This window comes from Lysobacter ciconiae (assembly GCF_015209725.1).
Taxonomy (GTDB): domain Bacteria; phylum Pseudomonadota; class Gammaproteobacteria; order Xanthomonadales; family Xanthomonadaceae; genus Novilysobacter; species Novilysobacter ciconiae.
Map to the genome: position 1 here is coordinate 2,037,097 of NZ_CP063656.1, position 227,795 is coordinate 2,264,891.

General features: G+C 68.0%; 201 protein-coding genes, 11 tRNA genes, 1 other RNA gene and 6 pseudogenes (2 of these 219 only partly in view). 101 read left to right on the plus strand and 118 right to left on the minus strand.

The window, feature by feature from the left end; all coding sequences use genetic code 11:
* The 8 genes from INQ41_RS09115 to rnt all read left to right on the plus strand — a co-directional run.
* Positions 1–1,102, plus strand: the 3' portion of a protein-coding gene (locus INQ41_RS09115) for an OprO/OprP family phosphate-selective porin (RefSeq protein WP_193983833.1). The gene continues 50 nt to the left of window position 1, outside the view; only the last 1,102 of its 1,152 coding nucleotides appear in the window; the start codon falls outside the window, past its left edge; it ends in the stop codon at positions 1,100–1,102.
* A gap of 93 nt (positions 1,103–1,195) precedes the next feature.
* Complete coding sequence (locus tag INQ41_RS09120; RefSeq protein ID WP_193983835.1) at positions 1,196–2,506, plus strand: Yip1 family protein; 1,311 nt, start codon at positions 1,196–1,198, stop codon at positions 2,504–2,506.
* Between the two features lie 183 nt (positions 2,507–2,689).
* On the plus strand, positions 2,690–3,790 hold the full coding sequence (gene pstS / locus INQ41_RS09125) for a phosphate ABC transporter substrate-binding protein PstS (RefSeq protein ID WP_193983836.1): 1,101 nt from the start codon (positions 2,690–2,692) through the stop codon (positions 3,788–3,790).
* A complete protein-coding gene (pstC, locus tag INQ41_RS09130; RefSeq protein ID WP_193983838.1) occupies positions 3,787–4,755 on the plus strand; it encodes a phosphate ABC transporter permease subunit PstC in 969 nt (322 codons plus the stop codon). Before pstS ends, pstC begins: the two co-directional genes overlap by 4 nt.
* Complete coding sequence (pstA, locus tag INQ41_RS09135) at positions 4,755–5,633, plus strand: phosphate ABC transporter permease PstA (RefSeq protein ID WP_193983840.1); 879 nt, start codon at positions 4,755–4,757, stop codon at positions 5,631–5,633. Before pstC ends, pstA begins: the two co-directional genes overlap by 1 nt.
* 132 nt (positions 5,634–5,765) lie before the next feature.
* On the plus strand, positions 5,766–6,569 hold the full coding sequence (pstB, locus tag INQ41_RS09140; RefSeq protein ID WP_407074268.1) for a phosphate ABC transporter ATP-binding protein PstB: 804 nt from the start codon (positions 5,766–5,768) through the stop codon (positions 6,567–6,569).
* An 11-nt stretch (positions 6,570–6,580) separates the two neighbouring features.
* On the plus strand, positions 6,581–7,309 hold the full coding sequence (gene phoU, locus INQ41_RS09145; protein WP_193987308.1) for a phosphate signaling complex protein PhoU: 729 nt from the start codon (positions 6,581–6,583) through the stop codon (positions 7,307–7,309).
* 87 nt (positions 7,310–7,396) lie between these two features.
* Positions 7,397–8,089, plus strand: a complete 693-nt coding sequence (gene rnt, locus INQ41_RS09150; RefSeq protein WP_193983842.1) for a ribonuclease T — start codon at positions 7,397–7,399, stop codon at positions 8,087–8,089.
* Between the two features lie 33 nt (positions 8,090–8,122).
* On the opposite strand, the gene sugE is transcribed toward rnt, so the two are convergent.
* A complete protein-coding gene (gene sugE, locus INQ41_RS09155) occupies positions 8,123–8,440 on the minus strand; it encodes a quaternary ammonium compound efflux SMR transporter SugE (protein ID WP_193983844.1) in 318 nt (105 codons plus the stop codon).
* Positions 8,441–8,816: 376 nt separating this feature from the next.
* Positions 8,817–9,578 carry a 23S rRNA (guanosine(2251)-2'-O)-methyltransferase RlmB gene (rlmB, locus tag INQ41_RS09160; RefSeq protein WP_193983846.1) on the minus strand — a complete coding sequence of 254 codons (762 nt, stop codon included), beginning with the start codon at positions 9,576–9,578 and terminating at the stop codon, positions 8,817–8,819.
* 82 nt (positions 9,579–9,660) lie between these two features.
* Here rlmB and INQ41_RS09165 point away from each other — a divergent pair, with 82 nt between their 5' ends.
* Both INQ41_RS09165 and INQ41_RS09170 read left to right on the plus strand, forming a co-directional pair.
* Entirely contained in the window at positions 9,661–10,398 is a 738-nt protein-coding gene (locus INQ41_RS09165) for a DNA-formamidopyrimidine glycosylase family protein (protein ID WP_193983847.1), read from the plus strand.
* A 31-nt stretch (positions 10,399–10,429) separates the two neighbouring features.
* On the plus strand, positions 10,430–11,569 hold the full coding sequence (locus tag INQ41_RS09170; RefSeq protein WP_193983849.1) for a DmpA family aminopeptidase: 1,140 nt from the start codon (positions 10,430–10,432) through the stop codon (positions 11,567–11,569).
* A gap of 60 nt (positions 11,570–11,629) precedes the next feature.
* Here the strand turns inward: INQ41_RS09170 and INQ41_RS09175 are convergent, their stop codons facing one another.
* The 3 genes from INQ41_RS09175 to INQ41_RS09185 all read right to left on the minus strand — a co-directional run bounded on the left by INQ41_RS09175 (position 11,630) and on the right by INQ41_RS09185 (position 14,059).
* Positions 11,630–12,064: an HIT family protein gene (locus INQ41_RS09175; protein ID WP_193983850.1), complete on the minus strand. Its 435-nt coding sequence runs from the start codon at positions 12,062–12,064 to the stop codon at positions 11,630–11,632.
* A gap of 54 nt (positions 12,065–12,118) precedes the next feature.
* A complete protein-coding gene (locus tag INQ41_RS09180; protein WP_228076561.1) occupies positions 12,119–12,532 on the minus strand; it encodes a hypothetical protein in 414 nt (137 codons plus the stop codon).
* 129 nt (positions 12,533–12,661) lie between these two features.
* A complete protein-coding gene (locus INQ41_RS09185) occupies positions 12,662–14,059 on the minus strand; it encodes a hypothetical protein (protein ID WP_193983852.1) in 1,398 nt (465 codons plus the stop codon).
* Positions 14,060–14,311: 252 nt separating this feature from the next.
* On the opposite strand from INQ41_RS09185, the gene INQ41_RS09190 reads away from it, so the two are divergent.
* The gene (locus INQ41_RS09190; protein ID WP_193983853.1) at positions 14,312–14,734 is read left to right on the plus strand and encodes a PepSY domain-containing protein; all 423 of its coding nucleotides are present in this window, start codon (positions 14,312–14,314) and stop codon (positions 14,732–14,734) included.
* 92 nt (positions 14,735–14,826) lie between these two features.
* Here INQ41_RS09190 and INQ41_RS09195 read toward each other — a convergent pair whose 3' ends face one another.
* The 9 genes and pseudogenes from INQ41_RS09195 to INQ41_RS09235 form a co-directional block, all read right to left on the minus strand.
* Positions 14,827–15,558 (minus strand): phospholipase D family protein, encoded by a 732-nt coding sequence (locus tag INQ41_RS09195; protein ID WP_193983855.1) that lies wholly within the window; start codon positions 15,556–15,558, stop codon positions 14,827–14,829.
* 23 nt (positions 15,559–15,581) lie between these two features.
* A complete protein-coding gene (locus INQ41_RS09200; protein ID WP_193983858.1) occupies positions 15,582–15,866 on the minus strand; it encodes a hypothetical protein in 285 nt (94 codons plus the stop codon).
* A 267-nt stretch (positions 15,867–16,133) separates the two neighbouring features.
* Positions 16,134–16,511, minus strand: coding sequence for a PH domain-containing protein (locus tag INQ41_RS09205; RefSeq protein ID WP_193983860.1), 378 nt, complete (start codon positions 16,509–16,511; stop codon positions 16,134–16,136).
* Between the two features lie 456 nt (positions 16,512–16,967).
* Entirely contained in the window at positions 16,968–17,210 is a 243-nt protein-coding gene (locus INQ41_RS09210; protein WP_193983862.1) for a hypothetical protein, read from the minus strand.
* Between the two features lie 93 nt (positions 17,211–17,303).
* Complete coding sequence (locus tag INQ41_RS09215; RefSeq protein WP_193983864.1) at positions 17,304–17,579, minus strand: hypothetical protein; 276 nt, start codon at positions 17,577–17,579, stop codon at positions 17,304–17,306.
* 75 nt (positions 17,580–17,654) lie between these two features.
* Complete coding sequence (locus INQ41_RS09220; RefSeq protein WP_228076562.1) at positions 17,655–18,329, minus strand: HAD family hydrolase; 675 nt, start codon at positions 18,327–18,329, stop codon at positions 17,655–17,657.
* 78 nt (positions 18,330–18,407) lie between these two features.
* Entirely contained in the window at positions 18,408–20,876 is a 2,469-nt protein-coding gene (rnr, locus tag INQ41_RS09225; protein ID WP_193983866.1) for a ribonuclease R, read from the minus strand.
* Between the two features lie 66 nt (positions 20,877–20,942).
* Positions 20,943–21,227, minus strand: a complete 285-nt coding sequence (locus tag INQ41_RS09230) for a lipid-A-disaccharide synthase N-terminal domain-containing protein (RefSeq protein WP_193983868.1) — start codon at positions 21,225–21,227, stop codon at positions 20,943–20,945.
* Between the two features lie 95 nt (positions 21,228–21,322).
* Positions 21,323–22,081, minus strand: a pseudogene (locus INQ41_RS09235) (glycosyltransferase family 2 protein); the annotation flags it as partial.
* Between the two features lie 114 nt (positions 22,082–22,195).
* Here INQ41_RS09235 and INQ41_RS09240 point away from each other — a divergent pair.
* Complete coding sequence (locus INQ41_RS09240) at positions 22,196–23,911, plus strand: ArnT family glycosyltransferase (RefSeq protein WP_193983871.1); 1,716 nt, start codon at positions 22,196–22,198, stop codon at positions 23,909–23,911.
* A 198-nt stretch (positions 23,912–24,109) separates the two neighbouring features.
* On the opposite strand, the gene INQ41_RS09245 is transcribed toward INQ41_RS09240, so the two are convergent.
* Positions 24,110–24,196 (minus strand) — tRNA-Leu (locus INQ41_RS09245).
* A 261-nt stretch (positions 24,197–24,457) separates the two neighbouring features.
* Here INQ41_RS09245 and rnk point away from each other — a divergent pair.
* From rnk to INQ41_RS09260, 3 genes are all read left to right on the plus strand, one after another.
* Positions 24,458–24,874, plus strand: a complete 417-nt coding sequence (gene rnk, locus INQ41_RS09250) for a nucleoside diphosphate kinase regulator (RefSeq protein WP_193983873.1) — start codon at positions 24,458–24,460, stop codon at positions 24,872–24,874.
* A 181-nt stretch (positions 24,875–25,055) separates the two neighbouring features.
* Positions 25,056–27,299, plus strand: a complete 2,244-nt coding sequence (gene parC / locus INQ41_RS09255; RefSeq protein ID WP_193983875.1) for a DNA topoisomerase IV subunit A — start codon at positions 25,056–25,058, stop codon at positions 27,297–27,299.
* 12 nt (positions 27,300–27,311) lie between these two features.
* Entirely contained in the window at positions 27,312–27,968 is a 657-nt protein-coding gene (locus INQ41_RS09260) for a thiopurine S-methyltransferase (RefSeq protein ID WP_193983877.1), read from the plus strand.
* A 44-nt stretch (positions 27,969–28,012) separates the two neighbouring features.
* Here INQ41_RS09260 and asnB read toward each other — a convergent pair whose 3' ends face one another.
* Positions 28,013–29,707 carry an asparagine synthase B gene (gene asnB / locus INQ41_RS09265; RefSeq protein WP_193983879.1) on the minus strand — a complete coding sequence of 565 codons (1,695 nt, stop codon included), beginning with the start codon at positions 29,705–29,707 and terminating at the stop codon, positions 28,013–28,015.
* 409 nt (positions 29,708–30,116) lie between these two features.
* Here asnB and INQ41_RS09270 point away from each other — a divergent pair, with 409 nt between their 5' ends.
* The 3 genes from INQ41_RS09270 to INQ41_RS09280 all read left to right on the plus strand — a co-directional run bounded on the left by INQ41_RS09270 (position 30,117) and on the right by INQ41_RS09280 (position 34,065).
* Positions 30,117–30,983: a pirin family protein gene (locus INQ41_RS09270; RefSeq protein ID WP_193983880.1), complete on the plus strand. Its 867-nt coding sequence runs from the start codon at positions 30,117–30,119 to the stop codon at positions 30,981–30,983.
* Positions 30,984–31,014: 31 nt separating this feature from the next.
* Positions 31,015–31,638, plus strand: coding sequence for an NADPH-dependent FMN reductase (locus INQ41_RS09275; RefSeq protein ID WP_193983882.1), 624 nt, complete (start codon positions 31,015–31,017; stop codon positions 31,636–31,638).
* 153 nt (positions 31,639–31,791) lie between these two features.
* Positions 31,792–34,065 (plus strand): M28 family peptidase, encoded by a 2,274-nt coding sequence (locus INQ41_RS09280; RefSeq protein ID WP_193983884.1) that lies wholly within the window; start codon positions 31,792–31,794, stop codon positions 34,063–34,065.
* 4 nt (positions 34,066–34,069) lie between these two features.
* On the opposite strand, the gene dapE is transcribed toward INQ41_RS09280, so the two are convergent.
* From dapE to map, 5 genes and pseudogenes are all read right to left on the minus strand, one after another.
* Entirely contained in the window at positions 34,070–35,215 is a 1,146-nt protein-coding gene (gene dapE / locus INQ41_RS09285; protein ID WP_193983886.1) for a succinyl-diaminopimelate desuccinylase, read from the minus strand.
* Entirely contained in the window at positions 35,212–35,568 is a 357-nt protein-coding gene (locus INQ41_RS09290) for a Spx/MgsR family RNA polymerase-binding regulatory protein (RefSeq protein WP_193983888.1), read from the minus strand. Before INQ41_RS09290 ends, dapE begins: the two co-directional genes overlap by 4 nt.
* Positions 35,569–35,578: 10 nt before the next feature.
* Positions 35,579–36,409 (minus strand): annotated as a pseudogene (gene dapD / locus INQ41_RS09295) (2,3,4,5-tetrahydropyridine-2,6-dicarboxylate N-succinyltransferase); the annotation flags it as partial.
* A 32-nt stretch (positions 36,410–36,441) separates the two neighbouring features.
* Entirely contained in the window at positions 36,442–39,057 is a 2,616-nt protein-coding gene (gene glnD, locus INQ41_RS09300; protein ID WP_407074269.1) for a [protein-PII] uridylyltransferase, read from the minus strand.
* A gap of 38 nt (positions 39,058–39,095) precedes the next feature.
* Positions 39,096–39,872 carry a type I methionyl aminopeptidase gene (gene map / locus INQ41_RS09305; protein ID WP_193983894.1) on the minus strand — a complete coding sequence of 259 codons (777 nt, stop codon included), beginning with the start codon at positions 39,870–39,872 and terminating at the stop codon, positions 39,096–39,098.
* 294 nt (positions 39,873–40,166) lie between these two features.
* Here map and INQ41_RS09310 point away from each other — a divergent pair, with 294 nt between their 5' ends.
* From INQ41_RS09310 to tsf, 8 genes and pseudogenes are all read left to right on the plus strand, one after another.
* On the plus strand, positions 40,167–40,682 hold the full coding sequence (locus INQ41_RS09310) for a Csu type fimbrial protein (RefSeq protein WP_193983896.1): 516 nt from the start codon (positions 40,167–40,169) through the stop codon (positions 40,680–40,682).
* A gap of 85 nt (positions 40,683–40,767) precedes the next feature.
* The gene (locus INQ41_RS09315; RefSeq protein WP_193983898.1) at positions 40,768–41,298 is read left to right on the plus strand and encodes a Csu type fimbrial protein; all 531 of its coding nucleotides are present in this window, start codon (positions 40,768–40,770) and stop codon (positions 41,296–41,298) included.
* Between the two features lie 11 nt (positions 41,299–41,309).
* Positions 41,310–42,056 carry a fimbrial biogenesis chaperone gene (locus tag INQ41_RS09320; RefSeq protein ID WP_193983900.1) on the plus strand — a complete coding sequence of 249 codons (747 nt, stop codon included), beginning with the start codon at positions 41,310–41,312 and terminating at the stop codon, positions 42,054–42,056.
* On the plus strand, positions 42,019–44,403 hold the full coding sequence (locus tag INQ41_RS09325) for a fimbria/pilus outer membrane usher protein (protein WP_193983902.1): 2,385 nt from the start codon (positions 42,019–42,021) through the stop codon (positions 44,401–44,403). Before INQ41_RS09320 ends, INQ41_RS09325 begins: the two co-directional genes overlap by 38 nt.
* Positions 44,400–45,398 carry a Csu type fimbrial protein gene (locus INQ41_RS09330; protein WP_193983904.1) on the plus strand — a complete coding sequence of 333 codons (999 nt, stop codon included), beginning with the start codon at positions 44,400–44,402 and terminating at the stop codon, positions 45,396–45,398. The genes INQ41_RS09325 and INQ41_RS09330 overlap by 4 nt, the downstream gene beginning before the upstream one ends.
* Positions 45,399–45,548: 150 nt before the next feature.
* Positions 45,549–45,863: a cupredoxin domain-containing protein gene (locus tag INQ41_RS09335; RefSeq protein WP_193983906.1), complete on the plus strand. Its 315-nt coding sequence runs from the start codon at positions 45,549–45,551 to the stop codon at positions 45,861–45,863.
* Positions 45,864–46,155: 292 nt separating this feature from the next.
* Positions 46,156–46,935 (plus strand): annotated as a pseudogene (gene rpsB, locus INQ41_RS09340) (30S ribosomal protein S2); the annotation flags it as partial.
* Positions 46,936–47,216: 281 nt separating this feature from the next.
* Entirely contained in the window at positions 47,217–48,086 is an 870-nt protein-coding gene (gene tsf / locus INQ41_RS09345; RefSeq protein WP_193983910.1) for a translation elongation factor Ts, read from the plus strand.
* Between the two features lie 151 nt (positions 48,087–48,237).
* On the opposite strand, the gene INQ41_RS09350 is transcribed toward tsf, so the two are convergent.
* The gene (locus INQ41_RS09350) at positions 48,238–51,354 is read right to left on the minus strand and encodes a TonB-dependent receptor (protein ID WP_193983911.1); all 3,117 of its coding nucleotides are present in this window, start codon (positions 51,352–51,354) and stop codon (positions 48,238–48,240) included.
* Between the two features lie 234 nt (positions 51,355–51,588).
* Between INQ41_RS09350 and pyrH the strand changes: the two genes are divergently transcribed.
* From pyrH to INQ41_RS09430, 16 genes and pseudogenes are all read left to right on the plus strand, one after another.
* Positions 51,589–52,314, plus strand: a complete 726-nt coding sequence (pyrH, locus tag INQ41_RS09355) for a UMP kinase (protein WP_193983913.1) — start codon at positions 51,589–51,591, stop codon at positions 52,312–52,314.
* A gap of 32 nt (positions 52,315–52,346) precedes the next feature.
* On the plus strand, positions 52,347–53,258 hold the full coding sequence (locus INQ41_RS09360) for a cation diffusion facilitator family transporter (RefSeq protein WP_193983915.1): 912 nt from the start codon (positions 52,347–52,349) through the stop codon (positions 53,256–53,258).
* 116 nt (positions 53,259–53,374) lie between these two features.
* Positions 53,375–53,932 carry a ribosome recycling factor gene (frr, locus tag INQ41_RS09365; protein ID WP_193983917.1) on the plus strand — a complete coding sequence of 186 codons (558 nt, stop codon included), beginning with the start codon at positions 53,375–53,377 and terminating at the stop codon, positions 53,930–53,932.
* 20 nt (positions 53,933–53,952) lie between these two features.
* On the plus strand, positions 53,953–54,711 hold the full coding sequence (gene uppS / locus INQ41_RS09370; RefSeq protein WP_193983919.1) for a polyprenyl diphosphate synthase: 759 nt from the start codon (positions 53,953–53,955) through the stop codon (positions 54,709–54,711).
* Positions 54,708–55,571 (plus strand): phosphatidate cytidylyltransferase, encoded by an 864-nt coding sequence (locus INQ41_RS09375; RefSeq protein ID WP_193983921.1) that lies wholly within the window; start codon positions 54,708–54,710, stop codon positions 55,569–55,571. The genes uppS and INQ41_RS09375 overlap by 4 nt, the downstream gene beginning before the upstream one ends.
* On the plus strand, positions 55,571–56,800 hold the full coding sequence (locus INQ41_RS09380) for a 1-deoxy-D-xylulose-5-phosphate reductoisomerase (RefSeq protein WP_193983923.1): 1,230 nt from the start codon (positions 55,571–55,573) through the stop codon (positions 56,798–56,800). Before INQ41_RS09375 ends, INQ41_RS09380 begins: the two co-directional genes overlap by 1 nt.
* A 30-nt stretch (positions 56,801–56,830) precedes the next feature.
* Positions 56,831–58,249: an RIP metalloprotease RseP gene (rseP, locus tag INQ41_RS09385; protein WP_193983925.1), complete on the plus strand. Its 1,419-nt coding sequence runs from the start codon at positions 56,831–56,833 to the stop codon at positions 58,247–58,249.
* Between the two features lie 106 nt (positions 58,250–58,355).
* Positions 58,356–60,809, plus strand: a complete 2,454-nt coding sequence (gene bamA, locus INQ41_RS09390) for an outer membrane protein assembly factor BamA (RefSeq protein WP_193983927.1) — start codon at positions 58,356–58,358, stop codon at positions 60,807–60,809.
* A 17-nt stretch (positions 60,810–60,826) separates the two neighbouring features.
* Positions 60,827–61,855: a UDP-3-O-(3-hydroxymyristoyl)glucosamine N-acyltransferase gene (gene lpxD, locus INQ41_RS09395; RefSeq protein ID WP_193983929.1), complete on the plus strand. Its 1,029-nt coding sequence runs from the start codon at positions 60,827–60,829 to the stop codon at positions 61,853–61,855.
* Positions 61,852–62,313: a 3-hydroxyacyl-ACP dehydratase FabZ gene (gene fabZ / locus INQ41_RS09400; protein ID WP_193983931.1), complete on the plus strand. Its 462-nt coding sequence runs from the start codon at positions 61,852–61,854 to the stop codon at positions 62,311–62,313. Before lpxD ends, fabZ begins: the two co-directional genes overlap by 4 nt.
* Positions 62,310–63,095 carry an acyl-ACP--UDP-N-acetylglucosamine O-acyltransferase gene (gene lpxA, locus INQ41_RS09405; RefSeq protein WP_193983933.1) on the plus strand — a complete coding sequence of 262 codons (786 nt, stop codon included), beginning with the start codon at positions 62,310–62,312 and terminating at the stop codon, positions 63,093–63,095. Before fabZ ends, lpxA begins: the two co-directional genes overlap by 4 nt.
* Before the next feature lie 47 nt (positions 63,096–63,142).
* Positions 63,143–64,294: pseudogene (gene lpxB, locus INQ41_RS09410) on the plus strand (lipid-A-disaccharide synthase); the annotation flags it as partial.
* 67 nt (positions 64,295–64,361) lie between these two features.
* A pseudogene (locus INQ41_RS09415) lies at positions 64,362–64,934 on the plus strand (ribonuclease HII); the annotation flags it as partial.
* Positions 64,935–65,236: 302 nt separating this feature from the next.
* Complete coding sequence (locus INQ41_RS09420) at positions 65,237–65,887, plus strand: hypothetical protein (protein WP_193983939.1); 651 nt, start codon at positions 65,237–65,239, stop codon at positions 65,885–65,887.
* Positions 65,888–66,023: 136 nt separating this feature from the next.
* A complete protein-coding gene (gene dnaE / locus INQ41_RS09425) occupies positions 66,024–69,599 on the plus strand; it encodes a DNA polymerase III subunit alpha (protein ID WP_193983941.1) in 3,576 nt (1,191 codons plus the stop codon).
* 108 nt (positions 69,600–69,707) lie between these two features.
* Positions 69,708–70,667 (plus strand): acetyl-CoA carboxylase carboxyltransferase subunit alpha, encoded by a 960-nt coding sequence (locus INQ41_RS09430; RefSeq protein ID WP_193983943.1) that lies wholly within the window; start codon positions 69,708–69,710, stop codon positions 70,665–70,667.
* Between the two features lie 15 nt (positions 70,668–70,682).
* On the opposite strand, the gene INQ41_RS09435 is transcribed toward INQ41_RS09430, so the two are convergent.
* Entirely contained in the window at positions 70,683–71,744 is a 1,062-nt protein-coding gene (locus tag INQ41_RS09435) for an NADH:flavin oxidoreductase/NADH oxidase (RefSeq protein ID WP_193983945.1), read from the minus strand.
* Positions 71,745–71,873: 129 nt separating this feature from the next.
* On the opposite strand from INQ41_RS09435, the gene tilS reads away from it, so the two are divergent.
* From tilS to INQ41_RS09460, 5 genes are all read left to right on the plus strand, one after another.
* A complete protein-coding gene (gene tilS / locus INQ41_RS09440; RefSeq protein WP_193983947.1) occupies positions 71,874–73,190 on the plus strand; it encodes a tRNA lysidine(34) synthetase TilS in 1,317 nt (438 codons plus the stop codon).
* Between the two features lie 63 nt (positions 73,191–73,253).
* Positions 73,254–73,526, plus strand: a complete 273-nt coding sequence (locus INQ41_RS09445; protein WP_193983949.1) for an exodeoxyribonuclease VII small subunit — start codon at positions 73,254–73,256, stop codon at positions 73,524–73,526.
* On the plus strand, positions 73,519–74,400 hold the full coding sequence (locus INQ41_RS09450; RefSeq protein ID WP_193983951.1) for a polyprenyl synthetase family protein: 882 nt from the start codon (positions 73,519–73,521) through the stop codon (positions 74,398–74,400). Before INQ41_RS09445 ends, INQ41_RS09450 begins: the two co-directional genes overlap by 8 nt.
* A gap of 63 nt (positions 74,401–74,463) precedes the next feature.
* Positions 74,464–76,311, plus strand: a complete 1,848-nt coding sequence (locus tag INQ41_RS09455) for a CHASE2 domain-containing protein (RefSeq protein WP_193983953.1) — start codon at positions 74,464–74,466, stop codon at positions 76,309–76,311.
* Positions 76,308–77,624, plus strand: a complete 1,317-nt coding sequence (locus INQ41_RS09460; protein ID WP_193983955.1) for a M48 family metalloprotease — start codon at positions 76,308–76,310, stop codon at positions 77,622–77,624. Before INQ41_RS09455 ends, INQ41_RS09460 begins: the two co-directional genes overlap by 4 nt.
* A gap of 90 nt (positions 77,625–77,714) precedes the next feature.
* Here the strand turns inward: INQ41_RS09460 and INQ41_RS09465 are convergent, their stop codons facing one another.
* A complete protein-coding gene (locus INQ41_RS09465; protein ID WP_193987311.1) occupies positions 77,715–78,050 on the minus strand; it encodes a DUF4870 domain-containing protein in 336 nt (111 codons plus the stop codon).
* Positions 78,051–78,194: 144 nt separating this feature from the next.
* Positions 78,195–79,505, minus strand: a complete 1,311-nt coding sequence (gene pmbA / locus INQ41_RS09470; protein ID WP_193987312.1) for a metalloprotease PmbA — start codon at positions 79,503–79,505, stop codon at positions 78,195–78,197.
* Positions 79,506–79,672: 167 nt separating this feature from the next.
* Between pmbA and yjgA the strand changes: the two genes are divergently transcribed.
* Positions 79,673–80,320 (plus strand): ribosome biogenesis factor YjgA, encoded by a 648-nt coding sequence (gene yjgA / locus INQ41_RS09475; RefSeq protein WP_193983957.1) that lies wholly within the window; start codon positions 79,673–79,675, stop codon positions 80,318–80,320.
* Positions 80,321–80,333: 13 nt separating this feature from the next.
* Here the strand turns inward: yjgA and tldD are convergent, their stop codons facing one another.
* The 10 genes from tldD to leuS all read right to left on the minus strand — a co-directional run bounded on the left by tldD (position 80,334) and on the right by leuS (position 94,351).
* A complete protein-coding gene (tldD, locus tag INQ41_RS09480; RefSeq protein ID WP_193983959.1) occupies positions 80,334–81,776 on the minus strand; it encodes a metalloprotease TldD in 1,443 nt (480 codons plus the stop codon).
* Between the two features lie 135 nt (positions 81,777–81,911).
* A complete protein-coding gene (locus tag INQ41_RS09485) occupies positions 81,912–85,940 on the minus strand; it encodes a YhdP family protein (RefSeq protein WP_193983961.1) in 4,029 nt (1,342 codons plus the stop codon).
* A gap of 20 nt (positions 85,941–85,960) precedes the next feature.
* On the minus strand, positions 85,961–87,472 hold the full coding sequence (gene rng / locus INQ41_RS09490; protein ID WP_193983963.1) for a ribonuclease G: 1,512 nt from the start codon (positions 87,470–87,472) through the stop codon (positions 85,961–85,963).
* Entirely contained in the window at positions 87,469–88,077 is a 609-nt protein-coding gene (locus INQ41_RS09495) for a Maf family protein (protein ID WP_193983965.1), read from the minus strand. The genes rng and INQ41_RS09495 overlap by 4 nt, the downstream gene beginning before the upstream one ends.
* A 114-nt stretch (positions 88,078–88,191) precedes the next feature.
* Entirely contained in the window at positions 88,192–88,662 is a 471-nt protein-coding gene (gene rlmH / locus INQ41_RS09500) for a 23S rRNA (pseudouridine(1915)-N(3))-methyltransferase RlmH (protein ID WP_193983967.1), read from the minus strand.
* A gap of 37 nt (positions 88,663–88,699) precedes the next feature.
* A complete protein-coding gene (gene rsfS / locus INQ41_RS09505; RefSeq protein WP_193983969.1) occupies positions 88,700–89,155 on the minus strand; it encodes a ribosome silencing factor in 456 nt (151 codons plus the stop codon).
* 29 nt (positions 89,156–89,184) lie between these two features.
* Positions 89,185–89,865, minus strand: coding sequence for a nicotinate-nucleotide adenylyltransferase (gene nadD / locus INQ41_RS09510; protein ID WP_193983971.1), 681 nt, complete (start codon positions 89,863–89,865; stop codon positions 89,185–89,187).
* Between the two features lie 18 nt (positions 89,866–89,883).
* Positions 89,884–90,927: a DNA polymerase III subunit delta gene (holA, locus tag INQ41_RS09515; RefSeq protein WP_193983973.1), complete on the minus strand. Its 1,044-nt coding sequence runs from the start codon at positions 90,925–90,927 to the stop codon at positions 89,884–89,886.
* 2 nt (positions 90,928–90,929) lie between these two features.
* Positions 90,930–91,574 (minus strand): LPS-assembly lipoprotein LptE, encoded by a 645-nt coding sequence (locus INQ41_RS09520; protein WP_193983975.1) that lies wholly within the window; start codon positions 91,572–91,574, stop codon positions 90,930–90,932.
* Positions 91,575–91,648: 74 nt separating this feature from the next.
* The gene (gene leuS, locus INQ41_RS09525) at positions 91,649–94,351 is read right to left on the minus strand and encodes a leucine--tRNA ligase (protein ID WP_407074270.1); all 2,703 of its coding nucleotides are present in this window, start codon (positions 94,349–94,351) and stop codon (positions 91,649–91,651) included.
* Between the two features lie 262 nt (positions 94,352–94,613).
* Between leuS and INQ41_RS09530 the strand changes: the two genes are divergently transcribed.
* Complete coding sequence (locus tag INQ41_RS09530) at positions 94,614–95,930, plus strand: metal-dependent hydrolase family protein (protein ID WP_228076563.1); 1,317 nt, start codon at positions 94,614–94,616, stop codon at positions 95,928–95,930.
* A 52-nt stretch (positions 95,931–95,982) separates the two neighbouring features.
* Here the strand turns inward: INQ41_RS09530 and INQ41_RS09535 are convergent, their stop codons facing one another.
* Together INQ41_RS09535 and INQ41_RS09540 are read right to left on the minus strand one after the other, a co-directional pair.
* The gene (locus INQ41_RS09535) at positions 95,983–96,201 is read right to left on the minus strand and encodes a helix-turn-helix transcriptional regulator (protein ID WP_193983979.1); all 219 of its coding nucleotides are present in this window, start codon (positions 96,199–96,201) and stop codon (positions 95,983–95,985) included.
* Between the two features lie 11 nt (positions 96,202–96,212).
* Positions 96,213–96,842, minus strand: coding sequence for a hypothetical protein (locus tag INQ41_RS09540; protein ID WP_193983980.1), 630 nt, complete (start codon positions 96,840–96,842; stop codon positions 96,213–96,215).
* A gap of 145 nt (positions 96,843–96,987) precedes the next feature.
* Here INQ41_RS09540 and trxA point away from each other — a divergent pair, with 145 nt between their 5' ends.
* Positions 96,988–97,860: a thioredoxin gene (trxA, locus tag INQ41_RS09545; RefSeq protein ID WP_407074271.1), complete on the plus strand. Its 873-nt coding sequence runs from the start codon at positions 96,988–96,990 to the stop codon at positions 97,858–97,860.
* Between the two features lie 67 nt (positions 97,861–97,927).
* The gene (locus INQ41_RS09550) at positions 97,928–99,364 is read left to right on the plus strand and encodes an aldehyde dehydrogenase family protein (RefSeq protein ID WP_193983984.1); all 1,437 of its coding nucleotides are present in this window, start codon (positions 97,928–97,930) and stop codon (positions 99,362–99,364) included.
* A 66-nt stretch (positions 99,365–99,430) separates the two neighbouring features.
* On the opposite strand, the gene INQ41_RS09555 is transcribed toward INQ41_RS09550, so the two are convergent.
* Complete coding sequence (locus tag INQ41_RS09555; RefSeq protein WP_228076564.1) at positions 99,431–102,268, minus strand: putative bifunctional diguanylate cyclase/phosphodiesterase; 2,838 nt, start codon at positions 102,266–102,268, stop codon at positions 99,431–99,433.
* Positions 102,269–102,535: 267 nt separating this feature from the next.
* On the opposite strand from INQ41_RS09555, the gene INQ41_RS09560 reads away from it, so the two are divergent.
* The 5 genes from INQ41_RS09560 to INQ41_RS09580 all read left to right on the plus strand — a co-directional run bounded on the left by INQ41_RS09560 (position 102,536) and on the right by INQ41_RS09580 (position 109,275).
* Positions 102,536–103,147: an IMPACT family protein gene (locus INQ41_RS09560; protein WP_193983986.1), complete on the plus strand. Its 612-nt coding sequence runs from the start codon at positions 102,536–102,538 to the stop codon at positions 103,145–103,147.
* 40 nt (positions 103,148–103,187) lie between these two features.
* Positions 103,188–104,978: an ABC transporter transmembrane domain-containing protein gene (locus INQ41_RS09565; RefSeq protein ID WP_193983988.1), complete on the plus strand. Its 1,791-nt coding sequence runs from the start codon at positions 103,188–103,190 to the stop codon at positions 104,976–104,978.
* Between the two features lie 56 nt (positions 104,979–105,034).
* The gene (locus tag INQ41_RS09570; RefSeq protein WP_193987315.1) at positions 105,035–106,480 is read left to right on the plus strand and encodes an MATE family efflux transporter; all 1,446 of its coding nucleotides are present in this window, start codon (positions 105,035–105,037) and stop codon (positions 106,478–106,480) included.
* 141 nt (positions 106,481–106,621) lie between these two features.
* Complete coding sequence (locus tag INQ41_RS09575) at positions 106,622–107,095, plus strand: DUF2946 family protein (protein ID WP_193983990.1); 474 nt, start codon at positions 106,622–106,624, stop codon at positions 107,093–107,095.
* 80 nt (positions 107,096–107,175) lie between these two features.
* Positions 107,176–109,275, plus strand: coding sequence for a TonB-dependent copper receptor (locus INQ41_RS09580; protein ID WP_228076565.1), 2,100 nt, complete (start codon positions 107,176–107,178; stop codon positions 109,273–109,275).
* Here INQ41_RS09580 and INQ41_RS09585 read toward each other — a convergent pair.
* From INQ41_RS09585 to INQ41_RS09625, 9 genes are all read right to left on the minus strand, one after another.
* Entirely contained in the window at positions 109,259–110,971 is a 1,713-nt protein-coding gene (locus INQ41_RS09585) for an acyl-CoA dehydrogenase family protein (RefSeq protein WP_193983992.1), read from the minus strand. The genes INQ41_RS09580 and INQ41_RS09585 overlap by 17 nt on opposite strands.
* 119 nt (positions 110,972–111,090) lie before the next feature.
* On the minus strand, positions 111,091–111,297 hold the full coding sequence (locus INQ41_RS09590; RefSeq protein ID WP_043957320.1) for a cold-shock protein: 207 nt from the start codon (positions 111,295–111,297) through the stop codon (positions 111,091–111,093).
* 102 nt (positions 111,298–111,399) lie between these two features.
* Positions 111,400–112,176: an S-methyl-5'-thioinosine phosphorylase gene (locus INQ41_RS09595; RefSeq protein ID WP_407074230.1), complete on the minus strand. Its 777-nt coding sequence runs from the start codon at positions 112,174–112,176 to the stop codon at positions 111,400–111,402.
* A gap of 3 nt (positions 112,177–112,179) precedes the next feature.
* Entirely contained in the window at positions 112,180–112,740 is a 561-nt protein-coding gene (locus tag INQ41_RS09600; RefSeq protein WP_193983996.1) for a hypoxanthine-guanine phosphoribosyltransferase, read from the minus strand.
* Positions 112,737–113,732 carry a beta-N-acetylhexosaminidase gene (gene nagZ, locus INQ41_RS09605; protein WP_193983998.1) on the minus strand — a complete coding sequence of 332 codons (996 nt, stop codon included), beginning with the start codon at positions 113,730–113,732 and terminating at the stop codon, positions 112,737–112,739. Before nagZ ends, INQ41_RS09600 begins: the two co-directional genes overlap by 4 nt.
* A 52-nt stretch (positions 113,733–113,784) precedes the next feature.
* Positions 113,785–114,303, minus strand: a complete 519-nt coding sequence (locus INQ41_RS09610; RefSeq protein ID WP_193984000.1) for a CYTH domain-containing protein — start codon at positions 114,301–114,303, stop codon at positions 113,785–113,787.
* A 3-nt stretch (positions 114,304–114,306) separates the two neighbouring features.
* On the minus strand, positions 114,307–115,641 hold the full coding sequence (gene rlmD / locus INQ41_RS09615) for a 23S rRNA (uracil(1939)-C(5))-methyltransferase RlmD (protein WP_228076566.1): 1,335 nt from the start codon (positions 115,639–115,641) through the stop codon (positions 114,307–114,309).
* Positions 115,642–115,764: 123 nt separating this feature from the next.
* The gene (locus INQ41_RS09620; RefSeq protein WP_193984002.1) at positions 115,765–116,400 is read right to left on the minus strand and encodes a DUF1318 domain-containing protein; all 636 of its coding nucleotides are present in this window, start codon (positions 116,398–116,400) and stop codon (positions 115,765–115,767) included.
* A 44-nt stretch (positions 116,401–116,444) separates the two neighbouring features.
* The gene (locus INQ41_RS09625) at positions 116,445–118,460 is read right to left on the minus strand and encodes a hypothetical protein (protein ID WP_193984003.1); all 2,016 of its coding nucleotides are present in this window, start codon (positions 118,458–118,460) and stop codon (positions 116,445–116,447) included.
* Positions 118,461–118,572: 112 nt separating this feature from the next.
* Here INQ41_RS09625 and INQ41_RS09630 point away from each other — a divergent pair, with 112 nt between their 5' ends.
* Entirely contained in the window at positions 118,573–119,319 is a 747-nt protein-coding gene (locus INQ41_RS09630; RefSeq protein ID WP_193984004.1) for a response regulator, read from the plus strand.
* Here INQ41_RS09630 and recO read toward each other — a convergent pair.
* From recO to rpoE, 9 genes are all read right to left on the minus strand, one after another.
* A complete protein-coding gene (gene recO / locus INQ41_RS09635) occupies positions 119,316–120,050 on the minus strand; it encodes a DNA repair protein RecO (RefSeq protein WP_193984005.1) in 735 nt (244 codons plus the stop codon). The two genes, INQ41_RS09630 and recO, sit on opposite strands and share 4 nt — an antisense overlap.
* Before the next feature lie 48 nt (positions 120,051–120,098).
* Positions 120,099–121,004: a GTPase Era gene (era, locus tag INQ41_RS09640; RefSeq protein ID WP_193984006.1), complete on the minus strand. Its 906-nt coding sequence runs from the start codon at positions 121,002–121,004 to the stop codon at positions 120,099–120,101.
* Between the two features lie 73 nt (positions 121,005–121,077).
* On the minus strand, positions 121,078–121,755 hold the full coding sequence (rnc, locus tag INQ41_RS09645; RefSeq protein ID WP_228076802.1) for a ribonuclease III: 678 nt from the start codon (positions 121,753–121,755) through the stop codon (positions 121,078–121,080).
* The gene (locus INQ41_RS09650) at positions 121,751–122,131 is read right to left on the minus strand and encodes a DUF4845 domain-containing protein (RefSeq protein ID WP_193984008.1); all 381 of its coding nucleotides are present in this window, start codon (positions 122,129–122,131) and stop codon (positions 121,751–121,753) included. Before INQ41_RS09650 ends, rnc begins: the two co-directional genes overlap by 5 nt.
* Before the next feature lie 137 nt (positions 122,132–122,268).
* On the minus strand, positions 122,269–123,054 hold the full coding sequence (lepB, locus tag INQ41_RS09655) for a signal peptidase I (protein WP_193984009.1): 786 nt from the start codon (positions 123,052–123,054) through the stop codon (positions 122,269–122,271).
* A gap of 42 nt (positions 123,055–123,096) precedes the next feature.
* The gene (lepA, locus tag INQ41_RS09660) at positions 123,097–124,890 is read right to left on the minus strand and encodes a translation elongation factor 4 (protein WP_193984010.1); all 1,794 of its coding nucleotides are present in this window, start codon (positions 124,888–124,890) and stop codon (positions 123,097–123,099) included.
* A gap of 116 nt (positions 124,891–125,006) precedes the next feature.
* Positions 125,007–126,521, minus strand: coding sequence for a DegQ family serine endoprotease (locus INQ41_RS09665; RefSeq protein WP_193984011.1), 1,515 nt, complete (start codon positions 126,519–126,521; stop codon positions 125,007–125,009).
* A 29-nt stretch (positions 126,522–126,550) separates the two neighbouring features.
* A complete protein-coding gene (locus INQ41_RS09670; RefSeq protein WP_193984012.1) occupies positions 126,551–127,543 on the minus strand; it encodes a sigma-E factor negative regulatory protein in 993 nt (330 codons plus the stop codon).
* Positions 127,543–128,148 (minus strand): RNA polymerase sigma factor RpoE, encoded by a 606-nt coding sequence (rpoE, locus tag INQ41_RS09675; protein WP_193984013.1) that lies wholly within the window; start codon positions 128,146–128,148, stop codon positions 127,543–127,545. The genes INQ41_RS09670 and rpoE overlap by 1 nt, the downstream gene beginning before the upstream one ends.
* Before the next feature lie 231 nt (positions 128,149–128,379).
* On the opposite strand from rpoE, the gene INQ41_RS09680 reads away from it, so the two are divergent.
* Positions 128,380–130,455: a 3-hydroxyacyl-CoA dehydrogenase NAD-binding domain-containing protein gene (locus INQ41_RS09680; protein WP_193984014.1), complete on the plus strand. Its 2,076-nt coding sequence runs from the start codon at positions 128,380–128,382 to the stop codon at positions 130,453–130,455.
* 75 nt (positions 130,456–130,530) lie between these two features.
* Here the strand turns inward: INQ41_RS09680 and INQ41_RS09685 are convergent, their stop codons facing one another.
* The 13 genes from INQ41_RS09685 to INQ41_RS09745 form a co-directional block, all read right to left on the minus strand.
* Positions 130,531–130,884 (minus strand): PilZ domain-containing protein, encoded by a 354-nt coding sequence (locus tag INQ41_RS09685; protein ID WP_193984015.1) that lies wholly within the window; start codon positions 130,882–130,884, stop codon positions 130,531–130,533.
* Positions 130,885–130,888: 4 nt separating this feature from the next.
* Positions 130,889–131,929, minus strand: coding sequence for a DNA polymerase III subunit delta' (locus tag INQ41_RS09690; RefSeq protein WP_193984016.1), 1,041 nt, complete (start codon positions 131,927–131,929; stop codon positions 130,889–130,891).
* Positions 131,926–132,564: a dTMP kinase gene (gene tmk, locus INQ41_RS09695; protein WP_228076567.1), complete on the minus strand. Its 639-nt coding sequence runs from the start codon at positions 132,562–132,564 to the stop codon at positions 131,926–131,928. The genes INQ41_RS09690 and tmk overlap by 4 nt, the downstream gene beginning before the upstream one ends.
* The gene (gene mltG / locus INQ41_RS09700; RefSeq protein ID WP_193984017.1) at positions 132,561–133,643 is read right to left on the minus strand and encodes an endolytic transglycosylase MltG; all 1,083 of its coding nucleotides are present in this window, start codon (positions 133,641–133,643) and stop codon (positions 132,561–132,563) included. The genes tmk and mltG overlap by 4 nt, the downstream gene beginning before the upstream one ends.
* Entirely contained in the window at positions 133,640–134,536 is an 897-nt protein-coding gene (gene pabC, locus INQ41_RS09705) for an aminodeoxychorismate lyase (protein WP_193984018.1), read from the minus strand. Before pabC ends, mltG begins: the two co-directional genes overlap by 4 nt.
* 4 nt (positions 134,537–134,540) lie before the next feature.
* A complete protein-coding gene (locus tag INQ41_RS09710) occupies positions 134,541–135,959 on the minus strand; it encodes an aminodeoxychorismate synthase component I (RefSeq protein WP_193987319.1) in 1,419 nt (472 codons plus the stop codon).
* Positions 135,960–136,021: 62 nt separating this feature from the next.
* Positions 136,022–137,275 carry a beta-ketoacyl-ACP synthase II gene (fabF, locus tag INQ41_RS09715; RefSeq protein ID WP_193984019.1) on the minus strand — a complete coding sequence of 418 codons (1,254 nt, stop codon included), beginning with the start codon at positions 137,273–137,275 and terminating at the stop codon, positions 136,022–136,024.
* A gap of 155 nt (positions 137,276–137,430) precedes the next feature.
* On the minus strand, positions 137,431–137,670 hold the full coding sequence (acpP, locus tag INQ41_RS09720; RefSeq protein WP_036192674.1) for an acyl carrier protein: 240 nt from the start codon (positions 137,668–137,670) through the stop codon (positions 137,431–137,433).
* Between the two features lie 167 nt (positions 137,671–137,837).
* Positions 137,838–138,584 carry a 3-oxoacyl-ACP reductase FabG gene (fabG, locus tag INQ41_RS09725; RefSeq protein ID WP_193984020.1) on the minus strand — a complete coding sequence of 249 codons (747 nt, stop codon included), beginning with the start codon at positions 138,582–138,584 and terminating at the stop codon, positions 137,838–137,840.
* 46 nt (positions 138,585–138,630) lie between these two features.
* Positions 138,631–139,569 (minus strand): ACP S-malonyltransferase, encoded by a 939-nt coding sequence (gene fabD, locus INQ41_RS09730; protein WP_193984021.1) that lies wholly within the window; start codon positions 139,567–139,569, stop codon positions 138,631–138,633.
* Between the two features lie 121 nt (positions 139,570–139,690).
* On the minus strand, positions 139,691–140,671 hold the full coding sequence (locus tag INQ41_RS09735) for a beta-ketoacyl-ACP synthase III (RefSeq protein ID WP_193984023.1): 981 nt from the start codon (positions 140,669–140,671) through the stop codon (positions 139,691–139,693).
* A gap of 211 nt (positions 140,672–140,882) precedes the next feature.
* On the minus strand, positions 140,883–141,077 hold the full coding sequence (gene rpmF / locus INQ41_RS09740) for a 50S ribosomal protein L32 (RefSeq protein WP_043957651.1): 195 nt from the start codon (positions 141,075–141,077) through the stop codon (positions 140,883–140,885).
* Between the two features lie 82 nt (positions 141,078–141,159).
* Entirely contained in the window at positions 141,160–141,696 is a 537-nt protein-coding gene (locus INQ41_RS09745) for a YceD family protein (RefSeq protein ID WP_193984025.1), read from the minus strand.
* Positions 141,697–141,864: 168 nt separating this feature from the next.
* Here INQ41_RS09745 and INQ41_RS09750 point away from each other — a divergent pair, with 168 nt between their 5' ends.
* Together INQ41_RS09750 and INQ41_RS09755 are read left to right on the plus strand one after the other, a co-directional pair.
* A complete protein-coding gene (locus tag INQ41_RS09750) occupies positions 141,865–142,227 on the plus strand; it encodes a hypothetical protein (RefSeq protein ID WP_193984027.1) in 363 nt (120 codons plus the stop codon).
* Positions 142,228–142,229: 2 nt separating this feature from the next.
* Entirely contained in the window at positions 142,230–142,805 is a 576-nt protein-coding gene (locus tag INQ41_RS09755) for a Maf family protein (protein WP_193984029.1), read from the plus strand.
* Positions 142,806–142,831: 26 nt separating this feature from the next.
* Here the strand turns inward: INQ41_RS09755 and INQ41_RS09760 are convergent, their stop codons facing one another.
* Complete coding sequence (locus tag INQ41_RS09760; protein ID WP_407074272.1) at positions 142,832–144,700, minus strand: ArnT family glycosyltransferase; 1,869 nt, start codon at positions 144,698–144,700, stop codon at positions 142,832–142,834.
* A gap of 214 nt (positions 144,701–144,914) precedes the next feature.
* Between INQ41_RS09760 and INQ41_RS09765 the strand changes: the two genes are divergently transcribed.
* The 4 genes from INQ41_RS09765 to INQ41_RS09780 are packed head-to-tail and all read left to right on the plus strand — an operon-like array spanning position 144,915 to position 149,336.
* Positions 144,915–145,841: an AAA family ATPase gene (locus INQ41_RS09765; protein ID WP_193987320.1), complete on the plus strand. Its 927-nt coding sequence runs from the start codon at positions 144,915–144,917 to the stop codon at positions 145,839–145,841.
* Between the two features lie 51 nt (positions 145,842–145,892).
* On the plus strand, positions 145,893–146,858 hold the full coding sequence (locus tag INQ41_RS09770) for a DUF58 domain-containing protein (protein ID WP_407074273.1): 966 nt from the start codon (positions 145,893–145,895) through the stop codon (positions 146,856–146,858).
* Between the two features lie 46 nt (positions 146,859–146,904).
* Positions 146,905–148,854, plus strand: a complete 1,950-nt coding sequence (locus INQ41_RS09775) for a transglutaminase family protein (protein ID WP_193984033.1) — start codon at positions 146,905–146,907, stop codon at positions 148,852–148,854.
* Positions 148,851–149,336 carry a Slp family lipoprotein gene (locus tag INQ41_RS09780; protein WP_193984035.1) on the plus strand — a complete coding sequence of 162 codons (486 nt, stop codon included), beginning with the start codon at positions 148,851–148,853 and terminating at the stop codon, positions 149,334–149,336. Before INQ41_RS09775 ends, INQ41_RS09780 begins: the two co-directional genes overlap by 4 nt.
* Before the next feature lie 15 nt (positions 149,337–149,351).
* Here INQ41_RS09780 and INQ41_RS09785 read toward each other — a convergent pair whose 3' ends face one another.
* The 4 genes from INQ41_RS09785 to dnaX form a co-directional block, all read right to left on the minus strand.
* The gene (locus INQ41_RS09785; protein WP_193984037.1) at positions 149,352–149,705 is read right to left on the minus strand and encodes a histidine triad nucleotide-binding protein; all 354 of its coding nucleotides are present in this window, start codon (positions 149,703–149,705) and stop codon (positions 149,352–149,354) included.
* A gap of 63 nt (positions 149,706–149,768) precedes the next feature.
* Positions 149,769–150,365: a recombination mediator RecR gene (gene recR, locus INQ41_RS09790; RefSeq protein WP_193984039.1), complete on the minus strand. Its 597-nt coding sequence runs from the start codon at positions 150,363–150,365 to the stop codon at positions 149,769–149,771.
* Between the two features lie 40 nt (positions 150,366–150,405).
* Positions 150,406–150,726: a YbaB/EbfC family nucleoid-associated protein gene (locus tag INQ41_RS09795; protein ID WP_043957642.1), complete on the minus strand. Its 321-nt coding sequence runs from the start codon at positions 150,724–150,726 to the stop codon at positions 150,406–150,408.
* 122 nt (positions 150,727–150,848) lie between these two features.
* Positions 150,849–152,726: a DNA polymerase III subunit gamma/tau gene (gene dnaX / locus INQ41_RS09800; protein WP_193984041.1), complete on the minus strand. Its 1,878-nt coding sequence runs from the start codon at positions 152,724–152,726 to the stop codon at positions 150,849–150,851.
* Between the two features lie 236 nt (positions 152,727–152,962).
* On the opposite strand from dnaX, the gene INQ41_RS09805 reads away from it, so the two are divergent.
* Together INQ41_RS09805 and ffs are read left to right on the plus strand one after the other, a co-directional pair.
* Positions 152,963–153,055, plus strand: a tRNA-Ser gene (locus INQ41_RS09805).
* 25 nt (positions 153,056–153,080) lie between these two features.
* Positions 153,081–153,177: signal recognition particle sRNA small type (gene ffs / locus INQ41_RS09810), an RNA gene on the plus strand.
* 29 nt (positions 153,178–153,206) lie between these two features.
* Here ffs and INQ41_RS09815 read toward each other — a convergent pair.
* Both INQ41_RS09815 and INQ41_RS09820 read right to left on the minus strand, forming a co-directional pair.
* Positions 153,207–153,965, minus strand: coding sequence for an MBL fold metallo-hydrolase (locus INQ41_RS09815; protein ID WP_193984043.1), 759 nt, complete (start codon positions 153,963–153,965; stop codon positions 153,207–153,209).
* 1 nt (position 153,966) lies between these two features.
* Positions 153,967–154,716: a 3-deoxy-D-manno-octulosonic acid kinase gene (locus INQ41_RS09820; RefSeq protein WP_193984045.1), complete on the minus strand. Its 750-nt coding sequence runs from the start codon at positions 154,714–154,716 to the stop codon at positions 153,967–153,969.
* A gap of 22 nt (positions 154,717–154,738) precedes the next feature.
* On the opposite strand from INQ41_RS09820, the gene INQ41_RS09825 reads away from it, so the two are divergent.
* Entirely contained in the window at positions 154,739–155,794 is a 1,056-nt protein-coding gene (locus INQ41_RS09825; RefSeq protein WP_193984047.1) for a glycosyltransferase family 9 protein, read from the plus strand.
* Between the two features lie 48 nt (positions 155,795–155,842).
* Here the strand turns inward: INQ41_RS09825 and INQ41_RS09830 are convergent, their stop codons facing one another.
* Positions 155,843–156,250: a DUF6165 family protein gene (locus tag INQ41_RS09830; RefSeq protein ID WP_193984049.1), complete on the minus strand. Its 408-nt coding sequence runs from the start codon at positions 156,248–156,250 to the stop codon at positions 155,843–155,845.
* 137 nt (positions 156,251–156,387) lie between these two features.
* Between INQ41_RS09830 and INQ41_RS09835 the strand changes: the two genes are divergently transcribed.
* Both INQ41_RS09835 and INQ41_RS09840 read left to right on the plus strand, forming a co-directional pair.
* Positions 156,388–156,478 (plus strand) — tRNA-Ser (locus tag INQ41_RS09835).
* A 136-nt stretch (positions 156,479–156,614) separates the two neighbouring features.
* Positions 156,615–157,319, plus strand: a complete 705-nt coding sequence (locus INQ41_RS09840; RefSeq protein WP_193984051.1) for a PP2C family protein-serine/threonine phosphatase — start codon at positions 156,615–156,617, stop codon at positions 157,317–157,319.
* Positions 157,320–157,350: 31 nt separating this feature from the next.
* Here the strand turns inward: INQ41_RS09840 and dnaQ are convergent, their stop codons facing one another.
* Genes dnaQ through INQ41_RS09855 form a run of 3 tightly spaced genes read right to left on the minus strand, consistent with a single transcriptional unit; the run spans position 157,351 to position 159,300 of the window.
* Positions 157,351–158,070 (minus strand): DNA polymerase III subunit epsilon, encoded by a 720-nt coding sequence (dnaQ, locus tag INQ41_RS09845; protein WP_193984053.1) that lies wholly within the window; start codon positions 158,068–158,070, stop codon positions 157,351–157,353.
* Positions 158,070–158,558, minus strand: coding sequence for a ribonuclease HI (gene rnhA, locus INQ41_RS09850; protein ID WP_193984055.1), 489 nt, complete (start codon positions 158,556–158,558; stop codon positions 158,070–158,072). The genes dnaQ and rnhA overlap by 1 nt, the downstream gene beginning before the upstream one ends.
* Before the next feature lie 7 nt (positions 158,559–158,565).
* Positions 158,566–159,300, minus strand: coding sequence for a methyltransferase domain-containing protein (locus INQ41_RS09855; protein WP_193984057.1), 735 nt, complete (start codon positions 159,298–159,300; stop codon positions 158,566–158,568).
* Positions 159,301–159,380: 80 nt separating this feature from the next.
* Here INQ41_RS09855 and gloB point away from each other — a divergent pair, with 80 nt between their 5' ends.
* The 3 genes from gloB to INQ41_RS09870 all read left to right on the plus strand — a co-directional run bounded on the left by gloB (position 159,381) and on the right by INQ41_RS09870 (position 162,009).
* Positions 159,381–160,157, plus strand: coding sequence for a hydroxyacylglutathione hydrolase (gene gloB / locus INQ41_RS09860; protein WP_193984059.1), 777 nt, complete (start codon positions 159,381–159,383; stop codon positions 160,155–160,157).
* On the plus strand, positions 160,154–161,140 hold the full coding sequence (locus tag INQ41_RS09865; protein WP_193984061.1) for a lytic transglycosylase domain-containing protein: 987 nt from the start codon (positions 160,154–160,156) through the stop codon (positions 161,138–161,140). Before gloB ends, INQ41_RS09865 begins: the two co-directional genes overlap by 4 nt.
* 74 nt (positions 161,141–161,214) lie before the next feature.
* The gene (locus INQ41_RS09870; RefSeq protein ID WP_193984062.1) at positions 161,215–162,009 is read left to right on the plus strand and encodes an enoyl-ACP reductase FabI; all 795 of its coding nucleotides are present in this window, start codon (positions 161,215–161,217) and stop codon (positions 162,007–162,009) included.
* Positions 162,010–162,180: 171 nt separating this feature from the next.
* Here INQ41_RS09870 and INQ41_RS09875 read toward each other — a convergent pair whose 3' ends face one another.
* From INQ41_RS09875 to INQ41_RS09940, 14 genes are all read right to left on the minus strand, one after another.
* Entirely contained in the window at positions 162,181–164,151 is a 1,971-nt protein-coding gene (locus tag INQ41_RS09875; RefSeq protein ID WP_193984064.1) for a peptidyl-prolyl cis-trans isomerase, read from the minus strand.
* Between the two features lie 189 nt (positions 164,152–164,340).
* Positions 164,341–164,417: transfer RNA gene (locus INQ41_RS09880), tRNA-Asp, on the minus strand.
* A gap of 98 nt (positions 164,418–164,515) precedes the next feature.
* Positions 164,516–164,592 (minus strand) — tRNA-Asp (locus INQ41_RS09885).
* A gap of 27 nt (positions 164,593–164,619) precedes the next feature.
* Positions 164,620–164,694, minus strand: a tRNA-Val gene (locus INQ41_RS09890).
* A 43-nt stretch (positions 164,695–164,737) separates the two neighbouring features.
* Complete coding sequence (locus INQ41_RS09895; RefSeq protein ID WP_043957630.1) at positions 164,738–165,010, minus strand: HU family DNA-binding protein; 273 nt, start codon at positions 165,008–165,010, stop codon at positions 164,738–164,740.
* A 225-nt stretch (positions 165,011–165,235) separates the two neighbouring features.
* A complete protein-coding gene (gene lon / locus INQ41_RS09900; protein WP_193984066.1) occupies positions 165,236–167,680 on the minus strand; it encodes an endopeptidase La in 2,445 nt (814 codons plus the stop codon).
* Positions 167,681–167,912: 232 nt separating this feature from the next.
* Complete coding sequence (gene clpX / locus INQ41_RS09905; protein ID WP_193984068.1) at positions 167,913–169,205, minus strand: ATP-dependent Clp protease ATP-binding subunit ClpX; 1,293 nt, start codon at positions 169,203–169,205, stop codon at positions 167,913–167,915.
* A gap of 206 nt (positions 169,206–169,411) precedes the next feature.
* Positions 169,412–170,038, minus strand: a complete 627-nt coding sequence (gene clpP / locus INQ41_RS09910; RefSeq protein WP_193984070.1) for an ATP-dependent Clp endopeptidase proteolytic subunit ClpP — start codon at positions 170,036–170,038, stop codon at positions 169,412–169,414.
* A 117-nt stretch (positions 170,039–170,155) separates the two neighbouring features.
* Positions 170,156–171,454: a trigger factor gene (gene tig / locus INQ41_RS09915; RefSeq protein ID WP_193984072.1), complete on the minus strand. Its 1,299-nt coding sequence runs from the start codon at positions 171,452–171,454 to the stop codon at positions 170,156–170,158.
* A gap of 178 nt (positions 171,455–171,632) precedes the next feature.
* Positions 171,633–171,717 (minus strand) — tRNA-Leu (locus INQ41_RS09920).
* Between the two features lie 98 nt (positions 171,718–171,815).
* Positions 171,816–171,891, minus strand: a tRNA-Lys gene (locus INQ41_RS09925).
* A 38-nt stretch (positions 171,892–171,929) separates the two neighbouring features.
* Positions 171,930–172,006 (minus strand) — tRNA-His (locus INQ41_RS09930).
* A gap of 61 nt (positions 172,007–172,067) precedes the next feature.
* A tRNA-Arg gene (locus INQ41_RS09935) sits at positions 172,068–172,144 on the minus strand.
* Positions 172,145–172,177: 33 nt separating this feature from the next.
* A tRNA-Pro gene (locus INQ41_RS09940) sits at positions 172,178–172,254 on the minus strand.
* 146 nt (positions 172,255–172,400) lie between these two features.
* Between INQ41_RS09940 and INQ41_RS09945 the strand changes: the two genes are divergently transcribed.
* Entirely contained in the window at positions 172,401–173,156 is a 756-nt protein-coding gene (locus tag INQ41_RS09945) for a Bax inhibitor-1/YccA family protein (RefSeq protein ID WP_193984073.1), read from the plus strand.
* 138 nt (positions 173,157–173,294) lie between these two features.
* On the opposite strand, the gene INQ41_RS09950 is transcribed toward INQ41_RS09945, so the two are convergent.
* The 3 genes from INQ41_RS09950 to grxC all read right to left on the minus strand — a co-directional run bounded on the left by INQ41_RS09950 (position 173,295) and on the right by grxC (position 175,089).
* Positions 173,295–174,302 carry an isocitrate dehydrogenase gene (locus INQ41_RS09950; protein WP_193984075.1) on the minus strand — a complete coding sequence of 336 codons (1,008 nt, stop codon included), beginning with the start codon at positions 174,300–174,302 and terminating at the stop codon, positions 173,295–173,297.
* Positions 174,303–174,415: 113 nt separating this feature from the next.
* The gene (locus INQ41_RS09955) at positions 174,416–174,751 is read right to left on the minus strand and encodes a carboxymuconolactone decarboxylase family protein (RefSeq protein WP_228076803.1); all 336 of its coding nucleotides are present in this window, start codon (positions 174,749–174,751) and stop codon (positions 174,416–174,418) included.
* A gap of 62 nt (positions 174,752–174,813) precedes the next feature.
* Positions 174,814–175,089, minus strand: coding sequence for a glutaredoxin 3 (gene grxC / locus INQ41_RS09960; protein ID WP_193984077.1), 276 nt, complete (start codon positions 175,087–175,089; stop codon positions 174,814–174,816).
* Between the two features lie 280 nt (positions 175,090–175,369).
* On the opposite strand from grxC, the gene INQ41_RS09965 reads away from it, so the two are divergent.
* The 5 genes and pseudogenes from INQ41_RS09965 to INQ41_RS09985 all read left to right on the plus strand — a co-directional run bounded on the left by INQ41_RS09965 (position 175,370) and on the right by INQ41_RS09985 (position 182,891).
* Complete coding sequence (locus INQ41_RS09965) at positions 175,370–176,941, plus strand: M48 family metalloprotease (protein ID WP_228076568.1); 1,572 nt, start codon at positions 175,370–175,372, stop codon at positions 176,939–176,941.
* A 134-nt stretch (positions 176,942–177,075) separates the two neighbouring features.
* Positions 177,076–177,782 (plus strand): annotated as a pseudogene (gene phoB / locus INQ41_RS09970) (phosphate regulon transcriptional regulator PhoB).
* Between the two features lie 29 nt (positions 177,783–177,811).
* Positions 177,812–179,182 (plus strand): phosphate regulon sensor histidine kinase PhoR, encoded by a 1,371-nt coding sequence (gene phoR / locus INQ41_RS09975; RefSeq protein ID WP_193984079.1) that lies wholly within the window; start codon positions 177,812–177,814, stop codon positions 179,180–179,182.
* A gap of 59 nt (positions 179,183–179,241) precedes the next feature.
* Complete coding sequence (gene ppk1, locus INQ41_RS09980; protein WP_193987324.1) at positions 179,242–181,350, plus strand: polyphosphate kinase 1; 2,109 nt, start codon at positions 179,242–179,244, stop codon at positions 181,348–181,350.
* Between the two features lie 14 nt (positions 181,351–181,364).
* Positions 181,365–182,891 carry a Ppx/GppA phosphatase family protein gene (locus INQ41_RS09985; RefSeq protein ID WP_193984081.1) on the plus strand — a complete coding sequence of 509 codons (1,527 nt, stop codon included), beginning with the start codon at positions 181,365–181,367 and terminating at the stop codon, positions 182,889–182,891.
* On the opposite strand, the gene mdoH is transcribed toward INQ41_RS09985, so the two are convergent.
* From mdoH to INQ41_RS10000, 3 genes are all read right to left on the minus strand, one after another.
* Positions 182,866–184,872 carry a glucans biosynthesis glucosyltransferase MdoH gene (gene mdoH / locus INQ41_RS09990; protein WP_193987325.1) on the minus strand — a complete coding sequence of 669 codons (2,007 nt, stop codon included), beginning with the start codon at positions 184,870–184,872 and terminating at the stop codon, positions 182,866–182,868. The genes INQ41_RS09985 and mdoH overlap by 26 nt on opposite strands.
* A 5-nt stretch (positions 184,873–184,877) precedes the next feature.
* On the minus strand, positions 184,878–186,464 hold the full coding sequence (locus INQ41_RS09995) for a glucan biosynthesis protein (RefSeq protein WP_193984083.1): 1,587 nt from the start codon (positions 186,462–186,464) through the stop codon (positions 184,878–184,880).
* A gap of 121 nt (positions 186,465–186,585) precedes the next feature.
* Positions 186,586–187,236 (minus strand): GNAT family N-acetyltransferase, encoded by a 651-nt coding sequence (locus tag INQ41_RS10000; protein WP_193984085.1) that lies wholly within the window; start codon positions 187,234–187,236, stop codon positions 186,586–186,588.
* A 182-nt stretch (positions 187,237–187,418) separates the two neighbouring features.
* Between INQ41_RS10000 and INQ41_RS10005 the strand changes: the two genes are divergently transcribed.
* Positions 187,419–188,276: a 23S rRNA (adenine(2030)-N(6))-methyltransferase RlmJ gene (locus INQ41_RS10005; RefSeq protein ID WP_193984087.1), complete on the plus strand. Its 858-nt coding sequence runs from the start codon at positions 187,419–187,421 to the stop codon at positions 188,274–188,276.
* 51 nt (positions 188,277–188,327) lie between these two features.
* Here INQ41_RS10005 and INQ41_RS10010 read toward each other — a convergent pair whose 3' ends face one another.
* Positions 188,328–189,248, minus strand: a complete 921-nt coding sequence (locus tag INQ41_RS10010; RefSeq protein ID WP_193984089.1) for a cation diffusion facilitator family transporter — start codon at positions 189,246–189,248, stop codon at positions 188,328–188,330.
* Between the two features lie 141 nt (positions 189,249–189,389).
* On the opposite strand from INQ41_RS10010, the gene INQ41_RS10015 reads away from it, so the two are divergent.
* From INQ41_RS10015 to INQ41_RS10025, 3 genes are all read left to right on the plus strand, one after another.
* The gene (locus INQ41_RS10015; RefSeq protein WP_193984091.1) at positions 189,390–189,941 is read left to right on the plus strand and encodes a GNAT family N-acetyltransferase; all 552 of its coding nucleotides are present in this window, start codon (positions 189,390–189,392) and stop codon (positions 189,939–189,941) included.
* 49 nt (positions 189,942–189,990) lie between these two features.
* Complete coding sequence (mfd, locus tag INQ41_RS10020; RefSeq protein WP_193984093.1) at positions 189,991–193,530, plus strand: transcription-repair coupling factor; 3,540 nt, start codon at positions 189,991–189,993, stop codon at positions 193,528–193,530.
* A gap of 149 nt (positions 193,531–193,679) precedes the next feature.
* The gene (locus tag INQ41_RS10025; protein ID WP_193984095.1) at positions 193,680–194,132 is read left to right on the plus strand and encodes a hypothetical protein; all 453 of its coding nucleotides are present in this window, start codon (positions 193,680–193,682) and stop codon (positions 194,130–194,132) included.
* A 61-nt stretch (positions 194,133–194,193) separates the two neighbouring features.
* Here INQ41_RS10025 and INQ41_RS10030 read toward each other — a convergent pair whose 3' ends face one another.
* The gene (locus INQ41_RS10030) at positions 194,194–195,531 is read right to left on the minus strand and encodes a formimidoylglutamate deiminase (RefSeq protein ID WP_193984097.1); all 1,338 of its coding nucleotides are present in this window, start codon (positions 195,529–195,531) and stop codon (positions 194,194–194,196) included.
* Between the two features lie 88 nt (positions 195,532–195,619).
* On the opposite strand from INQ41_RS10030, the gene hutI reads away from it, so the two are divergent.
* On the plus strand, positions 195,620–196,912 hold the full coding sequence (hutI, locus tag INQ41_RS10035; protein WP_193984099.1) for an imidazolonepropionase: 1,293 nt from the start codon (positions 195,620–195,622) through the stop codon (positions 196,910–196,912).
* Between the two features lie 78 nt (positions 196,913–196,990).
* Positions 196,991–198,202 (plus strand): dipeptidase, encoded by a 1,212-nt coding sequence (locus INQ41_RS10040; RefSeq protein ID WP_193984101.1) that lies wholly within the window; start codon positions 196,991–196,993, stop codon positions 198,200–198,202.
* Positions 198,203–198,297: 95 nt separating this feature from the next.
* On the opposite strand, the gene INQ41_RS10045 is transcribed toward INQ41_RS10040, so the two are convergent.
* Positions 198,298–198,489: a 30S ribosomal protein THX gene (locus INQ41_RS10045; protein ID WP_193984103.1), complete on the minus strand. Its 192-nt coding sequence runs from the start codon at positions 198,487–198,489 to the stop codon at positions 198,298–198,300.
* 135 nt (positions 198,490–198,624) lie between these two features.
* On the minus strand, positions 198,625–199,032 hold the full coding sequence (locus INQ41_RS10050; protein WP_193984105.1) for a MerC domain-containing protein: 408 nt from the start codon (positions 199,030–199,032) through the stop codon (positions 198,625–198,627).
* A gap of 117 nt (positions 199,033–199,149) precedes the next feature.
* Here INQ41_RS10050 and INQ41_RS10055 point away from each other — a divergent pair, with 117 nt between their 5' ends.
* A complete protein-coding gene (locus tag INQ41_RS10055) occupies positions 199,150–201,393 on the plus strand; it encodes a TonB-dependent receptor (RefSeq protein WP_193984107.1) in 2,244 nt (747 codons plus the stop codon).
* A gap of 7 nt (positions 201,394–201,400) precedes the next feature.
* Here INQ41_RS10055 and INQ41_RS10060 read toward each other — a convergent pair whose 3' ends face one another.
* The 7 genes from INQ41_RS10060 to INQ41_RS10090 all read right to left on the minus strand — a co-directional run bounded on the left by INQ41_RS10060 (position 201,401) and on the right by INQ41_RS10090 (position 208,883).
* The gene (locus INQ41_RS10060; protein WP_193984109.1) at positions 201,401–201,904 is read right to left on the minus strand and encodes a GNAT family N-acetyltransferase; all 504 of its coding nucleotides are present in this window, start codon (positions 201,902–201,904) and stop codon (positions 201,401–201,403) included.
* A 9-nt stretch (positions 201,905–201,913) separates the two neighbouring features.
* Entirely contained in the window at positions 201,914–202,405 is a 492-nt protein-coding gene (locus tag INQ41_RS10065) for a transcriptional repressor (RefSeq protein ID WP_193984111.1), read from the minus strand.
* Positions 202,406–202,456: 51 nt separating this feature from the next.
* A complete protein-coding gene (gltX, locus tag INQ41_RS10070) occupies positions 202,457–203,863 on the minus strand; it encodes a glutamate--tRNA ligase (protein ID WP_193984113.1) in 1,407 nt (468 codons plus the stop codon).
* Between the two features lie 59 nt (positions 203,864–203,922).
* Entirely contained in the window at positions 203,923–205,317 is a 1,395-nt protein-coding gene (locus tag INQ41_RS10075) for a sensor histidine kinase (protein ID WP_193984115.1), read from the minus strand.
* The gene (locus INQ41_RS10080) at positions 205,304–205,987 is read right to left on the minus strand and encodes a response regulator transcription factor (RefSeq protein ID WP_043957384.1); all 684 of its coding nucleotides are present in this window, start codon (positions 205,985–205,987) and stop codon (positions 205,304–205,306) included. Before INQ41_RS10080 ends, INQ41_RS10075 begins: the two co-directional genes overlap by 14 nt.
* A 155-nt stretch (positions 205,988–206,142) precedes the next feature.
* Positions 206,143–208,332 (minus strand): bifunctional 23S rRNA (guanine(2069)-N(7))-methyltransferase RlmK/23S rRNA (guanine(2445)-N(2))-methyltransferase RlmL, encoded by a 2,190-nt coding sequence (gene rlmKL, locus INQ41_RS10085; protein ID WP_193984117.1) that lies wholly within the window; start codon positions 208,330–208,332, stop codon positions 206,143–206,145.
* Positions 208,329–208,883 (minus strand): alpha/beta family hydrolase, encoded by a 555-nt coding sequence (locus tag INQ41_RS10090; protein WP_193984119.1) that lies wholly within the window; start codon positions 208,881–208,883, stop codon positions 208,329–208,331. The genes rlmKL and INQ41_RS10090 overlap by 4 nt, the downstream gene beginning before the upstream one ends.
* 94 nt (positions 208,884–208,977) lie before the next feature.
* Between INQ41_RS10090 and INQ41_RS10095 the strand changes: the two genes are divergently transcribed.
* From INQ41_RS10095 to INQ41_RS10105, 3 genes are all read left to right on the plus strand, one after another.
* Positions 208,978–209,565 carry an N-acetylmuramoyl-L-alanine amidase gene (locus tag INQ41_RS10095; RefSeq protein ID WP_193984121.1) on the plus strand — a complete coding sequence of 196 codons (588 nt, stop codon included), beginning with the start codon at positions 208,978–208,980 and terminating at the stop codon, positions 209,563–209,565.
* A 102-nt stretch (positions 209,566–209,667) separates the two neighbouring features.
* A complete protein-coding gene (tesB, locus tag INQ41_RS10100; protein WP_193984123.1) occupies positions 209,668–210,564 on the plus strand; it encodes an acyl-CoA thioesterase II in 897 nt (298 codons plus the stop codon).
* A gap of 9 nt (positions 210,565–210,573) precedes the next feature.
* A complete protein-coding gene (locus INQ41_RS10105; protein WP_193984126.1) occupies positions 210,574–211,458 on the plus strand; it encodes a hypothetical protein in 885 nt (294 codons plus the stop codon).
* Positions 211,459–211,464: 6 nt separating this feature from the next.
* Here the strand turns inward: INQ41_RS10105 and INQ41_RS10110 are convergent, their stop codons facing one another.
* Positions 211,465–212,160 (minus strand): EF-hand domain-containing protein, encoded by a 696-nt coding sequence (locus INQ41_RS10110; RefSeq protein ID WP_228076570.1) that lies wholly within the window; start codon positions 212,158–212,160, stop codon positions 211,465–211,467.
* 163 nt (positions 212,161–212,323) lie between these two features.
* On the opposite strand from INQ41_RS10110, the gene INQ41_RS10115 reads away from it, so the two are divergent.
* Together INQ41_RS10115 and INQ41_RS10120 are read left to right on the plus strand one after the other, a co-directional pair.
* Positions 212,324–213,076, plus strand: coding sequence for an arginyltransferase (locus INQ41_RS10115; RefSeq protein WP_193984128.1), 753 nt, complete (start codon positions 212,324–212,326; stop codon positions 213,074–213,076).
* The gene (locus tag INQ41_RS10120) at positions 213,073–214,362 is read left to right on the plus strand and encodes an endonuclease/exonuclease/phosphatase family protein (protein ID WP_193984130.1); all 1,290 of its coding nucleotides are present in this window, start codon (positions 213,073–213,075) and stop codon (positions 214,360–214,362) included. The genes INQ41_RS10115 and INQ41_RS10120 overlap by 4 nt, the downstream gene beginning before the upstream one ends.
* 39 nt (positions 214,363–214,401) lie before the next feature.
* Here the strand turns inward: INQ41_RS10120 and INQ41_RS10125 are convergent, their stop codons facing one another.
* Both INQ41_RS10125 and purT read right to left on the minus strand, forming a co-directional pair.
* Entirely contained in the window at positions 214,402–214,932 is a 531-nt protein-coding gene (locus INQ41_RS10125) for a hypothetical protein (protein ID WP_193984132.1), read from the minus strand.
* A gap of 43 nt (positions 214,933–214,975) precedes the next feature.
* Entirely contained in the window at positions 214,976–216,205 is a 1,230-nt protein-coding gene (purT, locus tag INQ41_RS10130) for a formate-dependent phosphoribosylglycinamide formyltransferase (RefSeq protein ID WP_193984134.1), read from the minus strand.
* A 108-nt stretch (positions 216,206–216,313) separates the two neighbouring features.
* On the opposite strand from purT, the gene INQ41_RS10135 reads away from it, so the two are divergent.
* The 6 genes from INQ41_RS10135 to INQ41_RS10160 all read left to right on the plus strand — a co-directional run bounded on the left by INQ41_RS10135 (position 216,314) and on the right by INQ41_RS10160 (position 220,892).
* Positions 216,314–217,249, plus strand: coding sequence for a hypothetical protein (locus INQ41_RS10135; protein WP_193984136.1), 936 nt, complete (start codon positions 216,314–216,316; stop codon positions 217,247–217,249).
* 226 nt (positions 217,250–217,475) lie between these two features.
* Positions 217,476–218,267, plus strand: a complete 792-nt coding sequence (locus INQ41_RS10140; RefSeq protein ID WP_407074274.1) for an SPFH domain-containing protein — start codon at positions 217,476–217,478, stop codon at positions 218,265–218,267.
* 6 nt (positions 218,268–218,273) lie between these two features.
* On the plus strand, positions 218,274–218,450 hold the full coding sequence (locus INQ41_RS10145) for an Arc family DNA binding domain-containing protein (RefSeq protein WP_193984140.1): 177 nt from the start codon (positions 218,274–218,276) through the stop codon (positions 218,448–218,450).
* A 5-nt stretch (positions 218,451–218,455) separates the two neighbouring features.
* Entirely contained in the window at positions 218,456–218,635 is a 180-nt protein-coding gene (locus INQ41_RS10150) for a DUF4177 domain-containing protein (protein ID WP_193984142.1), read from the plus strand.
* Position 218,636: 1 nt separating this feature from the next.
* Positions 218,637–220,004 (plus strand): alpha/beta hydrolase, encoded by a 1,368-nt coding sequence (locus tag INQ41_RS10155; RefSeq protein ID WP_193984144.1) that lies wholly within the window; start codon positions 218,637–218,639, stop codon positions 220,002–220,004.
* Between the two features lie 60 nt (positions 220,005–220,064).
* Positions 220,065–220,892: a M15 family metallopeptidase gene (locus INQ41_RS10160; protein WP_193984146.1), complete on the plus strand. Its 828-nt coding sequence runs from the start codon at positions 220,065–220,067 to the stop codon at positions 220,890–220,892.
* A gap of 18 nt (positions 220,893–220,910) precedes the next feature.
* Here INQ41_RS10160 and INQ41_RS10165 read toward each other — a convergent pair whose 3' ends face one another.
* The 4 genes from INQ41_RS10165 to INQ41_RS10180 form a co-directional block, all read right to left on the minus strand.
* The gene (locus INQ41_RS10165) at positions 220,911–221,297 is read right to left on the minus strand and encodes a DUF423 domain-containing protein (protein WP_193984148.1); all 387 of its coding nucleotides are present in this window, start codon (positions 221,295–221,297) and stop codon (positions 220,911–220,913) included.
* Between the two features lie 112 nt (positions 221,298–221,409).
* The gene (locus INQ41_RS10170) at positions 221,410–222,579 is read right to left on the minus strand and encodes a polyketide cyclase (protein ID WP_193984149.1); all 1,170 of its coding nucleotides are present in this window, start codon (positions 222,577–222,579) and stop codon (positions 221,410–221,412) included.
* 119 nt (positions 222,580–222,698) lie between these two features.
* Entirely contained in the window at positions 222,699–223,364 is a 666-nt protein-coding gene (locus INQ41_RS10175) for a response regulator (RefSeq protein WP_193984151.1), read from the minus strand.
* Positions 223,365–223,377: 13 nt separating this feature from the next.
* A complete protein-coding gene (locus INQ41_RS10180) occupies positions 223,378–224,574 on the minus strand; it encodes a sensor histidine kinase (protein WP_193984153.1) in 1,197 nt (398 codons plus the stop codon).
* A 169-nt stretch (positions 224,575–224,743) separates the two neighbouring features.
* Here INQ41_RS10180 and INQ41_RS10185 point away from each other — a divergent pair, with 169 nt between their 5' ends.
* The 5 genes from INQ41_RS10185 to INQ41_RS10205 form a co-directional block, all read left to right on the plus strand.
* Entirely contained in the window at positions 224,744–225,349 is a 606-nt protein-coding gene (locus tag INQ41_RS10185) for a GNAT family N-acetyltransferase (protein ID WP_193984155.1), read from the plus strand.
* Positions 225,346–226,131, plus strand: coding sequence for a septum site-determining protein MinC (minC, locus tag INQ41_RS10190; RefSeq protein ID WP_228076571.1), 786 nt, complete (start codon positions 225,346–225,348; stop codon positions 226,129–226,131). The genes INQ41_RS10185 and minC overlap by 4 nt, the downstream gene beginning before the upstream one ends.
* 154 nt (positions 226,132–226,285) lie before the next feature.
* Positions 226,286–227,095: a septum site-determining protein MinD gene (minD, locus tag INQ41_RS10195; protein ID WP_193984157.1), complete on the plus strand. Its 810-nt coding sequence runs from the start codon at positions 226,286–226,288 to the stop codon at positions 227,093–227,095.
* A 2-nt stretch (positions 227,096–227,097) separates the two neighbouring features.
* Positions 227,098–227,364 carry a cell division topological specificity factor MinE gene (gene minE, locus INQ41_RS10200; protein ID WP_193984159.1) on the plus strand — a complete coding sequence of 89 codons (267 nt, stop codon included), beginning with the start codon at positions 227,098–227,100 and terminating at the stop codon, positions 227,362–227,364.
* A 100-nt stretch (positions 227,365–227,464) separates the two neighbouring features.
* On the plus strand, positions 227,465–227,795 hold the 5' portion of the coding sequence (locus tag INQ41_RS10205; protein WP_193984162.1) for a hypothetical protein. The gene runs 158 nt beyond the window's last position; only the first 331 of its 489 coding nucleotides appear in the window; it begins with the start codon at positions 227,465–227,467; its stop codon lies beyond the right edge, outside the window.

Here is a 227,795-nt window from a genome sequence, read left to right on the forward strand (position 1 = left end):
CGTTCCGCTCGCCCATGCCGAAATCGCCCTCGATGTCATCGGTGGCACGGAGATCAGCTTCGAAGGACTGGTCCAGGCCGACTACAACCATTTCGGCAGCGACCTGGCAGACCTCAATGGCGATGCGCTGGACGGCAGCAACGCCGACCAGGAGCTGCGTCGCGCCGAGCTGGTGCTCAAGGGCAAGGGCCCGGGCAACACCGACTGGGTGCTCGGCTATGACGCCAAAGCCGACAAGTGGCTCGACGTCAATGCGAAGTACAAGCTGGGCGGCAACAAGCGGCACTACCTTCAGATGGGCCAGTTCAAGCAGCCCAACAGCCTGGAGGAGCTGTCGTCGACCAGGCACAACGACTTCATCTCCAAGGCCACCATCACCAACAGCTTCGCCATCGGTCGTCGCCTGGGCGCCGCCTGGTCCTATGGCAGCGGCCCCTTCGCCATCACCGCCAGTGTTTTTGGCAGCGAGCTGACCCGCAACAAGGCCGCCGGTGACGGTGTCGGCCTGCGCGGTACCTTTGCCCCGATCAACCAGGACGGCACCATCCTCCACTTCGGCCTGTCGTACGTCGACCGCGATGTCGATGGCGACGCAATCAAGCTGTCGGCCAAACCCAATGCCGACCTGACCAAAGCGAGCCTGGTCAGCACCGGCACCCTGGCCAATGCGGACCGGATGGCGACGATCGGTCTGGAGAGCTTCTGGGCGCGCGGGCCGGTCAAGCTGCAGGGCGAGTTCATGCAGGTCGACGTCGACCGCCACGGCACCGGCGCGGACGACTTCCGCGGCAGCGGCGGGTACCTGAGCGCCCTGTGGAACGTCACCGGCGAGGGCTGGAAGTACAAGGACGGCGTTCCCGCCACCGCAGCTCCCAGCGACCCGGCGGCGGGTATGTGGCAGCTTGGTGTGCGCTACGACACCATCGATCTGGACGACGGCGCCGTGCAGGGCGGCCGGATGGACGCGATCACCGCCGGGGTGAATGTCTACTGGCGCTCGAACTTCAAGCTGGCGCTGAACTACGTGAAGCTCGACAGCCGGCGCGCGGGGATCGACGACAACCCCGACATCATCGAGGCACGGCTGCAGTTCCACTGGTAGGAGGACACGATGTCCGGATCGGGTGCCGCCCCTCGTACTTGACCAGTGAGTGCCGGCCAGCCCGGCCCCTGTCTGCACAACGTGGAGTAGCGCATGAATTCCGAACCCTTGATCGACCGGGTCAAGTCCATCCTGTTCAACCCGCGCGGCACTTGGCCGGTCATCGGCGCAGAGCCGGCGACGGTCGCCCGGCTCTACACCCGATACATCATGATCCTGGCCGCGCTGCCGGCCATTTTCACCTTCATCAAGACCAGCCTGATCGGCTACAGCATGTTCGGCGCGACCATGCGCACCGGCATCGTGGCCGGCCTGCTCGGCGCGCTGCTGACCTACGCGCTCAGCCTGGTCATGGTGTATGTCGTGGCACTGATCATCAACGCGCTGGCGCCGAGCTTTCGCGGCCAGAAGAACCAGGTGCAGGCGCTGAAGGTGATCGCCTACGCCTACACCGCGGCCTGGGTCGCCGGGATAGCCGTCATCATTCCATGGTTGGGCGGATTGATTGGCGTGGTCGGCGGGATCTATTCCATCTACCTGCTGTACCTGGGCCTGCCGCACACGATGAAGAACCCGCCGGAGAAATCGCTGGCCTACACCGTGGTGATCGTGGTGATCACGCTGGTGCTGAGCCTGCTGATCGGCGCGCTGGTGGCCGGGGTGACCGGTATCGGCGCAATGGCGACCGGTGCGATGACCGGGACCTCGAGCAGCTCCAGCGTCGTGTTCGACAAGGACACCAAGCTGGGCCAACTGGCGGCTTTTGGCGAGCAGATGAAGGCCGCCGGCGAGCGCATGGAGGCGGCCGAGTCGGGAAGCCGCAGCAAGGACCGCGGCGCTGCGAAAGCCACCGGCGCTGACGGCGACTCACGCGATGCCGACATGGCGTCCGCGGAGGCGGCGATGGCCGCGCTGTTCGGCGGCAAGGACGGCAAGCCGCTGGAGGCGCTGGAGCCGGAGCAGCTGAAGGGCCTGTTGCCGGCATCAATCGCCGGGATGCCGCGCACCGGCACCAGCGCCAGCCGCGAGAGTGCCATGGGGATGCAGGTCAGCAACGCCTCGGCCGACTACGCCAGCGAGGACGGCCAGCGGCGCCTCAAGCTGACGCTGTCGGACGCGCCGATGATGGCCAAGATGGGCGCATTCCGCGGACTGATGAGTTCGGAGTCCTCATCGGAGACGCAGGACGGCTTTGAGAAGACCTACAGCCGCAACGGACGTCATATCGAAGAGAAGTGGAACAGCCGCAGCGGCCGGGGCGCCTACGAGGTCATGGTCGGCAGCCGCTTCACGGTGAAGGCCGAGGGCACCGCGGAGAACTTCCAGCAGATCCAGTCCGCGGTGGAAAGCGTCGACCTGGCCAAGCTGGAGGCCGTGGCCAAGGCGGGGGCCGAGCAGCACTAGCTTCGGGAGCGAAGACAGCATCGCGGCGGGTCATCGCCGCGGCGAACCCTAGAAAAAAGGGCGCGCTCCCACCGGAGGCGCCCTTTTTCCTGTTCAGCATTCGGACCTCACGGTCATACGCCGGTAACACAAACGTCCTTTCATGGTGCCAACGCCGGCCACGCCGGCCCTGACGAGCCGCCCATGAAACCCAACCGCATCGCCGCCCTGTCCTTCGTCTTCGCTCTTGCCGCCGCCGCTATCGGCTGCACGGCGCCCACCGACGGCAGCACGTCCGACGCCGACGCCGGCGCCGCGGGTGCCGCGCAGATCACCGGCGCGGGCGCGACCTTCGTCTTCCCGCTGGTGTCGCGCTGGTCCGCCGACTACCACGCCGCGACCGGCCACCAGGTCAACTACCAGTCGATCGGCTCCGGCGGCGGCATCGCCCAGATCACCGCCGCCACGGTCGACTTCGGCTCCTCGGACGCACCGCTGTCGAGCGCCGAGTTGGCCCAGGCGGGCCTCGGTCAGTTCCCTTCCGCGATTGGCGGCGTGGTGCCGGTGGTCAACGTCGCCGGCATCGAGCCGGGCCAGTTGCGCCTGACCGGACCGCTGCTGGCGGACATCTACCTGGGCAAGCTCACTACCTGGAACGATCCGGCGATCGCAGCCCTCAACCCCGACCTGGCGCTGCCGGCGACCGGCATCAGCCTGGTCCAGCGCTCCGACGGTTCGGGCACGACCTTCAACTTCACCAACTATCTGTCCAAGGTGAGTCCGGCGTGGCGGGACGCTGTTGGCGAAGGCAAGTCCGTGCAGTGGCCGGCAGGTGTCGGCGGCAAGGGCAACGAGGGCGTGGCGTCCTACGTCCAGCAGATCGACGGTGCGATCGGCTACGTCGAGCTGGCCTACGCGATCCAGAACGCCATGTCGCACGCGCTGCTGCAGAATGCCGCCGGCAACTTCGTCGCGCCGAACGCCGACAGCTTCCAGGCCGCGGCCGCCACCGCCGACTGGGCCGGCGCCAGCGACTTCAACCTGGTGATCACCAATGCGCCCGGCGAGCAGGCCTGGCCGATCACCGCAACCAATTTCATCCTGATGCACAAGCAGCCGGCGGACGCGGAGCGCAGCCGCAACGCGCTGGACTTCTTCCGGTGGGCCCTGCACAACGGCCAGGCGCAGGCCGACGCGCTGCATTACGTGCCGCTGCCGGCGCCACTGGTGGACCAGGTGGAGCGATACTGGGCCAGCGAATTCGGTTTCACCCGCCGACGCCCAGTGACCCGCCGCCATCCATGAGCACGAGCGTCCTGACCAACGCCGGCATCCTTGCGCGCGACACCGCCGACGCGCGCAACGACCGCTGGTTCCGCTACGCGCTGGCCGCTGCCGTCGCGCTGGTGCTGTTGCTGCTGGCTGGCGCCGCCCTGTCCATGCTCTGGGGCGGTCGCGCGGTGCTGCAGGCCAGCGGCCTGGACTTCTTCTTCTCCGCCGACTGGAACCCGGTGCAGGGCCGGTACGGGGCGTTGGTCCCGATCTTCGGCACCCTGGTCACCGCCGCCATCGCGATGCTGCTGGCGGTGCCGCTCAGTTTCGGCATCGCCTTCCACCTCACCGAGGTCGCGCCGCGCTGGCTGCGCGGCCCGGTGGGCACCGCGATCGAGCTGCTGGCCGGCATCCCTTCGATCATCTACGGCATGTGGGGCCTGTTCGTGCTGGTGCCGGTGATGACGCGCCATGTCACGCCGTGGGCGAATGAGCACCTCGGCCCGTTGCCGGTGATCGGCCCGCTGTTCCAGGGGCCGCCGATCGGCATCGGCATGCTCACCGCCGGCATCGTGCTGGCGATCATGGTGGTGCCCTTCATCAGCTCGGTGATGCGCGAGGTCTTCCTCACGGTGCCGACGCGGCTGAAGGAGTCGGCCTACGCGTTGGGTTCGACCAAGTGGGAAGTCAGCTGGAACATCGTGCTGCCCTACACCCGTTCGGCGGTGATCGGCGGCATCTTCCTGGGCCTGGGCCGGGCGCTGGGCGAGACCATGGCAGTGGCGTTCGTGATCGGCAACTCGACCCGCTTTACCGCCTCGCTGCTGGAGCCGGGCACCACCATCGCGGCGCTGATCGCCAATGACTTCGGCGAGGCCACCGGCGAGTACCGCTCCGCGCTATTGCTGCTGGGCTTTGTGCTGTTCATCGTCACCTTTGTCGTGCTGGCGCTGGCACGCGTGATGCTGGCCCGGCTGGCGCGCCGGGAGGGCAGCTGATGACCGCGCTTCGCAACGAGGCCGTCGCTGACGCGCTGTATCGCCGCCGCCGGATCGGCAACGCGCTGGCGCTGGTGCTGTCCAACGTGGCGACCGTGATCGGCCTGGTCTGCCTGGGGTGGATTTCGTGGACGCTGCTGGCCAAGGGCCTTGGCGGCATCGAGGTGGCGCTGTTCACCCGCGACACGCCGCCGCCGATGACCGGGGGCGGTCTGCGCAACGCGTTCTTCGGCAGCGCGGTGATGTGTCTGCTGGCCATCGCGATCGGCACTCCATTGGCGATCGCCGCCGGCACCTGGTTGGCCGAGTACGGTCGCGGCACCCGCGTCGGCACGGTCGTGCGCTTCGTCAACGACATCCTGCTCTCCGCACCGTCCATCGTGCTGGGGCTGTTCGTCTACACGCTGGTGGTGATGCGCACCGGCGGCAATTTCTCCGCCATCGCCGGCGCCATCGCCCTGGCCTTCATCGTCGTGCCGGTGGTGCTGCGGACCACCGACGAGATGCTGCGGCTGGTCCCGGGCCAGATGCGCGAGGCGGCCCTGTCGCTCGGCATGCCGCACTGGAAGGTGGTGCTGCAGGTGATGTTCCGCTCGGCCCTGCCCGGCGTCATGACCGGCATCCTGTTGGCGCTGGCGCGGATCTCCGGGGAGACCGCGCCGCTGCTGTTCACCGCCTTCGGCAACCAGTACTGGAGCGCCGACCTGACCGGCCCGATGGCCAGCGTTCCGGTGGTCATGTACCAGTACGCCAGCAGCCCCTACCAGTCCTGGCAGGACCTCGCCTGGGCCGGCGCGCTGGTGCTGACCACCTTCGTCCTGCTGACCAGCCTGGTCGCCCGCGCCATCGTCGCCCGGCATCGGGTCGCGCATGACTGACGCCCGTCCCATCCCGTCTCCTTCCGATCTCCATCCGATCCCACTGAGGCACCACCGATGAACGCCACCGCCGTGCTCGACCTGCCCCGCTCTCCCGCCATGCGCGCGCACCCCATCGCCAGTGCCAGTGTCCTGGAGCGGGCGACCCGGTCGACTCCGCTTGCGGCCGACACCGCGCAGGCATCGCCAAAGCTCGATGTCCGCGCGCTGGACTTCCATTACGACCGCTTCCATGCGCTCAAGGACATCCACCTGTCGATCCCGGAGAAGCAGATCACAGCGCTCATCGGCCCGTCGGGCTGCGGCAAGTCGACGCTGCTGCGGGTGTTCAACCGGATCTACGCGCTGTACCCGAAGATGCGCGCGACCGGCCAGGTGTTGCTGGACGGCGCCGACATCCTGGATCCGCGTTACCCCTTGAACCGCCTGCGCAGTCGGGTCGGCATGGTCTTCCAGAAACCGGTGCCGTTCCCGATGACGATCTTCGAGAACGTCGCCTACGCCATCCGCCACCACGAGAAGCTCTCCAAGGCGGAGATGGCGGTGCGTGTCGAGCAGGCCCTGCAGCAGGCGGCGCTGTGGGACGAGGTCAAGGACAAGCTGGGCGCCAGTGCGCTGGGCCTGTCGGGCGGGCAGCAGCAGCGCCTGTGCATCGCCCGCGCGGTCGCGCTGCGGCCGGACGTGCTGTTGCTGGACGAGCCGACCTCGGCACTGGACCCGATCTCCACCAGCCGCATCGAGCAGCTCATCGCCGGCCTCAAGAACGACTTCACCATCGTCATGGTGACGCACAACATGCAGCAGGCGGCGCGGGTGTCGGACTACACCGCCTTCATGTACCTGGGCGACCTGGTCGAACACGACGCGACCGCGACGATATTTTCCAATCCCTCGCAGCGCCAGACCGAGGACTACATCACCGGGCGGTTCGGATGAGCACGAACGCGATGGACGGCTCCGGCGCCGGGATTCTGCAGGGCCACGATGCGGAACAGCTGCGCCTGCTGCAGGAAACCCTGCGCATGGGCGAGCTGGCAGCGGTGCAGCTGGAGGGCGCACTCGCCCTGCTGGCCCGCAACGACCCACCAGCGGCCATGCGGCTGATCGCCGCAGACGCCGCCATCGACGCGCTGGAGCAGCAGATCAGTCACGACGTGATGCAACTGGCCCTGCACGGGCCGATGGCGCGCGACCTGCGCGGCATCCTGGCCGCGTTGCGCATCACCTCCGACATCGAGCGCATAGGCGATTTCGCGGCCAACCTGGCCAAGCGTTCCACCGTGCTCGGCGACACCCTGCCGCGGCAGCGGATCGCCACGCTGCAGGGCATCGGGCATCTGGCGGTGACCCAGTTGCGGGAGGTGATGGCGGCCTATCGCGACCACGACGCCGAAGCCGCGCGGGCGGTGAGGGAGCGCGATGTGGCCATCGACCGGGCCTACACCGCGGTGTTCGCGGAATTGCTTGGCGACATGATGGGCGACGCGGCAACCATCCCGGCCTGCGCCCACCTGCTGTTTGTCGCCAAGAACCTGGAGCGGATCGGCGACCACGCCACCAACATCGCCGAGAACGTCTGGTTCCTGGTCCACGGCGACGATCCGCTGCCACCGCGGGAGAAACGCGACCACAGCAGCACCCTCGCGGCCGGCGACGCCAGTAAGCCGGCGCGCTGATCGCCGGGTTGCCGGAGTGCATCGGCACGGCCTTCGGAACGTCCGCGCGCACCGGGGTGCTCGCCCGCCTCTGCTACGCTTTCCGCCATGACCGACGCCGCGCCCTCCGCCTCCACGCCAGGTTTGCCTGACGCGCCCACCATCTCGCCGCTGGCCACGCGCTTTCGCGGCTTCCTGCCGGTGGTGGTCGACGTGGAGACCGGCGGTTTCGACTGGAACCGCCACGCGCTGCTGGAAATCGCGGTGGTGCCGGTGGACATCGACGAGAACGGCCTGCTGGTTCCGGGCAAGACGGCCAGCGCGCATGTCATCCCGGCGCCCGGCCTGGACATCGATCCCAAGTCGCTGGAGATCACCGGCATCGTGCTGGACCATCCGTTCCGCTTCGCCAAGGAAGAGCGCGCCGCGCTCGACCATGTGTTCGCGCCCGTGCGCGAGGCGCTGCGACGACACGGCTGCCAGCGCGCGATCCTGGTCGGCCACAACGCGCACTTCGACCTGAACTTCCTCAACGCGGCGGTGGCGCGCACCGCGCACAAGCGCAATCCGTTCCACCCCTTCAGCGTGTTCGACACGGTCACCTTGGCCGGGGTCGCCTACGGGCAGACGGTGCTGGCGCGGGCCGCGGCGGCGGCGGGCATCGAGTGGGACGCCAACGAGGCGCACTCGGCGGTGTATGACACAGAGCGCACGGCCGAGTTGTTCTGCCAGATCGTCAATGCGTGGCCGACGCCGATGCCGGGCGTGGCGCCGCTGGCGCGGGCACCTGCGTCGGGCTGAGGTTTTGGCAGAGTCCGGTTTGCGACCGCGGGCTTACGGGGTCGCGAGTTTCAGGCCGACCATGCCGGCGATGATCAGGGCGACGCTGCCGATGCGCAGGGCGTTGACGGGCTCGTCAAACAGGACCACCCCAAGGATCACGGTGCCCACGGCGCCGACACCGACCCAGATGGCGTAGGCGGTGCCGACGGGCAGGCTCTTCATCGCGATTCCGAGCATCCAGACGCTGATCGCCATCGCCACCAGGGTGCCCACCGTTGGCCAGAGGCGGGTGAAGCCTTCGGAGTACTTGAGGCCGATGGCCCAGGCGATTTCGAACAGGCCGGCGGTGAGGAGGATGATCCAGTTCATGGCGTTCTCCGGGTCAATGGGGTCGTCCCCGGGTGAGATGAAGCGGCGGGGTCGTCCCCTGGTGACGCGGGAGGCGTCTATGGCGCGGTGGTTACGCGGGACGTTTGGTGGTTATGCCGGAAGCGCCTGCCGGGTGCTCCGTCCAGTCGCTCCACGATATTCGCTTGGTGGACGGAACACCCGGCAGGCGCCGCCGATAGGTTGCGGCGGCGGCGGAAGAAATCAAAAGCCGGGGTAGCGGGTACCGGGTGTGGATGCCCTTGGGTGTGAAGTAAGGGAGGAGGCACCGGCTTCATCGGTGCCGGCGGACATTCATACCCAAGGGCATTCACACCCGGCGCTCCGTGTGGCGATGGTTCCGGACCCGCAAACCGGGTCAGCCGGTGACGCGCTGGCGGACGGCTTCGAAGAGGGTGACGCCGGCGGCGACCGAGACGTTCAGGCTTTCGACGCCGGCACCGCCGTCGGCGCCGGGCATGGGGATGTTGACGAGCTGGTCGCAGTTTTCGCGGGTGAGGCGGCGCAGGCCGTCGCCTTCGCCGCCGAGCACCAGGCCGACGTTGCCGCGCAGGTCGACGTTGTACAGGCTGCCTTTGGCTTCGCCGGCCAGGCCGTACAGCCAGACGCCGAGTTTCTGCAGGTCGCGCATCGTGCGGGCCAGGTTGGTGACCGGGATCACGGCGACGCTGTCGGCGGCGCCGGCGGAGGTCTTGCGCACGGTCGCGTTGACCTGCACGGCCTTGTCCTTGGGAAAGATCACCGCGGTCACGCCGGCGGCGGCGGCGCTGCGCAGGCAGGCGCCGAGGTTGTGCGGGTCCTGCACGCCGTCGAGGATCAGCAGCAACGCGCGGCCTTCGGCGGCGGTGACGAGGTCTTCCAGTTCGTTCTCGTCCCAGGTTTTCGCCGCTTCATAGCGCGCGACCACGCCCTGGTGGCGCAGGCTGCCGGCGACGCCGGAGAGCGCCTGCTGGTTGACCCGGCGCACGTCGATGCCGAAGCGGCGGGCGGAGCCTTCGATCTCGGTCAGGCGCGGGTTCTTGCCGCCCGCCTCGATCAGGACCTCGCGCACATTGTCGGCGTCGTGCTCGATCGCGGCGGCGACGGCGTTGATGCCGGCGATCCATTGTTTCTGGCTCATGGGGGTGGGGAGCGAATGGGGGGCGGCCATTGTAGGCGGGCGCGTTGACGCCTGCCTCATGCGGGCTGCCTATAGTCCGCCCATGCCCGAGGGTCCTTCGATCGTCATCCTGCGCGAGGCCGCTGCGAAATTCGCCGGCCGCAGGGTGCTCAGCGTCTCCGGCAACAGCACCCAGGACATCCAGCGCATGCGCAACCTGACGGTGGTCGCGGTGCGCAGCTGGGGCAAGCATTTCCTGCTGCAGTTTCCGCGCTTCAGCGTGCGCATCCACATGCTGCTGTTCGGCAGCTACCGCATCGACGAGGACAAGGGCACGCCGCCGCGGCTGTCGCTGGGCTTCAGCAAGGGCGAGGCGCTGAATTTCTACGCCTGTTCGGTGCGCTTCCTGGAAGGCGACCTGGACGATCATTACGAATGGAGCGGCGACGTGATGAGCGACGACTGGGACCCGGCCGCCGCGCGCCGCAAGCTCCGTGCGCGGCCGGAGGCGCTGGCGGCCGACGTGCTGCTCGACCAGAACGTGTTTGCCGGCGTGGGCAACATCATCAAGAACGAAGTGCTGCACCGCATCCGCTTGCACCCCGAGAGCACCGTCGGCGCCCTGCCCGCGCGCAAGCTGGGCCAGCTGGTCACCCAGGCGCGGGACTACAGCTTCGACTTCTATCACTGGAAGAAGGCCTTCCAGCTGAAGAAGCACTACCAGGTCCACACCAGGACGATCTGCCCGCGCGACGGAACGCGACTGAGCTACCGCAAGCATCTGGGGGCGGCGCAACGCCGCGCGTTCTGGTGCGACACCTGCCAGCGGTTTTACGGTTAGGGTGGCGGTCGGACCACCGGAGGGAACCAACATGCTTGTACGCCTGCTCGTCGTCGCCCTGCTGTGGGCCGCCTGCACACCTGTACTCGCGCAGAAGAAAAACCTGCGCGATCACGGCATCGAAGTGGGCGTGCTGGCGCCCGGCCAGTGGAACGCGATCACCGATGTGCCGGGCGTTGCGGTCGGCCATACAACGCTGCTACGTGGGAAGAACATCCGCACCGGCGTCACCGCGGTACTGCCGCATGCCGGCAATATCTTCCAGGACAAGGTCCCGGCCGCGGTGTACGTGGGCAACGGTTTCGGCAAGCTGGCCGGCTCCACCCAGGTCGCCGAGCTCGGCGCGCTGGAGACGCCGATCATCCTGACCAACACTCTTGGCGTGCCGGTCGCGGCAGACGCGCTGATCGACCACGCCTTCTCCTATGCCGAGAATGCTGACGTCGGCTCGGTCAACCCGGTGGTCGGGGAAACCAACGACGGTTACCTCAACGACATCCGCGGCCGCCATGTCACCAAGCGCGACGTGCTGGCGGCGATCAAATCGGCCGCTCGCGGCCACGTCGCCCAGGGCAATGTCGGTGCCGGCACCGGCACGGTCGCATTTGGCTTCAAGGGCGGCATCGGCACGTCCTCGCGCAAGCTGCCCGGCAACCTGGGCGGGCATACGGTGGGCGTGCTGGTGCAGACCAACTTCGGCGGCGTGCTGAGCGTGGACGGCGTGTCGATCGGCAAGGCGCTCGGCAAGCACTATCTGAGCGACGCGCTCAACGACTCGCCCGACGGCTCGTGCATGATCATCGTCGCCACCGACGCGCCGCTGGACGCCCGCAACCTGGAGCGGCTGGCCAAGCGCGCCATGCTCGGCCTGGCCCGGACCGGCGGCATCGCCTCCAACGGCAGCGGCGACTATGTGATCGCGTTCACGGCCAAAGAGTCGGTGCGTGTGCCGCATGACGCCGACAGCCCGACCCGGCAGCTGACCGTGCTGCGCAACGACGCCATGTCGCCGTTGTTCATGGCCGCCATCGAGGCGACCGAGGAAGCCATCCTCAACTCGCTTTTCCAGGCCGAAACAACCGTCGGCCGCGATGGCCACGAGGTCAAAGCGCTGCCGGTGGATGAGGTGCTGGGGATCATGGAGGCGCGGGGGTATCGGGTTTTGCGTTGAGCGGGAGCGCCGCATCCAGCGCATCGGCCGGGTTCGACGGCGTCGCTATCGAAGGAATCGCTAGGTTGCCGCACCCAACACCCGCGCCAGCTTGGCGGCTACCCGGTTGAGCTCATCCCTGCTTGCCGGGTCGTCGAATCCCGGCGGAAGATTCCAGCTGAAACCGTCCCCCACGTGCCTCGGGTTCACATGAATATGGGCATGGAAAACGGTCTGCGATGCGGCAGCGCCGTTGCACATCACGATGTTGACGCCATCGCAACGGATATCGGTATTGCCATATGACTGGGCAATCTGCTGAGCGACCTTGAACATGTGGCCCGCCGTCGAGGGTGGCAGGTCGAAGATGTTCACGTGGTGCGCGTTGGGGATGACCAAAGCATGGCCTTCGTTCACGGGCTCGATCGTCAGCAATGCGGTGCACGTGTCGTCGCGGTAGATGATGCTCGCCGCAGACCTTCCGGAAAGGATTTCGCAAAATATGCAGCTAGACATGTGCGGTCCCGGGTCATGCCGACGCCACTTTTGGCGTTCGGATTGAAGCGACGGTCAGGCGGCGCACCACAACGCGATGCCGCCAATGGCGAACAGGATCACCCACGCCAGGTGCCTGCCGCGGGTGAAGACCAGGGGCAGGAAGCCACTCACAAGGAAGGTGGCGCCGATGATATCCAGCATTTCGGAAACTGCGAGGTCTCCGCGACCTGCGTACAGAAGCAGCACGCCGAAGCCGAACCACGCGACGGTGGTGATGTGCCAGGCAAAGCGCAGCGTGCGCACGGTGAACTCCGGGCTGCCAAAGAGCTTCGGCATGTCGGCGCGCCGGAACAAGCGCGCAAGGATGTACTTCTCACCGAGCGCGGAATGGGCGATGCCAAGCGCGACGGAGAGAATGCCGCGAAGTAGAGGAGTGCCGCCATGGCCGCTTACCCATTCAAGGTCTGAACAATGCACCTGTCCCACGCGACAATAGCCCCGATTGAGCCGGTCATCGCGAGGATTGCTGACCTCGGCGGAATAATTTCACTTCTGTCAGCGACTGAGCCGGCAATCGACCGCGCAAGCGACTCAGGCGACGCGGAAGATGGAAACTCAGTTCTCGTCCAACACATGCCCGCGCTGTGACTTGAACACGGCCTCGGCGCCGGGGTGGTTGACCGGGTCGCCGTTGGCGTCGGTGGGATAGCCGAGCTCGTACATCACATCGCTCAGCTTGGCGCCGTCTTCTTCATAGCCTTCAACAATCGAGTCGATGATCTGATCGCTCAGCATGTCCACGCCGGTACGCGAGCCGCTGGCGGCCGGGCCGCCGCCGGGAAGGCCGGCGATCTTCAACGCGCCACCAAAGATGTCGCGGACCATCTCCGCCTGCGCGACCCGGTCGTCGGTCACGGTGCGCACGCCGGCCTCGACCGCGCCCATCAGGTAGCCCAGGTTGTGGGCATTGGCGTATTGCCCGTCGGCGTCGGTCTCGATGAACCGCGTGGCGGGGTCGCCCTGCAGGTCATCGCCCTTCTGGACCTTGGTGATCAGTTCACCGACCTGCTCCTCACGACCGGCGGCCAACTGCTCGGTGACGTAGGTGACCAAGGCACTGCCGTCATGGTCCACCACCTCCAGCCGCGCCACGATGGCGTTCACATCGGTGTTGATCAGCGTGGTCATGGAATTGGCGAGCGTGTCGCGCGCGCCGTCGTTGCGCGAATCCGTGCCTACCTCGAACGGCACCGCACCGTTGTCGCCGCCGCCCTGGACGACCGCGAGTTTCTCCGAGGCCAGTTCGAACACGTCCGCCTTGACGTTGGGGTCGCTGCTGGATGCGGCCGCGTCAACGATGCGGCCTGCCAAGGTGGTGTCGAAGTTGGTGATATTGCCGTTGCGGCTGCTGGTTTCGGCTTGGCCGATGCCGGCCTGCATGACGGAAGCTTGCTGGCTGTCGCTGAGCGCGTTCCAGGCGTCGTCGAAGTACTCGCCCTCCAAGCTCGCCAGCACCTCCGCCACGGCAAGCGCATCGGGATCGGCAAGCAGCTTGTCGGTCACGTCATTACGGTGCGTCGGTTCAGGGTCGAAGTGCGCATCACCGGTATTGGTGCGGCCGGCCATGGCCTCGATAAACGCCTGCTTGGCTTCCGGCGAACCGTGGGTGGCGACCGCCGCGCCCAGTTCACGGATGCTGTCGGGGTTGCCGGAGGCATCGAAGGCCGCAACCATGCGCACCATCTGCTCGGCATCCAGGCCCTCGGCCAGCTTGTTGAACAAGGTCTGCCGCTCATCCGCGCTGAGGCTGCCCAGACTGCCGTGGATCTCGCCGGCCCAATTCTCCAGTTCCGCATCGCTCATCCCGGCGATGACGTCGTTGCGCTCGGACGGGCTCAGGTCCGCCAACGTGTTGTTGATGGACTTGAGGTCGCCGTGGGAGACGTCCCAGTCGAAGATCCCTTGGGAGAGGCGGTCCTTGATTGAGTTGATGGCGTTGTCTACGGCGCTCATGGGAATCACCAGGTGGCGGGGTACACCTCCATCCTCCGCATCGCCGAGCCGTATGGAAGCTAGGGATGACCCCATGCTGGGGCCATACAGCGCTGGTTGACGGGTGTACTCGTCATCACGATGCATCTTCGTGTCAATGCCTCCGTCGCAACGACGCCGGGCGTGTGCGTATGGTTCCGCGGCCCTCGTTCACGGTGCCTTGGCGACGCCAACTCCACAGTAGCCAATCCCTGACCCAGCGAGGCGACGACGATGCTCAAGTCCACTGTTTTCTGCGCCGGCCTGATTTTTGCCGGGAGCGTAGGCGCGCAAGCCGCAAATCTCACCCAGGCGGACGCCCAGGCAAAGCTCACCGAGGCCGGCTATCAGGAGGTTCGCGACGTTGAAATGGACGACGGGTTCTGGGAGGCGGATGCGCGGCGCGCCGATGGCACCTGGGTGGATGTTCGCGTGCATCCGGTGAGCGGCAAGGTCTATGCCGAAGACACCACCCCCAAGCTGGACGCGGAAGCTATCAGCAAAAAGCTCAAGGCCGCGGGATACACCAACGTGCGCGATATCGATTTCGATGACGGTGTCTGGGAGGTGGACGCGCGGAACAAGGCTGGCGCCAAGGTGGATCTGGCAGTGGATCCGGATGACGGGTCGGTGTTGTCGGAACGAGAGGATCACTGAGATCGAGGACGGCGTGCACCCAGCCGGTCATCGCGACGGTTGCGGACCCTGGGGCGCTCCCAACCCCCGCCCCATCTGCGACCCATGATCGGTCAGGCGTCCGTCGCTTCTGGCCAGAGGAAGTACGCGCCGAATCGGGGACTCACGCGGAGCTCGCCTCCGGCGGCCTTGCCGGCATCGGTCAGCACCTGCTTGCCGTCCTTCAGCTCCAGGTGGCCTTTGGCGACCATGCGGTCGAGGAAGTCGCCGGTCTTGAGGCCGAGCTTGCGGGCCAGCTTTGAACTGGTCAGCTTGCCGACGTCGTCGGCGCCGTCCTGATCGGACACCGCGTCAGCGGCCTGCTCCGCTTCCGCCGGCTTTTCTTCGGGCGGGGTCGCCACCCGCTCCATCGAGATACGCACCTCGTCGCTGATGCGGATGATTCGCTGGGCTTCCTCATACGCCTCGCGATACAGCTCTGCGTCCTCCGAGCGGCGGATCAGGATGCCCATCTCGTTGTTGTTGACCTGGCTGAACTCGTAGAGGTTGAGGCTGGTGATGATGCACAGCTCCTCATTGAGGTAGCACTTGGCGTGCAGGTTCTTGCAGAAGCTGGTGCGGATATAGGTCTGCTCGCGCAACCAGCTGATCTCCAGCGGCTGCAACTCGCTCTTTCCGTAAACAATGCGCACGTCGATCTTGAGCCGGTTCTTGTCGGCCAGCAGTTCCTTGATGCGGTCGTTGAGTTTCAGATACGGGCTGATGAGGATCAGCCGGTCCTTGGCGTCCTTGATGAGCTCTTCAAGGAAGTAATTGGTTGCGCTGGTGTTGAGAAACTTGGCCATGACGTTTGCCTGTCAGAGACAGGTCACACCTCCCCCGGTCGGCCGGCGTCGGAAGGCCTTGGCGCCATTGCGGTCCGGTTTGCGGCGAGTTCGGCCGAGATGCGGGCCAGCTCGGCGTTGGTCTTCTTCGATTCGGCGATGATCTCGGCCAGCTTGTCCTTGGTGCCGAAAATCGCGAACGGCAGGAAGAACCACAGCACCGCGAGAGCGAACGCGAAAATTGTGAATACGAGGCCCAGGCCTCCGGTCATCATTCCCATCTCAATCCCCTTGTAGAAGTCAAAAAATCCCCAGGGCGAGTAGACCACGTATGCCTTTTCGGAGCCATGGCGCCGCGCCGGGATGGCGCTTTGGGGCTCGAATCACGGCGCAGGTATCGTCCATAGCGACATCAGGGGGGGGAGTTGAATGGCGCGCCGAAGAACCAGTCCACTCGATGAGATCGAATCACTGCCGTGGTATGTCGGCGTGACGCTGGGGATCATCGCGTTTGTTTTCAGAAAAGGCACGCCGCCGGCGTAACGGCTACTTAAGCCGCGGTCCCGCCTGTGGTGCCTGGTGACCGCGTCCCATCGTCAACCGAGCACATATCCCGCTAGCACCGCCTGGACCTCGTAGATGCTCAGCTTCTTGTTGAAGGTTTTCTGCACCGGTGTTGCCGTCCCCGAAATCCAGATCTTCAGCTCCGCATCCAGATCGAAGCTGCCTGCGGTCTCGACGCTGAAGTGGGTGATACTTTTGTACGGGATCGAGTGGTATTCGACCTTGCTGCCGGTCAGTCCCTGCTTGTCCACCATGACCAGCCGCTTGTTGGTGAAGACAAAGTAGTCGCGGATGAGCTTGTAGACGTGCTCCACCGCCTCGCCTGGCGCGAGCACCTCCGCCAACTCCTGTTCGATCGCGGCATTGTCGATCTTGGATGCGTTGCCGAGCAGGCCATCGAGAAGTCCCATGATTTCCCCTGTTGTGCGGTCGCCAACCGCGACCTGTGGTTTATACGCCAGCGTGCTTTGCGCCGGTGACCGAGTGCCCCACCCGGCCTTTGCAGGCTTAGAACTTTTCTGCGCCCAAGCTAAGCCATATGCCAATGATCAGGATCGCAGCCACCATGATTCCAAAGAGCACTGCGGATAGCCCGGGTTCCCGCAGGGACACAAGGCCGGATATCAGGAAGCCGACCGGAAGCAGAAGCAATCTGTTCCCCGCCCAGCGATGCAAGGCTGCGGCATCTTTGACATTCGCATAGTTAACGACGTTGAGAGGCCGTGAGCTCCCGGCAAAACGAACGGCCAACCCTACTCCGAGAAGTATGGGCACCAATAGCAATTGGACGATTGCAAGCAATGAAGCCACGCGGTCTACACCTGAGCTGAGCCGCGCCGCGAGGCGGTGTCGGCGTGCGGAAACTTTCAGACATTGCCCGAGGGTATGTGGTCGAAAGGCAGCTTTCCCTTGAGCGCAAAATACCCCAACAGATATATCCCGTAGATGGCTCCCAGCGAGGTCAGCATTTCCAGCCAGCTCAAGTCTGCGGTAGAAGCCACAAACTGATACGCGCGCCGCCCGAGTGCCGTAGCGCCGCCCGCCGCCAAGGCGCCGCTGACTAGACGGAGAACAACACGGGAGTCAACAATTTCCTGGTCTGTCTTCATGGACTGTCCTTTCCTCAGGCTCAACGCAAGCGACTTGAACGGCCTAACCACTGAGTAAAGTCGCCCCGAAGCGGCGTCGGCTCGAACGCATTTTCAGGCCGTCCGCCGACGGTCGCGCCACGCTGGAACTGCGCGCCCCACGACAGCACCGATAGCAGAGCCCCAAAACGCACCGTTGGTGAATCGTTCTCCAGTGGAGTGCGCAATCAACGCCCCAATGGCAAAGCCAATCAGCACAAAAGCAGAAACGAATCGACTGATCCTCAGGCCGCGTGCTTCAGCCTCCCGTTTACGCCGCAGTTCTTCCCGGCCACGCAAGTCAGGCTCGAGGATCGCCTGCACGATTGCGTCAGCTTGCTTCTTTTCCACTTGCAGAGACCCCTGATTGCGGCCGAACACCGAAATTAAACGGCGCCGCGAAGCGGTCCCGGATTGAATAACCGGTTAGCGCCCGCCTGCGGCTCCTACTTCTTGCCACTGATAGTACTTCCTGGTGGCGATGCCGAGCAGGTCCCGATCCTCAAAGGTGTCCCCGTAAGCGTAGACCTCTGTGAACTTGTGCAAGTCATAGCGCTCGCGCACCCGGCGGGCCTTCTCCGCCAGAACGCATTGCTGCCCCTCGTAGTAGCCGGTAAGAACGCCATTGCGGCGCTGCAAAGATGAGCAGAGCAGCTCGAGGCCCTGTGCTTCGCACCAAGGCGCCAAGTACACGTCGAGGCCACCGGAAACCACGACAACCTCATGGCCCTGTGTTAGATGCCAAGCGATGCGTTGTATCGCCTCAGGCCGCAAAACCTTTGGCAGGTAGCTCTCGGCGAAGTCGCGGCCAGAAGTCACCACTGCCGAGGCCGCGACGCCGCTGTATCCAATGCGAACAATGGCGCGGCGAACAAGGGTCCCGGAGATGACCCGCCACTTGTATCCGAGCACCAGTGGCGCCAACAGCAGCCACCCCAAGAATAATCGCCGACGCGAGATTGACCGACGAAGGAACTCCGGCATTGTCTCGTGCGTGGTTATCGTTCCATCGAAGTCAAAGAGTGCGAGAGACATGTTTTTGGGGGCTAGCGGCAGAATTGAGCCGTTTCGCGGCCGCTCGAACATGTAGTTCTGCGTCATCGGCCACGTGTCGAGTCCCCTGCCTGCGGTGTGGGGTGTCGCAGGCAGGATACGCGATGGCGGGGTCGGCTCAGGCGGTCAGCTTTTCTTCTTGCGGCCCTTGGGCGCGGGCTTCTTGCCGGGTGCGTCGGCCTGCGCATCGCCCTGCGCTTCCGCCTCTTCGCCCGGTTTGCGCGGCTTGCCGTCGCCGGCCAGGCGGAAGTCGATCTTGCGCTCCTCCAGGCTGGCCTTCATCACGATGATGCTGACGCGGTCGCCCAGGCGGTATTCGCGGCCGGTCTTGTCGCCGGTGAGCGTCTTGCGAATCGGGTCGAAGCGGTAGTAGTCGTTGGGCAACTGGGTCACGTGTACCAGGCCGTTGACCTTGGACTGGTCCAGCTCGACGAACAGGCCAAAGCTGGTGACGCCGCTGATCACGCCGTCGAACTCGCTGCCCACGTGCTGCTCCATCCACGCGGCGCGGTAGCGGTCATCGACCTCGCGCGAGGCCTCGTCGGCACGGCGGCCGCGCTCGGAGCTCTGCAGGGACAGCTGGGCCATGTCGCTGGGCGAGTAGCGGTATTTCTCCGGCGCCGCGCCGCTGAGTGCGTGCTTGATCGCGCGGTGCACCAGCAGGTCGGGGTAGCGCCGGATCGGCGAGGTGAAGTGGGCGTACGCCTCCAGCGCCAGGCCGAAGTGGCCGATGTTTTCCGGCTGGTACACGGCCAGGCTCTGGCTGCGCAGCAGGACGGATTCGATCAGCGGCGCCTCGGCGCGCTCGCGGGTGTTGCGCAGCAGCTGGGTGTAGTCGCGCGGCTGCACCTTCGACCACGGCGGCATGCGCAGCTGGAACTCCTTGAGGAACTCCAGCAGGTCTTCGTACTTCTGCTCCGGCGGGCGGTCGTGGGTGCGGTAGGGGGCGACCACTTCGGCCTCGATGAGGAACTTCGCGGCCTCCACGTTGGCCGCGATCATGCATTCCTCGATCAGCTTGTGGGCGTCGTTGCGCACCAGCATGCCGGCCTGGATGACTTCGCCGCGCTCGCCGAGGACAAAGCGCACTTCGCTTGATTCAAACTCGATCGCGCCGCGCTTGGAGCGCGCCTTGGCCAGCACCTGGTAGAGCTGGTGCAGGCGCTGCAGGTTGGGCAGCAATTCGCCGACCTGCTGCTGCGCTTCCTCGCGCGCCTCATCCTCGATGCCATCGCCGATCGCGTTCCAGACCTGGTTGTAGGTCAGGCGGGCGTGCGAGCGCATCACCGCTTCGTAGAACTTCGACTCGGTCACCTGGCCCATGCGGTCCACCTGCATGTCGCAGACGAAGCACAGGCGGTCGACCTTGGGCTTGAGCGAGCAGATGCCGTTGGACAGCACCTCGGGCAGCATCGGCACCACGAAACCGGGGAAGTAGACCGAGGTGGCGCGGTTCTGCGCCTCCTCGTCCAGCGGCCGGCCGGGGCGCACGTAATGGGACACGTCGGCGATGGCGACGATCAACCGGAAACCGTCGCGGTTGGGTTCGCACCACACCGCGTCATCGAAATCCTTGGCGTCCTCGCCATCGATGGTGACCAGCGGGAACGCGCGCAGGTCCACGCGGTTCGCGGTCTCCTCGGCCTGCACCTCGACCGGGATCGCCCCCGCCTCGTCCAGCACCTCCGGGGCGAATTCATGCGGGATGTTGTGGCCGTGGATCGCGGCCTGCACCGCCAGCGAGGCGGTCAGCTTCTCGCCCAGCACGGTCAGGATGCGGCCCATCGGCGGGCGGCGCGCGTCGGGCGCACGGGTCAGCTCGCACACCACCAGGTTGCCCGGCTGCGCGTCGCCGCGACCCTCGGGCGGAATCAGGATGTTGCGCTGGACGCGGCGGTCGTCGGGCTCCACGTAGCAGATGCCGTCATCGACGATGAAGCGGCCGATCATCCGGCTCATCCGGCGCTCGAGCACCTCCAGGATCGTGCCTTCCTGGCGGCCGCGGTTGTCCATGCCGGTGAGGCCGGCGAGGACGCGGTCGCCGTGCATGACCTTCCGCATCTCGTAGGGCGGCAGGAACATGTCATCGCCGCCGGCATCCGGACGCAGGAAGCCGTAGCCGTCCGGGTTGGCGATTACGGTGCCGGCGACGAGGTCGAGCTGCTGGGCGGGGACGAAGCCGCCGCGCCGGTTCTGCAGCACCTGGCCGTCGCGCACCATCGCGCGCAGGCGGGCGGTCATCGCATCGAAGCGGTCGGGCTCGGTCAGGGCGAGCTTGGTCGCCAGCGCCTCGGCGTCCATCGGACCGTCGGCGGCGGCCAGCAACTGCAGGATCATTTCGCGGCTGGCGATGGGCTGGTCGTAGCGCGCGGCCTCGCGGGCGGCAAACGGATCGGCCAGCTTGCCGTCCTTGCCCGTGTCAGGGTGCAGCGGCGCCAGCGGCGGTTTGGGACCGCCGCGCGGTGCGTCGGGCAGCCAGCCGGGCTTCTTGCCCTTCGGCTTGCCGCCTGCGGCGCCTGCCGCGGATTTCGGGGTTCCGGCCTTGCCGGTCGATTTGGACGGCTTGCGGCCGCGCTTGCTGGGGGGCTTGTTCATGGAGGGGATGTTACAGCCCGACCACGTCAACGGCAGGTGGCTGGCGGGCGCTACGCGGCCGCGCCGTCAGGCGTCGCCGGTGTCCGCGCTCAACTTGCCGCGCCGGATCAGGTGCAGGTTGCGCAGGTAGATGAACAGCCCGGTGGACTGGCCGACGATGAACACCGGGTCGGCGCGGTGAATGGCGTACGCCAACAGGACCGTGCTGCCGCCCAGGCTGAGGTACCAGAACGCGGTCGGCACCACGCTGCGCTGCGCGCGCTCGGAGGCCAGCCACTGGAAGATGAAGCGCGACGCGAACAGCGCCTGGCCGACGAATCCCACGACCAGCCACGTGGTGAGGGTGTTCATGCGCTGCTCCTGTCCATCTGGATGGCGCGCTCGCCAGGGGTCTGGTCCGAATCGGGCGCGGCCGACTCGAGCGCGGACGGGCGCACCTTCGCCACGCGGTTGCGCCGGACCAGCCAGGCCACGCCCCACAGGTCGGACAGGCCGACCAGCGCGCGACCGAGGTTGGTGTAATGCGACGTGCCGGCGCCGCGCGGGCGGTGGTTCACCGGCACGCTGATCGTGCGCCAGCCGGCCCGCTGCATCAGCGCGGGCAGGTAACGGTGCATGTGGTCGAAGTACGGCAGGTCGAGGAAGGCCTCGCGCTCGAACAGCTTGATGCCGCAGCCGGTGTCGGGGGTCGCGTCGTGCAGCAGCGACTGGCGCACGGCGTTGGCGATCCGCGAGGCGAGGCGCTTGTCCCAGCGATCGCGGCGTTTGGTCCGCCAGCCGGCGACCAGGCGGATGTCATCACCAGCGGCGTCGCGCGCCGCCAGCAGGCGTGGCAGGTCGGCGGGATCGTTCTGGCCGTCGCCGTCCAGGGTGGCAATCCAGCGCCCCCGCGCGGCTTTCACCCCGACCCGGATCGCGGTGCTCTGGCCGGCCTGTTCGGCAAGCGGCAGCACGCGCAGCTCAGGCATGTCGGCGGCCGAGCGGCGCAGTTCCTCAAGGGTGTTGTCGGGGCTGGCGTCGTCGACGCACAGCACTTCGAAACGCACCACGCCACGCAGTGCGTTGCAGACTTCGCCCAGCAGCGCGCCGATATTGCCCGCCTCGTTATGCAGCGGAATCACCACCGACAGCTCTGGGACGTCCTCGCTTGCGGCCAAGCGAAAAGGACGTTCGAAACGCACGGGCTGGACGCGATCAACGCGCATTGGTGGAATCTCCGAACCGGGTGAGAATGATAAACACCGACCCGTGGACGCGTTGTTAGATTTACCTCAACAGCAACGCGCTTCGCCGGTCGCCCTGCTGATCGAGACCTGCGAATGCACCTTCCGCGCCTTAGCCCCCCGCACTCCGTCTGGTGGATCTTGTTGTTGGGCGCGCTGGCGCTCGCGGCGGGGCTCGGCCTTCGCGACCCCTCGCCACCCGACGAGCCGCGCTTCGTGCTCGCCGCGCAGGCCATGGTCGAAAGCGGGCAATGGGCGATCCCGCACCGCGGCGTCGAGCCCTACGCACACAAGCCGGCGCCCTTCATGTGGCTGCAGGCGCTCGCCTACACCGTGGTCGGCAACTGGCGCGTCGCCTTCCTGCTGCCCTCGCTGCTCGCCGCGCTCGGCACGCTGTGGCTGACCATCGACCTGGCGACGCGCCTGTGGGATCGTCGCACGGGCCTGCTTGCGGGCTGGGCGCTGCTCGCCTGCCTGCAATTCGGGCTGCAGGCGAAACGCGGCCAGATCGACATGGTGCTGGTCTTCTGGACGACGCTGTCGCTGTGGGCGTTGTCACGCCACCTGCTGCGCGGGCCGGATTGGCGCGCGTTGGCGCTGGGCGGCCTGGCTGCCGGCATCGGCACGGTGACCAAAGGGGTCGGCTTCCTGCCGCTGCTGATCCTGCTGCCGTGGTGCCTGGCGCGCCGGCGCGGGATGCAGCTGCCGATGGACGGCTACCGCGACCGGCGCTGGTGGTGGCTTCCGGCCGGGTTCCTGATCGGCGTCGGCGTCTGGCTGGTGCCGATGCTGTGGACGGTGGCCCGCAGCACCGACCCGGCGCTGCACGCCTACGCTGCCGAGATCCTGCTGAAGCAGACCGGCACCCGCTACGCCAATGCCTGGCACCACGTAAAGCCGGCCTGGTACTACCTGCAGGTGATCGCGACCCTGTGGCTGCCGGGCGCCCTGCTGCTGCCCTGGCTGGTGCCGCAATGGTGGCGCCGGATCCGCGCCGGCGACGCGCGCGTGCTCCTGCTGGTCGGCTGGGCGGTGCTGGTGCTGCTGTTCTTCACCGCCAGCCCGGGCAAGCGCGAGGTGTACCTGTTCCCCGCCCTGCCCGCGCTGTGCGTTGCCGCGGCATCGCTGCTGCCCGCGCTGCTGGAACGGGCGTGGGTGCGCCGGGTGCTGCTGGGCTACGTGGTCGTGCTGGCGTCCGCGGCGCTGGTGCTGGCGGCCGGCGGACTGTCCGGAACCGGTTGGCTGGATGGCGTGGCCAGCGAACGTGCACTGGATGCCGCGACGGTCCGCTCGCTGCTGCTCTGGACCGGCATGCTGGGTCTGGGAGGCCTCGCGCTGGCAGCCTGGGGACGCACCGCGCGCGCCGGCGTGGTCGCGGTCGCCTTCAACCTGCTGTTGTGGACGGTGTACGGCCTGGGACTTGCGCCGGCGCTGGACGCCAGCAGTTCGGCCCGGGAATTGATGCAACAGGTGCGCACGCGGATCGGCCCGGAGGCGACACTGGGCCTGGTCGGCTGGCGCGAACAGCACCTGCTCCAGGCCACCGGTCCGGTTACCGAGTTCGGCTTCTCGCGCGACGAACGCCTGCAGTGGCGCGATGGCGTGGCCTGGCTGGCGCAGGATCCATCCCGTCGCTGGCTGTTCGCGCTGAAGGAGGCGGCGGAGAGCTGCGTCGATCCCGCGCAGTTGATCGAGCTGGGGCGTTCCAGCCGCCGCGACTGGGTGCTGGTGCCCGGCGACGCGTACGTGACCGGCTGCGTGCCGCCGCTGCCGGAGGACCTGCACGTTTCAGCGGCCGCCGCTCCGGACTGAGAGACGTGTGCCGGGGGCACGCGGCGTGACCTGCGGGCCTTTCAGGTGGACGAGGGCGCCGGGCGCGGATGCCGGGGATATTCGCCCGGAAGGTCTGCAGATTGCCCTGTGCGCTCCGGACCGAACGAGTGGGCAACAAAAAACCCCGCCGGGGCGGGGTCTTCTGTGGTGTCCGACCTGGTAGTGGTCGAACGATGTTGGTGCCCGGGAGAGGACTCGAACCTCCACGGAGTTGCCCCCGCTAGCACCTGAAGCTAGTGCGTCTACCAATTCCGCCACCCGGGCAAACCGCAGAGCGTTTGTTGCTGTGCGGGCCGCGTATGTTGCGTTGGCGTGAACCGCTTGTCAACGGCAAAAGACGTTCCCGGCAGAAAAGGTGGGACAATACGGCCACTTCCGGGGGTCCTGCCTGACATGGCGCGACCCCCTTTTTACAGCTGTGATTGCTACACCCGTGATCCGGGTCTACTTTGGACCCACTGCAAAGACCCGCGGGCGACGCGCACTTCAGACGCATCGCCCGCTTCGCTATTGGAGATTTGAAGCATGCACGCTACCTCCGTCCCGCCGCTGTTGGTCTCCCGCCTTGATTGCGAGCGACTGGAGTCGCTGCTTGAGCAGCCGCTCGCCAAGGGCCTCAACACCGAGCCGCTGCGCCGCGAGCTTGATCGCGCCGAGCTGCTCGAGCCCAAGGAAATGCCGGACGACGTCATCACGATGAACTCCACCGCGCGCTTCCGCGACGTCAACAGCGGCGCCGAGCGCGAGCTGACCCTCGTCTACCCCAAGGATGCCGACGGCAGCCCGGAGAAGGTGTCGATCCTGGCCCCGGTTGGCAGTGCCCTGCTGGGCCTGCACGTCGGCGCGGTGATCGACTGGCCGGTGCCGGGCGGGCGCACGATCACCCTGGAAGTGCTGTCGATCCGCTACCAGCCCGAGTCGTCGGGCGAGCTGCACCGCTGAATCCCGCACTCCGCTGCGCCTGCCGCAGCGGCAATGTTCCAGACCAGCCGGACGCGCCCACTGCGCTTCCGGCTTTTTCTTGGACCGTTACGATGCTCCCGCCGCTCGCACCGTGGCCGTTTGACGGGGCGGTTAGAATCGACACCCTCCACCGCCCAGCTGCACGAGTCCACGGCACCCCATGACCGATTCCGTACGCGCCGCCTTCCACGGTTACGAACAGCTCCCCCTGCGTGAATATGCAGAACGCGCTTACCTCGACTACTCGATGTACGTGGTGCTCGATCGTGCGCTGCCGTTCCTGGGCGACGGGCTGAAGCCGGTCCAGCGGCGGATCATCTTCTCGATGAGCGAGCTGGGACTGAACGCCGGTTCCAAGCCGAAGAAGTCCGCCCGCACCATCGGTGACGTGATCGGCAAATACCATCCGCACGGCGACAGCGCCTGCTACGAGGCGATGGTGCTGATGGCGCAGCCGTTCTCGTACCGCTATCCCCTCGTGGAAGGCCAAGGCAACTTCGGCTCCAGCGACGACCCCAAATCGTTCGCCGCGATGCGCTACACCGAGTCCAAGCTGACTCCGCTGGCGGAGGTCCTGCTGGGCGAACTGGCGCACGGCACGGTGGACTGGAATCCCAACTTCGACGGCACACTGGAAGAGCCGACCTGGATGCCGGCGCGGCTGCCGCACCTGCTGCTCAACGGCACCACCGGCATTGCAGTGGGCATGGCCACCGACGTGCCGCCGCACAACCTGGGCGAAGTGGTCAGCGCCTGCATCCGCCTGCTCGATGATCCCGACGCGACCACCGCCGACCTGTGCGAGCACGTGCGCGGCCCGGACTATCCGACCAGCGCTGAGATCATCACCGCGCGCAGCGACCTGCTGCAGATGTACGAGACCGGCCTGGGCAGCGTGCGCGCCCGCGCCGTCTATGAGCGCGAGGGCAACTCGATCGTCATCACCGGCCTGCCGCACCAGGTATCGCCGGGCAAGGTGATCGAGCAGATCGCCACCCAGATGCGGGCCAAGAAGCTGCCCTGGCTGGAGGACATCCGCGACGAGTCCGACCACGCCAACCCGACCCGGATCGTGCTGTTTCCGCGCAGCAACCGGGTGGATGTCGAGCAACTGATGGGGCACCTGTTTGCCACCACCGATCTGGAGAAGAGTTTCCGGGTCAACATGAACGTGATCGGCCTGGACGGGCGCCCGCAGGTCAAGGGCCTGCGCGCCTTCCTCACCGAGTGGCTGACCTTCCGCACCGACACCGTGACCCGGCGCCTCAAGCACCGGTTGGAGAAGGTCGAGCAGCGCCTGCACCTGTTGGAAGGCCTGCTGGTCGCGTTCCTCAACCTGGATGAAGTGATCCGCATCATCCGCAGCGAGGACGAACCGCGCCCGGTGCTGATGGCGCGCTTCAACCTCAGCGAGGCGCAGACCGACTACATCCTGGAAACCCGCCTGCGCCAGCTGGCCCGCCTGGAAGAGATGAAGATCCGCGGCGAGCAGGATGCGCTGGCCAAGGAACGCGACCAGCTGGTGGCCCTGCTGGGCAGCAAGGCCAAGCTGAAGAAGCTGGTCAAGGACGAGCTGCTGGCGGATGCGAAGAAGTTCGGCGACGCCCGCCGCTCGCCGCTGGTGGCACGCGGCGCGGCGCAGGCGCTGTCGGAAACCGACCTGGCGCCCAGCGAGCCGATGACCGTGGTGCTCAGTGAAAAGGGCTGGGTGCGCGCGGCGAAGGGCCACGATGTGGATGCTGCCGCGATGAACTACCGCGAAGGCGACAGCCTGCTGGCCTTCACCCGCACGCGCAGCAACCATCAGGTCGCCTTCCTCGACTCGGCCGGCCGCAGTTACTCGACCGTGGTCCACGGCCTGCCATCGGCGCGCGGCAACGGCGACCCGCTCACGGCACGCTTCTCGCCGGCGGGGAAATCCTCGTTCCAGGCCGTGGCCAGTGGCGAGAACGACCAGCGGTTCGTCCTCGCGAGCACCCACGGCTACGGCTTCGTGACCCGCTTCGAGAACCTGACCAGTCGCAACAAGGCGGGCAAGGCGATGCTCTCGCTGACCCCGAACGCCAGCGTGCTGCGGCCTGCACCGGTGGGCAATCCCGCGCAGGACCGCGTGGTGGTGGCGACCAGCGCCGGGCACCTGCTCGCGTTCCCGGTCGCCGACTTGCCGGAACTCGACAAGGGCAAGGGCAACAAGCTGATCGACATTCCGCGCGCGAAACTGGGCACCGAGCGGGTGATCGCCGTCGCCGTGGTCGCCGAAGGCGGCTCGCTGCTGGTCAACTCCGGCGCGCGCACGATGACCCTCACCTGGAAAGATCTTGACGCCTACACCGGCGCCCGCGCCGCCCGTGGCGGCCTGCTCCCGCGTGGTTGGCAGAAGGTCGACGGCCTGCAGGCCGAATAGGAACTCATACCGATGGAACCCGACTTCTGGCAACAGCGCTGGCAGGAAGGCTGCATCGGCTTCCACCAGGACCGCGAGACGCCGCTGATGCTCAAGCATTGGCCGTCGCTGCAGGTGCCGGCCGGCAGCCAGGTGTTCGTGCCACTGGCGGGCAAGAGCCTGGACATGCTGTGGTTTGTCAGCCAGGGCTACCGGGTGTTCGGAGTGGAGCTCGCCCTGCCCGCGATCGAGCAGTTCCTCGCCGAGCACGCGCTGCACGCGGAGACCCGCGATTCACCGGCCGGCCGGCATTACCGCGCCGGCGACCTGGAGCTGGTGCATGGCGACGTGTTCGCCCAGGATCCCGCCGAGTTGGCCGGGTGCGACGCCGTCTACGACCGCGCCGCGCTGATCGCGCTGCCGCCCGTCCTGCGCCAGCGCTACGCAAGCGAGGTGTACGGGCGCTTGCCCGGCGGTTGCCGCGGCCTGCTGATCACCCTGGAATGCCCGCAGGCCGAGAAAGCCGGTCCGCCCTTCAGCGTCGCGGAAGACGAGGTGCGGGCGTTGTTCAGTCCGCAGTGGGAGGTCGGCGTACTCGAGCGTCGCGAGATCCTGTCGCAGCAGCCGAACTTCATTGCCGAAGGTGTCAGCGCCCTGCAGACCGTGGTGTACGAGCTGCGCCGACTCTAGCTGCCCGCCGGGCCCAAAGAACGGGCGCCGGGCAGGAAGTCGGTTCACGCATTGGCCGCCTGGTGCACGCCGCGCATCGCCCGCCCCGACGGGTCGGCCGCGTTGGAGAACGACGCATCCCAGGCCAGCGCCGTCTCGGTGGAGCAGGCGATCGACTTGCCGCCCGGCACCGTGCGCGCGCAGGCATCGCCGGGAAACTGCTGCTCGAACAGCTCGCGATACCAGTAGCCCTCCTTGGTGACCGGGGTGTTGATCGGGAACCGCGCGGCGGCCTCGGCCAGTTGGGCGTCGCTCACCGTGGCTTCAGCGTCGTCCTTGAGCCCATCGATCCAGCCGTAGCCGACGCCGTCGCTGAACTGCTCCTTCTGCCGCCAAAGAATCGAGTCGGGCAGATAGCCCTCGAATGCCTCCCGCAGCACCGCCTTCTCGATGCGAACCGTGCCGTCCGCGCGCATGCCGACCATCTTGGCGCTGGCGTCCATCTTCATCGCGACCTCCATGAAGGCCACGTCCAGGAACGGCACCCGCGGCTCCACGCCCCAGGCCATCATCGACTTGTTGGCGCGCAGGCAATCGTAGTTGTGCAGCGCGTCGATCTTGCGCACCAGTTCCTCGTGGAATTCGCGCGCGTTGGGCGCTTTGTGGAAGTACAGGTAGCCGCCGAAGATCTCGTCGCTGCCCTCGCCCGACAGGACCATTTTCACGCCCATCGCCTTGATCCGGCGCGCCAGCAGGAACATCGGGGTGGACGCGCGGATGGTGGTGACGTCAAAGGTCTCGATGTGCCGGATCACCTCGGGAATCGCGTCCATGCCCTCCTCCTGGGTGTAGGTGAAACCGTGGTGCACGGTGCCCAACGCCTCGGCGGCGACCTCCGCGGCAGCCAGGTCGGGCGAACCTTCCAGGCCGATGGCGAAGGAATGCAGGCGCGGCCACCATGCCTCTGCCTGGTCGTCCTCCTCGATGCGCTTGCGCGCGAACCGCGCGGCGCAGGCGGCGACCAGCGAGGAATCCAGCCCGCCTGACAACAACACGCCGTACGGCACGTCGCACATCAGTTGCCGGTGGACCGCAGCCTCGAAGGCTTCGCGCAGCTCGGCGGGATCGACACGCACATCGACGGTGGCGGCATGCTCGCGCCACGGCCGCTGGTAGTAAGCGACCAGCTGGCCGTCCGCGCTGTCGTAAAAGTGCCCCGGCGGAAACTGGGCGACGTTATCGCAGAGGTCCGCCAACGCCTTCATCTCGGAGGCCACGCACAGCCGTCCGGCCCCATCGTGGCCCCAATACAGCGGCACCACGCCGATCGGGTCACGCGCGATCAGCACACGCTGCGCCCCGCGATCCCACAGGGCGAAGGCGAAGATGCCATTGACGCGGTTCAGCCAGCCGCCGATGTCGGCGTCCTCGCGGAACAGCGCGCTGATGACCTCGCAGTCCGATTCGGTCTGGAAGTCGTAGGCCTGCCGGAGCGACGCCTTCAGCTCGCGGTGGTTGTAGATCTCGCCGTTGACCGCCAGCACCAGGTCGCCGTCGGCCGAGCGCATCGGCTGGGCGCCACCGGCCGGATCGACGATGGCCAGGCGCTCATGGACCAGGATCGCCGCCTCGTCGACGTACACGCCGCTCCAGTCCGGCCCGCGGTGGCGCTGGCGCCGCGACAGTTCGAGCGCGAGCGGGCGCAGCGGTTGCAGGTTGTCACCGGTTTGCTGGCGGAAGATGCCGAGGATCGAGCACATGGGGCGAACTCCTGGTGGATGGAACGTGGAAAGAACGCGAAAAAAAAAGGCCCGCACTTCGCAGTGCAGGCCTTGGATTCGATTCGTGCGTTTTGTCGTGCGCGCTAGTCGTCGGCCTGCGGGAGGCGGACGTTATTATTCGAGTTGAGCTGCGCAGCTACGCGCGTCGCACACGGCGTGGAGCCGATGACGAAAGACGCGTGAAAAAGCCGGGCGGGAGCGTGATGCATTGGCCGAGCTTCCACCATCGGGATGCGAGGCGCAAGCTCCCTGCTCCGCAAGCAAGCGCGGCATTGTCCGTTATATGGAACGATGCGAGTGATAATTGCTCACTACCAACACAAACGTCAGCAAGTAAAATGGCGCTCATAGGTCTGGACCCCGCCGGACCCGCGATCAAGAGAACCCCATGAAGAAAGTCCTCGGCATCTACAGCGCGCCCAGGCCGCATTGGGTCGGCGACGGCTTCCCGGTCCGTTCGCTGTTTTCCTACCACGGCCTGGGCCAGCACCTGAGCCCGTTCCTGTTGCTGGACTATGCCGGCCCGATGCGGTTCGAGCCGGCCGCCCGGCCGCGCGGCGTGGGACAACACCCGCACCGCGGCTTCGAGACCGTCACCATCGTCTACGAGGGCGAGGTGGAGCATCGCGACTCCACCGGCGCCGGCGGCAAGATCGGCCCGGGCGATGTGCAGTGGATGACCGCCGCCTCGGGCATCCTGCACGAGGAGTTCCACTCACCAGCGTTCACCCGCACTGGCGGCACGCTGGAGATGGTGCAGCTGTGGGTCAACCTGCCGGCGAAGGACAAGATGGCCGCGCCCGGGTACCAGACGCTGCTCGACGCCGACATCCCTTCCGTGCCCCTGCCCGGAAATGCGGGAACGGTACGGGTAATTGCCGGTGAGTACGCCGGCCACGCCGGTCCGGCGCGCACCTTTACCGCCATGAACGTCTGGGACGTGCGCCTCGGCAAGGACCATTCCAGCCAGTTCGAACTGCCCGAAGGCCACACGGCGGCGCTGGTCGTCCTGCATGGCACCGTCCAGGTCAACGAAACGCAGATCGCCTGCGAGGGGCAGCTGGTAATGCTCGACCGCGCTGGCAGCGACGTGCTGCTGGAAGCCAACGCCGACGCCACCGTACTGCTGCTCAGCGGGGAACCGATCGACGAGCCCATCGTCGGCCATGGCCCGTTCGTGATGAACAGCCAGGCCGAGATCCACCAGGCCATCGCGGACTTCGACGGCGGCCGCTTCGGCCGCATGCCGCATTGACTTCCCTCCCAAACATCCAAAGGAGCTCCACTTGAAACCCCAACTCCATGTCGTCATCGCCAGCACCCGCCCCGGCCGCGTCGGTCCCGCCGTCGCGCGCTGGTTCAGTGACTTTGCCGCCCGCCACAACTCCTTCGAGGTCAAACTGGTCGATCTGGCGGACTTCAAGCTGCCGATCTACGACGAGCCCCGTCACCCGGCGATGCAGCAGTACGAGCACGCCCACACCAAGGCCTGGTCGGCCAGCGTGGCGGCCGCCGACGCGTTCGTGTTCGTGACCCCCGAGTACAACTTCAACCCGCCCCCGGCGCTGGTGAATGCGTTGAACTATGTCTACCGCGAGTGGAACTACAAGGCCTGCGGCTTCGTCAGCTACGGCGGCGTGTCGGGCGGCATGCGCGCGGTGCAGATGGCCAAGCAGCTGGTGACCACGCTCAAGATGATGCCGATGGTCGAAGGCGTTGCCGTGCCGATGGTCGGTCAATCCCTGGACGGGGAAGGCGCGTTTGTCTCCAACGAGCTGATCGATCATTCCGCGCAGCAGATGCTCGACGAGCTGTCCAAATGGACCGGAGCACTGGCGAGTTTGCGTCCGCAGGAGGCCAAGACGGCCGACGTCGGAACGACCGCGCCGCTCGTCGCAACGCCCGCCTGAGGGTTCATGCTGCCGCTGGGCATTGATCGAAACCACTGAACCGTATCCCCTGTCGGCGCCGTTATGATCGGCGGGCCGCCGTCGCGGCTTGGCCTGGGGAAGACGATGCCGCACAAGAGACGATCCGCTGCTGCGGTTCCGCATGCAGCCGCCATGCAGCCGGGAACCGCGCGCTGGGCCCCGCTGGCCATGATCGCGTTGTTCGTGCTTTCCGCTGCCTTGTCGATGCGCGGCAACCAGACACCCGCGGCCATCGGGGTCGATGCGCCGGCCACCGTGTTTTCGGCGACGCGAGCGGCCACGGTGCTGGCGCGGGTGCTCGGCGACGAGCAACCCCACCCCACCGGCAGCGCTGCCAACGCGCAGGTGCGTGATCGCATCGTCGCCGAGTTGGCGCTCATCGGGGTGCAGGCCCAGATCCAGCGGCGGTTTGCCTGCGGCGGCAGCACCTGCGCGACGGTGGAGAATATCGTCGCCCGGCTTCCGGGCGAGAGCGCGGATCAGGCTGTCCTGCTCGCCGCCCACTACGACTCGGTCGGTGCGGGGCCGGGAGCGTCCGACGACGGCGCCGGCGTTGCCACCCTGATCGAATCGGCACGGGCCCTGCTCGCTGGCCCGCCGCTGGTCCGCGACGTGTGGCTGCTGGCCAGCGACGGCGAGGAACTCGGCCTGATCGGTGCGGAAGCCTTCGTGCGCGAGCCCGAGTTCGCCCGTATCGCGACGGTGATCAACCTGGAGGCCCGCGGCACGCGCGGGGCGAGCCTGTTGATCGAAACCCAGCCCGGCAACGCGCAGATCATCGCGGCCATGCGTCGGGCGCTGCCTCGCGCCAGCGGGTCATCGCTGGACTACGAGATCTACCGCAGCCTGCCCAACGACACCGACTTCAGCGTGTTCCGCCGCGAGGGACGCGAAGGCTTGAACTTCGCGTGGGCGGAGGGCGCGGCGCGCTACCACACCCCGCTGGACAACCTCGCCCATCTGGACCGTGGCTCGTTGCAACACCACGGTGACAACGCATTGTCGATGACGCGCGAACTGGCGGGACGCGCACCCGGCGCTGCGGCGGTTGCCGACGGCGGGGCTGCGCAGGACGCGGTGTTCTTCAACGTTTTTGGCGCCACCTTTGCCGCGTGGCCGGTGGCGCTGAATCCGTTCCTGCTCGCCCTTGGGCTGGTGCTGTGGCTCGCGCTCGCCGTGCGCCTGGTTCGGCGCGGTTCGCGCCCGGCTGCGCTCGCCTCCGCGTCGATTGCGGTGCTGGCGCTGCTGGCAGTGCTGGCCGGGCTGGGCTGGGGACTGTACGCGCTGCTGCAGGCGCTGGGCGCAATGCCGGCGATGTGGACCGCGCAAGGGCCGCTGCTGGTCACCGCTTTTGTCGCGCTGGCGCTGCCGGCGATGCTGCTGGGCGGCTACGTGGTGCAGCGGTGGCGCGGCCCACCGGCTCTGGCGCTGGCGACCTTGCTGCCGTTTGCGATTGTCGCTGCGGCGGCGGTGGCTGCGATGCCCGGAGCCAGCTACCTCGGCCTGTTGCCGCTGTTGGCGGCGGGACTCTGCGCGCACCTTGTTCCGGGGAGAGCGGTGCTCCGGTCAGGTCTCGCCGCCGTCGTCGCGGCCGGCCTGTGGTTTCCCTACGCTGTGGATTCCTACGCGGCCATCGGGCATCCGGGCTTGACTGCCACCACGCTGTTGAGCGGTGTCATCGTGCTGCCCTTGTTGCCCGCGCTGCTGAGCCTCCGTCGCACGGCGGGTGCACTGGCACTCGCTGGACTGGCGGTGGCATTCGCCTGCGCGATGCTCGCCCTCGCCCGGCCCGCGTTCGATGGGGACGTGCCGCGCCCTGCGAACCTGTTGTACGCCGGCGACAGCGACTCGGCGCGCCTGTACCTGCAACCGCGCGGGACGATGCCGGTGGGCTTCATGCGCCAGGCGGGGTTTGCGGACGTCTCCCGGCCGGTCACCGCGTGGCTGGGATGGGGTCATCCTGGCGCGGCCGGGCCTGCACTTTCGGCGCCCACGCTGCAGGTCGAATCCGACAGCCTGCGCGACGGCCGACGCCAGATCGCCATCCGGGTGTCGTCCACCCGAGCCTCCAGCGAAGGCGGGTTGATGGTACCGGGCGACGTCGACGTGGCTTCCATCCGGGTCCAGGGGCAGGCGCTGGCGCCGTCGCGCTGGCACGCCGAGCAGACGCGCTGGCGCCGCATCACGATCGTCGGGCTGCCGCCGGAGGGCGCGGTGTTCGAGTTTGAAAGCGCGCCCGGACGGGAGATCGAGCTGTTCGGCTACGACCGTTCGGCGGGCATCCCGGCCGAGATGGCGGGCGCGCTGCGTGAGCGCGATGCGGTGGCGATGCCGGTCCACGGCGGCGATTCGACGGTTGCGTGGCAACGCATGGCGGTGGCCGAGGTGCCGCAGGCGCAAAAATGAAAACTCAGGCCACTGTTGGCAGCAGCAATTTCTCGACCAGCGCCTGATACAGGTCGGGCAGCGCTTCCAGATCGGCGACGGCGACGTTCTCGTCCACCTGGTGGATGCTGGCATTCACCGGGCCCACCTCAATGCACTGGGTTCCCAGGGTCGCGATGAAGCGCGCATCCGACGTGCCACCGCCGGTGCTCTCCTCCGGCGGTTCACCGTTGATATCGGTCAACACCTCGCGCGCGGCCTGCCGCAGCGGACCCTCGGGGGTGAAGAATGGCTCGCCGCTGCGGTGCCAGTGGATTACATAGTCCAACCCGTGCGCGCGCAGTACCTGCTCGCATTCCTGCTCCAGCCTGGCGGCATCCCAGCTTGGGTTGTAGCGCAGGTTGAACACGACCTGCATCGCGCCCGGAATCACGTTGCTGGCGCCGGTGCCGGCACTGATATTGCTGATCTGCAGGCTGGTCGGCGGGAAGGTTTCGAAACCCTCATCCCAGCGTCGCGATGCCAGTTCCGCCAGCGCCGGCAGCGCCTGGTGGACCGGATTGCGCGCCTTGTCCGGGTAGGCGACATGGCCCTGGATACCGTGCACATCCAGCGTTGCGGTCAAGCTCCCGCGCCGGCCCACGCGCAGCAGATCGCCCAGCCTGGCGGTCGATGACGGCTCGCCGGTGATGCACCAGTCGATCCGCTGGCCGCGCTCGCGGAACAGCTCGGTGACCCGGCGCACGCCGTCGATCGCATCGCCCTCCTCGTCGGAGGTCAACAGCAGGGCCAGCCGGCCGGGATGGTCGGGATGCGCGGCGACGAAGCGCTCGGCGGCAATGACGAATGCAGCGACGCTGCCCTTCATGTCCGCCGCGCCGCGCCCGTACAGCACGCCGTCACGGATCTCCGGCACAAACGGATCGCTGGTCCAGTCCGCCACCGGTCCCGGCGGCACGACATCGGTATGACCCAGGAGCACGAGCGTTGGCCCGTCGCCCTCTCCATGCGTCGCCCAGAGGTTGTCGACCGCGCCGAAGCGCAGGTGTTCGCAGGCAAAACCGGCGCGTTGCAGGCGTCCGGCCAGCAGCATCTGGCAACCGGCATCGTCGGGGGTTACCGAGCGACGACCGATCAGCTCACACGTAAGCGCTAGGACCTCGCTGCTCATTGGCCGAAGCGCTGCTTGAAACTGTTGTCACTGAAGCGCTGGGAGACCTGGCCATCGTCGGTGACCACCACCGGGCGCCGGATCAGCTGCGGGTACTCCCTCAGCAGCAATTTCCACTCCGCGTCCGAGCCGGGGCTTTTGCGCGCGTCCGGCAGTTGACGCCAGGTCGTCGACGACTTGTTGATCATCGCCTCCCACCCGCCGAGTTTTTCCTGCCACTCCATCAGCGTCTCCGGCGTCTGCGGCTGCTCGCGGTAGTCGATGAATTCGTACGGAATCTCAAAGCGGTCCAGCCACTTGCGCGCCTTGCGGCAGGTATCGCAGTTGGCCAGTCCGTAAACGGTGGTGGTCATGCCTGTCTCCTCAGTCGGCCCGTCCACGCAGCAGCTCGTTGATGCTGGTCTTGGACCGCGTCCGTTCGTCCACCTGCTTGACGATCACGGCGCAGTACAGCGAGTGGGATCCATCGGCCGCCGGCAGCTGGCCGGAGACCACGACACTGTAGGGCGGCACGCTGCCATAGCTGACCTCGCCGGTGGCGCGGTTGTAGACGCGGGTGCTCTGGCCCAGGAACACGCCCATGCCGATCACGCTGTGGTGGCCGACCACGAAACCCTCGACCACCTCCGAGCGCGCGCCGATGAAGCAGTGGTCCTCGACGATGGTCGGCGTCGCCTGCAGCGGCTCCAGCACGCCGCCGATACCGGCGCCGCCGGACAGGTGGCAGTGCTTTCCGATCTGCGCGCAGGAACCCACTGTCGCCCAGGTATCCACCATCGTGCCTTCGCCGACGTACGCACCGATGTTGACGAAGCTGGGCATCAGCACCACGTCGCGGCCGATATGGGCGCCGCGGCGGACGATCGCGCCGGGCACGACGCGTGCGCCGACAGCGCGGAACGCGGCCTCGTCAAAATCGCCGAAACGCGCCGGAATCTTGTCCCAGAACGGTGCCGGACTGGCATCGATGACGGCCATTTCCTGGGTGCGGAAGTACAGCAGCACCGCCTTCTTCAGCCATGCGTTGACCTTCCAGCCATCGTTGCCGTCGGGCTCGGCCACGCGCAGTTCGCCCGACTCGATGCCGGCGATGGCGCGCTCGACCATCGGGGCGACGGTGCCCGCGACTTCGTCGGGGGCGAGCGTTTCGCGACGCTCAAAGGCGTCTTCGATCACGGCCCGAAGTTCGTCGGTGCTGGCGGGATTGCGGGCGGTGTTGCTGGGGGTCACAAGGGTTCTCCTTCAAGACAGGCGAGCAGCGCGGTGCTCAATGCCTGTTGGCGGTCCGCGTCCAATGGTTGGCTGTGGCCGTGGGCATCGGTAGCGGTGATCTGGAAGACGTCCTCGGCGCGCGCGCCGAAGGTGGCAATGCGTGCGTCGTGGACGCGCATGTGCTGCTGGCGCAGGATCTGCGCGACATCGGCGAGCAGTCCGGGGCGGTCGGTGCACACCAGGCTCAGCGTGGTACGCCCGTCGCCGACGTCGTCGAAGCCGATCTTCGGCGCGATTCGGAAGTGTCGCAGGTGCCGCGGCTGGGTGCGCCTGGCCGGGCGGATGTCATCCAGCGGCCCGTCCAGCGCGAGTGACAGGCGCTCGGCGACATCGGCAGCGACCGGTGGCCGACGCGAGTCGCCGGGGATGACTTCAAACGTGTCGAAAATGGTGCCGTTGGGGCCGTCCAGCACCCGCGCCTGCTGGATTTCCAGCCCGCAGCGATCGAGCACCGCAACGATCGCGGCGAACAGGCCGTCGCGGTCCAGCGAGTGCACGAACACCTCCAGTGCGCCGGTATCGGCGGCCACCGGACGCACCCGCACCTTGGTCCGTCCCGGTTCCAGCCGGTGCAGCGCGCCCGCCTGCCAGGCCAGTTGATACGGACGACCGCGCTGGAAGCCGGCCTCCGGCATGCGCGCGAAAAGCTCGGCAATCGTCGCCTCGTCCATGCCCTGGGCGGCCAGCAGGCCTTCCACCGCCTGGCGCGTCTCGGCGATGTGCTCGGTGACTGCCACCGGGTTTTCCAGCCCGCGCCGCAGCGCCAGCCGCGTCGCGGTGTAGAGGTCGGCCATCAGCCGGTTCTTCCACGCATTCCACAGCTTGGGCGAGGTGCCGGCGATGTCCGCGCAGGTCAGCAGGTAGAGATGGTCGAGCCGCTCACGATCACCGACCACGGTGGCGAAGCGGTGGATCACGTCCGGATCGGCAATGTCCTGCTTCTGCGCAGTGATCGACATCAGCAGGTGCTTGCGTACCAGCCATTCCACCAGCGCGGTGTCCGCCTCACCCAGACCAACGGTGCTGCAGAAGACGCGCGCATCGTCGGCGCCCAGCTCCGAATGGTTGCCGCCGCGGCCCTTGGCGATGTCGTGGAAGAGTCCCGCCAACAAGAGCAGCTCGGGCTTGCGCAGCCGGGGCCAGACTTCGTGGGCGAGCGCGAAGCGCTCGCTGGACTCGGGATTGGCGAAGGACGCGATGTTCTTCAGCACCGCCAGCGTGTGCTGATCGACGGTATAGACGTGGAAGAGGTCGAACTGCATCCGCCCGGAGACTTTCAGGAACGCGGGGATCCACCGTCCCAGGACGCCCAGGCGGGCCATGCGGGTCAGCGTGCGGACCGGCTGCTCGCCGCGCAGCAGGCGCAGGAATCGCTGGTGCAACTCCGGACCGGCGCTGGCGAAGTCGGGAAAGCTGGGCAGCGCTTCGGCCAGCACCCGCGCGGTGTGTGAGTGCAATCCGCTCAGCTCGCCGCGCGCCGCCCAGGTCGCGAACAGCGCGAAGACCTCGCCAGGATCGCGCGGCCAGTCCGGATCGCGCGCGGCCAGGTAACCACGGCGCAACTCGAAAAGCTCATCCAGCGGTTCCGGCTCGGCCTCGCCTTCGAGCTGTTCTTCAAACCGCTGCAGCAACCGCTCACCGATGCGCAGCACGAGCGAAGCATTGCGGTAGAAGCCCTGCATCATCTGCTCGACGGCCAGGGTTCCGCCGACGTCCTCAAAGCCCAGCCGGGTGGCGAGCAGCTTCTGATAATCGAAGCGCAGGCGCTCCTCGCGCTTGCCGGCAACCAGGTGCAGGCCGTAGCGCAGCCGGGCCAGCGCGCGCCGCTCTCGCTCCAGCGTCGCGACCTCGTCGGCGCCCATCTGGCCGAACGCCACCAGCGACTCCATGTCCCCGGTGCCGATGATGCGCAGCGCCATCCAGTTGAGGGTCTGCACGTCGCGCAAACCGCCGGGGCCTTCCTTCAGGTTGGGCTCGAGGTTGTCGGCGGTATCGTCAAAGCGCGCGTGGCGCTCGCGCAGTTCCAGCCGCTTGGCCTCGAAGAACTGCTGCGGCGGCCAGACCAGCCGCGGCGATACCGCCGCCTGCAACTCGCGCCGCTCGTGCTCGTTGGCCATCAGCGGCCGCGCTTCCAGCAAGGCGGTCAGGACGGTGATGTCCTCGATGGAGGCCTGGGTGCATTGCTCCAGCGAGCGCACCGCGTGGCCGACCGGCAGGCCGCAGTCCCACAACAGCGCGAACAGGCGCGCCAGGTCCTCGGCGTGGGCCTGCGACTCGTCAGCTTCAGCCAGCACCAGCAGGTCGATGTCGGACTGTGGATACAGCTCGCCGCGACCGTAGCCACCAACCGCGAACAACGCCAGCTCCACGCCCGGCGGGATGCAGCGCTGCCAGGCGGCCTGGACCACCGCGTCGACCTCCGCGGCACGCTCCGCCAGCAGGCGGTCGATCTCGGCATCGGCGTCAAAACGGCTGGCGAATCCGGCATCGGCGCGCGCCAGATGCCCGCGCGCCTGCGCCGCCCAGTCGGCATCCTGGCGGGCGTCGGCGCGGTCCGGATCCTCCGTCACCCCCGGGAGCGAGACGTTGCGCCCGGGGCCAGCAGGTTTCATAGGTCGTTGTCGTCACCCGGCAAGCGGGTGAGGATCTCGACCCCGTCGTCGGTGACCACCACGGTGTGTTCCCACTGGGCCGACAGCGAACGGTCCTTGGTCACCACCGTCCAGCCATCGGGCAGCACGCGGGTGTGGCGCTTGCCGGCATTGATCATCGGCTCGATGGTGAACGTCATCCCCGGCTTCAGGACCAGGCCCTCGCCGGCATTGCCGTAGTGCAGCACCTGCGGTTCGTCGTGGTAGACCTTGCCGATGCCGTGGCCGCAGTACTCGCGCACCACGCTGAAACGCTCGCCCTCGGCGTACTGCTGGATCGCGTGGCCCACGTCCCCCAGCGTCGCCCCGGGCCGAACCGCTCGGATGCCGCGGAACATGGCCTCACGGGTAACCTCAACCAGCCGCTTGGCCAACACCGACGGCGTGCCGGCGTAGTACATGCGGCTGGTGTCGCCATGCCAGCCATCCTTGATCACGGTGACGTCGATATTGACGATGTCGCCGTCCTTGAGGACCTTCGATTCGGTCGGGATGCCGTGGCAGATGACGTTGTTGACCGAGGTGCACACGGTCTTGGGGAAGCCCTTGTAGCCAACGTTGGCCGGGATCGCGCCCTGGACGTTGATGATGTGGTCGTGGCAGATGCGGTCGAGTTCCTCGGTGGTCACGCCGGGCTTCACATGCGGGGCGACGACCTGGAGCACTTCGGCGGCCAGACGGCCGGCGATGCGCATCTTCTCGATTTCTGCGGGGGTTTTGAGGTTGACAGTCATCCGTCCATTATCGCTCATTTGGACAATCGCCTGATTGCTGGCCGTCTCGCCAGGACGACGGCGGCGACGCCCACCACGCACGCACGCGCCGGAACACAGGGTCACGGGGCAATTGCGTGACGCGATCTGCGTCATAAATGTGACGTGGTTGGTCATTTGCCGCCCCGCGCCAAGGGATTGTCACCGTGAAAACGTCAAAGAGCCGGCGCCACGACTGCCCTGACCCGTTGGCACGCCTCATGCATTCCCCTCCCCGCATCCCACCCATCAAGCGCATGTGCGCGGAGTTTTTTCATGAATATCTTCAAGACCCCTTTGTTCATCGCCGTTGCTGCCACCGCGATCCTCGCCGCAGGCACAGCGGACGCCGCTACGAAGTCCAGCACCTTCAAGGTCAAGATGACCGTTGACGGTTCCTGCGAGATCATCAGCACCAAGGATGTCAACTTTGCCAACCGCTTTGCCAACGCCGGTCCCGTGAGCGCGCAGGGCGAGGTCGCGGTGCAGTGCACCAACGGCCAGGCATTCAACGTGCAACTTGATGGGGGCAATGCGGGCAGCATCGCCGCACGCAAGATGGTCGGCGCTAACCCGGCCAATACCGTCAGCTACCAGCTCTACAGCGATTCCAGCGCCAGCAAGGTCTGGGGCAACACCTTGGGCACGGATACCGTTGACCGCACCGGCACCGGCTTTGGCAGCGCCTCCACCTTCAACCAGGTGCTCACGGTCTATGGCGTGGCAACCCTGGTAGGCAACGAGAAGGCGGACACGTACAGCGATACCGTCACCGCCACGATCAACTTCTGATCAACCGACAGGAACGGGCAAGGCCGGCACGCACCGGTCCTGCCCCGTCTCGCGGCCAGCACGCGCGTCTGCCCCGGTAACGAACATGACCCTCCCCACCCCTCCCTGCCGGCTCGTCGTCGCGTGCGTGGCGGTGCTTGCAGGCATCGCTGCGTTTCAGGTGCACGCCGGACAGGTGACGACCACCTTCCGCGTAATGCTGGAGGTGGCGACGGTATGTACGGTGGAAAAGGGCGCCGATGTCGACTTCGGCCGGGTCGTGCACTCGAGCGAAAACCAGGCCCTTGAAACCAATGGCAGCCTGGTCGTGCGCTGCAACGCAACCACGCCGTACTCCATTTCGCTGGACCGCGGCTTGCATGGTCCCGACACCGGGACCCGGCACATGCGGGGACCGGAGGATGAGTCTGTGCCGTACCGCATATACAGTGGCGCGGCTGGAAATTGCAGTGCCGCCGCCAATGTGCAGTGGGGCGACGGCAGCGCCGGGACCTGCATCCTGTCGTCGACCAACACCGGCGTGTCACAGGTGATTCCCGTTGTCGGTCGCGCCGCCTTGAACAATCCGCGGAGCGGACTCTACAGCGACACCGTCACCGCCACGCTAACGTATTGAGGAAGTTCTGAATGAAGTGGAGTCACGCAGCGGCCTGGCGCATTGCCGGTCTTTCGCTGATGCTCGCCTGCGCCGGGCTGACGCACGCGGCAAGTCTGCAGGTCGCGCCAACGCTGGTGGCCTTCGAGCCGGGCAGCAAGGGTCAGGCCCTGTGGCTCAGCAACACCGGTGAGGACGCACCCGTGCGGACCCAGGTACGTGTGTACCGCTGGACCCAGCACAACGGAGAGGAAATTCTCGAACCCACGACCGACCTCGTCGTGAGTCCGCCGCTGGCCGAGCTCAACCCTGACGCGCGCCAGTTGGTCCGCATCATCCGAACCAGTCCGATGCCGACGGACGTGGAGACCAGCTATCGCCTCGTGGTCGACGAAGTCCCCCCAGCCGATTCGCCGGCGCACAACGGACTGCGACTTTTGATGCGCTATTCAGTGCCCGTATTCGTGCTGCCCGACACCAAGGTGCCGCCGACCTATCAGTTGAGCACGACTCTGGAACAACGCGACGGGCAGACCAACCTGGTGGTGCGCAATGACGGAGGCCAGCACGCACAGCTGGCGGATCTGGCGCTCCTGGCGCCCGACGGCACCCGCCAAGTACTGTTGCCCGGCCTGGTGGGATACATCCTGCCGCATCAAACGATGCGGTGGCCCCTGCCCGCGTCTTCCGGGAGCCTCACAGCCCGCGGGCGCCTGCAGGCACGCATCAACGCCGAAGCCGATGAGCACGTTCTCATCGACGATCTTGCGCAGCGCTGAGCTCATCATGCTGCTGGGGCTGGGTATGCCGGCGATCGCTGCGGCGGCGACCGTCCCGGCCGGCGAGGCGACACCTCTCTATCTCGAGGTGACCCTGAATCATCAGGAGACCGGACAGGTGCTGCCTTTCGTGCTTCGCGATGGCCGCCTGTTCGCCCCGCGCTCCACCTTGCAGGAGCTGCACTTTGTTGATGTTGAGGCCGGTCCGCCAGAGCGCGCATTGGAAGATATCCCGGGCGTGGTGGTTCGCTATCAGGCTTCGACCCAGCAACTCGAGCTCGAGGTTCCATTGGCACAACTGCGTCTGGACACCACCGTAGTGAATGCGAACGAGCGCGGCCGCCTCCACGCAAGCAGTGCACCGGGGGTCCTGCTCAATTACGACCTCTACGCCAACCATGGCGACGCATCCAGCAACGCGACCGCCTACGCGGAGTTGCGCGCATTCGGTCTTGGCGCCGGCGTGTTCAGCAACAGCGCGGTTACGCGTGCCTACCGGACCGGCAGCGGAGGCGATGACGGGTGGCGCGGCGATACGGTGCGTCTGGACAGCCGCGCACGATGGTCGTTCCCAGATTCGATGCTGAGCGTGACCGCCGGCGACACCGAGACCGGGGGAATCCTGCCGTGGACGCGCAATGTGCGGGTCGGAGGGGTGCGTCTGGGTCGGAACTTCGCGCTCCAGCCGTACCGCGTGGTCACGCCACTGCCGACGTTCCTGGGTGAGGTAACCGTTCCCAGCGACGTGGATCTCTACATAAACGGAATGAAGCAGTACAGCGGCGAGTTGCCGGTTGGGCCGTTCCAGCTGTCCTCCCTCCCCAACATCAACGGCATCGGAAACGCGCAGATGGTTATCACCGATGCGTTCGGCGCCGTCCGCAGCGTCGAGCTGCCCTTCTATGTCACCCAGGCATTGTTGGCCAGCGGAATGTCCGACTGGTCGGTCACGGCGGGACTGGTTCGCGAGGACTATGGTCTGCAATCCTTCTCCTACGGTAATACGCGGGTTGCGGCCGCGGATTTACGTTACGGCGTCAATGATGCGCTGACCCTGGAAGGCCATGCCGAAGGCGGCGACGGGCTGGCGAATGTCGGCGGCGGCGCCGTCTGGGGGCTTGGACGCGCAGGCGTTGTCAGCGCCTCACACGCGCGCAGCGAATGGCATTCTCAGACCGGATCGCAAAACGCGCTGGCGTATAGCTGGAACAGCACTAGCTTCAACGTGGCGCTCAGCAGTCAACGCAGCCGTGGTGAGTATCGCGACATTGCCTCTGCTTACGGCCAGGGTCCCGCCACCGCCAATGACCGGATCCTGCTCGGCTGGAGCTCTCCTCGACTGGGCAGTTTCAGCACCGGCTACCTGCGAGTGCAATACCGCGGCAACCCGGCTCAACGCTATGCGAGCGTTTACTGGAACCGCCGGATGGGCACCTGTTGCTCGTTGAATCTCGGCATCAACCACAATCTTGATCAATCCTCTGACCGAACCGCATACCTCGGTGTGTCCATCAATCTTGGCGACCGCCGCAACTTCAACGGCTCGGTACAGCGTGCGCGGGGCACGAGCAATGTGGGGGTGGAAGTCAACCAGAACCGACCCGGTGACATCGGCACCGACTGGCGCGCCCGTGTCGGCCACGACAACGGCGGTACCACTGGTCTTGCCGAGGCAGGCTGGCAGGGTGCAAACCTTCGTCTGAATGGTGGTATCGCGCGGATGTACGACAGCTCGTATGGCTACGCGGGCGCCAGCGGAAGTCTGGTGGCAATGGGGGGCGGACTGTTTGCCGCGCGCTCCATCCCGGATGCGTTTGCGGTGGTATCCACTGACGGTATTGCCGAGGTGCCGGTAAAACTGGAAAACCGGTCCATCGGAACCACCAATCGAAAAGGACTGTTGCTTGTGACATCGCTGAACGCCTGGCAGGAAAACCGCATGGCCATCGACCCGATGACACTGCCGGCGAACACGCGGCTGGGAGAAGTCGAGATGATTGCCGTTCCCACAGACCGGGCCGGTACTTTGGTTCGATTCCCTGTCACGCCGGTGCGGTCGGCAGTCGTGGTCCTGCACGATGCCAATGGCGCCCCGATTGCATCCGGCACAGGCGTGCAGGTTGTGGGCCAAGCCTCCTCCACCTTCGTGGGATACGACGGCGAGGTCTATGTGGAGCTTGAGGGCATGGGTGCCGAGTTGAAGGTCCACACCGAAGGGGGAACCTGCTCCGTGCGCTTCGATTACCCGAACCTCGACGTTGCCATGCCACGCATTGGTCCGCTTGCATGCGACGTCGCCGCTCGGCGCAAGCAGCGCGATGGTCAACCTGGGGAGCGCCTGCCATGAGCTTTTCGCGTCTATCGCTTCTGGTGATGTGTGGCATCTGCGGTGCGCTTGCCTCGAACCTGGCCGCCGCCGATACCGTCTGCACCGCCACTGTGTCCGAGGCCAATTTCGGCGACACGACCCCGGACGAAACGAATCGCGCCAGCGCGACGATCGACTACCACTGCCGTACCGATCCCGGGCTCTCGTTTTCCGGCGGCGCGTCGGTGCGGCTCTGTCTTTCGCTGGGATCGGGCTCGGTCGCCGGCAGCACAGTCGCTGACCGGCGCATGGTGAATAGCCAGAACGATGTCCTCAGCTACAACCTGTACAAGGATGCAGCGGGGACCCAGGTCTGGGGAGACACGCCATCGGGCTCCTCCTCCTACGTGGAGGAAGCGATCACCTATCCAATAAGCTTCTTTAGCGGTGGACGACACGACGAGAGCCGCACTTTCTACGGACGCATTCCGGTTTCGCCGGCCCTTGCACGGGGCGATTACGCAAGCACCGTTCAGGGACAATTGATCTATCACTATCGCGACCGCGCGTTTGGTCAGTCCACACCTACCTCGTGCACATCCGGCGGGGTGCCTGGAACGCCATCGCCGGTGACCTTTACCGTTCGGACACGGGTCCAGGATCGCTGCGTGCTCAGGGGCGCCACCGATATGGATTTCGGCCTTGTGACGAGTACCAGCACGGGCAATCTGCGCCAGACCTCGCGCATCACAATGGAATGTACCCGCCGCACGCCTTGGCAGATCGCTCTGGACAAAGGAGAAAACGCCGCCGGAAATAACCGTCGCCTTCGCAACGGAAGCGCCTATATCACGTATGAGTTGAACCGCAACGCGGCCGGTTCAAGATGGGGCGACACGCTGGGCGTGGATACGCTGCAGGGAACCGGCACCGGCGCCCAGTACGTTGCCACCGTGCATGGCGCCATCAACGACCAACCGCTCACCGCCGCCGGGAAGTACAGCGACACCATCAAGGTGACCGTGACGTACTGAGTTCGCAGGCAAACCCGTGACGCAAGTCGCGGTTCACGCGTTCCAACCTCACTGCACGGCTGTTGCGGAGCGGCTGCACTCAAGTTTTCCGGCCCAGGGCCGTAGCAATGACTGACACAACCCGTTTTCACACGGGAATTGGAGCGGTCAATGCCTTCCTTCCGGTCAATTGCTGCCGTTGCGGTAACGCTTTCCATCGCTTCGATCACCCCCGGCGCCGCCAGCAGCGCGTCGCTGCAGATTGGCTTGAGGATCATCGAGCCGTGCACCCCCCATGTGCTCGCCGTTGAACCCGGCGGGGGAACGCTGGCTGCACCCTGCATGCAGGAGCAAACCTACCGTTTGAGCGTCGCCGACCCCGACCATATGCAGGACAATCTTCGGCCGCGAGCCGTGATCGCGCCTGCATCGAGCGCCCAGCAGGCGACAACTTCGCCCTACCGCGTCGTCACCTATACGTTCTAGCGCCTGCGCGGGGATCGACCGTGCCTGGCTCAATTGCCACGCCTTCGGGCAGCGCCTATACTTGGCAGGTTGACCGCAGTGCTCACGCGGTTGCACGTCCACGCCGGACGACACCGGCGAATACACACCCGCTGCCAAAGCCCGTGCCGGGGTGCTTCAAGGCCACAAGCCGCGAAGTTCGGTCACGGAAGCAGCGGGGAAGAACAACCCCGGAATCCGCGCATCGGCCCCGAGCCGGTGCAGCCGCCCCAACCTTATTGGCGGCTGGATTCCCCTATCGGAGTTTCATCCCATGCCACAGATCACCATGCGCCAGATGCTGGAAGCCGGCGTCCACTTCGGCCACCAGACCCGCTACTGGAACCCCAAGATGGGTCCCTACATCTTCGGTGCGCGCGGCAAGATACACATCATCAACCTGGAGAAGACCGTCCCGTTGTTCAACGACGCGATGAACTTCATCTCCAGCATTGCGCAGAAGCGCGGCATCGTCCTGTTCCTGGGCACCAAGCGCAGCGCCCGCGAGTCGATCAAGGAAGAAGCCGAGCGTTGCGGCATGCCTTACATGAACCAGCGTTGGCTGGGCGGCACCCTGACCAACTTCGCCACCGTGAAGAAGTCGGTCGGTCGCCTCAAGGAGCTGGAGTCCTTCGAGACCGACGGCACGTTCGAGAAGCTGGTCAAGCACGAAGTGCTGAACCTGCAGCGCGAGCGCGACAAGAAGCTGGCCTCGCTGGGCGGCATCAAGGAAATGAACCGCCTGCCCGACGCGATCTTCGTGATCGACATCGGCCATGAGGACATCGCGATCAAGGAAGCCAAGAAGCTCGGCATTCCGGTCATCGCCGTGGTCGACACCAACTACGATCCGACCCTGGTCGATTACGCGATCCCGGGCAACGACGACGCGATCCGCGCCGTGCAGCTGTACGCCCGTGCCGCCGCCGACGCCGTGCTGGAAGGCAAGGCCGCCGCGCCGTCCGCCGCCAGCGTCCGCGAGGAAGACTTCGCCGACGCCGAGGGCGACGCCAGTAAGGCGCCGCGCCGCGCGCCGGCCAAGAAGGCCGCCAAGACTGAAGAGCCCGTCGTGGCCGACCAGTCCAACCCGGTGGTCGCCCCGGTCAAGGGCACGGCCGATGAGACCGTCACCGACGCCGATGACGTCACCGCCGAGCAGGTCAAGAAGGCCGCCGAGGCAGCAGCCAAGGCCGAGTAAGCCACTAGTCGCGCCGCTGCCCTGCGTGGCGGCGCGTCCTTTTCATGCACGAACGGCGCGGACGCACTGCCGCCTTACCGGTTGCAGCGCCACCCGCAGTATCGCTCGCGCACCCCCGAACATCCGAGGTATTCCCCATGGCAGAAATCACCGCATCCCAGGTCAAGGAGCTGCGCGAGCGCACTGGCGCCGGCATGATGGAGTGCAAGAAAGCACTCGTGGCCAACGACGGCGACGTGCAGACGGCAGCCGAGTGGCTGCGCAAGCAGGGCCTGGCCAAGGCTGACAAGAAGGCCGACCGCGTTGCCGCCGAAGGCCGCGTTGTTGCCGCCCAGGCGGACGGCAAGGCCGTGCTGGTCGAGATCAACTCCGAGACCGACTTTGTCGCCAAAGACGACAACTTCCTCAACTTCACCGACGCCGTCGCCCAGGCCGCGCTGCACGCTGCCGACATCGACGCGCTGAAGAGCACCAAATTGGCCTCCGGCGATACCGTCGAAGAGGCCCGTGCCGCGATCGTCGCCAAGGTCGGCGAGAACCTGCAGGTTCGCCGCATGGCCCGCATCGACAGCGCCAACACCGTCGCCGCGTACGTCCACGGTGGCCGGATCGGCGTCCTGGTCGAGATCAAGGGCGGGGACGCCGACCTCGCCCGCGGCCTGGCGATGCACGTTGCCGCCATGAACCCCCCGCACATCTCGCCGGCGCATGTGCCTGCCGAGTTCATCGCCAAGGAGAAGGAGATCGCCCTGGCCCAGGTCAAGGACACCGGCAAGCCGGCCGAGATCCTGGAGAAGATGATCGCCGGCAAGCTGGCCAAGACCGTCAACGAGCTGTGCCTGACGGGCCAGCCGTACGTGCTGGACACCAACCAGAGCGTCGAGCAGGTGCTCAAGGCCGCTGGCGCTGAAGTCGTCAGCTTTGCCCGCCTCGCGGTCGGTGAAGGCATCGAGAAGCAGGCCGATGATTTCGCGTCCGAAGTGATGAAGCAGGCCGGTCTGGCCTAACAACGCCTGGCCTGCTCTAAATACAAAAAAGCCGCGGAGCGATCCGCGGCTTTTTTGTTGCATCGCAAACGGTAACGCCGGAGGAAATGAACTCCGAAAGGAAGACCGCCGCCCTACAGTGGGCGACGGTCTTCCCAGTTCCGGTTTCTACCTAGAAGTCATACCGGGCAGTGAAGCGGATCTGCCGCGGCGAGGTGAAGTTGATCTCCTGGCCGTAGAACTCATCGCGGGTGTTGCGATCCCTTGCGTACCGCGAGTAGTACGAGGTTGGAACCTGCTGGTTGAAGACATTCATCACGTCCGCCTGCAGGGTGAGGTTGTCATTCGCCCACGCCGGCTTGTAGGCCACATTCAAGTTGAACGTGTAGGTCCACGGCGTGTTGCCGTGCGATCCGCGTGGGGAGTAGGCGTAATCCGCCGACGGCGGGGTATAACCAGGCGTGCCGGGGGCCGTACCGCTGCCAGGGAGACCGCAGTAGTAATAGTACGAACCGTTGTAGAGGCCCGGATCAGCGGACGGGTAATAGCTGGTGCAGTTACGCGGACGCCCGGAACTCACGATGCCGGTAACGCCCATGCGCCATTCCGGCGTGAACTGGTAATAGCCAAAGCCCTTCAGCTGGTGCGCACGGTGGTTTGGCAGATAGCCGTTGGCACCGACCATGAGCTGCGGCAGATCCCAGTCCTGCGTCTGCCCCACATCCTCCTGCCCACCCGCACCGGTGTCGAGGTCGGAAGCAAGCTGACCTTCGGTGTTGCCCCAGTTCTTGGAGAACGTGTACTCCAACTTGCCGTACCAGTTGTTGCTGAAACGGTGCTCGCCGTAGAAGTCAATGGCGTAGTACTTGCGCTTCAGGTCCGGGAAGCCGAGCTCTTCCTTGGAATAGTAGACATCCTTGAAGGAACCATCCGCCTGCTCTTCCTGGAAGGTGTTGCCGACGCCAGGGTTGAACAGGAAGCACGAACCGCCCAGCGCGGGTGCGCACGTGTCATCAATTGCACTGCGCAATTCGCGATAGGTACCCTTTACACCCCAATTGTAGGTCGAGTTCAACTCCTGCTGCATGCCCAGGATGTATTCGTCCTGGTAATGGGACTTCATGTTCTTGGCCGCAACGGTACGCGGATCCGGCGACTCACCGCACTCAAGGTTCGAGGAGATGGCCGTGCTGCTTCCCGGGCAGGTATAACCCAGGCTGGCATCGACCGGCACGTTCACCAGGCCGGTTGGTGCGCCGGTACGCGGATCGGTGCCCGTGTAGGTGAAGTATTCCTGGGTGTACAGCGAGCCGGCCGCACCGCGAACCGATACGTTGTTGGGCAGCGCCAGATGGTAGCGGCCCGCATTGGCGAAGAGCTTCAGTGACGAGTCGCCATTGACGTCCCAGCTTGCGCCGAAACGAGGGGCGAGCTGATGGCGCTGGCTCACATACGCGATGCCGTCACCGTTGTAGTTGGTGAACTGCTCGTTGCGCAGCCCCAGCGAGAGCAGCACGTTATCACTCACCTGCCAGCGGTCTTCGATGTACTGCGCCGTCTGCTCGACCTCCACGTCGGCCAGCTGGGTGTAGTACTGCTTGCGAGCGAAGTAGCCCTTGTTGGAGCCCGGAACGCCCAGGCCCGAGCCACCGGCTGAAGCCGGGCTCCCAACGCCATGCGAGGGATCGATCGGCGCGTTCTTGTTGGCCGTCTGTTGGAATACCCAGACGTAGCCACCGGCGTACTCGCTGCCGAGAACCGAGTGGGCGGTACTGTCGTCGTAGCCGACCCGCAGCGAATGCGCCCCGATCCGATATTCAAGATCGAAACGACCGCCCTTGGTCTCGTCAAATGCCCCGGCCAGCTTGTTGTTTGCCGCAAACTGGCAAGTGCGGTTATAGACGATGCCGGGCATCTGGTTGGTCGCTGAGGTGTTTCCAGACAGACGTGGGCAGGACGCGTCGTAGCCCCACGGATTATCCGAATGCTCGATCTTCTGCGTGCCGTACATCAGGCTGAGCGTCAACGCATCCGTCAGATAGCCGGTGTACTTGCCGATGTAGAGATCACTTTCATCGGATCGATTGGAACCGCCTGCCTGGATGTCGTTGTGCCTGAAGTCGTCATAGCTGAAGCCGGTCAGCTTGCTGTGGTAATCCTCCTGGTCGTGGACGGCGGTAAACTCGAGGATATGGTCGTCGTTGATGTTCCAGTCGACCTTGCCCATCCAGCGCGGCATCCGATATTTGTAGTCGGAGTAACCGCTGGCGGAATTGGGATTGGTAATGGCGGAACCTACGCCGTTGCCCTGCTGCTTGTTCACTTCACCCGAGGCATAGAAGAAAAGCCGGTCCTGGACGATCGGGCCGCCCACATAAGCACCCAGCGTCGACGTCCATGACTCGTTCTGGTCACGGTAGGCATACAACTTGCCGTCGGTGGCGGGGAATACGCCAGTATTGGGATACAGTTGGTCGCGCGGCGAGGCGCGCAGCGACTTCGGCGCCCAGGTCATGATGCCGCCGGCGCGCCACTCATTGGTGCCGCGCTTGGTGGTCAGGTTGATCACGCCCCCGGTGGAGCGGCCAAATTCCGCCCCGTAGCCGCCGGTCAGCACCTGCATCTGGTCAATGCCATCAAATGGCAGAGTGGTGAATCCGATGCTGGTCAGCGGATTGGTGACCGCATAACCGTTGATGTAATAGGCGTTCTCGGAGGATGCGCTTCCGCCAAAGCTGGGCGCCCCGTAGCTCGTGTTGTTGACGACGCTTGGTGCCAGCAACGCCACGCCAGCGACGCTGCGCGGGACCGGCAGTTTTTCAAGCTCTTCGGCGAAGAACACCGTGCGGGTATCCACGGATGAAACGTCAACCGCCGCAATATTGGTGGCCGTGACGGTCACTCCCTGCAGCGTGGTTGCGCCCGCCGAGGCGCCCGAGGAGAAGGAGACTTCCGTACCGCCGGCGATGCTGACCACGACATTTTCGCGTGACGACACGGTTGCGCCGTTGTCGACCAGCTTGACTTCGTAGCGGCCCGTCGGCAGCGAAGCGGCGCGGTAGCGGCCGCTGCTGTCCACCGGAATGGTGCGCTCAAAACCCGTGTCGACATTGCGGACGACGACGGTAGCGCCTGGAGCCGCCGGGGCGACGCCGAAGATCGCGCCGGTCACGTTGGACTGGGCGTGGACACCTGAAACGAAGCACAGGCCGAGTGCGACCGTTAACGCGCTGCGGCGCAAGGTGCGTTGTATGGATGGTTTAAACAAATTGGCTACTCCCTCAGACATTGGCAACGGATGGCCCGTGCGGGCAGCCCGACTATGGATGGCTAAACAAACCCTTAACAAGGCATTAATCGCGCGGCTTGGGCTGAAGTGTGACGCACGTCACATATTTTTATCGTTTTCCGATTGATCCCGTGGAACCCGCGGATGCAACCCTGCGCGTCGTTGCCGCAACGGGCTGCCACCGCCCTCATCCCGTACAATTGCCCGCGCTTGCCCATCCGTACGAGGTCACCCATGTCCCAGCTCTCCTATCGCCGCATCCTGTTGAAGCTGTCCGGCGAGGCGTTGATGGGCAACGAGGACTACGGGATCGATCCGCTGGTGATCCATCGACTGGCGCGCGAGGTCATGGAAGCCCAGGCGGCCGGGGCCGAGGTCGCGCTCGTGATCGGTGGTGGCAACATCTTCCGGGGTGCCGGCCTGGCCGCGGGTGGCATGGACCGGGTAACCGGCGACCAGATGGGCATGCTGGCCACCGTGATCAACGCGCTCGCCATGCAGGACGCGCTGGAGAAGCTCGGCGCCAAGGCGCGCGTGATGAGCGCGATCAAGATCAACGACGTGTGCGAGGACTACATCCGCCGCCGCGCAATCCGCCATCTGGAGAAGGGCCGGCTGGTCATTTTCGCCGCCGGCGTCGGCGCGCCGTTCTTCACCACCGACTCCGGCGCGGCCCTGCGCGCGATCGAGATCGGCGCGGACCTTTTGCTCAAGGCGACCAAGGTCGACGGTGTGTACGACAAGGACCCCAACAAGCACGCCGATGCGGTCCGCTACGAGCGGCTGACCTACGACGACGTGATCCGTCGCAATCTCCAGGTGATGGACACCGCCGCGTTCGCGCTCGCCCGCGACAGCGACCTGCCGCTGCGCATCTTCGACATGAGCCAGCCCGGTGAGCTCTTGAAGATACTGCGCGGAGAGGACATCGGCACGCTGGTCCAGGGCCGGAGCGAATAGTCGCACCTGCCATGGCGTGGCACGATTGAGCCATGCACAGCGCACCCCACCAGCACGCCCCGCCACACGCCACCCGCGCCTTCGCGGTGGTCACGCTGGCCAACCTGGCCTACACCATCATCGAGGCCGGCTACGGCTTCCACACCAACTCGCTGGCGCTGCTGTCGGACGCGCTGCACAACCTGGGCGACGTGTTCGGCCTGGGGCTGGCCTGGGGCGCGGCCGTGCTGGCGCGGCGACCGCCGACCGAGCGCCATACCTTCGGCTGGCGACGCGCCACCCTGCTCTCGCCGCTGGCGAACGCGGTCCTTCTGGTCGGATTCTCCGGCGCACTGGCGTGGGAGGCGATCCGCCGCTTCGGCGCGCCCCCGTCGATCCCCGGCCTGTCGATCATGGCGGTCGCGGCGGTCGGCATCCTGGTGAACCTGGGCGGCGCGTGGATGATGCGCGACGGTCACGAGCACGACCTCAACCGGCGCGGCGCGTTCCTGCATCTGCTCGCCGATGCCGCCATTTCGGTGGCCGCGGTGGCCGCCGGCGCAGGCATCTGGTGGCTGGGTTGGAACTGGCTGGATCCGGTGATCTCGCTGCTGGTCAGCGTGGTGGTCGCCCTGACCGCCTTCGGGCTGCTGCGTGAGAGCTTCAACGCCGCGATGGATGCGGTGCCGCGCACGGTCGACCAGGCGGCGGTGGCGGCGTTCATCACCAGCCAGCCCGGCGTCACCGACGTCCACCACCTGCACATCTGGTCGCTGGGCACCGGCGAGATCGCGATGACCGCGCACGTGGTCCGCCCCATCGATGCGCAGGACCACGACGAGTTCCTCGACCGCCTGCACGGCAAGCTGGACGAGCGCTTCGGCATCAACCACCCCACCCTGCAGATCGAACACGGCATTTCCTGCCAGCACGACGAGCACGACCGCGCCCCGCACTCGCATTGACGGCAACGCTGTCGGCGGCGCGGCCTGCGCGGCGCGCGGCGGCCCGATCGCAGGAGGGCCGGCCGCCGCCGGGGTTCGCTATACTTCGCCGATTACCGCAAAGACCGGAACCGGCGATGTTGAATGAGATCACGAAAGACGCCCAGGCGCGCATGCACAAAAGTATCGAGTCGCTGCGCCAGGCGATGACCAAGGTGCGCACCGGCCGTGCCTCCACGTCCCTGGTCGACCACCTGAAGGTGAACTATTACGGCTCCGAGATGCCGCTGTCGCAGGTGGCGAGCATCGCCGTCAATGACGCGCGCTCACTGACCATCACGCCGTGGGAGAAGCCGATGGTGGCCGCCGTCGAGAAGGCGATCATCAATTCCGACCTGGGCCTGACCCCCAACACCGCCGGCACGGTGATCCGGATCAACCTGCCGGCCCTGACCGAGGAGCGCCGCCGCGACCTGGCCAAGATGGTCAACGGCGAGGGCGAGGACGCCAAGGTGGCGATCCGCAACATCCGCCGCGACGCCAACCAGCAGGTCAAGGAGCTGCTGAAGGAAAAGGAGGCCAGCGAGGACGACGCGCGCCGGGTCGAGGACGAGATCCAGAAGATCACCGACGCCGCGATCAAGGACGTCGACGAGGTGGTGAAGGCCAAGGAACAGGAGCTGATGTCGGTTTGACGGCCCGGCCCTCCGCCACCATGGCCTCCTGCGCAACATCCAGCCCTGCCATCCCGCGCCACCTGGCCATCATCATGGATGGCAACGGGCGCTGGGCGGAGCGCCGCCACCGGCCACGCATCGTCGGCCACCGGGCCGGCGCCCGCGCGGTCAACCTGTGCATCGATTTCTGCATCCTCAAGGGTATCCAGGCGCTGACGCTGTTCGCGTTTTCCAGCGAGAACTGGGGGCGTCCGGAGGGCGAGGTCGGCGCGCTGATGAAGCTTTTCATGAACGCCCTGGAGCGCGAGGTCGACGAACTCGACCGCCGCGACGTGCGCATCCGCTTCATCGGTGAGCGCGAGCGCTTCAGTCCTGCGATCGTCGCGCGGATGCAGGCGGCCGAGCTGCAGACCGCTGCCAACGACGGCCTGCAGCTGTCGATCGCGGCCAGCTACGGCGGGCGCTGGGACATCACCCAGGCCGCCCGCGCGCTGGCCGCCGACGTCGCCGCCGGCCGCCTGCGAGTCGAGGACATTGACGAGGACGCACTGACCCGGCGCCTGACCCTGGCCGATCTGCCGCCACCGGATCTGTTCATCCGTACCGGCGGGGAGATGCGGATCAGCAACTTCCTTCTCTGGCACCTGGCCTACACCGAACTGTGGTTCACCGAGGCGCTGTGGCCGGAGCTGGACGCCGCGACACTGCAGGGTGCGCTTGACCACTATGCATCCCGGGAGCGTCGCTTCGGGCTTACCGGGGCGCAGCTCGCCCCCCTCCAAGAGAGCACCGAATGACCCGTATCCGCCTGATCGCCGCGCTGGTGATGGCGCCGGCCGCCATCGCCGCGATCCTGTTGCTCCCCACCGCCTGGCTGGTGACGCTGGCCGCGGTCGTGTTCCTGCTGGGCCTGTGGGAGTGGTTCGACCTGGCCGACATCGACGAGACGCTGGCCAAGACGGTCCTGCTGCTCGCCCACCTTGCCTTGATGGTGGCGCTGGTGTGGGCCTCGCGGTCCGGTTCGGGGTTCAGTTTTGCGCTGTTTGAACTGGCGACCCTGGTCGGGGTGATCTGGTGGCTGCTGGCGCTGGTCTGGCTGGGCCGGTACGGGTTTGCCAGTGACCACACCACCTATGCACGGGTGTTCAAGCTCGCCGCCGGCGCGCTGGCGATCATCCCGGCGTGGTGCGCGCTGGGCTGGCTGCACGCCAGTGACGCCAGTGCCAGCGTGGTGGCCTGGATCCCGAAAGGCCATTTCTGGCTGCTGACGGCACTGATGATGGTCTGGGCAGCGGACAGCGGCGCGTACTTCGTCGGGCGCCGCTTCGGCCGGCACAAATTGTCGCCGCGGATCAGTCCCAACAAGACCGTCGAAGGCCTGATCGGCGGGCTCGTCGCCGGCGTGGCCATGGCGCTGGCCGTCTCGCTGGTGGCCGGCGCCGATCGCAGCCAGTTGCCCGCGATCGCGCTGGTCGCGGCGGTGGCGACCTTGTTTTCAGTCGCCGGAGACCTGTTCGAGAGCCTGCTCAAGCGCCACGCCGGAGTGAAGGACTCGGGCACCCTGATTCCTGGCCACGGCGGCGTCCTCGACCGTCTCGACGGGGTGCTCGCTGCCCTGCCCGCGTTCGCCCTGGGCAAGGGCCTGATGGGATTCTGATGGACACGGTTGCCTCCTCCGCGGACTTCAACCGCCACGACGTCGCCGTATTGGGCGCAACCGGGTCCATCGGCGGTTCGGCGTTGGACGTCATCGCGCGCCACCCCCAACGCCTGCGGGCGACCGTGCTCGGCGCGGGACGCAACGTCGATGCGCTGATCGAGCTGTGCCGCGTGCACCGCCCGCTGCATGCGGTGATTGACGACGCGGACGGCTTTACCGCGCTGCGCGACGGGCTGGCGTCCGCCGGACTTCAGACTCGCGCACACGCCGGCGCCGAGGCGGTCAGCGCGCTGGCCGCCGGGGACGACTGCGACACCGTGGTCGCTGCGATCGTCGGCGCTGCCGGTCTGCCCTCGACATTGGCGGCGGCGCGCGCCGGCAAGCGCCTGCTGCTGGCGAACAAGGAATCCCTGGTCCTTGCCGGCGAGTTGCTGATGGCAGCCGCGCGCGATGGCGGCGCCACGATCGTGCCGATCGACAGCGAGCACAACGCGATTTTCCAGTGCCTGCCCGCGCCGGACCGGCTGGCCGCGGGTCAGGCCAGCGCCGGTCTCGCACGGATCATCCTCACCGCCTCCGGTGGCCCGTTCCGGGGTCGCTCCCGCGCGTCGCTGGCCGACGTGTCGGTCGAGGAAGCGGTCAAGCATCCCAAATGGTCGATGGGTCCGAAGATCTCGGTCGATTCGGCGACGTTGATGAACAAGGGGCTGGAGGTGATCGAGGCGCACCACCTGTTCGGCCTGCCCGGGAAACGGATCGATGTGCTCGTGCACCCGCAGAGCCTGGTCCACTCGATGGTCGAATTCATCGATGGCTCCACGCTCGCCCAGCTCGGGCTGCCGGACATGCGCACGGCGCTGGCGGTGGGCCTGGGTTGGCCCGACCGGGTCGAATCCGGGGTGTCGGGGCTGGACCTGCTGGCGCAGGGCGGTCGGCTGGACTTTGAAAAGCCCGACCTGGAGGCGTTCCCGTGCCTCCAGCTGGCCTATGACGCCCTCGCCGCCGGCGGCACCGCGCCTGCGGTACTCAACGCGGCCAACGAGGTTGCAGTGGCCGCGTTCCTGGAGCGTCGCATCGGCTTCCTCTCCATTGCGGCGCTGGTCGCGGACACGCTTGCCGCCCTGCCCGCCGGTCCGGCCGATTCGCTGGAAGCGCTTGAGGACGTCGATCAACACGCCCGGCGGCAGGCCATTCAGGGGCTGGCCGCCCACCGGATGCCAGCATGAGCGCCGTGATCCCGGTGTTGGTGTCGATCCATGGCTGAGCTGATCGGTTCCGTGTGGTGGTTGCTGGTCAGCCTCGGGCTGCTGGTGACCTTTCACGAATTTGGCCACTACTGGGTCGCCCGCCGCTGCGGAGTCAAGGTGCTGCGTTTCTCGGTGGGCTTTGGCAAACCGCTGTTCAAGCGCCGCGGCAAGGACGGCACCGAGTACGTGGTCGCAGCCATCCCGCTGGGCGGCTACGTCAAGATGCTCGACGAGCGCGCGCTGATGGAGAACATGCCGACTGCGGATGGCGCTGCCGGCGCCGGCGGCGATCCGGGCACGACATTGACCGAAGCCGAGCGCGCCGGCGCCTTCAACCGCCAGTCGGTGTGGAAGCGGATCGCGATCGTCATTGCCGGCCCCATCGCCAACCTGCTGCTGTGCGTGCTGCTGCTGTGGGCGATGTTCGTCATCGGCCGGCCGGATTACGCGCCCGTATTGGACCAGGCGACCGGGATCGCGGCCGATGCCGGGCTGCAACGGGGCGACACCATCACCGCCGTCGGCGATCGGCAGACGCCCACCTGGAGCGAGGTCCAGATGGCGCTGATTCCATCGGCACTGGATCGCAGCGACGTCCAGCTGCAGGTGCTGGACGCGAATGGCAACGCAGGCACCCGGCGCCTGCCGCTGTCGCGCCTCCCGGAAGACTTTGACGAGCGACGCGCGGTGGATGCGATCGGCTTGGTGCCGCGCCATTACTCCCTGCCGGCGGTTGTCGGCCAGGTGGCTCCGGATACGGCCGGCTGGGGCGTTCTGGCCGAAGGCGACCGCATCAGCGCCATCGACGGGCAACCGGTGCGCGAGTGGGCCGACCTTGGCCCGTTGGTACAGGCGCTGGGCGAGCGCGGCGGCCGCGGCATGGTCGAGGTGATCCGCGACGACGAGCGCCTCGCGCTGGAGCTGGAGCCCACCCGGATGACGCCGGAAGACGGGGAGCCCTACTGGGCGATCGGGATTTCGCCGGCACGGCCGCAGCTGCCGCCGATGGACGCGGAACTGCGTTACGGGCCCATCGCCGCGGTGCCCGCCGCACTGGCGGAAACCGCGCACCAGGCCGGTCAGTTGTTCTCGATGATCGGCCGCGCTTTCAGTGGCCGGGTCGAGGTGCGCAACACCGTTGCCGGCCCCATCACGATCGCCCGTGCCGCCAACGCCTATGCCGGCCAGGGCGCCGCCTGGTTCCTCTCGCTGCTGGCGCTGCTGTCGCTGAGCCTTGGCATACTGAACCTCCTGCCAATCCCGCTCTTGGACGGCGGACACCTGCTGTATTACCTTATCGAGTTGGTCAAAGGCAGCCCGGTGAGCGAGCGCACGATGGCCTATGGCCAATACATCGGCCTGATGCTCATCGCCGCGCTCATGGGCCTGGCGTTCTACAACGACATCGTGAACAACCTGCTGCACTGATGCCGCCTGCCCTGCGTTCCACCGCTGCCACCTGTTTACCCTTTTCCGCCGCCGCCTCGGGCACCTGCCCGGGCGAGTGCGGCAAGCTCCCCAACCGGACGTGACAATGACGCGACCCATCCCCCGCCGCCTGCTGGTCCTGGCCCTTGCTTCGGCGCTTTCCACGGTTCCCGCGTTGAGCGCGGTTGCGCAGCAGCAGTCCGCGATCGCCGCACCGGTCGCTCCCTTCACCGTCAGCGACATCCGCGTGGACGGCCTGCAGCGGATTTCCGCCGGTACGGTGTTCACCTACCTGCCGGTCGAGCGTGGCGACACGATGGACCAGGCCGCGGCCGGCGATGCGATCCGCGCGCTGTACAAGACCGGGTTCTTCGAGGACGTCCGCATCGGTCACCAGGGCGACATCCTGGTGGTCACCGTCGTCGAGCGTCCGGCGATCAACAAGCTGACCCTGACCGGCAACAAGGACATCAAGACCGAGGACCTGATGAAGGGCCTCAACGACATCGGCCTGACCGAAGGCAACACCTTCGACCGGCTGAGCCTGGACCGCGTCACCCAGGAACTGACCCGCCAGTACAACAACCGCGGCAAGTACAACGTCAAGGTCACCCCGTCGGTGGCCGCGCTGCCGCGCAACCGCGTCGACGTGACCATCGCGGTGGAAGAAGGCAAGGCCGCCCGGATCCAGCACATCAACCTGATCGGCAACGAGCTGTTTGACGACAAGGAAATCACCGGCGGCTGGGAGTCGGGCGTGCACAACTGGCTGAGCTGGTACCGCCGCGATGACCAGTACTCGCGCGAGAAGCTCTCCGGCGACCTGGAAAAGCTCAACAACTTCTACCTGGACCGTGGCTACGTCGACTTCAACATCGACTCCACCCAGGTCGCCATCAGCCCCGACCTGCAGGACATGTTCATCACCGCCGGCGTGACCGAGGGCGAGCAGTACAAGATCTCCAGCGTCGAGATCACCGGCGACACCGTGCTGCCCAAGGAAGACATCGAGAAGATGGTGCTGGTCAAGCCCGACCAGGTGTTCTCGCGCAGCCTGCTGGAAATCAGCTCCGATGCGATCACCGCCACGCTGGGCAACGTCGGCTATGCCTTCGCCCAGGTCAATCCGATTCCCGACGTCAACCGCGAGGACAAGACGGTCGCGATCGCGATGCAGGTGGTCCCCGGGCCGCGCGTCAACGTGCGCCGGATCAGCTTCAAGGGCAACTCGCGCACCGCCGATGAGGTCCTGCGCCGGCAGATGCGCCAGTTTGAGGGGTCCTGGTATTCGCAGGCCGCGATCGACCGCTCCAAGATCCGCATCCAGGGGCTGGGCTATTTCGACAAGGTCGATGTGGAAACCGTGCCGGTGCCAGGCGCCAGCGACCAGGTCGATGTCGTCTACAACGTCAACGAGGTCGCCGCCGGCAGCTTCGTGTTCGGGCTGGGCTATTCGCAGCTGACCGGCCTGAGCACGCAGGTGCAGGTGTCGCAGAACAACTTCCTGGGCAGCGGCAACCGCATCGCCGTTCAGGCGCAGCGCAACGACTACCTGCAGCGCTACGACTTCTCCTTCACCGATCCGTACTTCACCGACAACGGCGTCTCGCTGGGCTACAACCTGCGCTGGAGCGAGTTCAACAACTCCAACTTCAACACCGCGCGCTACTCCTCCACCAGCGGCATGGCGCAGATGGTGCTCGGCGTGCCGATCACCGAGACCGACAGCTTCACCACGCTGCTGGGCATCGACAGCAACCAGATCTTCGCCTACCGCGGTTCCACGCCCGAATCCATCGTCGACTACATCGATGCGGTCGGCCAGCGCACCTTCCACGCCTGGCGCGGCGAGATCGGCTGGGCGCGCAACACGCTCAACAGCGCGCTGACGCCGACCCGCGGCCTGTCGCAGCGCCTGTGGCTGGAGGCGACCCTGCCCGGCTCCACCGTGGAGTACTACAAGCTCAACTACAGCCTGTCGCACTTCTGGCCGCTGTCGCGCCACCTGGTGCTCAACACGCGCGCCGAGCTGGGCTACGGCGACAGCTACGGTGACGCCTCGGTGCGCAACATCTGCTACACGCCGCCGACCCAGGACAATCCGGATCCGGTGCAGACTACCAATTGCGACCCGAGCTCGCCCGATTACGTGAAGACCGTCACCGCCGACGGCCTGCCGTTCTTCGAGAATTTCTACGCCGGTGGTACGCGCTCGGTCCGCGGCTTCAAGGACAACACCCTGGGCCCGCGCGAGGCTGCGCTGTACAGCAGCTACCTGCAGCCGATCGGTGGCGCGGTGAAGACCGTCGGCTCGGTGGAGATGATCTTCCCGACCCTGATCGACAGCACGGCGGCGCGCGTCTCCGCGTTCCTCGACTTCGGTAACGTGTTTGCCAGCACCGACGATTTCGATGCCGGCGAGCTGCGCGCGTCCACCGGTCTGGCGCTGATGTGGCGCTCGCCGATGGGCCCGATCACGATCAGCTACGCGTTCCCGGTCAAGAAGGAAGACGGCGACCAGCTGGAGCGCCTGCAGTTCACCTTCGGCGGCTCGTTCTGACGGCGGATCCGGCCGTCATGCCCTCCACTGCACCAACCGTGGCCGAGCTGGCCGAGCGGTTCTCGCTCGGCGTGCGCGGCGACGCGACCGCGCGCATCCGTGGCGTCGGCACGCTCGCCAATGCCGGCAAGGACCAGCTCGCCTTCCTGGCCAACCCCAGGTACCGCGGCCAGCTGGACGACTCGACAGCGGCCGCCGTGGTGATGCGCGCCGCCGATGCCGAGGGCTACGGTGGCACGGCGCTGGTCGCCGAGGATCCCTACACCGCGTTCGCCAAGATCGCCGCCGTGTTTGAGGTGGTGCCCGTGCGCGAGCCCGGCGTCCACCCGATGGCCGACATCCACGCCGACGCGGTGGTCGACCCTGCCGCGCATGTCGGCGCCTTCAGCAGCATCGGTGCCGGCAGCCGCGTCGATGCCGGCGCGTTCGTCGGTCCTTCCTGCGTTGTCGGTGAGGACTGCGTGGTGGGCGCCGGGAGCGAACTTCTGGCGCGCGTCACCCTGGTCACCCGGGTCCGGCTGGGCCGGCGCGTGCGCATCCATCCCGGCGCGGTGATCGGCGCCGACGGCTTCGGCCTGGCGATGGACGCAGGACGCTGGATCAAGGTGCCGCAGCTGGGCGGCGTAGTGATCGGAGATGACTGCGAGATCGGTGCCAACACCTGCATTGACCGCGGCGCGATCGAGGACACGGTGCTGGAGGAGGATGTCCGTCTGGACAACCTGATCCAGGTCGGCCACAACGTCCGCATCGGCGCGCACACGGCGATGGCCGGCTGCGTCGCCATCGCGGGCAGCGCCCGGATCGGTCGCTACTGCATGATCGCCGGCGGTGCCGGCATCGCCGGGCACCTGGAAATCTGCGACCGGGTGGTGGTGACGGCAATGAGCCTGGTGAGCAGTTCGATCCGCGAACCCGGAGAATACTCGTCCGGCACCGGGCTGATGGACAATCGCAGCTGGCGCAGGAACGCCGCGCGATTCCGGCAGCTGGACAGGATGGCGCGCCAGTTGCGCGACCAGGAACCTAAGGACGACACGCAATGACCGATGCACTCAAGCTCCCGATCGATGTTCCGGGTATCCAGGCGATGTTGCCGCACCGCTACCCGTTCCTGCTGGTCGACCGGGTAACGGAGCTGGAGCCGAACAAGCGCATCCAGGCCTACAAGAACGTCACCAACAACGAGCCGTTCTTCAACGGCCACTTTCCAGGCCAGCCGGTGATGCCCGGCGTGCTGGTGATCGAGGCGCTGGCCCAGGCGGGCGGCCTGCTCACCCAGCTCTCGCTGGGCGGCACGTTCGAGAACAAGCTGTTCTACCTGGTCAAGATCGATGGCGCGCGGTTCTCGCGCATGGTTGTTCCTGGCGACCGCCTCGACCTGGAGGTGGTCCTCAAGCGGACCATCCGCAACATGGCGCTGTACCAGGGCATCGCCCGGGTCGACGGCGAGCAGGCCGCGTGCGCCGACATCCTGTGTGCCGAGGTCGTCAACAAGCCATGAGCCCGGTGGTCATCCACCCCAGTGCGATCGTCGAGGCCGGGGCACGGCTCGCCGATGGCGTGACGGTGGGTGCCTTCAGCTACATCGGTGCGGACGTCGAGATCGGCGCCAACACCCAAATCGGGCCGCACTGCAGCGTGCATGGGCCGGCCCGGATCGGCCGCGACAACCGCTTCATCGGGCACGCCGCCATCGGTGGCGAGCCGCAGGACAAGAAGTACGCCGGCGAGCGCGTCGAGCTGGTCATCGGCGAGCGCAACACGGTCCGCGAGTTCGTCACCATCAACCGCGGCACCCGCGGCGGCGGCGGTGCGACCCGGATCGGCGACGACAACTGGCTGCTCGCCTACACCCACATCGCCCACGACTGCCTGATCGGCAACGACTGCGTGTTCTCCAACAACGCGACCCTGGCCGGGCACGTCGTGGTTGGCGACCACGTGATCCTCAGCGGGTTTGCCGGTGTCCACCAGTTCTGCCGGATCGGCGCGCACGCCTTCATCGGCATGGGCGCGTTCGTCAATGGCGATGTGCCGCCGTTCGTGATGGTCGCCCAGGAAGGCTACAGCCGCCCGCGCGGGATCAACAACGAAGGCCTGAAGCGGCGCGGCTTCGACGCGGCACGCATCGCGATGATCAAGCGCGCCTACCGCGCGCTGTACGTGGCCGGCCATTCGCTGGAAGAGGCGCACGCCCGCCTCAGCGAGATGGCAGGGGACAGCGACGACGTGCGCGAACTGCTGGACTTCATCGACAGCGGCGATCGGCCCCTGCTGCGGTGAGCGACAACCGCGCCGTGGCGGAGATCTTCAACGAGCTCCCCCCGACCCGACCCAAACGCATCGCGCTGGTGGCCGGAGAAGCCTCCGGCGACCTGCTGGGCGCCGACCTGATCCAACAGCTCCGCCTGCGCTGGCCCGGCGCGGAATTCGTCGGCGTCGGCGGTGCTGCAATGCGCGATGCAGGTATGGAGACCTGGTTCGATGCATCCGAGCTCGCGGTGATGGGGCTGTCGGAAGTGCTGCGCCACCTGCCGCGGCTGTTGCGGCTGCGCCGCGAACTGTGCGGGCGCGTGCTGGGGTGGCAGCCCGACGTGTTCATCGGCATCGACGCGCCGGACTTCAACCTTGGCGTGGAGAAGTGGCTGAAGCAGCGCGGCGTGCGCACCGTGCACTATGTCAGCCCGTCGGTGTGGGCCTGGCGCGAGAAACGCGCGGCGCGGATCGGCGAGAGCGCGGATCTGGTGCTGTGCCTGTTCCCGATGGAGCCGGCGATCTACGCCCGCCACGACGTGGATGCGCGCTTCGTCGGCCATCCACTGGCGGACACGATGCCTCTGGTACCCGACCGCGACGCAGCGCGTGCGACGCTGGGACTGGATCCGCAGCGGCCCGTGCTGGCGCTGCTGCCGGGCTCACGGGTGGGCGAGATCCAGCGTCTGGGTGCCGACTTCATCGGCGCGGCGGCGCGCGTGCTTGCCGCCGAACCGGCGCTCCAGGTGGTTGCGCCGATGGCCGGGCCGCAGGCGCGCGACGCGTTCCAGACCATCCTTTCCAACCATCCTGACCGGACCGCACTTTCGCGAGCGCTGAGCGTGGTGGACGGCCAGTCGCGCACCGCGATGGTCGCCAGCGACGTCATCCTGCTGGCATCCGGCACGGCCACGCTGGAAGCGATGCTGGCCAAGCGGCCGATGGTCGTCGCCTACAAGGTGTCCGCGTTGACCTACCTGCTGGTGAAAACCCTCGGGATGCTCAAGGTTGACCATTACGCGCTGCCCAACGTGCTTGCTGGCGAGGAAGTCGTGCCGGAGCTGATGCAGGACGACTGCGGCCCGGAGGCACTGGCCGATGCGTGCCTGAAGTGGCTGCGCGGGGGCGACACCCGCGCCCTGCAATCGCGCTTCCTGACGCTGCACGACTCGCTGCGCCGCGGCGCCTCCGCGCAGGCTGCACAGGCGATCGTCGAGCTCGTATCCTGAGCCGATGGGTCGCTGCACCGATCAACTCACACTCTCCCTCGAACCCGTCCGCGTCGCCGGGCCGTTCGCGGGTGTCGATGAGGCCGGCCGTGGCCCGCTGGCCGGTCCTGTCGTGGTCGCTGCGGTGGTGTTTGCGCCGGGACGCACTCCGGTCAATGGACTGGACGACTCCAAGCTGTTGTGCGCGCGACGCCGCGAGGAGCTGTACGCGCGGATCGTGGAACGGGCGCTGGCCTGGCACGTGGTCGCGGTCGAGGTCGAGGAGATCGACCGCGTCAATATCTACCAGGCGACCATGATCGGGATGCGGCGCGCGGTCGAGGGCGTCAGCCACGTGGCCGTGGCCGCGCGCATCGACGGCAACGTCGTTCCCAAGGCCCTGCCGTGCCCGGCCGAGGCGTGGATCGGTGGCGACCAGCGCGACCGCACGATCATGGCCGCATCCATCCTGGCCAAGGTGACCCGCGACCGGCTGATGCTGGCGCTCGACGAGCAGTGGCCGTACTACGGCTTCGGCGCCCACAAGGGCTATTGCACCCCGGCGCACCTGGCCGCACTGGAGCAGCACGGCGCCTGCCCGCACCACCGGCGCAGCTTTGCCCCGGTGCGCGCAGTGATCGAACGCGACGGCCAATGGTGAACCGGAGCTCGTCCTGCATCAGGGCGTGACGGGTTTACTGCGCGTTTCGGAAGACCGCCACACCTCGACGCGCAAAGCCTTGTGTGGCGGGCTTCCCGGCATGAACAGCGCGCGGCGGCAACGACTTCTGGCACTCGCCATCGAAGCGCCAGCGGCGCACCCTGATGGCTTGGAGCATGCCCGGTCGCACGATGCCTCCGCCTACCGGTGACGCACGCTCCGACCTGTTGCGGATGGCGGTGACTGCCGTTGGATCCGCCAGCCACTCCGTCCAGGCAAGGACAAGAACCGAGGGCACTGACATGAGATCGTCCCTGATGATCGTGTCGCCGTTGCCGACGAGCCTGTTCAGCACCGCCTCGCGACCCAATGCCAAGCGCCACCTGATTGGTGGATTCGAACCCGACGCCGGCCGTCTGCAGCGGTTCAACGAATTGCTGACTTTGATCAGCGCAAAGCATCTGCAGGTGGACGCCGACCACCTCGCCACCGCAGCACGCGAGTTGATGGAGTACTCGCCCGACGGGCGGATTCCGCAATGCATCCGCGAACGGATCCGTCGCGCTGGCGCCATGGACCTGATGCGTTCAGACCCCGAATGGGAAACCCAGGCCATCGTGGCGATTGCCTCCGCGGCCGTACTGGATTACCTGCACGGCAAGGAGCCGCTGATTCCGCACAACCTGCCGGTGGTGGGTTGGCTGGATGGCGCGGTGGTCGTGGAGGCCGCTTGGCCGACCTTGGCCGACGAGGTGCGCGACTACCTCGACTTCTGCCGCCTGCGCCGCATCGAGGCGCGGTTGCGCGGTGAGGATCGGCGCTATTTCGGTTTCACCCGCGACCAGTTCGATGATGCAAGACTCGCCGAATTTCTCTGGATCGAGCATTGCCGCAGGACCGGTCGCAGCAGTTACCTGGCCGCGGACGAGGCCGGGCGGTTCCGGGTGAACTGAACGCAGGCGCGTCGCGGACCGACAACCCGCGACGCGCAGACGCAAGCCGCTGCCGGTGCTCGCTTGTCAAGGCCTTGCCGGGCCGACGGTGGCTGATACTCTGGGCGTTGCCCCAGCCGGTCGGTCCACGGCACGAATGCCAGCTCGCTTCACCCACCTGCACCTGCACAGCGAATTCTCGCTCGTCGACTCCACCATCCGGGTCAACGAGCTGGTCAAACGCTGCGTGATGCTTGGCCAGCCCGCGGTCGCACTGACCGACGTCAACAACCTGTTTGCCGCGGTGAAGTTCTACCGCGCCGCGGAACAGGCCGGGGTCAAGCCGATCCTGGGCGCGGACGTCGGCCTGGCCGATGGCAACGAGGCGAGCTCGCGCCTGACCCTGCTGTGCCGCGACCACACCGGTTACCTGACCCTGTCGCGCCTGCTCAGCCGGATGTGGATGGAAGGCCACCGCACCGACAGCGTCGCGCTGCGCCCGGAATGGCTGCGCGAGGACAACGAAGGCCTGTTCGCGCTGGCGGGACGACAGAGCCTCGCCGGGCGCATGGCGACCTCGCAGCGACCGGAATTGGCCGAGGCGTGGCTGGCGGACTGGCAGGGCATCTTCGATGACCGCCTGCATCTGGAGCTGACCCGGACCGGGCGCGCCGACGAGCCGGTGTTCAACGAATTCGCGATCCACGCCTCGGCCAAGCGCGGCCTGCCGCTGATCGCGAGCAACGATGTGCGCTTCCTTGACCGCGACGGCTTCGATGCCCACGAAGCCCGCGTCTGCATCTCCACCGGCCGCGTGCTCGACGACCCCAAGCGGCCGAAGGAGTACAGCGCCGAGCAGTACCTGAAGTCCTCGGAAGAGATGGCCGAGCTGTTCGCCGATGTCCCGGATGCGATCGACAACGCGCTCGCGCTGGCGACCCGCTGCAACGTCGAGATGCAGCTGGGCACCTACTACCTGCCCGCGTTCCCGGTGCCCGACGACCACACCATCGAGTCCTGGCTGCGCAGCCAGGCGCACGACGGGCTGGACGCGCGGCTGCAGAAGGTGCTGCAGGTCGAGGGCCGGCTCGCAAACGACATGACCCGGCAGGACTACGAGGACCGCCTGGACACCGAGCTGGGCGTCATCCTGTCGATGGGTTTCCCCGGCTACTTCCTGATCGTTGCCGACTTCATCAACTGGGGCAAGGAACAGGGCATCCCGGTCGGGCCGGGGCGCGGTTCGGGTGCCGGTTCGCTGGTGGCCTGGGCGCTGGGCATCACCGACCTGGATCCGCTGCCCTACGACCTGCTGTTCGAGCGCTTCCTGAATCCGGAACGGGTGTCGATGCCCGACTTCGACATCGACTTCTGCATGGACCGCCGCGACGAGGTGATCGACTACGTCGCGCGCAAGTACGGCCGCGACCGGGTCAGCCAGATCATCACCTACGGCACCATGGCCGCCAAGGCCGTGGTGCGCGACTGCGGGCGCGTGCTGGGCCATCCCTATGGCTTCGTCGACGGCATCGCCAAGCTGATCCCGATGACCCTGGGCGTGAGCCTGCGCGATGCGCTGGGCGAGTCGGAGGCGGCGAAGAAGAACCCCGAGCTGGCATCCGGCGACCTCATCGCGCGCTACCACTCCGAGGACGATGTCCGCGACCTGCTCGACCTCGCGCTCAGTCTGGAAAACCTGACCCGCAACGCCGGTCGCCATGCCGGCGGCGTGGTGATCGCGCCCTCGCCGCTGAGCGACTTCTGCCCGCTGTTCGCCGAGCACGATGGCGAGGGACGCGGCAAGACCCCGGTGACCCAGTTCGACAAGGACGACGTGGAATCCGTGGGTCTGGTGAAGTTCGACTTCCTCGGCCTGCGCACGCTGACGATCATCGACTGGGCGGTCAAGGCGATCAACGTGCGCCGCGCCAGATCCGGCGAGGAACCGCTGGACATCACGACCCTGCCGCTGGACGACAAGGCCACCTACGAACTGTTCGCCCGCGGCGAAGGCGTGGCGGTGTTCCAGTTCGAGTCGCGCGGCATGCGCGAGCTGCTCAAGCGCGCGCGCCCGGACACCTTCGAAGACATCATCGCGCTGGCCGCGCTGTTCCGGCCCGGCCCGCTGGGCTCGGGGATGGACAAGGACTGGGTCGACCGCAAGCACGGCGTGGCCGAGGTCAGCTACCCGCATCCGTCGCTCGAGCCGGTGCTGGGCCCGACCTACGGCGTGATCGTGTACCAGGAACAGGTGATGCAGATCGCCCAGGTGATGGCGGGCTATTCGCTCGGCGGCGCCGACCTGCTGCGTCGCGCGATGGGCAAGAAGAAGCCTGAGGAAATGGCCAAGGAGCGGGCCAAGTTCGAGGCCGGCTGCCTGGCCAACGGTATCCCGGCCAAGGTCGCCAGCCCGATCTTCGACCTGATGGAGAAGTTCGCCGAGTACGGCTTCAACAAGTCGCACTCGGCGGCCTATGCCTTGGTCGCGTACCAGACCGCCTGGCTGAAGGTGCACTACCCGGCCGAGTTCATGGCCGCCGTGCTGTCGTCCGACATGGACAACACCGAGAAGGTCACCGGCTTCCTGGACGAGTGCCGGGCGATGAACCTGCAGGTGTTGCCCCCGGACGTGGACGCCTCGGCGTACATGTTCGAGGCGGTGGCGCCGGACACTGACGCTGCACCGGCCGACGCCGATCCCAAGCCGCCGGTTGGCACGATCCGCTACGGCCTGGGCGCGGTGAAGGGCGTGGGTCACGGCGCGTGCGATGCGATCGTGCAGGCGCGCCGCGCCGGCCCCTTCGCCGACCTGCTGGATTTCTGCAAGCGCGTGGAAGGCGGCAAGCTCAACCGCCGCGCGCTGGAAGCGCTGACCCGCGCCGGCGCCCTGGACAAGCTGGGAAAGAACCGCGCCAGCCTGATGTTGCAACTGCCTGAGGTGGTCCGCGCGACCGACCAGCTGGCCCGCGAACGCGAGGCCGGGCAGGTCAGCCTGTTCGGCGGTGGCGACGCCAGTCCGGCGCTGCACATCGAGCTGCGCGAGACCGACGAATTCCCGCTGGGCCAGCTGCTGGCCGGCGAACGCGAGACCCTGGGCCACTACCTCAGCGGGCACCCCTTCGATCCCTATCGCGACGAGTTGCTGGACCTGATCGGCCACGATCTGGGCGCGCTGGAGCGGATCTGGGAGTCGCGCCCGGAAAGCGCGCGCAGCGGCTGGCGCCCGGAGCTGGACACGGTCGTCGCCGGCCAGGTGGTCGCGCTGCGCAAGAAGGGCGACAGTCAGATGTTCGTGCAGATCGAGGACGGCAACGGCCGGCTCGAAGTCGCGTTCTTCTCCGAGACCTACACCGACTTCGCGCCGCTGCTGACCCGCGATCGCCTGCTGGTGATCAAGGGCGGCCTGCGCGAGGACGCCTTCAGCGGCGGTTTTGCGCTCAAGGCCGAGCGCTGCTGGGACTACAACCAGGTCTGCGCCGATTACGCCAAACGGCTGTCGCTGCGGCTGGACCTGCAGGTGCCCGGCACCTGGCAGCGGGTGGATGCGCTGCTGGCCCGTCATCGTCCCGGCGGCGCCAGGGTCCGGCTTGATCTCCTGCTGCCCGCTGCCGCCGGCATGGTCGATCTGCCGGCCGCCGGATCGGTGCGGGTGGACGCGGAACTTGCCGGCCTGCTCCGCGCCGAACCCGGCGTGCGCGCGGTCAAGCTCACGCTGGACCGGCCTTGGGGCTGAACGGGTAGCGCACACCTCCGCGTGCGCTGTGGCTTGCGGCGTCCGCGCAGAGGGGTCGGTTAGACTGTCGCCTTCACGGCAGTACGGCTGCCCGAGCCCAGGCACCCCATGAACCCGAACTACCTCGATTTCGAACAACCCATCGCCGACCTGGAAGCCAAGATCCAGGAGCTGCGCCAGGCCAGCCGCGGGTCCGCGGTGGATGCCGACAGCGAAGTCCACACCCTGCAGGACAAGCTGCGCAAGCGCACCGCGCAGATCTTCCGCGACCTCACGCCGTGGCAGGTATCGCAGCTGGCCCGGCATCCCGCGCGCCCGCATACCAACGACTACATCCGGGTGATGTGCGACGAGTTCCAGGAGCTGGCCGGCGACCGGGCCTACAGCGACGATCCGGCCATCGTGGGCGGCCTGGGCCGCATCGGCGGGCGACCGGTGGTCCTCATTGGCCACGAGAAGGGCCGCGACACCAAGAGCAAGGTGCGACGCAACTTCGGCATGCCACGGCCCGAGGGCTATCGCAAGGCGCTGCGCCTGATGAAGCTGGCCGAGCGTTTCCAGCTGCCGGTGCTGACGTTCATCGACACCCCGGGCGCGTATCCGGGCATCGGCGCCGAAGAACGCGGCCAGTCGGAAGCGATCGCCCGCAACCTGCTGGAAATGGCCGAGCTGAAGGTCCCGATCATCTGCACGATCATAGGCGAGGGCGGCTCCGGCGGCGCGCTGGCGATCGGCGTGGGCGACTGCACGGTGATGCTCGAGCACAGCACCTACTCGGTGATCTCACCGGAGGGCTGCGCCTCGATCCTGTGGAAGGACCCGGCCAAGGCCAAGGACGCCGCCGAGCAGCTGGGCCTGACCGCCAAGCGCCTGCACGGGCTGGGCCTGATCGACAAGGTCGTGCGCGAGCCCACCGGCGGTGCGCATCGCAACCCGCGCCAGATCGCGACCCGGCTCAAGGCGGTCCTGCTCAACGAGCTGGACACGCTGCAGGCCTTGCCGGTGGACGGGTTGCTGCAGCAGCGCTACGAGCGGCTGCGCAACTACGGCGCGTACGAAGCGGCCTGAGTCCCCGCCGCGCCGTCACCAGGCGCGCTGGTACTGCACCGGCACCGGCAGCTCCGCGCCCAGCTGCTTCGCCGCCCGCTGCGGAAAATACGGGTCGCGCAGCAGCTCGCGGGCCAGCAGGACCATGTCGGCGTCGCCGTTCGCGACCAGCGCTTCGGCCTGCGCCGCATTGGTGATCAGGCCGACCGCGCCGGTGGCAATGCCGGCCTCGCGGCGGATGCGTGCGGCGAAAGGCACCTGATACCCCGGCTCGACCGGGATCGTCACGTCCGGCACCAGCCCGCCGGATGAGACATCGACCAGGTCGACGCCGTGCCCGGCCAGCAGCCGGCTTAGCGCGATGCTCTGCTCGATGTCCCAGCCCCCTTCGGCCCAGTCGGTCGCCGAGATGCGCACCCACAGCGGCAGATCGGCCGGCCATTCATTGCGCACCACATCCAGCACTTCCAGCAGCAGGCGGATCCGGTTCTGGAAACTGCCGCCGTAGTCGTCCTCGCGCCGGTTCGACAGCGGCGACAGGAACTGGTGGAGGAGATAGCCGTGGGCGGCGTGGACTTCCAGCAGGCGGAAGCCCGCCGCCAGCGAACGACGCGCAGCCATCGCGAAGCCCTCGATGATCCGGGCGATGCCGGAACGCTCGAGCGCCCGCGGCTGGGCGTAGTGGGCATCGAAGGACAGCGCCGTTGGCGCCACGGGTGTCCAGCCCCCGTCCGACGGCGCGACGGCTCCGCGTCCCCGCCACGGCGCGTAGGTGCTGGCCTTGCGCCCGGCGTGGGCCAACTGGATGCCGGCCACCGCGCCCTGCTGCTCTATAAAGTCTGCGATGCGGGTCCAGGCGTCGCTCTGGGCGTCGTTCCAGATGCCGGTGTCCTCCGGCGAAATCCGCCCCTCGGGCGCGATCGCCGTGGCCTCGGCGATCACCGCGCCCGCACCGCCGGCCGCGCGGCTGCCCAAGTGCACCAGGTGCCAGTCGTCGGGCATGCCATCACGCGCCGAGTACTGGCACATGGGCGAGACCACCAGACGGTTGCGGAAGTCGACGGATCGTTGCTGCAGGGGTTCAAACAGGTGACTCAAGGCGTGCTCCGATCGCGATTCGAGCGGTCAACGTTAACAAGCACGACGGTACGCGCGCGTCACGGGGCGGCGTGACGGCCCGGCGTCGGGGGCCCGGCCGCAAGTATTGCGCCGTGGCACCATTTGCCCATGCACACGCCCAGCTCCCGGCCGGCCGGAGATCTCCCCGGCCTGCCCTTCCACGACCGCCCCGACGCGCCGCTGCTGGTCGGCTTCAGCGGTGGGCTGGATTCCACCGTGCTCCTGCATGCACTGTCCAGCGATGCGGCCGTTCGTGCGCGTGGACTGCGCGCCGTGCACATCCACCACGGCCTGCAGGCCGACGCCGACCGTTGGAGCGCGCACTGCGAGGGGGCCTGCCAGTCGCTCGACATTGCGCTGGACACGATCCGGGTCGTGGTGCGGGCTGAAGGAAGCGGCACCGAGGCCGCGGCTCGCGATGCGCGGCATGCGGCATTCGCCGGTCTGATGGCGCGCGGGGAGGTGCTGGTACTGGGCCACCACCGCGACGACCAGGCCGAAACTTTTCTGCTGCGCGCGTTGCGTGGATCGGGCGTGAACGGCCTCGCGTCGATCCGGCGCTGGCGGGGGTTTGGCCCGGGACGGCTGTGGCGACCGCTGCTGGATACCTCGCGCGAGACGCTGCTGGCCTATGCGACCGCGCACGGCCTCGACTGGATCGAGGACCCCAGCAACACCGATTGCAGTTTCGATCGCAATTTCCTGCGCCAGCAGGTCCTGCCGCTGCTGCGCTCGCGTTGGCCGCATGCCGAATCCGCGTTCGCGCGTTCCGCCACCCTGTGCGGGGAAGCACAGCAGCTGCTGGAAGAAGAGGACGCGGCTGCGCTGGCGGCGAGCACCGGCGAAAGCCCGCGAGTGCTCTCACGCGCTGCGCTGCGCACCCTGCCCGACGCTCGCCGTGCGCGCGTGCTGCGACGCTGGATCGCCGGACTCAAACTGCCCCCGCTGCCGGCGCACGGCGTGGCACGCATCGAGGCGGACCTGCTGCACGCACGCCCCGATGCCTCGGCGCGCTTCCAGTGGAACGACGCGGTGATCCGCGCCTGGCGCGATGGGTTGTACGCAGGCAGGGTGCAGGGCGAAGTGCCGCTTGGCTGGACCGCAGCCTGGGACGGCGGCGAGCCCTTAAAGCTCCCACACGGCGAGTTGACCCTGGAAGGCGCACCGCTCCTGCCATCGCCCGGCCTGGTCACGACCCGGCGCGGAGGCGAGCGGATCACCCTGCCGGGCCGCACCCACAGCCACTCGCTGAAGCACCTGCTCCCGGATCTGGGTGTTCCACCGTGGCAACGAGACGGCCTGCCCTTGTTGAAGAACACCGACGGCGCGGTGCTGGCCGTGGCCGACCTGGCCTACGCAGCGGAGTTCGCCGCCTGGCTGGACCTGCACGGTGCCCGCCTGCGGTGGCTGCCGACCGATCATTGACCCTCATGGGCCCGCAGCTCGCCCTGCATTGACCCTCCGCGTGCGCTGGCCGACACTGCACGGATGCCCCGCAAACCCGATACCGAAGCTTCGCCCGTTGCCCATTTCGAAACCTCGCTGGACGCCCTCGAGCAGCTGGTCGAAAAGATGGAAAAGGGCGACCTGAGCCTGGAAGAATCACTGGCCGCCTACGAGCGCGGCGTCGGCCTGTACCGCAGTTGCCAGACCGCGCTGGAACAGGCCGAGCTGCGCGTGCGCCTGCTCAGCGACCCGCAGGATCCCGACAGCGGCGAGGAATTCCATCCCCTGCCCGATCCTTCCGCGCCCGATGCCTGAGACGCGTCTGGCGCAGTGGCGGGAGCGGATCGACCTCGCCCTAGCCGCCGCACTGCCGAGTGCGGACGGCGGCGCCCACCGGCTGCACGCGGCCATGCACCACGCCGCGCTGCTGGGCGGCAAACGCATGCGGCCGCTGCTGGTCTACGCCGCTGGCGACCTGTGCGGCGCCGATCCGGTCGCGCTGGACGCCCCGGCGGTCGCCATCGAACTGGTCCACGCCTACTCGCTGGTGCACGACGACCTGCCGGCGATGGACGATGACGACCTGCGCCGCAACCAGCCAACCGTGCATATCGCCTTTGACGAGGCCACCGCGATCCTCGCCGGTGATGCCTTGCAGACCCACGCCTTCAGCGTGCTCGCCGACGCGCCGGTGGCCGATGCCATCCGCGTCGCCCTGATGCGCACCCTCGCCCAAGCGGCCGGCAGCGCCGGGATGTGCGGCGGCCAAGCGCTGGACCTGGCGGCGACCGGCAACGGCGCTGCCATCGGCATCGAGGCGCTGGAGCACCTGCACGCCCTCAAGACCGGGGCGCTGATCCGCGCCGCGGTGCGCATGGGCGCCCTGTGCGCGAACGCCAGCGAAGCTGACCTCGCGCGACTGGATGTCTACGCCGGCGCCCTTGGCCTGGCATTCCAGGTCCGCGACGACATCCTCGACGTCGAGGGCGACAGCGACACGCTGGGCAAGACCGCCGGCAAGGACGCCGTCCAGGACAAGGCCACCTTTCCCGCGCTGCTGGGAATGCAGGCCTCGCAAGCCCGCCTGCAGGCGCTCGCCGCGCGCATGGACGATGCGCTGGAGCCGTTTGGTGAGCGCGCGCGCCTGCTCGCCGCGCTCGGACGCCAGGCGGTCGAACGCCGCTTCTGACCGGTTTCGTCCCCAAGCCTCGTAGGTGGAGGGGACACGGGTTTCGGCATAGCAGGTAGCGCGATGGGCAACGGCCCCGGCCATGCCGTACTGGCATGGCTACACACACGCATGGCAACGCTGGGCGTCCGCGCGATGGACGCCTGGACGGTCGTCCTGCGCGGCTATCGTCGGCCGCTGGCGTGGCTGACGCTGCGGCTGCGTTTCGCGTTCTTCCCACTGCTGGCGATGGCGGCGATTGGCTGGCTGGGGTGGGACTGGACCCACGAGCGGTCGCTCGACGCCGCCGAGGATGCAATCTTCGACCAAGTGCTTCAGTGGCGCCCCGTTGAGCCCACGCCGTCGGGCCGGGTGGTGGTGGTCGAGATCGATGACTGCTCCATCGACTACTTCCGCAGCGTCGGTGAAGGCGGCTGGCCATGGAGCCGCGCACGCCACGCCGACCTGATCGACGGGCTCGACCGCGCCGGCGTGCGCGGGGTGGGTTTCGACGTCCTGTTCGCCGATCGCTCCGCGCAGGATCCACAGGGCGACCTGCTGCTGGAAGAGATGGCCAAGGCGGGCGACGGCCGGTTCCTGTTCGCCGCCTCGCGCCTGCACCGCGACTTTGACGGGCGCGCATCGCTGACCGCCGACCTGGCGCCTGCGGCGTATGCGCGCACGCGGGCCGCAACCATCCCTGGGCCGACGGTCGCGCTGATGCTGCCCTATGGAGAGGCCATGGCGCGCCAAAGCGCGCTGGTCAATGTCGCCCGGGCCGAGGACGGCGTGGTGCGCGACGTGCTGCTCTACCTGGAGGCGGGCGACTGGAACATCCCCGCGTTGCCATTGCGCCTGGCCGCCCTGGCGGATCACCCAATCGCAGCGGTTCACCACCCGCGAAAGCCCTTGCTGCGCGTCAACTGGCGGACCCGCTCGCAACTGCCCTACGCCAGTGCCGCCGACATCATCGAGCAGCGGCCGATCTGCCATTCCGACGCCCACCCGATGCCGTCCCTGAGCGACACAGTGGCGCTGGTGGGGTACACGGCCGCGGGCATCAACGACGTCAAGCCCACCCCGGTCAACCGCGCGATGCCGGGGGTGGAGGTCCTCGCCGAGGCGACCGAGGCGCTGGTGGCCGGAAGCGCGATCCGGATGCCGCCGGGATGGGTGAAATACGTGCTCGCCGCGTTGGCGACCCTGCTGACCACGCTGGTCTTTTGGCGCGGGCAGCCACACAAGGACGTGGATTCGGTGTTCGTGGCGATCAATGCGCTGCTGTTGCTGCTCGCTTTTGCCGGGCTGACGTTGTTCGGAGTCTTCCTGGACATCTTCGCCAGCGTCGGCTTCGTCAGCCTGTGTTTCGGCGCGTGCCGGATGTACTCAGGCGTGCAGCGCGGACGCGCTGACGGCAACAGCGACTACACCGCCGAGCACGATCCGGCCGCCGAGCCGTGGACGGCGGTGGTGCGCCTGCGCCTGCTGCCGGATCCGACCTTGTCGGCGCGCAGCTACAAGGTCCGGCGGCGCGAGTACCGGCGCGTCCTGCGCCGCCACGTCTATGCCGGGGACGGGATCGTCATGATCGACGGCATCGTGGAGCGCAAGCACGTGATGACCGCGATGCTGGATGACATCGCCACCTTGCTGTGGAACGGCAGCAGCGAGGCGACGCTGCGCGACCGGGTCCGCAAGGATCTGGATGCTCTGCAGGCGGAACTCGTGCGCTATCCACGCGCACCAGCGGCGCGCGCGCAGCTGGCGATCAGTCTCGCGATGGCGGAAACCGGCGGCGCCAGTCCCGACGCGCGCCGACTGAAACTGCGCAGTCTGCTTCGCCAGGACTTCAACCAACTCCCCGAGCGGCCGCTGGAGGCCGCCAACACCTTCCTGGATACGGGCCCCGGGCCCGATGGAGAAACCGCATGAAGCTCATCAGCAAACGCATCGGCGTGGCGATCCTGCCCGCGCTGCTCCTCACCGCCGGCGCCATTGCCGCGACCGCGGAGATGCCCGCGGTCGTGCACAAACCCTCGGTGGAGGTGCGCAGCGCACCGGACCTCAAGGCCGGCAAGATCGCCGTCCTGCAGCGCAATGCAGCGGTGAAGATCGTCGACCAGAACGGCCTGTGGTACCGGCTGCAGTTGGCCGATGGCGGCAGTGGTTACGTGCGCATCAACGAGGTGCGGGTGGCGAGCGCCGGCACCGAGACCCCCACCGCCAACAGTCAGGCGCTGTTCGGTGGCAACGCCGGCCAGGGCAGGAGCACGGAGACAGCAAGCGTGCGCGGTATCAACGAGACCACGCTGCGGACCGCCCGCAACGACGCTGCCGGACTGTCGAGGTTGCAGGCCTACAGCGTCAGCGCAGAGACCGCTGGCGCACACGCGCGCAGCCAGGGCTGGCAGCCGGTACGCATCGCCTGGGGACCGGATGCGGCGGCCGCGCGTGGCAGCGGTGGGCAGGCGACCCAGGCCGAGAAGCGCGCGACCCTGTCGTCGGCGCGCGGGCTGCTATCGCGGCTTGGCGGCGGTGCGATCGCCGACAGCGCGATGCGGGTTGCCGATCGTGCGGTCGGCAAGTCCGAGCAGGAGCTGGCCGCCGAGGAACTCGAGCTCGGGCCGGCCATTGCCGGGCGGGTGCTGGGCGCGGCGCCGCTGTGGGCCAACCCGGAAGCACAGAAGCGCATCAACCTGGTCGGCCGCTGGGTCGCCTCGCAGACCTCGCGACCGCAACTGCCCTGGACCTTCGGGGTCATCGACGATGGCGAGATCAACGCCTACGCCGCTCCGGGCGGCTACATCCTGGTCACCCGCGGCATGTACGACCTGCTCGACGACGACGCCGAGCTGGCGGCGGTAATCGCCCACGAACTCGGCCACGTCGTCCAGCGCGACCACTTTGAGGTGATCCGCAAGCAGGAGATCGCCAAGGTTGGCAAGGACGTCGCGATGGCCCAGGTCCGGCCACACGGCATTGCAGCGGATTTCGCGCGCGACTACGTCGATACCCACGGCGCGGCGGTGATGATAAGCAGCCTGGACCGCGACGCCGAATACCGCGCGGACGAAGCGGCCGGGGTGTACCTGGCGCGCGCCGGGTTCGACCCGCTGTCGTTCTACGCGGTGCTGCAGAAGATGGCCGCCCTGGGCACCCGTCCGGCGCGCATGTCGCAGCTGTACCGTACGCATCCGCCGCTGGCCGCGCGCATGGACCGGCTCGACCAGCGCGTCAGCCGCTGACGGCGAAGTGCCAGACGCAAGCGGGCCCGGGAAATCACTCTCCCGGGCCCGTGCCTGCAGGTATGGCGTAACGACCGGCCGATGCAGGAATCAGCTGACCAGACGCAGCGTCATCGGATAGCGGTAGGCAATGCCTTCGTTGCTCTTGATGGTCGCGATGATGGTCATCACCAGCCAGTAGATGCCCACCGCGAAGGCGGCAAGGTAGAACAGGAAGCCGATCAGGATCACCAGCAGCACCGTGCCGACGGCCACCAGCGCCAGCGTAACGATGGCGATGGTGATGTTGAAGTTGAGCGCTTCCTTGGCCTGGTCGTCTACGAACGGCATCGTTTCCCTCTGGATCAGCCAGATGATCAGCGGGCCGAGCACGCAGCCCAGACCGCCGGTGAAGATGCCGGTCAACGCGGACAGGTGGGCAAACATCGCCCATTGACGCTGCTGGACGGGGACGCCCTCGTCCTGCGGCGGTGTACCAAGTGGATCGTGTTCGTGAACGTTCATGCCAAACCCCCTGAATGGATGCTTGAAAGCATGTGCCCTGCCCGCGGGCAGGTCAATCGAGCCGGCTCAGCCTTCGCCGGCGACCGTCATCCGCCCGACCAGGATCGAGCCGGTGCGGATGTGCGAACGGTGGTCGACGTCGCTGCCGACGGCCTCGATGGCGGCGAACATGTCCTTCAGGTTGCCGGCGATGGTGATGCCATCGACCGGGTACTGGATCTGGCCGTCCTGGATCCAGAAGCCACCCGCGCCGCGCGAGTAATCGCCGGTGATGGTGTTCACGCCCTGCCCCATCAGCTGGGTCACCAGCAGTCCGGTGCCCATCCCGGCCAGCATTGCCGGCAGATCGCCGGCATTGCTGGCGACCTGCAGGTTGTGCACGCCGCCGGCGTTGGCGGTGGTCTGCAGACCCAGGCGCCGCGCCGAGTAGCTGCCCAGCACGTAGCGCTGCAACACGCCGCCTTCCACCAGCGCGGACTCTCGGGTGGCGACGCCCTCGGCATCGAACGAGGCCGAGCGGAAGCCGCGCGGCAGGAACGGCAGCTCATGCAGGGCGAACCACTCCGGGAAGATCTGCGTGCCCACGCTGTCGAGCAGGAAACTGGCGCGCCGGTACAGGGCGCCGCCGGACACCGCGCCGAGCAGGTGGCCGACCAGCCCGCGCGCGACCTCGGCCGAGAACAGCACCGGATAGGCGCCGGTGGGGACCTGCCGCGGTGCCAGGCGCGAGATCGCCCGCTCGGCGGCCTTGCGACCGATCGCGCTGGCCGGTTCCAGGTCTTCGGCGGCGAGCGCAATGTCGTACCAGCCGTCGCGCTGCATCTGCTCGCCACGGCCGGCGATCAGCGCGCAGCCCAGGCTGTGGTGGGTGCCGCGCTCGCGGCCGACGAAGCCGTGCGAGTTGGCGTACACCGACACCGTGCTGCCACTGCTCGCCGAGGCGCCGTCGGAGTTTTCCAGACGCGCATCGGCATCGCGGCCCGCCTGTTCACAGGCGAGCGCCAGGTCGATCGCCTCATCGGCCTGGATATCCCAGGGATGCCAACTGTCGAACTCGCGCAGGTCGGTCGCCATCAGCTCGGCGTCGGCCAGCCCGGCGGCCGGATCGCGCTCGGTGTGGCGCGCGATCGCGCACGCCTGGTCCACGGTCGTGGCCAGGCTTTCCTCACGCAGGTCGGCCGTGGACGCGCTGCCCTTGCGACCATCGAAGTAGACCGTGACCGCAATCGAGCGGTCGCGGGTCGACTCGACCGTCTCCACCTCGCCCATGCGCACGCTGACGTTCAGCCCGGACTCCTCCGAGCACGACACCTCGGCCTGGTCGGCGCCGTTGGCTCGGGCGGCGTCCAGCAGCCGCCGCGACAGGCCGGCCAGCATGTCCAGTTGCTCCTCGCTGTGGGAAAGGGGGGATGGATGGGTCGGGCGCAGCTCGTTCAATGTCTTATCCTTGCAGGCTGTGGTTCCGGGCGATCGCCCCGGAGTCTGTTCTTGATGCGGTCGCGGCGGGCCAGACCCGTGGCGACCGGAAAATGTAGGATCCAACGATGCGCGGCATAGACGAGGAAACCGGCGAATTCCGTGGCGAGAGCCGCAGCCAGCAGCGGCGCGAGGCGCTTGAAGTGGCCGCCATCGCCGAGCAGCTGGTCGCCCTCAGCGAGGCGCAGCTGGCCCGGATGCCGGTGCCGGAAGATCTGCTGCCGCACATCCGCGAGGCACGCCGGATCACCTCGCACATCGCCCACAAGCGCCAGCTGGCGTTCCTGGCCAAGCAGATGCGGCGCGAGGATGACGCGGTGATGGAGGCGATCCGCGACGCGCTCGACGAGAAAGGCGATACCGCAAGGCGCGAAACCGCGATCATGCACCGCGTCGAGGCCTGGCGTGACCGGCTGCTGGCCGAGAGCGATGCCGCCCTGACCGAATTGCTGGACCTGTACCCCGACGCCGACCGCCAAGGCCTGCGCCAGCTGGTCCGCAATGCGCTGGAGGAGCGCAAGCGCAACAAGCCGCCGCGCGCCGCGCGCGAGCTGTTCCGGCAGCTGCGCGAACTGATCCTGCTGCCGGAGATGCCGGTCGCCGGTGCCGCGGGCTTGGAGGCCGGCGACGAGGTGCTCGACGACGAAGCGCTGGGCGACGAAACCATCGACGAGCGCGCGCTCGACGACGACGCAGCGGACCAGCGCCAGCCGTAGCCGACCTGCGGCATCACGCCTGGGTGCCACCCACGGTGATGCCATCGATCAGCAGCGACGGCTGGCCGACGCCGACCGGCACGCTCTGGCCGTCCTTGCCGCATACGCCGACACCTTCATCCAGCGCCAGGTCGTGGCCAATCATGCGCACCTTCTGCATGGTCTCCGGGCCGTTGCCGATCAGCGTGGCGCCCTTGACCGGCGCGGTGATCTTCCCGTCTTCGATCATGTAGGCCTCGGTGGCCGAAAACACGTACTTGCCGCTGGTGATATCGACCTGGCCGCCGCCAAAGTTGACCGCGTACAGCCCGCGCTTGACCGAACGGATCATCTCCTCCGGATCGTGCTTGCCGGCGAGCATGTAGGTATTGGTCATGCGCGGCATCGGCAGGTGGGCGAAGGATTCGCGGCGACCGTTGCCGGTGGGCGCCATGCCCATCAGGCGCGCGTTGAGGCTGTCCTGCATGTAGCCCACCAGCACCCCGTCCTCGATCAGCGTGGTGCATTGGGTCTGCTCGCCCTCATCATCGATGTTGAGCGAGCCGCGGCGCCCCGGCAGGGTGCCGTCATCAACGATCGTCACGCCGGGCGCGGCGACACGCTGGCCCATGCGGCCGGCGTAGGTGCTGGTGCCCTTGCGGTTGAAATCGCCCTCCAGGCCGTGCCCGACCGCCTCGTGCAGCAGCACGCCGGGCCAGCCGTTGCCGAGCACCACCGGCATCACCCCGGCCGGTGCGTCGACGGCTTCCAGGTTGACCAGCGCCTGGCGCAGGGCCTCGCGCGCCCAGGCTTCCGGCTTCCCGTCAGCGAACAGTTCGGCATACCCGTAACGCCCGCCGCCACCGGTGTAGCCCGACTCGCGGCGCCCGTTCTGCTCGACAATCACCTGCACGTTGAAGCGCACCAGCGGACGCACGTCGGCGCCCATGATGCCGTCGCTGCGGGCCACCAGGATCGTATCCACGCCGCCGCCGAGGCTGACGATCACCTGCTTGACCCGCGGATCGGCCGCGCGCAGCAGCTTGTCGATGCGGCGCAGCGCCTCGACCTTGTCCTCGTTGCCCATCGAATCCACCGGGTCCACCGGCGCGTACAGGGCCTGCGCGTTGGCGCGCACCAGCGGCCGTGTGGTCAGGCTGCCGCCGTCGCGTGCGATCGCCCGCGCCGAGGTGGACGCGGCGATCAGCGCCTGCGCGTTGATCTCATCGGAATAGGCGAAACCGGTCTTCTCGCCGCTGATCGCGCGCACGCCCACCCCCTGCTCGATGGAGTGCGCGCCGTCCTTGACGATGCCGTCCTCCACGCTCCAGCTCTCGCGGCGGGCATGCTGGAAATACAGGTCGCCAAAGTCGATACCCGGCCCGAGCAGCGTGCCGAAGGTTCGCTCAAGTCCCCCGGCATCAAGCCCTGAGGGCAGCAGGAGGCGGGATTCGGCAAGTTGCAGGGTGTGGGTCATGGGATCTTCTGGGGAGGTGATGACGGAACGGGCGGCCTCCCTGGCGGGAAGGCGGCGCACGGGAGAAATCGGCGGGGGTGCAGCGGCGCGCAGGTGCAAAGCCACCCGGACGATATGCGGGCGACTGCGGGCGCTTCAACCGGCGGGCGGCCGCGCCGGTGACTCAGGCGGCGGCTCCACGGCAGGTCGTGCCGGCGCTTGGGCCGAAGTGCCCGTGCTGTTTTGGCGCGTGCCCGTCTCCGGCGGCGGCGCGGGTGAGGACGCGTTGCCCGGCCCTGCCGCAGACGCGGCCGGCCGCGCCTGGCCGTTGCGCTCGGGTTCCCGGCTGACCACGTCCACGTGCGGATCCTTCCAGGGACCGCTGACGCGATAGGTTTTCGCGCCGATCTGGCCCAGCGGTTTGCGCAGCACCGCGTTGGCCGCTGCGCCGATCGCCGCCCCCACCGGCCCACCGGCCAGCGCACCGGCCACGGTCAGCAGGTTGCCGGACCGCGGCAGCACCTCGATCGTCTGGTTGAAGGTTTCCGCGCGCAGGTCGGCTTCGCCGCGGATGTTGATCCGCGCCGCCGGGCCTTCGATGCGCAGGTCATCGCTGCTCGCCATACCGCCGGCAAAGCGGATGTCGCCCTTGGCCTCGTTGAAGGCAAAGCCCTTGGAGAAGAAATCGCGGAAGTCGAGCATCAGCCGGCGCGGCAGTTCGGCGATGCTGAGCAGGCCCAGCACGCGTCCGGCTCCCGGCTCCACGTCCAGCAGGCGACCGTCGCGCACCTCGCCCTTCAGGTTGCCGGACACCTTCACCAGCTCGAACTGCATCGGACCGCCCGGCCATTCGGCGGCCAGCGACATGCGGCCCTCGCCACCGTCGAGTCGCCCGACGTGGCCCAGGCCCGCGAGCAGGCGGCCGAAATCGGTGCTCGCCAGGTCGACTTCAAAACGGGTGCGCGCAACCCTGCCACGTCCGGTCCAGCTGCCGCGGACGTCAATCCGCTGGCCGGGCCTCTGCGCACTGAAATGCTCGATCTGCAGGCCAGCGGCGGTCGCGCGCGTGCGCAGCGACGCCCGGCCCAGCACCGCATCGTCCAGGCGCAGGTCGTCGATATCCAGCGCGAGCGGCGGGATGCGCGCCGGATCGATGTCCTCGTCGACGGTGGCGGTGGCAACATGCGGCGCGGGCTTGGGTGCGCCTGCCGCCTTCGTGGGCAGACGCCAGTGGACGCGTTCAAACCGGCCCGAGACCGGTGCGGTCGACGACTCGGGCACCTGCAGACGGCCCTGAAGGCGCGGGCCCTCCGCCTGCACCAGCAGCGCGCCGCCCGCCCCGGGCGAGACACGAACGCGGGCATCACCGAACTCCCCGCCAAACAGCTGCAGCCGATCGGTGCGGATGTCGATCTGGCCCAATGGCACGCCTGCGCCGCTTCCATCACCCGCGCCGGCCCGGGCCAGGCCGACCCAGCCGATCGCGTCCAGACTGCGCGCGCGACCGCTGGCGATCAGCCCGGAGGCCGGCGCCGGCGCCGGCAGCGTGGCGGTCCCGAGCGCGGCGCGGATGCCGGTGCGTTGACCGCTGCTGCGCGCACGCAGGGCCAGCACATCGCCCAGGACGACCTGCACCTCGCCCTGCTCCAGCGGCAGGGCGGTCTCCACCGTAGCCGCCAGCCGCTGCCCTGCCGGCTTGGCCAGCGGCGCAGGCAGCGTCAGCGCCGTACCCACCAGGTCGGACTGCAGCTTCAGGCGCGCAGCACCGCCGCTGCCGGTGCCTGCTGCGGGCACGAGCACACCCACCGTCCACGAAGAGCGACCGTGCATGTAGGGCGCGAGCCAGCCCAGCTCCGGTGCCCGCGCCAGCAGCGTATCGGCGCCGAACTGGGCCTGCAGGTCGGCCTCCAGCACGTTGCCCGAGTCGCGAACCGCATCCTTGCCCGAGCGCAGCGACAACTTGCCCGGGCGACCGCCCATCTGCACGTCAAGGCGGTCGGCGCGGAAACCGTTCTGGGTGTAGGTCACGGGACCGCGCACCTGCTCGAATGCCAGCCCCCAGCGCGGATCCGCCAGGCGCGCGCCGGCCAGGCGGACATTGCCGTCGATCGCCAGGGCGCCGTGCTCGACCATCGGCAGCGCCATGGCGAAATCGACCTCCGCGGGACCTGAGCCCTTGATCGAGGCGAACGTCTCCGGATTGAGTTGCTGCAGCGGGCTGGCGCGCAGCAGCCCGAGCAGGCGCGACACGTCGCTGCTGCCCTTGGCCTGGATGGCCAGCGTGCCGTGATCGTAATGGTCGACGCTGGCCTTCACGCTGGGGATCGCGATTCCGGCCAGCGTGCCGTGACCGCTGATGTCCAGGCCGTTGCCGATGAAGCTGGCCTGCAGGTCGAGCCCGGTCGCGGCCGGCCAGTCGGGCTGGAACGCGACCGTGGCGTCGGTAATGTGTGCGCTGGCCTCGAAGCGGCCGGTGTGGTCATCGAACGGCCAGTCGTCCAAGTCGCCGGAGACTATCGCGCGGCCGTCGCGGACGATGCCGTCGACCAGCGCGGTGTCCAGCCAGTGCAACAGCGCCTCGGGCATCAGGTGGCGCACCCAGAACCCCTTGGCGACCGGCAGGCGGGTCTCGTCCACCGTCGCCGCCAGGTCGATCCGCGGACGTCCGCCATCGCCGTTCCAACCCAGCCCGCCGCGGACGTTGGCGCCGAAATCCGGACCTTGGATGCGCAGCGCGGACGTGCCCGCCTGCCAGCCGTCCGGCCCGCGCCAGCCGGCCACGTTGCCCGTCAGATGGACCACATGGGGCACCCCGAAGCCGCGCGGCCAGTCAAAGCTCATCGCCGCGGACGGATCCAGCTGGGCACTGAAGCCCTCGGCGTCACCGCGCACGTCCGCCGCCAGCCCGTTGATGCCCGGCGCGTTGCCCAGCGGCGCAAAGCCCAAACCGTCGATGCGCACGGCGCCCTGCATGCCGCCGTCGCGGCGTCCCTGCAGATCCACCCCCGACAGCGATCCGTGCGGGCGCGCATGCAACAGCCAATGCCGCAGCGGTCCGGGCAGCTGGTTGCTGAGCACGGCCAGCGACGCCAGCGGCTGCAGATCGATATGCTCGGCCACGAGCCCGTATTGGCGACCGGCGGCGAGGGTCAGCGGACCGAAGCGGTGGTCCTCGCCCTGCGTCTGCAGATGCAGCAGCGGCGCGTCCAGCTGCCAGCCACCATCGGTGCGTCGCCAGATCACCCGGCTCTCGAGCAGGTCGATCACCTGCAGCGGAATCTGGCCGGCGGCGCCGGGCACCGGAGCGATCGTCGAACCGGCCAGCACCACGCGCTCCAGCGTCGTCTCCAGCTTGACCCCGACCAGGCGCTTGTCCTCCAGATCGGCCCATGCCCTGGCGCGGCCGTCGCCCGTCTGCAGGGTGATGCCGTGCAGGTCGAGCACCGAGGCCAGCGGCTGCAGCTCGGCGCGGTCGATTCCGACATACGCACGGCCGGCACCGCCGTGGCGGTGGAAGTCCAGCATCGCGACCACGGGTGCCGGGCGGCCGTCATCGCGGTTGTCCCTGGGAGTCGCGGAGGACAGCTCCTCCGGCCAGGCGCGCAGGCCGGCACGGACGCGATCGCCCTGCACGCGCAGGCGCAGGTCGATGCGCGGCACGTTCAGATCCAGTCCCAGATCGGGGGCCAGCACGGTCAGTGCGCCGTCGCTCACCTGCAGCTCGCCCAGCCCTTCCAGCGAGTGGAACGGATCGCCGTCCGCCTCGCGCTGGCCCGGCAGTCCGCGCACCTGCCAGCGGCCGTCGGGCGACCGTTCCAGGACCAGTTCCAGGCCGCGAAGGCGCAGCTCCGACAGCGGCACGCCCGGCCACAGCCCGGCGTAGATGGACAGCAGCATCTCGGCATCGCCGACATCGAACACGTCCGCGCCCTCGCCCAGGCGCAGGTTGTGCAACTGCAGCAAGGGGCCGCGACGCGTCCAGCCGGTTTGCAGACGGTCGAATGCCACTGGACGCCCGACCCGCTCGCCCAGCCAGGCGGCGACGCGGTCGGGGTGGCGCTCCACCAGCGGCAGCAACTGGCTGGCCACCGCGATCACCAGCGCCAGCAGCACCAGCACGATCCCCACGGTGTAGCCCACGCCCCGGCGGGCCAGTCGCAATCGGCGGCGCAGCGGCGTCGGCATCTCAGTCCAGGCGGGAGGCGTCAGAGCAGGACGACATCGAACTGCTCCTGGGCGTACTGGTCATCGGCCTGGAAGCGGATCGACTTGCCGAGGAATTCCTCCAGCTCGGCGACCGCGGTCGACTCCTCCTCGGTAATCCGCGCGACCACCTTGGGCGAGGCCATCACCATCAGGCGGTCGGCGTCGAACTGGCGTACCTGGCGCACGATTTCGCGGAAGATCTCGTAGGTGACCGTTTCGGGCGTCTTCAGCGTGCCGCGCCCGTTGCACTCGTGGCACGCCTCGGTGAGCTGGCGCTGCAGGCTCTCGGTGGTGCGCTTGCGCGTCATCTCCACCAGTCCCAGCGGCGAGAAGTCATACACCGTGGTCTTGGCGTGGTCCTTGGCCAGCGCCTTCTCCAGCGTGCGCAGGACCTGGCGCTTGTGCTCGGCATCGTTCATGTCGATGAAGTCGATGATGATGATCCCGCCCAGGTTGCGCAGGCGCAGCTGGCGGGCCACCGATTGCGCGGCCTCCAGGTTGGTGCGGTAAACCGTCTCCTCCAGGTTGCGCTGGCCCAGGAAGGAGCCGGTGTTGATGTCCACCGTGGTCATCGCCTCGGTCTGGTCGATCACCAGGTAGCCCCCGGATTTCAGCGGCACCTGCTTGTCGAGGGCGCGCTGGATCTCGTCCTCGACCCCGTAGAGGTCGAAGATCGGCCGCTCGCCGGCGTAGTGCCCGATCTTCTGCGCCAGCTCCGTCGTCCCGGCCGCGCCGGCGGCGCTCATGAACTGCGATGCAAACGTGCGCAGCCGCTCGAAGGTCTCGCGCGAATCCACCTTGACCTTGTCCACGTCGCGGCGGATCAGGTCGCGCACCGCGCGCAGCGGCAGGGTCAGGTCCTCATAGATGCACTCGCCCACGCGGGCGCTGGCGGAACGCTCGCCGATCAGGCTCCACACCCGCGCCAGGTAGGCCACGTCGTCGGCCAGGGCCTCCTCGGGCTGGCCTTCGGCGTTGGTGCGCACGATGTAGCCGTGGGTGTCGCCTGCGGCCGTGAGTCCACCGACGATGCCCTTGAGCCGGGCACGCTCGGCCTCATCCTCGATCCGGGCCGAGACCCCGATCACCCGCGTGTGCGGCAGCAGCACCAGGTAGCGCGAGGGAATGCTGGTCAGCGTGGTCAACCGGGCGCCCTTGCCACCGATCGGGTCCTTGACCACCTGGACGATGATTTCCTGGCCGTCGCGCAGCAATTCGCTGATCGGCCGGGTCGGCGGCGGTGGCGCGTTCGGGTCCTCCTCGCCGGTCAGCGCGGGCGCGGAGGGCCGGACGATATCGGCCGCATGCAGGAACGCCGCGCGCTCCAGCCCGATCTCCACGAAGGCCGCCTGCATCCCGGGCATCACCCGTTGCACCTTGCCCTTGTAGACGTTGCCGACCACGCCGCGGGCCCAGCCACGCTCGATATGAAGCTCCTGCAACATGCCGTTCTCGACCACGGCCACCCGCGTCTCGCGCGGGGTGACGTTGACCAGGATTTCCTCGCTCATGGCGCCTCCGTTGCGCAGGTGGGCAGGCCGGCGGCCAACGGGCCGAGACCGAATGTCGCCAGCAGTTGCGCGCTCTGGTGCAGCGGCAATCCCATGACGCCGGAATGGCTGCCGTCGAGGCGCTCAACGAATGCCTCGGCAAGTCCCTGGATCGCGTAGCCACCGGCCTTGCCGAAGGGCTCGCCGCTGTCGACGTAGGCATCGATGACGGCATCGGGCAAGCGCGCGAAGCGCACCTCGGACACCGACACAGCCTCTTCGTGGCGCGACGCCGAGACCAGCGCGAGCGCGGAGACCACGGTGTGCGGCACGCCCGACAGCCGTCGCAGCATCGCTGCCGCCTCGGCACTGTCGCGCGGCTTGCCGAACACGTCCTCGTCCAGAATCACCTCGGTGTCGCAACCCAGGACCAGGGCATCCGGCTCGCCGGACACGCGGGCCAGGCCCGCAAGCGCCTTGTCGCGGGCGACCCGGGAGACGTAGGCCTGCGCGGTTTCGTCCGCCTGTCGCTGTTCGGGCACGTCCAGCTCGAGCACGGCAAATTCCAGCCCGAGGCGAGTCAGCAGTTCGCGTCGACGCGGAGAGCGGGAAGCAAGATAAAGCATGGGTCTCCAGGGGCGACCGGTCGCGTTTGCGAATGGCGGAAAGCATAACCCGCGGCGCCTGAGCGCCAGCCACCTTGCGCGGCCGCTGCCTGACTGCCGGCCGGCGGACGGCAGTCAGGCCCGATGGTAGGGGTGGTTGGCCAACATCGCCGCGGCGCGGTACAGCTGCTCGGCAGCGACCAGACGCACCAGCATGTGCGGCAGCGTCATCGGCCCCAGCGACCAGGACTCGTCGGCGCGGGCCAGCACCTCATCGGCATGGCCTTCAGGCCCGCCGATCAACAGCGCCAGGTCACGCCCCTGGCCGCGCCAATGCTCGAGGCGCTGGGCGAGTTGCTCCGAACTCCAGGGTTTGCCACGGCCGTCCAGAGTCACCACCAGCGGCGAGCGCGGCAGCGCAGCGAGCACGCGGGCGCCTTCCTCGGCGGTCGCGCGGGCGATGTCGCGGTTCTTGCCGCGCACGCCGGGCTCGACCTCCACCAGTTCCAGGGGCAACCAGTGGGAGAGACGCTTGCGGTAGTCCTCGAATCCCTCGGCGACCCAGCGCGGGGCCCGCTCGCCGACGGCGATGAGTCTGGCCTTCACGATCGGGCCCTGATCGCCTGCGCGACAGGCGCCTCGACTAGAGGTCGTCCTCGGCGTCGGTTTCCAACTCGCCGGAACCGATCCCGGGCTCGCCGTATTCGTCCACCGACGCCGGCGGCTGGTCGCCCACGGTCCACAGGCGCTCAAGTGCATAGAACTCGCGCACCCGCGGCAGCATGATGTGGACAACGACGTCACCCAGGTCGACCAGGACCCACTCGGCCTCGCGCTCGCCCTCCACGCCCAGCGGCATGATGTCCAGCTTCTTGGCGAACTTGACCACCTCGTCGGCGATCGACTTCACGTGGCGCGAGGACGTGCCCGAGGCGACCACCATGTAGTCGGTGACGCTGCTCTTGCCGCGCACGTCGATTTCCACCGGATCCTTGGCCTTCAGTTCCGCGATGGCGCTGCGCACGGTGTCCAGCAGTTGGTCGACGCTGGGCGGCGGGCTCGGGAGACGGGTCTTGATGACTTGGGCTTCGGTGGACATGCAGGCTCTGGGGTTGGGTGCGGCAGTGATTATAGCGAAGCCGGGCTGCCGGGCCGCTTCACATACAGCCGATGCTGAACGATGTACTCCGCCACCGGCGCCGGAACCAGCTCCCGCCACGGCTCGCCGGCGGCGATGCGCTCGCGGATGCCGGTGGCCGATCCGGGGTGCAGGCGGTTGGGCAGGCACAGCACACGACCGGCCGGTGCCGCCTCCAGGTCAGTCTCCAAGTCGGTCCAGCGCCCGTCGAGCATGGTCAGCAGCGGCGCGGAAAGATGCCGGTCGAGGTCGACCCCGGGACGGGCGGCGACGACAAAATGGGCCAGTTCGAACAGCGCCTGCCAATCCTTCCATTGCGGCAACCCGGCCAGGCTGTCGGCGCCGATCAGCAGGGCGACCGGCGCCTGCATCCCGTACTCGGCGCGGATGCCGCGCAGCGTATCGACCGAATAGGACGGCGTGTCCCGCAGCAACTCGCGTCGATCGACCAGCAGGTCTCGCTCACCCGCCACGGCCAGGTCCAGCATCCGCGCGCGGTGCTCCGCGCTGGCCCCCGGCGCGGCGCGATGCGGCGGATCCGCCGCCGGCATCAGGCGGATCGCAGCGCTCAGGTGATCACGCGCGTTGCGTGCAATGTGCAGGTGGCCGCAGTGGACGGGGTCGAAGGTGCCGCCGTAGAACACCCGCAAAGCCGGGCCGGCCGGATTCAATGCCGGGCTCCGCCGTGCTCAGGCATCGACGTGGACCAGCAAGCGGACCGCGGCCGGATCGGCCACCGCCAGCAGGACCCGCTCCAGCATCAGCCACGGATCGCCGGGCTCACGCCCCTTGGCCATGCGGTCGACCGCCCCGATGCGCGAGACGAAAGCGTCCCAGCGCGCCGGCGGATGGCGCTGCAGGGCGCGCTGGTACATCGGCTGCTTGGAATCCCAGACGCGCTGCGCCTTGAACTCGGCCGAGAGGTTGCCGCCGCGGGCCTTGATCCGCGACAGCGCGGCGGTGCGCTGCAGTTCGATCACGACCATTCCCAGCAAAGCGGGGACCGCCTCGCCTTCGGCGCGCAGGCCGGCGAGCATCCGCGAGACCTGCAGCGGCTGGCCGTTCATCGCCGCGTCGATCAGGCGGAACACGTCGTAACGCGCCGCATCGGCGACCAGCGACTCCATCCGCGCCAGGTCCAGGCTGCCGCCGTCGGCGAGCAGCGCCAGCTTGTCGATCTCCTGCGCAGCGGCCAGCAGATTGCCGTCGATACGTTCCACGAGGCGTTGCACGGCATCGGCGTCGGCACGCACGCCGCGCGAACGCAGCCGCTGCTCGACCCAGCCGGGAAGTTCGTGCGGCTTGATCGGCCAAGCGATCGCGATTTTGCCGATGCCCTCGATCGCCGCGCTCCACTTGCCGGCGTGCTTGCGAGTCCATTCACCGGCGGTGACCAGCAGCACCACGTCGGCCGGCGGATCGGCGCAGAACCGGCAGATCAGCTCGCCTCCGATCTTTCCCGGCTTGCCGGTGGGAAGACGCAGCTCCAGCAGGCGGCGACTGGAAAACAGGCCCGGCGAACCAAAGCTGGCCGCCATCGCGTCCCAGTCGGGCTCGCGACTGCCTTCGCTGTCGAAGACTTCGCGCTCCGTGATGCCCTGTGCGCGGGCGGCGGCGCGTACCGCGTCGGCGGCCTCCAGCACCCGCAGCGGCTCGGCGCCGGCGATCAGGTAGGCCGGCGCCAAGGTTCCCGATCCGAGCTGGGCGGCCAGCTGTTCGGGTTTGAGCTCCATGCTCAGGGTTGGGAGCCGGGCGTCGGCTCGGTTCCGTCATCGGTGGGAACCGGCGGCGGTGGGGGCGGCGGCGGCATCGCTTCGGCGGCATCCATCGCGGCCCTGGCGGCGTCGGTGGTGTGCTGGAACACCTCGGAGGCATCCTGGGACGCGGTGTCCACGCTGCCGGCGGCGTCGATCCGGCGCAGGATCGAGGCGGCCATCTCGCGCTGCAGTTCACGCACCAGGATCTCGCGCTCGCCTTCGGTGCCGATCGAATTGTTCGGTACCGAGATGTAGTCGCGCGAGAGTTCGATGTTCTGCTGCGGCACCAGCACGGTGCCGTCGCCATTGCGCATCTCGAACACCACCGCGTAGCGCAGGCTGAACTCCTGCGCACGGCCGCGGGCATCGACGCTCAACGGGGTATCGCCCCAGCGCTCGGCCTTGATCTCCAGCACCGCCGCGTTGCGTTCCGCCGCGCTTGCCGGGGTAGCGCCGGCGCGGGTGAGCGACTGTTGCAGACGATCGGCCAGCGGGCTGTAGCGGCTCTTGGAGACCACCTTGACCGGATCAAGGTCGGCCGGCAGCGTCAGTGCATCACGCAACTGGAAACCACAGGCGGACACGGTCAGCACGAGGGCGAGAGGCAGCAGGCGTCGGATCATCGAGGCAGTCTGAAGGAGGCGGATGGGTGCAGCAAGCATAAAGCGCGGCTGCGCACTGGCGTGGAAGGCAGGGTTCAGCCGGCGACGATGTTGACGATCTTGCCCGGCACCACGATCACCTTGCGCACCGTGAGGCCGGACAGGAAGTGCGCCACGTGCGGCTCGGCCAGAGCCATCTTCTCCACCTCGGCGTTGTCCATGCCGACCGGAGCCTCGATCTTGCCGCGCAGCTTGCCGTTGACCTGCACCGCCATCACCACCGCATCGCGCACCAGCGCGGCCTCGTCGACCTGCGGGAACGGCACGTCTTCCAGCAGCGTCTCGGCATGGCCCAGCGCCTGCCACAGCGCATGGCTGGTGTGTGGGGTCACCGGGTTGAGCAGCAGCACCATCGCCTCCAGGGCCTCGTGGCGCACGGCCCGGCCCTGGTCGCTCATGTCCTTGAACCTGCTGACGTGGTTGAGCAGCTCCATCAGCGCGGCGATCGCGGTATTGAAGGCGTGGCGGCGGCCGTAGTCGTCGCCGACCTTGCCGATGGTCTGGTGCAGCTGGCGGCGCAGGGTCTTCTGGCCGGCGTCCATCGCGGCCGGATCCACCGGCGGGTGGTCGGGCTGGGATGCGTGGGTGACCACCTCGCGCCAGAACCGGCGCAGGAACCGCGCCATGCCTTCCACGCCGGCCTCGTTCCACTCCAGCGACAGCTCGGGCGGCGCGGCGAACATCGAGAACAGGCGCACGGTGTCGGCGCCGTACCGGTCCACCATGGTGCGCGGATCTACGCCGTTGTTCTTGGACTTGGACATCTTCTCGATGCCACCGATCACCACCGGCTGGCCGTCGGCCTTCAGCGTCGCTCCGGTGATGCGGCCGCGCTCGTCACGGACGATCTCCACCTCGGCCGGATTGATCCAGTCGCGCGAACCGTTCTCGCCTTCGCGGTAGAAGGTCTCGGCGATCACCATGCCCTGGGTCAGCAGGTTGGTCGCCGGCTCGTTGCTGTCCACCAGCCCCTGGTCGCGCAGCAGGCGGTGGTAGAAACGGAAATACAGCAGGTGCAGGATCGCGTGCTCGACGCCGCCGATGTACTGGTCCACCGGCAGCCAGTGGTTGGCGCGTGCATCGACCTGTTCGGTCGCGCCGGGCGAGGTGTAGCGCGCGTAGTACCAGCTGGACTCCATGAAGGTATCGAAGGTGTCGGTCTCGCGCTCGGCCGCTCCGCCGCAGCCCGGGCAGGTCGTCTTGCGCCACTGCGGATCGGCCTTGATCGGCGAGGCGGTGCCCATGAACTCGACGTCCTCGGGCAGCACGACCGGCAACTGGTCCTCCGGCACGGGCACTGCGCCGCAGGCCTCGCAATAGATGACCGGGATCGGGCAGCCCCAGTAGCGCTGGCGGCTGACGCCCCAGTCGCGCAGGCGGAAATTGACCCGGCGTGCGCCACGGCCCTCCGCTTCCAGCCGCGCGGCCAGCGCGTCGAAGGCCTGCTGAAAGTCCATGCCGTCGTATTCGCCGGAGTTCACCAGCCAGCCGCGCTCGGTATAGGCGCCCTGCTCGGCGATACCCTGCTCGAAGTCGCTGACCACCTGCACCGCCGCGCCGGTGTCATAGGCGTCGGTCGAGCCCTGCGTCCCCAGTGCGCTGGCCATAGGATCGGCATGCCGGCCCAGGTCCTGGCCGATCTCACGCACGGCATCGCGTACCGAATCGGGCACGACCACCATCCTGATCGGCAACTGGTAGCGACGGGCGAACTCCCAGTCCCGCTGGTCATGGCCGGGCACCGCCATCACGGCGCCGGTGCCGTAGCTCATCAGCACGAAGTTGGCGACGAACACCGGCAGCTCTTCGCCGCTGATCGGGTGGATCGCGCGCAGGCCTGTGTCCATCCCGCGCTTTTCCTGGGTCTCCAGTTCCGCCTCGGTGGCCCCGCCCTTGCGCAGGTCGGCGACGAAGTCGGCCAGGCCGGTGTCGTTGGCGGCGGCGTGCGCGGCCAGCGGATGCTCGGCAGCGATGGAGAGAAAGGTCACCCCCATCAGGGTGTCCGGGCGGGTGGTGTAGACGGTCAGGGGCTCGAGCTCTGCCCCCACGGCATCGCGCACGGCGAAGGTGATGTCGAGGCCCTCGCTGCGCCCGAGCCAGTTGCGCTGCATGGTCTTGACCGCGTCCGGCCAACCCGGCAGATGGTCCAGGCCGTCCAGCAATTCCTGTGCGTAGTCGGTGATCTTCAGGAACCACTGCGGGATTTCGCGCTTTTCCACCATCGCGCCGGTGCGCCAGCCGCGGCCGTCGATCACCTGCTCGTTGGCCAGCACGGTCTGGTCGACCGGATCCCAGTTGACCACCGAGTTCTTTCGGTACGCCAGGCCCTGCTTCATCAGGCGCACGAACATGCGTTGCTCGTGCACGTAGTAGGACGGCTCGCAGGTGGCGAATTCGCGCGACCAGTCAATGGCGTAGCCCATCTGCCGTAGCTGTGCCTTCATGTGGCCGATGTTGGCGTAGGTCCACTGCGCCGGCGCGGTGTGGTGCTTGATCGCCGCGTTCTCCGCCGGAAGGCCGAACGCGTCCCAGCCCATCGGCTGCAGCACGTTGTGTCCGGTCATACGCTTGTAGCGGCTGATCACGTCGCTGATGGTGTAGTTGCGCACGTGGCCCATGTGCAGCGCGCCGGAGGGATACGGCAGCATCGACAGGCAATAGAACTTCGGCTTGGCCGAGCTCTCGTCGACCTCGAACGCGCGGGTGTCGTCCCAGTAGCGCTGGGCCGCCGTCTCCAGCGCATGCGGCTCGAAACCGGACCCGCCGGCGCTGCCGGGGTCATTGCTGCGGGGGTCGGCGGAGGCTTCGATGGGCACGGGCGTGGAACCGGAGACAGATGGACCGGAAAGCCTAACCCAGCGCCTCCCTTGCCGCCATGCGGGTGGGTCCGGAAACCGTCCGCGACGCTCCGCAGACCCGGTTTGCACCGGTACTTTCGCGCCACGCGCGTGGTGCGTGCACGTGCTTCAATCGATCCCACCCTCGCCACCGGATACCGCCGTGCCGACTCGCCTCTCCTGCGCCCTGCTTGCCCTTGCCGTGCTGCCCGTCGCCGCGCTGCCAGCCACCGCGCTTGCCGCCGACGGCGCCAGCGCCCTGCACTGCGGAAAGCTGTTCGACAGCCGCGCCGGCAAGATCCTCGGCCCGCACACGGTGCTGGTGCGCGATGGCCGCGTGGAGCGGATCGTCAGCGGCGGCAATGCCAGCGTCGCCGGCGCCACCAACGTCGATCTCTCCGGCCACACCTGCATGCCCGGCTGGACCGACCTGCACGTGCACCTGGGCAGCCAGTCCAGCCCGGACAGCTACTCGGAAGGCTTCCGCTTGGACGACATCGACTACGCGTTCCGCGCGGTCGGCTACGCACGACAGACGCTGCTGGCCGGCTTCACCAGCGTGCGCGACCTCGGCGGCGAGGTGGCGCCGCACCTGCGCGATGCGATCAACCAGGGACTGGTCGACGGCCCGCGGATCTGGGCGGCCGGCAAGTCGATTGCCACCACCGGCGGCCACGCCGACCCCACCAACGGCTACAACTCCGCGCTGTCGCACCTGATCGGCCCGCCCGGACCGACCCAGGGCGTCATCAATTCGGTCGACGATGCCCGACAGGCGGTGCGGCAGCGGTACAAGGACGGCAGCGACGTGATCAAGATCACTGCCACCGGTGGCGTGCTGTCGTACGCCAAATCCGGTGACGCGCCGCAGTTCCGCGTCGACGAGATCCAGTCCATTGTCGACACCGCCACGGACTACGGCTACCGCGTCGCCGCGCACGCCCACGGCGAGGAAGGCATGCGCCGCGCCGTCGAGGCGGGCGTGACCAGCATCGAGCACGGCACCTACATGAGCGACGAGGTCATGGCGCTGATGAAGCGCAAGGGGACCTGGTACATCCCGACCATCTACGCCGGCCGCTTCGTGGCCGACAAGGCAAAGATCGACGGCTACTTTCCGGCCGTCGTCCGGCCAAAGGCGGAAAAGATCGGCGCGCTGATCCAGGCGACTGCCGGCAAGGCCTACCGGTCCGGCGTGAAAATGGCCTTCGGCACCGACATGGGCGTCGGTCCGCACGGCGACAACGCGCGCGAGTTCGTCTACCTCACCGAAGCCGGCGTGCCGGCCGCGGTGGCCCTGCAGATGGCCACCATCCGCGCCGCCGAGGTGCTCGGCGTCGACGACCAGGGCGTGATCGACAGCGGCAAGCGCGCCGACATCATCGCCGTGCAGGGCGACCCGGTCGAAGACATCAACCGGGTGCTGGATGTCCGCTTCGTGATGAAGGACGGGGTGATCTACAAGCAACCGGACGCCTAGCCCGGTCGCCCAACAAAGCTGCTACCGAATCGGATAGCGCGCTAAGCAGTGCTCATGGGGTACGCGGCCACTGGAAAACCTCGTCGATGCCAACCTTGAACGCGTGTGCGATCCGGAACGCGAGTTCCAGCGACGGCGCGTACTTCCCCGCCTCCAGCGCGATGATCGTCTGCCGGGTCACGCCGCACGCTTCGGCCAGCGCCTGCTGGGTCATCTCGCCGCGGGCAAACCGCAACGCGCGGATGGAATTTTGGATGGGCGTCGATGCCATGCCGCCGGGCCTCAGTGCCGGTCGCGCCAGTAGTAGATGGCCGTCCCGAGGTATTCGAGCAGGCAGCTGAGCATGAGTCCAAGGATCAACAGGTTGGCGATCACCAGGTGACTGGCCCACTGCAGACGGTCCTGAGGCGACAGTCCAAGTATCCCGGCCACACCGACACAAAACGCGACCAGCCCAAAACGTCCCCAACCCGCAGCCTTGGCCGCGATTTCGCGGTCGCGCTCGTCTTCCGTCACCGCCTCGCTCCAGCGCCTGGCCAGGACCCCGCGCAGCACGCTCCAGGCGATCAGCAACGCGACCAGGTTGCGCACGACCCGGCCCGTAACGGGATCGTTCCAGACGGTTGCCGCCCTGAAGGCGTCAACGTTCGAGACCAGATAGGCAACCGCGGCGGCCATGAAGACGGTGCCGATCCACGCGTTCCACTCGCCCGGCGAGGCGGCCTCGGCGACCGCGTCCCGCGGCAGGCGGCTGACGGCGAACAGCGAGACCCACGCGGTGGTGATCAGCAGCACCATGCCGACGTGGCCGGTATCCAGCCCCAGCAGTGAATCCGGGCTGGCGAGCAACAACCACAGCGCAAACATCGCCGACAACAGCAAGCCGAGACCGCTCCAACGATTCACGATCATGGTGTCTCCTCCACCGCACTAAATGTACGTTCGAAGTTACATCGAATTCACCGGATGTCAACTACGTTTTACATCCGGTTGGAATCCGCGGCGCCGCCACCATCTAGGCCTGTGAACTTCATCTGCGAGTAGCCCGATGCCTGCACTGCCCGACGCCCCGCCCGCCCGCCACGTTTTCAATGCCACCACCGCCGGCTTTGAAACCGATGTCCTGCAGAAGTCCATGCAGACGCCGGTTCTGGTCGACTTCTGGGCGCCGTGGTGCGAGCCGTGCAAGCAACTGGGCCCGGTGCTGGAGAAGCTCGCGGCCGAGTATCACGGCAGTTTCCAGCTGGCCAAGGTCGAGGTCGACCAGGAACCGCAGCTGGCGGAAGCCTTCCAAGTCCGCTCCATTCCGACCGTGTTCCTGGTCAAGGACGGCCAGATCGCAGACGGCTTCCCTGGCGTGCTGCCGGAGGGACAGATCCGCGAATTCCTCAAGCAGCACGGTGTGGAACCCGCCCAAGCCCCTGCGGCGGCCGACGACGCCGCGGCGCCGGTCCCCGTCGACCCCCAGGCCGAGGTCGCGCGCCTGCGCGCCGCCGTGGCCGAAGCGCCCGACAATGCCGAGCTGCGGCTGGACCTCGCGCTCGCCCTGCTCAAGACCGACCAGGCCGACGAGGCCACCGGCCTGCTGGAAGGGCTGCCGGCCAACCTGGCGACCGACGATCGCACCGTCCATGCGCGTGCGCGGCTTGCCTTCCTTGCCCTGGCCAGCACCGCGCCGAGCCTCGAAGAGCTGCAGCAATCGGTCGCCACGGATCCCGACGACCTGCGCGCGCGCCATCTGCTGGGCGCCCGACACATCGTCGCCGGCAATCCGGAGGCGGCGATGGAGCAGTTCATCGAGATGCTGGCACGTGACCGCAACTTCGACGGCGGCCTGCCCCGCACGGCGCTGATCGATGCCTTCCGCATTACCGACGACACCGCGCTGGTCGGTCGCTACCGCCGGCGGATGTCGTCGTTGCTGTTCTAAGGCAGCGCATAACCGCACGACCGCGCCTTAACCGGGCATGGGCAATGCTGCAGGACTGGAGGTGCCCATGCCCACGCTGAAAAAGTCCTATCCGTACTACCTCGCCGGCAAGCCGGTTGCAGCCAACACCGATCTGGTGGTGCTGAACAAATACACCGGCAAACCCGCCACCCGGGTTGCGCTCGCCGATGCCGAGGCCATCGAGCAGGCCATCGACGCGGCCTGCAAGGCGCGCGAGGCCATGGCCGCGTTCCCGCCCGATGCGCGCCGCGACGTGCTCGCGCACTGCGTGAAACGGTTCCAGGAGCGCGAGGAGGAACTCGCGCAGGTGCTGTGCATCGAGGCCGGCAAACCCATCGGCGATGCGCGCGGTGAAGTCACCCGCCTGATCGAGACGTTCCGCGTTGCCGCCGAGGAAGCCACCCGCATCGGCGGCGAGGTGATCGAGCTGCAGCTCTCCGAGCGCACCCGTGGCTATCGCGGCATGAGCAGGCAGGTGCCGGTCGGGGTGTGCAGCTTCATCACACCGTTCAATTTTCCGCTCAACCTGGTCGCCCACAAGGTCGCCCCGGCGATCGCCGCCGGCTGCCCGTTCGTGCTCAAGCCGACCGCCAAGACTCCGATCGGCGCGCTGATCATCGCCGAGGTCCTGGCGGAGACGGATCTGCCGCCGGGCGCGTTCTCGGTCATGCCCTGCTCCAACGAGGACGCCGCGCCGCTGGTCGAGGACGACCGGATCGCCCTGCTCAGCTTTACCGGCGGCCTCATCGGCTGGGACATGAAGGCCCGCGCGGGCCGCAAGAAGGTGGTGCTGGAACTGGGTGGCAACGCCGCCTGCATCGTCGACGCGGAACCGGGCCGGGACCTGGACTTCATCGTCGAGCGGCTGGTGTCGGGGGCCTATTACCAGTCCGGCCAGAGCTGTATCAGCGTGCAGCGCATCCACGCCCATGCCTCGATCTACGAGGCGCTGCGCAAGAAGCTGAAGGCGGCCATCGCCAGGCTGTCAGCCGGCGACCCGAGCGACGAGAAGACCTTCATCGGGCCGATGATCGACGAGGAGGCGGCCAAGCGGGTGGAGGACTGGATCGCTGCCGCGCGCAAGGCGGGGGCGAAAAAGATCGTCGGCGGCCCGCGCGAGGGCAACCTGCTGCCAGCTTGGCTGCTCGAAGACGTGCCGCGCGATGCCGACCTGTATCGCCGCGAGGCGTTCGGACCGGTCGCGCTGATGGAGCCCTTCAAGGACTTCGAAGACGCGCTGGACGCGGTCAATGACAGCGACTTCGGCCTGCAGGCCGGCGTGTTCACCGGCCGGCTGGACCACGCGATGCGCGCCTGGGACCGGCTGGAGGTCGGCGGCTTGATCGTCGGCGACATCCCCAGTTTCCGCGTCGACAACATGCCCTACGGCGGAGTCAAACAGTCCGGCCTCGGCCGCGAGGGCGTGCGCTACGCGATCCAGGACATGACCGAGACCCGGCTGCTGGTGATCCGCGATTGCTGAGCGGTCCAGCGCAGTCAACGGGCCTCAGCCGACGGTTTTACGGAACCGATCGTCAACCGCGAGGCTTCACTCAACCGGCTCAAGCGACGCGATGAGCTCCGGCTGCTGCATCTGCGCCGCCGGACGGCCCAGCAGGTAACCCTGGCCGCGCTGGCAGCCCAGCTCGAACAGGATGTCGCGCTGGGCCTCCGTCTCGATGCCTTCGCCGATGGTGTGGATGCCCAAGGTGCCGGCCAGCGCCTGGATCGCGCGCACCACGGCGATGCTCTCGGCCTGCTTCTCGCCGGTCAACCCGGCCACGAAGCTGCGGTCGATCTTCAGGCATTCAATCGGGAAGCGGTGCAGGCACGACAGCGCCGAATAACCGGTGCCAAAGTCGTCCAGCTGGGCCAGCACGCCGTGGCTGCGCAGCGTATGCAGGGTGCTGAGGGTTCGCCCGATGTCGTCGAACAGCGCCACCTCGGTGATCTCGATGCGCAACTGGTGCGGGTTGGCGCCGGCGTTGTGGATCAGACGCATCAGGCGATCGGCGAAATCCGCCGAGCGGAAATGGCGCGGCGAGACGTTGACCGACACGTAGCCCTCCACGCCCCGCGACAGGCGGGTGATCACCTGCGCGTACATCAGCCAGTCGACTTCCTCGATCAGGCCGTTGTCCTCGCCCAGGCCGATGAACTCGCCGGGAGCGAGCAGGCCGCGCGTGGGGTGTCGCCAGCGCAGGAGCGCCTCGTGGCCGACGACGTGGTGCCCGTCCAGGCTCACGATCGGCTGGTAGTAGGGAATGAAGTTGTCGCCGTTGATGGCCCGGCGCAGGTCCGCCTCCAGGTCGAGGATGCGCGACGCCTCCTCGCGCATGTCCTCGTCGAACACCGCCCAGCGGTCGCGGCCGCTGGCCTTGGCGCGGTACATCGCCGCGTCCGCATCGCGCAGCAGGTCGGTCGCGCTGTGATAGCGCGGCTGCCACATCGCGATGCCGACGCTGGCGGCCGGAAACACCTCGCGCCCGGCGATCCAATAGGCCTGGCCCAGCGAATGCAGCACGCGTTGGGCCAGGCTGGTGGCGACATGCACGCCTTCTATGTCGTTGACCAGCACGGCGAATTCGTCGCCGCCCAGTCGCGCGACCAGGTCGTGCTCGCGGGCGGCAGCGACGATGCGCCGGCCGGCCTCCACCAGCAGGTCGTCGCCGGCGGAGTGGCCCACGCTGTCGTTGATCAGCTTGAACCGGTCCAGGTCCAGGAACAGCACCGCGAAACCGCCCGCGCCCTCGCCGGCGTGGGAGTGCACGCCGGCGTGGGCCTTGCTCAGCGCCACGCCGAGGTGGTCGAGCAACTGGCTGCGATTGGGCAGGCCGGTCAGCTCGTCGTGGCGCGCCTGGTGGGTCAGCTGCTGCTCGGCGTGCAGGCGCTCGCCGATCTGCTCCAGCAGCTCGGCATTGGCCATGGCCAGTTCGCGCGTGCGCGAGTCCACCCGCTGCTCCAGCTCGGCGTGCGCCAGCACCAGCCGTTCCTGCTCCTGCTTGCGGGTCAAGCCGATGCTGATGTGGTTGGCCACGAAGGTCAGCAGGTCCTGGTCGCGGGCGGTGAAGCTGATCTCCGGCGAATAGCTCTGCACGGCAATGACGCCGACCACGATGTTGTTGCGGTACAGCGGCACGCCGAGCCAGCAATGGGCGACGGTGCCGCGGCCCTGGAAGCCGGTCATGCGGTGCGGCTCGGTCAGCAGCGCGCGGCCCGTGGCGATGACGTGCTCGGTCATCCCCGAATCGAGCAGGCGACTGGCCCGGTGGATGTCGTGCTCGTCGATCGAGTACGGAAATTCCAGGCGCGCGCCGTCTTCCGAGAGCAGCGCGATATAGAAGTTGCGCGCGTCCAGCAGCTCGTTCACCACCGCGTGCACCTGGGCGTAGAAGATCTCCAGCGTCTCGGCGGTGATTGACAGGTCGGCGATCCGGAACAGGGCGCGTTGCAGCTTCTCCGCGCGCTGGCGCTCGAGGATCTCCGAGTGCAGGTCGCGGTTGCTCAGCTGCAGGGCGCGGGTGCGCTCCTCCACGCGCCGCTCCAGCTCCTCGCGGGCCTGGTGGCGGTCCAGCGCGGTCAGGATGTGCTGGGCGACGAACACCAGCAACGCCTGTTCCTCGGTCCCGTAGCAACCGGGGCGGTCGTAGCTTTGCACCACGATCGCTCCGACGACGCTGTCGTCGCGGCGCATGGTCACCCCCAGCCAGTCGTCGCTGTCGGGGCCGTGGCTCGAGTCGTGCGGCACGCCCAGGCGCAGGCGCACTTCTTCGGAGGACCCGAACGCCGCCTCGCCGTGGCGGATCAACGCCAGGGTCAGGCTGTTGGGCGCGCTGTCGACGGGTATGCCGACCGCCGGGTCGGGCCGGAACGGATCCAGCTGGTCGGCGAAATAGAGGAACCGGTAGACCTGGTTGGCATCGTCGTACAGCACGATGTAGAAGTTTTCCGCGTACATCAGCCGGGCCACCACGCCGTGGATGCGCTCCAGCATGTCGGCCAGTTCCAGGCTGGAGCCGGCCAGATCGGCGATCTCGTACAGCGCCTGCTGCAGCTGCTCGGATTTCTCCAGTTCCTTGACCCGGGCGCGGGCGTGCTCGGCCGCCAGGTGCAGCTCGATGGTGCGCCGGGCCAGCACCATCCACGCCGTGCGCTGGGCGGCGGTCATGGCGTGCGGCAGCTCAACCACCAGCACCGACGGGCCCTCATCGCCGTCCCAGTCCAGTTCGATGCGATGGGTGTCGGCGGCGATCGGATCCGGTTGTGATTGCGTCCCGTGTTCCGCAAGCGCGGACCGGTCATCGCGCGCACGCACGTGAAGCCGCGACCCCGGCGGCAGGGTGGCATCGATCATCGGCAGCAACCCGCCGCCTCCCTCCCAATTCACGGCAACGGGATCGGCTGGGGCGTGCGCAATGGACGTGGTCTGGTGGCGCACTCGGCAGCTCCTCCCCTTGGCCGCACGGAGAATAGCGCGGCGAGGGCCCGAATGCCGAACAATGGAGCGGAGCGTCGCCGGTGAACGCACTTTGCGGGTCCGGCGGCCGAGCCTTACCCTGATCGCCATGCATTCCCCGCTTCAACCAAACTGCCGCCTGCGTGGACCGGGCGGTGCCCGACGATCCGCCCGCGCGCGGCGGCGGGGAATCCGCTGATGGGCGACCACACCCTGGCCGGTCGTGCGAGTCACGAGATCGAGGTCAAGCACAGCCGCTTTCTTGCGCTTGCGGCGCCGGCGGACTCGCCCGAGGCGGCACTGGCTTTCGTGGCCGAGGTCGGCGATCCGGCCGCCACCCACAACTGCTGGGCCTACCGGATCGGTGAGCTGTACCGGTCCAGCGATGACGGCGAGCCGGCTGGCACCGCCGGGCGCCCCATCCTGTCGGCCATCGATGGCCAGGGACTGGACCAGACCGTGGTCGTGGTGACGCGCTGGTACGGCGGCATCAACCTGGGCGCCGGCGGACTGGTCCGCGCCTACGGCGGCTGCGCGGCGGAATGCCTGCGCACCGCGCGGCGGCGTCCGCTGATCGAGTATGTCGAGTGCACGCTCCAGTTCGGTTTCGCCGATACCGGCGTGGTCCACGCGGCACTGGCCGCGCACGGGGTCGAGAAGCTGGACGAGCGGTTCACCGCCGCCGGCGCGCACTTGCGGCTGCGCTTGCCCGCCAGCCGGCTGGAGGAGCTGGGCGAGCAGCTGCGCGATGCAACGCGCGACCGCGCGCGGCTGGCCACCCCCGCCGCGGACACGGACCAGCCACGATGATTCCGCGACGCACCCGCCTTGATAGCGGACAATACCGCGCATGAGTGACACTTCTGCAGCACCCGCGCCGCCCTCCGACACCGCTGTGGCCAAGCCCCCGGTCGGCAACCTCAAGGCGCTGTGGCCGTTCGTCAGCCGCCACCGCGCCCTGTTTGCCGGCTGGCTGATCGCGCTGGCCTGCTCGTCGGCGGCCACGCTGAGCCTGCCGGTCGCCTTCAAGACCATGATCGACCGTGGCTTCGCCCAGGGCGGCGGCAGCGCGATCGACCAGGCCTTCATGCTGCTTTTCGCGGTCGCGGTCGCCCTCGCACTCGCCACGGCGGCGCGCTTCTTCTTCGTGTCGCTGCTAGGCGAGCGCGTGGTCGCCGACCTGCGCGACCGCCTCTACTCGCACCTGATCGGCCTCGACGCCGGCTTCCACGACCGCAGCCGCAGCGGCGAGCTGGTCTCGCGCCTGACCGCGGACGCGGAACTGCTACGCGGCGTCATCGCCACCAGCATGTCGGTGGCCCTGCGCAGCGTGGTGACCTTCCTGGGCAGCATCGTGATGCTGTTCGTCAGCAGCCCGCACCTGGCGGCGTATGCGCTGGTCGGCATTCCGCTGGCCGTGTTGCCGATCGTGGTCGGCGGACGCCGGCTGAAGCGGATCTCGCGTGACAGCCAGGACCGGGTCGCCGACGCCAACACCCTGGCCAACGAGACCCTCGGCGCGGTGTCCACGGTGCAGGCGCATGCGCGTGAACCCTATGAACTGGGTCGCTTCAGCGACGCGCTGAAGATCGCCGTGGCCACCGCCCGCCGCCGCATCCAGGCGCAGGCCTGGGTGACTGCGATCGCGATCGTGTTGATTTTTGGCGCGATCACCCTGGTGCTGTGGTCGGGCGCGCACGATGTCGCCGAAGGCCGGATGAGCGCCGGCACGCTGGGCCAGTTCGTCCTGTACGCAATGATCGGCGGCGGCTCGGTAGGCTCGCTGGCGGAGGTCTGGAACGAGGTGCAGCGCGCCGCCGGCGGCATGGGCCGTATCGGGGAACTGCTCGCCGAGGAGTCCAGCATCACCGCGCCGGCGCATCCCGAACCGCTGCCCGCGCCGCTGCGTGGCGACATCGTCCTGGACGGGGTCACTTTCCATTACCCGATGCGTCCGGACCACCCGGCTCTGGAGAATTTCAGCCTGCACGTGCATCCCGGAGAGACCGTCGCCCTGGTCGGCCCGTCAGGTGCCGGCAAGAGCACCGTGCTGTCGATGCTGCTGCGCTTCCACGATCCCGCCCAGGGCAGCATCACCATCGACGGCATCGACATCCGCCGTTTCGACCCGGCCGACCTGCGCGGCGCCATTGCGCTGGTGCCGCAGCAACCCAGCATCTTCGCCACCACTGCGCGCGACAACATCCGCTACGGCCGCCTGGAAGCCAGCGACGCCGACGTCGACGCGGCCGTGGAGGCTGCCCACGCCAGCGACTTCATCAGCGCGCTGCCCGAGGGGCTGGACACCGAGCTCGGTGAACGCGGCGCGCGCCTGTCGGGCGGCCAGCAGCAACGCATCGCGATCGCCCGCGCCCTGCTCAAGGACGCGCCGATCCTGCTCCTGGACGAGGCCACCAGCGCGCTGGACGCACAGAGCGAGCGCGCCGTGCAGCAGGCCCTGGACACACTGATGGAGGGTCGCACCACGCTGGTGATCGCACATCGCCTGGCGACGGTGCTCAAGGCCGACCGGATCGTGGTGATGGACCACGGCCGTATCGTCGCCGAAGGCACCCACGACCAGCTGCTGCGCGAGGACGGCCTGTACGCCGACCTGGCCAAGCTGCAGTTTCTGGATTGAGCAGGAAAGAGCCCAAGAGCGTGCGCCTGCTGACGGAAGGTCCCGTCGGCCGCACGATGATCGTCTTCGCGCTGCCGATCATGGCGGGCAACGCGGCGCAGTCGCTGAATGGCTCGATCAATGCGATCTGGGTTGGCCGCTTCCTCGGCGAGGCGGCGCTGACGGCGACCGCCAACGCCAACAACGTAATGTTCTTCCTGATCGGCGCGGTATTCGGAATCGGCATGGCCGCCACGATCCTGATCGGCCAGGCCACCGGCGCCCACGACAATGCCCAGGCGCGCCGGGTGATGGGCACCAGCGCGACGTTCTTCATCGGCCTTTCGGTGATCCTGGCGGTGACCGGATGGTTCGTCGCCGATCCGCTGCTGCGGCTGATGGACACGCCTGCGGCGGCGCTGCCGCTGGCGGAGAGCTACCTGAAGGTGATCTTCCTGGCGATGCCCTTCATCTACGCGTTCGCGTTCGTGTCCGCGGCGCTGCGCGGTGTCGGCGACTCGCGTACCCCGTTCCGCTTCCTGCTGCTGTCGGTGGTGCTGGACGTGATTTTCAACCCGCTGCTGATCTTCGGCATCGGACCGTTCCCGGAGATGGGGATCGCCGGCTCGGCCACCGCAACGGTCGTTGGCCAGGGCATCAGCCTGCTGGCGATGCTGCTGTACCTGCGGCGCAAGCAGCATCCCTTGTGGCTCGGCCGCGCGGACGCCCACCTGTTCCGCCTGGACCTGACCATCCTGCGCGCGCTGGTGGTCAAGGGCGTGCCGATGGGCCTGCAGATGGTGCTGATCTCGCTGGCGATGATCGCGATGATGACCATGGTCAACGCCTACGGCATCGCCACCGCCGCGGCCTACGGAGCGGCGCTGCAGCTGTGGACCTACGTGCAGATGCCGGCGATGGCGATCGGCGCCGCCTGCTCCTCGATTGCCGCCCAGAGCGTCGGTGCCGGCGACTGGAAGCGCGTCAACGCCACCGCGCATACCGGCATCGGCTACAACTTCCTGCTGACCGGCGCCCTGATCGCGCCATTGATCCTGCTGGATCGCTACAGCTTCGCGCTGTTCCTGCCCGACGGCAGCGACTCGATGGCGATCGCCCGCCACCTGAACCACATCGGCGTGTGGTCGTTCCTGTTCTTCGGCGTGACCTTCGTGGTCTCCGGCGTAGTGCGCGCCACCGGCGCCGTGATCCCGCCGCTGGTGATCCTCGGCATCGCCCTGTGGGGCGTCCGCGTGCCGTTTGCGGAAATGCTGCAGCCCTCGATGGGCGTGGACGCGGTGTGGTGGAGTTTCCCGGTGAGTGCCGCCTCGGCGATGGTGATGTCGCTGGCGTACTACCGCTGGGGCCGCTGGCGCAGCGCGAAGATGCTGCCGACCGACCCGCGCGAGGTCGCCATTCCGTCCGAGGTCCCGGCCTGCGCACCGTCACCGATCGCCGACCCCGCTCCGGACCGGGAAGTGGACGACCTGGACGCCGCCGCGCTGGCGGACCGCTCGAGTTGAGATGGTGGTTGCCTCTCCGGGTCAGTAACGACCGGGCAAAACGACGTCAATCGTGGAGGCGCCGCGCACCATACGCGCAAGCATGGTTGGACTTGACCTGGATCAGCACGCCGCAACGCGGCTGACCGACAATAGCCGCACATGAACAGCCGCCCGTTGCACCGCTGGATGCGTCACCTGGCCCTCGCCGCCACCCTGGCGCTGGCCCTGGTACCGAGCCTGGGCCGCCTGGCGGGCCAGCCGGCAATGCCGATGCATACGATGCCTGCCGCCGCGGCGGCGCGTGCCAGCAGCGGCGTCATGGGCGATGCCGCGCATGCCTCCCACAGCGGCGAGACAAGGGGCCCGGAGAACCCCCTCGTCACGGCGCACGGGCATGCCTCCACGCTCGATGCCGGCGATCGCCAGCCGCCTGCCGGCAACGGTCATCACGGCTCCGATGACGACTGCGCGTACTGCCCGCTGCTGGCCGGCACGACCGCCCTTCCCGCCCCCGGGCTCCCTGCCGCGTTGCCCATGCAGCGCGACGCGGTGCGGGTGCCGGCGATCCGAACCCCGACGTTGGATCGGCACCCGACCGGCCTGGGCTCCCGCGGACCGCCGATCACGGCCTGAGCTCCGCCCTCCGCGTTTCCCCTTCTCGACCCCGCATCCGCGGCAATGGCCGCGCGCACCCCGGTGCCAGGAGTTTGACCATGTTCCGCAATGCCCGTTTCCCCTCCCGCATGCCGCGGGCCCGTTCCACGCGCCTGTCGCTGGCGATCGTGACCGCCTTGGCGTGCCTGCCCGTCCACGCCGAGGTGCCCGGCGACGCGGCCCGGACCGCACCCGCGCCGTTTGATTTCCAGCAGGTCGTGGTGACCTCCGCGCGGCCGGTGTCGGCGCTCACCTTCGAGACCGATCCGCGCCTTCCCCGGCAACCGGTTCCCGCCAGCGACGGCGCCGACTACCTCAAGACCATTCCCGGCTTCACCGCCATCCGCAACGGCGGCACCAACGGCGATCCCGTGCTGCGCGGCATGTTCGGCTCGCGCCTGAACCTGCTCAGCAACGACGGCGCGATGCCCGGCGCCTGCCCGTCGCGGATGGACAACCCGATGTCCTACGTGTCGCCGGAAACCTATGACAGCCTGGTCGTGGTCAAGGGGCCGCAGACCGTCCTGTGGGGACCGGGCGCCTCGGCAGGCACGGTGCGCTTCTCGCGCGACCGCGAGCAGTTCGACGAGCCGACGGTGAAACTCGCCGGCAGCCTGCTGGGCGGCTCATTCGGCCGCAATGACCAGGTGCTCGATGCCACCTTCGGCGCGCAGCCCGGCTACGCGCGCATCAGCGCCAACCGCTCCGACTCCGACGATTACCGCGACGGCAACGGCAACGCCGTGGGCTCGGAGTGGAACAAGTGGAACGCCGACCTCGCCCTGGGCTGGACCCCGGATGCCGATACCGTGCTGGAAGCGACCGCCGGCGTCGGCGACGGCGAGGCACGTTACGCCGGTCGCGGCATGGACGGCTCGCAGTTCAAACGCGACAGCTACGGCCTGCGCCTGGAGAAGAAAAACCTCCCCGGCGCGCTGGACTCCATCGAGGCCAACGTGTTCTACAACCGCGCCGATCACGTCATGGACAACTACAGCCTGCGCCGGCCCAACCCCGATGGTGCGATGCCGATGCCGATGGCCTCCAACGTGGAACGCGCCACCACCGGCGGCCGCGCCGCTGCCACCTGGCTGGGCGAAAGCGTCGATGTCACCGCTGGCCTCGACGTGCAGGACAGCCGCCACCGCCGCCGCTCGGGACACGGCCGGAACACCTACCAGTTGCAGCCGTGGACGGTGGACGCGCGCTTCCGCAACCTGGGCGTGTTTGCCGAGGGCACCTGGCGTGCCGACGAGGGCCAGCGTGTCATTGCCGGCCTGCGCGCCGACCGCGCGCGGGCGACCGACGAGCGCACCACACTCGGCAAGATGGGCCGGCCCAACCCCACCGCCGGCAGCAGCCGCACCGAAACCCTGTCCGCCGGCTTCATCCGCTTCGAGCGGGACCTGATCGATCAGCCGGTCACCTCGTATGCCGGCCTGGGCCATACCGAACGCATGCCCGACTACTGGGAACTGTTCTCGCCCGATATGGGCCCGGTCGGCACGCCCAACGCCTTCGCGGGGGTGGAGACGGAAAAGACCACGCAGCTCGACGTCGGCGTGCAGTACCGCAGCAAGACCTGGGATGCCTGGGTGTCCGCCTATGCCGGCCGGGTCGACGACTTCATCCTGTTCCGCTACGGCGGCGCCGGGATGATGGGACCGATGTCCTCGGTGTCCAACGTGGACGCGCGCATCCACGGCGGCGAACTGGGCGTGGAGTACCGGCCGTCCACGCAGTGGACCCTGGGTGGCACGCTCGCCCATTCCTGGGGCAAGAACCAGGACGCCGGCTCCGCCCTGCCGCAGATGCCACCGCTGGAAGCGCGCCTGTCGCTGGGCTGGGACGACAGCCAGTGGTCGTTCGGGGCGCTGGTACGCGCGGTCGCTGCGCAGGACCGCATCGCGTTGGCCCAGGGCAGCGTGGTCGGCCAGGACCTCGGGCCGAGCGCGGGGTTTGCGACCTTCGCGGTCAACGGTGGATACCGCTTCAACAGCCTAGCCCAGCTGACGGTCGGCGTGGACAACGTGTTTGACCGCACCTACAGCGAGCACCTGAACCTGGCCGGCAACGCCGACTTCGGCTATCCGGCCGATCCGGTGCGCATCAACGAGCCCGGACGCACGGCCTGGGTCAAGCTCAACCTGAAGTACTGAGCCCGGCCGGCAGCGCCCGCTCGATCAGCGCGTCCACGGGCACCCCCGCCGGCAGGGTGCCCATGGCCAGGCCGTGTTCGCCACCGAGACGACTGCGACAGAAGGCCTGCGCGGCGGGGCTGCCGGCTCGAAGCAGCAGTGAGGCCTGCAGCGCCAGGGCGAGGCGCTCCACGAACCCGCGCGCCTGGGCGGGCTCCACCGCTGCCCCTTCGGTAAGCGCGGCGCGCAGGTGTTCGATGGCCTGCGCGTACCCGCTGCCACCCTCGCCTGCAGCGACCAGTTCCGCCCACACGGCAGCGCCGGTTTCGGGCTCGCGCTGCAGCGCCCGCAGCACGTCCAGGCACTGGATGTTGCCGCTGCCTTCCCAGATCGAGTTCAACGGCGCCTGCCGATACAGGCGCGGCATGAGCGACTCCTCGATGTAGCCGTTGCCACCCAGACACTCCTGCGCCTCGTTGACGAATGCCGGCGCACGTCGGCAGACCCAGTACTTGCCCACGGCCGTACCGATCCTGGCCAGCGCGGCCTCGGCCGGGTCGCGCTCGGCAGCATCGACCGCGCGCGCTATCCGCATGGCCAACACCAGCGCCGCCTCGGCCTCCACGGCCAGGTCGGCCAGCACATTCGCCATCAAGGGCTGCCCAAGCAGGCGCTTGCCGAAAGCATGACGGTGTCGGCAGTGGTGGATCGCCCGGGCCAGCGCCATGCGCATCTGCGCTGCCCCGCCGAGCAGGCAGTCCAGCCGGGTCAGCATCACCATTTCCAGGATCGTGGCAACGCCGCGCCCTTCGGCGCCGACCGGAAACGCCAGCGCGCCGCACAATTCGATCTCCGAGGAGGCGTTCGACCAGTCACCCAGCTTGTCCTTCAGCCGGATCAACCGGAACGCATTTTTGCTGCCGTCCTCCAGGACGCGCGGCATCAGAAAACAGCCGAGCCCACCCGGCGCCTGCGCCAGCATCAGGAAGCCGTCGCTCATAGGTGCCGACAGGAACCACTTGTGGCCGACCAGACGGTAGCCGCTCCCGTCCGCCAACGGCGTCGCCACGGTGGTGTTGGCACGCACGTCGCTGCCGCCCTGTTTCTCGGTCATGCCCATGCCGATGGTGACGCCGGCCTTGTCGGCGACCGGGACCTCGAGCGGGTCGTACAGCGGCGCGGCCGCCTTCTCGGCCCATTGCGCCAGCGCCGGCTCGCGTCGCAGCACCGGCACCGCCGCGTGGGTCATTGTCAGCGGACAACTCGTGCCCGGCTCGACCTGGTGGTGCAGGTAGCTCAACGCGGCACGCACCACGTGGCCGCCGGGATGATCGTGGCGCCAGGACCAGCCGGCGACGCCGTGGCGGATCGCCGCATCCATCAGCGAGTGGTAGGCCGGATGGAATGCGACGCGGTCGATCCGGTGGCCGAAGCGGTCGTGGCTGAGCAGCCGCGGGCGGTCACGGTGGGCGTCGTCGGCCCACTCCAAAGCCGGACCGCCGGCGAGCACGGCGTAGCTCGCGACGGCCTGCCGACCCTCCTCGAGTGATCCCGGCTCAGGCTGCGGCTGTAGAAGCGACAACTCCCGCGCCAGTGCCTCGCGCAGCACGGCGTCATCACGCCACAGATCACGCGGGCCGAATGGCGGCGACTGGTTGTCCACCCGGTGGGTCTCAAACGGCGCAGCGGGCTCCTGCGCCTGCGGCAACGGCTCCATGGGCGTCTCCGATAGCGGCCTGGGACCAATCTAGCGCAAGCCCGGTCCGTATCACGGCTGCCCGTAGCGCGCACAAAAAAACCCCACCGAAGCGGGGTTTCTTTATTCACGTGGCGCGGCTATTCGGCCGGGGTGATGTCGGACGCCTGCGCGCCCTTCGGTCCCTGGGTCAGCTCGTAGCTGACGCGCTGGCCTTCCTGAAGGCTGCGGAAGCCCTTCGCGTTGATGGCGGAGAAGTGTGCGAACACGTCCGCGCTTCCGTCTTCAGGGGAAATGAAGCCAAATCCCTTGGCGTCGTTGAACCATTTCACAGTGCCGTACTGCATATCCTTGATGACCTCGTGGCTGGGTGGTGACCCGCGCTGCGAGCGCAAGCGCGGTTGGCCCGAGTATGCAAACTGAACGCCTGCTTTACAACATCACCATTCTCAGCCCGGATTTTCGCCCGCCAGCTGCACCATCACCGCCTCCAGCAGGGCCGGCAATCCGGCCGACGCGCTGGCGACGTTGTCCAGCACGTCCTGCAGGGTGATCACCTCGCCGACATCCGGACCGGCGCCTGCCGCCCAGTTCGCGACGATGGCCAGGCACGCGTACTCCAGGCCCATCTCGCGCGCCAGGCCGGCTTCGGGCATGCCGGTCATGCCCACCAGATCGCAGCCGTCGCGCCGCATGCGGCTGATCTCGGCGCGGGTTTCCAGCCGTGGGCCTTGGGTGGCGCCGTAGCAACCGCCGTCAACGAGAGCCACGCCGGCCTGCCGCGCGGCCGCAAGCACGCTCTGGCGCAACTGCGGGGTATACGGCTCACCGAAATCCACATGCAGGACCTCGCTGCCGGGCTCCTCGCACAGGGTCGACACCCGGCCCCAGGTGTAGTCGATCAACTGGTCCGGACAGCCGAGCACGCCGGGGCCGAAAGCGGCAGTGATGCCGCCCACGGTGTTCAGGGCGAGCACGCGCTTGGCCCCCAGCGATTTCAGCGCCGACAGGTTGGCGCGGTAGTTGATCAGGTGCGGGGGAACGGAATGCCCTTCGCCGTGGCGCGCCAGAAAGGCCACGCGATGGCCGCCCAGGCGTCCCACCCGTACTGGTCCGGACGGCTGGCCGTACGGCGTTACCCGCGAGTGCGCTTCCATGCCACGCAGTTCGGCCAGTGCGTAGACACCGGTGCCGCCGATGACGGCCAGTTCAATCGATTCGCTCATCACTCAGTCCTTCATCGCGTAGATCGCCGGCAGGTTGCGACCCTGCTCCTGGTAGTCCATGCCGTAGCCGAACACATACCGGTCCGGCACCTGCAGACCGACGTAATCGGCCTGCAGGTGCGTGATCGCACGGTCGTGGTGTTTCACCGCAAGAGCCGCGATACGCACGTCAACGGCGCCTTCGGCCAGGCACCATTCCACGATCGCGGCCATGGTCAGGCCCTCGTCGAAGATGTCGTCCACCAGCAGCACCCGGCGGCCACGCAGCGCGGTGGCCGGACGATGTTTCCACACCAGCTCGCCACCCGACGTCGCGCCCCGGTAGCGGGTCGCGTGCAGGTAGTCGAACTCCAGGTCCAGGCCACGAACGCCGAGCTCCATCGCCAGCTGGGAGGCAAACGGCATCCCCCCGTGCATGACGGTCAGATACACCGGGCGGGTGTCCACGCCGTCGGTGTAGTCGTCGCGAATGACATCGGCCATCGCGCCGATCGCCTGCTCCACCGCCGCGCGGTCGAACAGCACATCCGCGCTGGCCAGCACTTCGCGCAGGCTGGCGCTCACGCCACGCCTCCAAGACGGTCGCGGCGGTCGCGGTAGTGCTGGTCGGCGAGCAGGTTGTCCCAGCCCATCGCGCCGCCGCCGATCAGGCCGGTCAGCGCCATGGTGTTGAGCGTGCGGCCTTCCACGGCCTTGAGCGACTCATCCACCAGCTCGGGATGGCACACCAGCACCACGTCGCAGCCGGCATCCAGGTGCAGGTCGACGCGCTGCTTGATGCCGCCGGCCGAAAACGCCGCCGCCATGCCGATGTCGTCGGAGAACACCACGCCGCGGAAGCCCATTTCCTTGCGCAGGATCTCCTCGATCCAGCGCCGCGAGTAGCCCGCCGGCTCGGGAGCCACCTGCGGATAGACCACGTGCGCCATCATCACCGCGTCCGCGCGGGCCTTGATGCCGGCCACGAACGGGACCAGGTCCAGCGCGCGCAAGTCCTCCAGCGGGCGCGGATCCACCGCGTCGTCGAAGTGGGTGTCTTCCAGCACCGAGCCGTGGCCGGGGAAGTGCTTCAGCGTGGCGGCCATGCCGGCCTGGTGCATGCCTTCCACGTAGGCGACGGTGAGCGCGGCGACCACTTCGGGGTCGGCGTCGAACGCGCGGTCGCCGATGGCGCGGTTGCCGCGTCCCAGATCGACCACGGGGGCGAAGCTCAGGTCGATGCCGCTGGCCTTGATCTCGCTGGCCATCAGCCATGCGTGCTCGCGTGCGCGCACCAGCGCGGCATCCGGATCGGCCGCGTAGTCGCGACCCAGGCCGTCCAGCGAGGGCAGCGCGCTGTAGCCCTGGCGGAAACGCTGGACCCGTCCGCCTTCCTGATCGACGCAGATCAGCTGCGGCCGCGGCGCGGCCTCGCGGATCGCGCGGGCCAGCTCGTCGACCTGCTCGCGCGAGGCGAAGTTGCGGGTGAACAGGATCACGCCGGCGCAGCCCTCGTGCTGCAGCCAGTCGCGCTCCTGCGCGGTAAGTTCAGTGCCGGCAACGCCGATTACGAGCATGGGCAACTCCAGGGAATTAGCGGTAGGCGGCTCGCGCCGGGTGTCATGCGGATCATGGCGCAGCCATCCCCGCGCGTTGCTGCGCGGACCACTGCGAGAACGGGTGCGAGGCCAGGGCCAGGTTGTAGTAGCGCGACTCGTCGGTCACCTCGACCCCCAGCCAATCGGGCCGCTGGAAGGACTCGTCCGCGTCGGCCAGTTCGATCTCGGCGACCACGAGACCGGCGTTGTCGCCAAGAAACTCGTCCACTTCCCACAGGTGCCCGCCGACCTTCACCAGGTGGCGGCGCTTGTCGACCAGGCCGCCAACCGAGAGTGCCAGCAGCGCGCGCGCATCGGCCACCGGGATCGGGTACTCGAATTCCTGACGGGTGTGCCCCAGCTCGCGCGATTTGAGATTCAGGTGCGCGGCGTCGCCGGCGATGCGCACGCGCACCGAGGCCTTCATCGCGCCGGTGTCCATCGCCGCCAGGTCATTGAGATAGCCCTGCGCCATGGGCACGACCTCGTGCGCAGCCGCGCGCCAGCCATCGCCGGTGACCAGGAATTTGCGTTCGATCTCGATCGCCATGGCTCAGGCCTTCTCGAACATCGCAATGGACTCCACGTGGGCGGTCTGCGGGAACATGTCCATCACTCCCGCCACCTGCAGCTTCCAGCCACGCGCGGCCAGCAACGCGGTGTCGCGCGCCAGCGAGGCCGGATGGCAGCTGACGTAGACGATGCGCTGGAACTGGTCCAGCGGCAGGTGCTCAAGCACGAACGCCGCACCCGAGCGCGGCGGATCCAGCAGCAGCTTGTCAAAGCGCTGCTCCATCCACGGCTGGCCGGACAGGTCCAGCGACAGGTCGGCGGCGTGGAAACGGGCATTGTCGATGCCATTGCGTTGCGCGTTGTCCCGCGCGCGCTCCACCAGGCCGGCATCACCTTCCACCCCCACCACCTCGCGTACGCGGCGCGCCAGCGGCAGGGTGAAGTTGCCCAGCCCGCAGAACAGGTCGAGCACGCGATCGCCCGGCTGCACGTCCAGCAGGTCCATCGCCAGCTGGATCATGCGTTCGTTGAGCCCCGCGTTGACCTGGATGAAATCAAGCGGACGGAACGCGAACTCGAGGTTCCATTGCGGCATCCGGAACGACAGCGCCGGATCAGGCGGCCACAGGGGATGGACGCTGTCGACACCGCCGGGCTGGAGGAAGATCGCAAAGCCGTGCTGCTGGCCGAAGGCGACCAGCGATGCCTGGTCATCGGTCGACAGCGGCGCCATGTGGCGGATGACCAGCGCCACGCCATTGAACTGCGCGGTGGCATCGCCGGCGATGAACTCGATCTGTGGAATGTCGCTGCGTGCGTGCAGGCTGTCGACCAGCTCGGCCAGTGCCGCGACCTTCGTGCCCACCTCGGGGATGACGGTGTGGCAATGGTGGATCTCGGCGACGAAGCGCGGGTCGGTCTCGCGGAATCCAACCAGCGTTTTCCCCTTCTTCTCCACCCGCCGCACCGATAAGCGGCCTTTGCGTCGATAGCCCCAGGCGGCATCCACCAGCGGCTCGAGCAGTCGGGGCGGCACGATGCCCGCGGCATCGCGCAGGTGATCCAGAAGGACGGCCTGCTTGGCAAGGATCTGGCTGCTGCCGTCGAGGTGCTGCAGCGCGCAGCCACCGCACGTGCCGAAGTGCCCGCACCGCGGCGTCACCCGGTCCGCCGCCGCCTGCAATACCTCAACGGTGCGTGCCTCGTGGACGCCGCGCCGGCGTCCGGTGCGGGTCGCAAGCACGCGCTCGCCGGGCAGCGCGCCCGCCACCAGCATCGTCACGTCACCGGCAAGGCGGGCCACGCCGCGACCGTCGGGAGACAGGGCGTGGATGTCCACTTCAAACGGGGTTTTGTCGAGACGGGCCACTAGCACTGAGGTCAGCCGGGGGCCGCGTATTGTCGCAGATGCCGCGGCGGGCACGGCAGCCGCCACGCGCGCAGCCGCTTGCGCGGGCGATGGAAGCCCCTGCGAGCTGCCGCTCGGCCCGGCGCAGCGTTACTTCTGCTTCCAGCTGCCGCCGCTCTGGTACCACCAGCCGCTGCGGGCGCTTTCCGCCCACTGCTTGGCGAATACCTCACGGATCTGGCCTTCCCACTCCGGGTGCCCATTGGCCACGGCCACTTCGCGATAGACGGCGTTGCGGTCGCGATTGTCCTCGGCCACCGCCTGCTGGATGCTGGCGCGATCCTTCAGCGGCAGCTTGGCCGCGTCGCGGACGACAATGGTGCCGTCGCTGGCGAAGCCCAGTGCACCGGCATCAAAGCCGGCCCGCAGGCTGCTGTTGAAACGCGCCGCCATCCTGGCCTGGATCGCCTGGATGGCCGGGGTCTTGATGCTGATGTCCGGCGACTGCGCGCGGGCGCTGCCGATCCCCACCACCGCGTACAGGTCGACCCGCGAGGCCAGTTGGCGCAGGGACGAGGTGCTCCCATCGATCATCGCTGACGGACCGCCGTCCTTTTTGTCGCCCGACTCGTCCGCGGGCGGCGTCGAGCTGGCCTCGTCACCGATGACCTTGTCGACAAACTCCCGCGCCGCTTCGCGTGCTTCGGCAGCGGGAAAGTAGACGTTGATGGTTACGCATGCCGTGACCAGCACGGCGGCAACCGGAATTCCCATCAAACGGCGCATGTAAGTCTCCTGGGGGGCACCCGAAATTATGAGCCGACGGTACGCTAGTCGACCACCGCTTTCACCTCTCCCTTGCCGACCGCGGCCAGCCGCTCGACCAGGGTCGGCCAGTCGACCCTGCGATTGAAACCCAGCACGGTCAAGCGCGGCACGCCCGAGCCTTCCACGAGCACGAAGCCATCGCCGGCCGGTGCAAGGCCTTGCATGGTGCAGACCTCGTTGGCCAGCTTGCAGCCGATACCCAGCCGCGAGTAGCCGAAATCATCGAAAAAGCCGATCAACTGCGATTGCAGCGAGTTCACGAACGACGCGTTGCCCACGCTGGTCAGGTCCTGCACTGCGCGCTGGCTGATGCGCTGGCGTACGCCGCGGTGGCAGTCGGTGACCAGCCAGGCGTCGAAGGCGACCGCTTCCCAGCCCACCAGCCGCAGCTCGGCGACGCGGCCATCGAGCTTGCCGCTGATGCTGCCAAAATCGAACGCGCCGGTGAGCGCGGTCAGGTCGATGTCGTCAAACACGATGTCGGCAGACAGGGTCGGCAGCACGCCAAACGGACGCTCCATCGACAGCGCCGACACGCCGACCCGGCCGCCGAACAGCTGCATCTCCAGGCCACCGTCCAGGATCAGCTGTTCGTCGCGGTAGTGGGCGTCGGGAATGCTGCCGCTCAGGGTGCCGGCAAAGGCTGGCCAGTCCAGCGCTTCGGACAACCGGGACACGTCCAGCTCCTCCAGCGCGACGCCAAAACGCAGCACGGCGCCGCCGGCGTCCAGTGGTGGACGCATCAGCAGATGGTTGAGCAGAACCTTTCCGCCGAGCAGCGGCACGGCCACGGCCTCGCGCAGCTGCACGTTGCCGCCCTCGCTACGGAACGGCAGGAGGGCGGCGCCGAGCGCCATGCCGTGCAAGGTACCGCCACTCCACTGCAGCGCGCTGTTGACCGCAGCGCCCGAGGACAGCGCGACGTCCCCTTCCAGGCCGGCGAACGAGAAACGCTCGTCCGCATCCACCAGATTCACGCCCGCCAGGTGCAGGTCGGCATCGGCCAGCTGGCCGCCGCGCATCCGCACGGAGCCGTTGGCAGCGCCGGTGAACGTCATCTCCCCCAGCCCGGCCATCCCCAGCCAACCGCTGAGGTAACCGTCGCGCAGCGACGCCAGATCCGGCGCGCGCACGCGCAGGTCCAGCGCGTCGAGGTCATTGCCCGCATCCAGCCCCGCGCTGCCTTCCACGGTGAGGATGCCGGGGTCATTCCAGTACAGCTCCGGCAGCTTCCAGCCTTCGCCGTCGTGGTGCTCGGCGCCGACGCGCAGATCGATCCGGCGTTGCTCCAGCGCCAGGTAGGTGGTCCCCCACAGCAGCTCACCGCCATCCAGCCGGCCCTCCAAGCGGATCAGATCGGCATCACCCAAAAGCGCATCGACGTTGACCGTTGCATCAAGATCGGCCGCGGCGATGCTGCCGTCTTCGGTATCCAGGCCAGCGCCATGAAGGGCCACCGGGCCGCTGATCCGCAGCGGCTGATTGTCGACGGCGCGCACGGTCAGGCGCGCATCACCCGTGCCGGTACCGATCACCGCCGCCGGCCACGCCTGCGACAACAGCGCCTGGGTCCAGACCAGCGGAATGCGGGTCAGGTCGATCCGGGTCGCATCCGGGTTCGCGGCCTCGCGATGCACACCAATCCGGCTCGCACCGCTCGCCAGCTGCCCATCGATATCCATCGCGTCGACCGCAATCGACAGCTGCATCGGCGCGGCATTGCCGCTGCGGACCTCGCCGTCGCACGCCCATGCCTGGGAATCCTTGCGCTGCAGCCGGCAGCGCCAGTCCAGGTTGTCGAAGCGATAGCCCAGCGAGGGCGAATCGATCCGCCTGGCGCGCAGCCGCAATTCACCGTGCGATGCGCCGGCAGGCCAGAACAATCGGATGCTCACCTCGTCGAGCTTCGCGATCGCCGAATCGATGCGCTCGATCTGTGCGGTCAGCGTACGCGCCTGCGCCTGGCCAAAGACCAGCGTGAGCACGAGCGCCAGCAACAACAGTGCCTGCACACCCATCCCGCGGTCGCGCGCACGCTGTCGGGCGCCGCCGTTCGACAGGGGCGATGGCGGCGGCGATAGTAGCGGCCCAAGCATCGTTGCAGCATACCCAGCGGAGCCAGCGATTCCGATGAACGATCCACGCGGACTGCCCCGAATCCTGCTGGTGGAGGATGAGCCGACGAGTGCGGCCTTCCTGGCTGCGGCCGCGCGCGCGACTCCGGCACACGTCGATATCGCCCCCGATCTGGCGACGGCGCTGGTGCTGGCAAGCCGGAACACCTACGAGTTGTGGATGTTCGACGCCACCCTGCCCGACGGCAGCGGCAGTGATCTCCTGCAACGGCTGCGGGAGGATCGTCCGGGCGTACCGGCGATTGCCCACACCGCCAGCGACGATGCCGCGCAACTCGCCGCACTGGCCGGTGCCGGCTTCATCGAGGTGCTGCGCAAGCCGCTGCCAACGGCGGAAGTGCAGGCCGCGGTGCGTCGCGCGCTGCACCTTCCGGCGCACGCCGCCGTCACTGATCCCCGCACCGCGGAGACAACGGTGCCGATGTGGGACGATCGCGCTGCCGCGGCCGCGCTGAACGGCAATGACGAGCACGTCGCCATCCTGCGCGGCCTGTTTCTGGACGAGCTGCCGCAGGCCTGCGAGCGCATTGCAGCGGCCGTCCGGGCCGACAATGTCGAGACGGTGGGCGCGGAACTGCACCGCCTGCGCGCCAGTTGCGGTTTCGTCGGCGCCGCCCGGCTCGCCGTGCTGGTGAAGCGCTTGCAAGGTGAGCCGTCCAGTCCGGAGTTGCTGGAGCGCTTCGTTGACGCCGCGCGCGGCGCCCTGTCACAACCGCCCGGGAGCGCCGCACGCGTCAGCTAGTCGGGCGCCGGTGCGCGGCTGGGCATGCCCGCAAGCATTTCCCATGACTTGAGTCCGCGCGGCCCCAGATGGTGGGCGAGCACGGTGCGCAGGACCCGGCGGAGCCCGGGCAGGTCCTCCGCATCGGGCACGCCGTCGCTCGCCAGGCACAGCAGACCCCGCCCGGACGCCGCCCGGCTGCGATCACCATGGCCCCGGTCGCTCAGCACCCGCTGCGGTCCCTGTTCCGGATCGACCCGATAGCGCGCGGCCGGATCGATCGGATCGCCCTCGCCGTCCTGGCTCCAGTCAAACCCCACACCCAGGCCTTCCAGCAGGTCGCGCTCGAAGCGGCGCAGGGTCCAGGCCAGCGGCGCCTCGGCACGCAGGCGTTCGCGGGTCACCGCGTAGGCAACGAACAGGTCCGGCTGGGGTTCGCCACGCGGCGTCAGCCGCAGGGTCAGCTCGTTGATGTAGAAGCCGGCCAGCATCGCGTCGCCGATCAGGCGTGGCGCCGCATCCAGCGCCTCCGCCGATCGCAATTGGGCCAGCTCGCCCTGTTGCACGGCATCGAGACGGATCGACTGCAAGGGCTGCAGCGCGGCACGCAGCGGGTGGCGCTTCGCCCCGCGTACACCGCGGGCGACGAGGCCGATACGGCCGTGGTTCGCGCTGAGCACCTCGACCAGCAGGCTGGTTTCGCGCCAGGCCCGCGCATGCAGCACGAAGGCAGGCTCGTCACTCAGGCGCATCGACGCCGTCCCCGCGCCGCGTGGCCGTTGCGGCCGCGGCGCAGCGGGCTATTCGTGGTACCCGAAGGCGCGCAGCGCAGCTTCATCGTCCGACCAACCCTCGCGGACCTTGACCCAGGTTTCCAGGAACACCTTGGACCCGAACAGCTGCTCCATCTGGACCCGTGCGCGCGCGCCGATTTCGCGCAGGCGCTCGCCGCCCTTGCCGATCACGATCGCCTTCTGGCCTTCGCGCTCGACCCAGATCACCGCGCCGATCCGCAGCAGCTTGCCGTCCACGATGAAGCGCTCGATCTCGACCGTGGTCGCGTACGGGAGCTCGTCGCCCAGTTGCCGCATCAGCTGTTCACGGACCATCTCGCCGGCGAGGAAGCGCTGGCTCTTGTCGGTGATCTCGTCTTCTTCGTAGATCGCGGCCTGCTCGGGCATGAGGCCGAGCAGCTGCTTGACCAGCGCCTCCAGCCCCTTGCGCTTGAGCGCGGAGACCGGGTGCACGCCGGCGAAATCGCGCCCCTCGGACACCTTCGCCAGATACGGCAGCAGCTCGGTCTTGTCCTTCAGGCGATCGACCTGGTTGACCACCAGGACCACCGGCACGCCGGCGTGGTGCAGCGCCTGATAGGCGAACGTGTCCGCGTCCTCCCACTTGCCGGCACGGACGACCAGCATCGCCGCGTCCACGCCTTCCAGCGCCCCGCGCGCGGCCCGGTTCATCCAGCGGTGCATGGCGGTCGCGGTCGACTTGCCCTGGTCCTGGTGCAGTCCCGGGGTATCGACCAGCAACAGCTGCCCGTCGGGGAATGACGCGATGCCGAGCAGGCGGTGGCGGGTGGTCTGCGGCCGCGAGGAGACGATGCTCACCTTGGCGCCGACCAGCGCGTTGGTCAGGGTGGACTTGCCGACGTTGGGCCGGCCGATGACGGCGACGTGGCCGCTGCGGTGCGTAGGGTTCATCGGGTGATTGTAGTGGCTGGCGGCGGAACCGCGGGCAACGGCGATGCTTTGAACCGTGATCGTCTGACCGCGCCTATTGGACGCCGATTGCAGCGAGCGCCGACTCCGCCGCGACCTGCTCGGCCGCACGGCGCGAATGGCCCTCGCCTTCGGTCACCAGCGCCGGGCTGCCCAGTGTGCAGATCACCCGGAACACCTTGGCGTGCTCCTCGCCTGTCTCGGCGACCAGCTCGTACACCGGCAAGGGCTTCTGGCGGCCCTGCAGCCACTCCTGCAGGCGGGTCTTGGCGTCCTTGCCGACCTTGTGCGGCGGCGGCAGCGCGGCCATGGGCTCGGCAAACCACGGCACCACCACCGCGCGGCAGGCTTCGAAGCCGGCGTCCAGGTAGATCGCCGCGATCACCGCCTCCAGCGCATCGGCAAGGATCGAGTCGCGACGATGGCCGCCGGTCTTCATCTCGCCCGGCCCCATCGTCAGGCGCTCGCCCAGTGCCAGGGCGCGGGCAACGCTCGCCAGCGAGGATTCCCTCACCAGCTCGGCGCGGCCGCGGGTCAACGCACCTTCGTCAGCGCCCGGCCAGTGCCGGTAGAGCGCCTCGGCGATGAACAGGTTGACCAGTCCGTCGCCGAGGAACTCCAGGCGCTCGTTGTGCGGCGATCCCGCACTGCGATGGGTCAGCGCCCGGGCCAGCAGCGCAGGCTCGGCAAACGTGTGGCCGATGAGGTCCTTCACCGGCGCGCGACGCTCAATACCCGGCACCACCGCGACGCAGTTCCTTCTCGGTGCTGAAATTGCCGACCACATCGAGATTGGCGATCAGCGGCTTGCGCACCTCGTAATCGACCGTGACCAGGTAGCCCGCATCCTTGCGCACGACCTTGATGTCGGACGGCTTGACGTTCTCGGAGTAGTTGATGTTCATGCGGCGGAAGAACATGTCCTTGATCCGCGCGGGCGTCTCATCGACCACGCCCGGCTCCTTGGCGATGCCTTCCAGCGACTGCTTGACCGCGTAGTACTCGGTGTACATCGGGATGACCTTCATGCCCATGTAGATGAACACCCCGGCCACGCCGAGCACGATGATGAAACCGACCAAGGTGATGCCGCTTTGCGTACGTTTCATGTCGAATTGCTCCCCAGTGATTTGTCCAGCGCGCACCATCTATGGCACGCGCAAACCCGCTTGATGCAGCCGCCCGCCCCTCGGCTACTGCCCAGCCGCTGCCCCGCAGCCGCGCGCATCAGCCGTACGTCCCCTTGCTAGCGAATCCGCTCGCCGACCCGGGAGAAGTCCACCCCGCCGTCGAAATTCATCCAGATCAGGAACGCCTTGCCGCGCAGGTTCTCCTCCGGCAGGGTGCCCCAGTAGCGGCTGTCCTCGCTGTTGTCGCGATTGTCCCCCATCACGAAATACTGCCCTTCCGGCACCGTCCACTCGCCCTCGGCCGGATCGCGGAACGGCAGACCCGTACGCTCCAGCACCAGGTGCGTGCGATCCCCTATCTGCTCGCGCAACTCCGTCGCGCCGGTCATCTCCGAACCATTCCGGCGTCCCTCGTACTGCCCGATCTCTTCATACACCATCGGCGTGCCGTTGACGAAGACCTGGTTGTCGCGATAGCCGATGCGGTCGCCTGGCAGGCCCATCACGCGCTTGATCCAGTCCTGGTCGGGATGGTGCGGCGGGCGGAACACGACCACGTCACCACGCTGCGGCTCGCCGATGCCAACCACCTTCTTGTTGCTGATCGGCAGGCGCAGGCCGTAGGAGAACTTGTTGACCAGGATGAAGTCGCCGGTCAGCAGGGTCGGCATCATCGAATTGGACGGAATCCGGAACGGCTCGGCGATGAAGCTGCGCAGCACCAGCACCGCCAGCAGCACCGGGAAAAACGCTTTGGCGTAGTCCACGTACCACGGCTCGCTGCCGTCATCGAGCAGGCCGCGATAGTCGGCGCGGCGCCGTGCCAGGACCAGCTTGTCGAGCAGCCAGATCAGCCCGGAGGCGAGGGTAAGCGCCACCAGGGCAATTTCGAACCAACGCATGGTCTTTCCTTCTTGTGTGTCGTTGACGACCGCTGACGGCTGCTACTTGTGGTCCTGCTGCAGGACCGCCAGGAACGCTTCCTGCGGGATTTCCACGTTGCCGACCTGCTTCATGCGTTTCTTGCCGGCCTTCTGTTTCTCGAGCAGCTTTTTCTTGCGCGAAATGTCGCCACCGTAGCACTTGGCCAGCACGTTCTTGCGCATCGCCTTGACCGTGCTGCGCGAGATGATCTGCGAGCCCACCGCGGCCTGGATGGCCACATCGAACATCTGCCGCGGAATGAGCTCGCGCATCTTCTCGCAGATCTCCCGGCCCCGGCGATCGGCATGCGCGCGGTGGGTGATGATGCTCAGCGCGTCCACCTTGTCGCCGTTGATCAGGGTGTCGACGCGAACGAAGGGGCCGGCCTGGAAGCGCACGAAGTGGTAATCGAGCGAGGCATAACCGCGCGAGACCGACTTGAGGCGGTCGAAGAAATCGAGCACCACCTCGCTCATCGGCAGCTCATAGCTGACCTGGACTTGACTGCCCATGTAGGTGATCCCGATCTGGTTGCCGCGTTTTTCCTCGCACAGGGTGATCACGTTGCCTACGTAATCGGGCGGCGTGAGGATGTTGGCGCGGATGACCGGCTCGCGAATCTCCTCGGTCAGGTTGGCCGGCGGCAGCTTGGCCGGGTTGTCCAGGGAGAGCACTTCGCCGTCGGTGCGCAGTACCTCGTAGACCACCGTGGGCGCGGTGCTGATCAGGTTGAGGTTGTACTCGCGCTCCAGCCGCTCCTGCACGATTTCCATGTGCAGCATGCCCAGGAAGCCGCAACGGAAACCAAAGCCCATCGCCTCGGAGGATTCGGGCTCGAAGCGCAGCGCGGCGTCGTTCAGGCGCAGCTTGTCGAGCGCCTCGCGAAGGTCCGGGTAGTCGTCGGCGTCGACCGGGAACAGTCCGGCGAACACGCGCGGTTGCATTTCCTGGAAGCCCGGGAGCGGCGACGGCGCAGGATCGGCCAGCAGGGTCAGCGTGTCGCCGACCGGCGCGCCATGGACGTCCTTGATGCTGGCGTTGATCCAGCCCACCTCGCCCGCGCGCAGGATCGGCATGTCCTTGCGCTTGGGAGTGAACACGCCGACCTTGTCGACCAGGTGCCAGCGGCCGGTCGACATCACCAGGATCTTGTCGCCCGGCTTGATCTCGCCCTGCATCACCCGCACCAGGGAGACGACGCCCAGGTAATTGTCGAACCACGAATCGATGATCAGCGCCTGCAGCTTGTCGGTATCGCGCGGTTTGGGCGGCGGGATGCGGGTGACGATCGCCTCCAGCACTTCCTCCACGTTGAGGCCGGTCTTGGCGCTGATCGCCACCGCGTCGCTGGCGTCGATGCCGATGACCGCCTCGATCTCTTCCTTGGCGCGCTCCACATCGGCCGTCGGCAGGTCGATCTTGTTGATCACCGGAATCACTTCCAGGCCCTGCTCGACCGCGGTGTAGCAGTTGGCCACGGACTGCGCCTCCACGCCCTGGGCGGCATCCACCACCAGCAAAGCGCCTTCGCAGGCGGCCAGCGAGCGGCTGACCTCGTAGCTGAAGTCGACGTGGCCGGGCGTGTCGATGAAATTGAGGTGGTAGGTCTTGCCGTCGCGCGCGGTGTAGGGCACCGATACCGACTGCGACTTGATGGTGATGCCGCGCTCGCGCTCGATCGGATTGTTGTCCAAGACCTGCGCCTCCATCTCGCGCGCCGTCAGGCCACCGCACATCTGGATGAGCCGGTCGGCCAGGGTCGACTTGCCGTGATCGACGTGGGCAATGATGGAGAAGTTGCGAATCAGGTGCATGCGGTCGGCGATGGGCCCGGGGCCAGTTGGGTCAACACGCGATTATCGCATAAGCGCTACCGCCCTCCCCGGCTATGAGGCCGGAGGGGCGGGGCACGCGGGGCAGCAATGCGGACTCAGCGCTTGGGCACGGTGACCGCGATGAACTGCGAGCTGCCACCACGCTGCACGAGCAGCATCACGGTGTCGCCGGGCTTGGCTGTCGACAGCCTGCGGTCCAGTTCCGCCGGGCTGCCGACGCTGTCACGCCCGACGGCCACCACGACGTCGCCCGGGCGCAGGCCGGCCTCGCGTGCGGCATCGGACTCCACCTGCGCCAGCAGGACGCCTTCATCATCGCCCAGGTCCATCTGGCGGCGCTGTGCCGGGGCCAGGTCGCGGCCGGTCAGGCCCAGCGCGTTCGAACCCGGCACCTGCTTGGCAGGCGCGCCCGGACTGCTGTTGCGCGGCGTGGCCGCAGCCGCCGACTCGTCGCCGCCGATCACCACGTTGATCGAGCGCAGCTTGCCGTTGCGGAAGACCTCCAGTTGCGCCTTGCTGCCCGGCGCCAGCGCGCCGACGATCGGCGGCAGATCGCTGACGTCTTTGATGGCGATGCCGTTGAATGAGCGGATCACGTCCATGCGCTCGATCCCGGCTTTTTCGGCCGCGCTGCCGGGCTGGACACTGGCCACCATCGCGCCCTGGTTGTCGGGCAGGCCGATCGCCCTGGCGGTCTCGCTGGTCATCGGCTGCAGGTTGACGCCCAGCATGCCGCGGCTGACCTTGCCGGTGGTCTTGATCTGCTCGACCGCGCTCATCGCCAGATCGATCGGAATGGCGAAGCTGACGCCCATGAAACCGCCGGAGTTGGAGAAGATCTGCGAGTTGATGCCGACCACCTCGCCGGAGGTGTTGAGCAGCGGGCCGCCGGAGTTGCCGCGGTTGATCGCCACGTCGGTCTGGATGAACGGAACGTACTGCTGGCCCGAATAGGGGTTGGAGCGGCCAACCGCGCTGACGATGCCGGCAGTGACCGAATGATCCAGGCCGAACGGCGAGCCGATCGCCACCACCCACTGCCCCGGCTCCACCGAGGTGGATCTGCCAGCGCGCAACCAGCGCAGGCCGTCGGCCTTGATCTTGAGCACGGCCACGTCGTACTGCTCATCGCTGCCGACGACTTCGGCCTCGAATTCGCGCCGGTCCGACAACGTGACGGTGACCTTGTCGGCGCCGTCGATGACGTGGAAGTTGGTCAGCACATAGCCGTCATCGGAGATGACAAAGCCACTGCCCAGCGAGGTGCCGCCCCGCTGCGGGCCGGCACCGCCGGGCGCACCGGGCATCGGCATGCCGAAGTGGCGGAACAGTTCCTCAAAGCCGTCAGGCAACTGTGGGCCGCCGCCGCGGGTCCTGCGCGGAGTGGTCTCCGCACTGATGTTCACCACCGCCGGCCCGACCTGCTTCACCAGCTGGCTGAAGTCCGGCAGACCGGTGACGATCGGCGTCGCCGCCGGAGGGGTCACCGCCTGGGCAGCCACCGGCACCGCGGCAGGGGCCGGAACCGGGCTCTGTTGCGCGGTGCACGCGAGCGGCAGGGTGGCGGCAAGCGCGCCAAGCAGGACGATCGAGCGAAGCGGATGGGGCATGGGTTCGGCCTCGTGGTACGGAACGGGGATCAGTGACGGATGACGGTGCCGGCAGGTTCGGGCAGCGCATGCGTACCCGGCGGCGCCAGCTCGCGCTCGCCGCGCAAGGGTTCATGACGCAAGGTGGACGGCTCGAAGGGATAGAAGGAAATCGGCGCGACGCCGGCGTCGCCGGGGTGGAAGCCGACCGTCATCCCGGCGCTGGCCGGATAGCCGGCAACCGCAGCGCGCGGCCATGGTTTGGTTGCAATGGCGTCGGCCATGAACGGACGCGCGCGGGCGTCGCCGGTCGCTGCCGCCGGGCCGGATGTCGTCGCATCCGCGTTGGCCAGCGCGGTCGTGGGATTGTCCAGCACTGGCTCGGTACGCGAGCCGGCCACGGGGCGCGCGGCCAGGCGCTGGCGTCGCTCGCCGCGGCGTGGCGTATCACGCGTGCTCGAGGCGACCGCCGCAGCGGCCAGTGTCGCCGCCGCGGCGCCGTTCCGGATCGCGCTGCCGTCGTCCGGCGCTGCGTCCTGAGACGCGATGCCGGTCCCGGCGGTCAACGCAGCGGCAGGACCATCCGATGGCGCACCTGACGTGGTGGAGACGATTTCCCGCCCGGACGGCGCTCCTGCCGACGGGTCCTCACCGTCCAGCATCGGTCGGGCAACGAACAGGGCCGCGATGGCGACGGAGGCCGCCAGTGCGCCGCCGACCCAGCGCGGCTTGTGGCGGACAGCGACGCGCCGCGGCGGGAACGGCGACAACGGAGCGTGCTGCTGCTCCTGCGCGACGGCCGCCATGACGCGATCGGCAAACCCGGTCGGCGCCGGGGCGACGCCGTCACCGCGCAGCACATCGCCGGCCAACTGCCAGCGACCGCACGCCTCGCGCCAGGCAGCGTCCTGACCGAGCCGCTTCAACGCAAATCGTGTCTCGTCGGGTCCGAGCTGGCCATCGAACAGAGCGCTCAGCTCCCCGGCCCTGGCATCCCTGTGGTTGTTGGACATCAGCGTGTTCGATATCAGCGTGTTCGACATCAGTGTTTCCGCTCCTGGGAATCGGGTACGGCGTCAAGCAAGGGGCGCAGCTCCTGATCAATTGCCTCGCGTGCGCGGAAAATCCGCGAGCGCACGGTGCCGATCGGGCACCCCATTTTTTCGGCGATCTCTTCGTAGCTCAGCCCGTCGACCTCGCGCAGGGAAATGGCTTCCCGCAACTCCGTCGGCAACCCTTCGACCACGCGAAGCACCAGTTGTTCCACCTGCTGGCGCATCAGTTCACGTTCCGGGGTGTCGTTGTCGCGCAGGCGGATCGCGGAATCGAACTGCTCGGCGTCGTCGACATCGATGTCTGCACTCGGTGGGCGGCGCTTCTGCGCGACCAAGTGGTTCTTGGCGGTGTTCACTGCAATCCGGTGCAACCATGTATAGAACTGCGCGTCTCCGCGAAAGTTGGGCAACGCCCGGTAGGCGCGCATGAACGCGTCCTGCGCCAGGTCCTGGCATTCGCTCCAGTCGGCGATGTAGCGACCGATCAGCGCAACGATGCGGTGCTGGTACTTGCGTACCAGGGCATCGAATGCGGTGCTGTCGCCCTGCTGCACACGCCTGACCAGTTCCTGGTCCAAATCATTCTCGGCCATACCGCGCGCCGGCACTCCTGGTCAGCTCGGCCTTGGCCGAACAATGGGACAACCCTTTCGGGGAGAAAGTTCCTTTGTCTACCGTTGGGGCGCCGCGGCCCACCTGCAAGCGCGCCCCGTCGCCATCGGTTGCCCGTGTGTCGGGGCGGCGCCACCGCACGCCCATTTGACGCCGGTGAAACAACCTCGGGATGATAGCTGCCTGTTCCATACTTCAATGGATGGTGCCTGATGGCTCCCCCGACCACTCCCCTGCCCGGCTTTGACGGGTTGCGCAGCCAGCACTGGCTTGCGCAGATGCGCGATGACGGCGTCCTCGTCCTGTCCCTGGATCGTGCCGGGGAGAGCGTCAACGCCCTGTCCCAGGATGTCCTGATCGAACTCGACGCCCTGGTGGAACGCATCCAGATCGACCCGCCCAGGGGGGTGGTGTTCCGCTCGGCCAAGGAGACCGGATTCATCGCCGGCGCCGACATCAAGGAGTTCCAGGGATTCGACCAGAAGGGAACGGTCGCCGGCGCCCTGAAGCGCGGACAGCAGGTGTTCCAGCGGGTCGCCGCGTTGCCCTGCCCGACCGTTGCGGCCATCCACGGCTTCTGCATGGGCGGTGGCACGGAGCTCGCGCTGGCCTGCGACTACCGCGTCGCCAGCAACGATCCCTCGACCCGGATCGGTCTGCCCGAGGTGCAACTGGGCATCTATCCGGGCTGGGGTGGCAGCGTGCGCCTGCCACGCCTGATCGGAGCACCGGCGGCGATGGACATGATGCTGACCGGCCGCGCGGTGCGGGCCTCGGCGGCGCGCGCCAGCGGCCTGGTCGACAGGACCGTGGACAAGGCCATGCTGGTGGACGCCGCGGCGTCGATGGCGCTGAAGGGCCACCAGCGCCCACTGCGCCAGCGTTTTCTCGGCTGGGCGACCAACACCTGGCCGGCGCGCCAGGTGATCGCGCCGATGACGCTGAAGCAGGTCGCGCGCAAGGCGCCCAAGGACCACTACCCCGCGCCCTACTCGCTGGTGGCGACGTGGAAGGGCACCGGCGGCAGCCTGGACAAGCAACTGGCCGCCGAGCGCAGATCGGTGTCGAAGCTTGCCTCAACCCCGACCGCGCGCAACCTGATCCGGGTGTTCTTCCTGCAGGAACGCCTGAAGAACACCGGCGGCAAGCAGCACGGCATCAGCCACGTGCACGTGATCGGCGCCGGCGTCATGGGCGGCGACATCGCCGCCTGGTCGGCCTACAAGGGCTTCCAGGTCACCTTGAACGACCGCGAGCAGCGTTACATCGACGCGGCGATGACCCGCGCCGGCACGCTGTTCGCCAAGCGTGTTCGCGACGATGCCAAACGACCGGAAGTCGCCGCGCGCTTGAAGGGCGATCTCGCCGGTGACGGCGCCGCCAAGGCCGACCTGGTGATCGAGGCGATCATCGAGGACGCCGACGCAAAACGCGCCTTGTATGCGGACATCGAGCCACGGATGAAGGCCGACGCGCTGCTGACCAGCAACACGTCCTCCATCCCGCTGGACGAACTGCGCGACGGACTGGCGCACCAGTCGCGTTTTGCCGGCCTGCATTATTTCAATCCGGTCGCCGCGATGCCGCTGGTGGAGATCGTCCAGCACGCCGGTATCGACGAGGCGACCCGCCAGCGCCTGGCCGCGTTCTGCAAGGCGATCGGCAAACTGCCGGTGCCCGTCGCCGGTACCCCGGGGTTCCTGGTCAACCGGGTCCTGTTCCCCTACATGCTCGAAGCGGTGACGGCGTTCTCGGAAGGCATTCCCGGCGTGGCCATCGACAAGGCGGCGGTGCGCTTCGGCATGCCGATGGGCCCGATCGAACTGGTCGATACCGTCGGCCTGGATGTTGCGGCCGGTGTGGGCGCGGAGTTGTCACCCTTCCTCGGCCTCACCGTGCCGGCAGCGCTGGCGGAACAGGCCGAGCCGGGCAAGCGCGGCAAGAAGGACGGCCAGGGCCTGTACAAGTGGGAGGAAGGCAAGCCGGTCAAACCCGACGCGCCGGAGAACTACAAGGCGCCTGAGGATCTTGCCGACCGCCTGATCCTGCCGATGCTCAACGAGGCGGTCGCCTGTCTGCACGATGGCGTGGTGGCCGATGCCGACCTGCTGGATGCGGGGGTGATCTTCGGCACGGGCTTCGCCCCGTTCCGTGGTGGCCCGATCCAGTACATCCGCGAGACCGGGGTGGAGTCGGTGCTGGAGCGGCTGCGCCAACTCCAGTCCCGACACGGCGACCGCTTCGCGCCACGGCCGGGCTGGGACGCCGCGGCGCTTCGCCAGGGCTGACGGAACGTCGGGCCGCGGGGCCGGTCGCAGCGCGCACCGGATTCGCGGGCGGCGCGCAACCTCCGCCGGCAAAACCTACATCGTGTGGGTGGCGCGCTCGGCGTCAAGCGTGCCGGCAAGCAGCGCCTCGATCTTGCCCTTGACCGTCTCGCCCTCGGCGCCTTCGCTGAACTGGATGCCGATGCCGGCCGGGCGGCTGCCCTGCGCACCGGCCGGCGTCACCCAGATGACCTTGCCCGCGACCGGCATGCGCTCGCCCGACTCGGGCAGCGTCAGCAGCAGGAACACCTCGTCGCCGAGGAAGTAGCGGTTGGGCGTGGCCACGAATATGCCGCCGTGTCGGATGTAGGGCATGTAGGCGTTGTAGAGCCCCGCCTTGTCCTTCAGGGCCAATGACACAATGCCCTGACGGGCTCCCGATGCACTCATGCTGCTAACCCCTTGATTGTCCAGCGGTTCGGCGTGATTCGCCGGCGCGCCATGCCCGCAACAGCTCCACCAGCACCAGGTCCGAGCGGACCGTGGTACGCATCAGTTCGCGCGCCCGGTTGGCCCGCTCGAACCACTCGGTGAGACTGCGGGTACGGGCCGGATCGGTCAAGTCGCTGGCGGTACGCGCCACCGCCAGATCCGCGGCGAACTGCAGGCGCAGGTCCGCGTTGGCGTCCGCGGCCCAGCGCTGCGCGGTTTCCACCACGCCGGCCTCGCCGGTGGCCACGCGCTCCAGGTCCGTCGCCACCTGCCGGCGCAGTGCCAACGCATCGCTCTGCAACCATTCGGTGGCCAGTCCGGGATGCCCGCGTGCGGCATCCAAGGCTTCCTCGGCCAGCGCGGCCGGGCGCCCCGAATCCTGCAGCCAGGCCAACGCCTCGGCGCGCGGCGGCATGCGGAATTCGATGCGCTGGCAGCGGCTGCGGATGGTCGCCGACAGGCGCGAGGGATGCGCGCTGACCAGCCACAGATAGCGGCCCGCGACCGGCTCCTCGAGCGTTTTCAGCAGGGCGTTGGCACCGGCGTGGTTGATCGCATCGGCCGGATCGATGATGGCGATCTTGGTCTGCCCGTACTGGGCGCTGAGCGTCATCTGTTCGGACAGGCGGCGGATCTGCTCGATCACGATCTCCGTACGCGGCTTGGGCGGGCGCGCCTTGTCGTTGATCGCGAAGCTGACCTGCAGCAGGTCCGGATGGCCACTGCGACCTTGCGGAAACGCCAGCGATCCATCCGGGCGGGTCTCGACCGGATCGGCCTGGCTTCGCGAGGCGAACATCCGGCAACTGCGGCACGCGCCGCAAGCCCCGCCTTCCGCCGTCCGCTCGGTGCACAGGAGGCGGTTGGCCAGGCGCTCGGCGACGGCCAGCTTGCCCAGCCGCGCCGGACCACAGAACAACAGAGCGTGCCCGAGTCGTCCGCTGTCCAGCGCCAGCGCGGTGCGGTCATGCACGCGCTGCTGCCAGGGCGAAAAACCGGTCACAGCAGGGTCTCCCGATAGGCCAGCAAATGGGCCACGGCCTCGCCTGCCACGACCGTTGCCGGCCGGCTGGCGTCGATCACCCGGAACCGCGAGCGCTCCGCGTCGGCGCGCGCCAGGTAGGCACGCCGCACCGTATCGAAGAACCCATGGGCCTCGGACTCGATCCGGTCCGCCGTACCGCGCCCGCGCACACGCTGCAGGCCGGTCTCGACCGGCACGTCCAGCAGCAGGGTCATGCCCGGCACGATGCCGACCACGCGCCGTTCCAGTTCGGCGATGAAGTCGCGGTCACCGCCGCGCGCCGCGCCCTGGTAGGCGTAGCTGGCATCGGTGAAACGATCGCTGATCACCCAGCTACCGGACGCAAGCGCGGGCAGGATGGTTCCGCGCACGTGCTGGGCCCTGCCGGCAAACATCAGCAGCAGCTCGGTTTCAGGCGTGGGCGGCTCATGGCCGGGCGACAGCAGCAGGTCGCGAATCTGCTCGGCCAGCGGCGTGCCGCCGGGCTCGCGGGTACAGACGACCGACTCCCCGGCCGATTCCAGCGTCTCGCGCAATTGCGCCAATACGGTCGATTTGCCCGCGCCTTCACCGCCTTCCAGGGTGATCAGGCGGGGCTGCAGCTGCAGAGTCACCTGGACTCCCCGGCGCGATCCATCCCGCTTACCCGCTGCCGGTAGTTCTGCAGGTACTTGCGCACGTTGGCCTGATGCTCGGCAAGCGTGCGGGCGAACAGGTGGCGCCCGCTGCCATCGCCCACGGCGACGAAATACAGCGAATCGCCCGGGGCCGGATTGGCGACCGCCTGCAAGGCACCGACACCCGGCATCGCGATCGGCGTGGGTGGCAGACCGTCGCGGGTGTAGGTGTTGTACGGCGTATCGGTGGTCAGGTGCACGCGGCGGATGTTGCCGTCGTAGTCCTCGCCGATGCCGTAGATAACGGTCGGGTCGGTCTGCAGCCGCATGCCGATTTTCAGGCGGCGCTCGAACAGGCCGGCGATCTGCGGACGCTCTTCGGCGACCGCCGATTCTTTCTCCACGATCGACGCCATCACCAGCATCTCGTAGGGCGTCTTGAGCTTCGTGTCGGGATCGCGCGCCTCCCAGGCCGCAGCCAGGGCGCGCTCCATGTCGGCGTAGGCGCGGCGCAGCACGTCCAGATCACTGTCGCCGCGGCCGTAGACGTAGGTCTCAGGCAGGAAGCGTCCCTCCGGATGCTCGTCGGGATGGCCGAGCGCTTCCATCAATTCCCCGGCGGTCATGCCTGCCGTCTTCTGCACGAGCGGGTTGGCACGCGCCAGCGCCGCACGCATCTCGCGGGTGTTCCAGCCTTCCACCAGGGTGAAGCGGTAGCGGATGGTGTCGCCCTGGCGCATGGCCATCAGCAACTGGCGCGGCGTGGTTCCCGGCTCCAGCGCGTACTCGCCCACGTGCAGGCGCGACGCGGCCTCCAGCTGGCGGCCGAGCAACTGCCACTCGTAGGTCTCCCCACCCGTCACGCCCGCTGCGCGCAGGCGGTCGATCACGCGCGGCAGCGAGTCACCGCGCTCCACCGTGATGCTGCCGCCCGCCTCCAAGCCTCCCAGCGGGCCGTCAGCGAAGGCCTGGTAGCGTTGCCAGCCAAGCGCCCCCACGGCGAGCGCGGCCACCAGCGCCGCAAGCAGAAGGAACAGCACCAGTACGCCGGAGCGGCGCTTGCGGGGATGACTCACGACAACTCCATCGGACCGGGTCCGCTTGGCGGCAGGGAAAACGCGGGGTGGGCAGAGGCCAGCGCGCGGCGGAGGGCCGACAGGGCCGGGTGCGGCGCCCAGGACCGATCGCCCAGCCGGCCGACCTGAAGGATACCGCGCACCGCGTTGACAAGGACCACCGCGTTGGCGGATTCAACCTGCTCCACCGAGACCCGTCGCTGCTCGACCGCAACCTGTTCGAGCAGCCACGCGCGCATGGTGCCTTCCACGCCGCAGCGATCGATCAGCGGCGTGCTCCACCGGTCGCCGTGCAGCACGAAGACGTTGGCGGCGGTGGCGCAGACCACATCACCGTCCGTGCTGCGCATCAGGCCTTCGCTGGCCGCGCCGTCACTGTCGCCGTCGACTTCGCCAGACCCCACTTCGGCGCGGGCCAGGATCTGCTCAAGCCGGTTGCAGTGCTTGATGCCGGCCAGCGCGGGCTGCAACGACAGACGGGTCCGGCACCACCTCACCGTTACAGGCGCGGCCGCCGGTGGGGCCAAGGGGTGTCGCGACAGGATCCAGACCGGCTCGGCATGCGGCGGAGGCATATATCCGCGCCCGCCACTGCCACGTGTCAGCAACAGCTTCACCACCCCATCGCCGCCGGCCAGCAACTGCTCGGCCTCAGCCCTCGCGAGTGCTTCGGGCGGCAACGACAGCTGCAGGCGCTCGGAGCCATTTCGCAGCCGTTGCCAGTGCCGCTCCCACCAAGGCAGCACGCCGCCCGCGCCGCGCACCGTCTCGAAGAGGCCGTCGCCGTAGGCCAACCCGCGGTTGTCGATGGGCACGTGATGGATACGCGTTGCACCTCGAAAGATCCGGGCGGAGGCGGTCTCTGCGTCGATTACGGCATCCGTTGCGGCCATGTGCTCAGTCTCCGCTCGCCGGACCCACCGTCACCGGCCCGTCGGCGACACCCAGCGCACGCAGCATTCCGCGCGCTTTGGCCCGGGTCTCTTCCAGCTCAAGCCCCGGGTCGGAGTCGGCGACGATGCCCGCTCCGGTGCGGAAGCGCACCTCTCTGCCTTCCACCTCCGCGCTGCGGATCAGGATGTTCAGGTCGAGGTCGCCGTCGCGGTTGAGCCATCCCATCGCACCGGTATAGCTGCCGCGACCCTCGCCTTCCAGCTCGGCGATGATCTGCATGCAGCGTACCTTCGGGCAGCCGGTGATGGTGCCGCCCGGAAACGTCGCGCGGATCACCTCGCCCGGCGTGACGGCGGCACGCAACCGACCGCGCACGTTGCTCACGATGTGATGCACGTGGGCGTAGCTTTCCACCGTCATCAGTTCATCGACCTCGACGCTGCCGGGCTCGCACACGCGTCCCAGGTCGTTGCGCTCCAGGTCGATCAGCATGATGTGCTCGGCGCGCTCCTTGGGGTTGCCGACCAGCTCGCTGATGCGCACGGCATCATCCTGCCCGGCGATGCGCGGCCGGGTTCCAGCGATCGGCCGGCTTTGCAGCACATCGCCACGCACGGACACCAAGCGCTCCGGCGAGGCGCTGACCACTGCCCAGGCCGCTCGGTTCGTTCCGGGCTCGGCCCCAACATCGGCTGGCCCGGCAAACAGGCCGGCGAACGGGGCCGGGTTGTGCTGCCGCAAGCGCTGGAACAGCGCGGACGGCTCGACCGGCCGTGCGAAACCCGCGGTCCAGCGGCGCGAGATATTGGCTTGGAAGACATCGCCGGCGGCGAGGTATTCGAGCACCCGCGCGGTCGCATCCAGATAGCGGGACGGAGCGTCTTCAAGCACCGTCGCCGGCATCTCCCAGTCCGGCAGCGGCGGCAGTTGCGCCACTCGGGCGAAGTCCGCTGCAAGGTCGTCCAGAAGCTCCACTGCGCCCGGTTCAGCGATGGCGATGCATTCCCCCGTCACGTGATCGCGCAGTACGGCCGCCGGGCACCGCACTGCCCGGGCGACCGGGACGGCCCCGGGAGCAACCGGGAGCTCAAGCACCGGCTCGATCTCGCCGGCGAGCTCGTAGCCGAGCAGCAACGCCCAGCCGCCGCGGAATGGCCACGGGTATTCGGTTTGTCCCAGGCGTGCCTGCTGCCACGCCGCATCCAGCACGTCGAGGAAGTCGGAACCGATCGCCTGTCCGGTCTGGTCGCGTACGACGCCGTCGCGATCCAGCTGGAAGGCCTCGCCACTGGAAATCAGCAGGATGTCCCAGCGACCCTGCGCGGTGCCGGCGGCACTGGATTCCAGCAGCAGCGGGTAGCGCGCCGGGTCGAGCCGGTGCAGGGAAAGCAGGTCGATATCGGGCGGCAGCGCGCGGGTCAGCCGCGCATCGGCCAAGCCATCACCCGCGCATGCCGGTTGCAGCGCCAAGACGCGGGACCTGCTCAGAGCCGCTTGAACACCAGGGTGCCGTTGGTCCCGCCAAAGCCGAAGCCGTTGGACATGGCGACGTCGATCTTCGCCTCACGCGCCACGTTGGGCACGTAGTCCAGGTCGCAACCCTCGCCGGGCTCATCCAGGTTGATGGTCGGCGGAATGACGCCGGTCTGCAGCGCCATCACCGAGAAGATCGCTTCCGCGCCGCCCGCCGCGCCCAGCAAGTGTCCGGTCATTGATTTGGTCGAGCTGACCATCGTCTTGTAGGCGTGGTCGCCGAAGGCACGCTTGACCGCCCGCGTCTCGGCCAGGTCACCCAGCGGCGTGGAGGTGCCGTGCGCGTTGAGGTAACCCACCTGCTCCGGCGTGACCCCGGCATCGCTCATCGCCGCGGTCATGCAGCGGGCCGGACCGTCGCCGTCCTCGCTGGGCGCGGTCATGTGGAACGCATCGGAGGTGGCGCCGAATCCCGCCAGCTCGCAATAGATGCGGGCGCCGCGCGCCCTGGCGTGCTCGTATTCCTCCAGCATCAGGATGCCGGCGCCGTCACCGAGCACGAAGCCGTCGCGGTCCTTGTCCCAGGGGCGCGAGGCGCAGGTCGGGTCGTCGTTGCGGGTGGACATCGCCTTCATTGAGCAGAAACCGCCCACTGAAGTCGGCGAGGAGCCACGCTCACCGCCGCCGGCAAGCATGACGTCGGCATCGCCGTACTGGATCATGCGCATCGCCATGCCGATGGAATGGTTGGACGTGGCGCAGGCCGATACCGCCGAGAAGTTCGGGCCCTTGATGCCGGTCAGCAGCGAGACCTGGCCCGGCAGCATGTTGATGATCGTGCTGGGCACGTAGAACGGGGAGATCTTGCGGGCGCCGCCGGCGAGGAACCTGGCGGTCTGCTCCTCGATCCCGAGGATGCCGCCGATGCCCGAACCGATCAGCGCACCAATGCGCTCGGCATTGCCCTCGGTGACCTCCAGGCCGGAGTCCTCCAACGCCATCATCGCCGCGCCCACCCCGTAGTGGATGAAGCTGTCCATCTTCTTGGCATCCTTCGCCGGCACCCAGCGGGTGACGTCGAAGTCGCGGATCTGGCCGGCGATGGTGGTGGTGAAACCGGTGGTGTCGAAATGGGTGATCGGGCCAATGCCCGAGCGGCCATTGACGATGCCGTCCCAGCTGCTGGCAACGTCGTTGCCCAGGGGCGAGACGAGGCCGAGGCCGGTGACAACTACGCGCCTGCTGGAGGCCGGTCGATTGGACATGGAGCAACTCCGCTGGTCGACGCGCTGGCACGGAGCCGGCAAGCGCGCCGGGAAAGTCTGGGTCGTTTAAAGACACAAGGCCGCATGATGCGGCCCCGGTCTGCATTGCCTGACGCGAGGCGCCGATCCATGACCGGTCGCAACGCGTGGGCGGATTACGCCTTGACGTGCGTCGTGACGTAATCGATGGCCTGCTGCACCGAGGTGATCTTCTCGGCTTCCTCGTCCGGGATCTCGCACTCGAACTCTTCCTCGAGGGCCATCACCAGCTCGACGGTATCGAGGGAGTCAGCGCCCAGGTCGTCCACGAACGAAGCGTTGTTGGTGACTTCCTCTTCCTTGACGCCAAGCTGTTCGACCACGATCTTCTTGACGCGCTCTTCGATGCTGCTCATTGGTATTCACTCCTCCCGTACGGGATATTCGATGGAATAGTGTAGTGGAATCGAAGGCCAGCGGACTATCCGGCAGACCCTTTCACTTCGGTTCGCGCGTCCTGCGCTGTGGCATTGCGGTATCAGGGGATGCGGTTTGCGGCATGCGCTATCAAGGCATGCTCTTGTCAAGGCATGTACATGCCGCCGTTCACGTGCAGGGTCTCCCCGGTGATGTAGGCCGCGGCCGGTCCGGCCAGGAACGCGACCGCCCGGGCGATGTCCGCCGGGTCGCCGAAGCGCCCCAGCGCGATCTGGCCCAGCATCGCCTCGCGGCTGTCCTCGGGCAGCCCGCGGGTCATGTCGGTATCGATGAAGCCCGGCGCGACCACGTTCACGGTCACCCCGCGGCTGCCGATCTCCTTGGCCAGCGACTTGCTGAAGGCGATGATGCCTGCCTTCGCGGCGGCGTAATTGGCCTGGCCGGCATTGCCAGTCACGCCGATCACCGAAGCGATGTTGATGATGCGGCCGCGCCGGGCCTTCATCATCGAGCGCATCACGGCCTTGGAGGTGCGGTAGACGCTGCTCAGGTTGGTATCGATGACCGCCTGCCAGTCCTCGTCCTTCATCCGCAGCAGCAGGTTGTCGCGGGTGATGCCGGCGTTGTTGACCAGGATCGAGATCGGGCCGATGTCTTTGCCGATCGCATCGATCAGGGCGAGCGTCGCGGCGCCGTCGGCGACATCGATCACGCGGCCGTGCCCGCCAGCCGCCGCGAGGCGTTCGCCAATCGCATCGGCGCCGGACTGGGAGGTCGCGGTGCCGATGACGGTCGCGCCCTGGGCGGCAAGCTCGTCGGCAATGGCGGCACCGATGCCGCGGCTGGCGCCGGTGACCAGTGCAATTTCGCCGTTGAGGGGCTGATGGCTCATAGAGGGATCCTGTACTCGCACCGGCGCAGTGCCGGTGAAGGGTGGGTTATTTCCAGTCCGCCAGGGCGGCTTCGAAGTCGGCCGGCGCGCCAAGGGCGCGGGCATCAAGGGACTTGTCGATGCGCTTGACCAGTCCGGTCAGCACTTTCCCGGGACCGCACTCGGCGACCGCCGTGGCGCCGTGCCCGGCCAGCGCCAGCACGCAGCGCGTCCACTGCACCGGCAGGTAGAGCTGACGGACCAGCGCGTCACGGATCGCGTCGACAGAGTCGTTGGTTCGCGCGTCGACGTTCTGGACCACGCTCAAGGTGGGCATCGCCCAATCAAGGTCCTCCATCGCCTGAGCGAGCTGGTCGGCGGCATCGCGCATCAGCGGCGTGTGCGAGGGCACGCTGACGGCCAGCTTGATCGCCTTGCGCACGCCACGCTCGGCGAGTTGCCCCAGGGCTTCATCAACCGCAGCAGCATGACCGCCGATGACGATCTGGCCCGGCGAGTTGTAGTTGGCAGGCACCACGACCTCGCGGCCGGAGACGCTGCGGCACACCTCCTCCACCAGCGCATCGTCCGCGCCAAGGATGGCGGCCATTGCGCCGGTACCTGCAGGCGCGGCTGCCTGCATCAACTGGCCACGAAGGCGCACCAGCCGGGCTGCCTGATCCAGCGGCAGCGCGTCGGCGGCGACCAGCGCGCTGTACTCGCCAAGGCTGTGCCCGGACAGGACGACCGGGCGGGTACCGCCGCGGGCCTGCCACGCGCGCCACACCGCGACGCTTGCAGCCAGCAGCGCCGGCTGGGTGAATTCGGTCTGGTTGAGCTGCTCGCCCGCGCCCTCTCGGCTCATCTCCCACAGATCGACGCCAGCACCCTGGCTGGCCTCGGCAAAGGTCTGCCGGACCAGCGGCTCCTGCGAGGCAAGCTCCGCGAGCATGCCGGCGGACTGGGATCCCTGGCCGGGAAAGACGAAGGCGATGGATGGGGACATGGTGTGTGCTGCGGCCGACCAATCAAAGCCGGCCATGATACGCGAGCATCCCGGCAAGGCGTCTGTACTGCGGCGTAGGGTTCAGTCGAGCCACTGCACGCCGCCGTGCGAGCGCTGGTCCTCAGTAGCGCAGCAGCGCCGAGCCCCAGGTAAAGCCGCCGCCGAAAGCCTCCAGCAACAGCAACTGGCCGCGCTTCACCCGCCCGGACCGAACCGCCTCGTCGAGTGCGAGCGGCACCGAGCCCGACGAGGTGTTGCCGTGCTTGTCAACGGTGACGATCACGCGCTCCATCGGCATGTCCAGCCGCCGCGCCGTGAGCTCGATGATGCGCAGGTTGGCCTGGTGCGGGATCAGCCAGTCGATCTCGCTGCGGTCGATGCCGTTGGCTTCCAGGGTTTCCTCGACCACCGCGTCCAGCGCCTTGACCGCGTGCTTGAACACGTCATTGCCGGTCATCATCACCTTGACGCCGGCATTGTGCTCCTCGGGCTTGAAGCCCACCGAGACGCCCACCGGGTTGTACAGCAGCTCCTTCTTGCCGCCGTCGGCGTGCAGGTGGGTGCTGAGGATGCCCGCCTCCGAATCGGCTTTCAGCACCACCGCGCCGGCCCCATCGCCGAACAGCACGCAGGTGCCGCGATCGGTCCAGTCGAGCATCCGCGTCAGGGTTTCCGCGCCAATCACCAGGGCGGTCTTGGCCGCGCCGGAACGGATGAAGTTGTCGGCAATCGAGAGCGCGTAGACGAAGCCCGAGCAGGCCGCGTTGACGTCGAAGGCCGGGCAGCCGTTGGCGCCGAGGCGATGCTGGACCAGGCAGGCGGTGGACGGAAAGATGATGTCGGGCGTGGTCGTGCCGAGCACGATCAGGTCGATCTCGGACGCCTCCACCCCGGCCGCTTCCATCGCGCGCATCGCGGCGTGGTAGGACAGGTCGCTGGTGGTTTCCCCTTCCGCGGCGATATGCCGCTGGCGGATACCGGTGCGCGAGGCGATCCACTCATCGCTGGTGTCGACGATCCTGGACAGGTCGTCGTTGGTCAACACCCTTTCCGGCAGGTAGCTGCCGGTGCCCGCAATGCGGGAATAAATACGTTCAGTCATCACCACTCCGCGGTCGAAGCCTTCACGCGGAGAACCGCGCCCCCAGCTAGCAGACCCGATTGACGGCGCAGGCGCAAGCGTGGGCCAGCCGGCGAGGCCGCATCACGCCCTTCAGCCTTGCGTGTAGGACAGACACAAAAAATCGCCCCGGCGCCGGGTGGCGCCAGAGGCGATCGGCATGCCGGCGATCCGGCACGCGGTCACGAAGGAGTTATTCTTCGTCGACGAAGCTGGTCTTGGTGTCCATGACCTTCTTGCCGCGGTAGTACCCGTCAGCGGTCACGTGGTGGCGGATATGGATCTCGCCGGTGGTCGGGTCGGTGGACAACTGCTTGGTGCCCAGCGAGTCGTGGCTGCGGCGCATGCCACGCTTGGAGGGGGAAACGCGGGACTTCTGGACAGCCATGGTCTTAACTCCAGGGAAAACTCAAAAATATGCAGGTTGATGGCCCGGAAACCGGGCCGGATCGCAGGAACAGCCCGTAATTCTAACTCGGGTCGTCCGGTTTTTTCTTCAATGACGACAGCGCGGCGAAGGGATTGACGCGCTCCAGGTCGGCTTCGGGAATCGGCCAGTCGGCCTCCATCGCCTCGGTACCGGGTTTCACCGGGACCACCGGGATCGCGAGGATCAGTTCGTCCTCCACCAGATCCAGCGCAGACAACATGCCGTCTGCTGGCATCAACAACGGCTCGTACCCTTCCGGCAGCGCCGCTTCATCGGCTTCCTGGCGGATCAGACCGAGTCGCTGCACGACGTCGACCGGAAACAGGAAGCGGGTCAAGGTGCGCTGGCACAACAAGGGCAGCTCGGCTTTCGCATGCAGCTCCGCGTACGGTACCTGCAGCTCGTCGCTGCCGAAATCCAGCGTGTAGGCGACTTCGCCGTCCGCATCGACAAGACTTCCTGCCAGCCGCGGCAGCGACGCCAGTGGCGCGCGTCCCGCAAGCCCGCGCCGCGCTGACACCATGCGCCACGCATCCAGCAACTCGGGCACAGACGGTTTGGTTGAGTCAGCGGACATAAGCCGGACGATGTTAGGGATCGGGCCGGGGCGTGTCAAATCATGCAGAGAGAGCACAAGGTGCAGCAACAGCGTGCCGGAACGCCGCCGCCGGGCGGGGCCGTCCGCGTTTGCCCCGCGGGAGCCGGGCGCGGCAGACTGGGCGCTCACCCGACTGGCCCGCTGCCCGTGAATCCACTCCTGTTTCCGGTCGTCATCGCCGCGGCGCTGATCCTGCTTGTCGCCGTCCGCTATGGGCTGCGCCGCCGTCGCCATCAGGAAATGCAGCGGCTGCTGGACTCCGCCGACGCGCTGGAAGCGCGCCTGCGTGCAGCGCGTCGACAGATCGAGGCGGTGACCGGGGAAAGCGACGCCGATCCGGTGCATGAGGCGATGCGGGAAATGCTTCGCCAGCGACTGTGGCTGCGTGAGCAGGGCGCGCAGGCGCGGGTGGCGGAGCTGCACAGCGTCCGCCTCTCGATCGACCAGGCGCGCGAGCGCATCGAGCGCCAGCTGGAACGGGTCGAGGAAGCGCAGATGCTGGAGGTCTGAGCGTGGCGACACTGATCCTGGCGTCCGGCTCGCGTTATCGGGCGCAACTGCTCGAGCGGCTGCGAGTGCCGTTTACCGTGGCGTCGCCCGAAATCGACGAGACGCCTTTGCCTGGGGAATTCCCGGCGTCGCTCACCCGCCGGCTGGCCAACGCCAAGGCCGACGCGGTCGCGTCCCGCTTCCCCGGCGCCTGGGTACTGGGTTCTGACCAGGTCGCCGATATCGAAGGCCGCATTCTTGGCAAACCCGGGGACCACGCAAGCGCCGTGCGTCAGCTCACCGCCATGTCCGGGCGGACCATCCACTTCCACACCAGCATCTGCCTGCGCCACGACGATGGCCGCCGGCTGCAGGCGCTGGACATCACGACGGTGCGTTTCCGGGCGCTCTCCGCCGATGAAATCGAACGCTACCTGCAGGCCGAGCAGCCCTACGACTGCGCCGGCAGTTTCCAGTGCGAGGGCCTGGGCATCAGCCTGTTCAAGGAGATCCAGTCGCGCGATCCGACCGCGCTGGTCGGACTGCCGCTGATCGCCACCGCCGACCTGCTGCGCGACGCAGGCTTCGCGGTTCCCTGAGCCGGTTGGCAACCGGGCCGACTGGCTCAGCGCACCTCGATCGGCTGCTCCGGCCACGCCTCCACGCTGCCGTCCGCGCCGTGCAGGCGCAGGCCCAGCCAGTGGCGACCCGTGGTGACATCCGCGCCCAGTTCCACCCGACCGCTGAAGCCTACCCGCGGCTGGTTGGGATCGTTGCTGATGCGCCAGAACGCGGCGGTGCCGGGCTGGCTGGCGCCATAGGCGACATCCGCCACCGGCTTTCGGTCCAGGGTCACCTCGACCCGTTCCAGGCCCACGCCGTCCTTGAACGCCCAGCCTGCGATATCGAAGCTGCGTGCCACGCGCTGACCGCTGACGGGACTGTCTATCCACGCCATCGCCGGGGCGGTGCAGTTGCCCGCGGTCGGCATGGACGAATCGAAGCGGAACAGCAGGAAGCGCTGGCGCCCGTGGTCCACGTTCACTACCTGCGGTGGCGGCAGCGGCCCCAGTTTCCGGCACAGGTGGTGATAACGCTCCAGCAAGTGCTTGTACTGGACATCGCTGGACGCGATCACCAGCAGCACCGGCGCGTCGGCCCAGGCCTGACCGAACTGCGCCGGCCACGACTCACGCGGCCCCGCCGCCAGGTTCCAGAGCTGCAACTGCGGGGCACGGCCGTGCTTGATGTTCAAGGGATGGTCCAGCACGGGGATGCGCGGATCGCCCAGGGCGAACCCGAGCTCGGCGCCGATCTTGAAACTGCCCGCCACCAGGCGCGCGTCCGGACCCATCTGCCCGCGCTCCAGGCGCACGGCATCGGCCAGCTCGTCCCAGCCGGCGAAGTTGGACGGGTACCACTTCTCCGCCGCCGCGCGCGCGCGCAGGTCCGGCACCGACACCGCGACGTAATAGCCCATCACCATCACCAGGCCGAGGCCGGCGGTCAGCCAGGTCAGGCCACGCAACCAGCGCGGCCACGCGTCCAGGACCGCGGGCAGCAGCGGCAGCAGCGCCAGATAGCCGGGCAGCGGCCAGTGGAAGCTGACCCGCTCGGTGTCAGCGAAGAACCCCAGCGAAAAGAAACCGAGCACCAGCAGACCGCCGAGCAGCGCGAAATACCGCGATGCGGGTAGCGCGCCCCGATAGCCCCGCCAACCCGCTGCCAGCAGCGCGGCAAACAACAGCGGGGTGACCATCAGTGCCTGGATGACGACAAAAAGAATGCCGTCCCAGTGGAACGCCCACGGGTGCCGGTCCACCAGCTGGAAGCGCAGCCCGGCATCGGCGTTGCCCAGGTTCCAGGCCACCAGTGGCGCCCAGGCCGCGGCGCCAATGGCGATCGCAGTCCACACGCGGGGGTCACGCAGCGCCTTGCGACCGTCGCGGACCAGCAACAACGCCAACAGACCGACGCCGATCACGGCGATGAAGCGGTAGTGGCTCAATGCGCCGATCGTCAGGCCCAGCGCGAGCTCAAGGGAGGCTCCGGCGCTGAGCTGCCGCAGCAACCGCGCGCCGGCGTCGATGCACAGCACCGTAGCCAGCGCCATCGCTGCATCCGGCAGCGCCAACAGGCCCAGCGTCCCCGCCAGTGGCAACAGCAGCGCGAAACTGCCTGCCTGCCAGCCGTGCACCGGCCCGTACTCACGCGCGGTGATCCGCATTATCAGCCAGGGGACAGCGGCGGCAATCATCAGGAACGGCAGACGCAGCCCCAGCTCCGTATTGCCGCCCAGGCTGACGCCCAGGCGGGCCAGCCACGCCGTCAGGCCCGGCAGGTCGGAATAGGCGGGTGCCAGATGCTGGCCTTCCAGCCAGTAAAAGGTCTCGTCGACGAACAGCGGCAGGCGCGCGGCAACCAGCAGCTTGACCGCCAGCACCGCGATGAAAAGCACCAGGAACCAGCGGTACGCGGAACGCTCGGCAGGCAGCGGTTGCAGGTAATCGGCCGCGGCGGGCTGACGATGATCGACAGCGGGGGTTTCGCGCATCAACAGGGGTCCTAGTTACACTCGGGGAACTACTTGCAGCCGACCGGCAACAGCCGCCAACGCGCCTGCAGGCGACATGGGACGATTTCTGGAGAACACGATGGCGGTATCAACACCGACGCCGGGCCACGAGGCCGCGGTGTCGAAGCCGGGCATGCTACCCGAGCATCTGCGTAAATCCCTTGACGCCGCACAAACGCAGGTCAACCGCCTGGTGCTGGGCAAGTCGCGCGAGGTGCGCCTGTCCTTCGTCGCCCTGCTGGCCGACGGTCACCTGCTGATCGAGGACCTGCCGGGTCTGGGCAAGACCACCCTCGCCCACGCCATGGCCGCGACCTTGGGGCTGGACTTCCAGCGCGTGCAGTTCACCTCCGACCTGCTGCCGGCGGACATCGTCGGCTTGTCGATTTTCGATCCGGCGACGCGCGACTTCCAGTTCCACCCCGGCCCGGTGTTCACCCAGGTCCTGCTGGCCGACGAGATCAACCGCGCACCGCCGCGCACCCAGAGCGCCCTGCTGGAGGCGATGGCGGAGCAACAGGTGACCGTTGATGGCACCACCCATGCCCTGCCCGCGCCCTTTTTCGTCATCGCGACCCAGAACCCGACCGACTTGTCGGGCACCTATCCGCTGCCGGACTCGCAACTGGACCGCTTCCTGATGCGACTGGCGCTGGGCTACCCCGGCCATGACGCCGAGCGCGAGCTGCTGGCCGGACGTGACCGCCGCGACCTGATCGCTGCGGTGACGCCGGTGCTGTCGCGCGACGACGTGATGGCGCTTCGCGACGCCGTCAGCCGGGTGCACGCCAGCGATGCGCTGATCGACTACGTGCAGGCGCTGCTGGCGCGCAGCCGCAGCCATCCGGGCGTGCGCGTCGGGCTTTCGCCACGGGCCGGCCTGGCCCTGCTGCGTGCGTCCAGGGCGTATGCGCTCCTGCTGGGTCGCGACCACGTGCGACCCGACGACGTGCAGGCCCTCTTTTCCGCAGTCGCGGCGCACCGGCTGGTCGCCGACGCCGAGGCCGGCAGTGACGCGGCGCTCGCCAAGGCGATCCTGCACGCCGTCGCGGTGGACTGAGCAGCGGTGGCAGGAGAAGCCGCGTCGCCGGCGTCGATCGAGCGAGTCCCGATCGCGCGCGGCATCCGCAAGCGGGTGCACGGCTGGGCCCTGACCTTCACCCGACCGCGCGATCCCGAACCGCTGCCGGTCACCTTCGACCGGCGTCGGGTCTATGTGCTTCCCACCCGGTTCGGCCTGTTCTATGCCGTCCTGGTCGCGACCATGTTGCTGGGCGGCTTGAACTACAACAACAATCCCGCGCTGCTGCTGGCACTGCTGCTCGGCGGCACCGGCCTGGCCAGCCTGGTCGCCGCGCAGCTGCAGCTCAGCGGACTGGCGGTGACCGCGATCGATGCCGAACCCGTGCCTGCCGGCCAGATGATGCTGCTGCACGTGCATGCGAAGGCCGCTGACGGGCGCGTGCGGCGCGGCCTCCAGGTCGCGTTGGATCCGGATCACGAGGACCCGGCTTTGCTGGACCTCCAGCCCGGCAATGGTCAGGCGCAGCTGTTGATCCCGACGTCGCAGCGCGGCTGGCTGGACCTGCCGCGGCTGCGGATCGCTACCTGCCATCCGCTCGGCCTCGCCCGGGCGTGGTCGCACGTCTGGCCGCAGACTCCCCTGCTGGTGTACCCGCGCCCGGAGACCGACGGCCCGCCTCTGCCCGAGGGCTCCGGTGAGGACGCCAAGGCGCGTCTCCACCCCAGCGGCGAGGATCCCCACCACCTGCGCGGCTACCGCCATGGCGACTCGCGGCGGTCCATCGCGTGGAAGCCATCGGCGCGCCACGAATCCCTGCTGGTGCGCGAATACCAGCAGCCGGCCGGGGCCGATATCGTGCTGGACTGGCACAGCGTTGGCGCCCTGCCGCACGAAGCAAGGATCAGCCGCCTGGCCCGCTGGGTCGACGAGGCCGAACGCGACGGCCGCCGTTACCGCCTCACGCTGCCTGCGCAGCCCGCCGTCGGCCCTTCGCAGGGCCCCGGCCACCGTCACGACTGCCTGCGCGCACTGGCGCTGATGCCCCGTGGCTGAGCGCAAACCCGTTGCGACGTTAGATCCGCACAGCCGGCGCTGGACGATGGCAGCTGCCGCGGTCTGCGTGTTGCCGCTGCTTCTGCAATTGCCGTCGCCGCTGGGCCTGCTGATCGGTGGCAGCGCGGTCGCCGTCGCCGCGCTCTCGTGGCGCAAGCCGCTGCACGCGCTGGTGCGCCTGCTGCTCACCTTGACCCTGCTGGCCGCCGTCATCGCGCTGTCGGGCTCGCATTTCGGCCGCGATACCGGGTGCGCGATCCTCGCCGCGATGCTGGCGATGAAGCCGGCCGAAACCCGGGGCGTTCGCGACGCGCGAAGCCTGCTCGGCTTCGCCCTGTTCGCTCCGTTCGCCACCTTCCTTCTCGACCAAGGACCGTTGAGCCTGTTGCTGGGACTGGCGGGCGTTGCCTTGGCCCTGATGGCGCTGCTGCGCCTGACCGACATCGAGTCGGGCATCCGCGACGCCACCACGACCCGCGCTCGTTTCGGCTCGGTGGGTCGACTGGTGCTGCTGGGCCTCCCGCTGGCGCTGGCGGCATTCTGGCTGTTCCCGCGGCTTGCGACTCCGCTGTGGGGCGTTCCGGAGCGCACGCTGGCACGAACCGGCCTGTCCGACGAGATGTCGCCGGGCGACTGGATCGACCTGATGGCCGACGATACCCCGGCGCTGCGGGTGCGATTTTTCGGCACCACCCCGCCCACCTCGCAGATGTACTGGCGCGGACCGGTCCTGTCCGACTTCGACGGCCGCACGTGGGCCCGCAGCCGCCGGTCCACCGGCCTGCCCCCGGCCGCCGTGACCCGCGCCAAAGTCCTGTGGGACTACCAGGTCGAAATCGAGCCGACCGAGCGCCGCCAGATGGTCGCCCTGGAACTCCCCGTCGAGGCACCCGGCGATAGCCGGCTGGGCCATGACCATGAGCTGTTCTCCCCGCGGCCGCTGAGTTCGCTGACGCGCTGGCGGATGCAGTCGTCCCCGCCAGAGACCTTCGAGGCTGATCTTGCCGGCCCGCTGCAGCAAGCGACGCTGGCGCTGCCGGCCGGATCCAATCCGCGCACACGGGCGCTGGCCGCGCGCTGGCGCAGCGATGCCGACGACGACCAGGCCATCGTGCGCCGCGCCATGCAGTGGATCCGCAGCGACTTCGCCTACACCCTGAGCACGCCGCTGGCCGGGCGCCACGCCGCCGACGAGTTCCTGTTCGACCAGCAGGAGGGTTTCTGCGAACACTTCAGCTCGGCCTTCGTGATCCTGATGCGGGCCGCGGGCATTCCCGCGCGCGTGGTCACCGGCTATGTCGGCGGCTACCGCAACCCGATCGGCGACTACTGGCTGGTGCGGCGCTCCGATGCGCACGCCTGGGCCGAGGTCTGGCTCGACGGCCGCGGCTGGGTCCGGGTCGATCCGACCGCCGCGGTCGCACCCGAACGCATCTACGACACCCTGGATGACCGCCGCCCGGGCGCCGACAGCCTGTTCGGGCGGATGCTGGGCGGGGATGCCAGCCGCCTGTTCAACGCCACCGACTGGCTGCGGCAAAGCTGGAACCAGCTGGTGCTGGGCTTCGATGCCGAGCGCCAATCGCGCCTGCTGCGGCCGCTGGGGATCGAGCGCCTGGATGGCGTCCGCCTGGGATTGCTGTTCGGTCTGGCGGCCGTGTCGGCGCTGCTGTGGATGGCATGGCTGTCGCGGCGGGCGGAGCGCCAGCGCGACCCGGTGCTGCGGGCGTGGCACACGCTGGAACGTCGCTACCGCCGGCTCGGTCTGGGCCGCAACCCCGACGAACCCGCCATGACATGGGCACAGCGGGTCGCCGATGCCGGCCCCGGCCCGGCCGACGACTTGCTGCGGCTCAGCCGGCGTTTCAGCAATTGGCGCTACGCTGGGCGTGACGACCACAGCGCACGGGCGTCGCGGCAGTTGATACTGTCCCTGCGTCGCCACCGGCCGTCACCGCCCCATGCCGCTTCACCCGGAAACGGAGAACACCGATGAAGATCCGTCACGCCATGCTCGTCCTCGCGACGCTGCTGCTGGCCGCCTGCGCCAGCCAGCCCAAGCCGCTGCAGGGCGATTTCGCCCAGATCACGCCCCACGATGCCAACAGTGTCGACCGCACCGGCGCCCTGGTGCGCTGGGGTGGCCGCATCGTGCAGGTCGAGCCGCAGCCCAACCGCACCTGCTTCGAGATGATTTCCACCCGCCTGAATGTCTACGGCCGGCCCTACTGGGCGACCGATGATGTCGGTGGCCGGTTCATCGCCTGTCGCGACGGCTTCTACGATCCGGCGCTGTTCCAGACCAACCGCGAGGTGACCTTCACCGGCCGCATCGACGGCTACGAGAACCGGCGTATCGGCGAATACGATTACCGCTTTCCCCGCGTCGCCGCCGACGTGATCTACCTGTGGCCGATCCAGGAACGGGTCGACGTCATCACCCGGCCGGCGCCGTGGCCGTGGTGGGGTTACTGGTAGGTCGCGGCGGCCGGTTCAGCCCGGCACACCAAAACGCCCCAGTGGCGCGCCAGCCAGCAGGTGCAGGTGGATCTGATACACCGTCTGGCCGCCGTGGTCGTTGCAGTTCATCACCACCCGGTAGCCGTCCTCGGCCAGGCCTTCGCGCCGCGCGTATTCCGCAGCCGCGATGACCAACCGGCCGACCACCGCCGCCTGATCCGGGGTGAGGTCGTCCAGCCGCGGAATCGGCGTCTTGGGCACGAACAGCACGTGCACCGGCGCCTGCGGTGCAATGTCACGGAAGGCGATCAGGTGCTCGTCCTCGAAGACGATGTCCGCGGGTATCTCGCGGCGGATGATCTTGCCGAAGATGGTCTCGTCAGTCATGCCACTACTCCGTTGGGTACAGATGAACGTCCAGATGAACGTCCCGATCAATCGGCCGGTCGCTCAGGACATCTCGCTGCGACTGCCAAAGGCGTGGGAAAGCGTGCCGCGGTCGACATACTCCAGCTCGCCACCGAGCGGAACCCCATGGGTCGGGCGACTCGGGCGCACCTTGTACTGGCGCGCCAGCTGGCCCAAGTAATGCGCGGTGGCCTCGCCTTCCACCGTGGGGTTGGTCGCCACGATCAGCTCGGACACCTCACCCTCGGCCAGGCGTGATGCCAGCCGGTCCAGGCCCAGCTCGGCCGGGCCGATGCCATCCAGCGGGCTGAGCCGACCCTGCAGCACGTAATAGAGGCCGCGGTAACCGGTGGCCTGCTCGATCGCCAGGCGGTCGGCGGGGGACTCGACCACGCACAGCTGGTGGACGTCGCGGCTCGCGCTGGAGCAGGTCGGGCACACCGGGGTTTCGCTGAAGTCGCGGCAGCGCTCGCAGTTGCCGATCCGGTCCACCGCGGCGGCCAGGGCGTCCGCGAGCCGCTGGCCCCCAGCGCGCTCGCGCTCGAGCACGTGGTAGGCCATGCGCTGGGCCGACTTCTGCCCCACGCCGGGCAACACCCGGAACGCCTCGATCAACTGCTCAAGCAGCGGCGAGCTCATCGTGGAAGGCGCACTGGGCGTTTACGTGGGCGAAGCACGATCAGAACGGCAGCTTCATGCCCGGCGGCAGTTGCATGCCGGCGGTCGCCGAACCCATGCGCTCCTGCGACGCGGCATTGACCTTGTTGACGGCGTCGTTGATCGCTGCGGCGATCAGGTCCTCGGCCATCTCCGGATCGGCCAGAGCCTGCGGATCGATGCGCACCTTGCGGCACTCCATGCGGCCGGTCAGGGTCACGCTGACCATGCCACCACCGGCGTTACCGATGACCTCGATGTTGGCCAGCTCTTCCTGCGCGCGCTGCATTTCTTCCTGCATCTTCTGCGCTTGCTGCATCAGTTGGGCAATATTTCCACGCATATCGTCTACTCGTCCAAGTGGGTGAATGATGTTCGGCAGACCAGAGATGAAGGCAGCACGCTCGGCTCTCAAGGGCCGCCTTCCAGGTCTGCGGTCGGTGCCGCACGGCCCGCCGCCACTGATCAGGCGTCGCCGCGCGGCCGGATCGAATCGGCCACCACCGTGGCGCCGCCGGCGATCAGCGCACGCACCTGCGGATCGGACATGAAGCTGTCCACCGCGGCACTCCTGCGCGCATCGCGGGCCTTGTCGTTGCGCTCGCGCAGCGACACGCCGCCAACGGTGCTCGCTTCGAAGCGGATTTCCGGATCGCCGCCCAGGGAGGTGGCCAGCGCCTTGACGATCTGCGCCACCAGAACGGGCTTGTTGAGCAGCTCGTCTTGCGGGGACAGACCCAGGCGCACCACGCGTCCCTCGCAGGCGATGAAACCCACGTGCTCGGCGAGCACGCGCGCCGGTCCCTTCAGCGGACTGGCCACCACCCAGGCGTGCCAGGCGTCGGCATCGGCGATGACGGCCCCTGCAGGCACTTCATCGGATGCAGCGTGCGGAGCTGGATGCGGCTCGCTGACCGATGCTGTCGGCTCGGGGGCAGTCGTCGCAACGGCGACGGCCTCCGACTCGTCTTCCAGGCTGAAGAACGGGGCTTGCTCGCGCTCGTCGTGGTGGTAGGTGTCCGGGCTCCGTCCGGCGGCTTCCGGCGTCTCGGGGCGCGCTTCGGCAGGCACATCGGCAATGCCCGTATCAGTGGGAGCGCGCGCACGCGTTGGCGTTGGCGCAGGACGGGGCGTGGCCGGCAGCAGCGACTCGTGCGCGGAGGCGGAGGCTGAGGCAGGCCCCGACGCGGAACCGGCTCCGGCAATGCCACCCGCGGTCACACCAGTGCCGCCACTCGCCGGACCACTGCGTGCCGACTGCGGCCCCGCGGGACGGAACGCCAGCATGCGCAGCACGCTCATCTCGAAACCGGCGCGCTGACTGGGAGCCAGTGAGAGGTCGCGACGGCCATTGATCGCCATCTGGTACCACAGCTGGACCAGCTCAGCCGGGACCCTGGTCGCCAACGCATCGATGGCCACGCCATCGACCTCGATGCTTGCCCCGGGCACCAGCTGGCGCACCTGGATGCGGTGCAGGGCATCGCTCAGCGCTTCCAGCACGCCGGCCCAGTCGGGCGAGAACTCCGCCAGCGCGGCGACCTCCGCCATCAGCGCAGCGCCATCGCCGGACGCCAACGCGTCCAGCAACGCGCCCACGCGGGTCTGGTCGACGGTACCCAGCATCGTGGCGACCGCGGCGTCGGTGAGCTGGCCACCGGTGTAGGCGATCGCCTGGTCCAGCAGCGACAGGCCGTCGCGCAGGCTGCCGTCGGCCGCGCGGCTGATCTGGCGCACCGCGCCGGGTTCGACCGCGATGCCCTCGGCCTGGAGGATCTTCTCCACCTGGCCGCCGATCTGCTCCTCGTCCAGGCGCTTGAGGTTGAACTGCAGGCAGCGCGACAGCACGGTTACCGGCAGCTTCTGCGGGTCGGTGGTGGCGAGCAGGAACTTCACGTGACCGGGCGGCTCCTCCAGCGTTTTCAGCAGCGCGTTGAACGCCGACTTCGAGAGCATGTGCACTTCGTCGATCAGGTAGACCTTTACCCGGCCGCGCGAGGGCATGTACTGCGCGTTGTCGATCAAATCGCGCACATCATCCACGCCGGTGTTGGACGCGGCGTCGATTTCCAGCAGGTCGATGAACCGGCCCGCGTCGATGTCGCGGCACGAATTGCACTCACCGCAGGGATCGGCCGACGTGCCCTGCTCGCAGTTGAGCGACTTGGCGAAGATCCGCGCGATCGTGGTCTTGCCCACGCCGCGGGTGCCCGAAAACAGGAACGCGTGATGCACCCGGCCGCTGTCGAGCGCGTTGGTCAGGGCGCGGACCACGTGCTCCTGCCCGACCAGTTCGGCGAAGCGCTTGGGTCGCCACTTGCGGGCGAGGACGAGATAGGACATCGATAACCTTGGGCAAGTCCGGCAGGGAACGCCCGCGCCCCGGAATCGGCCGGCACGGACGCAGCGCCACCATTGTGCCACGCCGCCCCGCGCTCCCATCCCGGATCAAGCGCCCGGCCCTCGCGGCCAGAGAAGGATTTGACTTGTCCCCTTGCCCGCGCGGCGCTAGACTTTGCGGCTTCGTTGCGTTCCGGCCGGATTGGCGGCGCGACGGGGATCTGAAGCGTTTCAGATGCGGAGAGGTGTCCGAGTGGTTGAAGGAGCACGCCTGGAAAGTGTGTAAGCGTCTAAACCGCGCTTCGGGGGTTCGAATCCCCCTCTCTCCGCCAGATGTTGCAGTTGTCCATGGTGGCCCCGTCGGCCCCTCGCGACGCTAGGTTGAAAACTCCGCCAGGGCCGGAAGGCAGCAACGGTATTGACTGATGCGGGCGCCGAGGCAAGTTGGCGGGGCTGCCACCTTTTTGGCTGCCGGAGCGCAGCTCAGGCGACGTCGACCTGCATTGCGGTCGTCGGCTTCAGCGCCACCAATTCTCCCTGCCGGCCGATCCGGTAGCCGCGCGCCTCCAGCGCTTCGCCCTCCTGGGCACTGCCGTAGTGGTACAGCAGGCAGCGCTCCAGCAGCACCTGCGGGTATTCCCGCTCCAGATCGTCGATACCGCTGTGCGACGGATTGCCGTGCAAGGCGCAGTCGTGGGCGATCAGTTCGCCCGCATCGGCCATCCTGGCGAGCATTTCCGGGATCGGCCGGGTATCGCCTGTCCACACCAGGCTGCCGTGCAGGCGCAGGCCGAACGCGGTGTCAGGCCAGTGATGGCGGACGGGAAAGACCTCCAGGCGCACACCCTGGTGCCAGAACGACTCGCCCACCGGAATCACCTGGAAGGCATCCCAGAAGTTCGCCCCACCCTCGGCCAGGGGATTGGGGTAATCACCCACCCGCTGATGCAGCAACGGCACCAGTTTGGCGGGCACGTACAGCCGGATCCGACCGCGCAGCGACGGATTGAAGTAGGCCTCCACGAACAGCCGCTCGAAACCGGCGACGTGGTCCAGGTGCGTGTGGGTGATGAACAACGCCTGCGGCGCTCGCCCGTAGTGGTCCAGGAATGCGGTCAGGCCCTCGCCGCCGCAGTCGATCGTCAGCCAGGGCTGGCCGTGGCGCTCGATGGTCGCCATGGCGGAGCCCAGCTCGACCGCCGAGGCGTTGCCGACCCCCTGCAGGCGCAGATCCCACGCCACGTCAGTAACCCCGTTCCCAGACATTGTCATAGGCCCGGCGCAGGCGCTCGAAATCGCGCTCCACATCGGCCACGGCGCGATTGCCGCGCACCTTGAGCAGCGAGCGCTTCAGCCTTGCCAGGTTGCGCTCGCGCCAGCCCGTGGCCGGGATGACGATGCGGCCGCGGTCCAGATCGATCACCCAGCCGCGGCCACGCGAATCGAACATCAGGTTGTGCGCATTGAGGTCGGCGTGGTCGAGGCCGGCACGGTGCGCTCGCGCGACCAGCCGGCCCGCTTCCTCCCACGGCGCGCCGTCGCCGGCGACGATCGCGCGGTCCGCCAGCGTACGCACGTCCGGCAGGCGCTCGATCAGGATCGCGCAGCGGTAGAACAGGCCCTCGCGGCGGTACATGGCCGCGATCGGCGGCGGCACCGGCACCCCGCGCTCGATCATCGCCCGCGAGAGGCGAAACTCGGCAAAACTGCGCGTGCTCATTGCGCCGCGCCAGACATAGCGGTCGCGGCTCAGATTGGCTACCAGCCCGCCGCGCAGGTAGCGTCGCAGGACGGCCTGGCCGAAAGGCGCATCCACGAACCAGGCCCCGCCGCGGCCGCCGCTTTCCACCGGTCGCGCCTGATGCTGCCACCAGGTCGGAGTAAACCACTCCGGCTCGGCTTGCCGTACCCGCTTGGTGTCGAACAGAATCGCCCCATAGCCGCTGCCTTCGCGGAATGGCGTCAATCCTTCGGCAGAGTCGAACCCCGTCATTCCCCGGAGTCTAGCAATTAGCATGCCCCCTGCACCCGCTTCGATCTGCCTGCTGCGCCTGTCCGCGCTGGGCGATGTCACCCACGTGGTCCCGTTGGTGCGCACGCTGCAGGCGGCATGGCCGGAAACGCCACTGAGCTGGATCATCGGCAAGGCCGAGCAGCGCCTGCTGGAAGGCCTGCCCGGGGTGGAGTTCATCGAGTACGACAAGAAATCCGGATTCGCCGGCATGCGCGCGCTGCGCCGGCGATTGAACGCTCGCGCCGGCGGCAAGTTCGACGTGCTGCTGCAGATGCAGGTTGCCGCGCGTGCGAACCTGCTCTCGGCGGTGGTTCCGGCGCGCACCCGGGTCGGCTATGACCGCGCCCGATCACGCGACGGCCATGGTTTGTTCGTCAACCAGCGCATCCCGGCGCGCCACGGAATGCACGTGCTGGATGCGATCGGCAGCTTCTGCGAGCCGCTGGGACTGCGCCAGGAGCAGGTCCGCTGGGACCTGCCGGTTCCGGCGGATGCCCGCGACTGGGCCCGCGCCCAGTGGGAGACAGACGATGTCCGCACGCTGATGATCTCGCCCTGCTCCAGCCACGTCCTGCGCAACTGGCACGCCGAGCGCTACGCAGCCGTCGCCGACCACGCGATCGAGCGCGGCTGGCGGGTGGTCCTGTGCGGCGGTCGCAGCGAGCTGGAGCGGCAGACCACCGACGCCATCGTGCAGTCCATGCGCGGCAGCGCGCTCGACCTGGTCGGCAGGGACACGCTGAAGCAGCTGCCTGCGCTGCTGGAGCGGGCCGACCTGCTGATGACCCCGGACTCGGGACCGATGCACATTGCCAACGCGATGGGAACCAAGGTGCTCGGCCTGCACGCGGCCAGCAACCCGGCGCGCAGCGGGCCCTACAGCGATCGCCGCTACTGCGTGGACCGCTATGACGACGCCGCGCGCCGGTACCGGGGCAAGCCCGCCGCCGAGTTGCGCTGGGGTGCCAAGATCGAACAGCCGGGAGTGATGGACCTGGTGACCGTCGATGATGCGATCGCGGCCTTCGAGCGCTTTGTCAGCGACACGGCCGGCTGAGCTGCAACCTGCCTTGGTTGAAGGCAGCTCAAGCCGGGCCGCCAGCGCTTACCCGGGGTCGGCGTTGCGGTAGTCCTGGTAGGACTTTTCCTCGACGTAGCTGGAACCCAGGGCGAGGTTGATCTCGCGCTTGAGGCGCGCGCGCTCATCGTTCTCGAAATAGACGCTGCGCGCCAGACGGATGAACTCCTCATCGAACTCGCCGGCTTTTTCCTTGAGCCGGATGTCGTCCTCAATCACCCAAAGCCGCTCGTTGACCGCCTTCAGCTGCGCGCGAAGCTTGACCACGTCCTTGCCCGCGGCGGGGTGCTCCATCCAGGTCTTCTGCAGCGCGCCCAGCTCCTTGTGGATGTTCTCCAGCTTGGCCGCATCAGTCATCCGCTCGGACTTGATGGACAGGATTGCGATCTTGTCGAGGAGCTCGCCAAAGGAGACGGGAACAAGGATTTCGGACATGGGGCACCCGCTGGGAGGAAAGCGGACAGTCTACCGCCAGACAGGATCGCGGGCGGCGCGCGCGGCGCTTGTACGCGAATCACGGCCACCGTATCATTGCGCCCCCACGACCCCGGTCTTGATGTCGGCGGTTCACCGGAGAGGTGGCAGAGTGGTTGAATGTACCTGACTCGAAATCAGGCAGGCGTTTATAGCGCCTCGGGGGTTCGAATCCCCCCCTCTCCGCCATATTTGCATTCTGCAACGGCTGCCTCTGCAGCCCTTTGCCGTGCCCGCCCGTTGCGTTTGCGTGTCCGTATGCACGCCCCGGCAGCGTTAACGTATGTGAAGACACTCCCGACGACGTCACCGGCGTGATCACCCCATGATCGAATTTGGACACCTGACCCACGTCGGCCTGCGTCGCGAGCTCAACGAAGACAGCTATTACGGCGACAGCGTGCTGGGCCTGTGGCTGGTCGCCGACGGTATGGGTGGCCACGACTACGGCGAGGTCGCCAGCGCCCTGGCACGCGAAACGATTGCCCGCGAAACCCGCGACGGCACGCCGCTGGTGGATGCGATCCGCATCGCCGACGAGGAGATCATCAGGACCTCGCGCCAGCGCCGCGACGCGCTACCGATGGGGACCACCGTGGTCGCGGCCCGGGTCAACGGCAGCCGCTTCGAGGCCGCCTGGGTCGGCGACAGCCGCGTCTACCTGTGGCGCGACGGGCAGCTGGTGCAGTTGTCCAAGGACCACAGCTACGTGCAGGAACTGATCGCCAGCGGTGCGATCACCCGTGACCAGGCGCGCAGCCATCCGCACCGCAACGTGGTCACCCAGGCACTGGGCGTGACCGATCCGCGCAACCTCAACGTGGCGACGGTAAGCGGCGAGATGCTGCCGGGCATGCAGTTGCTGCTGTGCAGCGACGGTCTTACCGAGGAGGTGGAGGACGAGCAGATCGCCAAGGTGCTGGCGCTGCGCGACCGCAGCGCCCAGGAATGCGTCGACACCCTGATCGCCGCCGCGCTCGACGGCGGCGGCTCGGACAACGTGACCGCGGTGCTCATCCGCAGCCACTGAGTCCGCGCAGGCACTAGCGCCCGCGCAGGCGCTAGGCCTCCGCCAACTCCGCGACCTCGTCCCAAACGGCGCGACCGGCCTTCTTGCGCAAGCTTGCCAGGCGCGCCTCGTGCGCCGCGAGTTCTGGGGCGAGGATCACCACCCGCGGGCGCTGCAGGCGCACGTCGGCGGTGTAGGACGCCTTCGACTGCTCGCCTGCCGCCGGCCCCGGCGCGGCAAAGCCGATCTCCTCCTGGCCCGACGTCAGCGCGATGTAGACCTCGGCCAGCAGCTGGGCGTCCAGCAGGGCGCCATGCAACTGCCGGTGTGCGTTGTCCACGCCCAGCCGACGGCACAACGCATCCAGCGAGTTGCGCTGCCCCGGATAGCGATGCCGGGCCAGCAGGAGCGAGTCCTCGATACGGCAGCGATCGGCCAGGCAGCCGTACTGCGCGCCCGCCAGGCGCAGCTCATTGTCCAGAAACCCGACGTCGAAGGCGGCGTTGTGGATCACCAGTTCCGCCCCGGCGATGAACTCGAGGAATTCCTCCACCACGTCGGTGAATACCGGCTTGTCGGCGAGGAACTCCAGGGTCAGGCCGGTGACTTCCTGCGCGCCCGGCTCGAATGCGCAATCGGGTTTCAGGTACTGGTGATAGGTACGACCGGTAGGCCGGCGCTCGACGAACTCGACGCAGCCGATCTCCACCACGCGGTTGCCCCGCTCCCAGCTCAGGCCGGTGGTCTCGGTATCCAGGATGACCTGACGCATCACGCGCGCCTTGCCGAGGCGGCCTGCTTGAACCGGATCGCTTCATCACGGGCGAGCACGTCGACGCGCTCGTTGTCGGGATCCCCGGAGTGGCCCTTCACCCAGCGCCAGTCGATCCGGTGGTTCTTCGTGGCCAGGTCCAGGCGCTCCCACAGATCGCGGTTCTTCACCGGCGCTCCGCCCGCGGTCTTCCAGCCGCGGCGCATCCAGTTCGCCATCCAGGTGGTGATGCCCTGGCGGACATACTGCGAGTCTGTGTGCAGGGTCACCGTGCAGCTTTCCCTGAGCGCCTCCAGGGCGCAGATCGTGGCCATCAGCTCCATGCGGTTGTTGGTGGTGTCGGCCTCGCCGCCCACCAGCTCACGCTCGCGGCCCTTGCAGCGCAGCAGCGCCGCCCAGCCGCCGGGGCCGGGATTGCCCAGGCAGGAGCCGTCGGTGTGGATCTCGACAATCGTGGGGGTCCTGGTCGCGCCGGTGTCTTCAGTCATCGCGCCATTATCCCCGACCGCGCGCGTCGGGTCTTGTCCTGACCCGCGGATCGACCCGCCGGTCCGCCGGCGGCAGCGGCCAGCGCGCGACCTGCCAGCGCAGCTGGCGGAGCGCCGTCGGCGGGATCATCGCCTGCACCTGCTTGCCCGCGCTGAGCGCCAGCACGCTGCGGAAGCGGTCGGCGAAGCCGATCCCGGAATCCTCCACCCGGGGCTGCCACCTCGGGCCGAGCCATTGCACCCGGGTCGCGGCGGACGCGAACCCCGCTCGGCGAATCGCCGCCTGCCAGGCACCGGTGCCCTTCGAGCGCACGCCCGCGCCGGTCCAGCGCAGGCGGTAGGGGCTCCACGGGTTGAGTGTCGCCAGCCACAGCCGACCGCCGGGGGCGAGCAGCCGCGCGCATTCCTCCAGGATGTCCTGCACCTGATGCCCGTCATCAAGTGCGTGTTGGAGGAATATCGCGCCGAAGCACTCACTGGCCAGCGGCAGCGGCAGGTCGCATTGCAGATCACCGGCAAACCCACTTGGTGTGCGATGCAGGCGGACCCCGCGGGCGGCGTCGGGTGCAAGCGCCGCATCCGGGCCGATCCACAGCCACGGCAAGGCGGGGCACATTGCCAACGCCCGCCCCACCGCCGCAACCTCACTGTCCAGAAGCGCGTTTCCTGCCGCGCCTTCGAACCAGCCGAGCGTGCTCGGCGGCGGTTTCCCCAGTTGACGGTGGTAGGTGAACGCGGGCATGGTCGCGGGTTGTCCCTCGGTCGAATACGGCGGATCCCTGATTCTGCTGCATGCCGCGGGCAATCCCAAGGAGTCCCCGTATGCAGTTGCAGGCCCTGAATGCATTCAGTGACAACTACATCTGGTGCGCCACCGGTACGGACGGGACCGCACTGGTGGTCGATCCAGGCGAGGCGGCTCCGGTTCTGGCGGCGGCCGATGCCGGCCTGCGGCCAAGCGCCATCCTGCTTACCCACCACCACCACGACCATATCGGGGGCGTGGAAGAGTTGCTGCAGCGCTGGCCGCAGCTGCGCGTGTTTGCGCCGGACGACGCTCGCATCGGTTCCGCGACCGACGTGGTCGCGGACGGCGCACGCTTCCGCGCGGCGGGTTTCGAGCTGGAGGTGATCGCGGTTCCGGGGCACACCTCGACCCACGTGGCCTACTTCTGCGGGGTGCCCGGGGGCGGTGCGCTGTTCAGCGGGGACACGCTGTTCAGCCTGGGTTGCGGGCGACTTTTCGAAGGTAGCCCGTTGCAGATGCACCAGTCGCTCTCCCGCCTGGCCGTTCTGCCCGCCTCCACCCGGCTGTATTGCGGGCACGAGTACACCCTGTCCAACGCAGCCTTCGCGCGCGTGGTCGAGCCCGAAAATGCCGCGCTTGCGCGCCGCACCCAGGAAGCCAAACACATGCGTGACAATGCCCTCCCCACCCTGCCCAGCACGCTGGAAAGCGAGCTGGCCTGCAATCCCTTCCTCCGCTGCGGCCAACCGCGGGTGCAGGCCGCGGTCGCTGGCCGCCTCGGGCACCAGCCAGCCGATGAGGTCGAGGTGTTCGCCGAGCTTCGGCGATGGAAAGACGGGTTCAGCGAATGAGCGCGCGCCATCGGCCGCGCAACCGCAAGTCGGCGGCGAGGATGCTGTCCACCCTGGCGGTGACCGCACTGCTGGCCTTTCCCGCGGCGGCATCCGCGCCCGTTGCAAGCACGCCCGAGGTGCCGGCAGTCGCGGCGACCGCAACCGAAGCCGACGTCCCGACACCGATGGGCCCGCCAGTGCCGCGACGCGGCCTGGAGATCTACCGCCAGTTCCAGCAGGGACGCGCCGAGCAGGAATGCAGCAGTGACGTCAGTCCACGCTGGAGCAAGCACTTTGCCGCCGCGCCCAAGCGCCTGGCGACGCCCAGCGACGATACCCTGCTGCTGTTCGGCTACGTGCTTGACGCGGTGCGCGCTGCACACCTGCCCAGCGAATACGCCTTGATCCCGTTCGTGGAGAGCGGTTACCGCCCCGACGCACGCAGCCCATCCGGACCGGTCGGCCTGTGGCAGATGATCGAGCGCACCGCGCGCAACCACAAAGTGCCGATCCGCGCCGGCTACGACGGCCGCCTGTCGCCAGTGGATTCCACCCGCGCCGCAGTGCGCTACCTGAAGACCCTGCATGGCATGTTCGCCGGCGACTGGCGACTGGCCGCGATGGCCTACAACGCCGGCGAGTACCGGATCCTGGGCGCACTCAAGAGCGGCGGCCAGCAGGCGCGCAGCGCCGATCCGGCCAGCCTGGCCGGTGTGCCGGCAACCACGCAGGCGTACGTGCGCAAGCTGCAGGCGCTGTCCTGCGTGCTGGGCGATGCCAAGCAGCAGGATTCCTGGGTCAAGGCCATGGACCGACCGGCGCCGCGGCTGCAGGCCATCACGCTGGACAAGCAGACCCGGCGCATCACTGACTGGGCCGACCGGCATGGCCAGGATCCGGCGCGGGTCGGCCGGCTGAACCCGGTCTTCGGCGACGGGCCGATCGCGACCAGTGGCGATGGCCAGGTGCGCCTGCTGGCACCCGACCTGGGCATCAATTAGAAGGCGACCGCGCGGGTACACTAGCCCGGTTGCCCGACCACGCCGGTCGTGGCGCTGGTCAATGAGGAGCAACCATGGGTTTTCTGCAAGGCAAGCGTGCGCTGATCACCGGCATCGCCAGCGATCGCTCGATCGCCAGCGGCATCGCCGAAGCCATGCACCGCGAGGGCGCGGAGCTGGCTTTTACCTACTTGAACGACAAGCTCAAGCCGCGCGTTGAAAAGGCCGCCGCCGCGCTGGGCAGCGACATCGTGTTGCCGCTGGACGTCTCCAGTGACGAGCAGATTGCCGATTGCTTCGATCAGCTGGGCAAGCATTGGGATGGTTTCGACATCCTCGTCCACGCGATCGCCTTTGCGCCGCGCGAAGCGATCGAAGGGGAGTTCCTGGACGGACTGACACGCGAGAACTGGGCCGTGGCGCACGACATTTCCGCCTATTCACTGGCCGCGATCTCCAAGGCCGCCCGGCCGCTGATGGCGGGCCGCGACGGCGCGATCCTGACCCTGAGCTACCTGGGAGCCGTGCGCGCGCTGCAGAACTACAACGTGATGGGTGTGGCCAAGGCCAGCCTGGAAGCCACGGTCCGTTACCTGGCGCTGAACCTGGGACCGGAAGGGACGCGGGTCAACGCGATCTCGGCCGGTCCAATCAAGACGCTCTCGGCGGCCGGCATCTCCAACTTCCGCAAGATGCTCGGCCAGTTCGAGAAGACCTCGCCCCTGCGCCGCACCGTCACCATCGAGGACGTCGGCAACACGGCCGCGTTCCTGTGCTCAGACCTGGCCCGCGGGATCACCGGTGAGGTGACATACGTCGACTCGGGCTACAACATCATGGGCATGAGCGGCGTCGGCAGCGACGACTGAGGCAAACCAGACCCTGAAGCAGGCGCTGTGAGATGGGCGCTGTGAGATGGGGCCTTCGAAACAGGCCCCGTGAAACAGGCGCTTTGAAACAGGCTCTATGAAAAAAGCCCGGCATTGCCGGGCTTTTTCGTGTCCGCGACCGGGCGCTGCCGCCCGGTGCCGGCGTGCGTGCTAGAGGTTTTCCTCCAGCACGCGGATCTTCATGCTCTTGCGCAGGCTCGATATCAGCGCCTGCACATCGTCGATGCCCGCGGCCTGGCCGAGCTGCTGCTGCAGCATTTCGCGCTGCTCCTGCGGGAACTCGGCAGCGTTGCCTGGAGTGACCTTGTCCACCGTGAACAACACGATGCGGCCGTCGTCGAGCACCTTGCTTCCCACCGCCTTGCCACCGTCCTTGACCTGCAGCGCAAACATCGCGTCTGCGACACCCGGGGCGACCAGCGGCGCGCCACGCGGCACGGCGGTGAGCACTTCGGGTTCCGCGAGCGATTCGGCACTGGCCAGGGCGGCCAGCGATTCGCCCTTCTCCAGCCGCGACTGCAGAGCAAGCGCACGTTCGCGCGCGGCAGTTTCCCTGCGCTCGGCGCGGATGGAGGCCACGACCTGGTCGCGCACCTTCGCCAATGGCTGGGCTTCCTCCGGCGTGTGCGACACGACCCGGATCCAGACGTTGTGGTCGGGACCGACCTCGATCGGGTCGCTGACCGTGCCGTCCTGGATCAGCACGTCCGAGAACGCGGCGCGCTTGACCGCAGGGCTCGCCGCAATCCCGTCATTGGAACCGGCGTCAAAGGGCCCCAGCTTCTGCACCTTGACGTTGGCCGCCTCTGCAGCGAGCGCCAGGCCGCTGGGATTTTGCAGCACCGCATCCACGACACGGCTGGACAGATCATTGAACTGGCTCTCGCGATCAGCGGTCTCCTGCTCGCGGGCCAGGGTGTCGCGCACGGCTTCAAACGGCTCGCGCTCTCCGGCCTTCACTTCGCGCAACTGGATCACGTGAAAACCGAACTCGGTCCTGACCGGGTCGCTGATCTCGCCGGCGGACATCGCAAACACCGCATCCTCCAGCGCACCAGGCATCATGCCGCGGCTGATCCAGCCCAGGTCGCCGCCGGCTGAAGCGGCGTCGTCGCTGTTGTTCTGTGCGAGCGCGGCAAAATCCGCACCCGCGGCGCGCGCCTGTGCGGCGAGCGCGGACGCCTTCGCCTCGGCCGCCTGCACGGCAGCGGCATCCGCGTCCGGGCTCACCTCGACCAGGATGTGCGAGGCCAGCCGCTCCTCCTGCTGGGCGAACTTGTCCGACTCCTGCTCGTAGCGCTGGCGCAGCGTGGCCTCGTCGGCCGGCGGGACAGGCGGCAGGTCGGCCGCATCCAGCGAGATGTATTCGATGGTCACGCGCTCCGGGGCGCGGTAATCGGCCACATGGGCGTCGTACCACGCCTGCACATCCGCATCGCCGATCGCCTCGGCGCCGGCATCCGCGGCGGGCACCAGCAATACCGAGACATCGCGCAGCTCGCCCAAAAGCCTGATCAGCCGATCCATCTCCGCGTCGGTCACAAAGCTGCTTTCCGCCAGCGCCGTCATCACCAGGCCCTGCTCCAGGCTCTCGCGCACCAGCTGGTCGAACTGCGCCGGTGTGCGCGCCGGTACCTGCGAGGCCAGCGCCAGCTGGTAACGCTGCGGGTCAAAGCGTCCGTCGACCTGGAAAGCCGGGATGCGCTGGATCTCGTTGATCACCATCGCATCACTCACCGTCACCCCGGCCGCCTGGGCCGCCATCGCCTGGATCTTCTGGTCGATCAGGCTGTCCAGCACGGCGCGCTTGTTCTCCATCGCTTCAAACGCGCGGGCGTCAAAGGCGTCGCCCTGTTCGGCACGCTGCTGCTGGCGCACCTGCTCGAAGCGGTTGCGGAATTCCTCGGTGCCGACTTCCTCATGACGCCAGAACACCGATGCCGGCCAGAACGAGGGCGCCGACGACCACCAGGCAGGAGGCGCCTTGATCGAGGCGACGGTGCTGCTGCCGCTCTGGACGAGGTACTGGTCCAGGCCGAACAGCGCGAAGGGCACGATCAGTATCCCCAGGATCGCCATCGCGACCCAGCCGGTGGTCTTTTCTCGGATTTTTCGCAGCATGATGCAGTCTGGTCAGGGCGGAAGCCGCACAGTTTACCGTGGATAGGCGCCGCGGGTCCTGCGCCGGACCGGCCGGACTTCTGTCACTGCCAACGCCAGCGGAAGACCGCACTTCCACCGCGATGGTGGCCAGAGGCCGGAAAGGCAGAACGCCCGCAAATCATCGATTTGCAGGCGTTCTGGATAAACTGGCGGAGCGGACGGGACTCGAACCCGCGACCTCCGGCGTGACAGGCCAGCATTCTAACCAACTGAACTACCGCTCCGCGCTTTGAACTTTCCCCAACCGCAGCGAATCCGTTATGCCGGATCGGCGTTGCTGCCCGGACCGGCCGCCCGCGAGGCTGGCGAACCGGAGTAGAACTGGCGGAGTGGACGGGACTCGAACCCGCGACCTCCGGCGTGACAGGCCAGCATTCTAACCAACTGAACTACCACTCCGCACTTTTAAGCTTGGTAACCCGGCGCTGGTGGGTGCTGAGGGTTTCGAACCCCCGACCCTCTCCGTGTAAAGGAGACGCTCTACCACTGAGCTAAGCACCCGAAATTCAGACCTGGGCAATACGACCGCCCGGTGGGTAGCCGCTTAGTTTACAGCGTCCTTCAGTGCTTTGCCAGCCTTGAACGCCGGATTGTTGGAGGCCTTGATCTGGATGGTCTCACCGGTTTTCGGGTTGCGGCCCTGACGGGCGGCACGGTTGCGAACCTGGAACGTACCGAAGCCAACGAGCGTGATGGAGTCGCCCTTCTTCAGTGCATCGGTGATCACGCTGACCATCGCGTCGACCGCGTTGGATGCATCGGCCTTGGAAAGCTCCGCAGCATCGGCGACGGCACTGACGAATTCAGACTTGTTCATTCAATTTGACTCCCTGAGCGGTTTCACCGCGTGTGCTTGAAATCGAAGTGCCAGCGTACATGACAGCTCCTCGATCGACCTTGCCGCTGCGCCCTGCCGAAAACCGGCTTTCGCGAAACGGTTGCTGGCCGTTATACCAGTGGGGTTTTCACCGCGCAAGACTGAAACCCAGCAACGACGCGGGTTTCAGCCATATCCGGCGCTTTTTTCGTGTGCCCGCCGCGATCAGTGCTTGACCCCGGCGCGCGCGCTGCGCTCGCCCTTGCGCGGTGCCGGCAGGTCAGCCTGCCCGGCGGGCGGGAGTGGCGTCAGCGGGCGTTCCAGGGCGATGTCGAGCACCTCGTCGATCCAGCGTGCCGGGACGATTTTCAGCCCTTCCGTCACCGCCTTGGGCAGATCGACCAGATCCTTCTTGTTTTCCTCCGGGATGACCACCGTGGTGATCCCGCCGCGCAGGGCCGCAAGCAGCTTCTCCTTCAATCCCCCGATGGGAAGCACGCGACCGCGCAGGGTGATCTCCCCGGTCATGGCAACCTCGGCGCGGACCGGGTTCTTGGTCAACGTGGACACCAGCGCGGTCACCATGGCGATGCCCGCGCTGGGCCCGTCCTTGGGCGTCGCACCCTCGGGCACGTGGACGTGGACGTCGTGCTTTTCCAGGAATCCCAGATCGATGCCGAGCCGCTCGGTACGCGCGCGCACGACCGACAGCGCCGCCGACGCGGATTCCTTCATCACGTCGCCCAACTGGCCGGTCAGCAGCAGCTGGCCCTTGCCGGGAACCAGGGTCGATTCGACCTGCAGCAATTCACCGCCCACCTCGGTCCAGGCCAGGCCGGTCACCAGGCCGATCTCGTTTTCTTCCTCGGCACGGCCGAAGTCGAAGCGACGCACGCCCAGGTACTTGTCCAGGTTCTTGCTGTCGACCACCAGCGGCTTCTTCCGCGCCTTGGCCTTGGGCCCGGCGAGGGCGATTTCCTTGACCACCTTGCGGCAGATCTTGGCGATGTCGCGCTCCAGGTTGCGCACGCCGGCCTCGCGGGTGTAGTAGCGCACGATGTCGTGCACCGCGGCCTCGGCGATCTTCAGCTCCCCGTCCTTCAGGCCGTTGGCCTTGAGCTGCTTGGGCAGCAGGTAGCGCATCGCGATGTTGACCTTTTCGTCCTCGGTGTAGCCGGGGATCCGGATGACTTCCATGCGGTCCAGCAGCGGACCGGGGATGTTGAGCGAGTTGGCGGTCGCAACAAACATCACCTCGCTCAGGTCCAGGTCCACTTCCAGGTAGTGGTCGTTGAAGGAGTCGTTCTGTTCCGGGTCCAGCACCTCCAGCAGGGCGGACGAGGGATCGCCACGGAAGTCCATCGACATCTTGTCGATCTCGTCGAGCATGAACAGCGGATTGCGGGTGCCGGCCTTGGTCAGGTTCTGCACCACGCGGCCGGGCATCGAACCGACATACGTACGGCGATGGCCACGGATCTCGGCCTCGTCGCGCACCCCGCCCAGCGACATGCGCACGAACTTGCGGTTGGTCGCCTTGGCGATCGACTGGCCCAGCGAGGTCTTGCCCACGCCGGGCGGGCCGACCAGGCATAGGATCGCGCCCTTCATGCGCTTTACGCGGGTCTGCACGGCCAGGTACTCGAGGATGCGCTCCTTGACCTTCTCCAGCCCGTAGTGATCCGCATCGAGCACGTCCTGGGCCGCCTTGAGGTCCTTGCGCACCTTGCTGCGCTTCTTCCACGGCACGCCCAGCAGCCAGTCCAGGTAGTTGCGCACGACCGCAGCTTCGGCCGACATCGGCGACATCTGCTTGAGCTTGGCCAACTCGCTCTTGGCCTTGGCCTCCACCGGCTGCGGCATGCCCGCTTCGGCGATCTTGCGGGTCAGCTCCTCGATGTCATTGGGCATGTCATCGATCTCGCCCAGCTCCTTCTGGATCGCCTTCATCTGCTCGTTGAGATAGTACTCGCGCTGGCTCTTCTCCATCTGGCCCTTGACCCGGCCGCGGATGCGCTTTTCCAGCTGCTGCACGTCGATTTCGCCGTCGAGCAGACCGATCAACTGCTCCAGCCGGGCGCCGATGCCATGGGTTTCCAGCAGGCGCTGCTTGTCGGCCACGCGCACGCCCAGGTGCGCGGCGACGGTATCGGACAGCCGCCCCGGCTCATCGATGCCCGACAGGGTCTGCATCAGTTCGGGCGGAAGCTTGCGGTTGGTCTTGATGTACTGCTCGAACAGGCTCATCAGCGAACGCGTCACCGCCTCGATCTCGCGTTCTTCGCGATCCATCTCGGCCGGGATCTCCTGCGCCCGTCCGCGCAGCGCGCCGTCGGTCTCGACCACCTGGTCGACCTTGGCCCGCGACACGCCCTCGACCAGCACCTTGATGGTGCCGTCGGGCAGTTTCAGCAGTTGCAGGACCTGGGACAGCGTGCCGACCTCGAACAGGTCCCCGGGGCCCGGATCATCGGTCTCGGCGGCTTTCTGGGCCACCAGCAGGATCTGCTTGTCGCCTTCCATCGCCGCCTCGAGGGCACGGATGGACTTGTCGCGCCCGACGAACAGCGGGATCACCATGTGTGGAAACACGACGACATCGCGCAGGGGCAGCACGGGCAGGTCCAGGGGTCCCTCGTCGCTGGTCACGCGGTCTGTGGATTCGCTCATTTTGAACTCCGGTCGTTCAAGCGGTCGCCCACGCAGGGCGCGGCCGCATAAAAAAGAAGGGTGCCGGGAATTGCCGGCCATGACACGATTTATGGGGCCCGTGCGACAAGGTTGCAAGCGGCTTGTTCAGCCGGTACGGGCAAAATTCATGCCCCGAAAACAAAATCAGCCACTTGCAGGCGCAGGTGGCTGATCGCGATTCCGGACGGCGAATCCGTCCTTCGGAGTCGGCTCAGTCGCCGGACGCGGCCTTCTGCGGCGCCACCGACGGCGTCTCGTAGATCAGGTACGGCTCGGTCTTGTGCTCGATCACCGACTCGTCCACGACCACCTTGCTGACATCCTCCAGCGACGGCAATTCGTACATGGTGTCCAGCAGCACCGACTCGACGATGGTGCGCAACCCACGCGCGCCGGTCTTGCGCTTGAGCGCCTTGCGGGCGATGGCCACCAGCGCGTCGGGGCGGAACTCCAGCTCCACATCCTCCATCTCGAACAGCTTGCGGAACTGCTTGGTGATGGCGTTCCTGGGCTCGGTGAGGATGGTCACCAGCGCGGCCTCGTCCAGTTCCTCCAGCGTTGCGACCACCGGCAGGCGGCCGACAAACTCGGGGATCAGGCCGAACTTGACCAGATCCTCGGGCTCGACCTCGGCCAGCACGGTGCCGATGTCGACCTTGCGGTCGCTGCTCTTCACCTTGGCGCCGAAACCAATGCCGCCGGCCTCGGTGCTGCGCTGCTGGATGATCTTGTCCAGGCCGGCGAATGCACCCCCGACGATGAACAGGATATTGCGGGTGTCGACCTGCAGGAACTCCTGCTGCGGATGCTTGCGACCGCCCTGCGGCGGCACACTGGCCACGGTGCCTTCGATCAGCTTCAGCAGCGCCTGCTGTACGCCCTCGCCCGAGACGTCGCGGGTGATGGACGGGTTGTCGGACTTGCGCGAGATCTTGTCGATCTCATCGATGTAGACGATGCCCTGCTGCGCCTTCTCCACGTCGTAGTCGCACTTCTGCAGCAGCTTCTGGATGATATTTTCCACGTCCTCGCCGACGTAGCCGGCCTCGGTCAGCGTGGTTGCGTCGGCCATCGTGAAGGGAACGTTGAGCATTCGCGCCAGCGTCTCGGCCAGCAGCGTCTTGCCCGAGCCGGTCGGACCAACCATCAGGATATTGGACTTGGCCAGCTCGATATCGTCGCTCTTCTGGCGGCTCTCGATGCGCTTGTAGTGGTTGTAGACGGCAACGGCGAGGGTCTTCTTCGCGCGCGCCTGGCCGATCACGTACTCATCGAGCACGGCAAGGATCTCGCGCGGCTTGGGCAGGTGGCTGCGCGCGGATTGCGCCTTCTCCTCCAGTTCCTCACGGATGATGTCGTTGCACAGTTCAACGCACTCATCGCAGATGAATACGCTCGGACCGGCAATCAGCTTGCGCACCTCGTGCTGGCTCTTCCCGCAGAAGGAGCAGTAGAGGATCTTGTTGCTGTCGCCGCTGCTGCGGCCCTGTCGGTCATCGGTCATGCGCTTGCCTGGATCGTCTTGGCTGGAACATCTGTATTTGGAACATGGCACCCGCGGAACGCGAGTACGGGGGCGATGGGTTCCGGCGTGGTTTGGTTTGAGGGTAGCACAGCGGGCGGACCCGAAAACTCACGGGCCCGCCGCTCAATACCGTTTAAAATCAGTAGCTTGCGCTAAATCGCCCGGGAGCTCGTGCGGCGTTGGACTCAACTGGCCTGGATGGACTCTTCGGGCCGGCGCTCCAGCACCTCGTCAACCAGACCGTAGTCACGTGCCGCCTCGGCACCCTTGAAGTTGTCGCGGTCGGTGTCGCGCGCGATCGTCTCCAGCGGCTGGCCGGTGTGGCGCGACAGCACTTCGTTGAGGCGCTGCTTCAGCGCGAGGATCTCGCGCGCGTGGATCTCGATGTCGGTGGCCTGGCCCTGGAAGCCACCCAGCGGCTGGTGGATCATCACCCGCGAATTGGGCAGCGCGTACCGCTTGCCCTTCGCGCCCGACGCCAGCAGCAGCGCGCCCATGGACGCGGCCTGGCCGACGCAGATCGTGCTCACGTCGGGCCGGATGTACTGCATGGTGTCGTAGATCGCCATGCCGGCGGTGACCACGCCACCGGGCGAGTTGATGTAGAGGCTGATGTCCTTCTCGGGATTTTCCGCCTCGAGGAACAGCATCTGGGCCACGATCACGTTGGCCACGTGGTCATCGATGGGACCGACCAGGAAAATCACCCGCTCCTTGAGCAGGCGCGAGTAGATGTCGTACGCGCGCTCACCGCGGCTGGTTTGTTCGACCACCATCGGCACGAGGTTCAGGGCTTTTGTTTGCTTATCCATCAAAACGGCACCTTGGCTGGCATTGCATGGGCTGACCCAATCAACGTGGGGTCGACCGGGCCACGACGCAAGGGCCGCCGGCGCCCGCGTCAGGCGGGAACCGGCAAGCCGGATCGATTACTGGCGGATGGCGTCGGCGAACTCGAGCGGCTGCTCGGTGTGCTCGGCGCGCTCGGCGATCCAGTCGATCACCTGCTCTTCCATGACGCGCCCCTGCAGGCCGCGCATCAGGTCCTGGTCATTGCGGTAGAGCTCGATGACCTGCTCGGGTTCTTCGTACGTCGAGGCAATCAGGTTCAGGGTTTCGTTGACCCGCTTGGGATCAAGCTTGAGCTCGTTGCTGCGGGCGACTTCACCCACCAGCAGGCCGACCAGAACGCGCCTGCGGGCGCCGTCCATGAACTGCAGGTGCGCGTCGGCGGGAAGCTCGGCGTTGCGACCCTGGCGGCGTGCCTGTTCGGCGGCCTGCGCGGCCATGTCGCGCGCCTCGTTCTCGACCAGCTTCGGCGGCATCTCCACCCCGGCATACGCCGCGGCCAGCTGCTCGCTGACCTCGCGACGCAGGCGGCTCATCAACGCGCCCTTGAGCTCGCGCTCCAGGTTGCTGCGGATGTCGGAGCGGAACTGCTCCGCATCGCCGCTGCGGATGCCGAAGCTCTTGATGAACTCGGCGTCGACTTCGGGCAGGTGCGGCTCGGAGACCTTTCCGACCTTCAGGTTGACCACGACGGTCTTGCCGGCGAGCGCGGCCACGCGCCAATCGGCCGGGAACTGGACGTCCACGTCCTTCTCGTCGCCGGCCTTCATGCCCTTCAGCTCGGCCTCGATGGCCGGCAGCATGCCGCCGGAGCCGATCACCGTGGTGCCGCGCTCGGCGCCTTCGGCCGGCATGCGCTCGCCCTCCACCGTGGAGAAGGTCTCCAACTCGACCGCGTCGCCTTCCTGGGCGCCGCGCTCGACTTCGTTCCAGCTTCGGCGCTGCAGACGCAGGTTCTCGACCATGGTATCGATGTCCGCATCCTTCACCTCGGAGGTGTTGCGGACGATCTTCAGGCCGGACACGTCGATGTCACCGAAATCGGGGACAACCTCGAAGGTCGCCACGTAGGCCAGTTCGTCGGCGCTGTCGCTGGCCGGCTCGATGGCCGGGCTGCCGGCGATCTTCAGCGACTGCTCGCGCACCGCGTTGCCGAAACTGTCGCGCACGAGCGCGTCAAGCACCTCGGCACGGACCTGCTGGCCGAAACGCTGCTCGATGACCTTGGGCGGGATGCGCCCGGGACGGAAGCCCTTGATCCGCGCCGTGCGCGAGATCTCGCGCAGACGGCCGCCGACTTCGCTCTGGTAGCGGTCCGACGGGAGGTTGAAGGTCATGCGGCGTTCAAGGGCACCGAGCGATTCGACCGAAACTTGCATATCCACTCCTGCAACCGCGGCGAACACCGACGGCACGTTGATTTGATGTTGGGCCAAGGCGGGCCGCGGCGGGCGGCGCCCGGCGCGGGTCAACGCGATAGTCTGGCGGATTCCTCCCCTCGCTGCCAGTCTTTTGCCGGCCAGGCCAGCACTCCCACCGCCGTGATCACGACCGCGGTGGTGCGAAAGGGGGGACTCGAACCCCCACGCCTTGCGGCACTGGCACCTAAAGCCAGGGCGTCTACCAATTCCGCCACTTTCGCTTGCTGGGACATGGCCACGGCGATCGCAGGATAGGGCGAACGCGGGTGCCAGACAATAAAAAGGGCGCCGGGGACTGATCCCTGGCACCCGTTCTATCTGGTGGGCCGTGATGGATTCGAACCATCGACCTATTGATTAAGAGTCAACTGCTCTACCAACTGAGCTAACGGCCCGGAACACGCGGAATTGTACAGCACAATCCCTGAAAAAGTGGGGTGGAAGACGGGACTCGAACCCGCGACCCTCGGAATCACAATCCGATGCTCTAACCAACTGAGCTACATCCACCACAGGCAAAACAACAACAGGCGAAACGACAGCAGGATCATATCCAAAACATACGGGTGACTGGCGCGCCCGGCAGGACTCGAACCTGCAACCACTGGCTTAGAAGGCTAGTGCTCTATCCGGTTGAGCTACGGGCGCCTGTGGAAATCATACCGACGCCGTGGAACTTGTTGGTCGGGGCAGAGGGATTCGAACCCCCGACCCTCTGGTCCCAAACCAGATGCGCTACCAGACTGCGCTATGCCCCGATCCGGGCCTTCGTTGCACGCCAATGCCGCGAAAGGCCGACCATTCTGGCGCCGGGCCCGGGTACTGTCAACGGTTCAGCGGTAAACGCGCGGCTGCGGTGTATCCTCGGGGCAGATATCCACTTTTTACGGCCCAGGAGGCTTGCATGATCCGCAGCAGCAATCCGGCGTTGAAGGAGTCCAGCTTCTTGGACATCAACAGCGGCACCGTCGTGCGCGGCGGCAATGACGTGATGACCCTCAACGGCACGGTCAACAAGACCGGCATGCTGTTGTTGCTCTGCGTCCTCACCGCATCGTTCGCATGGAGCCAGGTCTCCACCCCGGCCGGCATCGTCGGCGCTGCTCCCTACATGTGGGGCGGGCTGATCGGCGGGCTGGTGCTCGCGTTCGCCACCATCTTCAAGAAGGAATGGGCGCCGATCACCGCGCCGCTGTACGCACTGGTGGAAGGCTTCTTCCTCGGCGCGATCTCGGCGATGTTCAACCACCTGTACGACGGCATCGTGATGCAGGCCGTGCTGCTGACCTTTGCCACGCTTTTCGCGATGCTGTTTGCGTACCGCAGCGGGATGATCAAGGTGACCGAGAAGTTCAAGCTCGGCGTGGTGGCCGCGACCGGCGGCATCTTCCTGGTCTACCTGGCCAGCATCGTGATGGGGTTCTTCGGGGTGAACATTCCGATGCTCCACGAGTCGGGCATGGTCGGCATCGGCTTCAGCCTGGTGGTGGTCGTGGTGGCTTCGCTGAACCTGGTGCTGGACTTCGATTTCATCGAGAACGCGGTGGCCAAGGGCGCGCCCAAGCACATGGAGTGGTATGGCGCATTCGGCCTGATGGTCACACTGGTGTGGCTGTACATCGAGTTCCTGCGCCTGCTGTCCAAGCTGCAGTCGCGCTGAGGGCTGCGCTGGCACAAGTCACGAAAAGGGCGCTTCGGCGCCCTTTTCATTGGCGCCACACCCGGAAAAAAAAACGGAGCGCCAGTGGCGCTCCGTCGGGTCCGAAATACCATCAGCGGACGTAAACAGTTTTCCAGGTCAGACCCGGCTGGCGATCGCCTTGGCAAAGCCCATCGTGGTGCCGGTGCCGCCCAGGTCGCCGGTCAGGCTGTCCTTGGCTTCCAGCGTGGCCACAATCGCCTTGCGCAGGCGGGTGGCGTCTTCGGGCTTGCCGAGATGGTCGAGCATCTGCGCAGCGCCCAGCAACAGCGCGCACGGGTTGGCCTTGCCCTGGCCGGCGATGTCCGGGGCCGTACCGTGAACGGCTTCGAAGATCGCCGCGTCGGCGCCGATGTTGGCACCCGGGATCAGTCCCAGGCCGCCGATCAGGCCGGCACACAGGTCGGAGATGATGTCGCCGAACAGGTTGGTCGTCACCAGCACGTCGAACTGCTCGGGGCGCATCACCAGCTGCATGCACGCGTTGTCGACGATCATCTCCTCGCACTCGATGTCCGGGTACAGCGCGGCAACCTCGCGCGCGGTCTTCAGGAACAGGCCCGAGGTGGACTTGAGGATGTTGGCCTTGTGGACCACCGTGACCTTCTTGCGGCCAGCCGCCCGTGCCAGGTCGAAGGCGTAGCGGACGATGCGCTCGGAGCCCTTGCGGGTGGTCCGGGTGACGGAAATCGCGCTCTGCCCGTCGGCCGCGGTTTCCTGGCCTTCCGCGCTGTAGGCGCCTTCGGTGTTCTCGCGCACGGTGATCACGTCCACGTCGGCCGGGAAACGCGTCAGCGTGTTGGGGAAGGACTTGGCCGGACGCACGTTGGCGTACAGGTCGAAGCGCTTGCGCAGCTCGACGTTGATCGAGGAGAAGCCGCCGCCGACCGGCGTCGTCAGCGGGCTCTTCAGGGCGATCCGGTTCTTGCGGATGGAATCCATGGTCGCGGCGGGCAGCAGCTCGCCGGTCTTCTCCATCGCGACCATGCCGGCGTCGGCGTATTCGTAGGCCAGGTCGAGCTTCATCGCGTCAAGCACGTGGAGCGTTGCATCCATGATTTCCGGGCCGATGCCGTCGCCATGGATGACCGTAATCGTCTGAGTCATGTGGGATTCTCTTCCAGCTGGGGGAGCGCGCTGCGTGCTGCGCGGCGCCGAAGGGTTAGCCCCGTAATTATGCCGGATCGCCGGCCGGCCTGCAGGCCGGCGCGGACGGAAAGTCAGCTGTGGTCATGCACCGCCGGTGCCGTGCCCTCGCCCCGCTCGAGCCGGTCGAGGAAGTCGACGGCGCGGCGCAGATGCGGGATCACGATCGAGCCGCCAACCACCAGGCCGACCGAGAACGTCTCGAACAGCTCCTCGCGCGTGGCCCCGGCCTGATGGCACTGGCCGACGTGGTAGCTGATGCAGTCGTCGCAGCGCAGGACCATCGAGGCGACCAGGCCGAGCAGTTCCTTGGTCTTCACGTCGAGCGCGCCGGCCTTGTAGGTCTGCGTGTCGAGGGCGAAGAACCGCCGCACGACCTGGTTGGGTTCGGCCAGGATGCGGTCGTTCATGCGCTGGCGGAAGTCGGCGAAACCCTCGGCGTCGGCGCTTCCCGGCCTTTCGCCCACCTCACTCACTGCGCGCCTTCCAGCAAGGGCTCGAACTTGCCGGCGCGATGCATGGCCATCATGTCGTCGAAACCGCCCACGTGGGTGTCGCCGACGAAGATCTGCGGCACGCTGGTGCGCTTGGCGAGCGCGACCATTTTCTCGCGTTCGGCCGGGTCCAGGTCGACGCGGATCTCGCGCCATTCCAGGCCCTTGCTCTTGAGGAAGTTGCCCGCCGCCACGCAATACGGGCAGGTCGCGCTGGTGTAGATGAGGATCTCGGGGGTCGCGTTGGAAGTCAAAACGTCTCTCCTGCAGTGAACTCGGGGGGCGGTTGGCGGTCATACGACCGGTCGTGGTGGACAGGCGCCGAATGGGTAGCTCGCGGCGCCGTCCGGGCCAGCAGATGCGTTAATGGGTCGCACTACGCCGAACCGGTGTGTGTTCCAGTCTAATCCGCCCGGCACTCTTGCCGTTGATCATCGCCATCGCGGTTAACCGGCAATTAACCCGCGACGCCGCCGCACGCACCATCCTCGATCAACCGCGCCACCCTGCAGCACCGGTACTAGGAGCCTCCACTTGCGCCGCATCGTCTTGCTCACCACCGCCCTCACCTTTGCTCTGGCCAGTGTCTGTGCCCCGGCGCAGGACTCCCTGCCGGATATCGGCTCGTCCGCCGGTGAGTTGCTGACCCCGGGCCAGCAGGAGGAATACGGCGCGATGATGCTGGCGCAGTTGCGTCACTACGACTACATCCTGGAAGACCCGTTGATCGACAGCTGGCTGGATGCGCTGGGCAGCCGGCTGGGTGCGAGCAGTGACCGGCCGACCCAGCCGTTCACCTTTTTCATGCTGCGCGAACGCCAGATCAACGCCTTTGCCACCCTCGGCGGCTACATCGGCGTCAACGCCGGCTTGGTGCTGGCAGCCGATCGCGAGGACGAGGTCGCCGGGGTGCTGGCGCATGAGATCTCCCACGTCACCCAGCAACACGTGCTGCGCGGCGCGGAACGCACGCAGCGCGATCAGTTGCCACTCCTGCTGGGCATGCTGGGCGCGATCGTCGCCGCCCAGGCGGCAGGGGGCAGCTCGTCGGGCGAGGCCACCCAGGCCGCGATCATGTCGGCGATGGGCCTGGCCCAGCAGCGCCAGATCAACTACACCCGCTCCAACGAGCACGAGGCCGATCGCATCGGCTTGCAGACGCTGGCCCGCGCCGGTTACGACGCCAGCGCCATGGCCGACTTTTTCCTCGTCATGCAGGCGCGTTCGCGGGCCAATGCCGCCGGCGCCTATGACATTCCCGACTACCTGATGACGCACCCGGTCACCACGACCCGCATCAGCGAGGCCAAGGAGCGGGCGGCGCGGCTGGGCGCGAGCACCGGCCGCTTCCAGCCCGGCTCGATCGCCACCGACAATCCGCTGTTGCCGGACGGGCTGGTCATCCAGGCCAGCGCCAGCCAGGGCACCGGTTACTTCGACCTCGCCCGCGAGCGACTGCGTGTGTTCAGTGCCGAATCGCCGACGGCGGCGATCCGCGAGTACGAGCAGATCGCCGGGCGCGGCGAACTGGACGAAGCGCAGCGCTACGGCCTGGCGATCGCACGCCTGCGCGCCGGCCAGGCACCCGCGGCGGTGACCCTGCTGCAGGGCCTGATGAAGGATCGTCCGGCGGACCTGTGGATCAACCTGGGCCTGGCCGAGGCGGAATCGCGCAGCGGCCGGAAGGCGAGTGCCGACACCCGCTTTGAAGCGCTCGCGCAGCGATTGCCGCGCAATCGCGCTGTGGTCCTGACCTATGCCTCCGCGCTGCTGGAACGCGATGACTTGGAATCGGGCAAGCGCGCCCAGGCAGTGCTGCGGCCGTTGGCCGGCCAGTCCGCCAACGACCCCGAGTTCCAGCGCAGTTTTGCGCGCGCCAGTGAAATCGCCGGCGAGCCGATCCGCGCCGGTGAGGCCTACGCCGAGGCGGCGTTCCTGAGCGGCCGCGCCGAGCAGGCCCTGGTGCAGTTGAACGTGCTGAAGAAGCGCCCGGAGGTGGACTATTACGCGCGGGCGCGGATCGAGGCGCGCATCGCCCGGATCACGCCCACGGTGCTGGAACTGCATCGTCAGGGCATCCGCGACGAGGTACTGGAACGGCGCTAGCCTCAGCGGCGAGCGGCAAGCGTTTCGACGCTGTCATCAACCGGTCATGGAGCCGTGGTGTACTGCCCGGAGCGGAAGCTGCCGGGTCGATCGCGGCGATTCCCGCCCTACCTCCCGAGGCAGTCGAGCTTTCCTTGCAAAAACGCATCCTGATTGTCGAAGACGAGCCCGCCATCCGCGACATGGTCGCCTTCGCGGTATCGCGCAGCGACTACGAGCCGGTGACGGCCTGCGACGCGCAGGCGGCGGAGCTCGCCATTGCCGACCGCGTGCCGGACCTCATCCTGCTGGACTGGATGCTGCCGGGCACCAGCGGCATCGAACTGGCCCGGCGCTGGCGTCGGCACGCGCTGACCCACGACATCCCGATCATCATGCTCACCGCCCGCGGCGAGGAGGACGACCGGGTGGGCGGCCTGGAGGCGGGTGTCGACGACTACGTGGTCAAGCCGTTCTCCACCCGCGAGTTGCTGGCGCGTATCCGCGCGGTGCTGCGCCGTGCGCGCGGGACGACGAAGACGGCAGCATCCGGATCGGTGCCCTGCGCATGGATGGCGCTGCCCACCGGGTGTTCGCCGGTGATCCGGGCAATGAGCAAGCGGTCGCGATCGGACCGGCCGAGTATCGCCTGCTGCATTTCTTCATGACCCACGCCGACCGCGTGTACTCCCGCCCCCAGCTGCTGGATCACGTCTGGGGCGGCAGCGTTTACGTGGAGGAGCGGACCGTGGACGTGCATGTGCGCCGGGTGCGCCGGGCGCTGGAGCCGTTCGCGCTCGACGGCATGATCCAGACCGTGCGTGGCGTGGGCTACCGCTTCTCCGCCGCCCCCACCACCTGAGCCGCGCGGGACCTGTTGGATACTGGGCCATGACTCCCGACGCCCGCAACGCCTGGCTGCGCACCCTTGGCCTGACCGCAGCCGGTCTCGTGATCGCGGGCGCGCTCGGCATCGTCGCAGGGCACTTCTGGCCCGTACTGGCGCTGGCAGCTGTGGCGATGCTGGGCTGGCAACACTGGCAACTGGGCCGTGTACTCCACCGGCTCGGCGCGCGCCGCTGGCCCCGGCTTGCCGGCAAGCGGGGGGCCTGGGACGAACTGGATCGCCTGCACGATCGCGACCAGCGCGAGCGCCGACTGCGCAAGCGGCGTCTGCTGGAGATGCTGCGGGCCTACCGGGCAGCGGCGGCCGCGTTGCCCGATGCGGTCGTGGTGGTGGAGCGCAACAGCCAGCGGATCCGCTGGTTCAACCAGGCCGGGGCCAAGCTGCTCGGACTGCATTATCCGGCCGATGTCGGCGCGCCACTGGTCCCACGCCTGCACCCCTTGCCCATGGCGCAATGGCTCGCCAGTGGCCGCCACGCCGACACCATCGAGGTCGCCTCACCGGTCAGCCCGGCCATCCGCCTGAGCCTGCGCCTGATCCCATACTCGGAAAACCTGTGGCTGCTGGTGGCACGCGACGTCACCCGACTGCTCCAGCTGGAGCAGATGCGTCGGGACTTCGTGGCCAACGTCTCCCACGAACTGCGCACGCCACTGACGGTGATCCACGGCTACCTGGACATGATCGATCCAGACGAGCACCGCGCCCTGGCCCCGATGCTGGGCGAGATGCAGCGCCAGTCGCAACGCATGGCCCGGCTGGTCGAGGACCTGCTGGCACTGTCGCGGCTGGAGTCCGCGGACGGTGCGCCGGTCGACGAGCGGGTGCCGATGGCGCCCCTGCTCGACACGCTGCGCCGCGAAGGTCTCGCGCTCGGCCAGGGCAGGCACCGGATCGTGGTGGAAAACACGGCAGGCGTGGATCTATGGGGATCGGGCGCCGAGTTGCACAGCGCGTTCTCCAACCTGGTCGGCAATGCGGTGCGGCATACGCCCGACGGCGGGCAGGTGCTGATCCGGTTCCGGCGTGATGACGGCCACCAGGACGGGCCGGCCGCAGAAGCGGGCGGTGTCGCACTGGAGGTCATCGACAGCGGCATAGGCATCGCCGCCGAGCACCTGCCGCGGCTCACCGAGCGCTTCTACCGGGTGTCCAACAGCCGCTCACGCATCAGCGGCGGGACCGGACTCGGGCTGGCGATCGTCAAGCACGTGCTGCAGCGGCACCAAGCCCGTCTCGAGGTGCGCAGCCGGGTCGGCGATGGCAGCATGTTCTCCTGTCACTTCACGGCTGCGCGGGTCCGTCCACCTGAGCCCGGCGCCAGTCACCCTGCTCCCAGCGAGGCCACGCAATGAACGCCCCCCAACGGCCGTCCTCACCCTCGGCGCCGCCGCTGCAGGTCGAGCTGGAGCAGATGCTGCCCGACGATGCGCCGCTGGATCTCGGCCTCTACAGCGACACCGCCGCCGACGGCCTGCTGCACGATCCGTCGCTGTACTTCAACCGCGAGCTGTCGCAACTGGCGTTCAACGTGCGGGTGCTGGCCCAGGCGCAGGACCCGGAGGTGCCGTTGCTGGAGCGGCTCAAATTCCTCTGCATCAGCTGCACCAACCTGGACGAGTTCTTCGAGATCCGCGCCGGTGCCGTCCAGCACGCCCTGGACGTGGGCGGCCCGCTGGCGCCCGATGGGCTGGCGCCGTCCGCCCTGCTGAGCCGCATCCACGACGAGGCCGCCGCCCTGGTCGAGGCGCAGTACGAATGCTGGAACAGCGTGCTGCGACCGGCGATGGCCGAGGCGGGCGTGCGCGTGCTGGCCCGCGGCAGCTGGAGCATGCGCCAGACCCGCTGGCTGCGCGCGTATTTCCGCGACGAGATCATGCCGGTGCTGTCGCCGCTGGGGCTGGATCCCGCGCACCCGTTCCCGAAGATCCTCAACAAGTCGCTCAACATCGTCGTCGTGTTGAAGGGGCGCGACGCGTTCGGCCGCAGCGGCGGGCTGGCGATCGTGCGGGCGCCGCGGTCGCTGTCGCGCATCATCCAGGTGCCGCAGCGCGTCAGCGGCGGCGCCAGCGATTTCGTGTTCCTGTCCGCGGTGCTGTCGAGCTTCGTCGATGAGCTGTTCCCGGGCATGGAGGTCCAGGGCGCCTACCAGTTCCGGGTGACCCGCAACTCGGAGTTGTTCGTCGATGAGGAGGAGGTGGACAACATCGCCCTGGCGCTGCGCGACGAGCTGGCCGGCCGCGGCTACCTGCGCGCGGTCCGCCTGGAGATCGCCGACGCGTGCCCGGAGCCGATCGTCAACCTGTTGCTGGAGAAGTTCGCCCTGGCGCCTGAGGCGGTGTATCGGATCAAGGGGCCGGTCAACCTCAACCGGGTGATCCAGGTATACGACCTGGTCGATCGCCCGGACCTGAAGTTCCCGCCGTTCCAGCCGAGGGCGCTGCCCGGGATGGACCGGATGTTCGAGACGATTGCCGCCGGTGACGTGCTGCTGCACCACCCCTTCGATGCCTTCACCCCGGTGCTGGAGTTGCTGCGCCAGGCGGCCGAGGATCCTGCGGTGCTGGCCATCAAGCAGACGCTGTACCGGTCGGGCAAGGATTCGGCGATCGTCGCTGCGCTGATCAACGCCGCGCGCAATGGCAAGGACGTCACCGCGGTGGTCGAACTGCGCGCGCGCTTCGACGAGGAGGCCAACCTGGGTTTCGCCGACCGCATGCAGGAGGCCGGGGTGCAGGTTGTCTACGGTGTGGTGGGCTACAAGACCCACGCCAAGATGATGCTGGTGGTGCGCCGCGAGGGGCGCAAGCTGCGCCGTTACGTGCACATGGGCACTGGCAACTACCATGCCGGCACCGCGCGGCTGTATACCGATCTGGGCCTGATGACGGCCCATCCGGAGATCGGCAACGACGTCCACCTGATCTTCCAGCAACTGTCCGGCCTGGCGCCGTCGATGACGCTCAAGCGCCTGCTGCAATCGCCGTTCACCCTGCACGCGGGAATGCTGCAGCGGATCGACCGCGAGCGCGCCCATGCCGAGGCCGGGCGTCCGGCACGGATCGTGGCGCGCATGAACGCGCTCAACGAGCCGCAGGTGATCCGCGCGCTGTACCGGGCGTCGCAGGCGGGCGTCGAGATCGACCTGATCGTGCGTGGCGCCTGCACCCTGCGCCCGGGCGTACCTGGTGTAAGCGAGAACATCCGCGTGCGCTCCATCGTCGGCCGCTTCCTCGAGCACGGCCGCGCCTACTGGTTCGCCAACGACGGCGCGCCGGAGCTGTTCTGCGCGAGTGCCGACTGGCTGGAGCGCAACCTGCTGCGCCGGGTCGAGACCTGCTTCCCGATCCTGGACCCCGCGGTCGCCAGGCGGGTGTTCGACGAGGCCCTGGAGAACTACCTGGACGACAACCTCAACGCCTGGCAACTGCAGCCCGGCGGCGAATACCGCCTCGTTGAACGCGCGGACGACGCCCTGCCCCATTCGGCCCAGGCGTCGTTGTTGGCCAAACTGTGCGGATGATCGAAACTGCCCCGATGACCGACCTCCACCCGACCCCGCTGCCGTTGCAGGAGGGCGAAATGCTGGCCGCCATCGACCTGGGGTCCAACAGTTTCCACATGGTGGTGGCGCAGTACCTGCTCGGTCAGCTGCGGGTGGTCGACCGGCTGCGCGAGACGGTGCGCCTGGCCGACGGGCTGGATGCCCGCGGCGGCCTGTCAGCGGAGGCGCGCCAGCGTGCCTACGCATGTCTGGCGCGGTTTGGCCAGCGCATCCGCGACATCCCGCCGCAGCGGGTGCGCGCGATCGCCACCAACACCGTGCGCAAGCTGGCGTCACCGCAGGCCTTCCTGATGCCGGCCGAAAGCGCGCTCGGCCATGCCATCGAAGTCGTCGCCGGCCGCGAGGAAGCTCGCCTGATCTATCTGGGCGTCGCCCACACCCAGCCAGCCAAGCGTGGTCGCCTGCGGCTGGTGCTGGACATCGGCGGTGGATCGACCGAATGCATCATCGGCAGCGGCCTGGACACCATCGAGCGCGAGAGTGTCCAGCTGGGCTGCGTGGCGACCACCCGCAAGTATTTCAGCGACGGCAAACTCAGCCGCAAACGCTGGAATGCCGCGCTGACCGATGTCGCAACCTCGTTCCAGCCCTTTGCCGCGCGCTACCGCGAGCTGGGCTGGGACGATGCCATCGGCACCTCGGGCACCAACAAGGCGATCGGCGATGTCTGCGCGGCGATGAAGCTGACCAAGGGTTCCGTCCTCGCCGATGCGCTGCCACCGGTGCGCGACCAACTGCTGCGCGCGCGCAGCATCGACACCATCGACCTGCCCAGCCTGCCCGAGGACCGGCGGCCGGTGATCGCCGGCGGGCTGCTGGTGCTGGAGGCGGCCTTCCACGCATTGGCGCTTGAGCGCATGGCGGTCAGCAAGGCGGCGCTGCGCGAAGGTGTGCTCTACGACATGCTCGAGCGCGGCGGCGATGACGACCCCCGCGACAGCTCCGTGCTGGCGTTGATGAAGCGCTACGGGATCGACACGCTGCAGGCCGGCCGGGTGGAGGCAACCGCGCTGCGCCTGTTCGACCAGGTGGCCGGAGCGTGGCAGCTGGAGATCGACGACCGCCTGATGCTGAGCCGCGCGGCCCGGCTGCACGAACTCGGCCTGACCATCGCCCACAGCCAGTACCACGTGCACGGGGCCTACGTGGTCGAGCACACCGACATCGCGGGCTTTTCGCGCCAGCAGCAGCAATTCCTCGCCGCGGTGATCCGCAGCCAGCGGCGCAAGATCCCCAAGCACGTCTTCGACGCCCTGCCCGACCGCCTGCTGCCGGCGGCGCGGCACACCGCCGCGTTGCTGCGCCTGGCGGTGCTGATCCATCGCGCGCACGAGGCGGACCCGATCCCGCGGCTGGACGCCCAGGTCGACGGTGATCGACTCACGCTGACGCTCGACGAGCGCTGGTTCGATGCGCGCCCGCTGTTGAAGGCCGACCTGGACGACGAGCCGGCCAAGATCGCGCCGCTGGGAATCAGCCTGCGGTTGCAGACGCGATAACGCTGGCGCCCCCTGCCTCCTGGCCGGACGCGGCCACCGGTTGCGTCAGCCCGCCGCGCAGGCCCTGCACGCGGGTCAGGATCGGCGGTGGCGAGACTTCCTCGGGGGTGAGGAAGATGCCCCAGCGACGCAGCCGTCTGCCCGCTTCGGGGTCTGCGGTGAGCGCCACCAACGGCATCGACAGCATCAGGCCCAGCAACACCGGCGACATCCACAGCATCAGCCAGGGCGATACCGCGAAGCTCCACGCCGCTCCCACGACGCCGCATACGGTGACGCCGCCGTAGCGTTGCCACAGCTCGGCGCGGGTCAGCGTGCCGTCATCGCGGCGCTGGCTTTCCCAGCCCGAGTCGCGGCCGGCGAGCACCTCGATCACCCCGCGCGACTGCACGTACATCGTGACGGGAGCCATAAGGGTCGTCAGCAGCGTCTCGACCAGCACGCCGGCGGTCAGGCGCAGCGCGCCGCCGCAGCTTCGGCGTGCCCACGGATCGGTCAGGGCAAGGATGAAGCCCAGCAACTTCGGCCCCAGCAGCAGGGACATGGTGAGCATGAACACCCAGAAGAAGCGCTCCATGCCCTTGGGCCCGGTCCAGTCAGCCGCTGAGCCGATGCGCGGGAACACAAGCGAGTCCCACTGCAGGCCGGAGCTGGCCATCGTCATCACCAGCCCGATCAGCATCAGGGCGCCCCAAAGCGGCGCGGTGATGTAGTGGCCGATGCCGGTCAGCAGGTGCCAACGGCTCACCCAGTGCAGGCCCTTGGCCGGAATCACGCCGCCGTGCTGCAGGTTGCCCTGGCACCATCGCCGGTCGCGCACCAGCATGTCGGTCAGCGACGGTGGGCCTTCCTCGTAACTGCCGCCCAGCGCGGGCACCAGGTGCACCTCCCAGCCGCCGCGGCGCAGCAGTGCGGCCTCGACGAAATCATGGCTGAGGATGCTGCCGCCAAACGGTCGCGATCCCGGCAACTCCGGCAGGCCGGCGCAGGAGGCGAATGCCGCGGTGCGGATGATCGCGTTGTGGCCCCAGTAGTTGCCTTCGGTGCCGTGCCACCACGCGTTGCCGTGGGCCAGCACCGGACCGTACACGCGGCCGGCGAACTGCTGCATGCGGCCGAAGATCGTGCTGCCGTTCACCACCACCGGCAGGGTCTGGATGAGGCCGACTTCCGGGTGCCGCTCCATGGCCACGGCCAGGCGGTTGATGCCCTTGCCGGTCATCAGGCTGTCGGCATCCAGGATCAGCATCTGCGGGTAAGCCGCGCCGAAGCGGCGCACCCATTCGGCGATGTTGCCGGCCTTGCGGTCGATGTTCTGCGGGCGATGCCGGTAGTACAGGCGCACCTGGCCGCCGAGCGTGTCACGCAGGCGGTGGAAGGCGGCCAGCTCGCGCTGCTGCACCTCGGGCCGGGTGGTGTCGCTGAGCACGAAGAAGTCGTAGGCGTCTTCGCGGCGGGTCTTCAGCACCGATTCGCAGATCGACTGCAGGCCCGCCATCAGCCGCTCGGGATCCTCGTTGTAGGTCGGCATCAGCAACGCGGTCCGGGTGGTCAACGCGGGCAGCGGACCGGCATCGATCACCCCCAGCCGGTCGCGCCGGCGGTAGCCGTTGACGATCAATGCAAAGCCGGCGAGCGCGCTCATGAAACCCTGCGCGACCCAGACGAACAAGGCCGCGAACAACACCAGGCTGAGCCACTCCAGCGCGCTGTGACCGCCCCCGCGCATTGCCCACCACAGCTGGTAGGTCGCCAGCAGGGTCAGGCCGGCGGTTCCGCCAAGCACGATCAGCCGGCGCCAGACGATGTCCAGCGGCGACCCGGCCAGGCGCGCGGCGGCAGGCGCGGAGTCTTCGAATGACTGCACGGGCATTGCCAGCGCGGCCTCGGGCGGCACCATCGCCATCTCCAGCGAGCGCGCCGGGATTTCGGCAGGCGCGGTCCCGGTGGCGCCTGTGTTCGGCTCAGTCAGGGAGTGCATCGTGCTCATGCGGTCCATCGGTACAACCACGTTTCAGAAAGGGGGGTTCCGTCCGCGCCCAGCAAACGTGCGCGCAGCTCGATGACCGGGTCGCTCCCGGGATCAAGCTCGAAAGCGATGCGCCAGGTGCCATCCACCGCCCCCGGCTGGGCGACGACGTTGGCAACGCGGCCTGCGCTGGCGTCCACTTCCGCGTGCGGCGCTGACGCAGCCGCAGCATCCTGAAGGCCGCCGCCGGCCAGATCAATGACGAACCGACGCGCGCCAGCGCCGGCAGCAGCTGTCGGCAGGCGCCCCGCCGACACCACGGCGCCCACCCGGGTGGCCTCGGCGCGGGCCAACAAGGGGTTCCAGGGGTGCCGGTCGCACCAGTGCAGGCGGTAGTCGAAGCGATGTTCGCGGCCGGCGACCAGCGGTTTCCGAGGACGCCAGAAGGCGACGATGTTGTCGTGGTACTCGTCAGCGGTGGGGAGCTCGAACAGGTACACGGCGCCGTCGCCCCAGTCGCCCTGCGGCTCCACCCATGCGCTGGGGCGCAGGTCGTAGCGCGCTTCGCTGTCACCGTAGTCGTTGAATGCGCGCTTGCGCTGCATCAGGCCGAACCCACGCGGCTGGCGATCCAGGAACAGGCTCTCCTGCACCGAGGCGGGATTGCGCAGCGGTCGCCACAGCTGCTCGCCGGCACCGTTCAACAGGGCCAGGCCATCGGAGTCGTGCACCGCCGCCCGGTAGTCATCGATCCCCACGCGGTCGCCGGCGTCGAACTGGAACATGCTGGTCAGCGGCGCGATGCCGGCCCGGGCCAGGTCCACCCGCGGGTACAGCCGCATGCTCACGTCGAACACCGTGTCTGCGCCGGGATGGATGACGAAGGTGAAGGCGGCTGCAGCGCTCGGACTGTCCATCAAGGCGTGGACGCGGATCTGCGCGGCGCCCGGCGCGGGGCGTTCCAGCCAGAACGCCTTGAAGACCGGGAATTCCTCACCGGCCGGATCGGCGGTGCCCAACGCCAGCCCGCGCGCGGACAGACCGTAGCGTTGGCCGCGCCCGACCGCACGGAAATAGCTGGCGCCAAGGAACGCGCACACCTCGTCGAAGTAGTCGGGCCGGTTGATCGGCGCATGCAGGCGGAAACCGGCAAAGCCCAGATCGGCGTCGTCGGGCTTCGACGCGGCGCCGAAGGTGAAAAGATCCGGGCTGTAGGTCACGGGCCGGGCGATGCCAGCGATCACCTCGTGGATTTCCACGCGTTGCGCGTGGAGGAAGCCGCGATGGAAGAACTGGGCCTGGAAGGGCCGACCGTCTGCGCGCCATAGCGAATGCGACGGATCAAAGCGGATGTCGCGGTACTGGTCGTAACCGATGCCGCGCAGCGCCTCGGGCAATGCACTGCTGGCCGGCTGGAAAGGCTGCGCCGCCAGCTCCCGCGCCAGGGCGGGCACGGTGTCGGCGCCGAAAGGCGTGCCGACCGTAAGCGCAGCCGCCTGCGCGCCGCCGTCCAGGAGGAACGACAGGGGCGATGCCGACGCCGGACGCACCAAGGCTGCCAGCGGCAGCGACAAACCCGCGATCAGCAGTTCACGACGGTCCACACGGATACCGGAAAGGGGAAAAGCGCCCAGCCTAGGCGCTCCCCCATTAATATTCGGCAACTGCGCGCGGTAAAGCGGTCCGCCGCTTTGTCACCAAGTCCGGAGCAACGGCATGGGCGGACTAGCAGCCGCGCTCCAGCGGGCGGGCCCATGCGACCTGTCGTGCTGGAGGGAACGCCGCGGTTTCCGGTCCTGCCTTCAGCGGAAGCGTCAGCGCGTCATTGCGCGAGTAACCCCGCCGCCGCCAGAACGCCTCGTTGCTGCGCCAGAACGGCGGACGTCGCGGATCGTCCTGATCGCGCTCGAAGGCCATGAACATCGTCGACTCGAAGCCGCCCAGCGAATGGGCGTGGTTCTCGCGCTCGCTGAAGAAGCGATGGCCCAGACCGCGACCGCGATAGCCCGGCAGCAGCACCGAGCCTGCCAGCAAGAACACCGGCGCAATGGCGCGCCCGGCCGCATCGAAGGCGTCGCGGACGACTCCCTCCTCGTCTTCCAGCGGCAGCCCCAAGGCCGCGCCCACCAACCGCGCCTGGTCCATGACCAGTACCGCGATGCCCCGCCAGGACTTGGCCCAACCTTCAAGACGTGCCCGCTCGGCGCGCGCATCGCCATCGTGCAGGTCGGGCCACGCCTGCAGCACGTTCGCCCGCAACCGCGCGACATCATCCAGAACCGCAGCGACCTCGGTGCCCGTCCTGCAGCTGACCGTCAGACTGCGCTGGCTGGGATGGCTCTCATGCCGGGACTGGACTTCGGTGAGCGGATTCATGCCTGGCATGCGATCGTCCTCGCGGTATCGGCGATGGGTCATCCGCCGGACTGTAGCGCACGAAAGTGTGCGCGCCGTAAAGCCGTGGACGTGACGGCCGTCACGCCGGCCGCCCGGCTGCAATTTGCGGAGCCGGACTCACCGGTCCGCCTGTACGCGCGCCGCCGCGATACCCTGTGCGGATGAACTATCGCCACGCCTTCCATGCCGGCAACCACGCCGACGTCTTCAAGCACATCACCACCCTGGCCGTTTGCGATGCGCTGCTCGCCAAGCCTTCGCCGCTGTTTGCCCTGGATACCCACGGCGGGCGCGGCCTGTATGCGCTGGACAGCAACTCCGCCCAGCGCACCGGTGAGGCCGAGGCCGGCATCGGCCGCCTGATTGCCGAAGCCCCGCGGCACCCGGCGATCACCCGTTACCTGGCCGCGATGAAGGCCTGCCGCGCCCAGCACGGTCCGACCAGTTACCCGGGCTCGCCGTGGCTGCTCGCCCACGCGCTGCGCGAGGAAGACCGCATCGCGGTGTGCGAGCTGCTGCCCGAGGAAGCCGCGCAACTGAAGGCCAACTTCGCCGGCGATCCGCGCGTCGCCACCCACACCCGCGACGGCTACGAGGCGATGAAGGCCCTGCTGCCGCCGCGCCTGGGCGAGTTGCGCTACAACCGCGGGCTGGTGCTGATCGATCCGCCCTACGAGGCACAGCTGCTGGAGTTCGACACCATCATCGCCGCCCTGCGCGACGCCCTGGTCCGCTGGCCGAACGCCTGCTACGGCGTCTGGTATCCGATCAAGCTGCGGCGGTCGCTGAACCAGTTCTTCCGCCGCGCCGCGACGCTGCCGGTGAAGTCATCGCTGCTGGCCGAGCTGATGGTCCACCCGGACGACTCGCCGCTGCGCATGAACGGCAGCGGCATGCTACTGCTCAATCCGCCATGGCAGTTCGACACCACGATGCGCGAAGCGCTGCCGCTGGTGCAGAAGGCGCTGGCTGGAAGCGACGGGTCCTGGCGCGTGGAGTGGCTGAAGCAGGCCGACTGAGCCCAGCCGCTCGCCACCCGGGTGCTCGCCACCCGGGCTGGGCACCCGCGCTTATACGCCGGCGCGCACGTCCGGCTCGAAGAAACTCCAGCGCACTTCCGGAAACGCCTGTTTCATGGCCAGTTCGATCGCGTTGATCTGATCGACCAGCAGCGGCACGTCCTTTTCCTCGCGCATGTGCGCCTGCACCGAAACCATCGCCTCGTTGCCCAGCTGCATGGTGATCAGGCTGATCACGCGGATGATTTCCGGTCGGCCGTCGAGGAACTGGCGGATCTGTCGCTGCCGGTCCGGGTCCACGCTCTGGCCGATCAGCATGGCCTTGATCTCGATCGCGACCAGGACCGCCACCACGATCAGCAGCGCGCCAATGCCCAGCGTGCCGATCGCATCCCACACCGGGTTGCCGGTGATGATCGTTGCCAGCACCGCAAGCAGGGCGAACGCCAGTCCGACCAGCGCGGCCAGGTCCTCGCCGAAGATCACCACCAGCTCGGCCTGACGGCTTTCCCGGAACCAGCGCCACAGGCTACGATGGCCGCGCGACTTGTCGACCTCCTGCAGGCAGGTCCGCAGTGAAATGCCTTCGGCGATGAGCGCAAATACGAGCACCGCCACCGCCCACCACAGGCTGCTGCCGGGCTCGGTTTCGCCCGCGCGCAGTTTGTGCACGCCCTCGTAGAGCGAAAACATCCCGCCCACGGTGAACAGCATCACCGCGACCAGGAACGACCAGAAATACACTTCGCGCCCGTGGCCCAGCGGATACTCCGGCGACGCCGGCTGGCGGGCCTGCTTCATCCCCAGCAGCAATAGCAGCTGGTTGCCGCAATCTGCCAGCGAGTGGATCGTCTCGGCCAGCATCGCGCTGGAGCCGGTAAAGAACGCCGCCGCGCCCTTGGCCACGGCAATGGCGAAGTTCGCAGACAGGGCGTACAGGATCGCGCGGGTCGAATCTCCACTTCCGGACATGGCGTCTTTCCGCTTGAAGGATCGCGAGTCTAGCACCGGCAAATGTATGCGCAGCGTGCCTTTGCGCTCCTCACCGACGCTGCCGGGCCGGCAATCAGTGGATGAATACGGCCTTTACATGCCGTGTGCCACCATCTGCGCATGAGTACCCGTGAACGACTCCCGCCGTGGCACGAACGCCAGCGCCTGCCCAACGGGCGTGAGCTGCTGATCCGCCCGATCCGTCCCGAGGATGCGGAGCCACTGCGTGCCGGTTTCTCGTTGTTGCAGCCCAACGAGATCCGCCAGAGGTTCCTGCACTCCATGAAGGAGCTCTCGCAGGAATCGGTGGAGCGCTTCACCCGGATCCAGCCCAAAACCGAGTTCGCCCTGGTGGCCGCCGAGCCGCTGCCGCCCGGGGAAGCGCTGGTCGGCGCGGTCGCGCGCATCTCGATCGACCCCAACGGGCGCGATGCGGAGTTCGCCATCCTGGTCAGCCACTTCATCGCCGGCATGGGCCTGGGGCGCTACCTGATGACGCGGCTGGTGAAATGGGCGCGCGGCAAACAGCTCGAGCGCGTCTATGGCGACGTCTTCGAGCACAACCTGCCGATGCTCTCGCTGGCCGATTCGCTGGGCTTCGTGCGCGAGTGGCAGCAGGACGGCCTCGTTCGGGTCACCCTGCAATTGACCCCGACGGACGAAGCGGCCTGACGCCCCAGCCCGGACGGCTGCTGGCACCATCGGCTAAAATGGCCGGCTGATGCCTGCCTCCCCCTCCCCCACTCCGCCGCTGCCGAAAGCGGGCCATCTGCGTGCCTGGTGGCGCGCGCCGGCGTCGCTCTCGGCCCTCGCTTTCCACATCGCCCGCGCTGCCGCCACCCATCCGGGGCCGCTGCTGGCGATCGTGCGCGACAACCAGTCCGCGCAGCAGCTGGAGGCGGACCTGCATACCTTGCTGGGTTCCGGCGCGTCGGCGGGCGATCCTGTGGCGTCCGCCAGCGACGCGGCATCACTGCCGGTGCTGCACTTTCCCGACTGGGAAACGCTGCCCTACGACCACTTCAGCCCGCACCCGGAAATCATCAGCCAGCGACTGGCCACGTTGAACCGCTTGCCGCGATTGCAGCGCGGGATTGTCGTCGTGCCGGTGCAGACCCTGCTGCAGCGACTGGCGCCGCTGCGCCATGTGGTCGGCGGCAGTTTCGATGTCACCGTCGGCCAGCGCCTGGACCTGGATGCCGAGCAGCGACGCTTGCAATCAGCCGGCTACCACCACGTGCCGCAGGTGCTCGACCCGGGTGACTTCGCCGTGCGCGGCGGCCTGCTGGACGTGTACCCGATGGGGGCCTCGCAGCCGTTCCGGGTGGAGCTGCTGGACGACCGGATCGACACCATCCGCGGCTTTGACCCGGAGACCCAGCGCTCCGAGGACAAGATCGATGCGGTCAAACTCCTGCCCGGGCGCGAACTGCCGCTGGACGAGGCATCACTGAAACGCGCGCTGGACGCGCTGCGCGAGCGCTTTGATCTGGATACCCGCCGCAGCGGCCTGTACCAGGACCTCAAGGCCGGCACGGCGCCGTCGGGGATCGAGTACTACCTGCCCCTGTTCTTCGACCAGACCGCCACCCTGTTCGATTACCTGGACGAGGCGACGCTGCCGCTGCTCGGCGAAGGCGTCAACGAGGCCGCGGACGCGTTCTGGCGCCAGACCGGCGAGCGCTACGAGCAGCGCCGGCACGACCTGGAGCGACCGCTGCTGCCGCCGGACGCACTCTACCTGTCACCGGATGCGCTGCGCGAGCGGCTCAACCAGGGCGCCCGCATCGAGGTCTGCGGCGAATCGCATCCGCAGGGTGCGCGTGCCGAAGTGCTGGCCAGCCAGCCGGCGCCCGCGCTGCCGATCAGTGCGCGCGACCAGGTTCCCGCCGGCGAGCTGAAGTCCTTCCTCGGCCATTACCCGGGCCGGGTCCTGATCGCCGCCGATTCGGCCGGACGCCGCGAGGCGCTGCTGGAGATCCTCCGCGCTGCCGAGCTGGAGCCGGAGGTGCTGCCGGACTTCCAGGCGTTCCTGGGCAGCAACCGGATTACCGCCAAGGCGCCGACAGACAGTGCGGGCGACACCCGCTTCGCCATCGCCGTGGCTCCGCTGGAAGATGGTTTCGCCCTCACCGCGCCCGCGCTCGCGGTCCTGACCGAGCGCCAGTTGTTCCCCGAACGGGCGACCCAGCCGCGTCGTCCGCGTCGCGCGGGACGTGAGCCGGAGGCGATCGTCCGCGACCTGGGCGAGCTGTCCGAAGGCGCGCCGATCGTCCACGAGGACCACGGCGTGGGCCGCTACCGCGGGCTGGTGACGCTGGAGGCCGGTGGCGAGAAAAACGAATACCTGGAAATCGAGTACGCCAAGGGCGACCGGCTGTACGTGCCGGTCGGCCAGCTGCACCTGATCAACCGCTACTCGGGCGCCTCGGTGGAAACCGCCCCGCTGCACTCGCTGGGCGGGGAGCAATGGAGCAAGGCCAAGCGCAAGGCGCAGGAAAAGGTCCGCGACGTGGCCGCCGAGCTGCTGGAGATCCAGGCCCGGCGCCGCGCCCGCGCCGGACTGGCGATCGACCTGGACCGGGCGATGTACGAGCCGTTCGCGGCCGCGTTCCCGTTCGAGGAGACCCCCGACCAGCACGCCGCGATCGAGGCGGTGCTGCGCGACCTGCAGTCCAGCCAACCGATGGACCGGGTGGTCTGCGGCGACGTCGGCTTCGGCAAGACCGAGGTCGCCGTGCGCGCCGCGTTCGCCACCGCCGCGGCGGGCAAGCAGGTTGCGGTGCTGGTGCCGACCACGCTGCTGGCCGAGCAGCACTACCGCAACTTCAGTGACCGCTTCGCCGACTGGCCGCTGAAGGTGGAAGTGCTGTCGCGCTTCAAGACGCCCAAGCAGATCAAGGCCGAGCTGGAAAAGGCGGCGGAAGGCACGATCGATGTGATCGTGGGGACCCACCGGCTGCTGCAGAAGGATGTCCGCTTCAAGGACCTGGGACTGGTCATCGTGGACGAGGAACAGCGCTTCGGCGTGCGCCAGAAGGAGGCGCTGAAGGCCCTGCGCGCGAACGTCCACCTGCTCACCCTGACCGCCACGCCGATCCCGCGCACCCTCAACATGGCGATGGCCGGGCTGCGCGACCTGTCGATCATCGCCACCGCGCCGGCGCACCGGATGGCGGTGCAGACCTTCGTGGTGCCGTGGGACGACAGCCAGCTGCGCGAGGCGTTCCAGCGCGAGATCTCCCGCGGTGGCCAGGCCTACTTCCTGCACAACGACGTGGAAAGCATCGGCCGCATGCAGCGCGAGCTGGAAGCGCTGGTGCCGGAGGCGCGGATCGGCATCGCCCACGGCCAGATGCCCGAGCGCGAGCTGGAGCGGGTGATGCTGGACTTCCAGAAGCAGCGCTTCAACGTGCTGTTGTGCTCGACCATCATCGAGTCGGGCATCGATATCCCCAACGCCAACACCATCATCATCAACCGCGCCGACAAGTTCGGCCTGGCGCAGCTGCACCAGCTGCGCGGGCGCGTCGGTCGCTCGCACCACCGCGCCTATGCCTATCTGGTGGTGCCGGACACGCGCTCGATCAGCGCCGATGCGAAGAAGCGGCTGGACGCGATCGCGGCGATGGACGAACTGGGCGCCGGTTTCACCCTGGCCACCCACGACCTGGAGATCCGCGGCGCCGGTGAGCTGCTGGGCGAGGACCAGAGCGGGCAGATGGCCGAGGTCGGCTTCAGCCTCTACACCGAGCTGCTGGAGCGCGCCGTGCGCAGCATCCGCCAGGGCAAGTTGCCCGACCTGGACGCCACCGAAGAGCGCGGCGCGGAGATCGAGCTGCATGTTCCGGCGCTGATCCCGGAGGACTACCTGCCCGACGTGCACACCCGCCTGACGCTGTACAAGCGGATCTCCGGCGCCCGCGACGCGCATGATCTGCGCGAGCTGCAGGTGGAGATGATCGACCGCTTCGGCCTGCTGCCCGACCCGGCCAAACACCTGTTCGCCATCGCCGAACTGAAGCTGCAGGCCACCGGGCTGGGCGTGCGCAAACTGGACATCGGTCCCACCAGCGGCCGGCTGCAGTTCGTCGAGAAGCCCAAGGTCGACCCGATGGCGGTGATCCGCATGATCCAGGGCCAGCCCAACCTGTACCGGATGGACGGCCCCGACAAGCTGCGCCTCAGCCTGGAACTGCCTGAGCCCCCGGCGCGCATTGCTGCCGCGCGCGCTCTGCTGATCTCGCTGACCCCGTCGTGATTGGCACGGCGGGCGATCCACGCCAGTAGCCGAAGCAATTCCGCCGGCGATTGTCAATCCCCACGGCGTGCTTTAAGGTCGGTTCAGCAGTGCGGGGTGATGCACTGCGCGTTCGATGCGGAGCGTTTCCGCAACCAGGGGGAATACCAATGAACAAGACGGCACTCTTATTGCCGCTGTTGCTGGTCGCCGGTGGCGCCCACGCACAGCAGGCCAACGCCTGCCCGCAGTTGGACGCCAGTACGGGCCTGACCTGGGAATACCGCGGCGGCAACGGCGCGGATTTCTGCCGCGCGCTGCGCGCCGACGGGTCCGAAGCGTTCGGCATGTACATCAGCAAGAAGCCGACCTTCTCGCCGCAGCGCAGCAACCGGGTGGAAAACGGCAGCATCGGCGGCCGTGAGGTCCAGTGGTACCGGGCCGAACTGGCCGGGCAGCCGGGGATCGAGGCACGCGAGACGCTGCTCAAGCTCGACGACGGTCGCAGCGCGCACGTATGGATGCAGGCGCCCTCGCAGGACCAGCTGCAGCAGTCTTTCGAGCTGACCCGCGACATCGATTTCTCGACCCGCCGTACCGCCAAGGCGATCGCCGGCCAGTAGCCGCAGTGCGGGTTGGCGTTGCGTCTGCCGGGGGCCTCCGGCCTGGGCGGGCCGGTTCGGGCTATCGCTCGCGCGCGAGCAGCCCGGCGACGGCTTGGCGGTAGCGCGCCGCGATCGCGTCGGCGTCCACGTGCCGGCCGCCATCGACGACGCAGCGACCGTCCACCCAGGCCTGCCGCACCAGCGGGCGGTTGCCGCTGAAGATCCAGCGATCCACCGTGTCCGCGTCGGTGGCGCCGGCAAACTGCGGTGCCTCGCCGTCCAGCACCAGCACGTCCGCGTGGGATGGATCGAGCCGGTGGCCGGTGGAATCGGATGCGCTGGCCACCACGCCGCGCAGCAAGGTCTCGCCGGCACTGGGCGAGTCCACGCTGACCGCGATGTTGCGTCGGCGCGTGACCAGGCGCTGGCCGTATTCGAGCCAGCGCAGCTCCTCCACCGGCGAAACCGACGAATTGGAGTCCGAGCCGACGCCCCAGCGGCCGCCGGCGTCCAGATAGTCGCGCAGCCGGAACAGGCCATCGCCGAGGTTGGCTTCCGTGGTCGGGCAGATTGCCACCGTGGCGCCGGATTTGGCCACGCCGGCAAGTTCGGCGTCGTCCAGGTGGGTGGCGTGCACCAGCGTCCAGCGCTCGTCGACCTCCGCGTTGTCCAGCAACCACTGCACCGGACGCGACCCGCGCAGCTGCAGGCATTCCTCGACCTCGGGTAGCTGCTCGGCGATATGGATATGGATGCGGCTGTCTGCGGGCAGCGCCGCAAGTACTTCGCGCATCGCCGCTTCCGGTACCGCGCGCAGGCTGTGCAGCGCGCAGCCGATGCGCAGACGCCCGCTCTGTTTTGCCCGCAACGTGTCCAGCAGGCGCAGATAGGCGTCCACGCTGTGGCCGAAGCGCTGCTGGCGCGGCTCCAGCGGCCGGCCGTCGAACCCGCCGGTCATGTACAGCACCGGCAACAGGGTCATGCGGATGCCCACGTCGGCCGCGGCTTCCACCAGCGCCGTGGACATCGCCGCGGGGTGCGCCCATGGCTTGCCGCCGGGGCCGTGATGCAGGTAGTGGAACTCGCACACGGTGGTGTAGCCGGCTTCCAGCATCTCGGCATACAACTGCGCGGCGACGGCATGGAGCGATTCGGGGGTGAACCGGTCGGCGAAGCGGTACATCGTTTTGCGCCAGGTCCAGAAAGAATCGGCCGGATCGGTCTGCGCCTCGGCCATCCCCGCCATCGCGCGCTGGAAGGCGTGCGAATGCAGGTTCGCGATGCCCGGCACCACGCGCTGCGGCGCGCTGGAGACGTGGCGTGGCGCGAGCCCGTCCGCACGGGGCCCAGTCTGTGGCAGCTGTCCATCGCGCCAACCCTCGGGGTGCCAGATCCTGGCCGTCGCATTGCTGTTCATTGCCTGATTGTCGCCCGCTGCGGCGGCGCTGGCGACCCGCCCCGGCGGCCGGTCTGGCAGGCGCACGCGTGTTCCCTACAATGACCGGATGACGATTTCCGCTGAAACCAACGACCTCCGCGCCGCGAAGCCGGCCGCCAACCACGCCCCGGGCGCCGCCAACGGACGCTGGGACGGCCTGATCCTGGGTGCGTCGCTGGCGACGCTCGACTGCGCCGACGGTTACGGCGAGGTCGGCAACGCCGCGCTCGGCTGGCTCGACGGACTGATCACCTACGTCGGTCCGCGCGACGGGCTGCCAGGCGCGCCGGAAGCGCTGGCGCGGGAGGTCATCACCACCGACGGCTGGATCACCCCGGGCCTGGTCGACTGCCACACCCATCTGGTGTTTGCGGGCGATCGCGCGCGCGAGTTCGAGTTGCGCCTGCAGGGTGCCAGCTACGAGGAAATCGCCCGCGCCGGCGGCGGCATCCTGTCCACGGTGGAAGCGGTGCGCGCCTGCGATGAAGACGAGCTGCTGCGGCAGTCGCTGCCACGGGCGCGCGCCCTGCTCGCCGACGGCGCGACCACGCTGGAGATCAAGTCCGGCTACGGCCTGGACTTCGAAGGCGAGCACCGGATGCTGCGCGTGGCGCGCCGGATCGGCGAGGAACTGGGCATCGGCGTGCGCACCACCTACCTGGCCGCGCACGCCCTGCCCGCCGAGTACAGGGAACAGGCCGACGCCTACATCGAGGAAGTGGTCCAGTGGCTGCCCAGGCTGCACGCCGAAGGGCTGGTGGATGCGGTGGATGCGTTCTGCGAGGGCATCGGCTTCACGCCGACGCAGACGCGCCGCGTGTTCGAGGCTGCGCGCGCGCTGGATCTGCCGGTCAAGCTGCACGCCGACCAGCTCAGTGACTTGAGTGGCGCGGCGCTGGTGGCAGAATTCGGCGGTCTTTCAGCCGACCATCTCGAGCACACCAGCGAGGAGAGCGTGCGCGCGATGGCCGCGGCCGGCGTCGTCGCCGTCCTGCTGCCTGGCGCGTTTCATGTCTTGCGGGAAACCCGGCTGCCGCCGCTGGCCTCGTTCCGGGAACACGGCGTGGCCATGGCGATCGCGACCGACTGCAACCCCGGCACCTCGCCGTTGCTGTCGCTGCGCCAGGCGATCCAACTGGCCTGCACCCACTTCCGCCTCACGCCGCAGGAGGGCCTGCGAGGGGCGACCGTCAACGCCGCGCGCGCGCTGGGACTGGGCGATCGCGGCGCGCTGCGGGTGGGCATGCGTGCCGACTTCGTGCGCTGGAAGATCCACCATCCGGCCGAGTTGGGCTACTGGCTGGGCGGTGACCTCGCCGGCGGCGTCTGGATCGGTGGCCAACGCGTGCATCACCGGTAACGCCGAGCCGCCCGATTACTGCACTATCGGGCTCTCGTTACCCACGCCGCACAGACCTGCGGACCCACTGGAGAGATCATGCATCGCACCCTGCCCGTCCTGCTGCTCGCACTCGTTCCCGCCCTCGGTTTCGCCCAGTCGACCTCGCAGCTGAGCGCCACCGACGCCGCCCGCGCGCTGGCCCAGGAGGCGGTGATCGTGGACACCCACATCGACGCGCCCGGCATGCTGACCGATCGCTGGATGGACCTGGGTAGCGATGCACCTGGGCGCGAGTTCGACTATCCCAAGGCCCGCGCCGGCGGCCTGGACGTGGGTTTCATGTCGATCTACACCTCGGCCAAGCAGGACGAGGACGGCGTGGCCTGGCAGGCCGCCAACGAGATGATCGACTCGGTCGAGGCGCTGGTCCAGCGCCATCCCGACCGGTTTGCGCTGCTGCACTCGCCCGGCGACGTCGAGCGCCTGCGCCAGGGCGGGCGCGTGCTGCTGCCATTGGGCATGGAAAACGGCGCGCCCATCGGCGACGACCTGGCCAACCTGCAGTTCTTCTTCGATCGCGGCGTGCGCTACATCACCCTGGCCCACAGCGCGGCCAACCGGATCGCCGACTCCTCCTACGCCATCGAGCGCAAATGGAACGGCCTGAGTCCGTTCGGGCGGCAGGTCGTGGCCGAGATGAACCGGCTGGGGATCATGGTCGACGTCTCCCACGTCTCCGATGAAGCCGCCCGCCAGGCCATTGAACTGAGCACGGTGCCGGTGATCGCCAGCCACTCCGCGTTCCGCCATTTCACCCCGGACTTCGAGCGCAACATCAGCGATGAGCTGGCCAAGGCGATTGCCGCGAAGGGCGGCGTGGTCCAGATTCCCTTCGGCACCGCGTTCGTCGATCCCCGGGGTGCGGCCGACACGCAGGCCCACTTCCGCGCCATCAACGACTTCAACCAGCGCAACGCCGAGCTGCGGGCGGCCGGCAAGCCGGATCTCGACCGGGAGACGTTCAACCGCGAATGGTCGCAGGCGCACCCCGCGCCGCAGACGCCAATCGAGGCCGTCCTGGACCAGATCGACTACGCGGTGCAGCTGATCGGGGTCGACCACGTCGGCATCGGCTCGGACTTTGACGGCGTCGATGGCGAGTTGGCCGATGGCCTGCGCACGGTCGCCGACTTCCCCAACCTGATCAGCGGGCTGCAGGCCCGTGGCCACAGCGATGCCGACATCCGCAAGATCCTTGGCGGCAACCTGTTGCGGACCTGGGCCGCGATCGAGGCCGGTGCCCGCTAGCGCAACCGGGTTCCCCAGCACCTGAAACAATCGGGGCAAAAAAGGAAAGCCCCGCATTCGCGGGGCCTCTGCTCACAACGGCATGGCGCCGGTGCTTATTCCTTGGCGACGGTCTTCTTGGCGACGACCTTCTTGGTCGTTGCCTTGCTCGCGGCCTTGCTGGCGGAAGTCTTCTTCGCTACCGGCGCGCTGGCGGTGCCGGCGGCCTTGGATACGGCCGAGCGGGAGTTGCCGTAGCTGGAGTTGAAGCGCTTGCCCTTGGCGGTCTTGCGGTCGCCTTTGCCCATGATTTTGCTCCCGGTTGGGTGTTGATACGATTGAAAAACCCGCACCTCAGGCGTGATCACCGGCGCATGGTGCCGGCGCCACGCGTGGCGCGGGAACCGCCAAATCTTAACATGGGCGTCCGCCCGGCCGTCTGCCTAGTGGTGGCAGCAGGCGTCGTGCACGTGTCCGTGGTTCAGCCGCAGGTTGATCACATGCGCCACGCCCACCAGCGTGCCGCCAAACGTCATGGCAACGGCGTGCGGTACAACGCTGGCGTGCAGCGGGTGGTACAGCACCGCCGCCCAGAGCACGCCCAGGCCCGTCAACAACAGCCACAGTGCCCGCGCGACACCGTGCCTCCGGTAGCCTTGGACGAGACTGAACACGCCCAGCAAAGTGGCAAACAGCACGAACGCCTGCTCGAACCGCTCGCTGCCCAGGCTCATCAACCCGACCGCCGGAAGCAACGCGATGGCGACCGGAAGCAGCGCGCAGTGCACTGCGCAGATGATGGAACCCGATGCGCCAAGGCGGTCGAGCAAACGCTGGTTACGCGGTGACATCAGGACACCTTCGATGGATACATGACTTGTGGGGACTTGCCGACAGATTAGAATAATATAACATTCCGATCCTGTGCCGCTACTTTTTGCAGGATTTCCGTGTCCCCAGCGTTCCCGATGTCTCCGTTTTCGTTGCAGCCCAGTCTTCTCGCCCGTGCATTGCTGTCAGCCCTGCTGGTCACGCCAGCGGCGTTTGCCGCCGGCGTCGATTCGGCATCCATGCAGGCGCACGATCCGGACCATGAGCCGGTCGACCTGAGCGCCGTCCAGGTGCGGGCATCCATCCTGCCCGGCACGGTCGAGGACCTGGCCCGCCCGGTGGAGGTCCTCGCCGGTGAACGGCTGGACGCGGCCAAGGCCAGCTCGCTGGGGGAGACGGTCAACAAGCTGCCCGGCGTGCAGTCGTCCTATTTCGGTACCGGCGTCGGCCGCCCGATCGTGCGCGGCTTTGACGGCGCGCGGGTCCAGGTGCTCAGCGACGGGCTGGGTTCGGGCGATGTGTCCACGGTCAGCGCCGACCACGCGGTCAGCATCGAGCCCTTCCTGGCCAACCAGATCGAGGTACTGAAGGGACCGTCCACCCTGCTCTACGGCAGCGGTGCCATCGGCGGCGCGGTGAACGTGATCGACGGGCGCATCCCCGAGGCGGCCACCGACGAGCCGCTGCAAGGCCGGGCGGAACTGCGGGCCGGCACGGTCAACGACGAGAAGACCGGCATGCTGCGGCTCGATGGCACCTCCGCCTCGGGCCATTTGGTGTTCCACTTCGATGCCTTGCACCGCGAGACCGGTGATTACGCCATCCCCGGGTTTGCCGAGAGCGCCCGCCAGCTGGCCGCCGAGGGCGAGACGCCCGATCCCGCCACCTCCGGAACGTTGGCCAACAGCGCCCTGCGCACCGATAGTGGCGCGCTGGGGATGTCCTGGGTCGGCGAGCGCGGCTTCGCGGGCGTGGGCTACTCGCTGTTCAACACCCACTACGGCGTGCCGGGCCATTCCCACGACGATGGTGATGGTCATGGCCACGACGCGGACGATGGCCACGACCACGGGGATGACACCCATGGGGATGACGCCGTGCACATCCTGATGGACCAGCGTCGCACCGAAGTGCGCGCCGGTCTGGACGAACTGGGCGTGTTCGAGACCCTGCGGATCAAGTTCGCCGACACCCGCTACACCCACACCGAGTTCGAGGGTGAGGCGATCGGCACGGTGTTCGACAACAGCAGCAAGGAAGCGCGGCTGGAACTGGTCCACCAGCCCTGGGCCGGCTGGCGCGGCGCGTTCGGCGTGCAATGGGCGCACCGGAAGTTCGACGCCGTCGGCGCGGAAGCGTTCGTGCCGGGCACCGAAGGCAACGACACCGGCCTGTTCTGGATCGGCGAGCGCCGCAGCGGCGACTTCAAGTTCGAACTGGGCGCGCGGCATGACCGCAACACCATCGATGCGGTGCCGCAGCCGCTCGCGCCGCTTCGGGCCAACTCGCGAAAGTTCGAAGCGCTGAGCGGGTCCGCGGCGGTGCAGTGGGAGCTCAGCGACCGGTTCCACGCCTCCCTCGGGCTGGACCGCTCCCAGCGGGTACCGACCGCCGAGGAGCTGTTTTCCAGCGGCCTGCATGTCGCCACCGGAACCATGGAGGTCGGCGACGAGACCCTCGGCGTGGAAACCGCGAACCGGCTCGAGCTGGGACTGCGCTGGCACGGCGAGCGCATCGATCTGGGCGCGGCCGTGTACGGCATCCGCTATGCCGACTTCATCTACCAGGCCAGCCCGACGTCGCTGGACGACCCCGGCAATCCGCTGTTGGACGGTGGCGTGCCGGTGCGCCTGTGGAACCAGGCCGATGCCCGCTTCCACGGCATGGAGGCGGACGCCACCATCGCGCTGGTCGACAATGACCGTGGCGCGTGGGACCTGCGGGTGTTCGGGGATATCGTGCGCGGCAAGCTCGCGTCCGGGGGCCGAGAGCGCGACGTGGACGTGGAGGTTTTCCACGGCGGGCACGTGCACCGGCACGCGGCGCGGATCAGCGAGCAAGGCAACCTGCCGCGCCTGGCGCCGGCGCGGCTGGGCAGTGAACTGTCCTGGAGCAACGGCACGTGGCGCGCGTCGCTGGGCGCGGTGCGCTACCTGAAGCAGGACCGGGTCGCGACCAACGAAACGACGACGCCCGGCTACACGCTCGTCGACGCCCACCTGGCCTGGCACCGCGACACCCCGTCGGGCAACGCCTGGGAGGTGTTCCTCGACGGCAGCAACCTGCTCGACCAGGAGGCCCGCCCGCACACCTCGTTCCTGAAGGATCTGGCGCCGCTGCCCGGCCGCGGCATTGCTTTCGGGGTGCGCGCGTTCTTCTGAGCGAAGCCTAGAGCGCGCGCGCCATGTACAAGGCGCCGTCCCCGTACTGCCGGACCTTGCGCGCCAGGTTCGGCGCCACGTCCAGCGACCGGAAACCCATCCGCTGCCAGAACCCGGCAGCACCGGGCACGGCCACCAGCTCGGCGCTCAGCAGGCCGCCGCGCCGGCCCGCCTCCAGGGCGGTGTCCACCAGCCGTCCTCCGAGCCCGGTGCCCATGGCGCGGGCGGAAACCGACAGATCGTGCACGTACAGGATCCGTGGGCCCTCGGCTGGCGGCGCCGAGAGCACGGTGTCGACCGCGGGCGGGCATTGGCTGAGCCAGGGATGGGCAAGGATGTATCCCATTGCAAGGTGATCGGCCTCGGCGAGATGGCAACACCCTGCCGCGATGCGCAGGCGGCTGGCAAATGCCGGAAGCGAATCACGCAATGCCGGCGGGTAGCTTTCCGCCTGCAGCGCGAACACGTCTGGCACGTCATCCTCTCGCAGGGCTCGCAGCGACGCATGCATGGTCGCCGCCTACCTGCCTGCCGCGCGGACGCACTCCGCGCACAGGCCGTGCACTTCCAGGATCTGCGCCCGCGGCACGAACCCCAGCCCGCGTGCGCGGGATTCCAGTGCCTCCACGATGGTGTCGTCCTCAAGTTCCGTCGCCGACTGGCAGCCGTCGCAGATCAGGAAGGGCACCGCGTGCTGCTCGCCGCCGGGATGGTGGCAACCGACAAACGCGTTGACCGAGGCCAGCTTGTGGATGAAGCCGTGCTCGAGCAGGAAATCCAGCGCGCGATACACCGTCGGCGGCGCCGCAGCATCGTGCGTGGCCTTCATCCGGTCCAGCAACTCGTAGGCCTTCAGTGGCCGCTCGGCATCGGCGATCAAGCGCAGGGCATGGGAGCGGATCGGCGTCAGGCGCAATCCGCGCTGCGCGCACAGCCGCTCCACCTCGAGCACGAAGGCGTCGCCATCATGGACGTGGTGTTGCGGATCGGTGCAGTCGTGGACAGGGCTCATGTCGTCGGTGCGGCCTGCAACGGGCGCGGCAAGCGCGCCATTGCGACCGGTCTAATCCTCCAGCGGGATCCTGGCAAGCGCCGCGTCGATGCGGCGTACCGCTTCGGCCTGGCCCGCCAGGTAAACGGTGTGGGAAATGTCGGGGCTGACCTGGGTGCCGGTCATCGCAACGCGCATCGGCTGGGCGACCTTGCCCATGCCCAGCTCCAGCGCGGCGGCGGTGTCGTGCAGCGCGGCGTTGATCGCCTCCGCATTCCAGTCGGCCAGCGCGGCCAGGCGGGCGCGGGCATCCTCCAGCGGTGCGCGCGCGGCGGACTTGAGGTGCTTGGCCACGGCGGCTTCGTCGTAGGCGGTTAACGGCCCGAACCAGACCGCCGCGCGCTCGGCCATGTCCTTGAGCGTCTGCACGCGGTCGCGCAGGGCCAACACGATGTCGACCGCGGCCGGTCCATTGGCCAGGTCGTAGCCGGCCTGCTGCAGGTGCCACTGCAGGTGCACCGCCACCGCCGCCGGGTCATCGGTCTTGAGGTACTGCTGGTTGAGCCAGCCCAGTTTGGCCATGTCCAGCCGCGACGCGCTGGCGTGGACGTTCTTGAGGTCGAACAGGGAGGTCATCTCCTCGATCGAGAAGATTTCCTGATCGCCGTGCGACCAGCCCAGGCGCACCAGGTAGTTCAGCAGCGCGTGCGGCAGATAGCCGGCGTCGCGGTAATCCATGACGTCCGCCGCGCCGGTCCGCTTGGAGAGCTTGGCGCCGTCCGGGTCCAGGATCATCGGCAGGTGCGCGAAGTGCGGCACCTCGACGTCCAGGGCGCGGTAGATGTTGATCTGGCGCGGGGTGTTGTTGACGTGGTCATCGCCGCGCACGACATCGGTAATGCGCATGTCCATGTCGTCGACCACCACCGCGAAGTTGTAGGTCGGGTAGCCGTCGGAGCGGAAGATCACCAGATCGTCCAGCTCGCTGTTGGCGATCTCGATGCGGCCCTTGACCTTGTCCTCCCAGGCGACCACGCCGTCGAGCGGGTTGCGGAAGCGGATCACCCGATTGGGGTCCTCGCGGAACCCCGCGTTCCGGTCGCGGTAGGCGCCGTTGTAGCGCGGCTTGGTGCCGGCCTTCATCGCCGCCTCGCGCATCGCGTCCAGCTCGTCGCGAGTCTCGTAGGCGTAGTACGCGTGGCCGGCCGCCACCAGTTGCTCGGCGACCTCGCGGTAACGCTCCAGTCGCTGGGTCTGGTAGACCGGCGCACCGTCGTAGTCCAAGCCCAGCCAGTCCATCGCCTGCAGGATCGCGTCGATCGCCGCCTGCGTGCTGCGCTCGCGGTCGGTGTCCTCGATGCGCAGAACGAACTCGCCGCCGCGGTGGCGCGCCTCCAGCCAGCAGTACAAAGCGGTGCGGGCACCGCCGATGTGCAGGTATCCGGTCGGGCTGGGAGCAAAGCGGGTGCGGCAGGTCATGCGGTCAGGCTCGTGCGGGTGGACCGGTGATGGTACCGCGCCCGCTGTTCCCCGGCCGATCAGCCGGCGTCGGAATCGGTACCCTCGCCGCCCGTCAGCGGGCTTTGCGCGTCAAAGGCCAGGGTCGCGATCACCCCGAACTCGCGTCCGGGCTGGACCGACACGCTCCAGCCGTACAGCGCGCACAGCCGGCGCACTATCGACAGGCCGATGCCGCCGCCGTGGGTGTGGCCGGCATGGGTGCCGCGGTAGCCACGCTGGAAGATGCCGGCGGCGTCCTCGGCGCTGAGGCCGGGGCCGGAATCGATCACCTGCACCGCGCCGTCCAGCATGCGCACGATGACCTCGCCCTCGGTGGTGTACTTGACCGCGTTGCCGATCAGGTTGCCCAGGGCCACGGCGACCGCCGCCTCGGGCGCATCGACCACCAGCGGGCCGGTGTTGTCCTCCAGGCGCAGCACCAGCGGCTTGCCGGCCAGCTGGGTGCGATGCACGTCCAGCGACTGCGCCGCCAGCCTGGCCACGTCGGTCGCGCCGTGGCCGCGCTCGTTGCGCGACAGCAGCAGCAGCGCGCTGATCAGGTCGGTGCACTGCTGCTCGGCGCGCTGGATGCGCATCAGCCGCATGCGGGTCTTGTCGTCCAGCTGCGGGTTGGACAGCAGCAGTTCGACCGCGCCGCGGATCACCGCCAGCGGCGTGCGCAGCTCGTGGCTGACGTCGGCGTTGAACTCGCGGTCCCGCTGGACCACCTCGGTGAGCCGGCCGGCGTAATCGTCCAGCGCCTCGGCGAGCTGGCCGACCTCGTCGTCGGGAAAATGATCGGCCAGGGACTCGGCAGCGGCGCTGCGGCCGGACTCCTTGAGCCGCTGGGCCAGCTCCGATACCGGGCTCATCACCCGCGAGGCCGACCACCAGCCCAGCACCAGCGAGAGCAGGGTGAACACCAGCACCGACGCGTACAGGGCGTGGTTGAACCGCTCCTCGCTGCGCATCGACGGGGTCATGTCGTAGGCGAGGAAAAACCACGCCTGCGGCGTCTTGCGCACGGCCAGCTTGTAGGCGAACTCGGTACCGTCCGGGTCGGTGCCGACCATGCCGGTGATGCCGTCCGACAGCGCGTACCACTCCGGCCGGCTCAGGCGCACCGACTCGAACTTGTCGGGCGTATAGACGTAGGCGCGGACCTGGTCGAAGGGGAACTCGCGGTTGTTGGGGTCCACCTCGAACTGGTGCGCGGCGTTGGCGAGGTTGCGGTTCATCACATCCTCGATCAACTGGTTCTCCACCCGCGCCCGGGTCCAGTTGGTCGCCCAGGCGAACAGCAGGGTCAGGCTGAAACCCAGCAACACGAACGACAGGATGATGCGGCTGCGCAGCCGCCGCCGGTAGCGCATGCGCCGGCTGGGGGCGGGGCCGCTGGCCGCCGCCGCCCTGGGAACCTCAGCTTTCGGCATCGAGCTCGGCGATCCGGTAGCCGATGCCGTGGCGGGTGTGGATCAGCGAGGTCGGGAACGGCTTGTCGACCACCGCGCGCAGGCCGTGGATGTGCACGCGCAGGCTGTCGGAGTCCGGCAGTTCCTCCCCCCAGACCCGCGTTTCCAACTCCTGGCGGGTGACCACCGCCGGCGAGGACTCCATCAGCGACTGCAGGATCTTCAGCCCGGTCGGGTTGAGCTGGAGCAGCTTGCCCTGGCGCCGTACCTCCAGCGTGTCCAGGTTGTATTCCAGGTCGGCGGCGGTCAACACGCGGGTCTTGACCCCGCGTCCGCGGCGCGCGAGGGCGTTCAAGCGGACCTCCACTTCCTGCAGCGCGAAGGGCTTGATCAGGTAATCGTCGGCGCCCGAATCGAACCCGGCCAGCTTGTTGTCCAGGGTGTCACGCGCCGTCAGCATCAGCACCGGGGTCTGCTTGCGCGCCTCGTTGCGCAGCTTGCGGCAGACCTCCAGGCCATCGATGCCGGGCAGGTTGAGGTCGAGCACGATCGCGTCGAAATCGTGCACAACGGCCAGGTGCAGGCCGGTGATGCCGTCGGCGGCGAAGTCGACCGTGTGGCCACGGTCTTCGAGGAAGTCGCCAAGGTTGGCGGCAATGTCCTGGTTGTCTTCAATGACGAGGATGCGCATGGAGTCTTCCTGTGTGGGATGACGCCGGCCGGGGCCGCGTCGGAACCGGACGGGCGGTTGAAAGTCGCCCGGCGCGGTGGATCGCCCGATTCTGCCAGACCGCGGCGGTGGACAACGTCACGGCGCGCGCCGGCATCCACCCGTGCGACGCGGCGTCAGCGTCGCTGCAGCCGCCAGCAGCGGTGGATCCGGGGATTGCGGGCGAAATCCGGCGGGATGGTCTGCGCGCTGATCTCCTCGCTGGACGCAAATTCCGCCACCGCCGCCTCGTCCAGACGGAAGCGGCGGAAGTTGTTCGAGAAGTACAGCACGCCGTCGCGCGCCAGCCGATCGACCGCCGCACGCAGCAGCCGGACGTGGCTGGCCTGGATGTCGAAATCGTCCGCGCGCTTGGAGTTGGAGAAGGTCGGCGGGTCGCAGAACACCAGGTCGTACTCGGCCTGGTCGGCCTCCAGCCAGGCCATGGCGTCGGCCTGCACGAGCCGGTGGCGGGCGCCGCCCATGCCGTTCTCGGCCAGGTTGTCGGCGCACCATTGCAGGTAGGTCGGCGACAGGTCGACGGTGGTGGTCTGGCGGGCGCGGCCGACGGCGGCGTGCATGGTGGCGGCGCCGGTGTAGCCGAACAGGTTCAGGAAGCGGGTGTCCTCGGCCTCGGCGGCGATCCGCAAACGCAGGGGCCGGTGGTCCAGGAACAGGCCAGTGTCGAGGTAGTCGAACAGGTTCACCCGCAGGCGGGCATCGCCCTCGCGCACGGTCAGGTACTCGCCGCGCTGGTCGAAACGGCCGTACTTGGAGCCGCCCTTGCCGCGCGAACGTGTTTTCAGAGCCACGTGCTCACGCGGCACGTCGAAGACCTCGCGCGCGGCGGCCAGCAGCTCATTCAGGCGACGGCGCTGCAGGGGCTCGGGAATGTCGTCGGGCGCCGCGTACTCCTGCACATGCAGGAAGGTGCGCGGCGACTCCTCGTCGGTCTGGTAGACGTCGATCGCGGCGGAATACTCCGGCAGGTCGGCGTCATAGGCGCGGAAGCAGGTCACCGCCTCACGCTGGCGCCAGGTCTTCAACTTGCGCAGGTTCTTGCGCAGGCGGTTGACGACCATCTGCGCGCCCTCCGCCAGTGCCGGCGCCTCCTCGCCCGCCTTGCGCTCGCGCTGCGGCGGTGCCACCGGATCGACGGTGATCAGGGTGCATTCGATCGCGCCGTTGAACATCTGGTACTTCTTCAGCGCGCGCAGGCCGGTAGCGTGGGCCAGCTCGGCGTCACCGCACAGCAGGCTGGCCCGCCAGTCCGGCACCGCGCGCTTGAGCGCATCGCCGAGCGCGCGGTACAGCGCGGGGTCCGCCGCCAGGCGCAGGTCGTAGGGCGGGTTGCAGACCACCAGTCCGCCGGGCGCGGCGTTCGCTTCGGGGTCGACCTCCGCCCAGGGGAGCACGGGGATCGATCCCAGACGCAGCCCTTCCACCGCGGCGGCTTGCCACTGGATCACCCCGGCCAGTCCGGCCAGGACCTCGTTCTCCTGCGCGGCGGCGATCGCCTGCGGATCGCGGTCACGGCCGAAGAACACCGGCCGCAGCGCCGCGCGTCCGGCGAGCTCGCGCTGGCGCGCGTCATCGTGCAGCGACTGCCAGGCGTCCGGGTCGAAGCCCTTCCAGCGGGTCGGGGCGAAGCCGCCGTGGCGCAGCAGGCCGGGGGCGACGTCGGCGGCCATCAGCGCGCCCTCGATGACCAGCGTGCCGCTGCCGCACATCGGGTCGAGCAGTCCGCCGCCGTCGGCGTAGACCTGCGGCCAGCGGCCGCGCATCAACACGCCCGCGGCCAGGTTTTCCTTCAGCGGGGCCTCGCACTGCTGCTGTCGCCAGCCGCGCCGGTGCAGCGGGCCACCGCCCAGGTCGATGGACACGATCGCGCGGTCCTTGCGCACCACCAGATTGATGCGCACATCCGGCGTATCCACATCCACGCTCGGGCGCATGCCGGTGGCCTCGCGCATCACATCCACGATCGCGTCCTTGACGCGCTGGGCCGCGAAACGGGCGTGGGTCAGGCCGGTTCCCGACACGTGCGCATCCACCGCGATGGTGTCTCCCTCGCCGAGCTGCGCGGGCCAGTCGATCGCGGCCACGCCGGCGTACAGGGCGTGCTCATCGGCGCAATCGAAATCGGCGATCGGCCACAACACGCGGCTGGCCAGACGCGACCACAGCACCGCGCGCTGCGCGTCCAGCAGGCTGCCTTCGACATTCACCCCGGCCATGGTCGCCGTCGCCCGCGTGCAACCCAGCGCGAGCATCTCCTCGGCCAGCAGGTATTCCAGGCCCTTGCCGCAACTGGCAAAAAACTTCATTGCGCGTCCCCGCGATCGTTCGACGTTTGCAGGCTCGACAGCAGGCGCATGAACGCGTCGGCACTGGCCTGCACGTGGCGGGAGAGCCGGTGATCGTCATCGACCAGCAGCAGGCGGGCGCGCCGCTCCTGCGCCCAGCCGACGACGTCCGCGGCGGGAATCAGCTCATCGTCCCAGCCGTGCAGGATGCTCAGCGGCACATCGGCGGCATCGATGGGATGCGCCTGGTTCATGCGGATCGGCGGCGCCATCAGGAACAGGCCGGCCACCGAAACCTGCAGGGACGCGTGCGCGGAGATGAACGCACCGAGACTGGATCCGGCCAGCACGACCGGCCCATGCGCCGTTGCGGCGCGGGTCAATTCCACCAGCCGCTGCAGGCGCTGCGGCACATCGCCCAGCGGGCTGATGTCGGCGCAGGCGTCCAGGTCGGTGTAATCGGGTCGCTCGCAGGTCCAGCCGAGCTCCGCGGCGGCCTGCGCGAGCGCGGTGACCTTGGTCGCGTCGGGCCCGCTTTCAAAGCCGTGGGAAAGGATGCAGTGTCCGCGCATGGTGAATCCGGAAGTAAAAACGCACGGCGGCGACGGCGTGGCGGGCACGGCGCGCGCAGCGGTGGCTGGGGCCCGCGATGCTAGCATCCGGGCCATGCCCACTGAGCCTGACGCCGCCGCTGCCGGCCCTGCCATTCACCCAGCGCCGCTGCCGTATCAGGCGCGTCTGTCCCAGCGGGATCCGGCGTCAATCGACCTGGTGGTGATCCACTGCACCGAGCTGCCGGACCTGGCCATGGCGCGCGAGTACGGGGAGCGTGTGCTTTATCCGGAATCGGGCACGGGCAACAGCGGCCACTTCTACATCGACCGCGACGGCACGATCCACCAGTACGTCGACCTCGACCGCATTGCCCACCATGTGCGCGGCGTCAATCAGCGTTCAATCGGCATCGAGCTGGTCAACAGCGGCCGCTACCCCGATTGGCTCGATTCCCGCCACCAGTCGATGGACGAAGCCTATCCGCCGGCGCAGATAGCTGCGCTGATCGCGCTGCTGGACTGGCTGGCCGGCAGCATGCCCTCGCTGCGATGGATCGCCGGCCACGAGGATCTGGATACCGAGCTGGCCGTGGCGAGCGACGATCCCGGCCGGCGCGTGCCGCGCAAGCGCGATCCGGGACCGCGGTTCCCTTGGGCGGACGTGCTGGCCGCCACTTCGCTGGAACGGCTGCCCGGCTGAGCGCTGGCCGGTGTCTTTGCCCGGCCTGAATCGCACGACCGGCAGGACCGGCCGCGTGCCACCGGCGGCTATAATTGCCGGTCACCCGTATTGGTCCGCCGCATGACGCCCCCCGTTTCCGAGCTGATCGACCTGCTCTCGCTGGAGCGCCTCGAGGACAACCTGTTCCGCGGCCAGAGCCGCGACATCGGCACCAAGTACGTGTTCGGTGGCCAGGTGCTCGGCCAGGCGCTGTCCGCCGCCCGCGCCACCCTGGCAGAGACCCGCGGGGCGCATTCGCTGCACGCCTACTTCCTGCGTGCCGGCGACATAAAGGCGCCGATCGTCTACCAGATCGACCGCACCCGCGACGGCGGCAGCTTCTCGGTCCGCCGGGTGACCGCGATCCAGCACGGCCAGGTGATCTTCTTCATGGCGGCGTCATTCCAGGCCGAGGAGCCCGGTGCCCAGCACCAGTCATCGATGCCGTCGGTGCCCGTGCCCGAGGACATCGAGCCCTCGCCGTCGGTGCCCGACAAGGTCATGGCCACGCTGCCCGACAAGATCCAGCGCTGGCTGTCGCGCGAAGGGCCGTTCGAGTTCCGCCACGTCTATCCGCGTGACGAGCTCAACCCGCCCAAGCGACCGCCGCAGCAGCAGGTGTGGTTCCGCCTGACCGACCGGGTCGGCGACTCTCCTGACCTGCACCAGGCCCTGCTGGCGTACGCGTCGGACTTCCAGCTGTTGGGCACGGCGACCTATCCGCACGGCATCAGCTACTACCAGCCCAACGTGCAGATGGCCTCGCTGGACCACGCGCTGTGGTTCCACCGCCCGTTCCGCGCCGACGACTGGCTGCTGTACTCCATCGACAGCCCCAGCGCGCAGAGTTCGCGCGGCCTGGCGCGCGGCCAGATCTATTCGCGCGACGGCGTCCTGATCGCCAGCACGGCGCAGGAAGGCCTGATCCGCGTGGTACCCGACGCCGACGCCGCGACGCATGTCCCGGCGCGGAGCTGAGCGCCCGCCATGCGCAAGGTATTCAGCAGCCATCGGCTGGAAAACACCGAAGGCGTCGCCGAGCTGCTGCGCCAGGCCGGGATCGAGGTGCGCATCCTCAATGGCCGCTCCTACAAGGGCAACCGCCGCCGGACCTTCAGCTATTCCGACCCGTCCGCGCCGGTGTCGGAAGCCTGGGTGGTGCGTTCCGATGACCAGCGCCTGGCCCGCGAGATCCTCCGCGACGCCGGCCTGATCGACACCACGCGGCCGAGCGACGGCTACACCACGCCCACCTTCCGCAGCGAAGTGGAACTGGCACAGGCGCGTTCACCGGCGCGCAAGAAGCTGTTGCGGATCAAGCTGGGCGTGCTGGCGCTGATCGTGGCGGTGGTGGTCGCCGGTGGCATGCACACCCTGAACCAGCCGCCCGTGCCGGCGGCCACGCCGGAGCCGGTCACGCTGGTCGACGCACAGTTTGCCTCGCCGCCGTTTGATGGAACCATTGCGGCGACATTGGCACCCGTCGCGCGCGCGGTATTCCAATCCAACCTGGGCGAGGTCGATACGCCCGTGGCCTGCCTTGGGGTGGATGGCGGCGATGCGCCGGCCGCACTGATCAGCGAGCTGGCAGGCGCGCAGCCGGGCCTGGCATTGGTGCCGGCGACCGCGTGCCAGGAGGTCGCCGACGAGGACAAGGGCAGCTACGAGCGCGCCACTGGACGGGCAGCGACGATGGTGGACGTGCATGTGTTCCGGCCGTCGGCGCCGGAGCACGGCACCGTGGAGGTCAGCGCGTACCACCACCGCGGCCAGGCCACCTACCTGACGCTGGAGGTGGCCCGGCGGGATGACCGCTGGCAGGTGACCCAGGTCATCAAGCGCGTGGAAAGCCGCGGCCTGATGGGGTTTTGACCTCGGTCAGCGGCCGCGACGCGGAGCGAGGTCGGCGCGGGTGAGATAACCGTCGCGATCCTCGTCCAGGAAGGCGAAAACCTTTTCATTGCCCGGCCAGGCCGCCTCGTATTCGGCGCGACTCAGGCGCCCGTCGCCATTGCTGTCGGCTTGCTTGAAGCGCCGGTCGAAGCGCTCGTCTGCCTTGCGGGTGAATTCCGCGCGGCGGCGCGCGGCGTCGGCCAGCAGCTCGCTGCGCACCAGGTAGCCGTCCTTGTTGGTGTCGATCCCGGCAAAACGCTCGGCCAGTCGCGAGCCCTCTGCTTCCAGCTTGCTGATGCGGCCGTCACCGTTGCTGTCCAGCGCGATGTAGCGGGCGATCCCCCCGTGGCCACCCCACTGGCCCATGCCGCCGGACCGGTGACCGCCGCCGGCACCGCGGCGCCCGCGCTGGCCGTGTTTGCGTTGCAATTCGCTGCGCTCCAGCTTGCCGTCGCTGTTGCGGTCCAGGCGGTCGAAGTGCTCTGCCAGCCGCGGGTGGCTGGCCGCTTCGCTGCGATCGATCACGCCATCCTTGTTGGTATCCAGGGTGAGCCAGCGGTCATGGCGGGGGCTCTCGTTGCCGGTCTTGCCGGTCGCCGTCGCCTGTGGCGCGGCCAGCGCGGCGCCCGCCACCAGCATTGCCACGGCGAGGGCGGACATCCGGATCATTGGGTGCTTCATGCGGGTTCTCCTGCATCGGTGCCAGTACGGCACGGTCGCAGGGATCAACGGGCCACCCCGGCCGGCGTTGACCCGCGACCGCAACCGCAGATGAACAAGGTGGGCATCGCTGCCGCCGCGCGCCGTGCGCCCGCGGCCGCAAAGCGGCGCTATCCTGAGCGGCATGGGCAGCGAAAAAAGCCAGGACATCGACGATCTGCGGCTGTTCCACACCGCCGAGCACCCGTGCGGCTACTGGCCGCAGCGCATCGCCCGCGACCTGGTCATGGACCCGCGCGACCCGCAACTCCCGCGGTGGTATCCACAGGCGCTGCAGTGGGGGTTCCGGCGTTCCGGCGACATCGTCTACCGCCCGCACTGCCAGGGTTGCCGCGCCTGCGTGGCGGTGCGCATCCCCGTGATGCGCTTCCGGCCCGACCGCAGCCAGCGCCGCTGCCTCGCGCGCAACGCCGACGTGGTGACCCGGGTGCTCCCGCCGGAGCGCACGCCCGAGCAACTTGCGCTCTATCAACGCTACCTCGGCGCGCGACATCGCAACGGCGGCATGGACGACCACGGACCCAGCGAATTCGACCAGTTCCTGACCGGGCGCTGGAGCAATGGCCGCTTCATCGAGTTGCGCGATCCGGGTTCCGATGGACCGGGACCGCTGCTGGCCGTGGCCGTCACCGACGTCGTACCCGGCGCGCTGTCGGCGGTCTACACCTTCTTCGACCCCGACCAGGCCCGGCGCGGACTGGGCACGCTTGCGGTGCTGCGGCAACTGCAATGGGCCGCCGAGCAGGGTTACCCGCACCTCTATCTGGGCTACTGGATCAAGGGCCACCCGAAGATGGACTACAAACGCCGCTTCCGCCCGCTGGAAGGTTTCAACGGTCGCAACTGGCGCGACATGGACGCTGGAGAATCCACATGACGCGACGCCGCACCCGCACCCGACTCCGCCGGAATGGCCCTTTTAACTGGAGAAGCGCGCTTCGCTCGCTGGCCCTGCTGGTGCTGGCCCTGGCAGTGGGCGGCTGTGTGCGGGTGTCGGTGCACGGCGACCGGGGGGCCTACGAGGAGGCCAACCGCCCCATGACCGACTCGACGCCCCTGCGGGTGGCCACCTACAACGTCTCGCTGTACAGCGAGGAGGCCGGCGGACTGATCCGCCAGCTGGAGGGCGAGGACGCGCAGGCACGGAAAATCGCCGCGGTGCTGCAGCGGATCCGTCCGGACGTCGTGCTGCTCAACGAGTTCGACTACGACCCCGATGGACGCGCCGCCGACCTCTTCCAGCAGCGCTACCTGGCCCGCGCGCAGCCCGGCGGAGGCGAAGCGCTCGCCTACCCGTATCGATACCTGGCGCCGGTCAACACCGGCGTGCCCAGCGGCCTGGACCTGGACCGCAACGGCGAGGTGGGTGGCAGCGGCCGCGACCGTGGCAACGATGCCTGGGGCTACGGCCTGCATCCTGGCCAGTACGGCATGCTCGTTCTCTCGCGCTATCCCATCGACGCCGCCGCGGTGCGCAGCTTCCAGCACCTGAAGTGGAGCGCCATGCCGGGCGCGCGCGCGCCGGTCGATTCGACCACCGGCGCGCCGTGGTACCCACCGCAGGTGTGGGCGCAGCTGCGCTTGTCGTCCAAGTCGCACTGGGACGTGCCCATCAGCACGCCGCACGGCATCGTGCATCTGCTTGCCGCCCACCCCACCCCGCCGGTGTTCGACGGGCCCGAAGACCGCAACGGCCGGCGCAACGCCGACGAGATCCGGCTGTGGGCGGAGTACATCAACCCCACCGGTGACCGGGCATGGCTGTGTGACGATCGCGGGCGCTGCGGCGGGTTGGCGGCCGATGCGAACTTCGTGATCGTGGGCGACTACAACGCCGACCCGGTGGATGGCGACGGCGTGCCCGGCGCGATCGCGCAACTGCTCGACCACCCGCGCGTCAATGCCCGCTTCGTGCCGCGCAGCACGGGTGCCGCGCCACGCGCCGCCGAGCGCGGCATCGCCCGTCGCGGCGACCTGCGTAGCCACACCGGCGACTTTGGCCCCGAAGGCGGCACGCTTCGTCTGGATTACGTGCTGCCCTCGACCGGCCTGCGCGTCGCCGACGGCGGCGTGTTCTGGCCGGCCAGCGGGGAGCCGGGCAGCGACATCGTTGACGCCAGCGATCACCACCTGGTGTGGCTGGATCTGGTGCCCGCTAACTGAGGTTCGCGATAACTGACCGGCGGCGCGGCTGGACGGGAGTTACGGTTTCTTCGCGGCGGTTTTCCTGGCGGGTTTGGGCTTTGACTTTGCCTTCGGTTCCACTTGGGAAGCGGGCTTCGCTTTTGGCCCGGCGTTCGCTTTCGGCGTCGACTCCGACGCCGTCTTGGACGTCCCCTTCGACTTCGACTTCGCCTTCCCGCGCGTCGGCTCCGGGTCCGCCGACGCGCCGCTTGCAGTCGGTGCGACCACGGGTACCGCGCCGGCTGCCTGCGCTGCGGGCACCAGCGAGGAAACCGCGATGCGCGGGCCGAAACCGAACGACTCCTCGATCCGCGCCGACACGATCAGCCGGACCATGCTGCCGGGGATCATCATCTCCAGCGCGACCGGATCCCCGGCCGTAGTCTGGCCGTCCAGATCCATCTTGAACATCGCGCCGCCCGTATCGATGGCGCGGCACACCACATGCGTGCCTGCAGCGCCCTCGCGCAGGAACGGCTTGATCACCTCGCCCAGTGCCGCTAGCGCCTGCGGGAAAAAGAACACCGCGTAGCCGTTCATGTCTTCCATCCAAACTCCCGTTGCTGTTCTGGTTCCTGGATACCGCGCCCGGTCAGCGCAGGGTGACCTTGAGCTGCGCGGCCGAATTGCGCGCCTTGGCGCGGGCATGATCCACGTCGCTCCCCAGGGCGAGCGTGACCGCCACCCGCCGCTGGCCATCCACGCGCGGCTTGCCGAACAGGCGCAGTTGGGTATCGGGCTCGGCCAGGGCCGCGTCGACCCCGCTGAACTCAGGGACGCCATGGCCCTCGGCCAACACTGCGCAGGACGCCGATGCGGTGCGCGCACGGATCACCGGCACCGGCATGCCGAGGATCGCGCGGGCGTGCAAGGCGAACTCGCTCAGGTCCTGACCGGCCAGCGTCACCAGGCCGGTGTCGTGTGGCCGCGGCGAGACCTCGCTGAACCACACCTCGTCGCCCTTGACGAAGAACTCCATGCCGAACACGCCCCAGCCGCCCAGGTCGTCGCTGACCTTGCGCGCCATCGCCTGCGCGCGCTCCAGTGCCAGCGCCGACATCGGCTGCGGCTGCCAGCTTTCGCGGTAGTCGCCGTCGACCTGGGTGTGGCCGATGGGCGCGCAGAAGGTGGTCCCACCCGCGTGGCGGACGGTCAGCAGGGTGATCTCGTAGTCGAAGTCGACGAAGCCCTCGACGATCACCCGCCCTGCCCCGGTCCGCCCGCCGGTCTGCGCGATATCCCAGGCGGGTTCGATGTCGGCCGCCGCGCGCACCAGCGACTGGCCCTTGCCCGATGAGGACATCACCGGCTTGACCACGCAGGGAATGCCGATCGCCTCAACGGCGGCGCGGTAGTCCTCCAGCGTGTCGACGAAACGGTAGGGCGATGTGGGCACGCCCAGGGCCTCGGCGGCGAGCCGGCGGATGCCTTCGCGGTCCATGGTGAGTTGCGTCGCGCGCGCGGTCGGGATGACACGCGCCGGCCGGCCATCGGCGGCGAATTCGCGCTCCAGCTCGACCAGTGTCGCGGTGGCGATCGCCTCCAGTTCCGGCACGATCAGGTCCGGGCGCTCGGCGGCGACCACGGCCCGGACCGCGGCGCCGTCCAGCATGTCCATGACGTGGCTGCGATGGGCCACCTGCATGGCCGGCGCGTGGGCATAGCGGTCGACGGCGATCACCTCCACGCCGAAGCGCTGCAGCTCGATCGCGACCTCCTTGCCCAGCTCGCCCGAGCCCAGCAGCAGGACGCGGAACCCTCCCGGAGACAGCGGCGTGCCCAGGGTGACGTTGCCTGCGGGCGGCGCGAAGGTCTCGGTCATGGCGGCGATCAATCCAGTCAGGCAGTCAGGACCGGACAGTCTAACTTCGGCGCCGGGATTGGGCGCTTGATGCTTACCCCGATGCGGAGCGCGTGCCATCCTTCTCAGATGCCACCCAATCCGCCACACGTCCCGCGCCCGCTCGCACTGATCGCCCTGACGGTTGCACTGGCGCTCGGTTGCACCGCGCAGCCGGACACCGCGGCCGATCCCGATGCGCCCGAGGCCCGCCTGTCGGGGGTGTTGCTGGACATGCAGATGGACGAGATCAGCGGCCTGGCCGCCTCGCACATCCATCCAGGCGTGCTGTGGATGCACGACGACGGCGGCAATCCGGCGCGCCTGTTCGCCGTCAGTACCCGCGGCCGTCGGCTGGCCACGTTCGGTGTCGAAGACGTGGTCAAGACCGACTGGGAGGACATGGATGCGTTCGAATTCCAGGGCAAGCGCTACCTGCTGATCGCCGATACCGGCGACAACGGCGGCCTGCGACGCACCCTGCAACTGCACGTGGTCGAGGAGCCGACGACCCTGACCAACGCCCGGCTGAAGCCGGCCTGGTCGATCGCCTTCCGCTGGCCCGATGGCGCCCGCGACTGCGAGGCGGTGGCCGTGGACGCCGAACGCGGCGAGATCCTGCTGATCTCCAAAAAGCGAGAGCCGCCGGAGCTGTTTGTCCTGCCGCTGCAACCTCCGGACCGCGAGCTCCTGACCGCGACCCGGGTGGGCCATCTGGCCGGCGTTCCCGAGCCGGATCCGGAAACGCTGCGCCGCAATCCCAAACGCGCGCGTCTGGACGGCCAGGTCACCGCCGCATCCGTATCGCCGGACCGGCGCACGCTGGCGGTGATGACCTACCGCTACCTGCTGCTGTATCCGCGCGGCGCGCAGCAGGACTGGGCAGGCGCGGTCGCCGGAACGCCACGCACGAGCGTGCTGCCGTGGCTGCCGCAGGCCGAGGCCTTGGGCTGGTCAGCGGACGGCGAGAGCCTGTATGCCACGGGCGAATTCATCCCGGCGCCGCTGTACCGCATCACGCCCTGAACGGTTCGTGGCGTTCCAACCGCCAGCGCTGATCGCGTCGCGGGCCCCTTCAGTGATCACCCTGACCCATCCACACGGATGGAGGGCCCGGAATTTCTTGCCTTTCTGATATCACTTTGATATCAATAACACAGACCCGTTTCCGAGAACCGCCATGAAAGAGAACCCAACCCGCTCCCTTCCCGGCATCCCCGTGGTGCTGGTCCTCGTCCCGCTGCTGCTGGTCATGGGCTGGCTGGCGATCAACGGCCTGCGCACCCAGCAATTCGACCACGTCGGCATCGCCGTCGTCGTCGCGCTCGGGGTGCTCACGATGCTGGTAGGGCTGTACATGGTCGAGCCGAACCAGGCCGCCGTGCTGAGCCTGTTCGGCCGCTACGTGGGCACGGTCAAGGACAGCGGCCTGCGCTGGAACAACCCCTTCTATTCCAAGCGCAAGGTCTCCCTGCGCGTGCGCAACTTCGAGAGCGGCAAGCTCAAGGTCAACGAACTGGAAGGCAGCCCGATCGAGATCGCCGCGGTGATCGTGTGGGAGGTGGTCGATTCGGCCGAGGCGGTCTTCAACGTCGATGACTACGAGAGCTTCGTCCACATCCAGTCCGAGGCCGCGCTGCGGGCGATGGCCACAAGCTACCCGTATGACAGCGATGACAACGGCCTGATCTCGCTGCGCAGCCATCCGGTGGAGATCTCCCACCACCTGCAAGATCAGCTCACCGAGCGGCTCAGCGCGGCTGGTGTGAACGTGATCGAGGCGCGCATCAGCCACCTCGCCTATGCGCCGGAGATCGCCCAGGCCATGTTGCAGCGCCAGCAGGCAAGCGCGGTGATCGCCGCGCGCACGCGGATCGTCGCCGGCGCCGTCGGCATGGTCGAGATGGCCCTCACCGACCTGAAGAAGAACGGCGTGGTCGAGCTGGACGAGGAGCGCAAGGCATCCATGGTCAGCAACCTGCTGGTGGTGCTGTGCAGCGAGCGCGGTACCCAGCCGGTGGTCAACGCCGGCTCGCTGTACTAGGTCCCGATGACACAGAAAAAAGGCTATGCACTGCGGATCAACGCCGAGATCCTCGCGGCGACGCAGCGCTGGGCGGACGATGAGCTGCGCAGCGTAAACGCCCAGATCGAGTACGTCCTGCGCGATGCCCTGCGCAAGGCCGGGCGGCTTCCGGACAAGAAGAAACCTGCGAAAAAGGAGTGAATGCGATGAGCGATCGATGGAGTTATAAGGTGCTGGAGCTGAAGCCGAAACTGTTGGGCGGCTCGGTGACGGTGCGACTGGAAGACGAACTCAACCGCCTTGGCAAGCTGGGGTGGGAGCTGGTGTCGGTGACCCACATGCATTTTCTGGAGCCGATCCGTTGTGTCCTCAAGAAGGAGAACTGATATGCACCTGCGATCGCTGTGCGCTGTCCTTGCCGCGCTGGTCCTCGCTGCGGCCCCCGCTGCCGCGGCCAGTGACCCGCCTTCCGCCAACGCCGCGCCGGCCGCAGCCGCGCCGACCGCCAATGGGCTGCTGGACCAACTCGATGCGGGGGATTTTGCCGGTGCCGAAGCCCGCTTCGATGCGCAGATGGCCGCCGCTGTACCGGCCGCCAAACTGAAGGAGCTGTGGGCGTCGCTGCCCGCTCAGGTGGGCGCCTCCAAGGGCCGCGGCGAGGCCAGAGTCAGCAACGTAAACGGCCTGCAGATGGTGGCCATCCCGTTGCATTACGAGAAGGCCGAACTGCTGGCCCAGGTCGCGATCAACGACAAGGGCCAGATCAGCGGGTTCCTGGTCAAGCCGGCTCCGGCCCCGCAAGCGGCGGCCCCGGCAGCTGATGCCCCTTTTAGCGAGCAGCCCTTCCAGGTCGGCACCGCGGAGACCGGCCTTCCGGGGACGCTGGCGCTGCCAAAAGGCCAGCCCCCAGGCAGCGGCTGGCCCGCCGTCGTCCTGGTCCACGGCTCGGGGCCGCATGACCGCGACGAGACCATTGGCCCGAACCGTCCGTTCCTCGACATCGCCCGCGGGCTGGCCGCCCAGGGCATCGCGGTGCTGCGCTACGACAAGCGCACGATGGCGCGGCCGCAGGATTTCAGCGCCGGCGAGTACACCGTCGATGATGAAACCACCAACGACGCCGTACTCGCCGTCGCCGCGCTGCGCGGCACGCCGGGCATCGACGCCTCGCGCATCTATGTGCTCGGCCACAGCCAGGGCGCCATGCTGGCTCCCCGCATTGCGCGCAAGGTCGCGCAGTCCGGCGCGCCCGTCGCCGGCCTGGTGATGCTGGCCGCGCCGGCCCGTTCGCTGCTCGACATCCTGCCCGAGCAGAACCGCTACCTGCTCCAGGCCGACGGCGACATGCTCCCGGCCGAGCAGGCCTTCCTCGACGACCTCGATGCCAAGATCGCGCGCGTGCGCTCCGGCCAAGCGATGCCGGACAAGGACACCCCGCTCGGTCTGCCCGCCGCCTACTGGCGGGATTTCGACACGATCGACCCGGTTGCCGATGCACTCGCGGTCGACGTGCCGCTGCTTCTCCTGCAAGGGGGCCGCGACTTCCAGGTGGTCGATACCGATTGGCAGCTGTGGCAACGCGCCCTGGCGGGGCATGCCAATGCCACCCTCAAGCACTACGCCCCGCTCAACCATCTGGGCATCACCGGGAGCGGTCGCGGCAGCATGGCCGAGTACCAACAGGCCGGTCACGTCGACGCCGGGTTGATCGCCGACATCGCGTCATGGATCAACCAGCGGTCCACGCGGAATTGATTCCGCGTCCGACTCACACGCCCCTTGGCCCCGCCACAACCGCGGCGCTAACCTGAGCGGATGCGCGGACAACTCCCGGTTCTCATCAGCACCTCCCTGATCAACACCCCCCACGTCGAGCTGTGGCCGCACGGTCTGTTGCCGGCCCGCAGCAACCACGATGCCCGGCTGCTGGCACATGCCCGCCACGTGCTGCGGCGCAAGTACGACGGCCGTTATCTCGCCGCCGCCACTCCGGCAGGACTGAGGCCACTGCTGCACGGCTGGCAGCGCGAGCCCGGCATCGATGCGGCCATCGCGGCCCTTGCCGAACATCGAGCTCCACCGGCGGCCTTTGCATCGCCCGCACCCGAGCTGCCGCTGGATCGGCTGCACCGCCTGCTGGACGCGCTCGGCATCGACGATGGCTACGGCCGGGACACCGGCCTGCCGCTGGTCGCCGAGCCGGCCGAACTCGCCTTCGCCGGGTTTGACCGCTATCGCCGCGCCCTGTGGCTGCGACACGGCGCTGCCCGGGCGTGGTCACGCATGCAGGAGTCCGCGCTGGCCGACGACGTCGTGCTCGAGGCGATCTCGGGCTATCGCAGCCACGATTACCAACTCGGCATCTTCCAGCGGAAACTGGCGCGTGGGCAGGCCGTCAGCCAAATCCTCACCGTCAACGCGGCGCCCGGCTACAGCGAGCACCACACAGGCTGCGCGCTGGACATCGGCACCCCCGGCGAACCTCCCGCGGAGGAATCCTTCGAGCAGACCGGGGCATTCGCCTGGCTGACCGCCCACGCCGCCGATCACGACTTTCGCATGAGCTATCCGCGCGACAACCCCCACGGCATTGTCTACGAGCCCTGGCACTGGTGCTGGACCGCCGGGGCAGACGGCGCCTGAAGCGAAACCGCAGCGTGGTCAGCGCCTGATCGAGGCGGCCGCCCACAGCAGCCAGCCCAGCATCATCAGACCACCGCCCAACGGCGCCAGCGTCGTCGGCGTGGCCAGGAAGTGCCCGCCGACCAGACTGCCGGAAAACAGCAGCGTGCCGATCGCCAGCGACGCCAGCCCAGCCAATCCAGGCAGGCGAACGGCGCGCGGCGCCAGTGCGGCGAGCGCAATCCCGTGGCCGAAGGCAAACCAGGCTGCCGACTGCAGGCGTTGCTGGGCAGCCGGGTCGGCCGCATGGACCGCGTAGGCGGCCAGGGCAACCGACAGGCCGGCCAGCAAAGCGCCCACGCAGGCCAGCAGTCGAAGGGCGATGGGGCCGGCTGCGGTCGTGGCGCCAGCAGTGGATGGATTCATGGCAGCGTCCGGCACAAAAAGGAGCCCGACGATAGCAGTCGCGCCCGCAGCACAAAAAAACGCGCCGCGGATAGCCGCGGCGCGTTCTGAAGTCAGGCGTTACTGGAGCGGATCAGCGCAGCATCCAGTAGACGCGGAACTCGCCTTCATCGATGAAGCCCTTCTCGATGCCCGCATCCCATGACTCGTAAGGACGACCGGCGGTCTCCATGCCCTGGGTCAGCACCCACGCACGCAGCGCGTCGCGCACCTTGGGCAGGTTGGCCATGTGGCCGGAGAACGGCACCACCGCAACGCGGGCAGGCTCCTCATAGACGTGCTCAACCGGACCTTCCAGCTTGATCGACAGCTTGCCGGCCGGGGCCGGAGCCTCGTCGGTGGCGGCCACCTGGTCCGCGTCCGCTTCCGCATCCTTGGCAGCGGTGGCGTCCGGCTCGTCGGATTTGGCATCGGCGGCACCGGACGCCTTGCGCACCGGCTGGGCCAGATCGAAGGAGTAGGTCTCCGAACCGAACTCGTTGGTGATCACCCGCACTGGACCATCGGCCACGAGGTTGTTGGCCTTCATGACCTTCTCGATCCACTGCATGTTGTTCTTCATGGTGCGCTCGACGACGTCGTTGTTGCGCTCCACCGACGTGCTCACCAGCAGCAGGTTGGCGGCCGGGCGCTCGACAATGCTGGGCGCCTTGGCCGGATCGTCCTTGCTCAGCTCGGTGTAGTCGAAGTTGGGCACCGCGGCCAGCAGGTTGCTCAGGCGACCCAGGCTCATCTTCATGCTGTCGCCCATGCCGCTGGCGACATACATGCCGGCGTAACGGCCGAACAGGTTCATGCCGTAATCGACGTCGTAGGTCTGGGTGATGCGCACATTGCGCTTGACCGCGCCGCGACCGGTCGGCTCCAGCTTGAACGTGGTGATCTTGTTGGTGCCCGGCTCCTTGTTGGTGATCTCGTAGGTCACGCTCTTGCCGGGGACGCTGTCGACGAGCTTCCAGCTGCCGCTGCCGACCGAACGCTCCTTGGAGCTGTAGTCGAGCTGCGCGCCGGGGCCGGACTTGGGACCGGAGATGTTGATGTCCATCGCCGGATCGTGCAGCGGCAGGACGTTCCATTGCTTGAACCGGGCAAAGCTGTTGAGCGTGTCGTAGACGATCGTCATCTTGCGGTTGGTCTCGACCGACTGCTCGATGTGGCGGTGCGAAGGCAGCATGAAACCAACGATCACGAACAGTGCGGCAACGATCGCCAGCGAAATCAACACTTCAATCAGACGGGTCATACAGGTTCTCTCCAGGGCCGGACCCGGAACGGGACGAGGGCGCAGACCGGCAATCCTAACAAGGAAACCGCTCCCGCCGCAGCCCCGGGGAATGACTCAATCAGGCCATTAGCGCCGGTTTACACCAATTGCAGCTCAAATGCCTTCAGCACCGCGCGCGTGCGGTCGCGTACGCCCAGCTTGGACAGGATGTTGGAAACGTGGTTCTTGATGGTGCCCTCGGCGACCCCCAGCGAGTTGGCGATCTCCTTGTTGGAGAAGCCGCCGGCCATCAGGCGCAGGATCTCGGTCTCCCGTTCGGTCAGCGGATCGGGCTTCTCCAGGCTGACGAATTCGTTGCGCATGTGCTCCAGACCCGACAGCAGGCGCTGGCTCATCGCCGGCTGCACCAGCGAGCCGCCGCCGGCCACGGTCTGGATCGCGCCCACCAGTTGTTCAAGCGAGACATCCTTGAGCATGTAGCCTTTTGCGCCGGCCTTGATGCCCGCCAGCACCATCTGGTCATCGTCAAAGGTAGTCAGGATGATGGTCGGCGGCAGTTCGCCGGTGGCGGCCAGCGCCTGCAGTGCCTCCAGACCGGACATCACCGGCATGCGCATGTCCATCAGGACCACGTCCGGGGCGATCTGCGGGATCACCTGCACCGCCTGCTTGCCGTCGCTGGCTTCGGCCACCACCTCGATGCCGTCGGCCAGTGACAGCAGCGAGCGCACGCCCTGGCGCACCAGTGTCTGGTCATCGACCAGCAGGACCCGGATCGGAGCGTCTGCGCGGGTGGTTTTCATGGCCGGGGGGTTCTCATGGTGTTGCGACCTCGATGGCAATCTGGGTGGAGACCGGCAGCGACAGCTGCAGCCGGAAACCGGCCTGGGGCCGAGTATCGATGCTCAACTCGCCGGCAAATTCCGCCAGGCGCTCACGCATGCCCCGCAGGCCGTTGCCGATGATCACCTGGGCGGCGCCGCGACCGTCGTCGCGCGCGTCCATCAGGATACGCCCGTGCTCGTGCCACAGCCGTATCCACAGGTTATGGGCGCCGGCGTGGCGGGCCACGTTGGTGATGATCTCCTGGGTGCAGCGCAGCAGCACCTGCGCGCGCTCGGGGTCGTCCAGGCTGAGCGGCCGCTCGATGTCCATGTGGATGTCGAGTCCGGGCACGTTCTCGGCCAGCGATCGCAGGGCGACGCCGACGTCGATCGCACCGCCGCTGCGCAGCTGGCTGACCGCTTCGCGCACGTCGGTCAGCAGCAGCCGGGCCAGGGTATGCGCCTGGGTGACGTGCTCCAGCGCCCTGCCCTCGGTCAGGTGGCCGGCGACCTCCAGGTTCAGGCTCAGCGCCGTGAGGTGGTGGCCGAGCAGGTCGTGCAGCTCGCGTGAGATGCGGGTGCGCTCGTTGACCCGCGCGCTTTCGGCCAGCAGCAGCCGGGTCGCCTGCAGCTCGGAGTTCAGCCGGCGCTGCTCCTCGCGCGCCTGGGCCTGCTGCATGGCGACCAGCGCGGTCACGAACACGAAGCTGGAAAACCCGGCATACAACAGGGATTGCAACACCGCGATCAGGGGCGGGAAGTTCCACGGCGCGCCCACGAACACCGGAATCACCGCCAGGTTGCTGGCCACCAGCCAGGCGACACCGACACGCACCGGCAGCAGCCACGGCAGCAGTCCGGCCACCACCATCAGCAGCACGCTGCCCAGGCCGGTGCCGGAGAAATAGCTGACCCCGATCGCGCAGCCCGTCAGCACCAGCAGCAGGACGTGATCGACCCAGTTGCGGCGCTGATGGCCCAGCGACCGGGTGATCCACCAGTAGACCCCGCCGAAGCTCAGGTACACCGCCAGCCAGCGGCCGATGACGAGGTTGAACGCCGGATCGTCCGCGCCGCCCTGCAGGGTGGAGGGATCGAACACGATCGTGACCAGCCAGAAGCCAAGGATCGCCCAGGTGAACAGACCGGCGTAGCGCAGCAGTCGGGTATGGTTGAGGCGTCTCAGCATCCCCGCATGCTACCGGCATCGAATCCCCGGCGGGAGCCATGCATGGTGCTTGCTGAACAGGCCTGCGGCGGCGCTTTCGCCGCTCCGGGGCGGTGTCCGGCCCGTCCGTGCATGCGATAATCGGTGCCGCAACACTGGCAATGACGCACCAACCTCCTGGAGTATCGGAATGTCGATCGTCGTCCGCGACGTGCATGAGCACGAACTGGATTCCGTCCTCGCCCTGAACAACGCCGCCGGTCCGGCCATCCTGCCGCTGGACGCCGCGCGGCTGCGCCATTTCTTTGAGACCGCGGAGTATTTCCGCGTCGCCGAGCGCGACGGCACCCTGGCCGGGTTCCTGATCGGCATGGGCAGCGACGCCGAGCACGACAGCAGCAACTTCCGCTGGTTCCGCGAACGCCACCCGAACTTCTTCTATATCGACCGCATCGTGGTCGCCAGCCGGCGTCGAGGCGGCGGCGTGGGCCGCGCCTTCTACGCCGATGCGCAGAGCTACGCCGAGCTGCGCTACCCGCACATCGCCTGTGAAGTGTTCCTGGAAGGCACCAACGACCCGGTCCTGCTGTTCCATGGCAGCTTCGGCTTCCGCGAGGTCGGCCAGCACGTCATGCCGGGCACCGGCATCCGCGCGGCCATGCTGATGAAGGAGCTGTGCAGTTACCCGTGGGTCAACGCAACCTACGGGCGCGACCTGCCGCACGTGGCGTGGGCCGCGGCGCGGCAGCTGCCGGTCCAGCCCCTGTCCGCGCGCTCCACCGGTACCGGTCATTGAGGTCGGCACTGGATTTCGAGCCCGCCGGTGAGCTGAAGATCGGCCAGGTGGGCATCGCCAACCTGCGCATCCGCAGCCTGGACGTGGAGCGCCTTGCGACCGAGATGAAGGACCGAGTGCAGCGCGCACCGAACCTGTTCTCTCGCGCGGCGGTGGTTCTCGACTTCGGCGGCCTGGCGGAAATGCCCGATACCGCGACCGCGCGCAGCCTGATCGAAGGCCTGCGCGGCGCGGGCGTGCTGCCCGTGGCGCTGGCCTACGGCACCCCCGAAACCGAACGCCTGGCCGAAGCCCTGCAACTGCCCTTGCTGGCCAAGTTCCGCGCCCAGTACGAGCGCGTCGACAGCGCCGGCAGGACCGCAACCGCCGCCGCCGAGCCCGCGCCCAGCCCCGCGCGCGCAACCGAGGCCGTGCCGGCAGCGGCGCCGCCGCGCGAGGATGCACACGGTCCGGGAATGGTCCACCTGCCGCTGGTGCGCTCGGGCCAGCAGGTCTACGCCGACAATCGCGACCTGACCGTGCTGACCGGCGTCGGCGCCGGGGCGGAAGTGATCTCCGACGGTTCCGTGCACATCTACGGTCCCCTGCGCGGCCGCGCCCTGGCCGGCGCCAAGGGCAACGAGAACGCGCGCATTTTCTGCCGCGAGTTCCACGCCGAACTGGTCGCCATCGCCGGCCATTACCGGGTCCTGGAAGACATCCCCGCCGAACTGCGCGGCCGGCCCGTCCAGGTGTGGCTGAACGAGGGCCAGATCCATCTGGCCGCGCTGGACGCGCCATGACCCGCAAACCCTTCATGCTGTCTCCCCACGCCACGTCGCCTGCCGCCACCCGCGGCACTGACACGGACTGCGCCGCCCCCGCGCGCGCAGCATCGGCCGGTCACCCGGCGGCGTTTTCCCCTGCGCACCACCCCATCAATTGGAGGATTTGAACTTGGCCGAAATCATCGTTGTCACTTCGGGCAAGGGAGGCGTCGGCAAGACCACGACCAGCGCCAGCCTCGCCTGCGGCCTTGCCCGCCGCGGCCACAAGGTCGCGATCATCGATTTCGACGTCGGTCTGCGCAACCTGGACCTGATCATGGGTTGTGAGCGGCGGGTCGTTTACGACTTCGTCAACGTGGTCAATGGCGAGTCCAGCCTCAAGCAGTCGCTGATCAAGGACAAGCGCTTCGAGAACCTGTTCGTGCTGGCCGCCTCGCAGACCCGCGACAAGGACGCGCTGACCCTGGAAGGCGTGGAGCGCGTGCTCAAGGAACTGGCCGATGACGGCTTTGACTACATCATCTGCGACTCCCCGGCCGGCATCGAGAAGGGCGCCTACCTGTCGATGTACTTCGCCGACCAGGCGCTGGTGGTGGTCAACCCGGAAGTGTCCTCGGTGCGCGATTCCGACCGCATCCTGGGCCTGCTGGCCTCCAAGACGCGCCGCGCCGAGAAGGGCGAGCGGATCAAGGAGCACCTGCTGCTGACCCGCTACAGCCCCAAGCGCGTGGAAACCGGCGAGATGCTCAGCATCACCGACGTGGAGGAGATCCTCGGGCTGAAGACGATCGGCGTGATCCCCGAGTCCAGCGACGTGCTCAACGCGTCCAACAAGGGCGAACCGGTGATCCTGGACACTGAATCCGACGCCGCCCAGGCCTACGACGACGCCGTCGCCCGGCTGCTGGGAGATACGCGCCCGATGCGCTTCATCACCCCTGAGAAAAAGGGTTTCTTCAGCAAGATGTTCGGAGGATAGTCATGGGTCTGTTGGATTTCCTGCTGGTCAAGAAGCAGACCGCCTCGGTCGCCAAGGACCGGCTGCGGATCATCGTCGCCCACGAGCGCGCTACCCGCGGCGGTCCGGACTACCTGCCGATGCTGCAACGGGAGTTGCTCGAGGTCATCCGCAAATACGTCAACGTGGACGCCGACGCGGTCAAGGTCGACCTGCTCGGCGAGGGCGACGACAAGGTGCTGGATATCTCGGTCTCGCTGCCGGAAAGCGCGGCGGTCGCCAACGGCTGAGGCGTGCGGCAGTTGCTTCCCTGCCCGCGACGCCGACACGGGTCGCGGGACATGCGCCGGTGCCCTGCCCGCACTCGCAGCGCCCTGTGAAGTCGATGACATGCTGACCTTGTCCGACATCGGCTTCGAGGCCCCGGCGCGCCTGCTGGCCGGCTACGGCCTGCGTCTGGTCGAGGTGGCCAATGGCGAGCCAATCCCCGGCAGCTACTGGGGCGACGCGGAGGCCGGGCTGATCGGCGAGACCGTGTATGCCCGCGGCGACACGCCGGTGCATTCGCTGCTGCACGAGGCCGGCCACCTGATCGTGCTGCCGGCGGCCGATCGCGCCCGGGTGCACACCGACGCGACCGATTCGATCGAGGAAGAAGACGCGGTGTGCGTCCTGCAGGCCCTGCTGGGCGATGCGCTGCCCGGCGTGGGCGCTGAGCGCA

What these genes read in the sequence shown, in the direction of transcription:
- INQ41_RS10135 (WP_193984136.1), top strand. Translation starts at nt 216,314, where the DNA reads ATGCCACCCAATCCGCCACACGTCCCGCGCCCGCTCGCACTGATCGCC.
- INQ41_RS09685 (WP_193984015.1), bottom strand. Translation starts at nt 130,884, where the DNA reads ATGAGTGCATCGGGAGCCCGTCAGGGCATTGTGTCATTGGCCCTGAAG.
- dnaQ (WP_193984053.1), bottom strand. Translation starts at nt 158,070, where the DNA reads ATGCGTCAGGTCATCCTGGATACCGAGACCACCGGCCTGAGCTGGGAG.
- INQ41_RS09665 (WP_193984011.1), bottom strand. Translation starts at nt 126,521, where the DNA reads ATGCCCCATCCGCTTCGCTCGATCGTCCTGCTTGGCGCGCTTGCCGCC.
- map (WP_193983894.1), bottom strand. Translation starts at nt 39,872, where the DNA reads ATGACTGTCAACCTCAAAACCCCCGCAGAAATCGAGAAGATGCGCATC.
- bamA (WP_193983927.1), top strand. Translation starts at nt 58,356, where the DNA reads ATGACGCGACCCATCCCCCGCCGCCTGCTGGTCCTGGCCCTTGCTTCG.
- INQ41_RS10045 (WP_193984103.1), bottom strand. Translation starts at nt 198,489, where the DNA reads ATGGGCAAAGGCGACCGCAAGACCGCCAAGGGCAAGCGCTTCAACTCC.
- lepB (WP_193984009.1), bottom strand. Translation starts at nt 123,054, where the DNA reads ATGCGTTGGTTCGAAATTGCCCTGGTGGCGCTTACCCTCGCCTCCGGG.
- rlmKL (WP_193984117.1), bottom strand. Translation starts at nt 208,332, where the DNA reads ATGAAGTTTTTTGCCAGTTGCGGCAAGGGCCTGGAATACCTGCTGGCC.
- INQ41_RS09630 (WP_193984004.1), top strand. Translation starts at nt 118,573, where the DNA reads ATGAACGATCCACGCGGACTGCCCCGAATCCTGCTGGTGGAGGATGAG.
- gltX (WP_193984113.1), bottom strand. Translation starts at nt 203,863, where the DNA reads ATGACCTGCCGCACCCGCTTTGCTCCCAGCCCGACCGGATACCTGCAC.
- INQ41_RS10180 (WP_193984153.1), bottom strand. Translation starts at nt 224,574, where the DNA reads ATGCTGAGACGCCTCAACCATACCCGACTGCTGCGCTACGCCGGTCTG.
- phoU (WP_193987308.1), top strand. Translation starts at nt 6,581, where the DNA reads ATGGACGGCTCCGGCGCCGGGATTCTGCAGGGCCACGATGCGGAACAG.
- pstA (WP_193983840.1), top strand. Translation starts at nt 4,755, where the DNA reads ATGACCGCGCTTCGCAACGAGGCCGTCGCTGACGCGCTGTATCGCCGC.
- recR (WP_193984039.1), bottom strand. Translation starts at nt 150,365, where the DNA reads ATGAGCTCGCCGCTGCTTGAGCAGTTGATCGAGGCGTTCCGGGTGTTG.
- INQ41_RS09840 (WP_193984051.1), top strand. Translation starts at nt 156,615, where the DNA reads ATGATCGAATTTGGACACCTGACCCACGTCGGCCTGCGTCGCGAGCTC.
- INQ41_RS09450 (WP_193983951.1), top strand. Translation starts at nt 73,519, where the DNA reads ATGCCTGAGACGCGTCTGGCGCAGTGGCGGGAGCGGATCGACCTCGCC.
- INQ41_RS09585 (WP_193983992.1), bottom strand. Translation starts at nt 110,971, where the DNA reads ATGGAGCCGTTGCCGCAGGCGCAGGAGCCCGCTGCGCCGTTTGAGACC.
- INQ41_RS10050 (WP_193984105.1), bottom strand. Translation starts at nt 199,032, where the DNA reads ATGTCACCGCGTAACCAGCGTTTGCTCGACCGCCTTGGCGCATCGGGT.
- recO (WP_193984005.1), bottom strand. Translation starts at nt 120,050, where the DNA reads ATGCGCCTGAGTGACGAGCCTGCCTTCGTGCTGCATGCGCGGGCCTGG.
- INQ41_RS10025 (WP_193984095.1), top strand. Translation starts at nt 193,680, where the DNA reads ATGAACAAGACGGCACTCTTATTGCCGCTGTTGCTGGTCGCCGGTGGC.
- minE (WP_193984159.1), top strand. Translation starts at nt 227,098, where the DNA reads ATGGGTCTGTTGGATTTCCTGCTGGTCAAGAAGCAGACCGCCTCGGTC.
- purT (WP_193984134.1), bottom strand. Translation starts at nt 216,205, where the DNA reads ATGACCGAGACCTTCGCGCCGCCCGCAGGCAACGTCACCCTGGGCACG.
- INQ41_RS09830 (WP_193984049.1), bottom strand. Translation starts at nt 156,250, where the DNA reads ATGTCCGAAATCCTTGTTCCCGTCTCCTTTGGCGAGCTCCTCGACAAG.
- pstS (WP_193983836.1), top strand. Translation starts at nt 2,690, where the DNA reads ATGAAACCCAACCGCATCGCCGCCCTGTCCTTCGTCTTCGCTCTTGCC.
- INQ41_RS10110 (WP_228076570.1), bottom strand. Translation starts at nt 212,160, where the DNA reads ATGAAGCACCCAATGATCCGGATGTCCGCCCTCGCCGTGGCAATGCTG.
- INQ41_RS09465 (WP_193987311.1), bottom strand. Translation starts at nt 78,050, where the DNA reads ATGTTTGCCCACCTGTCCGCGTTGACCGGCATCTTCACCGGCGGTCTG.
- INQ41_RS09560 (WP_193983986.1), top strand. Translation starts at nt 102,536, where the DNA reads ATGGGCGACCACACCCTGGCCGGTCGTGCGAGTCACGAGATCGAGGTC.
- INQ41_RS09670 (WP_193984012.1), bottom strand. Translation starts at nt 127,543, where the DNA reads ATGTCGAACACGCTGATATCGAACACGCTGATGTCCAACAACCACAGG.
- rnk (WP_193983873.1), top strand. Translation starts at nt 24,458, where the DNA reads ATGCACGCTACCTCCGTCCCGCCGCTGTTGGTCTCCCGCCTTGATTGC.
- INQ41_RS09780 (WP_193984035.1), top strand. Translation starts at nt 148,851, where the DNA reads ATGAAGATCCGTCACGCCATGCTCGTCCTCGCGACGCTGCTGCTGGCC.
- INQ41_RS09175 (WP_193983850.1), bottom strand. Translation starts at nt 12,064, where the DNA reads ATGTCTAGCTGCATATTTTGCGAAATCCTTTCCGGAAGGTCTGCGGCG.
- tsf (WP_193983910.1), top strand. Translation starts at nt 47,217, where the DNA reads ATGGCAGAAATCACCGCATCCCAGGTCAAGGAGCTGCGCGAGCGCACT.
- uppS (WP_193983919.1), top strand. Translation starts at nt 53,953, where the DNA reads ATGGCCTCCTGCGCAACATCCAGCCCTGCCATCCCGCGCCACCTGGCC.
- INQ41_RS09190 (WP_193983853.1), top strand. Translation starts at nt 14,312, where the DNA reads ATGCTCAAGTCCACTGTTTTCTGCGCCGGCCTGATTTTTGCCGGGAGC.
- INQ41_RS09445 (WP_193983949.1), top strand. Translation starts at nt 73,254, where the DNA reads ATGCCCCGCAAACCCGATACCGAAGCTTCGCCCGTTGCCCATTTCGAA.
- INQ41_RS10165 (WP_193984148.1), bottom strand. Translation starts at nt 221,297, where the DNA reads ATGAATCCATCCACTGCTGGCGCCACGACCGCAGCCGGCCCCATCGCC.
- INQ41_RS09945 (WP_193984073.1), top strand. Translation starts at nt 172,401, where the DNA reads ATGATCCGCAGCAGCAATCCGGCGTTGAAGGAGTCCAGCTTCTTGGAC.
- INQ41_RS09785 (WP_193984037.1), bottom strand. Translation starts at nt 149,705, where the DNA reads ATGACTGACGAGACCATCTTCGGCAAGATCATCCGCCGCGAGATACCC.
- INQ41_RS10030 (WP_193984097.1), bottom strand. Translation starts at nt 195,531, where the DNA reads ATGAACAGCAATGCGACGGCCAGGATCTGGCACCCCGAGGGTTGGCGC.
- INQ41_RS10145 (WP_193984140.1), top strand. Translation starts at nt 218,274, where the DNA reads ATGACACAGAAAAAAGGCTATGCACTGCGGATCAACGCCGAGATCCTC.
- rsfS (WP_193983969.1), bottom strand. Translation starts at nt 89,155, where the DNA reads ATGTCCACCGAAGCCCAAGTCATCAAGACCCGTCTCCCGAGCCCGCCG.
- INQ41_RS09280 (WP_193983884.1), top strand. Translation starts at nt 31,792, where the DNA reads ATGCAGCCGGGAACCGCGCGCTGGGCCCCGCTGGCCATGATCGCGTTG.
- INQ41_RS09650 (WP_193984008.1), bottom strand. Translation starts at nt 122,131, where the DNA reads ATGAAACGTACGCAAAGCGGCATCACCTTGGTCGGTTTCATCATCGTG.
- lepA (WP_193984010.1), bottom strand. Translation starts at nt 124,890, where the DNA reads ATGCACCTGATTCGCAACTTCTCCATCATTGCCCACGTCGATCACGGC.
- INQ41_RS09855 (WP_193984057.1), bottom strand. Translation starts at nt 159,300, where the DNA reads ATGCCCGCGTTCACCTACCACCGTCAACTGGGGAAACCGCCGCCGAGC.
- tig (WP_193984072.1), bottom strand. Translation starts at nt 171,454, where the DNA reads ATGCAAGTTTCGGTCGAATCGCTCGGTGCCCTTGAACGCCGCATGACC.
- gloB (WP_193984059.1), top strand. Translation starts at nt 159,381, where the DNA reads ATGCAGTTGCAGGCCCTGAATGCATTCAGTGACAACTACATCTGGTGC.
- fabD (WP_193984021.1), bottom strand. Translation starts at nt 139,569, where the DNA reads ATGTCCCCATCCATCGCCTTCGTCTTTCCCGGCCAGGGATCCCAGTCC.
- INQ41_RS09580 (WP_228076565.1), top strand. Translation starts at nt 107,176, where the DNA reads ATGTTCCGCAATGCCCGTTTCCCCTCCCGCATGCCGCGGGCCCGTTCC.
- INQ41_RS10095 (WP_193984121.1), top strand. Translation starts at nt 208,978, where the DNA reads ATGCCCACTGAGCCTGACGCCGCCGCTGCCGGCCCTGCCATTCACCCA.
- rnhA (WP_193984055.1), bottom strand. Translation starts at nt 158,558, where the DNA reads ATGACTGAAGACACCGGCGCGACCAGGACCCCCACGATTGTCGAGATC.
- INQ41_RS09620 (WP_193984002.1), bottom strand. Translation starts at nt 116,400, where the DNA reads ATGCGCCGTTTGATGGGAATTCCGGTTGCCGCCGTGCTGGTCACGGCA.
- INQ41_RS09865 (WP_193984061.1), top strand. Translation starts at nt 160,154, where the DNA reads ATGAGCGCGCGCCATCGGCCGCGCAACCGCAAGTCGGCGGCGAGGATG.
- INQ41_RS09495 (WP_193983965.1), bottom strand. Translation starts at nt 88,077, where the DNA reads ATGCTTTATCTTGCTTCCCGCTCTCCGCGTCGACGCGAACTGCTGACT.
- clpX (WP_193984068.1), bottom strand. Translation starts at nt 169,205, where the DNA reads ATGACCGATGACCGACAGGGCCGCAGCAGCGGCGACAGCAACAAGATC.
- fabZ (WP_193983931.1), top strand. Translation starts at nt 61,852, where the DNA reads ATGACCGATGCACTCAAGCTCCCGATCGATGTTCCGGGTATCCAGGCG.
- INQ41_RS09610 (WP_193984000.1), bottom strand. Translation starts at nt 114,303, where the DNA reads ATGGCGATCGAGATCGAACGCAAATTCCTGGTCACCGGCGATGGCTGG.
- rpoE (WP_193984013.1), bottom strand. Translation starts at nt 128,148, where the DNA reads ATGGCCGAGAATGATTTGGACCAGGAACTGGTCAGGCGTGTGCAGCAG.
- pabC (WP_193984018.1), bottom strand. Translation starts at nt 134,536, where the DNA reads ATGGCCGCAACGGATGCCGTAATCGACGCAGAGACCGCCTCCGCCCGG.
- tesB (WP_193984123.1), top strand. Translation starts at nt 209,668, where the DNA reads ATGACGCCCCCCGTTTCCGAGCTGATCGACCTGCTCTCGCTGGAGCGC.
- INQ41_RS09775 (WP_193984033.1), top strand. Translation starts at nt 146,905, where the DNA reads ATGGCAGCTGCCGCGGTCTGCGTGTTGCCGCTGCTTCTGCAATTGCCG.
- INQ41_RS09185 (WP_193983852.1), bottom strand. Translation starts at nt 14,059, where the DNA reads ATGAGCGCCGTAGACAACGCCATCAACTCAATCAAGGACCGCCTCTCC.
- INQ41_RS09870 (WP_193984062.1), top strand. Translation starts at nt 161,215, where the DNA reads ATGGGTTTTCTGCAAGGCAAGCGTGCGCTGATCACCGGCATCGCCAGC.
- dnaX (WP_193984041.1), bottom strand. Translation starts at nt 152,726, where the DNA reads ATGTCCTATCTCGTCCTCGCCCGCAAGTGGCGACCCAAGCGCTTCGCC.
- INQ41_RS09455 (WP_193983953.1), top strand. Translation starts at nt 74,464, where the DNA reads ATGGGCAACGGCCCCGGCCATGCCGTACTGGCATGGCTACACACACGC.
- sugE (WP_193983844.1), bottom strand. Translation starts at nt 8,440, where the DNA reads ATGAACTGGATCATCCTCCTCACCGCCGGCCTGTTCGAAATCGCCTGG.
- tldD (WP_193983959.1), bottom strand. Translation starts at nt 81,776, where the DNA reads ATGACCCACACCCTGCAACTTGCCGAATCCCGCCTCCTGCTGCCCTCA.
- pmbA (WP_193987312.1), bottom strand. Translation starts at nt 79,505, where the DNA reads ATGCTGGCCGGCCTGTCGCGGCGGCTGCTGGACGCCGCCCGAGCCAAC.
- INQ41_RS09380 (WP_193983923.1), top strand. Translation starts at nt 55,571, where the DNA reads ATGGACACGGTTGCCTCCTCCGCGGACTTCAACCGCCACGACGTCGCC.
- era (WP_193984006.1), bottom strand. Translation starts at nt 121,004, where the DNA reads ATGAACCCTACGCACCGCAGCGGCCACGTCGCCGTCATCGGCCGGCCC.
- INQ41_RS10120 (WP_193984130.1), top strand. Translation starts at nt 213,073, where the DNA reads ATGACGCGACGCCGCACCCGCACCCGACTCCGCCGGAATGGCCCTTTT.
- INQ41_RS09290 (WP_193983888.1), bottom strand. Translation starts at nt 35,568, where the DNA reads ATGACCACCACCGTTTACGGACTGGCCAACTGCGATACCTGCCGCAAG.
- INQ41_RS09520 (WP_193983975.1), bottom strand. Translation starts at nt 91,574, where the DNA reads ATGATCCGACGCCTGCTGCCTCTCGCCCTCGTGCTGACCGTGTCCGCC.
- INQ41_RS10115 (WP_193984128.1), top strand. Translation starts at nt 212,324, where the DNA reads ATGGGCAGCGAAAAAAGCCAGGACATCGACGATCTGCGGCTGTTCCAC.
- INQ41_RS10150 (WP_193984142.1), top strand. Translation starts at nt 218,456, where the DNA reads ATGAGCGATCGATGGAGTTATAAGGTGCTGGAGCTGAAGCCGAAACTG.
- INQ41_RS10125 (WP_193984132.1), bottom strand. Translation starts at nt 214,932, where the DNA reads ATGGAAGACATGAACGGCTACGCGGTGTTCTTTTTCCCGCAGGCGCTA.
- INQ41_RS10000 (WP_193984085.1), bottom strand. Translation starts at nt 187,236, where the DNA reads ATGAATCCGCTCACCGAAGTCCAGTCCCGGCATGAGAGCCATCCCAGC.
- INQ41_RS10160 (WP_193984146.1), top strand. Translation starts at nt 220,065, where the DNA reads ATGCGCGGACAACTCCCGGTTCTCATCAGCACCTCCCTGATCAACACC.
- INQ41_RS09590 (WP_043957320.1), bottom strand. Translation starts at nt 111,297, where the DNA reads ATGCAGTACGGCACTGTGAAATGGTTCAACGACGCCAAGGGATTTGGC.
- INQ41_RS09420 (WP_193983939.1), top strand. Translation starts at nt 65,237, where the DNA reads ATGAGATCGTCCCTGATGATCGTGTCGCCGTTGCCGACGAGCCTGTTC.
- INQ41_RS09795 (WP_043957642.1), bottom strand. Translation starts at nt 150,726, where the DNA reads ATGCGTGGAAATATTGCCCAACTGATGCAGCAAGCGCAGAAGATGCAG.
- INQ41_RS09875 (WP_193984064.1), bottom strand. Translation starts at nt 164,151, where the DNA reads ATGCTGCGAAAAATCCGAGAAAAGACCACCGGCTGGGTCGCGATGGCG.
- INQ41_RS10175 (WP_193984151.1), bottom strand. Translation starts at nt 223,364, where the DNA reads ATGAAAACCACCCGCGCAGACGCTCCGATCCGGGTCCTGCTGGTCGAT.
- phoR (WP_193984079.1), top strand. Translation starts at nt 177,812, where the DNA reads ATGACTCCCGACGCCCGCAACGCCTGGCTGCGCACCCTTGGCCTGACC.
- INQ41_RS09595 (WP_407074230.1), bottom strand. Translation starts at nt 112,176, where the DNA reads ATGAGCGAATCGATTGAACTGGCCGTCATCGGCGGCACCGGTGTCTAC.
- INQ41_RS09485 (WP_193983961.1), bottom strand. Translation starts at nt 85,940, where the DNA reads ATGCCGACGCCGCTGCGCCGCCGATTGCGACTGGCCCGCCGGGGCGTG.
- INQ41_RS09825 (WP_193984047.1), top strand. Translation starts at nt 154,739, where the DNA reads ATGCCCCCTGCACCCGCTTCGATCTGCCTGCTGCGCCTGTCCGCGCTG.
- INQ41_RS09210 (WP_193983862.1), bottom strand. Translation starts at nt 17,210, where the DNA reads ATGAAGACAGACCAGGAAATTGTTGACTCCCGTGTTGTTCTCCGTCTA.
- INQ41_RS10080 (WP_043957384.1), bottom strand. Translation starts at nt 205,987, where the DNA reads ATGCGCATCCTCGTCATTGAAGACAACCAGGACATTGCCGCCAACCTT.
- INQ41_RS09320 (WP_193983900.1), top strand. Translation starts at nt 41,310, where the DNA reads ATGAAGTGGAGTCACGCAGCGGCCTGGCGCATTGCCGGTCTTTCGCTG.
- INQ41_RS10105 (WP_193984126.1), top strand. Translation starts at nt 210,574, where the DNA reads ATGCGCAAGGTATTCAGCAGCCATCGGCTGGAAAACACCGAAGGCGTC.
- INQ41_RS09680 (WP_193984014.1), top strand. Translation starts at nt 128,380, where the DNA reads ATGGCTCCCCCGACCACTCCCCTGCCCGGCTTTGACGGGTTGCGCAGC.
- dapE (WP_193983886.1), bottom strand. Translation starts at nt 35,215, where the DNA reads ATGAGCAGCGAGGTCCTAGCGCTTACGTGTGAGCTGATCGGTCGTCGC.
- lpxD (WP_193983929.1), top strand. Translation starts at nt 60,827, where the DNA reads ATGCCCTCCACTGCACCAACCGTGGCCGAGCTGGCCGAGCGGTTCTCG.
- rlmB (WP_193983846.1), bottom strand. Translation starts at nt 9,578, where the DNA reads ATGAGCCAGAAACAATGGATCGCCGGCATCAACGCCGTCGCCGCCGCG.
- rng (WP_193983963.1), bottom strand. Translation starts at nt 87,472, where the DNA reads ATGAGCGAGGAAATCCTGGTCAACGTCACCCCGCGCGAGACGCGGGTG.
- INQ41_RS09165 (WP_193983847.1), top strand. Translation starts at nt 9,661, where the DNA reads ATGCCCGAGGGTCCTTCGATCGTCATCCTGCGCGAGGCCGCTGCGAAA.
- INQ41_RS09260 (WP_193983877.1), top strand. Translation starts at nt 27,312, where the DNA reads ATGGAACCCGACTTCTGGCAACAGCGCTGGCAGGAAGGCTGCATCGGC.
- asnB (WP_193983879.1), bottom strand. Translation starts at nt 29,707, where the DNA reads ATGTGCTCGATCCTCGGCATCTTCCGCCAGCAAACCGGTGACAACCTG.
- INQ41_RS09950 (WP_193984075.1), bottom strand. Translation starts at nt 174,302, where the DNA reads ATGACTCAGACGATTACGGTCATCCATGGCGACGGCATCGGCCCGGAA.
- INQ41_RS09745 (WP_193984025.1), bottom strand. Translation starts at nt 141,696, where the DNA reads ATGTCCGCTGACTCAACCAAACCGTCTGTGCCCGAGTTGCTGGATGCG.
- fabG (WP_193984020.1), bottom strand. Translation starts at nt 138,584, where the DNA reads ATGAGCCATCAGCCCCTCAACGGCGAAATTGCACTGGTCACCGGCGCC.
- INQ41_RS09735 (WP_193984023.1), bottom strand. Translation starts at nt 140,671, where the DNA reads ATGACTGAACGTATTTATTCCCGCATTGCGGGCACCGGCAGCTACCTG.
- lon (WP_193984066.1), bottom strand. Translation starts at nt 167,680, where the DNA reads ATGAGCGAATCCACAGACCGCGTGACCAGCGACGAGGGACCCCTGGAC.
- INQ41_RS09985 (WP_193984081.1), top strand. Translation starts at nt 181,365, where the DNA reads ATGACCGACCTCCACCCGACCCCGCTGCCGTTGCAGGAGGGCGAAATG.
- yjgA (WP_193983957.1), top strand. Translation starts at nt 79,673, where the DNA reads ATGCGCGGCATAGACGAGGAAACCGGCGAATTCCGTGGCGAGAGCCGC.
- INQ41_RS09330 (WP_193983904.1), top strand. Translation starts at nt 44,400, where the DNA reads ATGAGCTTTTCGCGTCTATCGCTTCTGGTGATGTGTGGCATCTGCGGT.
- INQ41_RS09430 (WP_193983943.1), top strand. Translation starts at nt 69,708, where the DNA reads ATGAACCCGAACTACCTCGATTTCGAACAACCCATCGCCGACCTGGAA.
- parC (WP_193983875.1), top strand. Translation starts at nt 25,056, where the DNA reads ATGACCGATTCCGTACGCGCCGCCTTCCACGGTTACGAACAGCTCCCC.
- INQ41_RS10055 (WP_193984107.1), top strand. Translation starts at nt 199,150, where the DNA reads ATGTCTCCGTTTTCGTTGCAGCCCAGTCTTCTCGCCCGTGCATTGCTG.
- INQ41_RS10065 (WP_193984111.1), bottom strand. Translation starts at nt 202,405, where the DNA reads ATGAGCCCTGTCCACGACTGCACCGATCCGCAACACCACGTCCATGAT.
- ppk1 (WP_193987324.1), top strand. Translation starts at nt 179,242, where the DNA reads ATGCTGCCCGACGATGCGCCGCTGGATCTCGGCCTCTACAGCGACACC.
- INQ41_RS09565 (WP_193983988.1), top strand. Translation starts at nt 103,188, where the DNA reads ATGAGTGACACTTCTGCAGCACCCGCGCCGCCCTCCGACACCGCTGTG.
- clpP (WP_193984070.1), bottom strand. Translation starts at nt 170,038, where the DNA reads ATGGATAAGCAAACAAAAGCCCTGAACCTCGTGCCGATGGTGGTCGAA.
- INQ41_RS09230 (WP_193983868.1), bottom strand. Translation starts at nt 21,227, where the DNA reads ATGAACACCCTCACCACGTGGCTGGTCGTGGGATTCGTCGGCCAGGCG.
- INQ41_RS10140 (WP_407074274.1), top strand. Translation starts at nt 217,476, where the DNA reads ATGGGCTGGCTGGCGATCAACGGCCTGCGCACCCAGCAATTCGACCAC.
- INQ41_RS09170 (WP_193983849.1), top strand. Translation starts at nt 10,430, where the DNA reads ATGCTTGTACGCCTGCTCGTCGTCGCCCTGCTGTGGGCCGCCTGCACA.
- INQ41_RS09375 (WP_193983921.1), top strand. Translation starts at nt 54,708, where the DNA reads ATGACCCGTATCCGCCTGATCGCCGCGCTGGTGATGGCGCCGGCCGCC.
- INQ41_RS10005 (WP_193984087.1), top strand. Translation starts at nt 187,419, where the DNA reads ATGAACTATCGCCACGCCTTCCATGCCGGCAACCACGCCGACGTCTTC.
- INQ41_RS09220 (WP_228076562.1), bottom strand. Translation starts at nt 18,329, where the DNA reads ATGACGCAGAACTACATGTTCGAGCGGCCGCGAAACGGCTCAATTCTG.
- INQ41_RS09820 (WP_193984045.1), bottom strand. Translation starts at nt 154,716, where the DNA reads ATGACGGGGTTCGACTCTGCCGAAGGATTGACGCCATTCCGCGAAGGC.
- rnt (WP_193983842.1), top strand. Translation starts at nt 7,397, where the DNA reads ATGACCGACGCCGCGCCCTCCGCCTCCACGCCAGGTTTGCCTGACGCG.
- INQ41_RS09120 (WP_193983835.1), top strand. Translation starts at nt 1,196, where the DNA reads ATGAATTCCGAACCCTTGATCGACCGGGTCAAGTCCATCCTGTTCAAC.
- INQ41_RS09270 (WP_193983880.1), top strand. Translation starts at nt 30,117, where the DNA reads ATGAAGAAAGTCCTCGGCATCTACAGCGCGCCCAGGCCGCATTGGGTC.
- frr (WP_193983917.1), top strand. Translation starts at nt 53,375, where the DNA reads ATGTTGAATGAGATCACGAAAGACGCCCAGGCGCGCATGCACAAAAGT.
- mdoH (WP_193987325.1), bottom strand. Translation starts at nt 184,872, where the DNA reads ATGCACTCCCTGACTGAGCCGAACACAGGCGCCACCGGGACCGCGCCT.
- pstC (WP_193983838.1), top strand. Translation starts at nt 3,787, where the DNA reads ATGAGCACGAGCGTCCTGACCAACGCCGGCATCCTTGCGCGCGACACC.
- rnr (WP_193983866.1), bottom strand. Translation starts at nt 20,876, where the DNA reads ATGAACAAGCCCCCCAGCAAGCGCGGCCGCAAGCCGTCCAAATCGACC.
- INQ41_RS09240 (WP_193983871.1), top strand. Translation starts at nt 22,196, where the DNA reads ATGCACCTTCCGCGCCTTAGCCCCCCGCACTCCGTCTGGTGGATCTTG.
- INQ41_RS09955 (WP_228076803.1), bottom strand. Translation starts at nt 174,751, where the DNA reads ATGAACGACCGCATCCTGGCCGAACCCAACCAGGTCGTGCGGCGGTTC.
- INQ41_RS10185 (WP_193984155.1), top strand. Translation starts at nt 224,744, where the DNA reads ATGTCGATCGTCGTCCGCGACGTGCATGAGCACGAACTGGATTCCGTC.
- pyrH (WP_193983913.1), top strand. Translation starts at nt 51,589, where the DNA reads ATGTCCCAGCTCTCCTATCGCCGCATCCTGTTGAAGCTGTCCGGCGAG.
- rpmF (WP_043957651.1), bottom strand. Translation starts at nt 141,077, where the DNA reads ATGGCTGTCCAGAAGTCCCGCGTTTCCCCCTCCAAGCGTGGCATGCGC.
- INQ41_RS09205 (WP_193983860.1), bottom strand. Translation starts at nt 16,511, where the DNA reads ATGGGACTTCTCGATGGCCTGCTCGGCAACGCATCCAAGATCGACAAT.
- INQ41_RS10010 (WP_193984089.1), bottom strand. Translation starts at nt 189,248, where the DNA reads ATGTCCGGAAGTGGAGATTCGACCCGCGCGATCCTGTACGCCCTGTCT.
- acpP (WP_036192674.1), bottom strand. Translation starts at nt 137,670, where the DNA reads ATGAGCAGCATCGAAGAGCGCGTCAAGAAGATCGTGGTCGAACAGCTT.
- INQ41_RS09325 (WP_193983902.1), top strand. Translation starts at nt 42,019, where the DNA reads ATGAGCACGTTCTCATCGACGATCTTGCGCAGCGCTGAGCTCATCATG.
- INQ41_RS09535 (WP_193983979.1), bottom strand. Translation starts at nt 96,201, where the DNA reads ATGGCATCGACGCCCATCCAAAATTCCATCCGCGCGTTGCGGTTTGCC.
- INQ41_RS10090 (WP_193984119.1), bottom strand. Translation starts at nt 208,883, where the DNA reads ATGCGCGGACACTGCATCCTTTCCCACGGCTTTGAAAGCGGGCCCGAC.
- INQ41_RS09310 (WP_193983896.1), top strand. Translation starts at nt 40,167, where the DNA reads ATGAATATCTTCAAGACCCCTTTGTTCATCGCCGTTGCTGCCACCGCG.
- nagZ (WP_193983998.1), bottom strand. Translation starts at nt 113,732, where the DNA reads ATGCTCGTAATCGGCGTTGCCGGCACTGAACTTACCGCGCAGGAGCGC.
- INQ41_RS09550 (WP_193983984.1), top strand. Translation starts at nt 97,928, where the DNA reads ATGCCCACGCTGAAAAAGTCCTATCCGTACTACCTCGCCGGCAAGCCG.
- rseP (WP_193983925.1), top strand. Translation starts at nt 56,831, where the DNA reads ATGGCTGAGCTGATCGGTTCCGTGTGGTGGTTGCTGGTCAGCCTCGGG.
- INQ41_RS09570 (WP_193987315.1), top strand. Translation starts at nt 105,035, where the DNA reads ATGATCGTCTTCGCGCTGCCGATCATGGCGGGCAACGCGGCGCAGTCG.
- INQ41_RS10170 (WP_193984149.1), bottom strand. Translation starts at nt 222,579, where the DNA reads ATGACCCGTCTGATTGAAGTGTTGATTTCGCTGGCGATCGTTGCCGCA.
- INQ41_RS09895 (WP_043957630.1), bottom strand. Translation starts at nt 165,010, where the DNA reads ATGAACAAGTCTGAATTCGTCAGTGCCGTCGCCGATGCTGCGGAGCTT.
- INQ41_RS10060 (WP_193984109.1), bottom strand. Translation starts at nt 201,904, where the DNA reads ATGCATGCGTCGCTGCGAGCCCTGCGAGAGGATGACGTGCCAGACGTG.
- INQ41_RS09540 (WP_193983980.1), bottom strand. Translation starts at nt 96,842, where the DNA reads ATGATCGTGAATCGTTGGAGCGGTCTCGGCTTGCTGTTGTCGGCGATG.
- INQ41_RS10040 (WP_193984101.1), top strand. Translation starts at nt 196,991, where the DNA reads ATGCATCGCACCCTGCCCGTCCTGCTGCTCGCACTCGTTCCCGCCCTC.
- mfd (WP_193984093.1), top strand. Translation starts at nt 189,991, where the DNA reads ATGCCTGCCTCCCCCTCCCCCACTCCGCCGCTGCCGAAAGCGGGCCAT.
- INQ41_RS09575 (WP_193983990.1), top strand. Translation starts at nt 106,622, where the DNA reads ATGAACAGCCGCCCGTTGCACCGCTGGATGCGTCACCTGGCCCTCGCC.
- hutI (WP_193984099.1), top strand. Translation starts at nt 195,620, where the DNA reads ATGACGATTTCCGCTGAAACCAACGACCTCCGCGCCGCGAAGCCGGCC.
- INQ41_RS09350 (WP_193983911.1), bottom strand. Translation starts at nt 51,354, where the DNA reads ATGTCTGAGGGAGTAGCCAATTTGTTTAAACCATCCATACAACGCACC.
- INQ41_RS09765 (WP_193987320.1), top strand. Translation starts at nt 144,915, where the DNA reads ATGCTACCCGAGCATCTGCGTAAATCCCTTGACGCCGCACAAACGCAG.
- INQ41_RS10075 (WP_193984115.1), bottom strand. Translation starts at nt 205,317, where the DNA reads ATGCCGAAAGCTGAGGTTCCCAGGGCGGCGGCGGCCAGCGGCCCCGCC.
- tilS (WP_193983947.1), top strand. Translation starts at nt 71,874, where the DNA reads ATGCACACGCCCAGCTCCCGGCCGGCCGGAGATCTCCCCGGCCTGCCC.
- INQ41_RS09625 (WP_193984003.1), bottom strand. Translation starts at nt 118,460, where the DNA reads ATGGGTGTGCAGGCACTGTTGTTGCTGGCGCTCGTGCTCACGCTGGTC.
- INQ41_RS10015 (WP_193984091.1), top strand. Translation starts at nt 189,390, where the DNA reads ATGAGTACCCGTGAACGACTCCCGCCGTGGCACGAACGCCAGCGCCTG.
- INQ41_RS09460 (WP_193983955.1), top strand. Translation starts at nt 76,308, where the DNA reads ATGAAGCTCATCAGCAAACGCATCGGCGTGGCGATCCTGCCCGCGCTG.
- INQ41_RS09335 (WP_193983906.1), top strand. Translation starts at nt 45,549, where the DNA reads ATGCCTTCCTTCCGGTCAATTGCTGCCGTTGCGGTAACGCTTTCCATC.
- INQ41_RS10155 (WP_193984144.1), top strand. Translation starts at nt 218,637, where the DNA reads ATGCACCTGCGATCGCTGTGCGCTGTCCTTGCCGCGCTGGTCCTCGCT.
- lpxA (WP_193983933.1), top strand. Translation starts at nt 62,310, where the DNA reads ATGAGCCCGGTGGTCATCCACCCCAGTGCGATCGTCGAGGCCGGGGCA.
- INQ41_RS09360 (WP_193983915.1), top strand. Translation starts at nt 52,347, where the DNA reads ATGCACAGCGCACCCCACCAGCACGCCCCGCCACACGCCACCCGCGCC.
- holA (WP_193983973.1), bottom strand. Translation starts at nt 90,927, where the DNA reads ATGGAGCTCAAACCCGAACAGCTGGCCGCCCAGCTCGGATCGGGAACC.
- INQ41_RS09195 (WP_193983855.1), bottom strand. Translation starts at nt 15,558, where the DNA reads ATGGCCAAGTTTCTCAACACCAGCGCAACCAATTACTTCCTTGAAGAG.
- INQ41_RS09315 (WP_193983898.1), top strand. Translation starts at nt 40,768, where the DNA reads ATGACCCTCCCCACCCCTCCCTGCCGGCTCGTCGTCGCGTGCGTGGCG.
- fabF (WP_193984019.1), bottom strand. Translation starts at nt 137,275, where the DNA reads ATGTCCAATCGACCGGCCTCCAGCAGGCGCGTAGTTGTCACCGGCCTC.
- dnaE (WP_193983941.1), top strand. Translation starts at nt 66,024, where the DNA reads ATGCCAGCTCGCTTCACCCACCTGCACCTGCACAGCGAATTCTCGCTC.